Raw genomic sequence first — 230,686 nt, 5'->3', positions numbered from 1 at the left:
ACAGAAGAGCAACTTCATGAGTGCTGCGACATCATCGAGAAGGTAATTTCCTCTTTCAATTAATTGATCCGATTTCGCACTTTTGAATTCGCTTTGAGGTTTGCCTTTAAGCGAATTCTCTGTTTCCAAGCCTTCCTTATGTCCAAAGCAGTCATTTTCGATATGGATGGAGTGATCTGCCACACCAATCCCTTTCATTCTCAAGCTTTCAAAATTTTCTTCGAAAAAAGAAATCTATTTCCCACGGAGGAGGAATTCCAACTTCACATGTATGGGAAAAACAATGGCTACATCCTCAGTCATTTTCTGGGAAGAAAAATTGAAGGAGAAGAGTTGTTGGATTTGGAGTTTGAAAAAGAAAGCTTATTCCGGGAAATCTATCAGCACCATGTGGATCCGATTCCGGGATTTTTGGATTTTTTTCACAGCCTAAGAAAAGAAGGATTCAAAACCGGTGTTGCCACTTCCGCGCCTTTTGCAAACCTTGAACTCATCGGGGGAAGATTGGATTTGTTTCCACACCTGGAGTCTGCCTTGGCTAGTGAACATGTGAACAAGCATAAGCCTGACCCTGAAGTTTATCTCAAGACCGCGGCAAACCTTTCCCTATCCCCTGATCGATGCATTGTCTTTGAAGATTCGTTTTCGGGTGTTTCTGCTGCCAAAAATGCGGGAATGAAGGTAGTCGGTGTACTTTCTTCTCATACCGTGGAACAATTACCTGTGTGTGATTTGTATGTCGAAAATTACCTTGACCTGGACGTGAACAGGATCATTTCTCTCTTGGAATAGTCCAATTTGGCTTAACATTAGTTTCAAGATTTTTTAACATCACTTGAGTAGCTTAACATTTGCATAATATTAGAAAGCTCTAAAAAATAGTTTTTGAGCATTTTTTTCTTTTATAAGATTTAAAAATAACTCTAATGATTTCGTTTTTGTAACAAATTCATAACTCTGGATTCATTTTTTAGCAAACTACGGGGTTCAACTTTGCATCGCTGTACAAACTCTTACTAAACATCTTCCTATATGCGAATCCGTTTCGCAGTAGCCTTGGCTTCCTTTGCCTTGGTCTTATTTGGCACTTTTGCAAGGGGTGCTGAAAAAGACTCGCTACTCACTGAAAAACCTGAACAGAAAGTTCAGAATGCCTGGTATGAAAAAATTCAGATCAGAGGGTATGCCCAATTGAGGTATAATGGATTGTTTGAAACAAATCCTGACTTAAAGTGTGATCAATGTGATCGAAGTTGGGGTGGGGATGGTGGTGGATTCTTTTTCCGTCGGATCCGGATCATTTTTTCAGGACAAATTCACCCAAAGATTTACTTTTATATTCAGCCTGATTTCGCTTCCGGTGGATCAAATCTTGCTCAAATTCGGGATGCTTACTTTGATTTGGGGTTGGACGCTGATAATGAGTTTCGTGTTCGAATAGGGCAATCCAAGATTCCTTTCGGCTTCGAAAATATGCAGTCGAGTCAAAACCGACTTCCACTTGATCGGAATGATGGAATTAACTCTGCTGCTCCTAATGAACGCGAGACCGGAGTCTTTTTCTATTACGCACCAAAGGAAATCAGGAAGCTCTTCAGCTACTTGGTTTCATCAGGTCTCAAGGGGTCAGGAGATTATGGGATGTTTGGTTTGGGGGTCTACAATGGTCAAGGGCCAAATGCCTTAGATAGAAACAAGAATCTAAACGTCGTAGCCCGAATGACCTATCCCTTGGAGCTTCCATCGGGGCAGATTATTGAAGCTTCATTGCAAGGATATACGGGTAAATATGTTGTGAATAAAGGGCCTAAGACGGAAGTTGGTCAAAATGAATTCAAGGAATTCAGGTATGGGCCCACCTTCGTGATTTACCCTCAGCCCTTTGGTCTTCAGGCCGAATACAATTGGGGTAGAGGTCCCGAGTATGATCCGTCAACTAATCAGGTGCTGGACGCCCCTTTGGAAGGAGGATATGTCTTGGCCAGTTATATGCTGAAGTTGGATTCTAAAGTTTTTATTCCTTTCGGAAGATACCATTATTATAAAGGAGGTAAGAAATTCGAATTGGATGCGACCCGTCATCGCGTGAAAGAGCTGGAATTGGGTGTGGAGTGGCAATTCAGCAAAAACTTCGAATTGGTTACGATGTATACGATTTCAGACAGAACCTTCGAAAATTCAACCAATCCTGACAACAGGCAAAAAGGAAGCTTACTCAGATTGCAGGCTCAGGTTAATTTCTGATTTAGCTGATTTGAAAATTTATTTTAAGGCGCATCCCAAGTCGGTGCGCCTTATTTTATTCATTTCAATTCGGGCTATGTAAACGTGATGGGTTACCTTTGTGGACATTCAAGAAAGCTATGCAAAGAAGACCTAGAAGAAACCGTAAATCTGAGTCTGTACGTAATTTGGTGGAAGAGACCCAAGTTTCTGTTAAGGATTTAATTTTCCCCTTGTTTCTGGTGGATGGGCAAAAGAAGCAAATCGAAGTGGCTTCTATGCCCGGGATCTTTCGTTTTTCCACTGACTTGATGCTGAAAGAAATTGAAGAGTGCATGAAGCTGGGGATTTATTCCTTTGATGTATTCCCTGCTTATCCAGAGTCCCTGAAAGATGCCGTAGCTTCTGAAAGCTACAATCCTGAGACGTTTTATCTAAAGGCTCTTCGGGAAATCAAGAAACAATTCCCTGAAGTATGCCTGATGTCAGATGTGGCTATGGATCCCTACAGCAGTGATGGTCATGATGGCTTGGTAAAGAACGGGAAAATACTCAATGACGAAACGTTGGAGATTTTAGGAAAAATGTCTTTGGCGCAAGCGGATGCAGGAGTAGATATCCTTGGGCCATCCGACATGATGGATGGAAGAGTGGGCTATATACGGGATCTTTTGGATGAAAATGGGTTTATTGACACCTCCATTATGTCTTATACTGCTAAGTATGCCAGTGCATTTTATGGGCCATTCAGGGATGCCTTGGATTCTGCGCCTAAGTTTGGTGATAAGAAGACCTATCAAATGAATCCAGCCAATGCAAAAGAGGCCTTGATTGAAGCGGATTTGGATGTGGAAGAAGGTGCGGATTTTCTTATGGTAAAGCCTGCATTAAGTTATTTGGATATCATCAAGCAGCTGAGCGATAATTATCCACTTCCTATCGCTGCTTATAATGTGTCTGGGGAATACAGTATGGTAAAAGCCGCAGCCGAAAAAGGGTGGTTGGACTATGACCGTTCGATGAATGAAATCTTACTTTCTATCAAGCGGGCGGGTGCAAAGATCATACTTACCTACTTTGCGAAGGATTTTGCGAAGAATCCATGCTAGTCACCCTAAAAATAATGGATAAGCCCTGAGAAATTAGGGCTTTTTTCATTTTGAGGGTTTTATTCAGGGTGTTTATCTTTCAATTTTTGTCTCAAAAAGAAATTGAGGTTTAAAAAAAATCAAAAATCCTAAAAAATTATCGTTTTCATAATCATACATTATTTTACTAAAATTTTGTTTAAATAAAGAACGCAGAATTATATTTTTTTTTCTGACCAAATATCTTTGGATTGGGTGGTTGTCTGGTTTTCGTAATCGATTTCAAAGAATATTCTGAATCTAAGAAATATTGCATGAAATGAATAATAAGGGTTTAAAAACAACCCATAAAAGGTAAAAAATTGAAAAAAATCCAAAAAATGGTTTAAAAAATATCGTCATAAACTGTAAAAATTGCGAATAGTTTAAAAATAGGTTTGTTTTTTAATCGAATTTCTAATTACATTCGATTAGATCTTTTTATGAAGATCATAAGTGAATTTGAAGTTCTATCAATAATCAACTCTCAAACCTATGATGTATTTCGCAACCCTGTTGGCCAATGATATGGCCGCGACTATGGATTTGTCAGTCGAGCTCTCTAAGAATATGCTCACGACAAACAATGTCTGGATGATGCTTGCAACAGCTCTGGTGTTTATCATGCACCTTGGTTTTGCCGGCGTAGAGACGGGTTTTGGCCAAGCCAAAAACACTGTTAACATTCTGTTCAAAAACACAATCACTCCAATTATTGGGATTGTGTCCTATGCCTGTGTAGGATTTTATCTCATGTACCCCGGATTTGAAGCTCCAGGATGGTTGTCTTTTGACTTTGCAGGCTGGAACATGTTTTGGTTTTCACCGGCCAGTGCGGATGTTTCCGTAAACTACGCCGATGGAGGTTATACGTATTGGACAGATTTTCTATTCCAAGCCATGTTCGCAGCAACTGCTGCTACTATAGTCTCTGGGGCAATTGCAGAGCGCGTGAAGCTTTCAGCCTATTTGGTTTTCACAGTATTCTTTGTGGGTTTGGTTTATCCATTGATCGGAAGTTGGAAATGGGGAGGAGGGGCTTTGGATGCGATGGGTTTCTATGATTTCGCTGGAAGTACTCTGGTACACTCTGTAGGCGGTTGGGGTGCTTTGGCAGGGGTGATTCTTGTTGGTCCTAGAATAGGGAAATATGTCAATGGAAAAACAGTGGACAAACCTGGGGCTAGTGTTCCCTTGGCAGTAATCGGGGTGTTTTTATTGTGGTTAGGCTGGTTTGGATTCAATGGCGGGTCTGTTCTTTCAGCTGATCCTGCTTTAGTCTCTTTAGTTCTGGTGACCACTTCTCTGGGAGCTTGTGCCGGAGGACTGGGTGGATTTTTTGCCGCATACTTTGCATTCAAAAGACTCGACTTGGGCATGCTACTCAATGGAATTTTGGCCGGGCTGGTTGGAATCACTGCCGGAGCAGATGTCATTACTCCGGGGGGTGCTATTTTCATTGGGTTTGTTGCCGGGGTATTGGTAGTGCTTTCAGCTATTCTTCTGGATAAATTGAAATTGGACGATGTGGTAGGCGCTGTATCTGTTCATCTTACTTGTGGTATCTGGGGTACTTTGGCGGTAGGTATATTTTCTACCAATCCTGAACACAGCTTTATCACCCAATTAATCGGAGTGGCAATTTGTGGGGCCACTGCTTTTTCGGCTGCCTTTCTGATTTTCTTCACGCTCAAAAAGACAGTGGGAATCAGGGTTTCCGCTGAACATGAGAAGACAGGATTGGATTCTCATGAACATGGAATCAGAGGCTACACCATCGTTTACGACGAATAATCATCTTCACCTTATAAGAAAAAAAAGAACCCCATCCGGAGAAAAAAACGCGACTCTCTTTCGACCGGATCGGGGCTCTTATTGGTCAACTCATACATTCACCAACACTCAAAAGTAAAATGAAAAATATTTTCCTACTAATCCTATGTTTAACGATTGCCAGTACCCAAATCGTTTTTGCTCAAGAAGAGACCTCTGAAGAGGAAGGGTCTTTGACTCTTTCTGGCTCGGTAGACGCCTATTTTAGAACCAACCTTAATGCGCCGAATAAAGGCGACAATGCTCAAGCTCCAGCTTCTTCTTTTGGAAATCTGCCCGGATTTTCTTTAGGTATGGCCAATATTATTGCAACCTATCAGGGAAAAAAAGTGGGTGCTGTTGCCGATTTGGTATTTGGTCCTAGGGGTGAAGATGCGGTGTTTGGATCGCCGCTTTATTCAGGAGGGATGGCCGGAAGCTCTCAAATCATCAATCAACTGTATGTCTACTGGAATGTCTCAGACAAATTGACTCTGACCATGGGAAATTTCAATACCTTTTTGGGGTATGAGGTCATTTCTCCAACTGGTAATTTTAATTATTCTACTTCGTACATGTTTTCTTATGGTCCTTTCTCGCATACAGGGCTTAAGGCAAATTATCAGATTTCCGATAAATGGTCTTTTTTGGCAACCGTCATGAATCCGACTGATATGACAGAATTTAACCTTAATGGAACCTATACGCTTGGAGGGCAGCTGGGATATTCCACTGAGCTAGGTTCAACCTATTTAAATGTTGTCTACGGTGATCAGGATGGGAAATTTTCTGATAGCGAAGGATTGGAGCCTGGACAGACGTCATTGGGTAAGACTTTTCAAATTGATTTGACCACAGGTTTTGATCTTTCTGATTTTTGGTATTTAGGAGTCAATACTACTTACAATACCTCGGCCTCTGGACAAATCTATACTGGATCAGATATTCAGGATACAGATGGGGAAGGTGCTGGTTTTTATGGTTTTGCCGGATACTTACAAGCTAGGCCGTCTGAAAATTTTGGACTTGGTGTCAGGGGGGAATATTTTTCCGTTTTCAATGATGGATTGGAAGGAGTGGTCTCGGTGGATGATTCGGGGAAAGGCAGTGTCTTTGCTTTTACTTTTTCTGCCAATGCAAAAGTGGGTAAGAATCTCACACTTATTCCTGAGCTAAGATTGGACACTATGAAGGATGAGTATTTTCTCAATAAGAACTTGAACCCCAGTAAAGGCCTAGCATCATTCCTTTTTGCAGCTGTTTTTGCCTTTTAAGGATAAAAATTTAAACAGGGTCTATTGTTAATAAAGCCGGGGTGATTTTCGCCTCGGTTTTTTCTTTATTCATTCATTTACGGGAAAAACGATTTCATTTTTAATCAAACTTTGTGCGAATTACCTGTTTTTTGAAAAAGTGAGTGTAAAATTATATATGGTTTGTTTTGTTTATATCTTTTAAATTTCAATAAAAATTTGTGTTTCGGGAAATTTTATTCTAAAAACCATCTTTTATTGTAACACTTTCAGTCCTTTCTCTGTTTATATTTGTGCAAACCCAAATGTACAGGACATGAAAAAGGCTATGTTTATAGTGGTGGCACTGTTGATTTCCTCGGTTGGATTTTCTCAGGAAATTGGATTAGGCCCAAAGATTAAGAATTCACATCCCGCCAAGGCGAAAACGCCTAAAATGTCTTTGGTTCACGAATCTTCCCCCTTGAGTCTGAAGGGGCCGGAAGCGAAGAATACTTCCGTTTGGTCCTCCAAAACCTCCAAATCTAAAGTGAGATTCCGTGAGGAAATTACTAATCCTAAAGGCCTTGAGGCAAAAAATCACAAGCCTTGGGATGATAAGTCTTCCATACAAACAAATAGTAAGGCTGTTTATGAAGAACCGAAATCAATGAAGCCCAAAAAGACTTGGTTTCATTAAATATTAAAAGCCCGATTTCGGGCTTTTTTTCATAGATCCGTTTCTCTTTCGAGCATCAGTATAGCCCCCTGAGAAACGATATAGTATTTTTCTCCTTCGTAGATCACTTCGTGGGCGCCTGACAGAAGAAAAATGGCCAAATCACCTTCTTTGGCTTGTAACGGGACATATTTCACTTTTTCATCCGAATCCATCCAAGGCTCGTGGTCCTCCACAGGCATGGGAATTGGATATCCGGGCCCGGTCTTGATGATGTATCCTTGTTGGACTTTTTCTTTTTCCTGAACACCCGGAGGTAGATAAAGCCCAGAGTCTGTTTTTTCATGTGGCTTTTTCAGACGGATTAGCACCCGGTCTCCCACCACAATGAGTTTTTTCAGTTTGTTATCGGCGGTTAATTGCATGTCTTTTTTGTGGAGTTTATTCTCAATACCAATTGGTCTTGTCCAAAACTTGATTTTGGCTAAAATATAAACAGCACCTGTCTTTCAACAGATGCTGTTTGAATTGGTTTGAGGAGCGATTATTTTTTGTCTTCGCTTACTTCTTCGTAGTCTACATCAGACACTCCGTCACCTGCGCTTGAGCTTGCTCCTGCATCAGGACCTGGCTGAGCTCCAGCGCCCTGTGTGGCATTGTACATTTCAGTGGAAGCGGCTTCCCAAGCTTTATTTAGATTTGCCATGGCAGCATCGATTCCCTCAATGTTTTTCGCACCGTGCGCTGATTTCAAGGCTTCCAATGCTGAATTGATATTCGCCTTGTTGCCATCAGAGAGCTTGTCGCCGTATTCTTTCAGCTGCTTTTCAGTTTGGAAGATCAAGCTATCAGCTTGGTTAAGTTTTTCAATCTTTTCCTTTTCAGCTTTGTCAGCGGCAGCGTTTGCTTCTGCTTCACGCTTCATTCTCTCGATGTCATCCTGAGAAAGACCTGAAGAAGCTTCAATCTTAATCTTTTGCTCTTTGCCGGTTCCTTTGTCTTTTGCGGACACATTGAGGATACCGTTGGCATCGATGTCGAAAGTCACTTCGATCTGAGGAACTCCTCTTGGTGCTGGTGGGATGTCAGACAATTGGAATCTACCGATGGATCTGTTGTCTTTTGCCAAAGGTCGCTCTCCCTGAAGTACATGAATATCTACAGCGGGCTGATTGTCGGCTGCGGTGGAGAACACTTCGGACTTCTTGGTAGGGATTGTAGTGTTTGCTTCGATCAGTTTGGTGAATACGCCACCCATGGTTTCGATCCCCAAAGAAAGTGGGGTCACGTCCAAGAGAAGAACGTCTTTCACTTCACCGGTCAATACACCGCCTTGGATAGCAGCACCGATGGCTACTACTTCGTCAGGATTTACACCTTTGGAAGGTTTCTTTCCGAAGAATTTTTCTACCTCTTCCTGGATTCTAGGGATTCGAGTAGATCCGCCCACCAAGATCACTTCGTCGATGTCTGAGGCAGTCATTCCAGCATCTCTCAATGCTTTGGCGCAAGGCTCCATGGATCTCTTGATCAAAGATTCAGAAAGTTGCTCAAACTTCGCACGGCTCAAGTTTCTGACCAAGTGCTTTGGACCAGTCTGTGTGGCAGTGATGTAGGGCAGGTTGATTTCAGTAGAGGCAGAGCTGGAAAGTTCGATTTTTGCTTTTTCAGCAGCTTCTTTCAATCTCTGAAGTGCCATTGGATCCTTTCTCAGGTCGATCTGCTCTTCGGCTTGGAACTCCGCTGCAAGCCAGTCGATGATTACTTGGTCAAAGTCGTCACCACCCAAGTGTACATCACCATTGGTGGATTTTACCTCGAACACACCGTCGCCCAGCTCAAGGATAGAAATATCGAAAGTACCACCACCAAGGTCATACACCGCGATCTTCATGTCCTGATTTTTCTTGTCCATCCCGTAGGCCAAGGCAGCTGCGGTTGGTTCGTTGATGATACGCTTTACTTCCAAGCCGGCAATCTGTCCTGCTTCTTTGGTAGCCTGACGCTCTGCATCGTTGAAGTAAGCAGGTACCGTGATGACCGCTTCAGTGACAGTTTGTCCCAAGAAGTCTTCAGCAGTACTCTTCATTTTTTGAAGGATCATCGCAGAGATTTCCTGTGGAGTGTAAGATCTGTCTCCGATTCGAATAGCTACGGTGTCATTTGATCCTTGCTCGACTTTATAGGAAGCGTGTTTTTTCTCTTCGGATACCTCAGAGAATTTTTTTCCCATGAATCGCTTGACGGAAGAGATGGTATTAGCTGGGTTGGTGATGGCCTGGCGCTTGGCAGGGTCACCTACTTTTCGCTCACCGTTTCCATTGTCTAGGAAAGCCACAATCGATGGAGTGGTTCTTCTTCCTTCGCTGTTTTGGATGACTACAGGCTCGTTACCCTCCATTGCGGCTACGCAGGAGTTGGTGGTACCCAAGTCAATGCCTATAATTTTTCCCATGATTATATAAGTTTTATGTGTTTTCAGATTGAATCCTATCCCCTTTGCTCAATGCTTGTGCCATTGGTATTTTTCTGCTTTTTGGTGTCAGTTTGTCAGGATTTAGGTCTGGCGATTTGGGATAATGTCTACGAAATGTCACAGTGTAAGTTGGAAATACTGACTTTCTTGTCAGAAAAACAGGATTGGATGCAACCTAGCCATACTTGGAAGCATCTAGGAAACAATGAAACTATTTTTAAAAACCGAGAATCAGGAAAGGCGCAGATGGGTAGCGGTAATTATCCTTGGTCTTTTGTGGCTTTGGATAGGTTCAATCGGACAGGCGTTCTTCAGGGAGTGGATTTGGATGTTCTGATTTCAATTTTCAACACATGATCGACCAAAAATCATTTCCTGCTGAATTCCTCTAATTTTAAAGCATGAACGATAAATTACTACTACAGGATATTTTTATCTATCCCATCAAGTCTTTGGGAGGAATCAGGCTGGAAGAAGCCCGAGTGGAGGAGAAGGGGTTTCAATATGACCGAAGATGGATGCTGATAGATAAGGCGGGGAGGTTTGTTTCCCAAAGAGAGTTTTCATCGCTAGCCTTACTTCAAGTGGAAATCCAAGAAAATGGACTCTTGGTTTTTCATAAAAAGCAGGCTCAAAAATCACTATTCATTCCTTTTGATTTGGCCAAGGGACCAGATGTTCCTGTAGTGATTTGGGATGATCAGGTAATTGGAAAGGTGGTTTCCGAGTCAGTTGGGCGTTGGTTTTCTGATTTTCTGGGTTTTGATGTGGATCTGGTGGTAATGCCGGAATCTTCTCAACGCAAAGTGGATCCGCGCTATGCGGTCAATGGAGAGTCGGTGAGTTTTGCAGATGGAATGCCTTATTTGATTATAGGGCAATCTTCTTTGAATGAGTTAAACTCCAGATTGGAGTCGCATGTGCCGATGAATCGCTTTCGTCCCAATTTGGTTTTTTCCGGAGGCGAACCTTATCTGGAGGATAAGCTGCGCAAGATTCGGATCGGATCGGTTGAGTTTCAGATCGTGAAACCCTGCGCGCGCTGTGTGCTGACTACTGTGGATCAGGAAACGGGAGAAAAAGGTAAAGAACCGCTCAAAACCTTAGCGACTTACCGAACGGTGAATAATAAGGTCATGTTTGGCCAAAATGTGGTGGCTTTAAGTGGAGGATGCGTAAAGATTGGGGATGAATTGATCCCCATGTAGAAGCCTTAACTAACTGAAAATACAAAAGCCGGGAATATGTCGTCCCGGCTTTTTGGTTCTTGTAACGTTGGTTGTCTGATTAGAAGCTGAATCCGGTGGCCAGCTTGAAGAAGGAATCGTTGCCTTCTACCAAGTCGGTGCCAAAGGAGAATCTGGCAAATAGTCCGCCTGTAGGCTTGCTGAACTGCACGTAAGGTCCAAGCCACTGATATACATCTGTTGATGCTCTGCCATCGGATCCTCCTGAGTTGATCAAATGCTCGTAGTGCGCCCCAAAAGAGAAGAAATCACTTGCACGATAACCCAAGTTGAGCCAATAGTGAATGTATGACAAAGTGGTGCCATTGGCAGGAGCTTCATCGCGTAAAGGCGCGTAGTATCCAAAGTAGAACTGACCTTCCACTTTTTCTTTCAACAAGTTTACTGTCAGGTTGGGAACGATACCGTCACCAAAAATAGCTGGTCCACCGGTGCCCGAACTCAGCAAATTTCCATTTAGAATCCCGATCTGTGGATTGATGGATAGTCCTTCGCCTGCTTGGAAGTTGGCCCCCAAACCGAACTCGGTCCAGTTACCCCAAGCAGCACCTGTGCCACCTCCCCAGTGGATACCATAGAAAGTCAAAGCAGTCTTGTCTGAAAACCCATAGGAACCCTGGAAGGTAGGGTAGAATCCGAAAAATTGATCGGAATTCAGGGCAACCGAGAAGTTGAACTGCTTTTCCTCTTGAGCTATGGCCTGATTTGCTGCCATGATCAAGCCAAATGCTAGAAAAAGAATGGATTTAAATCCATTTGGTTTGATTTTGAACATGTTTTTCATGAATTAGTGTTTAAAGGTTTGAAATAGGTTTAAAATTGATGCAGTTCTGATTTAATACTTGTTTTAAAATCAAAATCTGGTTGAAAATAAAATCAAGTTTCTAAAGAAAAAACATTTTCATTGAAAAAAATGTAAAAAAATGACTTAATAATTATTGTTTTTGTAAATCATAAAAAATATTTATTAAAATTGCCTTATAATAAAAAAGGGGCCTCGAGGCCCCTTTTGGTGTTTCTGAGTCCCTTATTGGAACTCTTTGACGGTTTGAATGAATATTTTGACCATCTCCGGATCAATGTCAGGATACACCCCATGACCCAGATTGGCAATGTGTCTGGCTCCCCGGAATTCCTCCATCATTTCTATGGTTGCGGCTCTTACCTGTTCTGGATTGCCATAAAGGGCAGCTGGATCAAGATTGCCCTGTAAGGTTTTATTTGGGCCAATTAGCTTTCTGGACTCTTCGATGCCCATGTTCCAGTCCAGTCCAATTGTTTCGCAGTTCAGTTTAGCCATTTCTTCTCTGGCAAAAAATGCTCCTTTGGCAAAAACCGTCACCGGAACTTCGGTAATAGCATCACAAATTTGAGAGATGTAATTCAAGGAAAACTCTTGGTATTGCTTTGGTCCCAAGATTCCGGCCCAGCTGTCAAAAATCTGAACCAAATCTGCTCCTGCACGGATCTGAGCTTTCAGATAATTGATGGTAGAGTCAGTGATCAGCTGAAGTAACTTGTGGGAGAAAACAGGCTCACGATAGAGCATTTCTCTGGATTTGGAGAAGGTCTTGCTCCCGCTTCCTTCTACCATGTAGGCAAAAATCGTCCAAGGAGCTCCTGCAAAACCTATCAAAGGAACTCGGCCGTTGAGGTTTTTCTTGGTGATATGAATGGCATCAATCACATACTTCAGGTCATTGTCTCCGTCTGCCACTCGGAGTTTTTTTAGGTCAGTTTCGGATCGGACATTGGCAGGAAACCAAGGTCCTCTCTTTTCCACCATCTCATAAGGCAAGCCCATGGCTTCTGGGATCACCAGGATATCCGAAAAAATGATGGCAGCATCCACACCCAGAATGTCTACAGGCTGGATAGTCACCTCGGCGGCTAGCTCGGGAGTCTGCGCCAATTCAATAAATCCACTGACAGATTCGCGTACAGCTCGGTATTCCGGAAGGATTCGGCCCGCCTGTCGCATCAGCCATACTGGAGTTCGTTCGGTTTTTTCACCTCTCGCTGCCCGGAGCAGCAGATCGTTTTGGAGTTGCATGGCGCAAAGATAGGCTCGGAATTTTATTTGGGAAGGATAAAATCACACATAAAAAAACAGAGCCGTCTTTCCGATGGCTCTGTTTGAGTTTATTTTGTTAAGACCTCAATCTCTAGGTTGGAGTTGAGACTCTAGAAAGTCCTTTTCTTCAATACCAAGCATTTTGGTTACCGCCTCGTAGTCAGTCCAATCGATACGGGCTCCGGCAAAATCTCCTGGTACCACTACAATTCTAAATCGTTGACCCCTTGTCCAGTCTGCGCTCAGAGTTCTGTAATCAATTGGGCCATCCAAAAACAGTCTAAAGTCGTCTCTGGTGAAATCGTAATTGTACATTAGCACGCCCTCATTGAAAAATACTGTTTGAGGAAGAGCTCTCCAAATGGGAGTTTGTCCATTGGTTTCCCACCTGATAAAAGCCAATACCACATCGCTTTCAACAATCCTGGGGTTGAAATCAAAGATTCGCTCAAAATTGTTTGCCTCGGTAAAGTCAACATCCACTTGGAATACTTCACTGACAATATTTACTCCCGGTTGTCCTTGGGGACCCTGGGGTCCTTCTGGTCCGATCGGCCCCATTGGCCCTTCGCAGGATTGAAAAGCTACCAAGGTAATCAACCCCAAAATCGCGGCTATTTTTTTCATAGTTGAGTTAGTTTATGAGCTTTCCACGGCATGGATCGTGCCAAGGTTTGAGAAAAAATAAAGCTATTTTATGGGTGCGATCACATGGACTTCTGTCTCGCTGATAATCTTATCGATAAAAATCCCACTCAACTTCACTTTGTTTTCCTGGGCAAATTCTTCCAGCTTGGCTTTGACTTTATTTGGACCGGGCATAACCCACTTATTGGCACTCACTTTTGCCACTAAATAACGACTTTCTTGGAAGGATTTAGGTTCCAATTCTCCTGAGGCAAAAGGAAGATTAAGGCCCACAAAAACCTCCATTGTATCTAATTTTCCAGCGGGTTCGATGTAGTAAATGGTGTGAATTTTTGATCCGGGATTTAGCGATTGCTGCGTTTCAATAGCTTTGAAAGTTTCCTCCAGTTTTTTGTCCTGGGGGATACCCTTGAAGGTCTTTCCGGCTAATGTCTCAGGATTCCCTTCAATGAGGGTAATTTCAATAGGGTTATTTCCTCCCAGCTGGATGAAAAAATAGCATGCCACTGCTAAGGTGATGGCTGATGCTATGCCGAATATTCCAATCTTTTTCATCAATCAAAACAAATATCTGACCCCGATTCCTCCCTGTCCTTTGAAGTTGACTCGGTCGATGAGTTCAAGAAAAAAACCAATCTCCGCAAACACGCTGATGGGCGTCTCATCAAAATAATACTCAGCCCCAGCAAAAGCCTCCGGACCAAAATCAATATTGGTTCTTTTTTCACTCAATACAGGGTTGCCGGGCAAGTTAGGGCTGAGAAAATAGCTGTAATCGATGTATGTCGTCCGCAATTGAGCACCAGCGCCTACATAGCCCAACAAATATCCCTGGGTGATTTCAAACATGTCGGTTATGTCTTCGTGTAGCGCCATTCTTCCATTCAGGGAGATTCCTCTTGAAGCAGAATGGTTCAGGTAAAATGCGTTGGAAGAAGGAGGGTTGTTTTCGAAAGATCGTTGGTAGTAATCCTTTCCGTTTGGACTTCCTGCACCAAGCATTACTTCAAAGGAAAGGTAATCATCTAGAAAGTCCTTGTAAGTGAGGGAAAAAGGTTCTCCCAACCGAATTCCGGCTCCTCTTTCCTGTGAAAACCCAGCTAAAGGGATCAGGAGAAAGACAAACAGAAACTTAATTTTCATAGAAGTTGGTTTAGTATCACAAATTAAATAGCCATCATTTTGAGTTGCATTTGGTGCAACTGGGTGTAGTAACCGCCTTTTTCCAAGAGTGATTCATGGGTGCCTGTTTCTACGATTTCTCCTTTATGAAGGACTAAAATTTGATCTGCTTTTTGAATAGTGGACAGCCTGTGTGCAATGACGATGGAAGTCCTTCCTTTCATCATCTTCTCGATTGACTCTTGGATCAACTCTTCAGTTTCAGTATCCACGGAGGAAGTCGCTTCATCCAGAATCAGGATCTCAGGGTTGTATACCATGGCCCGAACGAAAGAAATCAGTTGTCGCTGACCTACAGATAGGGTAGAGCCTCGCTCCATTACATTGTAGTCCAATCCTCCGGGGAGTTTTTCAATGAATTTTCGGGCTCCAACAAGCTCAGCAGCTTCCATTACCTGTTCTTTGGAAATGGAAGGATTGCCGAGGGTGATGTTGTGATAGATACTGTTGGAGAAAAGAAACACGTCCTGCAGCACCACGCCGATGTGCTTTCTTAGAGCTCCCAATTCAAAGTCTCGAATATCTGTCCCGTCTATGTAAATGTGGCCTTTGTTGATTTCGTAGAATCTTGAAATCAGGTTGATGATGGAGGATTTGCCAGCCCCGGTAGCTCCAACCAAAGCGATGGTCTGCCCTTTTTTGACTTCAAAGCTGATGTCTTTGAGGACATACTCCTCGTCATTGTAGGCAAACCAAACATTTTCTAGCTTGATGTTCCCCTGAATTTTCTCAGGTTTGAAATTGCCTTCATTGGCAATATGCTCTGTGGAGGCAAGTAATTTGAAAATCCTTGAGGAGCTTACTACACCCATTTGCAGTGTGTTGAACCGGTCAGCTATCATCCTTATCGGTCTGAAGAACAGCTGCAGGTACATGATAAAGGAAATCAGTACACCTATCTGCAATTCCAGTCCTAGCACACCTACTGCTCCATACCATACCACCAGGCCGATCCCGATGGCTTGGATGATCTCAGCCACAGGAAAATACACGGAATAATACAATACGGAACGAATGTGCGCTGCACGGTGCTCCCGGTTGATTTCTTTGAATTTCTCGTATTCTCGCTTCTCCCGATTGAAAATCTGCACGATGTTCATCCCTGTAATGTGCTCTTGCAAAAAGGAATTCAGGTTAGAAACCGCATTTCGTACATCGTTGAAAGTGACCTTGATTTTTTCTTTGAAGACATAGGTGGAAATGATCAGGAGGGGCAGCGTACTCAAGCTGACCAAGGTCAACTTCCAGTCGATATAGAACATTACGCCCAAAATCGTAATGATCTGCAGCAAATCTCCAAGTATGGCCGCCAAGCCTTCACTGAAGACATCGGCGAGTGTTTCAATATCTGATACATTTCGAGTAACCAGTCTTCCTATCGGAGTATTGTCAAAAAATTTCAGTCGGAGTTTAAGTAGGTGCTTGTAGAGCCGTGCTCGGATATCTTTGATGATGACCTGACCGATCCAGCCTGAATAGTAGGTGTGGGCCCATTGAGCGACTGCCTGTACAACCATCAGGCCTACCAAGATGTAGATGATCTGAATTAAACCAGCCGTATCACCCACCGCGACATATTCATCAATGGCGACTTGGATGTAGTAGGGTCGGGTAGGAGCCAATATCGCCAAGGCGATCGTGAGAAAAACCAAAAAATAGAACTGAGCTTGATAGGGCTTTACATAGGTATAAAGCTGTCTCAAGACTTTCATGTCTATAATTTCCCCGGAGGACTCTTTTTCTTTTTCTAAGCTCAAAGCCTGATTAGTCTAGGTAAATGTCTGATGGATATTCGATTAGGCTCAAATACAGTCCTTTGGCTGGAGCTGCTTTTCCTGCCTGAGTTCGGTCTTTGGATAAAATGATGCGCTCAAGGTCTTCGACTTGCTTATGGCCAAATCCAATTTCAAGCAAAGTTCCTACAATTGCCCGTACCATCCCACGCAAAAAGCGATTTGCGGTAATATGGAATAACAATTGGTTATCTTTTTGTTCCCAATGTGCTTCATAAATCTTGCAACGGAAATGATTGACTTCCGTATGGACTTTGCTAAAGCACTCAAAATCCTCGTGTTGAAGGAGGATTTGAGCCGCTTCATTCATTTTGTCCACATCAGGATGATGAAAAAGTTGCCAAGCCAAGCCTTCCAAGAAAGGATTTTTGGAGAATGTAATTCTGTAGAAATAAGATCGCTTTATTGCATCAAATCGGGCATGAGCATCCGGTTTTACTCTTCGGACTGAGCGGATGGCAATTTCTTTTGGAAGGATGGCATTGATTGCTTTCAGGAAATTTTCGCTTGGGATCTGATTTTTTAAGTCAAAATGGCAAACCTGCATGCTTGCATGGACACCTGTGTCGGTTCTGCCGCTTCCCATGATGAAAATCGGTTCTCTGAAATACGTGCTGAGCGCTTTTTCTATACATTCCTGTACGGTAAAGGCATTTTGCTGGATCTGCCATCCGTGAAATGGACCTCCATGGTAACTCAGTTCCAGAAAATACCGAATTGTCATCTCGTTCATGCAGGCGCAAAGATACTATTCCCAATCAATTCGCCCGCCGAGATTTGTTTTCTTGATATTCCGGGGGGAAGGCTTTTTCTTTGCCCAAAATTTAAACCATCATGATTCAGCGCGTTCAAACGATATTTCTTTTCCTTGTTGCCGTAGCCATGGGTGTGACCATCGGTACTGAGCTTTGGAACCAAACAGGAGGCACACAAGGCGATACTTGGAATCTCACGGCATTCACTCTATCCAATTTAGATGCAAACGGGGAGGTGATTCAAACCTCCTCCAAGTGGTACCTCGGAGCCTTGGCGGCCTTTGCAGGGCTTTTGGCCATGATTTCGATTTTCCAATACCGAACCCGTTCGCGTCAGATGCTGCTCAACATGATCAATTCCCTGGTCATGGTTTCTTTGGTAGCGGCCACTTTTCTGACTACCAACGGTATCAATTCCAGTATCCAAGCCCAAGATGGAGGAAGCTACGAGATCGGTTTTTGGTCGATTTTGGTAGCTATGGTGATGAATATGCTGGCTAACCGATTTATCAAGAAAGATGAAGCACTGGTCCGTTCAGTAGATCGGATCAGATAGCAAATCAAGCCCGGCCTTACCGCCGGGCTTTTTTGTTTTCCTTTTGTGACTAAATGCTTTCCTTCCTGAGTTTGTCTTTCCTAAATTGACCTGTAAGAAACTTGACCTATGAAATTCGAAACCCTGACCATCCATAAAGGCAATCACATCACGGACAAAAATGCCCCTGTGGTGCAGCCCATTACCTTGAGTACCACCTTTGAACACGGGAATGAGGGGAATATGCTCTACACCCGTGCAGGAAATCCCAACCGGACTGCCTTGGAAGAAGTGCTTGCAGCGATGGAGAAAGGCGCGGATGCCGCAGCGTTTTCCTCAGGAAATGCAGCAGGTACGGCCGTTTACCAGGCCCTTGAGCCCGGATCTCATATCATCGCGCCAAACGACATGTACCACGGCTTGCATAATTCCATGGTGCAACTTTTTGCGGGAGTTTTGGAGGTGACTTTTGTGGATATGAGTAATCTGGAAGCAGTCAAAAATGCCGTTCGTCCCAACACCAAGCTCTTTTGGATAGAAACCCCTTCCAATCCTCTTTTGAAGATTACAGATATTCGAGCCATTGCCCAATTGGCGAAAGCTCAGGGGGCGATTTTAGCCTGTGACAATACATTTGCTACTCCGGTATTCCAAAATCCCCTGGATTTGGGTGCGGATATCGTGATGCACAGCAGTACCAAGTATTTTGGAGGACATTCGGACATTCTAGGAGGAGCATTAATCACCAAGGAAAAAGATTCCTTTTGGGACAAAATCCGAATCGTTCAACGTGTAGGCGGGGCAGTGCCTTCTCCTGCGGATTGTTATTGGTTGACCCGAAGCATCCGTACGTTGGCCTATCGGATGAAAGGTCATGCGGAGCATGCGATGATCTTAGCGGAGTTTCTCCTTAATCATCCCCATGTAGAGAAAGTTTTTTATCCGGGTTTGAAGTCTCATCCGGGACATGCTATTGCGGCCAGCCAGATGAGTGGCTTTGGTGGCGTAGTTTCATTTACCGTAAAAGGCGGAGCAGAAGATGCCGATCTTGTAGTGTCTAAGCTGAACTATTTTGTCAATGCCACCAGTTTGGGAGGAGTGGAAAGTCTGATCGAGCGAAGAGCAGCAGTGGAAGGTCCTGACACCTTGACTCCCCCAAACTTACTTCGGGTTTCTGTTGGCTTGGAGCATACGGATGATTTGCTGGAGGATATGGATCAGGCTCTAGGGTGAAAATCTGGAATTACGATTTTAGAATGATGAATTTCGACATTTAAAGTAGGCTTGTGACTTAAAAAACTCAATGATTTCATTCTTCATCAGGGTAATAGAATACTGAACAGCGAACGACGAATATCAAACTTTGAAAAAGAAAAGGTCCTGATCGAAAACTCAGGACCTTTTTGCTTACTTGTAGATCTCAACAGGCCAGCTGTCATTGCCAAGGTTGATGTCTGTAATGACCTTGTCTGGATCGATTTCGACTTTTTTCACTTGCTTGGAGGTCTTGTGTAAGTATCCCCAAGTATCGCCGCGTTGCCAGATTTCCACCGGTAGTTTGACGCGTTCTGTAGAATTGTCTTCATAGGTAAATTCCAAGATCACGGGCATAGGGAAGTCTCCTTTATTCACCAAGTTCACGAGGTAATTTCCCCCGTATGGCTGTACAGAATTGATGCCCAAATCGATGTTCCCGTTTCCATAAAACCATCCCTTCCAAAACCAGGATAGGTTTTCTCCGGCTACATTTTCCATGTGATTGAAGAAATCGGCAGGTTGAGGATGCTTATATGCCCAGGTTTTGATGTAGGAGCGAAAAGCATTGTCGAATCGCTCATGTCCTAGGATGTATTCTCTCAGCATGACTAGGCCGATGGCAGGTTTCATGTAAGCCACCATTCCCAGATTTCTAGTATCAGTGACATCCGGATAGTTGTCGATTCCCTCTCGGCTTTCGCTTGTGAAGTATCCGTTAAATCGGCGGGTTTGATTTAGTGTGGACGGATATTCGCCGTTGTTGAAAGCATTAGAGCTGTAGTGGTTAATGAAGGTGTTGAAGCCTTCGTCCATCCAAGCATAGCGACGCTCATTGGACCCCACGATCATAGGGAACCAGTTATGACCAAATTCATGGTCAGTTACTCCCCATAGGGAAGCTCCTTTGGAGTTGTAGTGACAGAAGTTTAACCCTGGATACTCCATGCCATTGATGTCGGCAGCGACGTTGGTAGCAGTCTCGTAAGGGAACTCAAACCATTGCTTGCTGTAATATTCGATGGAAGCCTTACTGTATTCGGTAGATCTAGTCCAGGCATCTTGACCATTGCTTTCCATCGGGTAAACGGACTGGGCCAAGGCAGTCTTCCCGCTGGGAAGGTTGATGCGGGAAGCATCCCAAATGAAGGAGTCAGAGGTGGCAAAAGCGATGTCGCGTGCATTTTGGATACGGAAGTGCCAGGTCACGGTACCGCTTTGTTTAGGTCGGGTGAGTGCGGTGTTTTTGATTTCTTCAGGAGAAACCAAATAAACCGTTTCCTCACTTTGAGCTGCTTTTGCGTATCGTGTTTGGAGTTCTTTGGAAAGCACTTCGGTAGGGTTCATCAACTTCCCTGACCCCACCACGATGTGATTGTATGGCACAGTCACTTTGTAGTCAAAGTTTCCATATTCCAGGTAAAACTCTCCTGCGCCAAGGTAAGGTTCTACGTTCCATCCTTCAGTTTCGTCAAAAACCGCCACTTTGGGATACCACTGCGCAAAGGCATAGATCCAGCCGTCTTTCACTTTCAGTCTACCCATGCGGTCCATACCTTTTTGGGGGACTTTAAAAGAAAAATCCATGGAAACGGTCGCTTTGCCGCCTCGGCCAGGAATCGGCTCATTGAACCAGACTTGCATGCGAGTGTCTTCGATCAAGTGCTTGGAGGAAAGAGTTCCTTTCGGGCCCACTTTGGCGGATACATTGCTGATGTCATAGCCTCCGTCCGTGTCTCCATTGTATCGGTTCCCTTGGACGGGAGTAGTCAATGTTCCTCTTGAAGTGGGCGTAAACCGATTTTGCTCTAGCTGAAGCCAAATGAAATCGAGACTTTCCGGACTATTGTTGGTATAGGTGATGGTGACTTTGCCGGAGAGCGTGTGACTGGCTTCATCCAAGGCCACTTCGATTTGATAGTCAGCGGCATTTTGCCAGTAGGCTTCTCCGGGTTTTCCGGAGGCGGTGCGATAGCTGTTTCCTTTTCGGTCCATAAACTCCGAGAAGTCCTTCTGATTATTGTCTTTCCCTTGCTGAGAAAAAGCAGGAAAAGTTGCGGTCAGAATAAAAATGGACAAAAGTCCACCTAGCAGGGTTAGTTTCTTCATGATTCGTTTTGATTTCGGCTCAAAATAGGGACAAATGTGCTTTTGGCGAATTTTTTTTACACAACTCACAGACTTTAACCTTTTTCGATTTTGAAGGATTTTTGTTTCCTGGGGAAAAACACATTTACCTTTGATCTCAAATTACCAACTACCTCAATGAAAAAAGCACTGTCAATGGTAGGTCTGTTTGTGGGTTCGCTGCAACTTCAAGCCCAAACAGATACCACCACCCAAAAACTGGATGAAGTGCTCATCCAGGAAAACCGAATTCAAATTCCTTTTTCCAAGCAAAGTAGAAATATCTCCGTGGTTGACCGACAGCAGTTGGAGACTACACCTGCCCGAAGCTTACAGGAAGTGTTGAGCTTTGTACCAGGAGTGGATGTGCGTCAGCGTGGCGTCACGGGTGTTCAGGCGGATATCGGTATCCGTGGAGGTAGTTTTGAGCAGACACTCATGCTCCTTAATGGAATCAAGCTTACCGATCCGCAGACAGGTCATCACATGATGAATATACCCGTTCCTTTGGTCAATATCGAGCGAGTGGAGGTTTTGAAAGGTCCGGGTTCACGGATATTTGGTCAAAATGCCTATACGGGTGCGGTCAATGTCATCACTCAGCTTTCTGATGTGAGAAGCCTTCGACTTCAGGGCTATGCCGGAGATTTTGGAATGAAAGGGATCAATTTTGCCGGATCACTTCCTGCCGGAAAATACCGTCAGAATCTTGCGATTTCCTATGATGACTCTAATGGTCATTGGTATAATTCGGATTACAAAGTCAGCAATATTTTTTACGAAGGTGGGGTTCAACTGAACGATGCACATGAACTCCGTGGAATGGTGGCCTACACCGATCGGACTTTTGGTGCCAATGGGTTTTATACCTCAGCTTTCCCAGATCAGTGGGAAAGCATTCAAACGACTTTAACTTCTCTTTCTCATACTTTTTCCAAAAATCAATGGTATCTCAATACCAGAGCCTATTGGAGAAGAAATGCAGATGAGTACTTGTTGCGAAGAAATGAACCCGATTTTTACCGCAACCTTCACACCTCAGATGTCTTTGCCATCGAGGCAAACGGAAGTTACAAAAGTAAATGGGGGACGACTGGATTCGGGGTCGAAACACGGAAAGAAGCTATCGAGTCCACTAATCTGGGAGATCATGATCGTTCCTTGGTTGGGGTCTTTTTGGAGCAATTGGTCAATCTGGGTCAAAAAACGGATATCCGGGCTGGAGTCTATTCCAATTATTATTCTGAATACGGATGGAAGCATTTTCCCGGATTGGAAGTAGGCTATCAGGCCACCAAAGCTTTACGGTTTTATTCCGGAATTGGGTCAAGTTTCCGGATTCCAACCTACACCGACTTGTATTATGTAGGGCCAACCAACATTGGAAATCCTGATTTGCAGCCCGAACAGGCAAGATCGTTTGAGTTTGGAGGAAAGTGGACTAAAGGTCCATGGAGAGCCGAATTGGTGTATTTTAATCGTTTTTCGGAAAATCTGATCGAATGGACTCGAACCAATGCTCAGCAACCTTGGCAGCCACAGAATTTCAATGAGGTAATTTTCAACGGGATCGAGTCCAGTATGTATTACCGGATCAATCCTAACGGAAAAGCAGTTCAGGTTAAGGAACTGATGGTGTCCTATAACTTTATCGATGCAAATTTCAATGCAAGACCGGGATTGGAATCCAGATATGCGTTGACTGCCTTGAGAAACCAATTTATTGGAGGGATTTTGCTTGGTTTGGGTCAAAAATTGGAGTTGAATACCAAAGCTCGCTATGTGGAGCGAATGGCATTGGATCCGTATTTTGTGCTGGATATGCGAGCCGATTACAACCGTACTAAGAAGTTGGGCTTTTTCGCTGAGGCATCCAATATCACCAATACCGATTATATCGAAGCAGGTACCGTTCAGATGCCTGGAAGATGGTTTAGAGCAGGATTTATGGTGAATTTAGAGTAGTAATTACTTTTTTCAGTTCATTTTCAATGGTTTGAAAATTTCAAATGAAAAAAAGTGGTAGGGGCTCTTGCATCCAAATTGATTCAGATTACCTTTGCATTCCCTTTCGAAAGGAAAGGTAATCGGAAGTTTAGCTCAGCTGGTTCAGAGCATCTGCCTTACAAGCAGAGGGTCGGGGGTTCGAATCCCTCAACTTCCACGTTTAAAAATTTCCCGAAAATACTTCGGAAGTTTAGCTCAGCTGGTTCAGAGCATCCCGACTACATCGGGAGAGTCGGGTGAAAGAATCCGAATGGAACCAAAAAGTAATGGAAGTTTAGCTCAGCTGGTTCAGAGCATCCCGAATACATCGGGAGAGTAGGGTGAAAGAATCCGAGTAGAACCAAAAAGTAATGGAAGTTTAGCTCAGCTGGTTCAGAGCATCTGCCTTACAAGCAGAGGGTCGGGGGTTCGAATCCCTCAACTTCCACAGCTAGCCTCAGATTTTTCTGGGGCTTTTTTTATTTTTAATCATGCCGTGTTATTTCTACATAATTTTTTCTCCGTCAAAACATAGATTTTACATCGGCCATACTTGCGAAGGATTGGCCGAACGCCTCCGAAAACATAATTCTAATCATAAAGGCTTTACAGGTGGATTAGCGGATTGGGAAGTGGTTTATTATGAAGAGCACATCAATAAAACTTCTGCCTATCAACGGGAAAGAGTTGTGAAATCATGGAAATCCCGAAAAAAGATTGAAGAATTAATATCGAATTGAAGTGTGCTCAGCTGGTTTAGCGCATCCCGATGCAATCGGGAGGGTCGGGGGTTCGAATCCCTCAACTTCCACATCGAAGCCTCAGAAAAATCTGGGGCTTTTTTATTTTTACTTATGCCGTGTTATTTCTACATAATTTTTTCTCCGTCAAAAGATAGATTTTACATCGGCCATACTTGTGAAGGATTGGCTGATCGACTTCGAAAACACAATTCCAACCACAAAGGCTTTACAGGAGGGTTATCAGATTGGGAAGTTCTTTATTTCGAAGAGTATGCGAAAAAAACAGACGCTTATCAACGAGAAAGAGAAGTGAAATCATGGAAATCCCGGAAAAAGATAGAGGATTTGATTTCAAAATAAAGTTTAGCTCAGCTGATTCAATGCATCCCGATGCAATCGGGAGGGTAGGGGGTTCTCCCGAAAGCTTTCGGGATCAACTTCCACATCGAAGCCTCAGACTTTTTCTGGGGCTTTTTTATTTCCCACAGATTGACACAGAAAAGGACACAGATTTCCGCAGATTTTTATACTACTACAATCTATGTTTTCAATCTTCGGTCTGCCGTCTTGGGACTTCCAGCTTTTCAGTATCCATACTTCCCCTTCCACGTCCCAGACAAATACTTTCTCAGCTCATTCTCTCGGGCATTTTCTCCGGGTTCGTAGAGTTTGGTGCCTTTGATTTCATCGGGTAGAAACTCCTGCTCGACAAAGTTGCCCGGAAAATCATGGGAATACTTGTAGGCTTTGCCATAGTTGAGGTCTTTCATCAATTTGGTTGGAGCATTTCTGAGATGCAGCGGGACGGAAAGATTTCCCGTTTCTTTGACCAAAGCTTGGGCCTGATTGATGGCTAGGTAGGAAGCATTACTTTTCGGCGAGCTTGCCAGATAGGTCACGCACTGGGAAAGGATAATCCGGGCTTCGGGGTAGCCGATGATTTTCACCGCTTCAAAACAATTGGTGGCTAGGAGTAAGGCATTGGGGTTGGCATTCCCGATGTCTTCCGAAGCCAAAATCACCAGCCTTCGGGCGATAAACTTCACATCCTCGCCGCCCTCGATCATCCGTGCCAACCAATACACGGCTGCATTGGGATCCGAACCACGAATCGATTTGATAAAGGCTGAAATGATGTCGTAGTGCTGCTCGCCGGATTTGTCATAAAGTGCCACCTTTTGCTGGGCGATTTGCATCACTTTTTCGTCGGTGATCACACAGGGATTTTCATTGATTCCGTCGATGACGATTTCGAGGAGGTTTAGGAGTTTTCGTCCATCTCCTCCAGAAATCCGAAGTAGCGCATCGGTTTCCTGAAGTTCAACTTGAATTTTTTTCAGATCCGAATCTTTCTCCAAGGCCTGCTTCATCATCGCCTCCATTTCGGCATTGCCCAAAGGATTCAGCGTGAATACCTGACAGCGGGAAAGCAAAGCCGAGTTGACTTCGAAGGAAGGATTTTCTGTGGTGGCGCCGATGAGTCGGATGATTCCTTTTTCCACCGCTCCCAAAAGCGCATCCTGTTGGGATTTGTTGAAGCGGTGAATCTCATCAATGAAAAGGACCGTTCCTCGCTGAAACTTGGCTTTGTCGATGACTTCCCGGATGTCTTTCACTCCTGAACTAATCGCACTCAGGGTGTAAAAAGGCACTTTGATCTCATTGGCAATGATGTTGGCAATCGTGGTTTTGCCCACACCCGGAGGTCCCCACAGGATCAGCGAAGGCACATTTCCCGATTTGATGGCTTTGTATAGAAAGGAAGATGGCGCAGACAAATGTTCCTGACCGATCAGATCTTCCAGTCGGATGGGGCGCATGCGTTCGGCTAGGGGAGTGGGGTTCATTTGGTGAGAAGCAAGAGATTAGAGGCAAGAAATTAGAAGGTGTCGAGTATCAAGATGCTAGTATCAAGAGCTCTGTCCTTTCAGATTTAATTTTCAATCGGCTTCGCAAAATACCATAAAAAAAGGCCTTTTCAGGCCTTATTGAATTCATATTGAATTATCGAGTCAAATTCTGTCTGTTTTGAATTTTATTCTTCCTCCAAGTCATAATCGTCCTGAAGACCTAGCCAGAATTTTGGAGTGGTTCCAAAGAATTTCGAAAAGCGGATGGCTGAATCCGCTGTAATTCTTCTTTTTCCAAGGATGATCTCAGAGATCCTTGTTTGAGGAATATGAGTTTCCTTAGCCAATTTATAGGCTGTGATTCCCATCGGTTTCAAAAACTCTTCGCTCAGAATTTCACCCGGATGTATGTTTTTGAGTTTGTCCATATCAATCAAAAATTGAAATATTTGAAAGTGGCCTAGAGCTTTCGTGCACAGTTAAAATCGAGATTCTTTCAGAATCAAAAATGGCATAAATGATTCTGAAGTTTCTAAAAATGATTTCCCTTACGCTCCTATTGTTTAATTCTGGCACTACTCTGCCGATTTCGGGATGGTTAGCTATCAAATTTTCTTTCTCAAAAATTTGATCCACAAGCTGAATTGAGAAGTTCACGGCAAAATCAGAATAGTATTCTTGAATTCTGTGAATATCCTCAATGGCTTGCTTTGACCATCTTACTTTGACCATTCCTTGACCATTCTTTTTGCCTCTTCAGAGGTGTAAGTCTCCCCTTGCTGAGTTTGTCTGATTCCGGTCTCAATTTTATTGAGAAGAATTAATCGATCCATCAATTCTTCAATCGAGAATTCATCAGGAAGGGATTTAATAGCTTCTATCGCTTTCTCTTTGGTAATCATAGGTTTAGCTTTTGATCAAGTTAAGGAGGTAATTCCAAATTTCAAACCTCAAATTTTCCCAATCCTCTTCCCAAATTCCTCCAAGTGCTCGTCACCAAAATCCAAGTGGGTCACAAAGCGAACCAAGTCCTTTCCGAATTTGACCGACTTGATATGTTGCTCGGCCAGCTTTTTCATGAATTCCTCCGGAGTAGTTCCTTCCAATCGGGCGATGACGATGTTGGTGGCCACAGGAAAAATCTCTGATACTACTGGCAGCTTGCTTAGCATTTCGCCTAAAGCTCGGGCTCTTTCATGATCTTCTTTCAGTCTCTCGACTTGGTGATCCAAGGCATAAATCCCAGCAGCGGCCAGAAATCCCGCCTGTCGCATTCCTCCTCCAAATACTTTTCGGACTTTTCTGGCTCGCTTGATGTCAGCTTTTGATCCGAGAAGAACTGACCCAATCGGACAACCCAAGCCTTTGCTGAGACAGATCGAGATGGTATCAAAATGCGCTCCCCAATCGGCAGGGCTTTCGCCGGTTTCTACCAAAGCGTTGAACAATCTGGCTCCATCCAAATGAAGCTTGATGCCTTTTTCTTTGCAAAGCACATGGATGGGCTTGATTTCATCCAAGGTATAGATGCTTCCCCCGCCTTTGTTCATCGTGTTTTCCAGAGAAACCAAGGTCGTCTCAGGCGCATGCACATCGTCGGGATTGATGGATTCGGCGACTTGGGCAGCGGTGATTTTCCCCAAATCTCCCGACAACAGCTTCACAGAAGCAAGTGAATTGGCCATGATGCCACCGCCTTCATAGAGGTAGATGTGCGAATGCTGATGGCAGATCACCTCCCGCTGAGGTCCGGTATGCAGCCGAATCGCAATCTGATTGGTCATGGTGCCGGAGGGGCAGAAAAGCGCCGCTTCCATCCCAAATAGCTTCGCGATTTTGTCCTCTAGGGCATTGACGGTCGGATCTTCTCCAAACACGTCATCGCCCACGGGGGCAGTAAACATGGCTTCTTTCATCCCCGGAGTAGGCCGGGTCACGGTATCACTTCTTAAATCAATCAGCATGGGTGAAATACTTGGATTTTGAACTGGTTTTAGGTTTAAGTGCTTCGATAGCTTTAGCGGCTTCGATGGGTCGGTCGGTGGCCAGGATATCTGCACCGTTTTGGACAAAAGTAGCATAAAGCTCGTCTCCTCGGGCTTCAGCACTTTTATCCAAGTTGCCCAAAGTGCCTAAAATGGTAAATACCCCTTTTTCGTGAAGGGCTTTGTTAAATTCAGGAGTTCGTTCAGTCACACCGGTGAAAGCAATCACCCGATTCCAAGGAATCCCGGTTTCTTCCAACCTTCCTATTTCTTCTTCATTACGGATTGTTACCGAAAGCATCAATTCCGGCGCCATTCCATGTAGTTTTTTGGCTGCATCAAAGGAGTAAGTGATCAGTGCAGCATAGGTTTCCGCCTTGTTTTTGCGGACTGCTTCTACCACTTTTTCAAAAGGAACTGATCGCTTGATATCCACGGTCAGAAGTACTTTCCCTTTGGACCAAATCAATGCTTCGTCTAGGGTGGGCACTTTGAATTCAGTCAGATTTCCCTCGTTATCCTCCAAATAAAGACTTTGGATATAGTCGAAATCCACCTCGTTGACTTTTCCGGTTCCGTTGGTGGTTCGGTCGAGTTCATCATCATGCATGAGTATCAAAACAGAGTCCCGAGTCATGGCCACATCGAGCTCGATGATGGATGGGGTGTATTTCAGCACATGTTCAAAGGTTTCGATGGCATTCTCGGGAAATCCCGGATAAGGTCCGCCGCGATGAGCCGATACCATGGGGATGCGATCTGAAGTCCAGCTGTAAAAATCCCGGTTCTCCTCCAGATCGAATACTCGTGTAAAATGTAATCCTCCCTGGGAAGCTTCTTTTTCCGTTTCGGAATCCGGACTTTCGCAGCTCCAGAGGAGTAGTAGACCAGAGAGTGCCAAAAGCCTAAAAGTAGTTGGAATCATTTGACCGTTTTTTTGCTCTAAATAGAAATAAAGGTTCGGATTATAAAAACTGAAATTGAAGAGAACCCGAATTCCTTTTTTAAATAGCGCCTTCCCTGTTAGATTTGGGTTAGATTTCTCTGATTGAGCCTGCAAATCACCTTTCGTCAATCCACTTTCAACGCCTTGAAAATTCCCCCATTCAGGAGATATGTCCTGCTCCTTTGCCTTTGTTGCTTGGGAGCTTCGACGTCTGTTGCCCAGCTTTCCAAGATGGATAGCCTGAAAAAAGTGCTAGAACGGTCCGATTTGCCTGATACCACTCGGGTGAATTTGCTGATTGAACTTTGCGAAGCAAGTACTTTTACCGAAGAGCAGGGAGGAAAAGCATATGCCGAGGAGGCTTTGGAGATTTCCAAGAAAGTCCGATTTGCAAAAGGCGAAGGCCAAGCCAACAATTCCATCGGTGCCTATTACCTGCAAGTCGGGGATCTGGAAAAAGCACTTTCTTTTGTCCTCGAGGCCGAAAGGGTCTATAAAAAAGCAGGTGATTTTTCTGCCAATCTTTTGGCCGTTTACAATAATCTCGGTATTATTTATAATCGAACTGGCGAAACTCAAAAGGCAATTGAAGTGTATAAAAGTGCGATTCAATTGGCAGAAAGTGAAAAAAATGCCCAAAGCCAAGCCATTCTTTACAATAACCTAGGTTCGGCTTATGACAATCTCAAACAGTACGACAGTGCGCTTTGGGCTTTTGAAAAAGTAGAGGAAGTCAGTCTGACTGCCGGCATCCAAGTAGGTGTCATGATGGCCAAAAGCAATCTTGGGTCAGTATATTTTTCAATTGGAGAGCTTTCAAAATCTGAAGAGGAATACCTCCAAGGCCTGAAAATCGCTGAGGAAGGGCAATTCACCCGAAACATTGCCACGATCTTACTCGGTCTGGCGGATGTTTATTCGGCACAGGCCAAATTAGGCGATTCAGAAGAGTACTACCAGAGAGGCTTGAAAATCGCAGAGGAAATCCAGTCTTGGCCCTTGATTCAGGATGGCTATGAGGGCTTGGCTTTGGTTCAGGAAAAAAGAGGAAACCTAACAGGCGCTCTTCAGTCTTTCCGCAAATGGCAGCAGGCAAGGGATAGCATTTTTTCTCAGGAAAAAATCCAGACTCTAGAGGAACTCAAGGCCCGCTACGAGTCCGAAAAGAAGGAAGCCGAAATCCTGGCGCTTTCTCAGGAAAATGAAATTCAAACGCTGGAACTCGCTCAAAAAAACCAGTTCTTGATTTTTGGAGGAATTGGCATGGTTCTTCTCGTGAGTTTGGGGTATAGCTATTTTCAGCGCAAAAAACTCAAATCAGAAGCCCAAATGGCCGAGATCGAGCAGCGTTTTCTTCGCTCTCAGCTCAATCCGCACTTTATCTTCAATGCCCTTTCTTCGATCCAAAACTTCATGCTCAAGTCAGAGGGGAAAACGGCCTCCCGCTATTTGGGGAAGTTTTCCAAACTGATGCGGCAGGTACTGGAAAATTCTAGGTTAGAATTTATCCAGCTTGAGGAGGAAATTCGCATGCTGGAAAATTACCTGGAGATTCAAAAGATTTTAGTGCAGAAGGAATTTGATTTTCAGATTGAATGCCATGAATCTCTGGATCAAGGTCAAGTATCGATTCCTCCAATGTTTGTGCAGCCCTTTCTGGAAAATGCCATTCAGCATGGCCTGATGGACTCCGGAGGTAGAATCGATGTGGAGTTTAAACTTGCCGGAGATTATATTGAGATTTCGGTTCGTGACAATGGGGTTGGTATTCTTTCAACTTCCCAAGCAAAGGAAAATCACCGATCTTTGGCAACATCCATCATCCGCGAGCGAATCGATAATTACAATAAAAAGCTCAAAAACCGTATCCAACTGAAAATGCTGGATCGATCAGAGCAAAACGAAAAAGGAACCGAAGTCCAACTTTTAGTTCCATTTTTGGCAAACTAGACTGAACTATGAAGGCTATCCTCATCGATGATCAATCTCATGTCAGAGAAAATCTGAAAATGCTTCTGGAGGAGTTTGTCCCCGATGTGGAGGTCATAGCGGAAGCTGATGGAGTGAAGTCAGGTTTAGAGTGCGTGAAAAAGTACAAGCCTGATCTGGTCTTTTTGGATATTGAAATGAACGATGGGACGGGGTTTGATCTGCTTAATCTGGTGAAAGAACGAACTTTCCGAGTGATTTTTGTGACGGGACATGATGGCTACGCAATCCGGGCATTTCGGGTCGCAGCGATTGACTACCTGCTCAAGCCTGTAGATCCGGATGATTTGACCGAGGCTGTGAAAAAGGCGAAGCATCAGCGGCCCATTCAGGAGATACAGGTAAGCGAGGCCATCTCTTCCCAATCCACCGAAAGGCTGAAGCAGTTGGTTCTTTCAGATTCAGACAATGTGTACCTCGTGCAGTTGTCGGAAATAATCCGTTGCCAATCCGAGGATAATTACACGCGTTTTTTTCTTTCGGATGGGAGAAAATTGTTGATTTCCAAGACGATGAAGGAATTTGCAGAGCTCTTGGAAAAGGCTGGATTTTTCCGTTGCCATCAGTCTCATTTGATCAATTTGGTCTTTTTTGACCATTTGGATAAAAGAGATGGGGGCACGATTTTTTTGAAAGATGGCTCCACTGTTCCTTTGGCCACACGCAAAAAAGACCTCCTAATTCAGGCTTTGAAAGAAGCTTAATTTTCGGATTCTCGGTATTTCTCTACAGTTCCTCAAGTATTCCCCGCGAATGCTCATCCTTTATTTTGGGGTACTTTCTTAGACCTACTTTTGGGCATCGTTAAAGATCAGATGTGAGAATATGGTGCTAAAAGCTTTCCTTAAGCAGGTGATTTGGTTTGGTGTTTTCATGACTATTGTCTTTTCCGTAAACCATTTTTTCCGAGCTTTTTTCTGGTAATCACAAATCAGCACAGCGGGTGATTGAGCTGAATTTTTTGAGCTTACTTTTCTTATCCTTTTTTGGATTCCTTTCGGAAAAAGGAATCCAAATTGCTTTTTCGCTTTTCGAAGATATCTTCCATATCCGAGAGCTCCAGATTGAGCGCTTTGGTAGAAATCTGGATTTCGACCAGAGAAATTCCCAGTGAAATAAGCAGGGAGATCATACTTGCTACAAAGACCCAATTTGCAGCAGAAGTGTATCCCTGAAAGAGCAAAAACATACAGATTACGCACATCAGGAAGCTGAAAACCCCGAAAAGCTGCATGTTTTTGATCAGCGTCAGGCGACGGCGGAGGTTGTGAATCTGCTCCACGATGATTTCCTGATCGGGCTCCTTCAGGTAGTTTTTATGAAGCCCACGGATCAATGTGGCAATCGCCAAAAACCGGTTGGTAAAAGCCAGCATCAACAAGGTGATGGCAGAAAAAAGCAGGGCGGGAGTGGAGAGTTGGAGTTCCATAGAGTTAGAAAGTGCTTTCGGAATAGGTAAGTTCAGTAAAAGGCATTAAAAAAGCCTGCTCTTTGAAAAGCAGGCTCTAGATTTTTCAATAAGATGATATTAAGCTACCTCTCCCAATACCACCAATTTTTCCAATGTTGGAGACTGAGACCCACCTTTTGGCTCGATGGTGATGGCAAAAGCACCAGCTTCTGCTACAGCTTGCATTTGTTGCAAGGTGAATTTTTCTCCAGGATTCACAAGGCCAATTCCCACAGGACCATCTTTTCCAATCGCCCAAAGCTGATAGTCGAATTCTTCTGACAAGGAATTCAGATTATTCACAGCTACGAAGACTTCCTGTACTTTTTGATCCCAAAAGACATCCACTTTGGCATCTTTTTGCATCGGAAGTGCTTCTCCTTTCATTTCCACTCTTCGGAAATCCCCTGCAACCAAGCGGTCCAGTCGATTGTCTGTTTCTTCGTATTGGAGCTTGACCTGATTCAGATTATCAGCCATCACCTGCTGATCTTGCAGCAATGCGGTGAATTTCTGATCGGTTTCGTAGAATTTCCCAGCGAAATAAATCGCCGCTGCACTCGCCAATACAGCCACTAAGGATGCCGCCGCCGCGAAGGATTTCCAAGGAGTGAGTTTTACTACCTTGGTTTCCACGGGCGCAGGGTTGGGCGCGGGAGCTTTTTTGGGAGCCTCTTCTTTTTTGAAGTCTTCCTCTAGGGAAGCAAAGATTTTTTCCTTGAGTTGAGGGGAAGGTTTTTTTCCTGTCAACTCATCAAAGGCAAACATAGACTGTTCCAGCGCATCCAGTTCTTCCTGGATTTGTGGATGGGCTTTGGCCATAGCGATCACTTCCTCTCGCTCACGCTCGGTCAACTCTCCGAGTAGGAAGAGTTCCAGTTTGCCTGATTCGATATATTCTTGGATGTTCACGCTAGATTCGTTCTAAGTTCTTTTTTAATACTTGCAATGCTGCCCTGACTCTGGACTTGACTGTGCCGAGAGGAATGTCAAACTCCTCCGACAGCTCCGAATGGGTGTATCCCTGGAAATAAATATACTCAATAATGAATCGCTGATCCTCGTTGAGCTGATTCATCAACTCTCTCACGCCTATCCCTTCTACTTGTTCCATAGTTCCTGATTGACTCTCCAAACCAAATACGAAGTCATCAATGGTATTGGTCTTAGTGGTTTGAGAAATTTCTTTGGAACGTAACTTATCAATTGCCGAATTCCGACAAATGTTGGCCATCCAAGTGTACAAGCGGCCTTTCGATTCTTCGTAGGAGTCGATTTTCCGGGTGATTTTGATAAAGGCATCGTGAAAAACCTCCTCGGCAATATCCTGATCGGTAATGATTCGGCTAATGACTGCGAAAAGGGCCCTGGAATACTTCTCGTATAGGTATTCAGTGGTTTTTCGATCTCGGGCACGCAGCCCGGCTATGATTTCTTCTTCTTGCAAAAGTTGGTCGGTTGTGGTGTCAATAGTCTAAAAATAAAACACCGGGCCAAATGTTTGAACCCGGCGTCTGATTTATTTCCAAAATGAAATTTTTACAAGTGAATCACCTCGTCGTAAGCGGCAGCGGCTGCTTCCATAATCGCTTCGGACATAGTTGGGTGAGGATGTACTGTTTTGATCAGTTCGTGACCCGTTGTTTCTAGCTTACGGATAGCCACGATCTCAGCGATCATTTCAGTGACATTGGCACCAATCATGTGTGCGCCAAGCAACTCACCGTATTTTTTGTCAAAAACCAATTTCACGAATCCGTCTTTTGCGCCTGCTGCAGAAGCTTTTCCGGAAGCGGAGAATGGGAATTTTCCTACTCGTACTTCATATCCGGCTGCTTTAGCTTTGGCTTCGGTCATGCCGACTGAGGCAATTTCCGGAGAGCAATAGGTACAGCCTGGGATATTTCCATAATCCAATGGTTCTGGATGATGACCTGCGATTTTCTCCACACAGATAATGCCTTCCGCAGAAGCTACGTGCGCCAAAGCCGGTCCAGGTACCACATCGCCGATGGCATAGTAGCCCGGCATGTTGGTTTGATAGTATTCATTGACTTGGATTTTGCCTTTGTCCACGAGGATGCCGACATCTTCCAAACCGATATTTTCTAGGTTAGACACCACACCTGCAGCAGAAAGGACAATGTCGCACTCGAGGATTTCTTCACCTTTGGCGGTTTTTACGGTCACTTTGCAGCCTTCGCCTTTGGTGTCTACACCTGTTACTTCGGAGGAAGTCATGATCTTCATGCCTGACTTCTTGTAGATTTTTTCCAAAGCCTTAGACACTTCTTCGTCTTCTACAGGGACAATGCGATCCATGAATTCTACGATGGTCACTTCTGTGCCGATGGAATTGTAGAAATAGGCAAACTCCACTCCGATCGCTCCGGAACCTACAACCACCATTTTCTTAGGCTGCTTTTCCAAGGTCATCGCCTTGCGGTAGCCGATGATTTTCTTGTCATCGATTTTCATCGAAGGCAGTTCTCGGGATCTAGCACCTGTCGCGATGATGACATTATCTGCAGAGTAAACAGATTTTTTGCCTTCAGCATCGGTGACTTCGACTTTTTTGCCAGGTTGGATTTTACCCCATCCGGTGATGATCTCGATCTTGTTTTTCTTCATCAAAAACTGAACGCCCTTGCTCATCCCGTCGGCTACTCCACGGCTTCTCTTTACCATTCCGGCAAAGTCCGCCTCAGCACCCTGAACAGAGATTCCATAATCCTTGGCATGGCTGATGTATTCAAAAACCTGAGCGCTTTTGAGTAGGGCTTTGGTCGGGATACAACCCCAGTTGAGGCATATTCCGCCTAGCTCTGCGGCTTCTACGATCGCAGTTTTCAATCCGAGTTGAGAAGCGCGAATAGCCGCCACGTATCCTCCCGGTCCGCTTCCCAGCACGATCAAGTCAAATTTTGTCGAAGACATATTTAAAATGGGTTTGATTACAAATGAAACTGTGCAAAAATAGGCCTTTTGGGTTCAGAAAAAAATCAGAATCGGATGAGTAAATGGAATCCAAAACGCCCTGTTGATGAATTATTTGCAGTTAATAATTGAAAATTTTGTAAATCAGATAAAGACCAAAGGGGTTTTTGAGATTTGGGGTTTTTCTGGTTTATCCTCCTGTTTTTCAGCGAAAAAGCATCGGGCGGAGTTTCAAAAGGCCAAAGTCCGGGCTTTTTTTCTAATTTTGGCCAAACTTAATTTTGATCTTCATGGGATTACTTTCAGGAAAAACTGCCTTGGTCACCGGCGCCTCTAAAGGGATCGGTCGGGCAATCGCCATCAGATTTGCACAGGAAGGAGCTAACATCGCTTTTACCTACCTCTCCAGCGTGGAAAAAGGCCAAGCCCTTGAGGCCGAGCTTGCTGCTTTTGGTGTAAAAGCCAAAGGCTATCGATCAGACGCTTCAGACTTCAAAGCCGCTGATGAATTGGTCAACTCCGTGGTGGCGGATTTCGGTGCCTTGGACATCTTGGTCAATAATGCCGGCATCACCCGCGACAACCTACTGATGAGAATGACCGAGGAATCTTGGGACGAAATCATGAACGTCAACCTGAAATCCTGCTTCAATACCGTCAAAGCGGCTACCCGCACCATGATGAAAGCCAAGTCCGGCTCGATCATCAACATGACCTCCGTGGTCGGTGCCAAAGGAAACGCCGGTCAGGCCAATTACGCAGCCTCCAAAGCCGGAATCATCGGCTTCACCAAGTCAGTCGCCTTGGAATTGGGCTCCAGAAATATCCGCTGCAACGCGGTAGCTCCTGGATTTATCGAAACTGAGATGACGGAAGTATTGGATGAAAAAACCGTGCAAGGCTGGAGAGATGCCATCCCGATGAAGCGTGGAGGCAAGCCGGAAGAAATCGCCGATGTCTGCGTGTTCTTAGGCTCCGACATGAGCACTTACATCTCCGGACAGGTAATCCATGTGAATGGGGCGATGTATACCTAAGTACGATTTTAGATTTACGATTTACGAGCGGCTGGGGAGACTTAGCCGTTTTTTTATTTCCCGCAGATTTTCGTAAAAAAGGACACAGATTCACACAGATGAAAAGCCTCGATAGAATTTCTGTGAAAATCTGTGTTTTAATCTGTGCTTATCTGTGGGAAATAAAAAAGCTACTTATCGGATTTTGAAAATCATTTTAATGCCTTTTTCAAGGGTTTCCATCTTACTTCTTGGAAAATATCCCAATTCTCTCAAAATAAGGTTCTGAGGTAGAGAAACCATTTTGTGAAGTTTTAGAACCGATGGAACGATTAATCCGGTTTGCCGCCATTCTTCCTCTTCTGGTTTTATTTCAAATTCGGATTCTTCGAGCTGATCGCTGATTTTACTCGAAATAAATGCCACGATAACGTGTTCAAATTTTCCTATGGGTTCAGATAGGCAAAGTGCTGGACGGACTTTTCGAGTTGAAAAATCTTCAAATGGAAAAGGTACTAGGACAATCTTTCCTCTAATTTTTGAAAGGCTTTCCGTCTTTGGTGGTGTAGACATTTTCTTCAGGTTCGTTTAAAAAATCAAGGGCTGGATTATTGGAGAGAAATTTTAAGTAATTCTTTTCCCCCATTTCCTCTTCTTCCGAAAGGATTAAAACTCTCACTGGGATTCCTCCTTTAAGTCCTGTTGACTCCAAAGAAATGCTTCCGTCAGTTTTGGTAATGGTCTTAATTTCAATTGCTTTCATGTTGATAAAAGTACAAAAAAAGCCCTGGAAATCTCCGAGGCGGTCCAAAACCTTTGAGGTCTTCAAGACCTCGAAGGTTTTGGAGTTGCAGAGTCTTTATTTTTGGAATAAAGACCTTCGAGGTTTTAGAAAACCTCAAAGGTCAATTACGAAACTGACTCATATCGATTTTGTAAAACTCATACTCATCTTCCGACTTTTGCTCGGGTTTGTTGATGAGAAGGTAGCCATTTGAGACGATAAGATTCTCAAAACGAGTTCCCAAATCAAAGGTGGTGGTCAACTCTGCTAAGAGATTCCAATTTTGATCATAAATCAACAGTAGGTATTTGTTTTTATTCAGATACATCCGTTGCCTCGGATCCTTGATTTCAGGTTGAGTTTTGATTTGCTCCAAAATGGTAAATCGAACATAAAGCCTGTTTTTTGGATCGTGTATTAGATGGGTATTTAGCGCTCCGTTTTCAGGTCTTTCCCAATATCTTGACCTTCCGTTTATGATAAATTTTTCAGGGAAATATTGGATTGGAGTATGAGATTCAAGCTTTATCCGCTTGATGATTTTACAGTCTTTGATTTGATACAGTGAATCCGAATAAGGGAACATCGCCCATGAATTTTCGTTTTCAACCATTCTCACCAGTCTTCCAGCCATTGTGGAATTAGCGAAGGTTGCATCATAGGGAGCTTTAAAGTCAGTTCTACAAATCCATTTTCCTTCTGAATCAAACTTTCCTATCCATGAGCCAAATTCCAAATCCAATCCGTCGGTCTCAGTTTGGAAAGACATAATATTGAACGGATCAAATGTGATTTCAAATTCATTCTCCGAAAGTTTTTGAAGTGCATTTCTTGAATCAGGGAAATTTAAGAAGCCTTTGGGTTCGTAACCTGCCATGTCTAACTGGATACCTTTTACCAAAGTGTCATTTTCGTAAAAATTAGTATTCCCTGTATTATTGGTCGCGATAAATTGGGGCCCGTCAAAGGCTTTCCCAATATGATAGCCACCTTTTAATGCCATCGGACCTCCTGAAGGAATTTCAAACTGGTCAATTTTCCTTCCAGTCTCAGGATCAAAAAACTGAAAAATCCCGTTCCATTCGCTTACTATAGACTCTTTTCCCTGATGCAAGACAGTTCCCGAAAAGCCAATAAATCCGGTAGTTTGATCCCTTTCAAAACTCATTTCGGCTGTTACAAAGTCCAAAAAGTCACCATGTTTTACTTCCTTTTTTTCAGTACAGGAAATGCTTAGGGCTAAAATCAGAAATAATAATTTTTTCATATGTCAGGATATTTAAAGTAAAAAATTAAAAGAGTAATGCATTTCAAAGTGAATCAAAGGAATTGACTATGTTTCTTTATTCAGATTTTGTTTTCGGAGGGGAGTGAATTTGTCTATTTAAGAGTTGGAATGCAAGTATTGAAAAAGCCCCGGAAATCTCCGAGGCTCTTTTTAACCTTTGAGGTCTTTTCGACCTCGAAGGTTTTAGAAATTAGATTGATTTGTCTCAGTTAAACCTTCGAGGTTTTTGAAACCTCAAAGGTCGCTAGCCAAAAACGGATATCTATAATCCTTAGGCGAAACAAAGGTTTCCTTGATCGTCCGTGGAGAAACCCAGCGGAGCAGGTTGATCATTGACCCGGCTTTGTCATTCGTGCCGGAAGCTCTAGCTCCTCCAAATGGCTGCTGACCGACCACGGCACCTGTTGGCTTGTCGTTGATATAGAAGTTACCTGCTGCGTTTCTCAGTTTTTGTGTGGCCAATTCGATGGCGTAGCGGTCTTGAGAAAATACAGCACCTGTGAGTGCGTAGGGAGAAGTTTGATCCACGAGCTCTAGTACTGTCTCAAAGTGCTCTTCGTGGTACACATAGATGGTCAAGACCGGACCGAAGATCTCTTCGCACATGGTGGTGTACATCGGGTCTTGTGTCAGGATGATCGTCGGCTCGATGAAGTATCCTTTGGACTTGTCGTAATTGCCACCGGCGATGATTTCCACTCCAGGAGTTGTCTTGGCGTTATCAATGTACTTAGCGATTTTGTCAAAAGACTTCTCGTCGATCACCGCATTGACAAAGTTGGTGAAGTCCTCGGTGCCGCCCATTTTGATGTCTGCCAGATCTGCAAGCATGTATTTTTTCACATCTTCCCAAAGATTAGTTGGGATGTATGCACGGGAAGCGGCTGAGCATTTTTGTCCTTGATATTCGAAGGCGCCACGCACCAATCCTACGGCTACTGCCTTTGCGTCAGCGGACTTGTGAGCAAGCACGAAGTCTTTTCCTCCGGTCTCTCCGACGATTCTTGGGTAAGATTTATAGCGATGGATATTTTCTCCGATGGTTTTCCAAATGTGCTGGAATACGCCCGTGGAACCTGTAAAGTGAATTCCGGCAAAATCCGGATGTTTGAAGATTACTTCTCCGGCGACCGGTCCGTCCACATAGATCAGGTTGATCACTCCGTCAGGTACACCGGCTTCTTTGAATACTTCCATCAGCACCTGAGTAGAATAGATCTGGGTATAGGCAGGCTTCCAAACGATGGTATTGCCCATCATGGCAGCGGAAGTTGGAAGATTACCGGCAATGGCAGTGAAGTTGAACGGAGTCAAAGCAAACACAAAACCCTCCAAAGGCCGTTGCTCCACGCGATTCCAAACTCCACCTCCGGATACAGGTGGCTGCTGCGCGTAGATTTCCGTCATGTACTTCACATTGAATCGAAGGAAGTCGATAAACTCACAGGCGGAGTCGATTTCGGCTTGCATCGCATTTTTAGACTGGCCAAGCATGGTGGCTGCATTGATTTTGGCTCGGTAAGGCCCTGCGATAAGTTCGGCTGCTTTCAGGAAAATAGCTGCGCGCTGTTCCCATTCCAGATTTTCCCAAGCTTCTTTGGCTCCCAAAGCCGCATTAATCGCCTGCTCTACATGAGAGGCATCGCCTTCGTGGAAATAGCCCAAAATATGCTTGTGATCGTGGGGAGGAGACATCGGACGAGTATTGCCTGTTCTGACCTCTTCGCTTCCGATGTACATCGGTACGTCGATCTGCTTTGATCTTAGCTCTGCTAGCATCGCCTGAAGTTCCCTGCGCTCGGGGCTGCCCGGAGCATATGCTTTTACCGGCTCATTGACGGGAGCGGGTACGTTGAAAAATCCCTTTAACATGATATTTGGAGTTTATGTGATTTCGAGTGGCCAAAGATAAGCGATCGTTTTTTTAAAATGCTGGACTTTCAACACGAAGGCTTCCAGTGGTACGATCACTTTTTAGGGTGAAGGTAGACAGTGAAGTCATCCTTTCGAGATTAAATGCTTTTGCTAAATACCAATTGCGATGCGCGGCCCAAAATACATGCCCCTTACAAATCCTTTCGGATCTACAAACATGTAACCTTCTATACCGATGGATCCTTTTTCACCAAAAGGTTTAAAAATCGACATCCTCAGGGGTAGGTGGAGGTTGACCGTTGTGGATCTTTCGCCGCTGAATCCCCGATAAAACTGAGTTTCCTCATCAAATGCAATCGGAACGTAAAAGAAGTTTTTCTCGACGAAAGCACCCATTCCAAAACCGCCTTCTGCTACTATTCCTCCCCAATTCAGCTCAAAACGCCTGTTTACAATAAAGGAAATATGATCTGACTGCACAGATCCGTCGAGTGGCAATTCTGTTCCGATTATCGGCGTGCCTATCGCAGAGAATCTGTAATAGTCAAAGTTGGAGACATTGACACTGGAGCCGATGGTCCAGTCTTCGTGAAAACGATAGAATAGGCTAAGATTTAAGCCAGAACCAGTTTGCGGATTTTCGAACAATCGTTCACTGGGAGGGCCGTAGAAACCAAGCGAAAATCCCAATTCTGCTTTTTGCCCAAAAACTATCCCCGAGTAAACAAGCAATGAAATAGTCAAAAAAGCGATTTTAAGTTTGCTCATGATCAGAGTCTAAAGGATATAGTCGGACCAATATGAAATCCTCCGAAAGTGTAGAATGGTGTCAGGAATACGCCTGTTTTGAGGCCAACCCAGAATTTGGGATAGATTTCCTTTTTGATTTCGGTCTGGATGGGAAAAGTAGCGTCCCTCATGAAACCTTTCCTTTCCCTTCCATTTGGATCGGTGGTATTAAAAGCAAGACGATTTTCGAGATAGAAGCCAAAGCCGGAATTGACCGACCATTCGAGACTTTCGGTTATTTCGAAGGTTTTGCCGACCCCAAAATAAAAGAAATAGACATCGACCTGAGAGCTATTGGGCCCAAACTCCTGTCCGTTTACAGCTAACTCGCTCAACGAGGAATTGTAGCTAAATCTGCCCTTCGAGATGTTGGATGATATAAAAAACTTTTTCGGATTCAAGTAAGTGAACGACATGCCGACCTGAGGACCGGCTTTTCCTTCTTTGTAGTACCAAAAATCAAGTGGCGAGATGATGCCAGGCGAAACGGATATTTCGTATTCCTGCGCATGAGATTTTTTGATGCCAAAAAAAAAGGACAAAAAGAGGATAGGAAAAAAGACAAGCTTTCTCATTAAAACTAATTCAGCTATGAAAGTAGGTCTTTTAATTTTAGTCTCCTAAGTTGTTCAGAGGAAATTTTCTAATTCTTTCAAGTGCCGAATGGTGTATGTCGGTGTGTTTTCAATTGCCTTGAAGTTCGGATCAAAATAGACCGTGTCTATCCTTGCGCGTTGGGCACCAAGTATATCAGAGGAGGGATTGTCGCCGATCATCAGGCAGACCTCGGGTGTGGTCTTAAGCTGGTCCATGGTATAGTGGAAAATTCTAGGGTCTGGTTTTTTATATCCGGTTGTTTCAGAGGTCACCACCAATTCGAAAAAACCATCCAAACCAGAGGAAGCCATCTTTTTTGCCTGGGATTCATTGAATCCATTGGTGATGACGTGAATCCGATACTTTTCCTTGAGGTAAGTCAGGATTTCTTTGGAATAGGGAAAAACGTGAGGTTTGGAAGAAGTTCGATGCATAAAATCTTCCTCAAATGCCGCCGGAATTGCTTCAAAATTTCCTCCAGCATGTGCGAATATCCTCGGAAATCGCTCTTTTCTAAGGTTGTGCTTATCGATTTTGCCCACATTGTACCAATCCCAAAGCTGGAAATTGACTTCATGAAAGGATTCGAAGAATTTTTCAAAGGTTGGAATTCCCAAGTCTTGAAGACCGTAAATCAGGTACAATTCTGAAAGGGATTCGGTGACATTTCGATCATAGTCCCAAAGGGTGTGGTCTAGATCGAAGAAGAGGTGTTGGTACGTTTTCAAAATAAAATCAGCGTCGATATTGGTTGTTTTGGATCTTGTTGATGGCCAGTTCTCTATTGGATTTTAGGATTTCGTAGGTTTCCTGATCCTTGATGAGGCTGGGATCCTTTTGAATAAACTTGAAAATCTGCTGAATGATTTCAATATATTCTTCCAGGATGTAATAAAACATCCATTGATCTACCCGTCGGCTTCCAAGTAGTCCGGCATTTTTGAGATAGATCAGGTGCCGGCTGGTTTTGGTTTGGGTGAAATCCAAAATATGTTCTAGGTCTGAGATGCTCAATTCCTTGTTCAACATCAGTAAATGGATAATTCTGACGCGAGGCTCTTCAGAAAGTGCCTTGAATATTCGCAAACCATAGTTTAAACTGATATTTTTGAGTCTCATTAGTAAGTTTTAACTTGGATCTCAGCGCAAAAATAAATTTTAAGCCGAAATTGGCTTAAAATCGTTAAAGAGTTCAAGGCCATTATCTGAATCAAATATTTGTGAAAATTACCTATTTACTTCCTTTTGTGCTGGTGTTGGGATTTTTTTTCCTGACTGAACAGACCTTTGCCCAAGATCAGCAGGAAAAAAAAGTCATTCAGCTTTCCGGGATCATATTGAATGCTGACAGTACGGATGCGGTACCAGGTGTGAATATTTATGTGCCTAAGAAAGGAAGAGGGACAGTGTCAGGACGTTTTGGATACTTTTCCATGCCGGTTTTGGAAGGAGACAGTATTGTATTCAGTTTTATTGGATTGAAAAAACAAACCTTTAAGGTTCCCGAAAAAGTAGAGAACGATCGGATTTCCCTGATATTGACCATGGAGGTAGATGAGATTGCCTTGGCAGAAATAGAGGTAATGCCCTATCCGACAGAAGAAGAATTTAAAAAAGCTGTAATCGCTATGAATGTGGTAGACCCAATGTCTATCAGTAGAGCGAATATGAGCCCTGAAATGCTTCTAAGATGGGCGGAGTCTATGCCTGCGTCGGGTAATGAGAATTTCCGCTACTTCCAAGAAGGACAAATGATGCAAAATCAGGATTTGTATGGACCCCGTCCTCTTCGAATTTTGGATCCTTTTGCTTGGTCGCAATTTATCCGATCTATCAAGCGGGGCGATCTTAAGAGTAAATAATCCAATCCGCTTGACTTCAATGTCATTTAGCTAAATAAATCATCGAGAAAGATTTGGTGAGTTTTATTTAAAAGAATATCTTTGTGCCTCATTTCAAAAAGGCCAAGAAAACTAGCTGAACATATGAAAAAAGATATTCATCCTAAATACAGAGACGTAGTGTTCTACGATACCTCTAGCGAGTTTAAGTTTTTGACCAAGTCGACCATCGAGACCAATGAAACCATCGAATGGACCGACGGCAAGACTTATCCAGTTTATAAAATTGAAGTGAGTTCTGAATCTCACCCATTCTACACCGGTAAGAAGATGCTTCTTGACACGGCTGGTCGAGTGGAGAAATTCAACAAAAGATACGCGAAGAAGTAATTCTTGGTGGAATCAGCCGAAAAAGTCTCCCGGAGCAAGGATTCCGGGAGACTTTTTTATTTTTGCCCTATGACCCATATTCTATTATTTGACGATCCTGCGATAAGAGGATCCTTACTTCCGTTTACTTTTACCAGACCTGTGGCAGATATCCGAGTGGGTATTCTCAAGATCTCTGAAAAATGGAATAAGCTTACCGGAGCCAAGATTTCATATTTGACGCAGGATTACCTTCAGAAAAAATTTCCTAGAATTTCAGAAAAGGCTCTCGCTATCAATGGTTCTTGGATGCCGGATTCTGATGCTATTCAGGCGATAAATGCCCTGAAAGAGGATCAAGCCCTCTATTTTGGGAAGGTTTTCCTAGCCGGCTATATCGGAGAGACCGAGAAGAATCTCAGCTTTGCAGCCGAAAGAAACGTCGTTCAGCTGACGTTTGAGCCAGTTTTACTTCAAAAAACCTGGCATATTTTCCAATTCAATGGATCTGAAATCCGGAAGGATTTTTCTCTTCTTACCGCAGGAAGGATTTCGCAGCCATTGAAAGATCCTCATACGATTGTGTATGGTGCGGATCAGATTTTTATTGAAGAAGGTGCCAAAATCAAAGCGGCAGTTCTCAATGCAGAAGGTGGCCCTATCTATATCGGAAAGAATACAGAAATTCAAGAAGGATCCTTAATAAGAGGCCCATTTGCGCTGTGCGAAGGGTCTACCGTAAATATGGGAGCAAAGCTCCGTGGTGATACCACCGTAGGGCCGTTTTCCAAAGTAGGAGGCGAAATTTCCAATTCGGTGATTTTTGGCTACTCCAACAAAGGTCACGAAGGATTCCTTGGCAATTCTGTCTTGGGAGAATGGTGTAATCTCGGTGCGGACACCAATACTTCCAACCTTAAAAACAACTACGCTCCGGTCAAACTCTGGGATTATACCAAAGGCGGTTTTTCCAATACAGGGTTACAGTTTTGCGGCTTGATGATGGGCGATCATAGCAAGTGCGGGATCAATACCATGTTCAATACCGGTACCGTGGTGGGAGTAGGAGCCAATATTTTCGGAGATGGCTATCCCCGCAATTTCATTCCTTCCTTCTCTTGGGGAGGTGCAGCGGGCTTTTCGACCTTTACCATCGCTAAGTTTGAGGAGACAGCCAAGGCGGTGTATGCCAGAAGGGGAGTAGAATGGACTCCCGAGGAAAAAGAAATCGTGGACAAGGTTTTTGAATTGACCAAAAGCTACAGAATTTGGGATAAAACTTCCTGATCGATCCGGATATGCAGTTTGCAGAAATACCAGGGCTCCCCGAGACCAAAGAAAAGCTACTCAATGCGGTCAAATTCAATCATTTGGCGCATGCCTTGCTTTTTCATGGGCCAGAAGGCTCAGCTAATTTGACCTTGGCCTTGGCCTTGGCGACATACCTCTATTGCGAAAATCCGACCGATTCAGATTCTTGCGGTACCTGTGGTGCTTGTCAGCGGATGAAAAAGCTCATCATGCCTGATTTGAATTTTGCTTTCCCCGTCGTGGCCTCAAGCAAAGATGACGAAGGAGGAGAGGAAACAGAAAAAGAAGAAAAGGTAGATGTGCTCGCCAACTGGAGAAAATTCGCGTTGGGAAATCCCTACGGTAATGTCCACGACTTTATTTACTTCAATGGCTTTGAGAAAAAGCAATTGAATATTTCCAAAGCAGCGGCTAGAAAAATCATTCAGGCGCTTTCATTAATGTCTTTCGAAGGCGGATATAAGATCATGCTGATCTGGGCACCGGAATTTCTCCACCCCTCGGCGGCCAACTCCCTTTTGAAAATCATCGAAGAGCCACCTGCAAAGACAATATTCATGTTGGTGACCTCACAAGCGGATCAACTCTTGACCACCATACTTTCGCGAACGCAAAAAATCATGGTTCGGGCTTTTTCCGATGAGGAAATTAAAAATCACCTAGTTGATACCGGACTTTGCGAAACCAAGGCCGCTGAGCAGATCGCCATGCTTGCCGATGGAAACCTGAGAGAAGCTTACCGTCTTTTAGAAAACGTGGAAGATCAGACGGTTCGGCAGGTAAGGGATTGGTTTAGGCTTTGTGTGACCAAAAATCTCAAAGACCTTTTCAATCTTTCAGAGGAATTCCACAAGTACGACAAAGAGGCACAGAAGTCTTTGATTTTGGCGGGACTTAATGTGACCCGAGAAATCATGCTCAAGAATCTTGAACTGGAAAACCTGCTTCGCACCACCGATGAGGATCGGGAATTTATCAATAAGATCAGTAAAAATGTACTCACAGAGGATCATGCCCTAAAGATGTATGATGCTTTCAATAAGGCACATTATCATCTCGAAAGAAACGGAAATGCCAAAATGATTTTTACCGACCTGTCCATGGAATTGCTGCTAATGATGTCAAAAAACTAAGTCATGGAGCAAAAACTAATCGGTCGAAAGGAAAAAATTACTCTTCCGGAATTGGGCCTTAATCTGGTGTGGGCCAAAATCGATACCGGGGCTTATACCAGCAGCCTGCATGCAGAGGAAATCAGGGAGGAAGAAATGGATGGAAAAAAAGTGCTGAAATTTCAAATCCTGATGCCCAAGCATCAAAAATTCACAGGGAAAACCCTCGTTTTTGAAAACTACCGAGAAAAGAAAGTCAAAAACTCCTTCGGGCAGGCAGAGGTCCGCTACCTGATCGAGACCAAATTACAACTCGCCGGAGAAACTTATCGGGCGGAGTTTACGCTCACAGACAGGTCCAGTATGAAAAATTCCATCTTGCTGGGCAGAAAGATTCTTCGAGGAAGATTCCTTGTGGATGTATCCAAAACCAACTTGGGAAAAACCTACCGCAAAAAGAAATGAAAATTGCCATCCTTTCGAGGAATCCAAAGTTATTCTCTACCCGAAGGCTAGTTGAAGAAATTCAAAAAGCCGGTCATGAAGCCATGGTAGTCGATCACAGTCTCTGTGATCTGATCATCGAGCAAGAAGGACCTTCCATTATTTACAAAGGTCAAAAGCTGGAAGGAGTGGATGCAATTATTCCCCGAATAGGAGCGTCTGTGACATTTTACGGAACTGCGGTGGTCCGTCAGTTTGAGTTGATGGGGGCCTTTTCAGTCGTGACTTCGCAGGCGATTGTGCGTAGCCGAGACAAACTAAGGAGCCTGCAGATTCTTTCTAAAAACGGACTTGGTATGCCAAAGACGGCATTTACCAATTTTTCCAAAGGAGGTGAAAAGCAACTGATCGAGCAGGTCGGCGGAGCTCCTGTCATCATCAAGTTGCTGGAAGGTACGCAGGGATTGGGAGTAGTGTTGGCGGAGACTAAAAAAGCAGCGCAGTCGGTCGTGGAGGCATTTCACGGATTGAAGGCCAGGATTATCGTTCAGGAATTTATCAAAGAAGCCAAAGGCGCGGATATCCGGGCGTTTGTAGTCAATGGGAAAGTGGTCGGAGCCATGAAGCGACAAGGCGCTGAAGGTGAGTTTCGATCCAACCTTCATCGGGGAGGCGTGGCCACTGTGATCAAATTGAGCAGGGTAGAGAAGCAAGCGGCACTTAATGCAGCGAAAGCTTTGGGATTGGACGTGGCAGGAGTGGATATGCTTCAATCTGCCAGAGGGCCACTGATTTTGGAAGTGAACAGCTCACCTGGGCTTGAGGGAATAGAAAGTGCAACCGGTATAAATATCGCAGCCGAAATCATCAAATTTGTGGAGGAAGGTGTTCGCAAAAAATCTTCTAAACGAGAAAAACATTAATGAGTAGAGTCATAAAAATCGGTACCAGAGGGAGTAAATTGGCGCTTTGGCAGGCATACCATGTAGAGGACTTGCTAAAAAGTGCCGGGCTGGAATCCGAAATCGTCATCATTGATACCAAAGGAGATCAGATCTTAGATGTATCTATTTCTAAGATCGGTTCAAAGGGCGTTTTTACCCAAGAGCTCGAAGATCAGCTGCTGGATGGCAGAATTGACATCGCTGTCCATTCTGCTAAGGATATGCAGTCCAATCTATCTGAGGACTTTGAAATCATTGCTTTTACCGAAAGAGAAAGGGAAAATGACATTCTCCTTTCTACCAAAAAAGGAATTTCTATTTCAGATGCCTCACAACCCTTGGTTTTGGGTACTTCTTCAACCCGAAGGATTGCCACATTGAAGCATTTTTATCCCCATGTCAAAACAGTGGATGTCAGAGGCAATCTTCAGACCCGAATCCGAAAAATGGAGGAGGGACTATGCGATGCCTTGCTCTTGGCTTTTGCCGGTGTCCATCGCATGGGATATGATGAGATGATTGCCGAGTACCTGGAATTGGATGAATTCACTCCTGCAGTAGGTCAGGGATCTGTAGCGATTGAGTCTGCAAAAAATCTTGATCCCGGCCTTCGCCATCAGATAATTCAGGCCTGTAATCATCCCGAGACTGAAGCAAGGCTTCGGGCTGAGCGTGCTTATCTACGTGTCTTGGAGGGAGGTTGCAGTATTCCTGTTTTTGCCTTGGCCAAGATGAATGGAAATCACTTGGAGCTGAACGGAGGAATTGTGAGTCTGGATGGGAAGAATAGAATCTCTTTTAACCTTCAAGGGTCCAGCTCAGATCCGGAGAGCCTTGGCCAAGAGCTAGCATCGAAAGTGTTGGCTGCCGGTGGAAAAGAAATATTGGAACAAATCAAAAAAGCACAATCCTGAAATGAGAACGCTTAGTAAATTTCTGATCTTCGGCCTTATTCTGATCAGTTCTTGGGCTTGCGGAAAAGACAAAGATTACCTTATCACCATTTCTACACGCCACGGAGAAATCAAAGCTGTCCTTTTTGACGATACTCCCGAGCATAAAAACAATTTTATTACCCTTGCAGAGGCCGGAAGATTTGATTCGACTCAGTTTCATCGTGTGATTCAGGGATTTATGGTCCAAGGTGGAGATGTGTTTGGAAAAGAAGGATTGCCTGCCCAGCAGTGGCCGACCCTCCCCGCAGAGATTTTGCCCAAGCATGTTCACATCAGAGGAATGATCGCCGCAGCTCGTCAAGGTGACAATATTAACCCGCAAAAAAGAAGCAATGGTTCTCAGTTTTATATTGTGCAAGGTAGAACCTACGAGGAGTTGGAGCTGACCACGGATTTTCCTGCCTTGCAAAAGGCTGTATTTCAGTACATGCAGCTAGGTTCCGGCCAAGCGTTGAAGAAGGAGTATTCCCGCTTATTTGAGGAGCAAAAATTTGACAGTCTGACCAACCTTCTGCTAACTAAAAGGGATGAGATCGCAAAAACACTCAACATCAAATTGACCAAGGATTATACTCCCGAACAAATCAAAGCCTATGCGGAACTTGGAGGGACTCCTCACCTGGATTTTGAATACACTGTTTTTGGACAGGTCTTGAGTGGCTTGGATGTAGTGGACAAAATCGCTGCTGAGCCTACCTCCAGAGAAGTGCCCAATCAGCCTGTATTTATGAAGGTCACGGTTGAAAAAGTATCGCGAAAGAAAATCGAAAAAGAATTTGGCTATGTCTACCCGGTTTCCAATTAAACCTAAAATCCTTATCACAGGTGCCAATGGACTACTTGGGCATAAGCTTGTAGCACAGCTTGTCAGCAAAGGAGATTTTGAAGTTATCGCCACCGGACGTGGTCCAAGCCGACTCTTGAGAGGAGGTTTTCAATACCAGACTATGGATATTGAAAATCCAAGTGATGTCCAAGAGGTGTTGTCAAGACTGAAGCCTGAGGTGATCATTCACGGAGCAGCTATGACGCATGTGGATGAGTGCGAACTCAATCAGGAGGCTTGCTATCGGGCAAATGTCTTGGCAACGAAATACCTGGTGGAGGCTGCTGAGGGTATTGGTTCGCATTTCATTTTTGTATCCACCGATTTTATTTTTTCGGGCGAGGATGGAAATAATCCCTATCTCGAAGATGCCAGTCCTGATCCTGTCAACTATTATGGGCGGACTAAGTTGGAAGGTGAGCAGTTGGTGATGAATTCCAAGTTGAAATGGGCTATTGCCAGGACTGTCTTGGTTTATGGAATCGCGGAAGGGCTTAGCCGTTCCAACATCATTCTTTGGGTGAAGTCTTCGCTGGAAGCAGGTAAAGAAATTCAAGTGGTGGATGATCAATTGAGAACCCCAACACTGGCCGAGGACCTTGCCGCGGGATGTATTTTGATCGCTGAAAAAGAGGCTACAGGAGTCTTTAACATTTCCGGTTCGGAACTTTTGACCCCTTATCAAATGGCCATAGAAACTGCCGATTATTTTGGCTTGGACAAAACGTTGATTAAGAAAACCGACTCCACAAAATTCAAACAGCCTGCCAAACGTCCGATGAAAACAGGTTTTGTGATTGAAAAAGCAAGGAAACTACTCGGATATGAGCCCAAAACTTTCCGAACGGGGATAGGTATTTTAGCAAAACAAATTATCTTAGCCCGCTCTTAAAAAGCAGTTTATACCCTTTATCTAACTTTAGCATTATCTATGGCAGTAAATTCTAATACCGAGGAAAGAGGCCAATTTGGATCGAGTCTTGGATTTATTATGGCTGCAGCTGGTTCAGCTGTAGGACTTGGTAATATTTGGAGATTCCCTTACCTCACCGGTGAAAACGGAGGAGGAGCGTTCGTGTTCGTATACATTCTTTGTGTCGTCTTTATTGGACTACCCCTTCTTTTCAATGAAATTGCTTTAGGAAGAAAGTCCGGCAAAAACCCAATTGGGGCAATCCGTGATACAGGTGGAAATAAGTTTTGGCAGTTGGCAGGTGTACTTTGCGTAGCGGTCTGCTTTTTTGTCTTTAGTTACTATTCCGTGATTGCTGGATGGACTGTTGGTTATATTTTCACCGAAATCATCAATATTCCTGTCGATTTTGAGGAGTTTGTCCAGACTCCTATGTACGTGATTCCACTTACCTTCTTCTTTATTCTTCTCACCATCCTGATCGTGTTAGGTGGAGTTTCTGGGGGTATTGAAAAGGCTGCCAAATTTTTGATGCCTATCCTATTTATCATCATTCTTTTCATTGCTGGACGATCAGTGACTTTGGAAGGTGCTGAAGCCGGGATTGAGTATTATTTAAATCCTGATTTCTCCAAAATCAATGGCACGGTAATTCTTCAAGCGCTAGGTCAGGCGTTTTTCTCTATGTCTGTAGGTTGGGGCTTGATGATCACTTTTGGTTCTTACCTGGATAAAAAATCAAATATTATCCAGTCCTCAGGATGGATTGCGGGGATGGATACAGCCGTTGCTTTATTGGGTGGTTTAATGGTGTTCCCTGCCTTGTTTGCTTTGCTTCCGGGCAAGGATCCAGCGGCTGGCCCAGCCTTGGTATTTGACGTATTACCGAAAGTCTTTGATGCCATGCCAGGAGGTAACATCATCGGTGGTTTATTTTTCATTTTGTTGATGGTGGCAGCATTGACTTCCACAATTTCCATGTTGGAAGTGCCAGTGGCCTATTTGATCGATGACAGAAAATGGGATCGTAAAAAGGCAACATGGACAGTGGGGATTGCTGCGATGATCATGTCCATTCCATCTGCGCTTTCATCAATCGAAGGAAACGTTTTCGCAGAAATCCGATTTACCTTCTTGAGTAATGAACTGGTTGGCTTCTTCGGAGCCATGGACTTTATCTTTGGTACTTTTGCAGTCATTGTGATCTGCTTGATGCTTGCCTTATACACCGGCTGGGCTCAAAAAATCAGTGATTATGCAGATGAACTAACCCTCGGAGCTCCAGGATTTACCGGTGTTTTCCGAACAGGTTGGATTTTCTTCATCAAGTGGGTTTGCCCTATCGTGATCATTTTGTTGATTCTAAATATGATGGGCTTGTTTGGAGCTCCACAGGCAGCTTAATTAGTAATTCGCTTTAAATCAGGAGGCTGGTCTTTTAAAAAAGGCCAGCCTTTATTTTTGAATTGATACTTGGTGTTGTTTCATGATATGCTCAAATAATTTCGTATAATTGAAAAAGTATTTCATTTTATGCGAATCCTTTTGGTAGATGATAATGTACTCCATCTTTTGATTCTCAGAAAGATTTTTGAGAGAGGGAAGAATGAGGTCGTAGTCGCCAGAAACGGCAGGGAAGCTCTTCAATTTTTAGAATTTGACCCTTCGTTTCATGTCATCCTCACTGATATTCAGATGCCAGTAATGAATGGGGTTGAGTTTCTCGGGCAGGTAAAGGAGAGCAATTTGACAAAAGAAATTCCTGTGATAGGATTTACCTCTGGCGATGTGGAGTATTACCGAAATCAGGCGGGAAAACTTTTTGATTATTTGGTGCCAAAGCCTTTCGATTTCTCCGATCTATACCAATTGGCCCAGTCTGCTATTGCATAGAATCCATACACCCGGTTTTTGGCAAAGGAATTGCGATTAAACATTCCAAGATTTTTAAAAAACTAAACCAAAATTCTAATCCCATGAAAAAACTACTTCTAGCTGTGGTTTTTGCCTTAGCGGCAATCCCTGCAATTTCTCAACAGGCCGGTATCGGCATAAAGGCTGGTCTTAGCAGCACAAAGATTGATTTCAAAAATGAGAATTTTATTCCTTATGATGCCCAAACAGGCTATCATGTGGGACTTTTCGGAAGGTTTGGGGCAGCCGGTTTTTTCGTTCAGCCTGAGGTGTTGTTTACCCAGACCAGTGGAAAATTTGGTGTAAACTTGCCTCCTTTTAGCAACCAAGTGCCGGAAGATTATGAAGCGAAATTCAATCGACTTGATGTTCCTGTGATGGTAGGCTTCAGAATGTTGAAGGTATTCAGGTTGATGGCGGGTCCGATTGCCAGTTTCAACATCAATTCTAGCCTGGAGGGAGCAGGTGATACATTGAAGGATGTGGAGTTTAAAAATGCTACTTTGGGGTATCAAGCGGGATTGGGAGTTGATCTTGGTAATCTCTCAGTTGAAGGGAAATACGAAGGAGGGTTAAGTAGTTTCACGGAAAATATTGGAACCTTCTCGACAGACAATCGACTTAATCAGTGGGTTCTTTCAGTTGGATTTAGAATTTTCTGATAAGATTTTAATCATCCAGATCAAAAAAACAGGCCCTTTCGAAAAAGCGGAAGGGCCTGTTTAGTTTCAAACTTGAGGATTGTTAAACTTTACTTTTCCATAACCAGCGGTCCTGGTTTTGCCCATTCGTGAATCGGCTTGAGATCGATCACATAAACACTTCGACCGTGGGTCCCGACCACCAGATGGTTTTCACGCTGCTGAATAACCATGTCGTAGATGGCTACGTTTGGGATTTCACCTTGGTATAGGTTCCAGTTTTTTCCTTCATCCATACTCACATACAAGCCATGGTCTGTACCTAGATACAGCAGATTTGGCAGTTTGGGATCTTCGATGATGATGTTGGTGGATTCGTCGGGAAGGTTGGATTTGATGGAGGTCCAAGTCTTTCCGTAGTCCTCACTCATATATACATACGTGTTAAACTCATCGTATCGGTAGCCATTCAAGGTGATGTAGACCCTGCCTTCCTTAAATCTGGAAGGTGAAATACTGCTTACCCAGCGATCCTGTGGAAGCCCGGCATTAAGACTGGTCCAGTTTCCTCCGTTGTTCCTGGTGATCCATACATTTCCGTCGTCAGAACCTGCGTAAATCGTTCCAAACTCAAGTGGGGATTCTTCGACTACCGAAAGCGTGGCAAAAGGCACGTTTCCGCTTTTCTGGTTTTTGGTTAGGTCAGGAGAGATGGTTTTCCAGGTATTTCCTTGGTCGAGAGATTGGTAAACATACTGCGAACCCATGTAGACGATATCCTGATTGTGGTAGCTGAGTTCTGCTGGTGTTCTCCAGTTCCAGCGATTGGGAGCATTTCCGATGTCGTGTCCAGGAGTGATGCGTCGTCTTTCTCCGGTCTCTTTGTTGATTCGCATGTAGTTTCCAAACTGCGATCCGGTGTAGACGATGTTGTTGTTTCGAGTATCTACCGCGACCACCATGCCGTCACCACCCAGAAGTGGCTCCCATGGATCTTCGGGCTTATTGGTGGATTTGCCAAACCAAACGCCGTTGTCTTGCATGCCTCCGTAAATGTTGTAAGGCTTGGCATCATCTACCATGATGGAGTAAAACTGGGAGATCGGCATCTGTGTGTTCAGGTGATCCCAACGCGCACCGCCTCCATAGCTACGGTATAATCCACCGTCATTGCCGAGTAAGATGTGCTTGCTGTCCTTAGGATTGATCCACATGGCTTGATGATCAGAGTGGGGTCTTCCGATCGAGTCAGTACGGGAGAAGTTTTTCCCTCCGTCTCTGGAGACCAAGAGTGGTACGCCTAATACAAATACTTCATTTTCGTCAGAGGTGCTTACCCGCACTTCTCCGAAATAATAGCCATAGGTATTGTACAACTGACTGATGTCTGATTCGGATACTTTTTTCCAGCTCTTGCCGGCATCTTCAGATCGGTACACTTCTGCACCTTTGATCGGCTGACCAAACATAGCCGCATTGGCATCGACAGCACCACCGAGGTAGTTGGCGATCTGGGTAGTGGTGATTTTACCGATTTTCAGTTGGCGCTTGAGCTCGGCAGGCGTGTATTTGGTGGCAAATTGATTTCTTCTCAGAAAGGATTCCAGTTTTTTTTCATCCAATGCCAAGGCTTGATCCAAAGTCATGTCTTTGAAGTCCTCTAGTTTGATCGGATTTTCCTCCTGCTGCTGATTGCCACGCTGTCTTGGGGCAGGAGCTGGTTTGTCTGATTTGCCCTGATTGTCCAGCAAGGCATAGACTATATTGGGTTGGGATAAAGCAAAGTCGAAGCCGATTCGGCCCACGAACTCATCCTGAGGAAATCCTTCCACTGCTTTCTTCCAGGTGTTTCCACCGTCTTCGGATCTCCAGATCGCTGATCCTTTTCCGTTGCCGATGAAGTCATGCGCCTGACGGAATCGCTCCCAACTTGCCGCCAAAAGCACATCCGGGTTGGTTGGGTGGACTTTGATGTCGATGATGCCGGTGTTGTCGTCGATGTAGAGTACTTTTTTCCAGGTCTTGCCACCGTCTGTGGTTTTGTAGAGGCCTCTTTCTTTGTTTCTGGAGTAAAGAGATCCCATCGACCCAACCCACACGATGTCCGGATTGGTCGGGTGAATCTGGATTTGACCGATATGGTGGGAGTGGAGCAAGCCCATCTTTTGGAAGGTTTTGCCTCCGTCGGTGGATTTGTATAGACCTGCTCCAGCATAAGTAGATCGGCTGGAGTTGTTTTCGCCTGTACCTACCCAAAGGACTTGATTATCGGACTTTGAAAGCGCCATGGCGCCGATTCCCAAAGCGCCCTGATGGTCAAAAATCGGGGAGAAGGACTGACCGTTGTCTTCGGTTTTCCATACGCCCCCGGAAGCAGCGGCAATGTAAAAGGTGTTGGTATTGTTGGCCACCTCGAGATCCACGATACGTCCTGACATGTTGGTGGGGCCGACGTTTCGGGCTTTGAAATCCTTAAGTGGCGTGGAGGACAGCATGGCTTTGTGCTTGTCTACAGATTCTTGCAGGGCTTTTTCAGAGGTGGGTTTGATGTCCTGTGCCAAGGAACTGAAGGAAATCAGTCCTGCAGCAAGGAGAATGAGGTAAGTTGATTTTTGCATGTGGTTTTCTTTGATCAGGAGGGAATATAAACAATCGCGGGGAAAGTCAGGCGACCTTCCCCGCTAGTGGAAAAAGCAGGTTTTGGGAGGGGCTTATTTTGAGACGAGACGGGTTTTGTATAGGACGACGTAGTCTTTTTCTACCTCGGAGTAGTTTGGAGTAAACCAGATTTCGTCTTCGGAAATGAATTTGCCCAAACTTCCGATTTCTGTACGTTTCTCAATAAAAGGCGAGTTGGTCTTTCCATCAAAAAGAATCCATCCAAAAGTGCTGATCTTACTTATTTCCTCATAAAACTCTTGGTTGATTTGACCTGTTTTTGAGAAAGCTTGATCGTATTCTTCATCGGTAAGTCCTCTTGTATAATTAATTAAAAACCTGTTTTCCCCAGTTGGGATGAGTAGGTTTATCGAGCCTGAGTAGACGTCTTTCATGTCATAGCTCGTAAGGTTATTTTCGTCCTTAGGTGCTTTTTCTATAAACTCTTCAAAGGGAATTTCAAGGATCTTGGAAGGCTCATTAAGGTTTTTCAAGTGATAGATAAATATTTTAGGTTCGTTTCTAAAGGTTACATAAATAGAGTCTCCCAGACCTGCCAACCGTGTGGTGTAATTGAAATTGAAGAAGGCTTTTCGATCGGTTTTGAATTTTGACTGGTCAGGAAAAGGGGCTACAGGTGTGAAATTTCCACTTTCCAAATCCAATACTTCCAGTCTTTTGGTTTGAAGCTGGAAGCTTTTTCCCTGGACGCCAAGGCTATCCCCATTTCTCCCTTCCCAGGGGTAAATAACCTGGCTTTTTGTGACGGCCAGTTTGTTGTTATAAAGGTCCAAAAGGGAAGAGGAAGGATTATAGCCCATCTCAAACCTACGGGTTAAATTTCCCGAAAAAGAATAGCAATAAAATCCTTTCCAGGCAGGAATAATAATTTCAGAATTGTTTAAAAACTGCGGTGGATTATACCTTGAGACTCTGTAGTCTTCAGGACCTTCTCCTTTCCTCATAAATTTTGAGAAAATTTTGCCTTCAGTGTTGGTCAGAAAAATTGAGTCGTTTCGGTCATTGAAAAGCATAAAAGTTTTCCCATCCGGGCTGATGTCTGCCAAATACAGATTTCCCAAGTAGTCCACCACCAGTGAGTCGTAGATCTCAAACTCAAGCTGCTGTTCAGCAAGCGGTTTTTCAAGGATATCTTCACTTTTGGGACCACAGGAAATGACAAGCAAAAGGGAAAGCAGGAAAAGCCAACGTTGATTTTTCATTTTCTGATGAGTTTTAATTTTCAAAAAGCTCCTATTGCAATCTTGGCAACCCCAAACTTTGATTAGCAGGATCACGTCCCCAAATGATGAAAGAAATAGAAATACGCACTAGTTGTAAAGAGTTTTTCAGCTCATGATTTTTTCTTAAGAAAATAAACCAAGAGTGAATATTCAAATGATTCACTAATAATCAATTCTGATTGTGTGCTATTCTGCCAGTAGACGAATATTCCCCTGATTTTGGGTTGGAAGACCGATGACGGAAGACCGAAGAAATCAAGGAATTGGTTTTTTCAGGTTCATTTAAACCTAGAAGAAAGCTACTTGCAAAGTTCCGTATATCCATATAATCAATTCAATAATCTTGTTTTTCCATCTGCTGATCCAGAAGTGCCTGCTGCTGTAGCAAGCCGTTCAAAGTCCGGGTATAGTTTCTTCCTTTTTTGAGTCCAAAGTCCGTATAGGCACGACCTGCCCATTCTTTGGCAAGGTCCAGAGACCCCAGTACCTCATAGCCCACCGCAATATTGTAAGTCAGCATTCCCCCGCTTTCCTCATCAGCTCCTGGCAAGGCCGCTTGCCAAGTTTGGATCGCCTGATCCCATTGATCTACTTCTGCGAGTCGGGCACCTTGAGCCACGGCTGGATTGGTTTTGGATTTGGGGAAAAAGCCACGGTTAATCTCCGCATACATAGGAGCAATCTTGGTGGCATAGCCCGCTCCGGCCATTTCTCCTACGGCTCTTGCCGCGTCGGCTTTAGTAATCAGTAAGGCTAAGGCCTGTGTTTTGGTTTCTCCCTCTGCTGACCAAAGATTTCGCTTTTCGAAGCGTTGTTGATCCACGATATTTCGCACTTTGGGATCATACAGGCGGAATCCCGCACTGACATTGGCCACTCCCTCTACATACCAGCCCTGCACCTCGATTTGACGGGTGGTTTTGCCTTCGGTCACCGTTTTTTTGATCAAGCGTTGCTGGTCGGTCACCACGAAGTCCGAACTGAAGTTTTCCAATGCTAGCACGGCATCAGCTTGATAGCGCTGGGCGAGTTGCTCCACGGTGTACCAATCCAACGGATTGGGAAACATCTGTCCGAATATCCCTCCCGGAAGGCGCTCGGTGGCTCTCACGATTTGAAATCTTGGGGAAGAATTAAGACTCATTTGCAGGGAGGAGAGGGTAGCCTGTACGGCATTGCGAACCTCAAATGGAAGCTCCCCGGTGATGATTCCTTCGATAATGGCCAGGCCTTCGCTTTGAGGCTTGGTTCGATCTACCAAAACAATTTTTTGAATATGACTAGGCACGGTGACTGGGGCGGGAACCAATCGGGTCATGGTGACATTTTTGGAGCAACCGCTTCCTATAAGAAGTAAAGCGGCAAAGAGTACTTTCCAAGTATTTTTCAAAGAAAAGGCAAAATTCATAGATGGGGTTTTAACTGGGACGAAGTTAGTACGAATAAAAAAATCCACGGTTTCGAGACCGTGGATTTTGAATCAAAAGTATCTGTTGATTATCCAATTAGATTTCCTTCTTCATCCCATTCCGCTACCTTGCCCCGTTCTTCGGGCTTGAGGTAGATGCTTAGGTATTTTTCAGGATTGGAGAGGCCGTGTTTGTCAAGTACATTTTGGGGGACTCCATCCCATACATTGGCTTGGTTGCCCATATAGCCCATATATTTCCAGCCTGCTTCGGTTGAGAAATAGCCCGAACAAGTCAAATTTCGAAGCATATTAAACCAGCGAACCCCACCAGAATAGGCCTCTGTTGCCTTTTCCGGCCAAGCGACCAAGTCCACGATTTGGATGACTTCTTCCTTGCTGAGGTCATTGAATTTTTTGCCAAAAAGTTCATCGGCTTCAAAATCCAACCACATCAATCCACCTCTCATCGGGGTCTGCATGCCAGGCTGGTCTTTCATCATAAACTCGATGAAATCCGGAACCTTCAGCTCGGTAGCCGAGGGAGACTCGGAATCCGCCGGCATGATGATGTCCACCAAGGTGCTCAGTTTTTTCTTTTCCTCTTCCGTGAAAAAAGTCTCAGAAAGCAACTTCGCATCCCGTGCTTTTTCTTCCTCGGTTCGTCCTCCGGGTGTGCCACCAGTCATCACCTGACCTTGTATCGCGACCTGCTCTGGTTCACATCCGGTCAACAGCAACCCAGCTCCCACGGAGCCGGTAAAGAGCAGTTTAAGGTTTTCTCTTCTGTTCATGGCTTAGATGTTTTTCTGTTTTAGCTGGTCAACGATGTAATCTGAGGTTCTCCAAGAAAGGGCCAATATGGTCCAGGTTGGGTTTTTGTCTGCTTGAGAGACAAAAGGCCCAGCATCCACCACAAACACGTTTTTGCAATCGTGCACTTGGCAGTTGGAGTTTACCACAGAGGATTTGCGGTCATTGCCCATTCGGGTGGTACCCACCTCGTGGATGATTCTACCAGGAGCGGCGAGTCCGTACATGGTCTCTGGTCCGGGTTTATTTCCAAGAAGAATAGCACCGGCATTGGTCAGGATTTCTTCAAACGTATCCTGCATGTGCTTGGCTTGCTTGATCTCTTGATCTGTCCATTTGTAATGGAATCGGAGTACCGGAATGCCGTATTTGTCGACTACGTTCGGATCGATTTCACAGTAATTGCTGTATTGAGGGATGCTTTCCCCACGGCCGGACATGCCCAAAGTAGAACCGTAAATTCTTCGAATGTCCTTTTTCAATCCTTCTCCGTATCCCCCATTCGGACTTGGGTTCCCAAATTCATCTTTGAGATATTTTCTCAATGAATCCATGCCGTTGCCGGCACCGTAAGATGGTTGGCCCATCCCCCCCCAATATTCGATATGGTAACCTCGGGCAAAGTCCAACTTTTTATTGTCAAGCCACCATGGGGTATACATGTGCATTCCTCCCACACCGTCTTCATTGTATCGCTCTCGATCGATCAGGTCAGGCATGATGCCCATCCGGTCCGCTCCTGTGGAGTCGTGGAGATATCTACCCAGTACTCCAGAGTCTGCGCCGATTCCATTGGGATAAACTTTGGATTTGGAATTCATCAGGATTCTAGAAGACTCGCAGGCAGAAGCGCCTAAGACGACTACCCGAGATTTAAGTTTGTACTCCTTCATATCCACTTTGGAGACGAAAGACACACCGGTTGCTTTTCCTGTATCGTCGGTGGTCACCTTTCTTACCATCGAGTAGGTGTAAAGGTCCACCTTGCCTTTTTTCATGGCCGGGTGTACAAGACACGTTCCTGCTGAGAAGTCTGCATAAGCTTGGCAAGCCCGGTTACACTGTGCGCAAAAGAAGCAGACACCACGCTCATTATTGATCGGTCGGGTAAGCATGGACAGACGTCCCGGAATCATCGGGATGTTGGCTTTGTCAGCGCCTTTTTTGATGATGAGTTCGTGTAGTCTTGGCTTGGGAGGAGGTAAGAAAAAGCCATCCGGCTCGTTGTAGATTCCTTCCTTGGATCCAAAAACCCCGATCAGCTTGTCCACCTTGTCGTAGTAGGGCTTCAGATCATCATATCCGATTGGCCAGTCGTGTCCCATGCCATCAATGCTGGCGCGCTTGAAGTCGTTGGGGCCGAATCGAAGAGAAATCCTTCCCCAGTGGTTGGTTCTACCACCTACCATTCGCGAACGGAACCAGTCAAACTGGGTACCGTCTTTTCGGGTGTAGGGTTCTCCATCAATATCCCATCCACCGATGGCCTGATCAAAATCTCCAAATGGGCGGATACGTGTACCTGCACCTCTTCTTGGGGATTCCCAAGGTGGTCTGAGTTGGGTTCTGTCCTCGTCTTTTGCCGGGTCAAAATCCCCACCGGCCTCAACGACGGCCACAGAAAGACCTGCTTCGGAGAGGATCTTGGAAGCCATTCCTCCTCCTGCGCCAGATCCTACGATGATGACATCATAGCTATCTGGGGTTTCTTTGATTTGAAAGCTCATTTTTAAAAATTTTAATGAAGTTGAAAATATAGGGTAAAAAATTAGCGTATGGAAGCTTGAGTCAATGAAAAAAAGTAACTGACGAAAATGAAGCTGTCTTGGTGAAGAAATCAAAAGGACTTTCTTGCAAGGCTGAAATCAGAAAGCCCTTTCGCTGTTATAATGCGCCCTCTATAAATGGCCAAATTGTCTCAAATACTATTTTATGGCCTTCTTCGGTTGGATGAATACCATCCGGCAGATTAAGTTCTGGATTTCCGGCTACCCCTTCCAAAAGGAAAGGGATCAATGTGACATTTTTTTCTTTGGCTACCGATGGATAGATAGCTTTAAACTCTTCTGTGTATTCTTGCCCCATATTTGGGGGAATCTGCATTCCAGCCAGTATGATTTTGGTATTGGGATACTTTCCTCTGACTTTATCAATTATGGCAAGAAGATTACTTTTTGATTCACTGGGTAGTATCCCGCGCAAACCATCATTTCCTCCCAATTCGAGCACAAAGATGTATGGCTCCTCCTCCAAAAACCAATCCAAACGGCTCAAACCTCCAGCTGTGGTCTCTCCGCTAAGTCCTCCGTTGATTACTTTAAAATCTTTCCCTAGGCTGTCCAACCTTTCTTGTACGAGCCCTGCAAAAGCATCCTCCGGGTCAATTCCATAACCTGCGGTAAGGCTGTTACCAAAGAAGAGGATGGTTTTTTGTTCCGTCTTTTGTACGGTAGAGGTATTTTCAGTTGCCTCTTCTTTTTTCTGCTCCTGACTTCCTCCGCAAGAGGTGACCAGAAATAAAGCAATGACTGAGAAGATGAGATAATTAAAACTTTTATACAGTTTCATAGAAAGACTTTTTCTTCTTAAAGGATTAAAGGGGAAATGGTTCAAAACTTTGATTAGGTTTTCAAATTTAGAGCTTAAAATAGCTTTTTCAGCGTTGGTCGAGCAAATACACCCGTCTGTCGAGAGGGCTTGGCTAGGATGGGGTAAATTTCTTTTCTTTACTTCAAATCTAACTTGATCCGCTTCCAACTTCAACAAACTTGATCCGGAAGCGTTTGACATTTCTATTCTTTAACACTTGGCTTTTCATGAGCATATTGTCCATTCAAAATTTAAGTAAGACCTATCAAAGCGGAAGCCGTAAGCTCACCGTACTCGAACATGTGTCTTTCGATATTCAGGCAGGAGAAACCATCTCTATCGTTGGACCATCAGGAAGTGGGAAAACCACACTCCTTGGTCTTTGTGCCGGGTTGGATTCTGGTTCATCAGGTTCTGTAGTCCTCAATGGTCAGGCACTCGAAAGACTGAACGAAGACCAAAGAGCTGCAGTTCGCAACAAAGACGTCGGATTTATATTTCAAAATTTTCAGCTATTGCCGACTCTCACGGCATTGGAGAATGTAATGGTACCCTTGGAGCTAAAGAAGAGAAAAGATGCGAAGGAGAAAGCACTTGAACTATTGGAAAAAGTAGGGTTAAAAGATCGGGCAACGCATTATCCTACTCAGCTTTCGGGAGGAGAGCAGCAAAGGGTATCCATAGCGCGTGCTTTTGCCAATGAGCCCAAAATTCTATTTGCTGATGAACCAACTGGAAACCTTGATACAGAGACAGGCGAAATGATCGAAAAGTTGATCTTTGACTTAAACAAGGAGAAGGGGACTACTTTGGTGCTGGTTACCCATGACTTGGATTTAGCCGCTAAAACCCAGCGAATCATTCATATCAAAGGAGGAAAAATACAGGAGGAGACTCATGCCTGATGTGAATTGGATCTTTAAAATGGCAATGCGGGATTTTCGCAAGAATCTATCCCGTCTTTTGCTCTTCGTTTCCTCGATTGTGGTAGGCATTGCCGCTTTGGTGGCCATCAGCAGCTTTGGAGAAAATTTAGTCAAAGACATAGATAATCAGGCCAAGGAGCTTCTTGGAGCTGATTTAGTGCTTGAAAATAACAAGCCTCTTGGCGATCAGGCATTGGATTCCATGGCGGTAGAACAAGCTGCAGAAGTCAATTTTGCCTCCATGGTCGCTTTTCCCAAAAGCGATGCCAGCCGACTGACACAGGTACGGGCTTTGGAAGGAAACTTCCCTTTTTACGGAAAGCTCGAAACAGTCCCGGCCGAAGGAGATGCTGACTTCCGAAGTGGAGGGAAAAAAGCTTTGGTCGAAAAGACGCTAATGGCACAGTTTGATGCCCAAGTAGGAGATTCCATCAAGGTTGGGGCAGTAATGTTCCAAATCGTGGGAGAACTCCAGAAAGTGCCCGGACAAACAGGAATTACCGCCTCAGTGGCTCCAGCAGTCTATATCCCGATGGAGTATTTGGCCGAAACCGGCCTTGTCCAATATGGAAGCCGCGTGGAATACAATCGTTATTTCCAGTTTGCTCCGGGAACTGATGTAGAAGAACTGATCAAACCCTATGAAGATCAATGGGAACTGGATCGAGTCGATGCGGATACGGTGGAAGACCGCAAGCGAAGCACGGGTCGTTCTTTCGGAAATCTTTCCAATTTCTTAAGCCTTGTAGCCTTCATTGCTTTGCTTTTGGGTTGTGTGGGTGTAGCTTCTGCAGTCAATGTTTTTGTAAAGGAGAAACTTGCCTCTGTGGCTGTTTTAAGATGTCTGGGGGTCGCTTCATTGGATGTATTGCTGATCTACCTGGTCGAAATCGTCATCATGGGCCTTTTTGGAGCTTTGATAGGATCGGTTTTAGGTACGCTGCTTCAATTTGTCCTTCCCACAATTTTCGCAGATTTCCTGCCAGTGGAGGTGACCGTGGGTATTTCGTGGAAGTCGGTTGGATTCGGAATGATTACTGGACTTTTTGTGTCAGTTTTATTCGCTTTGTTGCCTTTGTTGAAAGTGAGAAATGTTTCTCCAATGGCTACTTTACGACCTGAGACTGCAGATTCTACCTTGCTCAAAGATCCTGCAAGATGGGCGGTGATCGCAGGTATTTTACTCTTCATTTTTGGTTTTAGCTTCCTGTTGCTCAAGCAGATCACTTGGGCAATAGGCTTTACCGGATTTGTGTTGGTGGCTTTTGGAGCTCTTTGGGGTGTTGGAAAATTGATCATGTGGGCAGTACGGAGGTTTTTGCCGATTTCCCTAAGCTATCCATGGAGGCAAGCTTTGGCTAATTTGTATCGACCAAATAATCAGACGATTTCACTGATTGCGACTATTGGGCTGGGGACGTCCATGATCAGTACCCTCTTTTTTCTGCAAAACCAGCTTCTTGAAGAAGCCAAATTTGCCGACAAGGAAGATCAGCCCAACATGCTGATGTTTGATATTCAAACGCCTCAATTGGAAAATGTCCGAGGGAGAGTGACCGATAGAAAGATGCGGATTCTTCAAGAGGTGCCTATCGTCACGATGCAACTTAATGAGATCAATGGCATCGACAAGAAGGAGAATGAAGAGTTGCCAGATGAGGAAAACTACAGCCGATGGCTTTACAATCGGGAGTTTCGAGTGACTTATCGCGATACCTTGATCAAATCAGAAACCTTGACTTCAGGTGAGCTGATTCCTCTTGGGGCTCGAGGTGACAGTATTTTTGTTTCACTTGAAAAAGGCTTCGGAGAAGGGAATAAGCTCAAGATCGGTGATGAATTGATCTTCAATGTTCAAGGTAGACCCATCAAAACGTATGTGGGAAGTTTCCGGGATGTGAAGTTTAATCAGGTGTCGACCAATTTCCTGGTCCTATTTCCAAATGGGGTCCTGGAACAGGCACCGAAATTCCACGTGATCATCACCAAAACTCAAAATGACCGTCAGGCAGCCGATGTACAGTCGGAGATTGTACGGGAGTTTCCGAATATTTCCATCATCAACTTGGGAACGATCGTGGAGACATTGGAGGATATCCTGGGTAAAATCAGCTTTGTGATTCAGTTTATGGCATTTTTTTCCATTGCAACCGGGATTTTGGTGCTGATCAGCTCATTGATCATCAGCAAGTACCAGCGAATGAGAGAAAGTATTTTGTTGCGTACTCTGGGTGCCAGTTCGGGAATTGTTCGGGTGATCAATACGCTGGAATATTTCTTTTTGGGAAGCTTGGCCTCGCTATCGGGGATTTTGCTTTCGTTTATGGCTACCTTCCTGCTGGGCAAGTTTGTCTTTGAGATGAATTTCAGCTTGGCTTGGAAAGAAGGTCTGGTGATTTACCTAGCGATCACAGGGCTGACGATTGTGCTCGGCTGGCTCAATGGAAAGCGAATCATCAATCAACCTCCGATGGAGATCCTCCGCGGAAATGGATAAAATCACAAAAGCCTCCGAAAGGGGGCTTTTTTGGTTGATGGGAAAATGTTTTCCGCAGATTTTCACAGAAAAAGTCACAGATTTTCGCGGATTTTTTTGATCCTGCCTGAAAGTGTAATATTCCTTTAGTAAATGAAATGTCTGTTTTTTTACAGAAAAGAAAATTTCTTTATTCGAAAATATTGAAAAGCTCCTGCCAGCAAGAGGCTAAAAACAAAAAAAGCCCGCATCACTGCGAGCTTTAGGGACGTACCCAGGGCCGGAGTCGAACCGGCACGAGTGTAACCTCATTGGTGTTTGAGACCAACGCGTCTACCGATTCCGCCACCTGGGCATGGTACGCGCCTGATCGTGTCAGACTTTTTTGTTTCCGTTCCTTGCTGAACGGGCTGCAAATATGAATACAAAAATGATTTCCTACAAACTCATTTCGATACTTCCTGTAATTTTTTTATGCTAAAAGCTTGCGGCTTTTCTGCAAAAAGGGCCTTGGTAAAGCTCCAGACAGATTTAAAGAGCTCAGAATCACGATACTTATTCAGGGTTTCTTCGCTTTCCCAATGGCTATAAGTCACGAAAATATTTTTTTCAGAAAAGTCCTGCCAGAGCTCCAAATGGTGGCACCCAGGAAAATTCCTGATCAAATTTTTATTGGCCTCAAAGTTTTCCAAAAAGACATTGACCTCCTCAGGTCGGAATGTCATTCTTACGATTCGGATCAGCATCAGCCTGCAAAAGTGATATAGATTACACTGTCTTGCTTGAGTCCAAGTAGGTTTCCTCCATGCCCATGGTTGATCCCGATTTCCAGTAGATCCATGCTGTTGAAAAAGGCATAAGGATCTCCGGCTTCTACCTGATCGTAGCCGGTTTGAAGTCCATCAAGGGTTTCTCGTCCAAATTGAATGTTGAATTTGCCCGGGTTCAGTTTTTCAAAAACATCCCTTCGGATATTGGTGATCAGATTGCCATAGCGATCGATTCGGATCACATGTCCGATAATTTGTTCCCTTGTAGCTTTTGCCTGTCGGGACATCAATTTTTTGAATTGAGAAGAGGGACCTCCGAAATCGTGAATAGCTGCACCTGAGGCGACTTTGGCGGCGATCGGAGCCAGAATATCCCGGGTAGGGAAGGTGGAGTCTTTAAGATGTATATCAGCAAACTGAACGATAATCCCAGGGTCATAGTCGGCTATAAGGCTAAGGACCCCATTATTTGGCCCGATGAAAATATGATCCTCCAGCTTAATCCCGATATAGCCGGCAGTCATGGTGCCGGTGGTGTTGATGCCTACCAAGTGCACTGTTCCCTTCGGGAATTCCCGATAAGTGGATCGTAAGACAAATGCCGCATGCTCCAAGTCAAAAGGTGAAATGGAGTGGGACAGGTCAATAATATTTAATTGTGGATTGATGGAAAGCATCTTGGCCTTCACTGCCGGAACGTAATAATCTTTGTCCCCAAAATCAGAGAGGAATGTCACCAATGCCATACAAGCAAGTCTATTAAAATTGTGTAATTTTGTTTGAGAGGGGAGCGAACAAAAATAGAAATTTTATTCTTTTGCCTTTAAGGTTAATCTAATCAATACACAAGTTTGGTCGAAAAAGTAATCACTTTAGAAAATGTTCCCTTGGCTGAGTTTTTGGGCACAGCCAATGAGAATATCCGTCAGATAGCACAGGCTTTTCCTCAAAGTAAAATTGTCTCTAGAGGCAATGAAATCCGCATTCAAGGTGGTGCCCCGGAAATTTTACGCATCAATGATCTGATCAATATGCTTTTGGAGCACTTTGATCGATTTGGTCATCTTACTCCCGAAAATGTAAAAGACTACCTCGATATCGAAGGAATTCCCTTTGAGGAAGCAAATCGGGATCAGGTCATCGTTTTTGGAAATAAAGGGCTGGTCATCAAGCCGAAATCAGCCAATCAGCGGAAGCTGGTCGATGCGGCGATGAAAAACGATCTGGTGTTTGCTTTGGGACCTGCCGGTACAGGGAAAACCTATATCGCAGTAGCCTTGGCTGTGAGAGCCTTGAAAAACCGGGAAGTGAAGCGAATCATCATCACCCGCCCGGCTGTGGAGGCAGGGGAAAATCTAGGTTTTCTCCCTGGAGACCTTCAGGAAAAATTGGATCCTTACCTGAGGCCCATTTATGACGCCCTTCAGGACATGGTCCCCCCGGAAAAACTCAAGTATTACCAAGAGACCCGTGTGATAGAAATTGCACCGCTCGCCTATATGCGTGGTCGGACACTCCATGACGCCTTTGTTCTCTTGGATGAAGCTCAAAATACTACCAGCGAGCAGATCAAAATGTTTCTTACCCGAATGGGGCCTAATTCCAAGGTGATCATTACTGGTGACCAGACTCAGGTAGACTTACCTGTAAGGCAGAAGTCGGGACTTTCTGAGGCTCTTCGAATTTTGAAAGATGTGAAGGGTATAGGGATTGTAAATCTGAGTGGCAAGGATGTTATCCGTCACAAGCTCGTCAAAGCGATCATCGAAGCCTACGAGAAAAATCAGGAAGAAAGGGAACAGCTCAGAAATGAATCTCAGGGTAGAAAAAATAACGGATAAAGAACTTCTCGAAGAAGCATTTAAAATCCGATCCCAGGTTTTTGTATTAGAACAAAATGTGAATCCCGAGCAAGAGCGGGACGAGTGGGAAGCATCTTCCACTCATTTTTTAGCCTTCCTTGATGAGATTCCTGTGGGAACAGCCAGATGGAGAGTGACGGATTATGGGGCAAAATTAGAGCGTTTTGCTGTACTCAAAGAAGCCAGAGGAATGGGGGTTGGTGGTGCTTTGGTTGCTGCTGTTTTGGAAAATATCAACTCAGCTCCCGAGGCTTTTGGAAAAACCAAATACCTTCATTCCCAACTTGCGGCTGTCCCTCTTTATTCCAAATTCGGCTTTGAAAAAGTTGGGGAGATGTTTGAGGAATGTCATATCCATCACTTCAAAATGGAATTGGCCTAATCCTTGCCCAGATTAACTAAAATCCAACATCATTTATTTATGAAAAAATACATTTTCGTTTTCCTTTTGACGGCAGGTCTTTCATTTTCTGCATTTTCCCAACAAGTTATCTCCTCCTCAGTCTCCAAGAATCCAAACATTGGAACCTTTGAGAATGAGATCAAACTAAACTTTCTCAATTTGATTGTTTTGGGTTCTTTTGAAATTGGGTACGAGCGTTTTTTGAGCGAAAGCCACTCGCTGGATTTTCAGATTCTGATCAATGACCGATTTGGATACAATTCAGAAAACAATGGAAAGACTTATAAGACCAATTCCATTCAGTCTGGTATGAATTTTTATTTTGGGAACAAACCCAATGGTAGATTTTATCTCTATCCCTTTGTGAAATTTAGATTCGGGGATTTTGAGGAGATGGGAATGGGCGCCAATTTCACCACCGACATGACTGCATTTATCTTAGGTGCCGGCTTCGGTTACAAATGGGAGGTTTCCGAGCATTTTGCGTTTGGGCCTTATGCGAGTATTGCCCGCAATTTCAGTGAGGCAGTTTCCGACAAATTCACCGCCATCGAACCCAATGCCGGATTTAGCTTGGGGTATAGGTTTTAATTCCTAAGATCAGTACAAATGAGCCTTTTGGGGCTCTTTTTTTTGCCCTATTTTTTCTACCTTAAGGTTTAATTTTTTAAAAGATGAGATTCGCTGATTTTCCTTTTTTGAGATACCTTCCTTTTTTGATTGCGGGGATAGTATTGGCCACTTATTTCCCGATTCAAATTTGGCCTGTCCCTTTTGCGGAAATTCTGGTAGGATGGATAATTTATGCTTGGGGGGTAGGGAAATCTCAGCCAGTTCAAACTGGTTTTTCGGCAGCTTTAGGCTATTCTCTTTTATTTTTTTTGGGGTATTCCTTGACCATTAGAGAAGCAGTAAACCAAATCTCCCCAAGATTTAAGGAGGATTCATTCCAAGCATACATGGCTGAAGTTCAGAGGTATGATCTTGAAAAACCCAATTCCCGAGAAAATTTACTCGAGTTGGTCGCTGTGAGGGACAGCATGGGTTGGAGGCATGCTGCCGGAAAAATTTTGATTTATCATAAAAGTGACCTTGGCCTTCAGCCAGGGGATTTGATTAGGGTCAACAAGAAGCCTGAAGAGATCCCAGCTCCTGTATTCCCCAATGAATTTGATTACAAAGGATTTCTTGCAAAAAAAGGAATCTATTATCGACAGTTTATCGGGAATGACTTTGTAAAACTGGATTCATCTGCTGGACAAAATATTGCGTTTGCCATTCCTCGACTGAGGGAGGGTTTTGCACAGTTGATCCAATCAAAAATCCAACATAGCGAGTCCAAACAGATTGCCTTGGCACTATTATTAGGCCAAAAAGAGTCCCTTGACAGGGAAATCCGAAATGCGTATTCCGAAACAGGCACCATGCATATTTTGGCAGTTTCGGGATTGCATGTAGGGATAATCTATGCGATCCTTTTGCTCCCTCTCAGAGGTTTCAGAGCCTCAGCAAAAATCCGTTCTTTTTATCTCGTTTTGGTCATCCTGATTATCTGGATTTATGCGTTGATGACTGGTTTTTCTCCTTCTGTGGTAAGAGCGTCGGTGATGTTTTCCTTGTTTACTGCAGGGCAAATGAGAAAAAGGAAACCTTCCATCTGGAACATTCTGGCTTTTTCTGCCATGATTATGTTGGTCTTGGATCCAGACGTACTTTTTGAGGTTGGTTTTCAACTTTCCTATTTGGCAGTGGCAGGGATAGTTGGTTTACAGCCCTTGATTGTTCGCTGGTGGCTGCCTCCTAATCGGATTCTCGAGTATTTTTGGCAACTAGCGGCTGTCAGTATCGCAGCACAATTGGCGACCTTTCCTTTATCCGTTTTTTATTTTCATCAGTTTCCTACCTACTTTTTATTTGCTAATCTGATTGTGGTGCCACTTGCTTTCTTAATTATGTCCGTGGGAGTACCCTTTTTGCTTCTGGGCTGGGTACCTGGTTTGGGAGACGGATTGGCGTGGTTGGTGGATGCAATGATTTTTGTGCAACATCGGATTACTTTGCTTATTCAGCTGCTTCCTATGGGTAAAATCGATCGGTTGACGATTACTTTTTCAGGGATGGTTTTGGTGTGGATTTCCCTTTTGATTTGGGGAAATTGGGAAATGGGCAACCGGAAAAAATTGGTAGCACTCGGACTGTTTTTTTGGGGAATATGGCTAGGAGAGGGAATAATCAGGGAACTGATGAGGCCTTCAAATCAGCTTTTGTTTTTTTCAAGTGAAAAGGGGACCTTGATCGATCTTCAACTGGGAAACCGTCATTTTTCCTGGAATCAAGATTTCTTGCCCGACCAGATTTCTTTTTCCATTGACCCCAATCGACTTCAAGAGCATCGTTTGGCAAGCCCATTGTCCCTCAAGGCAATCCCTCAGGACAGCACTTTCTTTTTTCCCGGACTTGACTTTAGGTATTTTCCCAAAGAAAAATATATCCGGTGGGAGGGCCAAAAGCCTGAAAAAATTCAGGAATTTCGAAGAGAAATTTCAGGTGCCAATTGCCGTGAAGACTCTATTTTGCGACAAAGTTTAGGTTTCCGAGCAATTTTCTGAAGTTCGGTTTGTCTAAGCTTTTTTCTCATCCTAATTTATCCTAACCAAGCCCAAAATATCATGGAAAAAACAGTTTTGACTCATGTCGAAAATCACATAGGAATCATCACCCTTAATCGTCCAGAAAAACGGAATGCCCTAAGTCCACTATTGATCAGAGAATTGTCTGAGGCTTTTTCCCAAATGGAAACCCATGCTGATGTCAAGCTTGTGATTTTGCAGGCAAGGGGCAGGGTCTTTTGTGCGGGGGCAGACTTGGAGTACCTTCATGAAATGCAGCAATTTACCTATGAGGAAAATCTAGAGGACAGTCATAGGCTCAAGCGGCTTTTTACTCAGATTTATGAATTTCCAAAGGTGGTGATTGCTAAGGTCCAAGGACATGCCCTTGCAGGAGGATGTGGCTTGGTCACTGTTTGCGATTTTGCCTTCGCCGATTCTGACGCCTTATTTGGCTATACAGAGGCGAAAATTGGCTTTGTTCCTGCCCTGGTTTCAGTTTTTCTGGCAGAGCAAATCGGCCATTACCGTGCAGGAGAGTTGCTGATCTCTGGGGAGATGATCTCTGCTAAAAAAGCGGATGAGTTTGGATTGATTACAGGCCATATGCAGGGAGAGTCATTGGATCATTGGGTGCAGCATGAATTTGCAGGCAAGTTGATGAGGGAGAATTCTGTTTTTTCTATGAGTGAATCCAAAAGACTCCTGAGATCTCTAGGAAAGGAGGCCCGAGACAAAGCCTTGGATGCCGCAGCAGAGGCCAATGCCCGTGCCCGTGCCCATGAAGATTGTAAAAAAGGAATTTCAGCATTTCTGAATAAATCAAAACCGAACTGGTAAGTGACCCATGACCTCCAACATATCCTCAAGAAGGTTTTTGGATTTGACGACTTTCGTCCTGTCCAAAAGGAGGTCATTGATTCGGTCATGTCCGGGACGGATACTTTGTCGATTTTGCCTACCGGGGGAGGAAAAAGCCTCTGCTATCAGGTTCCTGGACTGGCGAAAGACGGGATCTGCCTGGTAATATCTCCTCTGATCGCTTTGATGAAAGATCAGGTGGACAACTTGAAGGCCAGAGGTGTGAAAGCCGTGGCGATCTACTCAGGAATGAGTTTTAGGGAGATTGATACCACCTTGGATAATTGTATTTATGGGGATTACAAGTTTCTCTACGTCTCTCCCGAGCGCCTGAAGACCGAGATTTTCATTGAGCGATTCAAACAGATGAAGATCAATCTGATTGCCGTGGATGAGGCACATTGTATTTCTCAATGGGGCTATGATTTTCGTCCTTCTTATCTTGAAATTGCCCAAATACGAGTCTTTCACCCCAAAGTAAACGTCCTAGCCCTTACCGCCTCAGCAACTCCTGAAGTCTGTGCGGACATTGTGGAAAAGCTCGAAATGAACCGCCATCAGGAGTTTCATCAGAGTTTTTCCAGAAAAAATCTCAGCTACAGCGTGAGGATAGTCGAAAATAAACTTGAAAAAGGAACCGAGATTCTCAACCGAATCCCGGGCACCGCTATTTGGTATGTGAGAAACCGGCAAGGCACTCATCAATTGGCCAAGGCGCTCAATCAGATGGGGATCTCCGCTGCTCCCTATCATGCAGGAATGTCCAGCTCGGATCGCTCCGCCAAACAAGAAGCCTGGAAGCATAACCAAGTCAGGGTGATGGTCAGTACCAATGCCTTTGGGATGGGGATTGACAAACCGGATGTGCGTGTGGTCATTCACAGCGATCTTCCCGAAAATCTCGAGAATTATTATCAGGAAGCAGGTCGTGCAGGCCGGGATGGCAAAAAAGCGTATGCTGTTTTGCTGGCCAATGAGCAGGATTTTGAGCAGGTACTCGACCGGGCCGCCTTAGTTTACCCACCCATTGAATTTCTTCGAAGAGTCTATCAATGTTTAGCCAATTACTTTCAGTTGGCAGTAGGTACCAATCTACTGAGCAGTTTTGATTTTGATCTGTCAGAATTTTGCCACACATATCAGATGCCTGTATTGGATACGTTCTATGCGTTAAAAGTCTTGGAAGAGGATGGTTTTGTGGAATTTAATGAAAGTTTTTTTGCTCCTTCTAGGGCTCACTTTCTGGTCGATCCCAAGCGGCTCTATGAGATCCAAGTCCAATACTCGAAGCTCGATCCGGTAATCAAAATGATGCTTAGAACCTATGGGGGCAATCTTTTCTCTGAATACATCAAAATTCAGGAATCCAAACTGGCTAAATCTTTGGAGATGAAAGAATCGGATCTGATCAAGTCCCTGCAGCAGCTCGCCAAGATGGAAGTCCTGGATTATGATCAGCGAAAAGATACCCCACAGCTTACCTTTCTGACCCAGCGCTATGATGCTGCTAAACTTCCATTTAATTTCCAAAGGATCAAGCTGCGCAAGGAACTGACTTTGAATAAGGCAAAGAGCATGGTAGAATACGCTCATCAGACCCGAATCTGTCGTTCCCAATTCATTCAGGAGTATTTTGGGGAAAAGACCGATCAAGAATGCGGAATCTGTGATGTATGTCTGGAAAAGAAAAAAACAGATCAAGCCGAGGTAACGGAACAATCTCTCAAGAAAAAAATACTTGAAACTTTAGCCCAATTTGGTGAGTTAGGAGAATACGAAGTTTTCGAAAAAATAAATAAGCCTGCTTCTGCTACTCATCTCAAATGGCTCCGTAAACTTGCCGATGAGGCCAAAATCTCAATGGTAAAGGATGGCAGGTATAAAATCAATTCGCATGGGTAATTTTCTGGACGACCTTTTCAAAAAAGTATTTAAGCCATCGGAGAAATTGCCTGTGAATGTTAAGGAAAATTTTTCCCTGAAAGATTCGGATCGGGAAGACCTTGAGCAATGGCTTGATTCTCAAGAATCCAAAGATTTGTTTTCATTGATTTACAAAAATTACCATTTCAAGCGTGCCCAAATCAATGAATCGCCCCAAGTTCATATTTTCACTTCTCCTTATGCCAATGGCTTTGCGGTGAGTTTTGAACCTCCCCTGGATCTCAAATCTTTTTCCCGGGTTTTCTTGGGATTAAGCAGACGGATTCTAGCTTTGGGATATGACCAAGTCAGTTTGGACAGGAAGTTTGAAGAAGTGAATGATCGGGTGAAGGTGACTGAAAAATTCTATTTCAAACCTCCTCTTCAGCTTCCTGCCGAAGGTGAGTTGATTTCCCAGTTGTACGGCAATGTGGCTTTGGAGAAAATCAGTATTGACAATCAGCCCAGTTATATCAAACTTCTCGCGGCGGTATATTCCGACCGACTTTACCAAGACGCAAAACCCTTCGATCAACTAATGGATCGAATCTTCGAAAGACCTGAAAATGGATAGATTAACACTCACAAACCAACTGGAAAACTACCGGACTCCTTACGAGGAAGAAGCTGATTTTGTCAAAGACTTTATCGAATTGACCACAGATCCGCTTGCCTACAAACGTGAGCGATTGGAAGGACACTTTACGGCTTCTGCCTGGATAGTCAATGAGAAAAGAACCCATACCCTCTTGACTTTGCACAAGAAACTGGGAAGGTGGCTACAGTTGGGGGGACACGCCGATGGCCTTGAGAACCTGATCGAAGTAGCCAAGAAGGAGGCCGAAGAAGAAAGCGGCCTGAAGTCTTTGAAATTGGTGGATGAGAATATTTTTGATTTGGATAAGCATATTATTCCTCAGCGACCTCATGTACCCGAGCATTTTCACTATGATGTACGCTACCTTTTTGAGGCGGATATCAATGAACCATTGGTCATGAGTGATGAAAGCATTTCGCTTGCTTGGATCACTTTCGACTCGGTGGTAGATATGATAGGATACAATCCTTCCATTCTTCGAATGCTCGAGAAAACCAGCAAATCGGAAATTTTGCTTTGATGCCCAGCTACGATTACACCCAAGTTAAATCCGAGTTTCCTTTTATCACTCCGATTCAAATCCGTTTTTCGGATATTGATGGCTACCTGCATGTGAATAATGGCGTGTACTTCAGCTATTTTGAGCATGCCAGGGCAGTTTTTTTATACCAAGTAGCTGGCTGGAATGTCATGACTATCGGCACAGTCGTAGGAAGAATAGAAATCGATTACCTGCGTCCGATCCACTTGGAAGATCAAGTGGAGGCTTTGGTCAAATGCTCCCGATTGGGGAATTCTTCCTTTGACCTGGAGCAGTTTTTGATTGGGAAGGATGCCAAAGGAAGTGAGCATGTTTTTGCAAAATGCAAATGTGTCATGGTGGCGGTGGACATGAATACCATGAAGCCGGTGCCTGTGCCGCCGGAATACCGGGAAAAGTTAGAGGCCTCTTGATGCCATTTTCCCTATCTTTGCCGAAAAATTACCCCGTGAACAAACTTTGGATGCTAGGCTTGCTGTGTGTGAGCCTTTTTGCCTGTAGCCCCAGTGAGGAAGAACTGCTAAAAGCAGGAATTGAGAAAATGGATGCCCAAGCATGGCCTGAGGCGGTCACTTATTTTGATCAGTTGCTCGAGAAAAACCCAAGCAATGCCACTGCGCTTAATGCCAAAGGAGTGGCCCTTTTCCAGCAGGGAAAAATTGAGGAAGCCATGCCTGTTTTTGACCAAGCCATTACCGCCGATTCGACCAATTACAAGCCTTGGTTCAATCGGGGAAATGCCAAAATGGAGTTGAAAAACTACAAAGAAGCACTTGCTGATTTCAATTTAGCTTCTGCTTTGGATCCTACTCAATTGGATATTTTGTTCAACAGAGGCACCGCACTGCTGAATATGGAGCAATATGAAGATGCCCTTTTGGACTTTCAAACTCTCCTGCAATCTGATCCCAACAATGCCGAGGCTCACTTCAGAAAAGGGAAAGCTGAATTAGGAATGAGTGATCCGATTCACGGATTGGAGTCTTTGACCAATACCGTCAATCTCGATCCTAAAAATGCCGAAGCTTATTACCTGCTTGGAGTGACTCGAATGAGCGCTTTGGGCCAAAAAAATGAGGGTTGTGCCGATCTTAAAATGGCACTTTCGCTTGGATATGCGGAGGCCGAAACCTGGATCAAAGATTTCTGCGAAAAGTAAATTATGGCGCAGATTGGTACCGATATCGATTTAGCCCAATCCTTTTTGGAAAATGGACAGCTCGTGGGGATTCCCACTGAGACAGTCTATGGACTTGCCGGGAATGCGCTGAATCCTGAGTCAGTTGCCCTGATTTTTGAAACCAAAAATCGTCCTACGTTCGATCCCTTGATTCTTCACACCTCCTCTTTGGAGCGAGTAGGAGAGTTTGTGTCTGATTTTCCGGAAAAGCTAAAACAGCTGGCTGAGAAATTTTGGCCGGGACCATTGACCTTACTTTTACTAAGAAAATCGATTGTTCCGGATTTGGTGACTTCAGGGCTGGATCGGGTAGCCGTGCGAGTGCCTAATCATCCTCTGACGCAGACTTTATTGGAGCAATTGGATTTCCCTTTGGCAGCTCCAAGCGCCAATCCGTTTGGCTACATCAGTCCAACCCAAGCGCAGCATGTAGAAGCTCAGTTGGGTGAAAAAATCCCCTATATCCTGAACGGTGGGCCTTGTGCGGTTGGTTTAGAGAGTACGATCGTAGGAATGGAAGGAGAGGAAATCGTGATCTATCGCCTGGGTGGATTGGAGATTGCTGAAATAGAAAATGTAGTCGGGCCAGTCAAAGTCAAAGATCACAGCAGCAGCAATCCTTCCGCTCCTGGACAATTGGACAGTCACTATGCTCCGAGAAAGCCTTTTATTTTGGGGGATTTGAAGACCTTGATTGCTGAAAAACAAGCTGAGGGAGTTGATTTTGCAGTGTTGAGTTTTTCGGATGCTTTTGAGCAATTGCCCCAAGTAAAGCAGATTGCCTTGAGTCCATCCCGTGATCTTCATGAAGCTGCGAAAAACCTTTTTGCAGCCATGCGAAGGCTGGACGAAACCTCTGTTGAGGTAATCCTAGCTGAACTGTTGCCGGAAACCGGCTTAGGCCGGGCAATCAATGACCGACTCCGAAGAGCAGCGGTAAAAAGCTGAAGGATGAATTTTGAAAGCTGAAAATTAAGGAAGTTTGGAGGCATGGAAGCTGGAGGGTAATGTGGAAGCCATTTCAAAATCCGAAATCCGAAATCTGAAATCCGAAATTTCAAATCTCCCTATCTACTCTTCTTCAACTTTCCCCGATTTTGATTCCCTTTTGGATGAAATTGGCTTAAATTCAGGCCAGTTTTTACGAAAACCAATTCAACATCTATTAAACCAATCCTATGAGTTTGAATGTAAAAAATGTGGACAGCCTCAATTTTGCAGGCAAAAAGGCCCTGGTTCGAGTGGACTTCAACGTGCCATTGAATGAAGACTTTAATGTTTCTGATGATACCCGTATCCAGGCAGCGGTCCCTACGATCAAGAAAATTTTGAAAGATGGCGGTTCTGCCATCCTGATGTCTCACCTCGGCCGTCCAAAAGGAGGTCCTGAGGATAAATATTCCCTGAAGCATATCATCTCAGCCGTTGAGGCTGCCTTGGGTCAAACCATCCAATTTGCCACAGATTGCATCGGAGCTGATGCTGCTGAATTGGCAGCAGGTCTTGGTGCAGGGGAAGTGTTGCTGTTGGAAAACCTCCGATTTTACAAGGAAGAGGAAAAGGGGGACAAAGACTTCGCTGGCAAATTGGCCAAGTTGGGTGATGTGTATGTGAACGATGCCTTCGGTACCGCTCACAGAGCACACGCTTCTACGGCAGTAATCGCAGAATTTTTCTCCGAAAAAGTAGCCGGCTACCTGATGGAATCTGAGTTGACCAATGCCGATAAGGTATTGGGTAATCCTGAGCGTCCTTACACCGCTATTATGGGTGGTGCCAAAATCGCAGACAAGATTTTGATCATCGAGCGTTTGCTTGAAAAAGTGGACAACCTCATCATCGGTGGCGGGATGTCTTACACCTTTGCAAAAGCGCAGGGTGGTAGCATCGGAACGTCTCTATTGGAGGCGGATAAGATGGATTTTGTATTGGAACTGATGGAAAAAGCCAAGGCAAAAGGGGTAAATCTGATTTTGCCTGTAGACACCATCATTGCAGACGCATTTTCCAATACCGCCAACCAAGGCGTAGCCAACAAAGGTGAAATTCCTGACAACTGGATGGGCTTGGACATCGGACCAAAGACCAGAGAATTGTTTGGTAAAGTGATTTTGGAATCCAAAACGATTCTTTGGAACGGCCCAATGGGTGTGTTCGAAATGGAATCCTTCGACAAAGGAACCAAAGCCATTGCAGAATATGTGGCAGAAGCTACCCGAAACGGCGCCTTCTCACTGATCGGCGGTGGTGATTCTGCAGCTGCGGTAAATAAGTTTGGCTACACCGATCAAGTATCTTACGTTTCTACCGGTGGTGGAGCCTTGCTCGAGCACATGGAAGGCAAAGTACTTCCCGGAGTCGCTGCTTTGGCGGAGTAATATGAAGAGAGAAGACCTGCCAGGTTTTAAAAACGTGGCAGGTCTGAGTTTAGAAAAGGCCTGCCTATCCAGTTGGCCTTTGTTTTTTTATGGGATCTTTTCCAAAGGTTTAAACTTTGGAAACCTCACATTTTTCAAAAGCTCAACTCCACTAATACCGGAAAGTGATCGGAAGGATATTTTTTACCATAGTTGTCAGTCAAAATCCCATGCCTTAGCACTTCGATTTTTCCATTCACGAAAACGTGATCAATGATGCCGTCGGGCATTCGCTCCCAGTCAAATCCCGTAAAGGTGCCGGCAGGTCCATAGGAAGGTACTTTTGAAATCAATCGGGTATCTTTCCAAGCGGGATTTGATACTATGGTTTGATAAGCCGGATTGTCGGGAGTGACATTGAAATCACCCATCCAGATCACGGGGAGTTTTTCGCGGTTGATTTCCTGGATTTTAGAGGCCACTAGCTTGCTGCTTTCTTCCCGGGCTTGCTGCCCAATGTGATCGTAGTGGATATTGAAGACGTAAAACCGCTTCCCATCTTTTGCCTTGAACCTTCCCCAAGTACAGATCCGGTTGAGGGCGGCATCCCAACCTTTGCTCGATGTGTCAGGAGTGGGAGAAAGCCAAAAAGTGCCCGAATCTTCCAGCTGATACAGGTTGGGATCGTAGTGGATAGGGGAAAATTCGCCTTTTTCCTTTCCATCATCTCTTCCTACTCCTATGGATAAGTAGCCTAGCCCTTCATTGATCTGTTTCAATTGGTGTGCAAGGGTTTCCTGCGTACCAAATAGACCGATTTGGTGAAATTGGATCAAGTGGATTACATGCGGGGCACGGTCTTTCCAGAGATTCCCCGCATCGCCGGGATTGTCCCAGCGGATATTGAACGTGGCAAAGCGGTGCGTTTGGGCAGCTAAATGTGAGAAGGCTGATAATCCAGCTACAATGATCAGGAGAAAGAAAGGGATGATTTTTAACTTCATGTCGGTGAACTAATTCGTGAAAAAAGGCTTATCACTTAAAATTGCACGTTAATTTCATTACATGAAAACCATTTATCCTAAAGAACTTTCTGTTCCAGAGCTTCAGGCAATATTACAGGGGGCAGTAGCGCCACGGCCTATTGCTTTCGCAAGTACCATCAATAAGGAAGGAACGGTCAACTTGAGTCCCTTCAGCTTTTTCAATCTGTTCAGTGCTAATCCTCCGATACTGATCTTTTCCCCTTCCCGAAGAGTGAGGGACAATACCACCAAGCATACCCTTGAAAATGTACTCGAGGTGCCCGAAGTAGTCATTCACATCGTGGGATTTGACCTTGTGGAACAGATGTCTTTGGCCAGCACAGAATATCCCAAAGGAGTCAATGAGTTTGAAAAGGCAGGTTTGACTGCAGTGGCTTCAGACTTGGTTTCTCCTCCAAGAGTAAAAGAAGCCCCGGTGGCGTTTGAGTGTAAAGTGAATGAAATCAAGTCTTTAGGCGAAGGAGGAGGTGCCGGAAATCTGGTGATTTGTGAGGTGATCAGGATTCATTTAGCTGAGCGGATTTTGGATCAAAAGGGGGTGATTGATCCTTACAAACTCGATCCGGTTGCTCGACTTGGCGGCAATTGGTACTCCAAAATCACTCCTGATTCCCTTTTTCAGATTCCCAAACCCTTGATTACGCTTGGAATAGGAGTAGATCAGATTCCAGATGAAATACGAAACAGTCCTGTGTTGACAGGAAATAATTTAGGTAGATTGGGAAATGTGGAGCATCTACCAACTGAGGCGGAAGTGATGCTTTTTGCCCAAACTGAAGAAATTAAGGAAATGAAAAAACGATTTCACCTAGATCCGGAGTCGTGGCTTGATCACCTGCATCGATGGGCCAAAGAGGAATTGGAAGCAGGGAATGTGGAATTGGCCTGGAAGATTTTGCTGCAGAAGCTATAAAAATCAAGAGCCCCTCAGAAGTTGTCTTTTGAGGGGCTCTTGATTTAAATAGGTATACTTACTTAATGGTAATATCCTGAGGCATTCTTACTTGAACACCGTGGTAGTTTTTCAATTTTTGAACCTTTTGATATAAAGGAAACTGGTCGCCAAGCTGTGTCTGAAGGACTCGTGCTTGCACTTGGTCGGTGAAGGAGGTCATGAATTCTTCAAACCAAGGTTTTATCTCAGGAAAATAGACTACTCGGTAATCTTCGCCAGCCCCGATTTTAGCGGCTGCAATTTCGATCGCGGTATCCATCCCTCCCAAGACATCGACTAAGCCTCTTTCTTTAGCCTGAGTTCCGGTCCATACACGCCCTGAAGCTACTTTTTTAACTGAGTCAGGATGCATTCCACGGCCTTCAGCTACTCTGGAGATAAAGGTCTCATAACCGTCTTCGATGCTGGACTGGATGATAGTTCGCTCTACATCGGTAAGCGGACGAGCCATATTCATAAAATCTGAAAGATCTCCGGTAGAAACTACATCAGTGGTAACTCCTAACTTGTCATTAATAAGTTCCTGAACATTAAACCATAATCCAAAAATCCCAATAGATCCGGTGATGGTGTTGGGTTGTGCGACTATCGTATCGGCTGGGGCAGAGATATAATATCCGCCTGAGGCGGCTACCTCTCCCATGGAAACAATCAGTGGCTTGGCTTTTTTCGCTTCCGACATTTCTCTCCAAATCACCTCTGAAGCCAAAATAGAACCTCCCGGTGAATTTACTCTCAGTACAATAGCTTTGATGTCTTCGTCTTTTCTTGCTTTTCGGATTTCTTTGGCAAATTTTTCTGAACTGATCGCTCCTTCCATTTCTCCGTCCACGATGTCACCCTCGGCAAGGATTACAGCAATACGATTTTTGGAGGTGATGTTTTTGCTTTTGGCCAGTGAACCAAGTTCTGTTGCATTGATCGTGGCGATCTGATCATCTTCAGTAAGACCAAGTTTTTCTTTGAGGATGGAATGAACCTCATCTTCATATTTCAGAGCTGTAGCCAACCCATAGTTCACAGCATCTTTCGGCTTTCTCACCAGCATTTGACGGTTGATTTTCATCAGGCTGTCAGTTGCCATGGATCTTGACTCTGCGATGAGCTTGACAGCGTGATTGTTGATGTCGTCAAGAAAATATTGGGTTTGAAGCCTGTTTTCAGGACTCATTTTGTCCAAGATGAAAGGCTCAACCGCACTTTTAAACTCACCCACTCGAAATACTTCTGGCTTAATTCCTACTTTTTCAAAAAAGCCTTTTAGGAAAATGGACTCTGAAGAAAATCCGTTAAAATCAATCCCCCCAAGTGGATTGAGATAAATTTCATCTGCTACGGAAGCTAGGAAGTACCCACCTTCTGAATAAGCCTCGTCATAGGCCACGATGAATTTTCCTGATTCTTTGAAATCAAGCAAAGCCTCTCTTAGCTCTAGGAGATTGGCTTGACCGGCCATGATCAGCCCCGTGTTGAGGTAGATGCCTTTGATGTTATCATTGGTTTTGGCTTCAGCCAGTGCTTTTTTTAAATTGACCAAACCGGCATTCATCTGCTCACCGAATGGATTTAAAAATGATCCAAACTTTAAATCGTCCTCAGAAGTCCTTTCCACCAGGATTCGACCGTTGAGATTGAGATGCAGGACCGAGTTTTCTTCCAGTTTCACCTCTTTTTCAGAAGAAGCGGCAATCATGCCGATGATTCCAAAAAAGATCAGGAAACTGATGATGCTAAAAATGAACAGGCCGACGATGACGGCCAACACATTTCCAAGAAACTTCATAAGTGTTATAATTTATACGGACGAAATTAATCTATTTTGAAAGAGCTTTACAATGGCTCTAGTGATAAGCGATGCAAACAGAGGTTGTACTATGTTTAGGAGGTAACAAAGGAGAACGGGAAAAGTTGCTTTTTCATGCGATAGAGGCAATTAATGACCGTTTTCAATTGATAAAGGTGTCGAATATCTACGAAACAGAAGCTTGGGGAGGGGTAGCAAAAGGAAATTTTCTCAATCAATTGGCTCTGATATCGACTTCTTTTGGACCTCAGGAAGTTCTGGAGATCATTCAGGAAATAGAAAAAGATTTAGGACGGATCCGTGATGAACCTTGGGGTGACCGTACCATGGATATTGATATTCTTTTTTTTGGAGATGAGGTAATTGAGTCGGAAAGACTATCCATTCCCCATCCATTTATTGGCGAAAGGAAATTTGTTTTGGTCCCCTTGGTAGAGCTGGTACCTAATAAAAAGCACCCAATTTCAGGTAAGACTCCAAAGGAGATGCTGGAAGAATGTAAGGATCGAAGTGAAGTTAAGCCCTTTTTTTCAAAGGGGTAGAATGAAAAATCCCGCCTTTTGTAGACGGGATTTGAAATTTTATAGACCGGCAACTTCTGCTTCAGGATGGATTTTTTTGACCAATCCTTGAAGAACTTTTCCAGGACCACATTCCACAAATTGGGTTGCTCCGTCTTTCACCATGTTTTGGACAGACTGTGTCCACTTTACCGGAGCGGTCAACTGGGCAATCAGGTTTTTTTTGATCTCGTTGACATCGGATACGGCTGTGGTGCTGACATTTTGATAGACTGGGCAGATTGGGGTATTGAATTGGGTGGATTCAATAGCTTTTTGGAGTTTTTCCCGTGCAGGCTCCATCAGAGGAGAGTGGAAAGCCCCACCTACAGGAAGCGGAAGTGCTCTTTTGGCACCGGCAGCTTTCATTTTTTCGCAGGCGATTTCTATTCCTTTATTTGAACCAGAAATAACCAGCTGTCCCGGACAGTTGTAATTGGCAGCCACGACTATTTCGTCGGTGATTTCGGCACAGATTTCTTCAACCTTTTCGTCTGCCAATCCAAGGATGGCGGCCATAGTAGAGGGATTGATTTCGCAAGCTTCCTGCATGGCCATGGCTCTTTGGTAGACCAATTTCAAGCCGTCTTCAAATGCGAGTGTGCCATTAGCTACCAAGGCGGAAAATTCACCCAAGGAATGTCCTGCCACCATGTCCGGAGCAAAATCAGGGGTGGTTTTGGCTAAAATCACAGAGTGAAGGAAAATGGCTGGCTGAGTCACTCTGGTCTGCTTCAATTCCTCTTCAGTTCCTTCAAACATGATGTCGGTAATACGGAAGCCTAGGATTTCATTGGCTTTTTCGAAGAGGGCTTTGGCCTCAGTATTTCCTTCGTAAAGAGATTTTCCCATTCCGGGGAATTGGGCTCCTTGGCCCGGAAAAACAAATGCTTTCACGTGTTTTATAGTTTTTGATGGTCAGATTGACTTTTCCAACATCAATTTGTCTCTGTGGAGAAAGGCTAACCTCAAGTAAAACCCGCCTTCAGTTTGGCGCTGTTATGTTGTTTTCGCTTGAATTCTCCCAGTGATGGATTGACCGGAAAGCCGCAAATATAGACCTTTTTGATTCTCCAACCTTTCCAGCTTAGAAGGACTGCAAGGTCGGAAAGTGATCTTCCAGGATTTTCTCCCTGTTTTCGGAAAGCCATCTGATGAATGCCTTTACAGCAGGGGAGTGCTTTTTCTGCTTGAGCCAGATCAATTTCCAATCGGCCTTCAAGGGTAGTTCTGGGTGTTCAAGAACCGCAATTCTTCCATCCTTAATTTCCTGAGCCATCGAAAAATTGGATAAAATCGAAGCCCCAAGTCCTGCCATAACCGCCTGTTTCACCGCCTCGTTCGTTGCAAGTTCAAGTTTACTCTCTACGTGGATATCCCGTTCGGTGAAGAATTTTTCCATCATGGTTCGTGTTCCGGATCCCTTTTCGCGGAGTACAAAAGGGATTTTTCTCCACTCTTCATTGCTGATGTATTTTTCGTAAAGAGCCTTTTTTTCCGGTGCGCAGGTTAGATACCATTTGTTTTCGGCCAATTGTATGCTTTCCAGATCAAGCTCATCAGGCCAAAGAGAAACCAAGGCCAAATCTGTGCTGTTTTCCTGGAGGTGGGCCAACACATTGTAGCGGTTGGATACTTCCAGGCTGATCTCCACGTGTGGGTTGATTTTCATGAAATCAGCCATCAGGTAAGGAATGATATATTTTCCGGTGGATACCGCAGAAATCCTGATTTTGCCTCCCAATAGCCCTTTGAGTTCGAGCATTTTTTCTTCGATCTGTCCGAGCTCTGCAAAAATCCGATCTGCCGTGTCTACCAATTCCTGCCCGAATTCAGTAATATGAATCTTCTTCCCGATGATTTCAGTGAGCGGCACCTCAAATTGCTCCTGAAGGTTTTTCAGCTGGATGGATACGGCAGGCTGGGTCATATTCATGGCCTCCGCTGCTTTGGTGATGCTTTGATATTTGGCGACGGCTTGAAAAGCCTTGAGTTGATGTATGGTCAGATTCATAAGCAAAATTAATTTAAAGCTATCAACGGATAAAAAAATGTTATGTTTTATTTTTTTCTGAAGGTTAGGGAAAAGATATTTGCGACATGGATTTTCAAATTCTGATTAATAACCTGACGAATCCGAGCCTTCTCTTTTTCGTTTTGGGAATCTTGGCGGTGAAGTTGAAAAGTGACTTGGAGATACCCGCCACCAGTGCAAAGTTTATTGCGCTTTACCTTATGCTTTCCATTGGATTCAAAGGTGGTCAGGAGCTTTCCCACAGTGAGTTTAATTCTGGAATCATTTGGGCATTGATCTTTGGATTGGTGCTTTCAGCAGCAATTCCTTTTTATACTTTTTTCATTTTGAAGAAAAGGCTTGGAGTTCCCAATGCAGCTGCTATTTCAGCAGCATATGGATCCATTTCGGCAGTCACTTTTGTGGCGGCGGTGTCTTTCTTGGACATTCAAGGCGCTCATTTTGGAGGTCATATGGTCGCCGTGATGGCATTGATGGAAGCACCGGCAATTATTTCCGGAGTGATTTTGCTTAGGAAATATTCCAGTAGTAAATCCGAAGGAGGGATAAAAGGAATCATTTACCACGCTTTTACCAATGGTTCTGTGCTTTTGATTTTGGGGAGTTTGTTTATTGGATTGATTGCTGACGAAAAACAGGCGGAAGGTATTAAACCTTTTATAACTGATATTTTCAAGGGGTTCTTAGCTGTATTCTTGCTTGATATGGGGATAAACAGTGGGAAAAAGTTGAAAGCTTTTTTCAAGACTGGGTATTTCTCCTCCCTGTTTGCGATTTTGGTTCCTTTAGTCAACGGGTGTACAGTAGCTGTATTGAGTCATTGGATTGCGCCTGAGGCAGGTGATCGGTTGATTTTTTCTATCCTTGCGGCTTCTGCTTCTTACATCGCCGTTCCGGCTGCTATGAAGTTGGCAAATCCGGAAGCGGATGAGGGTTTGTATGTGCCAATGGCGTTGGCAGTGACGTTTCCCTTCAATATCACCCTAGGCATGCCGATCTACTGGATGATCATCCAATATTTTTAATCGGGTAAATTTTCAAAGGACAAAAACTTAGCCTTTTCTTCAGGGGTTGGTAGGCGGCAGGTGTTTTTTTTACCAAACCAGCGATAGCGGTTTTTCCCGATCCAATCGTAAACAGGATCTCTCAAAAACGCCGGCAGAAAAATCAGGGGATAAAAAAACGACCAAAATCCACTTAGTTTTTTGGAAATCAGTAAAGCGGCCGTGCTCCGGAAGAAGACTTGTCCGTTTTCCACCAACACCAAAGAATCCAGATAGCTTGGGTCAATCTGAAAGTTGGCCAAAAGCTTTTGACCAGGTCCATCTTGCAACGCTCCTACGAGAAAGCGGTTTTTTGAATCCCGCTTTAAGATAAAATCAATAGAAGCGTTGCAAAGATTACAGACCCCATCAAAGAGGATGATGGATTTTTTTTCACTCATCGAAGGAGTTGGATCGTTCCTTTCAGTTCACGCTGTTTCTGTGCAGGATCAAGGACATCGAAATAAACCGTACCTGAGTAGAAATAAGTACCAGCAGGAAGTTCATTTCCATTCTTATCTCTTCCGTCCCAACGAATGTAAATGTCATTTTCATTGGAGGTAAGGCTGTTGTAGCGATACACTTCAGCTCCCCATCGGTTGACAATAAAGATTTCTACTCCGGAGACGAATCTCGGACACTGATTGAATGGATTGTCAAAGGACATAAAAGTGTCATTAATCCCGTCATTGTTTGGAGTGAATGCATTCGGAAGATTGAAAACAGGGCAATTGTCCACGCACACCACATTACTTGGCTGACTCTCATTTCCAGATCGATCTACCGCCGTAATGTAATAGCATCCCCTGTAGTTGGGCAGATTTCGAAGCGTGACATTAAGCTGGATGGAAGAGTATTGGCCTACTAAATTAAACTGGCCCTCTTCTCCATCCGGTGTGAAATAAAGGCGATAGGAGCTTAATTCATCGTCACAGTTGCCAGTGAAATTTGGTTCCCAACTTAATTCGTGCTGGTAATTGTTGGTATTGCATGGTTGCTGAGAAACATAAGCGGAACATTCTGGCCCCTCAAAAGTCAAGACAGGAGGACAGGGCAGACGATTATCATCCGGTTTGGCGCAGACAATTTGCGATTTGTTTTCAAGAGGATAAACCAATCCGGCCACATTGTAGGCTCCTTTGGTGATGACATAATAGCAGTATTCCAAGTCTTTATTAAGCTTGACCCCGTTGAAGCTGCCATCGTCAAGGTATTTGAACCCATTCTGAGTGACATCAACCTCGGCGATTTTCACAAATGTCGTCTCGTCCTGAGCAGCAGCATCAGTCCTGTTGCGATAGACTTCATGCTTGTATTGGGATATCTGATTGTTCCAGGGAACATTGAAAGTCCAGTTCAACTCGATGGCTTCATTGATGATGGTAGGCTCCAGTCTCACTGTGGAGGCTGAGGAAGAGGTGTCGATTTTGACATTATTGTCCAAGAGAACCACTTTGTAATTATAAACCAGATTTTCCGTGTTGAGTCCAGAATCTGTAAACAAGGTATCCGAAGTAACACCCAATGAAACCCTATTTTGGTTGCCAGTGAATCCTTGGCTTCTCAGTAGTTCATAAGTGTAAGGGCCCGGAAACTGGGTCTTGTCGATATCATAAGGAGGGGTCCATTTGATAAATACCTCTCCATTTTGTGTGTCAGTAGCCTCAATACTTACATTGGTGATGATAGGCACATCGACATCAATGGTGATACAGATTTCTTCAGAAACGATACTTAATCCGGATCGAGGCTCAGGGTATCCAGCAACCAATCTGTAACAATAGGTGTTGCCGGGGGCAAGTCCTTCTCCTCCGTTCAAGTCGGTAAAGGAGAAAGTATTCATATCAGTGATTCCTACCAATTCATATCCGGCTCTGATTCCTGTTTCGCAGGAATCAGGTACGTAAGGATCTGAATTTATTCTTCTCCAAACCTGCATTTCTGAAGCAGAATTGGCACAGACGTAAGGGTTCCAATTAAGGTCAACGGTTCTTCCCGGTTTTTGCTCCAACTCATCCCAAACCGGTGGAGGTCCTACCACCTTGATTCTCCAGGTTTTGATATCAACGAGCTTAGGTCCTGATCGAGGTTGATCTGTAATTCGGATCCTTACTTCATATTCTCTTTCTCTTACATGATTGCAGACGGTCTGCCAGGAGAAATTGACAATGCCAGGTTGAGGCTGGAAGACATTTTTTGGAGAATAGGAAGCAGGTGATGCGTTGATTTCAATAGGTTCTCCAAAGACCTCAATCTTGATGGGGTCTCCGTCTGGATCTTGACCTTGGATAATTTCCTCGATTAAGGTTCCGGCTTCCACACAAAGGTCTGGAGGCAGAATGAGTTCAGGCCTACGGTTGTTGGAGTTTTCAATGATGATCTGCATGTCCCGGACTACATATCCGATCTGTTCGAATTTTCCATTGATTTTTCTCCATTCGATGATCCGGAAGGCTACGTTGAATTGTCCTGCTGTCCCTGGTGCATCCCAAATCAAGTCACCAAAAATGGGGTCAATATTTAAAAAAGCAGGAGTAGAACCGTCTTGTTGGTTTCGGCTAAATTCCGCAGAAGCCGGACTTCTGTAATTGTTTACAGGTCTTTCGAAGGCTTGCTTAGGGATATCCATCGCATAGGAAAGACTGTCCCCGTCGGGGTCGTATGCTCCGGGGTTGTGGATATATCGCACATTTACAGCGCCATTGTCTACCGGGGGAATGGTCAAAATGGGCGAGTTATTCACTCCAAAAAACGGATCAATATTTATTTCAGTTTCTACATAAAAGGGTGTGTCAACCGAATTATCCATGTTCAGGGTAAGATCATTTCGGTTGAATTCCTGAAAGCGGATTTTGTACCTGCCAGGCCCCTGAAAGGTATGAGTAATGACAAAGGTGTTTTTTTCAATCTGATCCCCTAAGTCTTCAACTACCGAAAAATCACTTTGGGTATTAAGTTGTTCCTCGCGTCCATCACCAAAATTGATTCTTCCTGGCCCAAAGACAACGCTTGAACGGGTGTCTGTATAGCCGACCACAGTGATGCGGTAGGTGAGAGTTTGGACTGAAATCCGTTCTGCGATGATTTCACCGGCCCGGATGTGGGTAGCCCAAGCTGAAGAAATATCCCAAAACAAGGAAATTAAAAAAAGTCCTAGATAAATTTTAAGCTTCATATCGGTCAACTTTGGAGATCCATACCCTCAGAACGTTCCAAGTCTTCAAGGGTTTATACCATTTTTGTTAAGGTAGAATTTTCTTTCTATACGAATTAAACAGAACTAGGCAGAAAAACTCTCAAAATTCAAACAATAAAAATAAACAGACTGTTGGACTTACTGATTAAAACAAATATTAAAAAGCTAAGATTGAAATTATTTAGAACCTTTTAAAATAAGCCTGATGAATTCGATTGCATTGGATACTAGTCCTTCTGAATGTAAATTTGGCCACATTAACAGCAAAAGAATTTCGTTCTAAACTAATCGAAACATTTGTATGAGTTGGGTTACAAAAACCTTGAAAAGCACCCTAGGCAGAAAACTGATCATGGCATTGACCGGTCTTTTTCTCATCCTGTTTTTGACAGGCCACGTGTCAGGAAATTTACTCTTGTTTAAAGGAGATGGAGGAGAGGCGTTTAATATCTACGCCAAGTTTATGACTACCAATCCCGCAGTAAAAATCCTATCTTACTTGACCTACATTTCGGTAATAGGTCACATCATTTATTCAATCCTTTTGACTCAGCAAAACAAATCTGCAAGACCGGTAGGCTATGCAGAATCCAAGGCTTCTACCAATAGTACTTGGTCTTCCAGAAATATGGGCGTGCTGGGTACCATCATCCTAATCTTCCTGGTTGTTCACCTTCAGGGCTTCTGGGCTAAGATGCACTGGGGAGAAGTACCTATGGTCACTTATGGAGAAGAAGAATACAAAAATCTTTTCCTGATCGTGAGCGAAGCATTCAAGCAAGAATGGTTGGTAGCACTTTATGTAGTCTCGATGGGATTCTTGGGCTTTCACCTGTCTCATGGTTTTGCTTCTGCGTTCCAAACTTTGGGTTTGAACCATAAAAAATATTCTCCTGCCATCAAGGCTATCGGCCAGGCTTATTGCATTGTGGTACCTGTGCTTTTTGCCTCTATGCCACTTTATATCTATTTCACCAGCTAATTAATAGTCCCGTATGATACTAGATTCCAAAATACCCGCTGGTCCTTTGGCAGAAAAATGGACTAAGCACAAGTTTAACAGCAAGCTGGTCAATCCGGCAAACAAAAGAAAATACGATGTCATCGTAGTGGGTACAGGCTTGGCGGGTGCTTCCGCTGCAGCCTCTTTAGCGGAGTTGGGTTACAATGTCAAGGCCTTTTGTTTCCAGGACAGCCCTCGAAGAGCGCACTCTATCGCAGCTCAGGGAGGGATAAACGCTGCCAAAAACTACCAAAACGACGGTGACTCGATCTTCAGACTATTCTACGATACCATCAAAGGCGGTGACTACCGTGCCCGTGAGGCAAACGTGTACCGTCTAGCGGAGGTATCAGTAAAAATCATTGACCAATGCGTGGCACAGGGTGTTCCTTTTGCCCGTGAGTACGGAGGATTGTTGGCCAACCGTTCCTTCGGTGGCGCTCAAGTATCCCGTACATTTTATGCCCGTGGCCAAACCGGACAGCAGTTGCTTTTGGGAGCCTACTCTGCACTCAGCCGTCAGGTAGCCAACGGAAAAGTAAAGCTGTATCCGCGTACTGAGATGATGGATGTGGTGGTCGTAGATGGCCATGCGAGAGGTATCGTGACAAGAAACCTAATCACTGGTGCGGTAGAAACGCATGCTGCACATGCCGTATTATTGTGTACTGGTGGTTACGGCAACGTATTCTTCCTATCAACCAATGCAATGGGTTCCAATGTAACAGCAGCTTGGAGAGCTCACAAGCGTGGTGCTTACTTTGCGAACCCTTGCTTTACTCAAATTCACCCGACTTGTATTCCAGTTTCAGGAGATCATCAGTCCAAGTTGACCTTGATGTCTGAATCGTTGAGAAATGACGGACGTGTTTGGGTTCCTGCTACGAAGGAAATTGCTGAGAAACTCAGAAAAGGTCAAATCAAAGCCAACGATATCAAAGAAGAGGACAGAGACTACTTCCTCGAAAGAAAGTATCCTTCCTTCGGTAACCTCGTACCGAGAGACGTGGCTTCACGTAATGCCAAGTATGTTTGTGACGAAGGTAGAGGTGTAAACGAAACCGGTGAAGCGGTATTCTTGGATTTCCGAGATGCCATCAAGCGTGACAGCCGAAAGATCATCGAGCAGAAATACGGTAACCTCTTCGACATGTATAAGCAGATCACTGGAGAGGATCCTTATGAAGTTCCTATGATGATCTATCCTGCGGTTCACTACACCATGGGTGGACTTTGGGTAGATTACAACTTGATGACAACAGTTCCTGGTTTGTATGCGTTGGGTGAAGCTAACTTCTCTGACCATGGAGCAAACAGACTCGGAGCTTCTGCGCTGATGCAAGGGTTGGCGGATGGTTATTTTGTCATTCCTTACACCATTGGTGACTATTTGGCTCAAATTCCACCTAAAAAAGTGGACGAAAATCACCCTGAATTTGCCAAAGCAAAAGAGGAAGTTCAAAACAGAATCAAAACACTTCTTTCCATCAAAGGATCCAAGACTGTGGATTATTTCCATAAGAAATTGGGTAAGATCATGTGGAATGAATGCGGAATGGCTCGTACAGCAGAGGGCTTGAAGAAAGCCAAAGCTGAGATCAAAGCGCTTAAAGCAGAATTCTGGAAAGATGTAAAAGTGCTCGGGGCAAACGAGGAACTCAATCAGTCTTTGGAAAAAGCGCACAGAGTAGCGGACTTCCTGGAGTTGGGCGAATTGATGGTGGATGATGCTTTAAATAGAAACGAGTCTTGTGGAGGTCACTTCCGCGAGGAGTATCAGACACCGGATGGGGAAGCACTTCGTGACGATGAAAACTTCGCTTATGTGGCCGCATGGAAATATGTGGGAGAAGATCAGGAAGAAGAACTCCATAAAGAGCCTTTGGTCTTCGAAAACGTGAAGCTGACCCAGCGTTCTTATAAATAATTTGTAGACAATAATTCATACTTATAAATATGAAATTGACTTTAAAAATCTGGAGACAAAAAAACGCATCCGATAAGGGTGGCTTTGTGACCTATCCGGTCGACCATGTCTCCAAAGACATGTCCTTCCTCGAAATGCTGGACGTGCTGAATGAACAATTGACTGAAAAGGGAGAAGATCCTGTACACTTTGACCACGATTGCCGAGAAGGTATTTGTGGTATGTGTTCACTCTATATCAATGGTAAGCCTCACGGACCGCTTCAGACAACAACTTGCCAGTTGCACATGCGGTCATTTAATGACGGAGAGACCATCACCATCGAACCATGGAGAGCCAAAGCTTTCCCTGTGGTAAAAGACTTGGTAGTAAACCGCTCCGCTTTTGACCGAATCATCCAAGCAGGTGGCTATGTCTCTGTAAATACCGGTGGTGTACCAGATGCCAACGAGATTCCGATTCCAAAGACAGTCGCTGACTTGGCAATGGATGCAGCTCAGTGTATCGGCTGCGGTGCCTGCGTGGCAGCTTGTAAAAATGCTTCTGCAATGCTTTTCACCTCTGCCAAAATTTCCCAGCTTGCGCTCCTTCCACAGGGCCAAGTAGAACGAAAAACCAGAGCCGAAAAAATGGTAGCTCAAATGGATGCGGAAGGTTTTGGTGCTTGTACCAACACCGGTGCTTGCGAAGCTGAATGTCCAAAAGGCATTTCCATTACCAACATCGCCCGCATGAACAGAGAATATTTCTCTGCCGTAGTCAGCAGCGAAAACGTATAATTTGCAATTCCTTCCTCGTGAAAAAGACAGGTTAAAGCCTGTCTTTTTTCGTTTATTCGTGGATGGAATTTCAAACTTTCACTCCTCAACTTCCTTTGTCCAATCTTCAAAAGGAGCAAATCGCTGATTTTTTGGTGGAGCAACTCGAAGAATTTGGAGACCCTAAAAGGGATGTGCTGAAGTGCCTGGATTATGCCATGAATTCGAATGGTCCGGGTGGATTGGTGATCTTAGCATGCGAATCGGGTGAGTTGATTGGAGGATTGGTGCTGAATCATACAGGCATGTCGGGTTATATTCCAGAGCACATTCTGGTATACTTTGCCGTGAAGAAAGACAAACGAGGCAAAGGACTCGGGAAGAAAATGCTGCAACACCTCTTGTCCCAGACCCAAGGCGCTATCGCACTCCATGTTGAACCTCAGAATCCAGCCAAAAAGTTTTATGAGGAGTTTGGGTTTTCCAATAAGTATCTAGAGATGAGATTGTCTCGGGATTAAATTTACTTCATCTGATTAATCCATTCTTTAATCAATTCCACCCCCTCGGTATGAACGGTAGTTCTGCCGATTTCCGGCATGGCAACTCCCACTTCGGTTGAATTCATGCGATAGGTTAGAATCGATTGATCTCCATGTCCCGGAACGATATCAAATTTGAATTTTCCCGAACCCTTTCCAGCTGCCACCGGCGTTTTATTGATGCCAAGCTTCATTGGATCTTTCTGATCAAATGTCAGAAATAGTCCAGATGTACTGGCAGGCCCTTCGGCTCGGTGGCAATGCGAGCAGTTGATGTCAAGATAAGCCATTGCGCGGTCGTCCAAGGCTTGGGTTTGGTCCTCATAATTGATCACGGATGGATGATTATCCTTTCCTGAGAAACCCTCCAGCTTGCCTAAGCTAGTCCAGTGAGCCAACTGATTTTCTTTACCAGAATTGTAATTCAGGTCATTGTTGAGGTGCTTTGGCTGGATGCCGATCGGAGCCATCACTTCGTTTTTGTTGTGGCAGCTTTTGCATTGATTTTTGTTGGGCACCAAGTAATTGATGACTTGGTCTTTGCCGTTTTTGTCAATGAATCGGACTTCAGTTTCTCCGCCCACAATTTTCAAAACGGCATCCGTTTGCTCCTCGTTCCAGATGTAAGGGTAGGACTGCCAGCCTTTTTCCTCATGGATCATCAGTCGGGTTTCGATAACTCTTCTTTTGCCTTCAGGCTTTTTGAAATCTTCCGGATAGTAAAAATTTTTCACCAAAATAGAGCCTACAGGAAGTGAGATGTCATTGTCAACCAATTGCGCTTTTGCGCCATCAGGAATCATGACAAATCGAGATTTCAACGCGTAATCTGTAAACAAAGAGGAGGCCGGTTGATAAGGGATCAATTTTTCCGAAGGGGTGAGCATGGCCATTTCGCCCTCGAAAAACCCATAAGTTGATAATCTGCGATAGGGATATTGACCTGTAGCTTCCTCGGGTGCCAAGGCTCGCTGTCCCGTTTTGGACTGATTGGTTTGCTCTTCAGTTTTTTCAGATTGACAAGCACCTAAAATGGAAATGCTGACCAGGGAAGCCATCAGGATATTCCTCAAAGTCAAGGAAGGAGATTTCATTTTTGGACAGAAGAATTAAGCAGAGCGATTCCTGAAATGTCTGTTTGCACATTTACTTGACAATTTTGGAAAAGCTCATGATCTTTGAAAGATTGGATGTTTTCCTCCCCATCCATCAGGTAAAATCGAGTGAAGCGGAGATTTTCCATACCGGATTCTTCGATGCAGATCCTCATGGGGTTGGACTCGATCTTTTCATTGATGGATTTGTCCCAAATACCGTCATAGATGATGTCTTGAGTTTTCAAGATTCCATGAGCGTTGTGTACGGCGACCAATTGCCCCATTTCTCGGGTAAAATCAGGGATCGAGAAGGATTTCCGTTCGTACTGATTATCGTGAACATATACATCTGTCGTGTAAGGTGACCAATTAGGGGCTTCTGCAGGGAAACCAGTTACCTGATAGCTTGCAATGGCGACGCCATAGGTCTTGTTTCTCAGAATGCGGTTGTTGTAGATTTCGACCTCTTTGGCAGCAAGTAGCACTATACCGGATCCTGGAGGAATCATCGTTACTGTATTTCCATTTGGGTCTTCGCCGATGGGCACGGCAAAATTTTTATGATTATTTTCGATGATGTCGTTGTCGTAAATTTTAGTGCCTTTTCCGTCAGATTTTGGTAATCCCGGAAGGTTGAAGACCAGAATTCCACCGGCATTGTCACGGGCGGTGTTGCCAAAGACTTCGGCATTGTCAGAGTTTTCGATCTCGATTCCGGCCACATTTCCAAAGGCCAGAGAGTTTTTGACCACAATATTCTCCGATTGCCCCACATATATTCCTGCATCTTTGGAGTGGGAAGCAATGCATTCATCGATCAGCACATTTTTGCATTGTACGGGATAGATAGCATATGTTCCGTTTTTGGATTTGTTCCCATTGGTCCAGGTGACATTGATTCGTCGAAAGGTAATTCCGTCGGTATGCTGGGCTTTGATCCCGTCTCCAGGAGCATCTTCGATGCTTAGGTCTTCAATGGTGATTTGGTTTCCGACAATTTTGACACCCTCTCCACCGGACTTGAGATTTCTGAATGAGAGAACGGTTTGGTCCATTCCTGCACCTTTAATACGGATGGCAGTCTTACTGTCCAAGATCAACTGGGTGTTGAATTCATAAAAACCGGAAGGAATTTCTATGGTGCTTGAATCCTCTGCCATGATGAAGGCTTCCACCACCTGTTCTACTTCGTCAATGCTCGCTTTGCGAAGTGTGGATGTGTCAAATGTCCTTTCATTGGATTCAGTTCCGCATCCATAACATGCAAATAGGAGTAGACTTAAGGAAATTAATGCCAAATGTTTTCTCATAGATAATGGGCTGGGGGCTTAGTGCATCTGACAAAATTACCTGTTAATCAGGTGTTAACTTGTTGAGAAAAATCAAATAATCAGATTTTACCTCTAATTCTGCTGAGCGTCTCGATACTCATGTCCAAATAAGAAGCAATCTGTCCAACAGAGGCTTTGTGAATGATTTTCGGTCGAGTTTCCATAAGCTCCAGGTACCGTTCTTTGGCTGATTTGAATTTGGAAAAGATCAACTGTTCTTCCAGGGTAATGTAGTACTGCTCCAAAATCAAGCGGTAAGTTCTTTCCAAGTTTGGATAAAGCTCAAATAGGTTCCACAAGTCCTCATGGCTTATTTTCCCGGAAATTGTTTTTTCCATAGCCTCAATATTTTCATAGGAAGGCTTTCTTGTAATAAAGGAATGCATGGTTGTGGTGAATTCATTTTCCAGGGTAAAAGAGACGGTAATGTCTTTGTTGTCTTTGAGGTAAAAGCTTCTGGCTGATCCTTGAAGGATTAAGTGAAGGTGATTGCAGGGTTTCCCTGCACACTCCAGCAGATCCCCTCGTTCATACTCTTCCAGGGTTATTTTTTCGGCAAATGCTGATTTGGATTTTTCATCCAAATGGGGGAATTGGTTGAGAACCTCAGCGATTTTCTGCATTTCAAACATTTTTCTTAGCGCCTAGGAGACCTGAATTGGTTTTCTTCCGTTAGTTTTATGGAAATTAAAAATTTAACTAGTCATGAAAAAAATTTTATTGGCATTCTTTGTTTTAGGTTTTGTCGCTTCTGCTAAAGCCCAATTGGGGATTAGAGGTGGATTTAGCTCTGCAAATTTCTCCAATTCTGATTTCACCGCTTTGAGTTCATTTCATGTTGGAGGGTACTATCAGATTTCATCTGGAGGTCTTTTTTCTTTTGAGCCAGGGATTCAATATTCCGGAAAAGGGTACAATACTACTTCTATAGCTGGTGAAGACGTAACAGACAAACTTGGATATTTGGATGTCCCGGTATTGGTCAGGTTAAATTTTCTTCCCATTTTGAATGTGTTTGCCGGACCTCAACTTTCCTTTTTGATGTCGAGGGATTATACCAGGGGGACCTCTTCAAGTAATAGCCTGGAACCTGTCAGAGGATATGAATACGGGGCTGTTGTTGGAGTTGGAGTATCTATTTTCTCGGGCTTGAATGCACAAGTGAGCTACGATATGGGGCTTTCTTCACTTAATTACTTCAATACAGACGTCAGTAACAGGGTGTTGAAGCTTTCCTTAGGATATACTTTCAACAAGTAAAAAAACAAATCCCGGTCAGCCGGGATTTATTTTTTGATGCGGTTTGGATTTTCCTCAATGAAGGACTTCCATCCTTCATTTCGTCCCCTGGTTTGAACCCTCCCTTCATGAAAATGATGACAAAGTGCTACCGCCAAGGCATCGGTTGCATCCAAGAGTTTGGGTAATTCGGTGATTCCCAAAAGCGTCTGGAGCATTGCGGCTACTTGTTCTTTTGAAGCATTTCCGTTTCCGGTGACGGACTGCTTTACTTTTTTGGGAGAATATTCGGTGATGGGTATTTCTTTAGAAAGTGCCGCTGCCATGGCCACTCCCTGTGCTCGACCAAGTTTGAGCATGGATTGTACGTTTGCTCCGTAAAAAGGAGCTTCCAAGGCTACTGAATCTGGCGCAAACTCCTCAATAATCCCACTGATTCGCTCAAAAATCTTCTTCAGCTTCAGTTCGTGGGTTTCGTATTTTTTGAGGTGGATGACTCCATATTGAAGGATTTTATATTTTTTTCCTTCAGTCAAAATCAGGCCGTACCCCATGACAGTTGTCCCTGGGTCGATTCCTAAGATGATTTTTTCTTTCGGGGCTTTTTGTACTTCTTTACTCACGGCTACAAGTTAGGCTAAAAGATGATCAGTTTTTACCTCCTTTGGTGTTTGGCGTATTTGGGGCTTCATTTCTTTTTGATGAGAAAATGGCCGAAAAAGCCTTTAAAGATTACTTCATCCGGCAAACCTCAAAAAATCTCCCTAATTATTCCATTTCGGAATGAGCGTCAAAACGTTTCTCAACTTGCCTCAGAAATTGCCAAGATTTTGCGAGATACTGTGGAGGTAATTCTCGTCGATGACCAAAGCGAAGATGGATCGAGGGAATTGTTGGATCATTCCCTGGAAGGTATTCATGGAGTCAAAATTTTGAAAAGCCCTGGGTCAGGGAAGAAAGCGGCTTTGGATTTTGGGATTTCCCAAGCTCAGGGAGAGATCATTCTTACTTCCGATGCCGATTGCAAATTTCCAGACCAATGGGTAAATAAAATGACAGTCCTCTTCAGATTCCCTGGGGTCCAGTTGGTGGCGGGCCCTGTGGTAACCGAGGACATGGGGGCAAGTTTTTTTGGAAAATTCCAACAGATCGAGTGGTTTAGCATCCTGCTTTTGACTCGATTTTCCTTTTCAAGGAATCAACCTTTGATGTGCAGCGGAGCAAATTTGGCTTTCAGAAAAAAGGCTTTCGAGGAAGTGCGAGGATACCACGGTAATGAAAAGTGGTTTTCTGGGGATGATGAATTTTTGTTGAAAAAAGTAGTAGCTCGGTTTGGCCCTGAGAGCTGCGTATATCTTCCTACTAGGGAAGTTTTAGTGACTACAAATCCACAGGCTAAATGGGGAGATCTGATTCAGCAGCGGATCAGGTGGGCGGGTAAATGGAAAGCACATCGTTCATTTTCACATGCTTTAGCTGCTGTTTTGGCATTCTTGGTTCAGTTGGTTTGGCTTGAAAGTATCTATGTGTTTTCCAAACACTCCAACACTTTGATTTTCTTGGGAATGATCTGGATGATTAAGTTTTTTTCAGAGAAAGCTAGTCTGGGTAGAGTAGGAGAGTCCCTTGGCCACAACCCGGGTATTTTGCAGTTCGCCCTGACTAGTTTATTCCATCCTATTTATGTGATTTGGGTTGGTCTGGGTACTATTTTCATAAAAGTGAAGTGGAAAGATCGATCCCAAGAAGATTCTGTATTTTAGCCCATCATTTGACTGTTATGAGCGACAAGGAATTTGATCTTTTGGACGAATTGTATTTTGTACAGGGCTATGCCTACCTTCAAGAAACCTTGGACTGGGAAGATAAATTGTTGATGGAGACCTTGACCTCTTTGTACCAAAAGGGAATGATCAAATGCCTTTCCGGCCCCGATGAAGAGCGATTTGATCAAGTCGATATTTTCAAGGAGGGCAAGGATTTGTTTTTTTTGGCAACCAAAAAAGGGCTGATGGCCCATAATACTTTATAAGCAGTGACTCAGGATACCTACAAATTTCAACGCAAAGAACTTGAGCTTAAAGCCTTGCTGGAGATCACTCAGGCGATCAATGAAAATCAGCCCGAGTCCGTTTTAGTCAATATTTTCAAGTTTACCTGTCTGGTTCACCTGGATATCAAAGCTTTGATTTTGTATGTCTCCAAGGAGGGAAATTACGAGCGAAGGATTTCTCATGGGGTAAAAGCCAAAACGCCTGCAGCCCTTCCTGCTTCTTGGGTGACAGATGACAAAAAGTCGGGAAAATTGTCTATTCAGCTTCCCGAGGGATATTCTTTTGAGGAACTGGAAACATACCTACCCGTCTATCATAAGGATCAAATGCTGGCGATTCTTTTCCTCAAAAGGAAATCCTTGGAGCTGGAACTTGATCTGGATTTTACCCAAGCTCTGGCTAATATTCTGGTTGTAGCACTTGAAAATAAGCGTTTTGCCAGGAGACAGCTCGAGCAGGAAGTGCTCAAGCGGGAAGTGGAGATTGCCTCTCAGGTACAGCACATGCTTTTTCCGGCTACATTGCCCGATTCAGATCGACTCAAGGCCAAGGTTACCTACTTTCCCCATAGCATGGTGGGAGGTGATTATTATGATTTGATCCTGAAGACCAAGGATAAAGTCTATTTCTGTATTGCGGACGTGTCAGGAAAAGGGATTGCCGCAGCGCTATTGATGTCCAATTTTCAGGCAGCATTGCGGACTTTGCTCCGAAGTGATGCGGACTTTGAGACTATGGTAAGGCAGCTGAACTACACCCTTTTTGACAATACCAAGGGTGAGCGATTCATTACGTTTTTTCTTGGGGAGTATGATTTTACTACCCGTGGTCTTCGGTTTGTCAATGCTGGACATAACCCTCCGATTCTTATTTGGGAGAGTTCTGGGAGAACAGAACTGCTGGAAGCAGGAACGACCATATTGGGGGCTTTTGAAGAATTGCCTTTTTTGGAAATCGGGACGAGGGATAATCTTCAAAAGTTTACCATTCATTTGTATACCGATGGTCTGACAGAATCCATGAACCCAGAAGAGGAGGAATTTGGAGAAGACCGATTCAGAACCTTTGTAGATGCTCACATCGGTGTCAATCCGGAAGACTTTCATCTCGAGTTTTTGAAATTGATGGGGGATTTTTCCAAGAGCATTCCGCTTAAGGATGATTTGACCTTACTGAGTCTAAGATTTAACTAAACCATGAAGCCGCATCGGATTCCAAGGTGGATTCAGCGATTTTTTCCTAAAAGAATTTGGGAAGGGCCCGCTGAAAACAGACAGGTCTATCTGACCTTTGATGATGGCCCCGTACCGGTAATCACTGATTTTGTATTGGAAGAATTGGCCAAAAGAAATCAGAAAGCTACTTTTTTCATGGTTGGCGACAATGTGCGCAAGCATCACTCCTTGGCAAAAGAAGTTCTTGGAGCTGGTCATCGGGCAGGAAACCACACGTTTCACCACCTTCATGGCTTGAAAACTCCCGGGAAAGTCTATTTAGAAAATGTAAATACCTGTGATCGTATTTTTGAAGACAAGCTGGGGTTCACCCCAATTCTCTTCCGCCCTCCATACGGGATCCTTTCGCCATGGCAGGCCAGGCAGATTACTCAGAAAAAAGAAATTGTGATGTGGAGCTTGCTTACGGGTGATTATGATCGATCCATTGCTCCTCATATCCTGCTAAATGCAGCGAAGCCCATGACTTCCCCCGGTCAAATCATAGTCTTCCACGATCAGGAAAAGACAGATGGACACCTACAGCATATTCTCCCCGATTACTTGGATTTTTTGAAGGACCATGGGTTTATTACCGCGCTACTATGATCTGGATTTCTGTTTTTTTTTCTGCCCTTTTGATCATCCAATTCGGGGTTCTTTGGATTTTGGTGAAAAAAAACTGGAAAAATCACTCAAAGGCAAAAGCGGGTGAATTTCCAATGGTTTCGGTGCTTGTGGCGGCCCGCAATGAAGAAGAGAATCTTCCAGGTCTATTAAAGAGCTTGTCCGAACTGGATTATCCTTTAGAAAAATTGGAAATTCTTTTCGCAGATGATCAAAGTGAAGATCAGACCCCAGATTTAATCCAAATTTGGGCAGAAGGTTATCCCAACCGAAAGCTGATTTCCATATTACCGGATCAGACCAAACTTTTTCATCCAAATGGGAAAGCAAATGCTCTTGCTATTTTGGCCAAACAGGCAAAAGGAGAACTTTTCTTTTTCACGGATGCAGATTGTCAAGTTCCCCGAGCGTGGATTAAGGAAGCGGTGTCTTGTTTTGAAAAGGGCTTAGGAATCCTGATAGGAATTACCCAAGTCAGAAGTAAGGGGCTTTTCTCACGGATGCAAGAGTTGGATTGGTGGAATACCTTGGGGATGGTCAAAGTGGTCACTGATTTGGGTTATGCCACTACCGGCTTAGGCAATAATATGATTATCAGTAGGGAAGCCTATGAGAAAAGTGGGGGATTTGAGGGACTCCCTTTCTCACTTACAGAAGATTTGGAAATTTCCCGATCTGTGAGAAAAGCAGGGTACAGGCTGGTTCACCAAGTCAATCCTCAACTCTTGGTCATCACCAAGGCGGAGGCGAATTGGAAGGATTTGCTTCGTCAGAGAAAACGATGGATGAACGGGGTGATGTCGCTTTCCCCCGGATGGAAAATCCTGTTGGGGATTCAGTTTTTGTTTTTTCCGGCAGTTGGCTACATTTTGGTCAAACACCTGTTTTTGGGACTTGGGGTTTGGTTGTTGAAAATCATTTTTCAGGGAGTATTTCTCAGTCAAATTGCCAGTAGAGCAGGTCAAAAACTGAAGTTGATTTCATTGTCCGTCTTTGATTTTTACCAGATTTTGGCCATTTCCCTAACTATTCTTTATTACTTTTGGCCTGTCCAAACCCAATGGAAAGCGAGAAATTACCCATGAATCTGATCGATACTCACGCGCATATTTATTCAACTAAGTTTGATTCGGATAGAGATCAGGTTATTGAGGAGATAAAGGCTGCAGGAATTACCAGAATCTATATGCCTAATGTGGATGTGGAAACCATAGACCGCATGCTGGACTGTGAAAGCCGATACGGAGATCTCTGCATTCCCATGATGGGACTCCATCCCTGTGATGTGAAGGAGGATTTTGAACATCAGCTCAAGGTCATGGAGGAGTGGCTTAACCGAAGGGAGTTTGCAGCAGTCGGAGAGATTGGCACTGATCTCTATTGGGATAAGACCACATTTGATCTTCAAAAAGAAGCACTGAAGATCCAAGTGGGATGGGCAAAGGAAAAAGAACTTCCGATCGTTTTGCACTGCAGAGAGTCAATTGATCAAACGATCGAATTGATTGAAAATGCTCATGACGGTAAACTAAAGGGGATTTTTCATTGCTTCACCGGAAACTTGGATCAGGCCAAGAGGATCGTTGAGATGGGGTTTTTACTTGGAATCGGCGGCGTAGTAACGTATAAAAATGGCGGATTGGATCAGGTGATTCCTTATCTTGGTTTGGATAATCTCGTGTTGGAGACAGATGCTCCGTATCTGGCACCTGTTCCTCATCGGGGTAAGCGAAACACGTCAGCCTACCTCCCGGAGATTGCCAAAAAAGTGGGGGATTTGTTGGAGCTGTCATTGGAAAAAGTTGCTGAAGTGACAAGCGCCAATGCACTCGGTTTATTTAAGGAGATTGGAAAATGAATTATAAAATTGTCCGTTTGAACACCGGCCTAAAGACCGGAAAGACTGCTTCTGTATTGATTATATATACTGGGGGCACTTTGGGAATGGCTTATGATGAGTCTGGAGCTTTAGTACCCTTCAATTTCGGGCAGATTTTGGAGAAAATACCCATTCTGGCAAATATGAACATCGCTATCACGGTGATTTCATTTCCAGAACCCATCGACTCCTCCAATGTGACTATGCGTCATTGGAAGGATATGGCCTATATTATTTATGAGAATTACGATAGCTACGATGGGTTTGTCGTGCTGCATGGAACTGACACCATGGCCTATTCTGCGTCAATGCTGAGTTACATGCTGAATGGGTTAAACAAGCCTGTGATTTTTACTGGTGCACAATTGCCTATTTCTGCCATGCGTTCGGATGCACGGGAGAACCTTATGACTTCTCTTGAGATTGCTACCGCCAAAATCAATGGAAGACCGATTGTTCCCGAAGTCTGCATTTTCTTCAATCATATGCTTCTAAGAGGCAATCGATCCAAAAAAGTGCAAAGTATCCATTTTGATGCATTTGAATCTGAAAACTATCCGATTTTGGCTGAGGCTGGGATTGTGATTGATTACAATACCAATGCAATCCGTCCGTATGAGCCTAACAGAAAGCTAGTCAACCTTAATAGCCTGGACAACCGGGTGATGATTTTAAAGCTTTTTCCAGGTATAACGGATAAAATCATGGATGCCTGTTTTTCCATCGATGGGCTCAGGGGAGTGGTTTTAGAGACCTATGGTTCCGGTAATAGTCCCTCAGAAGCATGGTTTATGCAGTCTTTGGAGCGTGCGATCAAAAAAGGGCTAATTATTTTGAATGTTTCCCAATGTAATGGTGGCCGGGTAATCCAAGGAAGATACGAAACCAGTAAAGAACTCTTGGCGGTGGGTGTAGTGAGCGGTGCAGACATGACTACAGAAGCAGCTGTGACCAAGTTGATGTTTCTTTTGGGACAGAACCTTTCCCGCGAGGAAATCTGCTTAAAGCTCACTCAATCTATTGCAGGAGAAATTACAGCTTGATTTTTCAATGAATTTTCGACTGCGGTTTGGAATCGGAGGGAATAATAATTTTCTTTGCACTCCGATTTAGAAACCGGATTAGATCAACCCTACAGAGAGGTGTCCGAGTGGTTGAAGGAGCACGCCTGGAAAGTGTGTATACCCCTAAAGGGTATCGAGGGTTCGAATCCCTTCCTCTCTGCAAAAAAGCCAACTTTAGAAATAAGGTTGGCTTTTGTTATTTAAAGTAGTTGATGGAGGTGGTGGAAGGGATGAGAACCCTCGGGTTTGAAATCGACCGGTAGGGAGATTCGCGAGCGGATGTGCGGCATGGTAGGCGGGTACGAGCAATCCCTTCCTCTCTGCAAAAAAGCCAACTTTAGAAATAAGGTTGGCTTTTGTTATTTAAAGTAGTTGATGGAAGGTGGTGGAAGGGATGAGAACCCTCGGGTTTGAAATCGACCGGTAGGGAGATTCGCGAGCGGATGTGCTGCGTAGTAGCGGGTACGAGCAATCCCTTCCTCTCTGCCAAAAAGCCAAATTTTAGAAAAAAGTTAAGTTTCTTTGCCTGCCTAAAGCATAACTTTTCATTTCAGTCACCTCTCCCAATTATTGAACAATTGTTTTTAAAGTTTGAATAAGGAATGATATGATTATCCAAATTTCATGAAAGTCAAATCCAATTGCCTCACAAAGTTGGATAAGATCCAACCGAAAAATCTTTATTACATCCCCTAATTCTACCTAAAGAAAATTTTAATTTTTATTTCCAACTGAAATTCAATAGGTTTAAAAGTTGACAGGTATTTAAACGTTGGAAACTGGGGCGTTTTTGAATGAATGCAAATCGAAAGAAGGATAAGAAAATCGATCCATTCGTGTAAAAATTGCCTCAAATTCGCTTTAAACAGAGGATTCTTTCAAAAAAGTAAAAAGACACCTTTGTTTTTTGAATTTAAAAAATGATAACTTTAAAGCCTCGATTTAATCTGGAAACCATTTAACCTTTATCAAAAGTCTATTTAAAAAACACATTATGAGAAAGTTAATCGCTTTGTTCATGCTCGCAGGTATCCTATTCATTCCTGTATTCGCAAACGCTCAAGATGCACCAGCAGCATCACCTGCTTCTCCTACAGTAGTTGACGATGAAATCGTGGCTGAGGAGCAGAGCTTTCACCAAGTAATTAAAGAGAAATTTATCGAGGGTGACCCAATTTACATGACTCCGGTATTGATCTGCTTGATTTTGGGTCTTGCTATTGCCTTGGAAAGAATTATCACTTTGAACCTTTCTACTACCAACACCAAGAAATTGATCAACAAAATCGAAGATGCTCTTTCTTCTGGTGGTATTGAAGCGGCAAAAGACGTTACCAAAAACACTAAAGGACCTGTAGCTTCTATCTTCACTCAAGGTTTGATGAGATATTCTGAAGGTATTGAAATGGTAGAAAAATCTATCATTGCCTATGGTTCAGTAGAAATGGGTCGTTTGGAAAAAGGTCTGGTATGGATCTCTCTTTTCATCTCTCTTGCTCCAATGTTGGGCTTCATGGGTACGGTAATCGGTATGATCTTCGCTTTCGATACCATCGAAGCGGCTGGTGATATCTCTCCATCTATTGTAGCCGGTGGTATTAAAATCGCTCTTTTGACAACCGTAGCAGGTTTGATCGTTGCGATTATTCTTCAATTGTTCTACAACTACCTAGTTGCAAAGATCGACTCTTTGGTTAATGACATGGAAGACGCTTCTATCTCTTTGGTAGACGTGTTGGTGAAGCACAAATTAACCGGTAAGTAATTCTTACCAATCTTTTGTCAAACTCATTTTCTAATTAACTAAAGAAATTACTATGGATTCTTATGATATCATGCTCTATGTGAGCTATGCGCTGGTGGGAATTGGAGCAGTGGTCTCCGTCCTTCTTCCGCTGATCAAATCCTTGGATGATCCGAAAAGTTTGATGAAAACTGGCCTTGGTGTAGTTGCTATCTTGGTTTTGTTCTTTATCTGCTACTCGATCTCTTCCAATGAGGTTCTTCCTAAGTTCGAAGGTGAACCATTCAACCTGACTCCGGAAATGTCTCAATTAGTGGGAGGGTTAATGATCACGACTTATGTGCTCACAATTGTGGCCATAGCGGGAATTGTACTGACAGAACTTAATAAAGCTATTAAATAATATGGCTAAGAGCAAAAGTAGAATGAGTCAGGAGGTTAATGCAGGATCGATGGCAGACATTGCCTTCCTGTTGTTGATCTTCTTCCTCGTAACCACTACAATTGCTTCGGATAAGGGTATTTTGAATATTCTTCCTCCGAAGCTCGATCCTAATGTTCCGCCTCCAGATATCAAGAAAAATGAAAGAAACATTTTCAATGTCTTGATCAATGCCAATGATGATCTATTGGTGGAAGGTGAGTACAGAAGATCTGCAGAAGGCTTGGACAAGGAGTTCAAGGACTTTATCTTGAATTTCGGTGCACCTGATGAAGAGGCAGCTGCCTTGTTCAATACATTGCCAGCATCTTTGCAGGGACAAGCCCTAAGACGACCAGAGTCATCTGACCATCCGAAAGAGGCAGTAATCTCTATTAAGACAAACCGTGGAACTAGCTACGAGGTGTTTTTGGAGGTGTTTGACTTAGCCAAGAAGGCTTACTTTGATATTTATGCTGAAAGAGTAGGATTGACTGCTGATGAATACCGTGCATTGACCGGTGATGATGAAGCTTCCAAAGCTCTTCAAGATAAAGGAAAAGAAGGTATCCCTATGGCGATTTCTATCGCAGAACCTGATAAAATAGGAGGTAACTGATATGGCAAAGTTTAAGAAAAAGACCAAAACTCAGGAAAGTATTCCTACATCTGCGCTTCCAGATATCATTTTCATGCTGTTGTTCTTCTTCATGGTGACTACAGTATTGAGAGAGCAGGATATTCTCGTAGAGCAAAAGATTCCTCAGGCTACTCAGCTTCAAAAGCTTCAAAAGAAGACTTTGATCTCTTACTTATACATTGGTAAGCCAAAGAATACCGGATTATATGGTTCAGAGCCAAGAGTTCAGGCGAATGATGCTCTTGTGACTCCGACTGAAATAGTTCAGTGGGTTAACCAAGAAAGAGATAAGCTTCCTGAAGCGGATCGAGGTTTGATCACAATCTCCATGAAAGTGGACAAAGATGTGAAAATGGGTCCTATTTCTGACGTTCAGACCGAACTTAGGAATGCTGACGCACGTCGCGTACTCTATGCCTCCACAGGCAAGATTTATCAAGATTAATTCTCTTAATGAGTATATTTAAAGCCATCCCCTATCGGGATGGCTTTTTTGTTGGAAGGTTATGAAACTTGTTCTTACTAATAAACATAAAATTCAAGGTGCCTGGGCAATGTACGACTGGGCAAACTCGGTGTACAGCCTTGTGATTACATCTACTATATTTCCAGTTTATTACAATATTGTCACCAAGGGAGTAGATGGATCTGACCTAGTTAATTTTTTTGGTTTTGAGGTGGTCAATACTGTGTTGTATTCTTATTCCATTTCCTTTTCTTTTTTTGTGATCGCATTAATTTCACCACTTCTTTCCGGTATAGCCGATGCATCTGGTAGAAAATTGGGTTTCATGAAATTCTTTGCCTACTTGGGGTCTTTATCCTGTATCGGACTTTTTTTCTTTGATGGATCCAATTTGGAATTTGGTATTCTTTGTAGTGTTTTTGCGAGTATTGGATATGCAGGAAGTATCGTATTCTACAATGCTTATTTACCAGAAATTGCATCTGAAGAGGAGTATGATTTCCTTAGCGCAAGAGGTTTTGCTTTGGGGTATATAGGTAGTGTTATTCTGTTGGTTTTTAATTTGTTGACGATTCAGTTTCCTGAATGGTTTGGTTTTCCGGAGGGTAGTTTTTCGGCCCGTTTATCTTTTTTAATTACAGGAATATGGTGGGCAGCATTTTCACAGATTCCTTTTCGTTTTTTACCAAAAAATCCGTTCAAAAAAAGTATTCATAAAGGATTACTGAGTAAAGGGTATAAGGAAATCAGGTCGGTATTAAATCAGGTAAAGACGAGGCCTGTTATGAGCAGGTTTTTGGCTTCTTTCTTTTTCTATTCTATGGGAGTACAGACAGTGATGTATCTGGCGGCTTCTTTTGGGGATAAAGAGCTTGGTCTTCCTGGTGATCAGTTGATTCTTACCGTATTGATCATTCAGTTTGTAGCAATAGGTGGGAGCTATTTGTTTGCCTTTGTTTCCGGAAAATTTGGAAACAAGATCAGTCTAATGATTATGGTGTTGATTTGGATTGGAATATGTGGTGCGGCGTATTATGTCTATTCGGTTTATGAATTTTATGCCTTGGCTTTTGTGGTGGGTATGGTTATGGGAGGTATTCAATCTCTTTCCCGATCTACTTATTCTAAGTTGATTCCAGAAGAAACTACAGATCATGCCTCTTATTTCAGTTTTTATGATGTCACTGAAAAATTAGCCATTGTGTTGGGGACGTTTACCTATGGTGCTATAGAACAGTGGACGGGGAGTATGCGCAACTCTGCTGTTTCCTTGGGGATTTTCTTTTTAGTTGGCCTTGGATTTTTAGTCTTGGTAACAATTCCAAAAAAATCCTTAACACCTAAATCTATTTAATCATGTTGAAGATACTTTCTGGTTCAGATGTTTCTTCTTTGGATTCCAATCACACCAAGGAGAAGGGGTTTTCCAGTCATGTGCTGATGGAAAAAGCCGCCTTAGGATTTGTGGATTGGTGGTTAAATAGGAATTTTTCTAAGGATGTACCAGTGGCTATTTTTTGTGGAGCCGGAAATAATGGGGGGGATGGTCTTGCCATTGCCAGATTATTGTCCAAGCACGATTACCATGTGGTGGTATTCTTCTGTTTTTCTCCTGATGCAACTTTGAGTTTGGATTGCCAAAAAAATTGGGATTTACTTCCTTCAACTATCGAGAAAGTGCCTTGGGGAAACTTTCAACCTGATGATTTTGGTGTTTTAGTTGACGCTTTTTTAGGAGTAGGGCTTAAGGGTAAGCTTAGGGAGGATGCCAAGGCGGTCATTTCCAAAATCAATTCATTCACAGGAAAAATAATTTCAGTTGATATTCCAAGTGGTCTGCCTTCCGACCAATCATGCACAAATGAATGTGTACGAGGGGACGTCACCGTTACCTTCGCTTTTCCCAAACTATCTCTCATGTTTCCTGAGCACGCATCATTTTCTGGAGAACTCGTGTTGGTCGACATTGGAATTGAGGAGGAGGAGTATTCCAAATTTTATTCAGACTACTATTATCTGCAGGAAAAGGATGTACCCGTATTTCATAAGAAGTTCAATCGCTTTTCCCATAAGGGTGATTTTGGAAAAGTACTGTTGGTAGCAGGAAATAGAGGGAAAATGGGTGCGGCAATTCTCGCTTCAAAAAGTGCATTAAGATGCGGTTCAGGTTTGGTGACTTGCTTGGTTCCTAAAACTGAAACCACGGCTATTCATTGTTCGGTGCCTGAGGCCATGTGTGTTTTTGAGGATTCGGTTGATATTTCTGGATTTGATGCCATTGGGATAGGACCAGGGATTGGATTGGATCAAACTCATCTTCTCCAAAAGGTACTTACCACTTTTAAGCATCCCATAGTTTTGGATGCAGATGCACTTACTCTTTTATCTCAATCGCCTTACCTTTTTGCTCAATTACCCAAGGGTAGTATTTTGACTCCCCATTTGGGAGAGTTTGAAAGGTTGTTTGGTAAGTGTGAAAATCACCTTGAAAGACTAAAAAAAGCAAAAGCCTTTTGTCTAAAGCATGAAGTAAATATTGTCATCAAAGGAGCCAACTCAGTTTTGTGTCTGTCAGATGGGAGGCAGATTTTTAATTCTTCCGGAAGTAAATTCATGGCTACCGCCGGAATGGGAGATGTGTTGACAGGGATGCTTACCTCTTTTCTAGGACAGGGTTACAGTCCGGAGCAGGCAATGATTTGTGGAGTATTCCAACATGGCTTAGCTGGTGAGTTGGCTGGAGAAGATAAGTTGAGGTCCACGATCGCGACGGATCTAATAGAGGCTATTCCCTCTACTTTCAAAAGGTTAGGAACCTCCTAGGTAAAAAATTTCAAAGTACCCAAACTTAATTTTTCCCAATGGGGTTTTGAGACCATAGATTTTGCAGATGAACAAAGAGAAAGCGTTACTGTGGACACTGGCCGCAATCAATTTCATACATATAGTAGACTTTATGATACTGATGCCTCTTGGTCCACAGCTGATGAGGTTATTTGAAATTGGACCAAGTGAATTTAGCTTATTAGTATCTTCTTATACATTTAGTGCTGGGGCTTCTAGTTTTTTTGGAGCATTTGTTTTGGATCGATTTGACCGCAAGAGGATACTTTTTGGGGTTTACGTCGGATTTACCATCGGTACGTTAGGATGTGCACTTTCTCCAAATTATCCAATTTTGTTGATAGCCAGGATATTATCCGGAGTTTTTGGAGGGCTAACTTCTGCTTTGATTTTGGCGATTATCGGTGATGTGATTCCAGATGAGCGGAGAGGAAGGGCTATGGGATTGGTCATGTCTGCGTTTTCTTTCGCATCGGTTATGGGAGTTCCGTTGGGATTGTTTTTGGCTAGTTTATCTGATTGGCATACTCCATTTTATATCTTGTCTTTTTTGTCTGTAATTAGCTTGGGGATGATCTTCAAATTCATTCCTTCCATTACGGACCATTTGGGAAAGGAAATAAAGAGACCGCACCCGTTCGAAGTGATCACTCGTGTGACCAGCAATAGCAATCAGATGAGAGCAATTACCCTTTCGATCATGATGATGTTTGGACAGTTTATGATTATTCCATTTTTGAGTCCCTATAATGTTGCGAATGTTGGTTTCACTGAGATGCAATTGACCTATGTGTACATTGCAGGTGGAGCATTCACGATTTTTACTTCACCTTGGGTAGGCAAGCTGGCAGACAAACATGGAAAGCTCAAGGTTTTTTCCATTTTCATGGTCCTAAACCTAATCCCTATTGGCGTCATAACCCATCTTGGGGTCACCCCAATTGTCTACGTCCTGATGATCACCACCTTGTTTTTTGTCACATCGAATGGAAGGTATGTACCCGCGGCAGCCATTATTACCGGTACAGCAAAGCCGGAGAATAGAGGCAGTTTTCTAAGCTTTAATTCTGCGGTACAGCAGCTCGCGGCGGGTTTTGCATCTTTATTGGCGGGACTGATTATCGGAGAAAATGAATTGGGGCAATTAACTAATTTTAATTTTGTGGGATACCTTGCGATATTTTTCAGCATCCTTTGCATCCCACTGGCCAAGAGGGTGAAGGTCGTCAGTTAAAAAAAATCCCCGGACTAGTCCGGGGATTAATTGTTTAAAATTCTGCGTTTCCGGGGGTTCTGGGAAAAGCGATGACATCCCTAATATTTCCCATTCCAGTCACAAACTGCACCATTCGCTCAAAGCCCAATCCGAATCCGGCATGTGGGGTAGCTCCAAATCTTCTGGTATCCAGATACCACCAAAGTTCCGCTTCAGGGATATGCATTTCCTGCATTCGTTGGGTTAATCTGTCAAGCCTTTCTTCACGCTGTGATCCTCCTACAATCTCACCGATGCCCGGGAAAAGGATATCCATAGCAGCCACTGTTTTGCCGTCCTCATTTTGGCGCATGTAGAAGGCTTTGATATCCTTAGGATAGTCAGTCAGAATCACTGGCTTTTTGAAGTGCTTTTCTACCAAGTATCGCTCATGCTCGGACTGAAGATCTGCTCCCCAAGACTCAATAAGATATTGAAATTTCTTCTTTTTGTTGTGATTTGAGTTTCTCAGAATATCGATCGCTTCCGTATAGGTCAATCTTACAAAGTCATTTTCAACCACAAATTTCAGTTTGTCAATTAATCCCAACTCAGCCCGCTGATCAGCCGGTTTTGTATTTTCTTCTTCTTGTGCCCGCTGATCCAAAAACTTCAAGTCTTCAGCACAATTTTCCAAAGCATAGCGAATGATGTACTTCAGAAAATCTTCCGCCAGATCTTGGTTGTCTTCTGCATCGTAAAATGCCATTTCAGGCTCGATCATCCAAAACTCCGCCAAGTGACGGGTAGTGTTGGAGTTTTCGGCACGGAAGGTTGGACCAAAGGTGTAAATCTCTGATAAAGCCATGGCCGCCAATTCACCTTCTAGCTGACCCGATACGGTAAGGTTGGTTTCACGCTCAAAGAAATCCTCCTTAAAGTCTATTTTACCTTCTTCAGTTCTTGGAAGTTTATTCAAATCCAAGGTCGTTACTTTGAATGTTTCCCCCGCACCCTCTGCATCTGAGGCCGTAATGATAGGGGTGTGGATGTAGAAAAAGCCCTTGTCGTTGAAATATTTGTGTACTGCAAAAGCCAAGGCATGGCGTACACGAAAAACAGCTCCAAAGGTGTTGGTTCTCATCCTAAGATGAGCGATTTCCCTAAGAAATTCCAGAGAGTGTTTTTTAGGCTGGAGAGGATATTTTTCGGGATCCGCTTCTCCGAGAATTTCAATGGATTTTGCATTGAGTTCTGAGGATTGTCCTGATCCTTGGGATGCTACCACAGTCCCTGTGATTTTAAGACATGCACCTGTACTGCATTTTTTAAGTACCTCTTCGGAGATGACATTAGGATCTGCTACCACCTGATAATTGGTGATGATCGAACCGTCATTGAGGGCGATGAAGGATACATTTTTATTACTTCTCTTTGTACGTACCCAACCCATGAGGGTGATTTCCTGTCCGATCAGATTTTGTTCCAGGATGGTCTTGATTTTGACCCGCTTGTTGAATGCCATGGTTGATTTTTTTAAGGAAAAATTCGTTTCCTGTCGAATTAAAATGGAATGCAAAAAAACGATTAAATCACCTTTTTATCAAAAAATTGCCTCTTTTTCCTAAATTTGGCCAGATGGCTTTTTTTGGTAAAAAAGCCTTTTTTGAACCCAACTAGTAGGTTTCCTCCATTTCAATGCAAAAGTTAAATCTATCTCAGACACTTTCTCAGAAGCTTTCACCTCAGCAAATTCAGTTTATCAAGCTGCTGCAGGTCCCGACTGCTGAGCTGGATGCCCGTATTGAAGAAGAGCTTGAAGTCAATCCGGCTTTGGAAGAAGGGAAAGATGAGGAGCAGGACAAATCCCAAGAGGATGATTTTGAAGATTCCTATGAAGATGATTTAGGCCGAGATGATAATGAACTCAATCTGGATGACTATCTGGATGATGAGTATGGTGGATATAAAATGCAGGGTGATGGTAATTACAACCCGGATGAGGAGGATCGTGAAATTCCGATTTCTTCCCAGGCCACCCTTCATGAACAGCTCATCTCTCAGCTGAACTTTTTGAAATTGGATGAACGCCAAAAAATAATTGGTCAGCAATTGATCGGGAGTATTGAGAATGATGGCTACATCAGGCGTGATTTAGAAGCTATTATCAATGACTTGGCTTTCTCCCAAAATATCGAAACTGATATTGACGAAATGGAGGAAATCTTGCGTAAGATCCAGACTTTTGATCCTGCTGGTATCGCTGCAAGAAATCTCCAAGAATGCCTGATCATTCAGCTGGAAAGAAAGGAGCATCCGGATGACCCGGTGGTTCAGCATGCCTTGGCGATCATTCATGAATGTTTCGAAGAGTTTACCAAAAAGCATTTTACCAAAATCCAGAAGCGCCTTGATCTAAATGAAGATGAAATCAAGGATGCGGTAAATCTGATTACTAGGCTTAACCCAAAACCTGGGGGCATTTCGGATGGATTAGTCAGAACCCAATACATTATTCCAGATTTTATTTTAACCAATAATTCCGGCAAGCTTGAGGTAAGTCTGAATTCAAGGAATGCTCCGGAGCTTAGGATTTCACGTTCCTATGCAGATATGTTTGATGCCTATGATAAAAGTGATAAGAAGGATAAAAAGCTAAAGGAGACGGTATCTTTTGTAAAACAGAAATTGGATGCCGCTAAGTGGTTTATTGATGCCATTAAGCAGAGGCAGAACACGTTGTTAAGGACGATGGAGGCAATTCTTCAATATCAGAAAGAGTTTTTCATTGATGGTGATGAGACTAATCTCCGTCCAATGATTTTGAAGGATATTGCTGAAAAAATTGATATGGATATCTCCACGGTTTCAAGAGTTGCAAATAGCAAATCCATTCAGACCGAATTCGGTGTGTATCCTCTGAAATATTTCTTTTCGGAGGGTATTTCTACAGATACCGGAGAAGATGTAAGTAACAGGGAGGTTAAGTCCGTTTTGCAAGGCATGGTTGATGCAGAGGATAAAAAAAGACCATTGTCGGATGATAAATTAGTGAAAATGCTCAACAAAAGGGGATATAATATAGCGCGCCGTACAGTGGCAAAATATCGTGAGCAACTTCAAATTCCTGTGGCAAGACTTAGAAAAGAACTCTAGTGTTTAGAATTCTAGCGCTCGTTATTTCCGTTGTGTTTCAACCCTTGCTGATGCCTTCACTGGTTTTTGGGATGGTCTTATTTGCGGTTCCAGAGGCTACCACGATTCCGGAAGAATTCAAATTCAGACTGTTTTTTTTAATTATTCTTTCCACGCTAATTATTCCTATGATCACGATCATAGGTCTGAGAATTAGTGGCTCCCTGAAAAGTCTGCACATGCCTGAAAAGAAAGATAGGCTAGTTCCATTTTTGATAACCAGCCTGTATTTCCTATTGACGACCGTTTTTCTGTATCAAAAAACCGAGTTGGATCCAATTTTATGGCAAGGAATGACAGTGATTTGTGGAGCGGTGATTTTGTTGTCTCTGGTTACTTTTTTCTGGAAAATGTCAGCCCATATGACAGGTGTGGGCGGGCTTGTTGCAGTTGTGCTTGTTTTGGGTAAGTATTTTGCATCTTTTGAAGTCCTTACCCCTTTATTAACTTCTCTTGTTTTATGCGGATTGGTAGGCACTTCAAGACTTTATCTCAATGCCCATCGTCCACTTGAAGTTTATGTGGGATTTTTAGTAGGGTTTGGTGTTTGTTGGGCTGGATTTTCCTGGATTTGGATGGTTTGACCTTTGTGTTACTTACGGCATTATCCTAAAATAAAAAAATCCGGCTTTTGGGCCGGATTTGTTGTCTATGGAAATCATCCTTTAAAATACAGATACTGCCAATCCAAAACTAATTTGGCTGGCTTGAGTACCGAATGGCCCTCGTCCTGCTTGCCACATGTCATTAAGGAAAAAGTTGCCCCATACATAAAACCCGGGACTGCCAGCTTTTACTGATACAGCATATCGGATTTTTTCAAGGCCGTAATTTTCGCCATCCTTGATTCTCACTTTTCCGGCCGCTGCAGATTCATATTTGATTTTGGTATGGGCATCGTATAAAAATCCTACTTTACCTCCAATACTTACTCTGAAGCTTTTGCTGTAATTGTTTTTATTGAAATGATATCTTAAATCAAGAGGGATTTCCAAATAGTTTGCCGCGAAGTTATTTGCCAGGATATTGATGTTCTGCCCGTAGACGCTTTTCACTGTCTTTAACTCGGAAGACTCTGCTCCAAGAGTCGGATTTCTAAAGAGGTTTTTATCATCTTCAAAAGTCATTTTATCCGAGCCTACTCCAAATCCGGGGTTAAGCGTAAATCCGGACTTATCTCCCAAGAGCTTTATGGGGAATTGATAAGAAATGTTGAAAGTTCTTGAACCGAAAAAATTGAGAGAAAGGTCGGCGGGTCTATTATTGAGTTGATTAAATCCAAATTCAAGGTTTAAGTCACTGGGGATGTTAGGGCGTCCTCCGATTGGGGATTTTGGTTTTTTTTCAGTTTCCTGGGCTTGCGCTAGTAAAGACAATGAAAGTAAAGCCAGTGTTAGTAATTTTTTCATTAAAAGAATCTTCTTTTCAATAGGATGTGGGCAAAAATATAAAATCCCAAAGGATTTACCCTCCAAATGGTCTTAATTATTCTTAAGGCATTCTGTTAAAAATCTTAGCAAAACAAGATTTTCTTCCCGCATACTGTTTGGAAGAAATAATTTAATCTTTACTTTTGCAAACCCATTCGGCCTCGTAGCTCAACTGAATAGAGCACCTGATTACGGCTCAGGAGGTTTCAAGTTTGAATCTTGACGAGGTCACTAAGCTCGGCATTTTGCCGGGCTTTTTTATTGATAGGATTAGGATTTTTTTTCAATTCCTGGTTATGTTTACCTTAAGCAATTGTCCTGAACCTATGCGTTTTTCTTTTCTTTTCCTTTTTTTTCTTTTGGGATTTGTATCCTGTGAAAAAATCATTGATGTGCAGCGATTTGACGGGCCTTGTACTATTGAACTTGTGGATGGAAGCACCATCACCACCGAGTATAGCATAGAGATTCTTGAAAGCACAGGTACTATTACTTACAGAGACTCGGATCGAAAGCTATGGTCTATAAAGGCAGATGAGTATGTGAGTTATTCCTGTGGAAATTAATCTTTTGCATCTACGACGAGTATCCAATCATTTCCCCGTCCCGAACTGGGTGGCTTGACTTTCACATTTGACTTTTCTTCAACAACCGGTTGATAAGGAAGTGCTACGCCTGTGCGAGGATCATACCATTGAAAGTCCAACTTTCCTTGATTCATTTTGGACAAATTCAGGCTGATTTCTTTACCAGTGGGGAAATAAAAAAAAGCATAACTTCCATTTTTAGATCGCGTGGAGCTGACGAAGGTTTCATCCTCCTCTTGATGATCAGCGACCATCGATGGGTCTGGTATACGATCAAAATATGGCCTGCTCAACATGAGATTTTTCAGATGTTTCACCTGATTGGCCACTTCGAGATCAAGGGATTGGTGCCAGGGTTTTAGTGGAGCGTTGACAGGGTCTTTATCCAGGTCATACATCTGCCAAACCGCATGGCATCCATAAGTTTGACCTGCAGCACCGGAAAACACATTCCAATACATGATTTTCCGTATATCTGTAGCTTCACTGTATCCCAGCTCTTTGGCATTGAAGCACTTTGGATGCTCCTCATACATGGGTTCTCCGTCTAGTGTGGGTTTGGTCGGAGATAGTCCATAGTCGTGATTGATGCGTTCATAGGAAGGGAAATTCGGGCAATGTCCCGTTTGATGCATATTGAAATCAAGCCAATCCGACGAATGAAACCAATTTGAGCTTCCGCCAGGGGCTGTAGGCTGGGGATGAAAAGTCATTAAGATCGGATTTTCAGGACTTGAAGTTTCTTTGATCCCCTTTGCCATTTGATTCCATACCTCGATATCCTTCGAGTTTTCTCGAGGATTTCGGTCTCCTCCTAATACCCAGATGAGATTCTTTTGATCTTTATACCTATTGCCTATCCATTGTCCATAAGAATAAGCCGTTTCTGGGGTAAATATTTCAGGACCAATGCCCCATTTATTTTTAAAAAGTTTATCACCCCAAGTGGGTAACAGTGCTATGTACAAACCTCGTTTCAAGGCTAAATCCAAAATCAGATCGACATGTTTGAAATAATTCTCATTGTACTCCCATGTTTCCAAATTGGAAAAGGGTCTGTCCCCGTTTGCATTTGGAGTATTTATTCCGTCAAGTTCTGCTAATACTACAGCTTGAATGACATTGAAGCCCTGTTCTTTCCTTTTGTCAAGATAGATTTTGGCTTGGGATTCATCCAGCCGGTGAAAAAGCTCCCATGCAGTATCTGCCATCCAGAAAAATGGTTGTTGATCTGCAGTCATCAAATACCGCTGATCCGGATGGACTTTTATCGGCCCCTTTATTTCTTGGGCGTTTAAAGTAATGGTTAAAAGAATCAGAAAGCTGAATAGAAAATTAAATCGATTCATTAGTGTAAGTATGGGAAATAAAAAAAGCAGCCCGAAGGCTGCTTTCGATACTTAGTGTGCTGCGTCTCCGGCTGGTTTTACGCCTCTTTGCCAGATGAAGAAGATGATGAATAAGACGATGAGGATTCCAGGGAACATCACCATTTTCTGTAGTGTCTCTTGACCTGCTGCAAGCTCTAGAGCATCTCCGCTCAAACCTGCCGCTCCTTGGGCTGCTCTTGCCGCATCAATCCATCCACCGATAATGGGTTGGAAGATAGCTGTGGAAAACATTCCCACCCCACCGATGATAGACATTCCAAGCGCGCCAGATAGAGGAACTCTCTGTGCCACTGCTCCTACCATTACTGGCCAGAAATAACATACTCCAATCGCGAAAATCAAGGCAGCCACGTATGCCATGGAGCCAGTCACAGTGCTAAACATAAAGATACCCACGGAAGCAAAGATGGCTCCGCCTAACAAAACCCCAGTCTGGCCCAAAGCCTTAACTACTGGTCCTGCAAAGAATCGGCCTACTGCCATTACACCGGTAGTAAGCGCCAAAATCAACATTGGGCTAGCACCGCTCTTGCTCATGATCAAGCCAACCCACTGCTGTGGTCCAAATTCGGAAATGGCGGTCAGAGCCATCGCAAAGAATAGGAAAATGAAAACAGGGCTGAACATAGCCTTGATGTTTGAGCCAACAGAAGTAACACCCTCCACGGATGGTTTTGGGAAAGTCTTTCCAAAGAAAAGTACTGCATAAGCAATGGTTGGAACCATCATCACCCATACTTGAGCTTGCCAAGTCATCCCGCCATCAGTCATAAATTTGGAGATTAAGCTTCCCAAAACGATACCTCCTGGGAACCACATGTGGAATCGATTGAGCATTTTATTCAAGGTAGTTCCAGAATACATGTCGGCAATCAAGGGGTTACATGCGGCCTCAGTACAACCATTACCAAAGCCAATAAAAAGAGTGGAGATCAATAGGGTAGTGTATCCGCCAGCATAAATCGTCAGCAAAATCCCCAAGGTATGGGTGATAAATGCAATCCGCATAATATTAGCCGGGCCTACGATATGGTAAAACAATCCCCCAAGGATCATTGAAATGGGGAATCCTAAGAACCACATGGAGTTAATAAAGCCCAACTGCTCAGCAGTGAGCCCAAACTCGGTTCCTAATTGAGGAAGGATGCCTGCTCTGATCGAGAATGAAAAGGCAGTGGTGATAAGCGCCAGACAGCTCGCGTTGAAAAGGGCGCTCCGGTTGATAGTTTGAGTCATAGAAGAGTGCTTTTTGGATTTTGGGTTGGGTTAAACTTAATATTGAAACAGCTCAAAATAGAAAAAAAATTGGATTTAGCTTTCCCGCAAAACAAAATATTCCTTGAAAGGAAAAAGTCAGGACTTGACAAACCTAAAAAATTACTATCCCAAATTATTTTAATGGGAGTCATTACAGGCTAAAGTTGATGAAGATGAGCATATAGTTGCCTAAACTTCAGCTAAATCCTTTTTAAGCAAACTCCGGTCTTTTTCATTCAATGACCAAAACGGTTCCCAGTTGTTCTTTTTTAATGTTCTTCTCTAAATTCTTATAATTTATTCGAAAAGCGTAAGATCCTGGAGGCACTTTTTGGCCATTGTAGAATCCATCCCACAGACAGGTAGATTCTTGATCAATTAAATCTAAATTTTTGCAATGGAAAATGAGATTTCCCCACTTGTTGAAAATCCATATTTCCAATTCATCCACCAGATAATTGGTATAAATGAGAAATTGTTTCCCAGAATTCCCCGGCTGAATGGCATCTGGAAATCTTAGCCTCAACTCGCATTCCTCCTGAGTGGTGAAGGTTGTTTGATACGCACAGCCTTCATCACTGAATACGATTAACTCATAATTCCCGGTTTGAAGAGGTTTGAAGGTAGGATTAGAAGAAACTAAATTTCCTTCAAAGTACCATTCATAGGAAGCAAATCGTCCAGGATCGAGGGTAGGAGCGATTTCATAGCGAGGACAGATGAGATATGTTTCCTCTAGTTGAGGCCGTACTTGATCCGTGCTTCTGATGACCAAGGTTTGGTCTTGGCCGACAAGACAGTTGAATGGGTTGAAAAGGCGGACTTCATAGGTTCCTTCCTCAAAAGCCAAAATTTCCTTTTTGTCGGTTTCATTTAGGAGCTGCCTAGTGTTGTTGCTTAGATCTGTAAACCACCACTGAATAGTCTGAACAGGTTCAAAATCGGCTGCCACACGAAGTGAAGCATTGGGTTGATCAGGACAAAGCGGGTTGGCCTCAATTTGTGTGTCAACCTGAAGTACCGGTATGGGGACTGTAAAGGTTAGATTTTGATTTTTGCAGGGAATAGACCCAGAGGGTTGAACTTCCAATTGGAAGTTACCATAGGTAGAAGTGAAAAGAGTAGATGAGGTTGAAACTAATGTTCCCGAAGGATCAAACCAAAAGAAGTCCACTTCAGAAGGGGAGTAGTTTGTTACCTGAGCTTGATATTCATAGGTTCCGTCACAGGCTAAACTCACCAGCTCAGCAGAAAATTGAACCGGAGGATTTATAGTCACTACAAAGGTCTTCTGTTCGGGACATTCAGGTCCTTTTGGGTCCGTATCAAAGCCTAGCAGCGTATATGATCCATCCTGATCCAGAGTAAAAGGCTCATTCCAGTTTTTTGTAACTTCATTTCCGTCTGGATAGGTAAGCTTGAAAGTCAGTGGCTTGGGAGATTGGGGTACCAATTCATATGGGTCACAAATCGATAAATCTCCCGGAATCTGGAAGTCCACCTTTTCCAAAATCAGATCCATTTTGATTGAGCCTCTACCGAGTTCACAGTCCTTTCCAATAGATGGAATTCTACTGAATACTGCCGCTTCATAACTTCCCTCTTCTTCTACAATCACTTGTTTCAAATTTTTGAATTGAGGCAGATCTTCAATGTTGCCCAATTCATCATAGCGACGCCACTCGATATCGGTGACCTCTTCAGGGAAGGTGGTGCTAAGGTCAATAATCGCCCTTGGTCCATATTCACAGAGTTTGGTAGCCTCTAAGGTGACATCCACTGAAAGGACAGGTTTCTTAGCAAGAAATTTTTTAGGAGCTATGGGGCAAGCTTCGCTGTTGGCCGGTTGTACTTCCAAGGAATATTCTCCAAAAGCAGTAGGAGGAAGAAAAAGAGTTTGCCCGGTCCCTATTATTTCCTCCCGTTCATTCCTCCAATAAAAAAGGACTTCTGAAGGGTCTCGACTGAAGATATTGGCCTTATAACTTCTGTTGCCTATAATACAATCCTCACTGGTTAATTCTATTTCAAAGTCTACCGGATCAATTAGATTTACTTTGAAACTCTTCTGAGTAGGACAGATATCATTTTGATTAGGAATAAATCCTGTCAGTTGATATTCTCCAGCTTGATCTATTGTGAATTCTTCTCCGGCTTTTTTTATTTCAGAAGTTCCGTCAGGTTTGACTAGTTTGAACTCTAAAGCCTGCTTGGTATTTGGAGTAAATTGAAATGATTGACAAATGTTGATCTCTTCAGGAATTTCGAATGCTGTCAACTCTTTACCAGGAATTTCCAACTCCTCTTTCCAAGGCAGTATGCAGTCTTCGGATTCAGAATAGATTTCGAAAAAGTATTTTCCTCCTCCTATTTCTACAATAAATTCAGCAGAATTCGGTAAAGCCTCATTTTTTGCCACTCCACCTTTTTCATTAATTATCCGATAAAACACATCGGTTGTGGGGACACTTTTCAAGGTTACTTTGAAAGAACCGGGATTTTTCCCGTTATCTGTACAGGATTCTCCTGTAATATCAGATACCTCAAAATCAAGTGAAGGAGGGCGATTGTTCAGAGGTACTACGGATCCAATGGAATTGGAACATGATCCCAAAAAACCAATGAGATTATAGGTCCCGGATTTCAAATTTGGAATTTCAATGAGATCTCCTGCTGAAAAAGGCCCAATGGATATTCCGGTATCCTCCAAATTGATAAAGTCCAAGTCAGTCTGAGCTTTTATGGTCAATTTTCCATCCTCCGCCAAGCAATCACTGGCTCCTTCCGAAGACTCAAATACAAAAATTGGCTGAGGATTATAGTTGAAAATTACCTTCTCCTCAGGGGTGCATGAAGGGTTTTCGGTATTTTCGAGCAGGAAGGACAATTCATAATCCCCAAAATCTGTCAGGTCTTCAGCTGGGTTGATTTGAATGGAATTTCCCTTTCCTAAAGATTTTTTTGAGGGTGATCCTGTTTTTTGGACAAACCATTCTCCTGACAAAGAGGGAACAGTTTCGAAAGAAAGCTCACCTCCAACGCAGACTGTTGATGCTGAACCTTGAATAGAGAAGGAGGATATGTTCGTTGCTACAGTTTTTATCTCGTGTTCACAGGCTTTTTCACCACTCGAATTGGTCAGGAAAAAGCGAACGGTATATTCACCGTCTTGATTGATAGTTAGGGTATTAGAATTGCTTACAATTGCACCTGTTTGATCTTCCCACTCAAATTGATACGATGAAAAATTGCTACTGGTAGGATCAATAGCTGTGAGTGTGAGGCTTTGACTGGAACAAATCAGGTACTCATTTTCAAGGGTAATTTTAGGAGCAGAAACCACCTGTACCGGTTTGGTGAATTTTCCGATCGACAATCCTCCACGGGTAACCTCCAGTTCGATGGTATGGTTGCCGTTTTGGATATAGGTGACCGTGATGTTTGGGAAAGCTCCCGGTCCACGGGAAAAAAGCAATTCATTAGAGGGGCCAAAAACTTTCCAGGAATATAAATCTGTTGCCGGATTTCCTCCCCCGGAGTACGATCCCACCACTGTCCCAAAAACATTGCAAACAAGTCCAGGTCCAGTGAGGGCTGGGACAGAGATTGTTGTTAATTCTATTTCTCTGCGGTTTTTTGACCAGCTCTCAGGAATGTTCCAAGAGGAAAGCGCTACTATCACTGGTAGCGACAGAAAAAAAAATAGGAAGTTAATATGTGTGTTGAAAGATTTCAATTTGTGAAAATACCTGGATTACAGGTCTCTAAGCTACCTAATTTTACCGCTCTTGAAAAATAAAAAGAGCCAAGCTCCAGAAAGCATTGGCTCTTTCATCTTTTTATCTGATAAACACCCAATCTAATGGAGTACTCATCCCCTCTGAATATTCATAACCGGACTCTGTAAATGTTTTTAGTTGTTGGGGGTCGGTTAATTTGTTTTTTATGGCGAAATTAGTCATCATCCCTCTGGCCTGCTTCGCAAAAAGACCTATTACTTGATAAGTCCCGTTTTTGAATTCTTTAAAGTGGATGTTAATTACAGGAATTTTTAAGGTTTTTTGGTCTACCGCTTTAAAATACTCTTGGGAGGCAAGGTTAACTAAGGGGCTTCCTGATGCAGCTTCATTAAGCGCTTTGGCAATTTTGCTACCCCAATACTCATACAGGTTATTCCCTTTTTTTGTCTCTAGCTTGGTGCCCATTTCCAACCGGTAAGGCTGTATCAAATCGAGAGGTTTCAGTAAACCATAGAGCCCAGAAAGGATCCGTAGGTGATTTTGAGCAAATTCGAAATCATCCTCAGTGTAATTTTCCACTTCAATTTTGGTATAGACATCCCCTTTGAAAGCTAATAGGGCCTGTTTTGAATTCTCAGGGGTAAACTCCGGTTGAAAAGTTTTGTAACGTTCCTCATTAAGGACAGCCAGACTATCGCTGATGTGCATGAGCTGTGAAATTTCTGATGCACTTTTTTTCTTCATCACGTTGACCAGGGCTTTAATATCTGAAGCAAAGTCCGGGTGGGTAAATTCTGAATAATTGGGAGTACTGTAATCCAGGGTTTTAGCTGGAGAAATGACAATCAACATACTTATTGGATAATCGTAATCGCTTTGGTTTCGGATTGGGTGAGATTTTGCTCACGTGAGGTAAACCTTACCACTACGGCATATGTTCCATTCGGTACAAATTTTCCGTTTACTATTCCATCCCAAGGGCAGAAAGGCTGTCTGGGTTCTAGATTTTGGTGTTCACAGTAAAAGATCAATTCTCCCCATCGGTTGAAAATAAAGACCTCTACCTCATCAATGTATTCATTGGCATAGAGGATGAAGTTACGATTGGGGTCACCCAAAACTACTCCGTTAGGATAGGAAACTCGTAATCTGCAATCTTCAACTACCGTGAACGTGGCAATGTATTCACAACCCAGGTTATCAGAAACCCGAAGTTCATAATTTCCAGGCTTGGTTGGGGTGAAAATCGCATCTTGGGACACTTCTTCTCCATCTAAAATCCAAGAGTAATTATCATAATCCCCAGGATTGATACTTAAGGTGTTTCCTTCCACGGCACAGATGGTCACTTCTTGTGTCGGGACTACCGGCGGGATAATCGTAGATTGAACTACCAATCCGTTTGCTCGTCCCAATTCACAGCCAAATTCGCTTCGAATAAGTGCTTCATAAGTTCCTTCCTGGCTTACCTCTATAGATGGAAGATTATCAAATTGCGGCAGTCGGTTTCGTGTACCATTCACCACAAAAAACCATTCGATCTCAGCAACTTTAGTCAAATCAGTAACCACATTGATGGTCGTGGAAGATTGGTCGACACAGAAAGGCACTACCTCTAGGCTGACTGATACCGGATCAGAAAGTGTTTTAGCCTCAAAGGAGATCTTTTGTGTCGGGCATAAACCACCGGCGGCAGGTTGCACTTCAAGGGAATAGGTACCGTCTCTACTGGGAACAAACGTCTGTCTTCTTCCCACAATCACTCCCAATTCATCTCTCCAAAGGAATACCACGTCTTCTGGGAGGGCATTATTCAAAATGGCTTCAAATTGTACTCCAGTCTGACAATTTACAATCGGAGGCGATACCTCAAAGTCGATAGGCTCACTGATTGTGACATTCATCTGGATTTCCTTAGGGCAATCTACAGTATTGGGATCTTCTCCTCTCATGGTATAGGTACCTGATTGGGTGATGGTAAAGATGCCGTTAGACCCGGGATTGACGACAACTCCTGCAGAATTGGTCAGTGTGTAATTCAATGGATTTGGACCCGTAGGAGAGAAAGAAAATTCCTCACAGGCAGTGACATTCGAAGGAACTGAGAATACTACCTCAAACTTTTGTGCAATTGTATAAACTGTATTGTCAGGAATACTGCAGCCGGATGGATCCTTAATCTCGATTAAGTAGTCACCATAGGGAACGGCCACGCTGAATGAAGGTAGAGCAGGAAGTGGTCCTGTAAAAACTTGTCCATCCCCTTGTCTTACAATAGTATATGTGCCGGATTGTGATGTGCCAGAGGTAAAAGTGATCTGAATAGCACCCGGATTCACTCCAGTAGTAGAGCAAACCTCGTCTGTGGTGGAAACTGTAAATGCAAACTGGGCTGGAGGATTTAGATTTTCCACCGTGACGGATGCTGAATAGAAGCATCCGGTCGCATTTTCTGCCTCAATGGTATAAAGCCCCGGAAGTACGCCGGTTACTGGAATGACATCACCTGCAGATGCATTGTTGAACGTAAGTCCCAGTTCTGTAACCCTGATTACCGAAGCCGGAGCTTGAACGTTTATTTCAAATGCTCCATCTGCTGTTGCACAATCTGTTGCAGGGTTGGTAGGATTAGGGACAAAAAGAGGGAGTTCATTTACCAAGAGATTGAGTTTTTTCTCAATCGTACAGCCTGGCAAAATGGGATCTTCTGCTACAAAGATGATCTCGTACTGACCTGGGCCTGGAAGGTTGTTGACAAAAAGCTCAAGTTCGAAAAACTCTCCAAGGGCCACTCGTGTGCCGCTCGCATTTAGTTCATAAAACCACTCGCCTGTAATAGGAGTATCCGGGGCAAAAGTCACCGAAGTTTCCTCATAGCAGACTTCCTGTGCAGTTTGGGTCAAATCAAATTCAAAGGCAGGTCCTACAAAGATTTCGGCGGTAGATGGGCAGTTTTCAAAAAGAAGCGCCTCGTCAGCAGAAAGGCCTGCTGGAAGACGGTAACTTACCTGAACTCTGTAAATGCTTTCCTCATCCACCGTAATGGAGTTGGAGTTTTCATCTCCAATTAGTTGACCGGCCGCATTGGTCCAGCGGAAATCATATAATCCATCGGTTGGGTCATAACCATCAATTGCAGTCAGTGTAACCGGGTTTCCCGCACAAAGCGTAGCGTCAGAGGCCAAAGTTAAAGCTGGTGGCGCCACCACCTCGATCTCACCCTCTGCTGTGAAGTATCCTATTTCGTCACACCTGTCTACTCTGAGTTCTACCGTATATTTTCCAGGTCGGTTAAAAATTTCTTCTAAAGATTGAAACTGATCACCTGGACCTCCATAAGCATTTCGAATGACCGTACCATCTTCATGGGTAATGGTCCAGAAATAAGAATCTATGTCTGGTTCACCTCCACCTTCCAAAAGGGCTCCTGCGCCAAGTACAGGGTCGAGACAAAGTCTTGTAGGAATGGATAAGGACGGTTCTGGGATGGAACTGCCTGAATTTTGAACAAAAGAAGGAAGTCCCAGATTCGCGGTACCAGGCATGGGTTCAACTGCATCTTGGTTGAATGTACTGCTTGCTGTACAACCAGTACCGACTTGGATTTGTCCGATTCGATTGTCGCCTACTACAGCCACATAGATTTGTCCATCTGAGGCAATCTGTAGTGCTCCCAGATTTAGCCCGGCTGTGCCTCCCACCTGTTTTTTAGTGGATAAGATACAGGCCTCACGCTGAGCTCTGGTGCTGGCTCCTGCAAAGCAAGCAGGACAGGCGGAAGCATTGGGGTCGTCATTATCCACTGCCTTGATAATGAACTCCTCGATGCCCGGACCTCCATTTCGGTAGGAGACTAAAATCCGGTCGGAATCTTGAGAAAACTCCAGTCCATACACGTTTCCATTGCATCCAAGATTTAGACGGGCATATTCAGTCAATTTTCCGGTACGCTGATCAAATTCAAAGATTTCTGCACGATTACATCCTCCTTCAGAAATGGTTACGGCCAACTTGGTTCCGTCTGGGCTGAATTTCATGGCTCCTACCCCGGAATTAAACCCATGATTGCTGCCTACCGAACTGATCACAGGCTGACCAATGCCATTGACGGAGACAGGATAGGCCCTGAAGGAATTATTGCCCAATTCGTGAAACATCACCCAAGTGGTATCTCCAGAGGTTAGGGCTGCACTCTGTTCAGTAGATGGACTGAAAAGGAAATTATTTTTGGTGACCACATTTCCCACTCCGGTCAAATTTTCAGATTTGATGTCTACCAAAGAATAGCTCACCGTGTTTGATCCATTGGCAGACGCCTGAGTGGTGAATAAATAAAATAATGTAGGCTGAGTCGGCACTCCAACCGCAATGACGGATTGGCTGGCTGTGTTGTCGCCACCGATATCCTCACCGTTTTGCATCAGGTCCCCATTCAAATCCCAAACGGATTGTCCATCTGTGAAAAACAGAACTTGACCGGCTTGATCGGAAATGGTGGTAGTTCCTGCAGGGATATTTTGGGGATGCCTTTGTTCGATCGGCCTTGGAACCGGTGCATTCTCATCGTCAGGGTCGGGATTAAAATCCAATCCGGCTCCATCACCAAAGTACCAAATGTTATTCGTCTGGTCAGGGACGTCCCACATTTTTACCCGTACCTCTGCATAGGCATAACAGGAGGAACCGGGTTCACGAACCAAAACCCAATACAAACCAGGGCGGCAGACTTCATTTGGTTCTTTTCCAATCCAGCCTCTATCCCGTTTATTTGACCAAAAATACTCATAGTTACTTCCTCCTCCAGTTGGAGGCGCTTCTCCATCACTTCCCGCTGCTTGAGCCTGCAAAAAGCCTTCTATATCGATGCAGGATTCACAAATGGTAGTATCAGAAGGGTTGAAATTTGCCTCCAAGTTGTTTTCTTTTAGAGGGATGTCTTTGGTTACCTCTTTTTTTGTTCCATCTGCAAATTCTACAGTCAATTTGACCGAAATGCTGGTCCCCTGAGCGGCATCCTGTGGTACCAGGAAGTGCTCTTGCTTATAGTCAGCAGGCAACGGATTCCCATCTGAATCGGTCAATGGAGGATTGAACTCCCAATTGAATGATACTGGCCTGTAGTTTTGAGGAGTAATTTCACTGGTCAGTTGGACCGGATTATTGGAGCAGGGTTCTTCGGGATCCCAAGTAAAATCCACGGTGGGCTCGATATCCGCATTGGGAGCAAAGACAGGGAATATGGTTCCGCAAAAATCAGTTCCATTGAAAGGGTCTTCTTCCACCACCACAAGATTGAGGTCCGGTTCATTGGGGTTGGTAACTCTTCCAATCAACTGAGGACCCCCTGGTACTTCTTCATAAATGTAATACAATTGGCCATCCGGACCTGCTTTGACATCATACACCTGATGTAATCCAGCCGTAAGTGGGATTTCTTCTGGTGTTGCGCCGAGATTGTTGGTGGGTACCCGAAAAAGCTGATTACCTCGGGAGAAATAAATGAATTCACTATCCGGTGAAAATTCTGCTCCTTGGAGGGCTTCAGTTCCACCGGAATTTTCGATGGGTTCTGGACTGCCAAAATTGCCTGAAGCAGTATCGAATGATACGACAAGCAGGTCATCCCCGGGGTTTTCAGGAATGAGTATTAATCTTCCGTTTGCTTCATCGAATACAATACCTTTGGGAGTAAAAGGTATTCCTTGGGTATCAGTTGTGGTGAAGTCTCCTTCTGAGGTTCCAAATCTTCTTGAAATCAAATTTCCTCCCGCAAAGCTGATCAAAAAAGAGGGGGAGGACGGGGTTTTTACTACCAAAAGAGCGCCTTGTCCTGGTCCTATCGACTGGTTTTTGGATGTAATTTCTCCTAGAGGTCGTTCATTGCCTGCGGCTTGACCTGGAGCATTCATGTCTACTACCGCATAGTTTAATTGCCCACCGGGAGTGAGATAGAAAATATAGAAAAGTTTATTTCCATTTGGGTTATATTCTAAGAAACCTGTAGCTACGGTTTGTCTGCCATCGAAATTTCCATTTAATCCGGGAGCACTACCTTCTATCGGACTGCCACTAAAATCATAAACCAGCTCTCCATTGGTGTAGAATAGAGGCTGTCCGGTAATTGGGTCAATCGCAATGGCATTGTTGTTTTTTCCTATGATAACGGATCCAGGTAAAGTTTGAACATTTGCAGTACTTCCTTTGCCAAACGACAGGTAACTGTTATCTCCTGTGCCACAATTTCCAAAGATCCATTCGTTATCGTTGAAGCCTTGAGCCAATGAAAAAGTGCTCATTCCAAATACAATAAGGAAAAGGAAGCTGGCAAAAATTAAATTGAACCTTATGTAATTCGGGCTGCTTTTCATATTTTTCGAACTGCTTCTTAAAACAACGTGGAAGGCGATTCGTTTAGAAGCTGACTGAATATTCAAATAAACGAACAAATCCTTGTTACGGTCTCTACTGGTTTTGGTTTTTTTTGCGGCGCTGTGGTTTACCTCAGTGACTAGTGGATTTTCCCAAGATCCGCAATATAGTCAGTATTATGCCGCTCCTCTTTATCTAAATCCCGCTATGGCTGGTGGAGAGCTGACCGGAAGAGTAGGTTTTAATTACAGAAATCAGTGGCCATCCATCGATGCTCAGTTTACGACATTTTCTGCCTATTATGATACCTATCTTCCGGACTACAATAGCGGTATTGGTATCCATGTCATGCAGGATACGGAAGGTGCGGCTAAATTGAGGTCTACTTCTATATCTGCGCTTTATTCCTATGAGTTGAAATTGGCTGACAACGTGTATTTCAGACCGGGATTTCAAGCTTCCTACATCAGAAGGGAAATAGGATTTTATGAAAACCTGGTTTTTGCAAATCAGATTAATCCAACAGATCCATTTGGTCCACTACTTCCAGGTTCCGATATCCCTGGGCTAGGCGATCCGGTCAATATGCTTTCTCTCTCAGTCGGAGGGTTATTTTTTACAGAGAATGCTTGGGCTGGAATTTCTGCCCATCATGTCAATGAGCCAAATCAATCTTTTATTGATGGGGTGAGTCCTTTGCCCATGAAGCTTTCCTTTCATGCGGGATATCGAATTTCTCTTGGTGAGGGAAGCATGCGGGGTGATTTCACCCACCTGAGAAAACAGCGATATTTTACTCCTACCATTAATTACAAACGCCAAGGTCCTTTTGAACAATTGGATTTGGGTGCTTATTTCTATGTGGAGCCCATCGTATTTGGACTTTGGTATCGAGGACTACCCTTTAAACCCGTCGAAAGTCAAAGTAACCGAGATGCGATCGTCATGATGGTTGGGTTAAACCTGCTCAGTGGACTCAATATCGGTTATAGCTTTGATTATACTGTCTCACAATTGGGAATACAATCCGGTGGAGCGCATGAGCTTAGCCTTTCTTGGACGCTACCAAATAGCTATCAGGGAAAACCTTCTCGAAGGGACACCATCCTGCCTTGTCCTAAATTCTGATTTCCAAGTATGAGTGTTGAGAGTTTGAAATACCTGCTGGTCGGGGTGTTGGTTTTTGGATATTTGGTGAGAAAAACGCTGGGCTACCTCAATGTCAAAAATCCCATTCCCAGGGTTCCGGATACCTTATCGGAGTACCTTAGTTATTCCAAACTCCAAGAATCTAAGGCCTATCAACGGGAAAATTTCCTTTTCAAATTCATCGCCGGAACATTCTCCTTTTTGATAACCCTGCTTTTTATCACCCAAGGTTGGTTTGGAGCTATTGATACCTGGGTTGGGGAATTTGGGTTTCAGCCTCTGCTTAAGTCTTTGGTCTTTTTTGGGATTGTTTTCGTGGGGTCTGATATTCTTAGCCTTCCCTTCGACTACTATGCCACCTTTGTGATTGAGGAGAAATATGGATTCAATAAGACGACGGTAAAAACTTTTTTCTCAGACAAGATTAAAGGGTATCTGCTATCCATACTCGTAGGTGGTGGTCTGCTTTTGGTTTTTCTTTGGCTTATCCACCAGATGGGGAAAGATTTTTGGTGGCAGTTTTGGCTGGTCGCGATAGTCTTTATGGTTCTGGTGAATTTGTTTTACACCGCATGGATTCTTCCTCTATTCAACAAACTCACTCCGCTTGCTGATGGAGAATTGAAGCATAAAATCATGCATTATGCAAAATCAGTAAAGTTTCCTTTGGACAATATTTTTGTCATGGATGGCAGCAAAAGATCCTCCAAGGCAAACGCTTTTTTCTCAGGATTTGGCAGAAGGAAAAAGGTGGTGCTCTATGATACTTTGCTGGAACAACATCCCCCAGATGAATTGGTGGCTGTGCTGGCTCATGAAATAGGACATTATAAGAAAAAACACATTGTTTGGGGTATGCTGGCAGCCGTACTTCAGGTGGGCTTGATGCTTTTTTTGCTCGCTCAGTTTATTTTTTCTGAGAATATGAGTTTTGCTCTCGGAGGGAAGGCTTGGTCAGCGGAGTTGAATATCATCGGCTTTACGATGCTGTTTGCTCCCATATCCATGATTTTGGGAATTGGGATGAACTGGTTAAGCCGCAAGAATGAGTTTGAGGCAGATGCCTTTGCAAAACAAACCTTTGAAGGCAAGCCTTTGGCTGAAGCTTTAAAAACCCTTTCCGTTAAAACCCTCAGCAATATCAATCCTCACCCTTGGTATGTTTTTGTGAATTATTCGCATCCTCCTTTGTTGGAAAGGTTGGAGCGATTGGAGAAGTGAAGTTCGTGGATTGGAAAATTTTTGATCGTACCTTATTCTCCTCTAGTTTCTTTTTTATTTCAAAAGGCCTTTGAGCAAGACCAGATTTTTACCTTAAAATCAAAAAACCGCCAGATTACTCCAGCGGTCTTAGTTAGTTGTGTATCTAAGTCTTGATACTTCCGTCCAGCTACTTACTACTCAAAACTGGTTTCTTGCATCTCCAGTCTTGCTTCTAGACTCGATAAAACTCCTCCCATCCCTTTCTCGGTGGCATACCAGCCAAAACCTGATTGGCAAGAGGATTATTGGTGATCTGACGCGTTTCCCTGTCAAATTCCAACTTCACTCCCATCTGCTGAGCCATGACACCTAAGCAGAATACCTGACTCAGTGGGCCGGCTATTTCAAATGGAGATCTGGTTTTTTCTTCTCCTTTGCAGGCCTTCAGGAAGTTGGCAAAGTGATTGGAAGGACTCTGAGGTACTTCCGGAAGCTTGGATTCCCATTCTTTGGCTTTTTCCGCCGGAATGATGGAAAGTGTGCTTCCGTGCGAACCTCCCTTAAAGGTGAGCTCTTTACTGTAAATGATTTTTCCGGGATTCAACTTGGCAGGTTGAATCTGACCATTGCTTGGAGGCGGGATGTTTGGATCGAGTTCGGAGACTCCATATCCATCCGGAACAGCCGGGATATTGTCCAAGCCATCATACCATGTGATGGTCAGTGGAGGCATAGCACCCCGTGCCGGGAATTTGAATTCCAGAGTAGTGGACATGGGGAAGAAAAACATGTTGTGTCCGCTGAGCTTGACGGGATTGATTTCATAAGGCAATCCTAAGTCCAGAAATTCATGTGCCGTGTCAATGATATGTGCTCCCCAATCGCCTAAAGCGCCCATACCGAAATCGTACCAGCAGCGCCATTGCCCGTTGTGAAAATCTTTGTGATAGCCGTGAGGCTGGGCTTGGCTTAACCAAACATCCCAATCCATAGTGGAGGGAACAGGCTCTGGGGTCGGAAATTTGGAAATATTGGGATCCCATCCATGCCAGCGGCGACGGCTGTTCATATGCGCGGTGATGGCTGTGACATCTTTGATGATTCCGGCTTCTTTCCAGGTTTTGAATTGGAAATAGTTTCCTTCAGAGTGGCCCTGATTCCCCATTTGGGTGGCCAGTTTGGGGTATTTTTTTGCGGCAGCCATCATCAGGTCTACTTCCTGAAATGTGCGGGCCATGGGTTTTTCCACGTACACATGTTTTCCTTCAGCCAAGGCCATCATGGTCGCAGGGAAATGGGAGAAATCAGGGGTTGCAATACTCACTGCGTCAAATTCACCGCCGATTTCATCAAACATCTTTCGGAAGTCCTGATATTTTTTCGCCTTGGGAAACATATTCATTACTTCCAAAGTCTGCTGTCCGCCCATATCCACATCACAAAGGGCGACAATGTTACACAGGCCGGTTTTATCTAGGGCTTTGATGATTTCATTTCCACGGTTGCCTATACCGATGCAGGCTAGATTCACTTTATCAGATGGTGCAACGTAGCCCATGGATTTTCCAAGGACAGCAGGAGAAATCAAGGTGAAGCCCGAAAGTCCCAAAGCGGCAGTGGCTCCGGTTTTCAGAAAGTCTCTTCTATTGGTGGACATGTTTTTGGTGATTTTGGGGTAAGGACATCAGAATTTTTACTCACCTAATCTACCGAACACCTCTGAGAATTTTGGTAAATAGGGAGAAAATCAACGGAAACCATTTCGGAATAGAAATTTCCCAAAGGGGTCGCCTTCCATTTCAAATTTGTCTATCTTTTCCTAGCTAAATCTACCCTTACCTATGAAAGACCTGGCCGATTTTCATCATCCGATTACGGATCTTTTTGTTCAACCCAAAACTGCCTCGGATTGGGATCAATACCGGATCAGCAAAGAGCAGGTAGAGTTTTTTCACGAAAATGGATACTTGGCTGATATCAAGTTATTGGACGAGAAGCAAATTGAAGTGCTCAAAAAAGCATTGGACGAAGTGATGGATCCCAAGCATCCTTTGCATCACCTTTTTCATGAATTTCACAGTAATGAATCGGCCGATCCAAACACCGTTCTTTTCCATTCATTGGGTCATTGGCGGATTGCGGAGGCATTTCACGACGTGATCTGGAATCCTGCCTTTCGGATGGTTGCCAGTCAGCTTTTGGGAGACCGTCCGGTTCGTTTCTGGCATGATCAGCTTTTCTGTAAGCCGGCGCATCATGGAGGAGTGGTGGCTTGGCATCAGGATTATAGCTATTGGACCCGTACGGTGGAGATGCAGCATTTGACCTGTTGGTGTGGATTGGATGATGCTACCGAAGAAAATGGCTGCCTGCAGTACGTACCGGGATCGCACCGTTGGGGTTTACTCGAAAAGCCTGCTTTGGCCGGGGCCATGGATGGCTTGATGGCCATGCTCAGTGAAGAACAAAAAGCCCACTTCAAACCTGTCGCTATCCCATTAAAAGCAGGACATGCGGCATTCCATCATCCTCTACTGGTTCACGGAAGCTATGCCAATTATTCTCCACGATCAAGAAAGGCTTTTGTGCTCAATGTTTTTGCAGATGGGACCATTTCCAATACCGACGAACCTTTGCTTGCGGGAGTTCCGGTAATACCTAAAGGGGAGAAAATGGGAGGTAAATTCTTTCCTTTGATTTTTGATCCAAAAGAATGTAGAAACTAAAAGTTTTCAATAGGGAAATAGTCGTAGTGGATGAAGTAATGATTCTTCGGATTTATTCACTTCTATAATTGTTGAAAAGCCCAACTTCTTTTTAGTTTCGTAGCCCCTCACTAACCTTTGCTTCCAAATGGTACTATTGAAGAGAAAGAGGTTTGGGTGATGGGAAAAAAATGTCGTAATTCTTAAATCGTATTTAACCCAAAAATGGCTTCCGGACTATTTGCTCTTCTAGATGATATTGCCTCTGTCATGGACGACGTGGCTACCATGACCAAGGTAGCTGCAAAAAAAACCTCAGGTATTTTGGGAGATGACCTGGCTGTGAATGCTGAAAAAGCTTCTGGCTTTGTTCCTGACCGGGAACTGCCTGTGCTTTGGGCGATTTCCAAAGGGTCTTTTGTCAATAAGCTGATTATTTTGCCCGTTGCATTTTTGCTCAGTGCTTTTGCACCTGTGGTGGTGACGGTTATTTTGGTACTCGGAGGATTATATCTGGCCTATGAAGGTGCTGAAAAGATTTTAGAATGGATCATCCCTCACGCCCCTTCCCATGAAAAAATCAATCTTGAAGAAGAAATCACTCCTTATCAGGTAGTGGCTCATGAAAAAAAGAAAATTCAATCCGCCATTACTACCGATTTTATCCTTTCGGTTGAGATTGTCATTATTGCCATGAGCACAGTAGTGGATAAGCCGCTTTCCACACAGATTCTGGTTGTATCGCTTATTGCCTTGCTTGCTACGGTGGGTGTATATGGATTGGTGGCATTGATTGTCAGAATGGATGAGTTTGGCTACAAACTGATTGCACTCAACCCGGAGGATAATACCATTTCTGATAAGATTGGACGACTTTTGGTAAAAGCTTTGCCGGTTTTGATTCGCATTATTTCATTTGTTGGAACGATCGCGTTGCTTTTGGTTGCAGGGGGGATTTTTTCTCATAACATTGACTTTTTCCATCATTTGCTTCCGACTTGGCCAGAAATAATCAAAGATTTTCTAATTGGCCTAGGGGTCGGGATAGTGATTCTCATTCCGATTCTTATTTTTAGCAAAATCAAATCCAAATCAGGGGCTTCCTGATAAGTAAATAACCCCATGCCTATGCGACCGTCTTTTGCTTCCATTCGCGTTTTTTTCTTTTTTGTTTTCCTTGGCCTCCATTTCCTGGCATGCGCCCAAAATGGGGTGACTTTCCTTCAGTTTGAAGGCAAAGAAGGTCCTGGCAATGGAAAGCATATTGTCTTGGTGGCCGGCGACGATGAGTACCGCTCTGAGGAATCCATGCCCATGCTGGCCAAGATTCTTTCTTCTCGCTACGGATTCAAGACGACCGTCCTGTTCCCTATCGAACCTGCTACCGGGAACGTGGTTCCCAATTATCAAAACAACATTCCGGGACTAGAGCATTTGGAAACAGCTGATCTGATGATCATGCTGATCCGATTCCGTGAACTCCCTGATGAGCAAACCAAGCATATCGAAAACTTCCTCAAGGCAGGTAAACCCATCATAGGCCTGCGTACTTCTACCCATGCTTTTGCCTATCAGAAAAATAAAACCTCTCCTTTTGCCAAGTGGACTTGGAACAGCAAGGAGGCCGGTTGGGAAAAAGGTTTTGGGAAGCGCATTTTCGGAGAAACCTGGGTCAATCACCATGGCATCCATGCCAAGGAAGGTTGCCGAGCGCTAATTGATGGGGTGCAGGAAATGAATGATCACCCCATCTTGCGCGGTGTCAACGACATCTGGGTACCTGAAGATGTCTATGGTATTCAGTCGCTTCCTGAAAATGCCACCGTCCTCCTTCACGGGCAATCCACTGCTGGCATGGATGACAAGGCGCCTGTGATGTGGGAAAAGTCGGTCATGCCTATTGCCTGGACCAAGCCCTATCAGCTCGAAGGCGGAAAGCAGGGATTGGCTTTTGCCTCTACCATGGGTTCTTCTATGGGATTTCAAAGTGAGGATATGAGAAGATTGGTAGTCAATGCCTCCTTTTATCTTTTGGGAATGGGAGAAGGCATTACTCCCGAAATGTCCATGGATGTCGTAGGAGAGTACAAACCGACCATGTTTGGCTTTGATACCTTTAGGAAGGGAATGAAGGTTGGGGATTTTAAGTGATCGAAGTCTTCATCATTCGGTATTCGGAGTTCACTATTCCAACTTTTTTAATTTCGAATATCGAACGCTCAATGTCTAAAACCGAAGTTTTCAAGATTTATGTCAATCGATAAGTTTGTGAAATGAACAAAATAGGATTTAATGTGCTGGCTTGGTCAGCAGAGATTTCGGAAAATTTGTTTCCCATTTTGGACCGTCTGAAGGCCATCGGCTATGATGGCGCGGAATTTTTTATCGGAGGCACAGATGAAAGAGTCTGTCGGGCCGTAGGTGATCATTGCAAAAATATCGGTCTGGAAGTGACTACCGTGACCGTAATGGGACCTGATGAAAATCCGATCTCTCCCGATCCGAAAGTGAGGGAAAAGGCCAAAGAAAAGCTCCTTTGGATCCTTGACCGAGCTGCAGATTTAAACTCTCAAGTGCTCTGCGGGCCGTACCATTCTGCTTTTGCCACCTTTGCCAGCCGTGCCCCTATCGAGGACGAATACAATTGGTCTGCCGAAGTACTTCACTCGGTGGCTGATCATGCCCAAAAGCTCGGAGTCCTGATGACACCTGAGGCGCTTAACCGCTTTGAGTGCTACCTCGCCAATACTATGGAACAACTGGACTTCCTGCTTGCCAAGGTCAATCATCCGAACGTTCAGGCGATGTTTGACACGCACCATGCCAATATGGAGGAGAAAAAGCTGGGGGCAGCTATCGAGCAAATCGCTCCGAGATTAGGTCACTTCCATATCTCCGAAAACGACCGCGGCACTCCGGGTTCAGGTCATGTACCTTGGGATGAGACCTTTGCTACCCTGAAAAAAGTAGGATACAATGGCTGGCTGACCATCGAAGGATTCACCCGAAACGACCCAGCTTTTGCCAACTCAATCGGGGTTTGGAGAGAGTTCTCTGCTCCTTGGGATATGGCCGAAAATGGCTATAAGCTGATCAGAGAAATGGGGGAGAAATATAGATTATGATGGATATTCTATAGGTTTTGCCTAAAAATGGGCCTTAAGGGAGTGTAGATGTTTCCTGTTTGTATATCTGAAGGTTGAACAGACACCATTTTGCCATGCTTCCATCTTTTTAAATCAGAATAGTGCAATTTCAGTAAGCCTTTTAGGATTTTTTCTAAATTCTAAGATTCAAGTTGTTTAGGCCAGCAGGCTGTTTTTTTAACCGTTTCTGAAATTCGGATAAAAATATCCTAAATTGCACTAAAACTAAAGTTGTTTAAGATATGAAAGGGTCGATTTTTAGATCCAAATTGTTAAGTCTTCGAAAACCCGAGTCCATAGCGGGAGCCTATTTGATCCTGGGTTTAGTATGGATCACTCTTAGCGATAGGCTGGTAGAGTTGATGTTTAATGAGGATATAACACAGATATCCCGATTTCAGCTATTCAAAGGTTTTTTTTATGTTTTATTGACTTCCCTGTTGTTACATTTTTTGATCAGAAGGCTCTATGATCAAATCTCCAAGAGGAATCGAGAATTGGAGTTGGTATTTACCAACCCTGACCTCGGGATGCTAAAACTTGATTCGAAAGGGGTTTTGACGGAGCTAACTGCAAACATTGAGATCATGACCGGATATTCAAAACAGGAGTTGATCGGCAAACTGATTTTTGATTTGGCCTATCCTTTACCGGATGAGCGCAATTTGGAAGCATTCAGGCAAATCATTCAATCAGATCATAAGGAAGGGTTTCAGTTTCAGTTTTCTGTAAGAAGCAAAAATGGGGAGGAAATCATTTTCAACCTTTTTGGTATGAGGATATTGACCAAGCAAAATAAAGTGAGATCCTTTATTGTGGCTGTTGAGAATGTGACCGTGCAGCTTAGGTCTCTTCAAAATCTGGAGGCGAAAAACAAACAAATCATGGATCTTGCCTTTGATCAGTCTCATTTGGTGCGAGCTCCCTTGGCAAGAATCATGGCCATCACTTACCTGCTTCAAGAAGAAGGATTTTTAAGTGAGAGAGAAAAAGCCGAACAGATCAAAAAGTTGAAAGAGTCTTCCGATGAATTGGATTTTCATGTTCGAAATATTTCTCAGAAAATGAGAGTTTAATGTGATTTTAGGGGAAAAACGAACCTTGGTTATAGACCTTTCCTTTTTTGGCCTTTCCTTACATGAGCCTGAAATTCAGTGTTATTTAAGTTCTTCCTCTGGAATCGCCATGGTATGATTACCAAGAAGTCTCCATTTTCCATCCACCCAAGCGTAGCTTCTCATAAAATGATAGGTTGTCGGGCTGACTCCCCGATCCACCACGGTAAAACCACTTACCAGTCCGGTTTGACCAAGTATAACCACTTTTTGATCTCTTGGGATTCGGTTTCGGGTATCATCTTTTTGTCCGGCTTGGATTTTTTTTGCCCGGCTGATGACCGCTTCTTTTCCGTCAATCAGACCTGCATGATTGTGAACCCAGACGAATTCCTCGGCTACTAGATTTTCCAAAAACTCTACATCGGAGGTCAAAAGAGCTTTTTCCCAACCTAAATCCAACTGAAGAAGTGCATCTTTTTGGGTTTGAGAAAAACAGGAAAATTGAATCAAAAGGGCAAGTAAGGAGACAAGAATTATCTGTTTCATTTTAGGATTTATATGATTGATATGAGCAATTAAGGGGTTTTTCCTGAGCTAATTTTCCTGTTCATCTGCAGGGTCATCCCGAAAATCAAAACCAGGAAGATGCCCAAAAATCCCAGGAGAAATCCATAGCCTGTGAAAAAGGCGATTTTTCCGAAAAGAAATGGCATCAGGGTAATCCCCACGTAAGCACTCGCCATCTGGAATCCCATGATGCTTTGTGAATTTTTCTCCCCAAAATTGACTGGAGTCTCATGAAGCAAACTTGGAAAAATCGGTGCACAACCTAATCCCACAAGCAGAAAACCGGGAATGGTAGTAAAAGTGAATGGAAGGAATAGCAATACCAATCCTATACCAATGACCCCCTGGCCCAGGTAAACCAACTGCCGGTTGCTGAAATGGGCAGTCAAAAAACCGGATAAAAATCTTCCGATAGTAATACCCAGGAAGTACAAGGAGGTTAGCCTTGCCGCCTGATCGGCATCATATCCTTTTTCAAAAACCAAATAACTCGCTCCCCAAAGTCCAAACGTAGCTTCAATGGTGCAGTAGCAAAAGAATACCAACAGAGCATGCTTCAATCCCGGAAGAGAAATCAGCATGGAGAAAAGATTGGGTGATTTTTCTTCGGAGTGAGCTTCTTGCCTTGGGTTGTTTTTGATCCAAAGTGGAAGCGAAAGCAACAAAATCAGCACAAGTCCAAGCTGAATCCATGCCACCGTACCGTAACCACTCGACCAAGCATCGCCATTGGCCAAGTATCCGGCCATAATCATCGGACCGATCGCCGCGCCCACTCCCCAAAAGCTATGCAGCCAGTTCATGTGGCGGGCTTCGTAGTGCAGGGCCACATAATTATTAAGCGCCGAATCTACGCTTCCTGCTCCCAGACCCAAAGGAATGGCCAATAAGCAGAGGTAAAGAAATTCACCTGAAAGAGAAAAACCCATCAGAGCCAAAGCCGTCATCAGGACACTAAAGGTAGTCACGGCAGCCACCCCGAAACTTTGGATTACCTTTCCACTAAACAAACTGGAAACTACCGTTCCTGCTGCAACAATCATGGAAATAATTCCGGCATAGTCTGCCGGTACTCCCAAATCCCCGAACATCGCCGGCCAAGCGGCACCCAGTAAAGAATCCGGCAAACCAAGGCTGATAAAGGCCAGGTAAATAAGGAGTAGAAGAAATCTTTTTTTGAAAACCGGGGGAGAAGAAGCAAGCATAAATGGAGGATTCTTTGGTAGAATAGTGGATTTCTATTGAAAAATATTGAATTTAAAGAGTATGAAAAAATCAGTGTGGATTGCTCTTCTTTTTCTTGTAAGCCTTTCTGTTTTCGCACAGGAAACCCGTCCCAATATCATCTTCATCCTAACAGACGATCAGCGATGGGATGCCTTGGGTTTTGCAGGCAATCCGATCATCCAAACTCCAGAAATGGATCGCTTGGCAATTGGGGGAACTTACTTCGAAAACGCTTTTGTCACCACGCCGATCTGTGCTGCCAGTAGGGCAAGCATCTTGACCGGACTCTATGAGCGGACACATGGCTATACCTTTGGGCAAGGGAATATTAAGCAGACTTTTATGGATCAATCCTATCCTGCAGAACTCCGGAAGGAGGGATACTACACAGGTTTTTTTGGAAAGTTTGGAGTGAATTATCCTGGCTTTTCGGAGCTGTTTGATGAAGGAGAGGACTATGACCGCAATGGGAAATTCAATGACCGGAGAGGCTATTTTTTCAAGACTATCGGAAAGGATACCGTGCATTTGACCCGCTACACCGGACAACAGGCCATAGATTTTATCCAAAATGCCCCAAAGGAAAAACCCTTTATGCTTTCCTTGAGCTTCAGCGCACCTCACGCCCATGACCCGGCGTCCCTTCAGTATTTCTGGTCATCGGAATTTGATACGATGTACCAAAAGGTAACGGTTCCCGATCCGATCATGGCTACAGAAGCTGATTTTCTAGCCCAACCTGAGTATGTCCGAAAAGGAGAAAATCGAACCCGATGGTATTGGAGATTTGACACTCCGGAAAAGTACCAGCACAGCGTCACGGGATATTACCGCATGATCTCTGAGGTAGACACCGAGATCGGAAAGATCAGAAAAGCCTTGGATGAAAAAGGACTGGCCGAAAATACCGTCATTATTCTGATGGGTGACAACGGCTACTTTCTTGGTGAGCGCCAACTCGCCGGCAAGTGGCTGATGTACGAACCTTCCCTGAGGGTTCCCCTGATTGTCTTTGACCCGAGGAAAGAAGGAGGAATACGAAATTCCGCTTTTGCCCTGAATATCGATGTGACGGCGACGATTTTGGATCTTGCCGGGGCGAAAGTCCCCAAGACATGGCAGGGTGTTTCTCTGAACTCACCTGATTTGTCCAAGCGGAAGGAATTTCTGACCGAACACCTTTGGCAGACGCCCATTATTCCGCCCAGTGAGGCCTTGAGAACAGAACGATGGAAATATTTCCGCTATATCAATGATCCCAGCCACGAGGAATTGTATGACCTGAGCGTGGATCCTTTGGAGAAAAATAACCTGGCAGACGATCCTGCTTTTCAAACCATCCTTCAGGAGCTACGAACAAGGATGGAGAAAAAGATCGCTGCGTACCTGAAGAATAGATGAAGTCAGACTAGTCAAAAGTAAAATAAAGCTGATTTAAAGAATCCTTTATTTTTTCTTTGTAGTCAAATCGGTGGTCCTTTTGGGATGTACGAGAAGGTCCGGTTCCATTTTTTGGCTAATCTGCTTAGGACCTATTTTTCCTCCAAGTCCATCGTCTTTGTGAAAAGGCTGAACCTTTTTTCCTGTTACTGATCGTTGGCTTTCTTCGAGATTGAGGTTCTCAATGGATTTGGACTCAACAGGGATTCCGCCTTTGGGTACATCTTGGCCAATGGGGGTGATCGTTTTTTGAATTGCGGATTTGTCTGGAGTTGATTTTCTGTTTGCCATGGGATTTTAAGTTTTAGGATTAAAAGATTCTCCTGCAGGGCCATAGTGGATGGTGATTTCCTCATGAGGAAGGATGTCCTGCCTGGCGCGGAAGGTTAGAATTTTTTGGTTGATTTCGCGTGTGTAGCTGCAATTGGGTTCGGGGGAGTGGTTGTAGAGTGAACCAAAGCCAAGTGCCAGTGCCAAGGATTTTTTGCGTTTATCCCAGAGAAAAACATAACGCTCAAGAATGTTTCCTGCAAAGCGATAGTGGTCTCCTTGGTCTAATTCGATGATGCAACAGCGTTCAATGAGCTCTCCTTTGCGAAAGCACCGGCCTGCAAATACTCCACGGCCTTTCGATTCAGTAGAGGATATGTACAAATCTGTATTTCCAGTCAAGCGGGCTGGAGACCTAAAATCCCGTATCGTATCCATTAAATTTTAATGAGTAAAAGAGTCAGGTAGAAGTTAAAGAAAATCGCTTGAAATCTCTATTTCCTGATCTTGATGGAGATTAAATCATCGTGTACCTTGCCCTCCCAACCATCATTTCCCAATGAAATTCCAATTTTTATCCTTCTTGCTATTCTTTCTTTTTGGGGCCAAGAACCTTTGGGCCCAACAAAGCAAAACAGTATATACTTCAGAGACACTGAAAATAGAGCAGATCAGTCCCCATACTTTTGTCCATATCAGCTACCTGAGTACGCAGGACTTTGGCAAAGTCGCTTGCAACGGAATGATTGTTATCGATGGCGGTGAGGCCTTGGTTTTTGATACGCCCACGGACGATGCCGTGAGTAGGGAGTTGATCGATTGGCTGGAAACCGACCAAAAGACCAAGGTTGTCGGAGTACTCGCTACCCATTTTCACAACGATTGTCTTGGAGGATTAAATGAGTTTCATGCGCATGGTGTGCCCTCCTATGGGTCTACTCAAACCCAAGCTTTGGCAAAAGCCGCCACGGATCCTGTGCCTCAAAATGGATTTGTGGAGCAGTTGATCTTGGAAGCGGGAAAAGTGGCTGTCGTTACCCGTTTTTTGGGGGAAGGACATACCCGGGACAATGTCGTAGCCTATGTTCCTGCTGATCAAGTGCTATTTGGAGGTTGTCTGATCAAAGAAGTTGGGGCTACTGTAGGCTATTTGGGAGATGCCAATACAGGGGCTTGGTCTGGAACTGTCCGGCAGGTGAAATCCACTTTCTCGGAAGTTAAAACTGTTATTCCCGGTCATGGCAAAATCGGGAATGCGGAATTACTGGATTATACCATCCGATTGTTTGAGGGTAAATGAGGAATTGAGCGGAGATTTTTGGGCTATCCCCTTGGTTTTGTCGGCTTGTTCTTGGGTTTCAGGGTAGATTAAAAAGAATTTTTGAAATCCAACTATTGGTCATCCTCTCCAAGATTTGCCTCATTTTCAAAAATTTCAACATCCCGAAAAAGACCCATTTGTCACTTGCCTCACAAATGAAATGCCCATGAGAAAATGCTTCTCACACAAGGGAATGATTATCTAGGGCATTCCATGTGGCAAATGAAAATCAAATTATCAACACATGAAATATTCCGGTTGATTTTTTCGATTCCGGGACTGGGTCTTTTTTGCCCAACCACTTTGAAGGAATTTTTTCTCGGGGAAAAAGCTTTTGCCCAGTAGGCCCACTTTGGAAAATACTTTTCCTAATTCAGTGGCTTATGGATTTTTAGCACATAAAGCGCCTTCGTTGCTGTTGCAAAAGTTTTACGACCTACTGTTTGCTAGGGGCGAATTTTAGGAAATTCAGATTTTTTGATTTTGATAGAAATAGAATTGAAAAAATGTCTGGTGAATGTGAAGCTTGTCTGCAAGGAATTAGAGAAGTAAATGGAAGTTTTTTTGGTAAAACTAAGTAGAGTAAGACCTGCTTGTCGATGTGATTTCCATAGGATGGAATTTTTGAGAACAGGGATTACAAATCCCTAATGAAGGTTGTTCGGAATTCCCTACGATCACTTTTGGTCCACACCCAGCTTCCCCTCACTACATTCTAGGTGAAAGGATGCTAGGACACCCTCAACCAACTCAGGGGTTGCAGCGGTCGCAGTACATAGGATCCTCGGTGGTTTTCCCGTGAGGAAAGTGGACTTGCTCGGTATGCCCGCAATGTATGCAGGTTTTGGTCTGAAAAAGAGTGGATCTCGTGGGTGTTCCGCACCAACTGCAAGGAAGTCCGGGTTCGGAAGCGACCGCTGCAAAGCCGGGTAGGGAACAGGAGGGACAGCAGGAACGGATTTTTTCCAAAAGCTTTTGGGCTGTTTCCTCAATCACCTTCATCCGGGTGGGATTCAGATGGGCCCTCATGTCTGTCTCTACATAGGCGCTGCCGTGCTTTTTCAAAAGCTGTTGTCCGAGATCGAAAAGTAGGTAGTGATCCGTGATGCCTTTGTGGATTTCGACTTGGCTGTCTTTTTGATTTCTCAAAATCAATCCATGGCTTGGGAAAAGCGCTTTTTGAGCAAAGTCCTCCAAAGCATCCAATCAGCTGAATTCCTGACCTCCAAAATTGGTCTCGATGCTCAGGTGTCGGGCGAAGATTTCCAGCTGGTTTTTTCGATCCAAAAGGAGCAGCCATTCTTCATTGGCAGGTAGGAAAAAAGCAGAAGGATGCGCGCCAAAGGAACCCTCACTGGCCAGGGCCAAATCGGCACCCGAGAGCTCCATCGCCAGTTCGCACTTACGCTTGGCCGTACTGATTGGGTCTAATGTTCGCTCGATTTCTCCTGAAAATGTACCCAAAAGATCCGTGTCGAGACCTTCCGCAAGCTCACTCTTCACCCCAAGCTTTTCATCAAAAAGTGGCTGGAGCACACGTTCTTTTCCATGCTTCGTGGCGATGACCAGCCTTCGGCTTGAAAAGAGCTCGTTTAGTTTTTCAAGTCCCATACTTCCAGGGCTTTTCCTTTGGCACCTTCGTGGAAAGTTCCTTTCTCAAACACCAGTTGGCCGTTGACCCAGGTGTGGGTGACCTGACTGTGAAAGGTCGTGCCTTCCAGCGGAGACCAGCCGCATTTATAAAGAATGTTTTCTTTGCTTACGGTCCAAGGATGATTCAGGTCCACCAAAACCAAGTCGGCAAAGTAACCTTCTCTTACAAAGCCTCGCTCCTTGATTCGGTAAAGGATCGCAGGATTGTGGCACATTTTCTCTGTGATTTTTTCCAGGCTGATTTTTCCCTGATGGAAAAATTCAAGAAGGCAAACCAAAGAATGCTGAACCAGAGGAGCACCGGACATGGACTGGAAATAAGGCTTTAGCTTTTCTTCCAAGGCATGCGGGGCATGGTCGGTGGTGATCAGATCGATTCGGTCATCCAACAGCGCAGCTAGCAGGCCCTCTGCATCTTGTTGGGTTTTGATCGCGGGATTCCACTTGATCAGCGTTCCCTTTTTTTCATAATCCCGATCGGTAAACCACAGGTGATGGACAGATACCTCGGTGGTGATTTTTTTCTCGGAAAGGGGAATGTCATTTCGGAAAAGTGCCGTTTCCTTGGCCGTGCTTAGGTGGAGGATATGAAGTCTGGCGCCGTGTTTTTCAGCGAGGCTGATGGCCCGTTCAGTAGCCTCAAAGCAGGCCTGTTCGCTGCGAATCAGCGGGTGAAATTTGACCGGAACGTCCTCTCCGTACTGTTCACGGTAGATTTCCTCGTTTTTCTCAATGATTTCCTCTTTTTCAGAATGAATGGCAATTAGGCCTTTGTAAGTAGAAAAGATCTTCTCCAACATATCCGGACGGTCGGCCAGAATGTTTCCTTTTCCTGAAAAATACAATCCGTCATCTGTGATCGCCAAAAGTCCTGAAGTATCCCATTGCAGTACTTCGTCCAGATTTTCCCCATTGATGCCGAGCAAAAAGCCATAATTGGCAAGGGATTTTTGCGAAGCAATCTGATATTTTTCTGCCAAGAACTCCAAGTTCAGGGTATTGGGACGGGTGTTGGGCATGTCGATAAAGGACGTGACACCACCTGCCACGGCAGCTTTGCTTTCGCTGTGGAGGTCTGCCTTGTGCGTGAGTCCCGGTTCGCGAAAGTGCACCTGTCCGTCAATAACGCCCGGCAGGAGGTATTTTCCCTTACCATCGATCACCACAAATTCATCTTGGGCAGGTATCGAACCGATTTCCCGGATTCGCTCGCCAACGATCAGGATATCGGTCACTTGGATTTGGCCTTCGTTGACTAGGGTAACTTGCTGGATAAGGGTAGAGGTGGACATATCAGGGGAGATTTGACTGCAAAGAAATGCTCGAATTCTGACGCGTGCAAAAGATGGGAGTATGGAAAGTGATTTAGTTTTTTAAAAACCAGTGGGGAATAAAAAAAGCGGAATGAGACATTCCGCTCAGATCGTGCCTAGCATTTCTCCACTACATCTCCCAATCCGTTCTTACCGGTTCTTTGATGTATTGATCGGCCTCCGGAAGGCCTTTTGCTTTCATGTTTTCATAATCCCATTGGATCAGTTTTCCTCCCATTCGCAGGGACAAGACACCCAGCAAGGTAATCTCAGTCAATCGGGAACCATACTCAAAATTGGCAGAGGATTGCTCCTTATTTCGGATGGCATTGACCCAATCCTGGAAGTGGCCTGAAGAACGGGTGATCGTTGGCTTGGGTGGTTTGATGTTGTTTCTGAGTGATTCAGGGAATACCTGTGGCTTGCGGCCACTGCCGTCATTGATGATGATGCCTTTGCTGCCCACAAACATGGAAGCTCTCGCGGGGTAGGCATAGCCTGCTGGCAAGGCAGGATGCAGGTCTGGCTTTAAGCCACCGGAGTACCAGTTGATCTTCATGGCTTTTTGGTCACCTTTCGAAGAGAAATTGAAATAGCCGATTTCCCCATAAGGAGCGATTTTGCTGTCGGAATAGCCTGCAGGGAATACCTGAACTGTATCGGGACTTTTCAGATTAAAGGCCCAAGTCACGGCATCCAAGTCATGGCAACCAAAATCGCCCAAAGCCCCACAACCATAATCCCAAAAATCCCTCCAAGTGACCGGAACGTAATTTTCATGGAAAGGCACCATTTCCCGGGGGCCGATCCATTGATCCCAGTCAAAACCGACAGGCATGGTGCTTTTGCCTTCCGGTAGCCCTTTCAAGCCGGGCAGCCAACGTCCTGCGGGAACCCAAGCATGGCATTCTTTGACTTCTCCGATCACACCGGCACGAAGGTATTCGACCGTTTCACGGATTCCGTCGGTGGAGTGGCCCATATTCCCCATTTGGGTCATCAGGCCGGTTTCCCGGGTGACTTTGGCTACCTCGCGGGCTTCCCAGATGTTATGGGTGAGGGGTTTTTCGCAGTAGACGTGTTTGCCCATTTTCAGGGCCATGAGGGCAATGTAGGCATGGGTGTGGTCTGGGGTAGAGATCACAATGCCGTCCAGTTCGGAGGCATTTTCCATCATTTTGCGGAAATCGTTGTATTGAGCCACGCGCTTGGTGTTGCCTTTTGCGGCTTGCTGTGTCTCGATCATTTCTGTCACAGGTCCTCTTCCGGCCTCTGAGCGGTAGTAAAAATCAGCCAGATTCCAGTAATAGGCTGGGTCTGCCACTGCTGAAATATTCACATTTTCCAGTTTCAAAAAATCCTGTGCGTTTTGCTTCCCTTTTCCACCTGCACCGATGATGCCCAAGTTGACCTGATCACTTGGCGCTGTGTAGCCAGGTCCTCCAATCACGTGTCGGGGTACAATCATCATTCCTGCACCGCTGAGTGCAGCGGCTTTCACAAAATCTCTCCGGGAAAAGGGTGCTTTATCGTTTTTCATGGTTAGTAAGGGTTCGATCGGTTTAAATTTATTCGATTTCACCGATGCATCCATCACCACTCGGGATTCAATTTCGGCCCTCTGCGGAATAAATTGGGGTAAAAAACAGGTGATTTTTGGGCTAAAGCCCGTGGGAGAAAGGTCAGGAATTGACGGGAATGGGCTAAAGCCGCATTCCTATTCAAAGATTGGGATAATAGGCTATGTGCTGCCTCCTGCTTTAGCTGGAGAATTCAGGTATTAGGTGATATTTGCTGGGCTTTAGCCCAATTCTGTTTATGGAGAGGTAAAGGGGAATTTTGAATTCTATTAAAATAAAAAAGCGGGGTTTCATTTCCCCGCTTGTTCAATCGCTTTTTGCTTATGTGATTTAGTCTTTTTCATAGAAATCAACTGTTGCCAGAAGAACACCTTCATGGATATATATATCATCTACACTCTCAAGTAATATTTTTGTTTCGTTTTTATCTTTATCGAAAACACCTAAGTGCTTTTTTGATCCATTAAAACGTAATCGACAAAGAGGCTTTCTGTTATTATCATCTAATAAGATTCCAAAATAGCTTTGGGTATCTCTTCCTACAATTCTCTCTTTAGAAATCCTTCTTCTTAAAATTGCCTGAACAATTCTATAGCCTTCCATCTCTTCTTCGGTTGTCACTACCTTTGTTTCCTCTTCTTCTTCAGGAGAAGGAATTGGAGCAGCGGACTTTTCTTTTTCCGACTCTTTTGAAAGAGCATTAGTTAGTCTTTCATTAACCTTTTCAGATATCATTTGGGCAAAAGCCCTTTGTACAAGTTCAGTAAATTGCTCAAGAACTTGAGCAGTTATTCGTCCTGAATAATTCTGACTTGCGAAATGTTTCACAAATTCTGGGCTTGGATTAGACAGTTCTGCTTCAATAGTTTTTCTTATTCCTTTAAGATATTTAAGAACCGAAGCATTGTTTATGATTTTGTCGACATCAAAATTCGATTTATGGAATTTGGCTATTTCACCGATTAAATTCTCTCTAAGCTTAGTTATATCAAATTCTAAAAATGGCTTTTCATCCATCTTATTAGGCTCTTCCAAATCAGAATAAAATCTATATTCTACCCCATTAGTGAGGAGTGAAAAACGAGTTTTAGTAACATGAAAATATCTAAAAAGTTGTGATCCATGAACATCCAATTTTTCTCTCCAATGCTTACATTCAATGATTAGGATGGGATTACCGTTTTGGAAAATTGCAAAATCAACTTTTTCTCCTTTTTTTAAGCCAAGATCCGCAGTGAATTCGGGAACAACCTCTAATGGATTGAATATATCGTATCCTAGCAGATTTATAAAGGGAAGAACGAATGCGTTTTTGGTAGCCTCTTCAGTACCAATTTGCTCTTTTAATGTGGAAACTTTTTCAGAAAGAGCCTTAATTTGGGGCATTATGTCCATGGTGTTTTTTTAAAAAGGTTAGTTAAAAATCGTTTTTACACCTGTAAAAACGTAAAAATATAACATGAAAAACTAAACAATCAAAATTGATTTGAAATTTCAGTTATCGCCTTTTTAAGATCGGAAAGAATAAGTCCGTTAAAGTGAATTTCTCCCTCGCTTCCACTATTGCACTGTTCTCTGCCCCATGGCCTTTGCGCTATTTCAAACTATCTTATTTTTAAGAACCTGGACTTTTCCAAAAATTGCCATGGATGCACTGATCCCTAATGGTATGATTCCTGCTTTCGGAAAAGCAGGAAAACTGCAAACTTTTTCTTTGTGCCTTCTCTCTAAACCTTAGTGTCCTTTGTGGTAAAAATCAATCCATCATCCCTCTTCCTTCAAAAATCTTCGGAATACATTTTTCGATTCGGCTGAGACGGGTAGCGGATTGCTTGGCTCCGGTGAAGTGGATCAGGTAGCCTCGCTGTCTTCCGGGAGTAAGTGCAAAAAAAGCCTTTTCTAAGCCCTCGTGTTCTTCAAATTTCTGAATGAGTTCCTCGGGGATTTCTTGGGCAGAGGGCTCCGGTTTTTCGAGTTTTTTTCCGGACTTCTCGATTTCGATGGCTTGGGAGAAATAGGCTTTGAGTTCTTTTTCCAGTTTTTCTGCCTGATCCAATTCCGTAAATCGGATGATCCTTCCCTCGTGGGAATTAGGACCCGGCAAGTCTAAAATTCCTTTTGGATCCTGCATCAAACTTCCCTTCAGGAAACTCAAGACACAGGAATCATTGAAAACTCCGAGCATGATCACGTTTTTCCTTTGGAGTGTATAGGTGGGCACTCCCCATTTCCGCTCTTCCGTCAGTTCGGTTTCCAGTAATAGTTGCCGCAGAAATTCCAGAATGTCAGTCCATCGATGAACCTTGCAGGCAGGCGTTGCTCCTTTTGGGCAGCGCATGCAGCCTTCGAGGAGAAATTGGTCAACTTGGGGATTCATCAGAGGTTAAGGGTTAAAAGGTTCAGTGTTCAGGATGACTCTTGTTGTCAGCTTTGCGTTGTCAGGGTTGTCACGTTGTCCTGAAATCACAGGGTTGAATCTGGTAATTAATGCTTCCGCCGACAACAGCATAGCGGACAACCTGACAACATTTCAACGTACAGCGACTATTAAATGATACCAGTTACATTTTTTACTCCTCCCGAAACTCCAAAATATCTCCCGGCTGACAGTCCAGCGCCTTGCAGATGGACTCCAGGGTGCTGAAGCGGATGGCTTTGGCCTTGCCGGTTTTAAGGATCGATAAGTTAGAAAGGGTAATGTCGACCTTTTCGGAAAGCTCGTTGAGGGACATTTTCCGTTTGGCCATCATCACGTCTAGATTCACGATAATTGCCATGGCTTAGATGGTTAGGTCATTTTCAGCTTGTAACTCCAAGCCCTTTTTAAATACTTGTGCAATTACAAAAATGATCGAGCCCATCAACAAGTAGACGTAATTGTCATGCCACAAACCTTGAAGCGCGCTCAGTTCCATGCCTTTCATTGCGGGAATTTCCGAAAAGCGAAATGCGATGATGCCAAGTGTCCCAACGGCAAGGATCATGTAGCTTATCCGTGAAATCAGTGTCGCGATTTCGGGACTGAAAGGCTTAACGAGATTGAGCGTGCTGAAAATTTTGATGGTAAAATAAAATGCTAAGGCCTTCATTAAGCTAATCGCAAGGGTGAGACTGAATAAAATCCCAAAATGGACATTATTCAGGTTAAATAGCTGGGAAATATCCTTTCCCATCATCCAGTCTTTTGCCCCTTCAGAATCGAATAGGTGGTAAAAAAACAAGATGAGTAAATAGGCTGAAGTGGTGCACATCGCGCAGAAAATCAGTGTGGAAATCACGTCTATAACCCAGAGAAGGGTATTTGTGGTTTTTTTCATGATGGGATAGTTAGACAGTCAATTCACTTTCATCCTGCAGTTCAAGCCCTTTTTTGAAAATCTGGGCAATCACGAATACTACCGCAGCCATCATCAGAAAGGCTGAATAATCGTCCCAATGAACATAGGCATTGCCGACCGGAAAGCCCTGTTTGGCCAGTTCATCAGTGACTCCCTGAGCGACTGCACCCAGGATACCCACCGCAAAAATGCAATAGCTGATCTTGGAAATCAGGCGGGACATTTCCTGGCTAAAGGGCTTGTGTATATTCAGGTATTGGAAAATCAGGGTGATCAGATAGAAGGTATAGGCCTTCAATCCATTTACCCCGATCGCCAAGCCAAAAAGCAAACCAAAATAGAGTTCACTTTGAGTAAAGAGCTCGGTGAGATCCAAAATGAGGTACTGATTTTCCGGTGGAAAAACCCGGAATTGCATGAAGGCATAGTTGAACATCAAGGCACCAGTCTGATAGCACAGCGCGATGAAAATGATCCATGAGATGACATGGAGGAACTTGATGACGAGGTCGGTTTTCGGTGACATGGTGGAGGAAGCTTAGACAGTCAATTCATTTTCATCCTGAATCTCCACGCCTCGCTTGAAGACCATCCCAATGGCAATTAGCAGGGCTGCCATCAGTAAAAACTCAAAGCCGTTGCCCACCATTTCCTGCACTCGATCCAGTTCATAGCCCCTTTTCACCATTCCCTTGAATACTCCCGATGCCAAAATGACCGCCACCCCGATCTGAAAAGCCACATAGCTGATGGAGGAGATGAGTTTGGACACTTCCCTGCTGAATGGATGAACGAGGTTGATCTTGAGAAATACCCGAATCATCAGGTAAAAAAGGTAGGCTTTTTGGCCGGTGACAAACAGGATGATGGAAATTATGCCTCCATAGTACCAGATATTTTGCTCCCGTAAAGCCGAAAGATTGAGGCCTTCGAAGAGGTTTTGGGATACGACTGGATTAAACAGGCTGTAGATAAACGTGAACAACAGGGCTCCAGCTTTGATGCAAAGGCCGATAAAGATGGACCAGATGACCACGGTGATGAGCATCAAAGAAGGCTGATTGACCCACTTTTCTTTCCATTGAGTTTTGATTGAGTTCATAGAGGTATGGATTTGATTTTTCAAAAGTCAGTAAAAATTTATTGAAAAACAATAAATAAGTATTGAAAAAAAATATTTTTCAAAATGGGGAATTCTTTGCCTGGGAATCTGATAGTGTATTCTATGCGGTATTCCTAGTCTTTCATTTCTAATGAAAGAAGTCTTTCAATGCGAATGAATAAAGTCGATTGGGTTCAATGAAACTTCCTTTAGTGTTTTGCCCCTAAAAAAGCAGAGCAGGAAATGCCAATCTGCTTTGGGTCTGTGGACCTGATTTTAAACCTTCCAGGTTTTCAAAACTTGGCTGGCTTCCATCCATCCTCCAAACTTATCGAGTTCATTCCGCCTTTGAGCGAATGGGTTTTAAAGCTGTGAAATCGGACTAGTGGAAGGAATGGTCGTTTTCTACAAAAGTTTTACCCCAGAATTTTCCTCACACCATTGAATCAAACGATTTTGATAACCCTCATCCCATACGGCTGGATGTGGGCTTTTTACCTCCTGATGCCGGAAGTATTTTCCGGAAACCTTGGCTTCCTCTTCTTCACTGGTTGCCAACCAAATCTGGGTTTCCACGCCTTTTTGGAGATCATCTGGAGCGTTTTTGCCTCCCATTTTAGTAGGTACCCAGCCCGGGTCTACGGCATTGGAGCGAACATCCGGGAAAAGTCTGGAAAATGCAGCAGTCAATGCGGTGACCATCAGCTTGGAGTCGGAGTACGTGGTTTGTTCCAACTCTTCCTTTTTTGAAAAGGCTTGACCTCCCATGTGCATATTCGAACTGAGGTAAATAAGTCGTTCCGGTTTTTCCATCAAGGCAGTCAGCACAAAAGGTGCGAGGACGTTCACACGGAAAATAGTGTCGGAATCTTCATGAAGAACTCCGGCGTTGTGAATGACAGCATCGAATTTTCCGAGTTGGTTTGCTTCCTGAGCCATTTTTTTAGTCTCTTCCAGATTGGATAAGTCCCCGACTAAAATCGCCTTGGCATTTGGAAATTGGTTTTCCAGCATTTTTGCACGCTCGGTATTTCGGGCGTGCAAAACAACCTGATGCCTTTCCTGAATTAATTTTTCTGCGGCCAATTTGCCCAAGCCATCAGAAGAACCAGTAATGAATATTCGAGCCATCTATTTGCTTTAGTTTTACTTAGGTTATGAAATCGATAATCTCATTTCTTCCAATAAAATTAGATGGAGCTAAAAAACATAATCGAATCAATTACGCATTGAAAGCTGTTGTTAATGCCGGCTTCAATTTTGGTCAATCAATATTCTTCAGGAATTTGGCTGGAATACCTCCAACAACAGTATTGTCGGGCACATCTTTGGAAACAACTGCTCCGGCGGCTACTACGGAATTTTCGCCTATGGTTACGCCGGGCAGAATTGTTGCACCCGCACCGATCCAGGCATTTTGCTTTATTACGATGGGTTTGGAAATCAGGCCTTTTCGAGTGGCAGGATCAAGGGGATGATTTTCGGTCACGAGTTTGACCTGGGGACCGATGAGCACATTATCCTCGATGGTGATTCCGCCTAAGTCCAGGAAGGAACAGCCGTGATTGATGAAAACGTTTATGCCGATCGTTGTAAACCTCCCAAAATTGGTAGTGAATGGAGGGAAAATTGTAGTGCTTTCATGTACTTCCTGATTCAGAATCTGACTGAGAATTTGCCTTGCTTCACCGATATCTCCGCTGGCATTAAGTTTTCCGATCAGTCGCAGGGTTTCTCCCACGATAGGAAGTACGACAGAGAAAGCTGGGTCATTTGGAGGGATGACTTCTCCGGAATTGAATCGGGCGTAGGCTTCAGCTAGGGTCATAAAGGCAATTGAGTTTAAATGGAAACCAGTTTTTTCTGCAAGAGAATCAGGGTTCAAAATTCGACAGTATCCCGCTCTGCTTCGTAACTCAAATCAAATCAAGACTTAAGAAAATCAAACAGTTTGTTCTTGGATTGATGTTGGAATTAGCTCATTGTGGAGTGATCCTCAGCAAGGCATCCGGTGCGTTGGTGAGTACGTAAAGCGCTCCGTCGGGGCCAATTTTGACGTCCCGTACCCGGCCCATTCCTTTCAGGATCACTTCCTGACTGATCAATTTGTCTCCTTCGATCACCAATCTTCGGATTTCCTGATCTTTGAGAGCGGTGATCAGGAGTTGATTTTTCCATTTGGTGAAAAGATCCCCGGTCACGAATTCAGCTGCGCAGATGGCAATAGAGGGATCATAGTACGTGATGGGCTGCTCCATGCCTTCTTTGGCTGTAAGACTTGTGATGCGGCTGTCATCGTAATTGACACCGTATGTAATTACAGGCCATCCATAATTACCGCCATTTTTCAGCAAGTTTACCTCATCTCCACCTTTTGGACCGTGATCAGTGAAGTAGATTTTGCCGGTCACCGGATGCTGGGCCAGGCCTTGGACATTCCGTGTGCCTACTGCATAGATTCCCTGCAGGGTTCCTTCTTTTTCGTAGAAGGGATTGTCGGTTGGGATGCTTCCGTCAGGGTAGATCCGGAATATTTTTCCTTCTGCCCGGGAAGGCAACTGAGGATTGATCCCCTCTGCAATGCTTTGCTGCATGTCTCCCGTGGTGAAATACAGGTAACCTTCCTTGTCAAACAAAAGGCGGCTTCCCCATCGCGTTCCTCCTACCACCAAAAAGGAATCCGGGGCTTGGAAAAGTGTCTCTTCTTCCACCCATTGGTAATCTTTGATTTTACCTCGGACCACTTTGGTCATGGCTGGAGAGGTCTTATCGGCTGTGTTTTTGGGATTGTGTGAAAAGGCAAAATAGATCCAGCCGTTTTCCGAATACTTCGGGTCCAAAGCCAAATCCATCATTCCTCCCACCAAGTCGGTTCCGTAAATGAAAGGAAGTCCGGTTACCCGTTTGGGATCGAGTTTTCCATCGACTACCCAGTACAGTTCGCCTTTGTTGCCGGAAATCAAGGACCGATGCGCATCGACAAACTCGATCCCCCAAGGGAAAACCAATCCCTCGGTGACGAGTTTTTCTACCTTGAGTGTGTAATCCTGGGTGCTGAAGGTCAGCGTTTCGGTGGATTTTTCTTGGGTAGGTTGGCTTTTTCTAACTCCCAAAATGTAGTCGGTTAGCTCTCCGATTTCGTGGGTAGGCAATGCATTACTCCATTTGATCATGGTCGTATTAGGAATTCCATTGCTGATACTTTGGCTGATATCGGCAGGATTATTCCCATACTTTAAGTTTTCCGCCAAAAGCGAAGTGCCAGCCGGGGTTCCTTTTAGGTCAGCGCCATGGCAACCCGTACAATACATTTTGTAAACCTTTTCTCCATTTTGAGCAGAAGCAGAAAGCGCCACCAAGCTCCAACTGGTTAGCAGAAGTGCAAGTCCGGAGATTTTCATAAGCGTGTGGTTCTTGGGAAATCGTTTATTGGAGATGTTACAAAAAATCCGAGAAGGGATTTTCTACATTTAAAGGTGAGGAATAATTGAATATTGAACTTAAGAAAATCAAACGGATTACTAAGGATTTCAATTCGTCTTTTTGGCAAGAAAGGTCTAAGAATCATCAGAATTTGTGATGTAATCTGATGTGGAAAAGTAAATAGGGTGTGTCGTTCAATGTTAAAAATGCGGGATCCATTTCAGCTGCCTATACTTGCCAAGAATTCAGGCGCTGTAAAAATTGGAATTGCTGAGTTTTTAAAGTCCATCTTATTTCTGGTCAGGATCAGATTGCAATTTGACTGAAGCGCACAGAAATATTGGACGGCATCTTCAAAATCACTGAAAAGTGAAAAGAGACTCTTGTCTATCGTTTCCTGGTTGGCTTCTGCCACTTGGCAAAGAATGGAGAACTTTTGAAGCTTGAGTAGGGCTGATTCTTTTGTTTCAAATTTTGATAAAACATACTCAGCCGTAGTGAAGGAAATAGGGGAGGTAAATACGGAAATCTCCTTCCGGTCAGCCAAGGATACGATTTTGGCGATTGGCTCATAGAAGGGATGTCTTTCAGCCAGAAGATCCAAGATGACATTCGTATCCAAAAAGATTTTCCTCATCGGTATTTTTCCTCCAGATAATCTTGGTAATCCTTCTTGTAATCGTAATCTGCAGGAATGGTATTTCCATCAGTAAGACTTTTCACAAATGGGGTAATGGAGATTTCGTCTTTTTCTGTGGATTTGGAGGTGAGTGAGTTTAGATAATTTTCAACCAATTTTGAAAGGCTCACCTGCTGATCAGATGCATAGGCTTTTGCCTTTTCGATAACACTTTTATCCAGTTTAAGGGTGAGCTTGGTATCCATGATTTTTTAATTGTACGTGTAAATATATAATTTTTTGGACGTACAAAATCATAGGTTCGTTGTAATTTCTTTGAATACAAAGACTTACCTCTGAAAAAACACCGCCAATCCATCTTTCCCTGCCACGGCGATGTCGATCTTTCCGTCACGATTTAGGTCTCTGGTGGAAAAGTAGAGCCCGGTGCCTTTTCCCTCCCCAAACGGACCATAGCTGATCACATTTTTGGAGAAAGTCTTTCCGTTCCATTTGAAATAATACAATCCGATATCATCCAATTCACCCGGATCTTTTCCATTGTGTGCCCTGTAGCGCTTGCCCGTGATCAGTTCGTTTTGTCCATCTCCGTCCAGATCGATCCATTCCATCACGTGGTATTGGGCGTGGTATGGATCGATGTCGTGTTTGACAAAACTGATTTTCCCTTCTTCATCCCGCTTTTGCTCCATCCAAAAAAGTCCGTAGTTATGCCCATTGCCTAGGATCAGGTCATTCATTCCGTCCCCATTCAGGTCAGTCACGATGATAGGAACACTCACATCTCCGAGTTCAAAAGTCGGGTGAAAAGTCCACTCCCCATACCTCAAATCAGCTGGTGCTTCATACCAGCCATAGCTGCTGACCAAATCCCCCCAACCATCGCCGTTGATGTCCCCGAAGCCCAGTCCATGGCCCTGTGTTTCGAAGACTTCGTATTTTTCAAACTGGTTTGGACCGACCCATTTGTAAAAAGCCAAGGGCTTTCTCGGGGTATTGGGCACGATCTCCAGAGTACCATCTCCATCCAAATCCCAGGCACGAACCGTTTCGATATTGCCGGTTTCAGCGATCAAGTGCTCTTTCCACTCGGAAGTTTTTCCGGGATTTTCTTTCCAGATCAGTTTCCCCTCAAACCAGCCCCCAGTGATGAAGTCCATGTTCCCATCTCCATTCACATCCATGGGAATGGTAGAAAAGTCCTCATAATATTCCCCAAATCGCTTCACTTGACCAATCAGCTGACGATCCAAAAATCCTGGCCCTTTGTACCAATAACTTCCGGATACCAAGTCCTGATGGCCATCTTTGTCTACGTCCATGATGCCCACAGACTCATAGCTTTCGTAAGCGATTTGCTGCTTTTCGAAACGGAGGTTTTTGGATTGGGAAAAGGAAAGAAAAGGAAGTGTTAAGGTCAGTAGGGATAGGAGGGCTTTCATTGACGATTTACGATTTTGGATTTACGACCGAAATAGGAACCTCAAATCTGAATTTATAATGGGTTCCCTAAAACAAGTATTGGTGGAATGATCTAAAAAACCATGCCACCAATCACTCAATAAAGACGAATAACGAATAACGAACGTCGAATATCGAATTTCGAACAAATCCGAAATCCTATTTCTCCATTGGATGCATCTTCAGCAATTCCGCCGGGTTCCAGAAGCCTTCTTTGTCTTTGACCTCAACCCTCACTTTTTTCACTAAATCTGGAGAAATAGGTGAGGCTTGGTTGCCAAAGGAATTCCTGACATAGGTCAAGACGGCGGCTATTTCGGTATCGTTGAGCATGCCTTCGTACGGAGTCATCGGTACCTGTCCGGGATACTCCCTGCCAGCTACTTCGATCGGGCCTAAAAGACCTTTCAATACTACTTTGATCAATCGCTCAGGGCTTCCCGTGACCCAAGGAGTCCCGCGCAGTGGAGGGAATTGGGAAGCAGTCAAGCCTCCTCCGTCCATCTGATGACAGGTGCCACAAAAGCCTTCTCGGGCATAGATTTCTTTACCAAGGACAAACAGTTCTCGATCCGAACCCGTCAATGAAGATTTGATATCTTCCTCTTTTTTCTGTTGTACGGACAGCCCATTGATGTGTGCGACGGCAGTTTCCAGGGTTCGAGGAATCCAAATAGCATCCTTAGCCTGCTTATCAGCTTCTGCCAAGATAGGCGTGCCGATTTCTCTAGGCAGCCAAGAAGCCGCGGCGATGGCCTCCATACGTACTCTTCCATGTGGATCTTTGGCGGAGGCCATCAGTAATTCTGCTTGATCCTTGACTTGGTGCCCCGTATATCGGACTACCCGAGTGGCAGCCGCCCGCACTCGGTAATCGCTTGATTTCAACAAGTCTTTCAGCAGGCTTTGATTTACCTTGTTTGCACCCCAGGTCACCCAAAGCGCTTCGAGTCGGTGATGCTCGTATCTCGGGTCGTTTTTGTCCAATCCGGCTACCCACTTTTCCACCGCAGTGCTTACCTCGGCAGCATCTCTGCCTCTCAGTTCGCGTCGGCTGCGGTATCTGGATCGGTATTCAGGAAGTTTCAAATTCTCCAACAATTCGGGGATGCTTGCTCCGTCGATTTTCGCTGGAGTAACCAAAGGTCGGGAAGGATAGGTCAATCGGTAAATCCGTCCATGTACATGGTCTCGCAGTGGATCACGGGCATTGTGCTGCATGTGTCCGATCAGGATATTGTGCCAGTCCACGATGTAGAGCGATCCATCCGGAGCGATTTCCATGTCCACCGGGCGGAAATTTCGGTCTGAAGAAACGATCAAATCCTGCCTCCATTTGGAGGTAAAGCCTACCGTATCCTCGATCATACGGTGCTGCTTAGTCCCCAAGAAGCCGATGGTATTGTTGATGATCAAATCGCCTTGGATGTCATCCGGGAAATGTCTGCTCGAAATAAATTCCAATCCTGAGGTCGGTCTCACCATGTGGTCCTTTTCGATCAGATTCGGTCCTTTGAAGTTGGAATTACCATATCGGGGCAGCGTAGAACCAGGAAGCATCCAGTTGACATTGGGACCGGAGGTTTCCGCATAGAAGTTTTGCCCCCAGTCATCAAAAGCGATCCCCCAAGGATTGGGAATACTTACCTGATTGACCCGCTCCAGCTTGTGGCGTTTGGGTTCGTAGCGGTAAAATCCTCCGTTGGTTCCTCTTACAGGACCATAAGAAGTTTCTACGTTTGTATGCAAAAAGACACCCTCGGCCATATAAATAGCCCCACTTTCATCAGTAGTGAAGGCAGAAATGGCATGGTGGGTATCATGATCGTCAAAACCGGAAAGCAGGATTGTCTTTTTATCTGCCTTGTCGTCTCCATTGGTGTCTTCGAGAAGGATCAGATTTGGGCTTTGGGATACATAGACTCCCTCAGCGGCGATTTCAAATCCAACAGGAATGTGGAGGTCATCGGCAAAGGTGGTTTGCTTGTCGGCTTTTCCGTCTCCATCAGTATCTTCGAGAATGATCAATTTGTCCTGAGGACGAGGATCACCTGGTTTGTAATGCGGATAGCTTGGCATCGTGGCTACCCAAAGACGGCCCTTGTTATCAAAGGAAAGTTGGACGGGGTTGGCCAGGTCTGGGAATTCCTTTTCTGAAGCGAAAAGTTCGATTTTGTATCCTTCGGGTACTTTGATGGTTTTCAGCGCATCCTCTCCGTATTTATATTCTAGGCTGCCATTGGCTTCGGGGTTGTAATTTGTTTTCACTTCCGGCAAGGTGCGGGTTTTGGCATCTGCGGCGGCTAGATCTTTTACTTTTCCAAGGTTGGCTTCCCAGATGGCCGTATCCCGTATGGCAGTCATCTGTCGGATTTTTTCGATCTCAAAGGGATAATTGTCCGGGCCAAAAGGATCGTATCGGCGGCCGTAGACGTGTACACCGTTGGGGATTTTATAGTCATTGTGCCAAAACCAGTTTTTCTCCATTACGGCTTGGTGAATGAGGTCACGGTTTGCTTCGGCTTTTCGTTCGGCTTTACCAAAAAGCTTGTCAGCAAGTAACTCGGCAAGTTTGGCGTAGCCGGCTTCATTCAGCTGAGTGCCATCAATCGTCAGTGGTTCCTCACTGTCTGCATACCATTTTTGACTTGGCTCAAAAGCATTGACAAAAACCAACTCATGCTTTTTGGCTACTTCGGCCATGGCTTCGGTGTAGAGTTTCAGGATTTCGTTTTCCTTTTTTCCATCCGGCACATCTTTGACATCGCTGAGATCTTCAAAAGCAATGGGCGAAACCAGGGCTACTTGAGGAGCGGATTTGCCGTTGTACTGTTGGGCTTTGGAGTGAATGACCCAAGCCTCGAGTTCATCTTTGAAGTTTTGGAGTTTTTCTTTTCCCTGAAAGGATTCATTGAATCCAAAAAATCCCACCACGATGTCTGCCTTGAGTCGTGTCAGCCATTGGTCAGGCTTTTCCAAAAATCCCTGAGAATCGGAATAAGTGGCGTATTCATCCTGAAACTCCTCCGCACCGGGAAAAGCCCAAGGATCCTTGGAGGCCGATCGGGGACGGAAGCCTGGAGTGTCTCCCGGATCGCAAAGGTTCCTTATGAACAAAGTGCTGTCTGGATACCGGAGATGCATTTCGGTCTCGAAGAGGCCATATTCCATCATCCTGGAACCAAGATTGTTTCCGACTAGTGCAATACTGGAGTTTTTGCGGAGTTCGAGGGTTTTGTCTGGGGTGCAGCTAGAGAAAATAAGTAAGCTGACAAAAATAAATAGCCATTTAGGGTTTAAATAATGGATCATATGTCTGGAGAATATTTGGAGCTAATATTAGATAGTTTAAAACCAAATTTCAATTATTTGTATCTATTCTTATAGATATAATTATCTGAAGACAAAAGCATAAAATATCAAGTAAAAATAAGCTTTATAGCATCCTGTTCTATCCTGATTTTATAGTAAAATTATTTAAAGACATAGATTACTTTTTTGAATTATTGCCATAATTGGATTGCCGGAAGTATCCTGCTCTATCCTGCTTTTTAGTGACTGATATTCTGAGTTTTAAACAGGATTCAACAGGATAGAGTAGGGGCTGGGATTAAGGATATTGAATCGGAAATTATTCAATTACTTAAACCCACCAATATGAATAACCACTATCTATCTAAGATTAAAGTCCGGATTATTGGGCTTTTGTTATTTATGCTATGTTTCAGCATAGCAAGTATGGGTCAAACCCAATCCGTGCGAGGGGTTGTGACATCAGATCCTGATAAAGAGCCCATTCCGGGTGCATTGGTTTTGATCAAAGGCACACAAAAAGGGACTGTCACTGACATCGATGGTTCGTTTACCATTGAGGCTGCTCCCGGTGAAGTTCTTGTAGTCAGCTTTGTAGGTTATAATACCAAAGAAGTGCCTGTGGTTGCTGGACAAACCACCGTCAATATCACTTTAGCCTATTCTACATCTGATCTTTCAGAAGTCGTCGTAGTAGGTTATGGTAGTCAGATCAAAAAGGAAGTAACCGGTGCGGTTGCTACGGTTTCTGGCTCTCAATTGAGAGACATGCCTGTATCTACAGTCGCCCAAAAGCTTCAGGGTAGATTGGCGGGGGTTCAGATCAACCAGACTACCGGTCAGCCTGGCCGTGGGATGACAGTGAGAATCCGGGGTCAGCTTTCCGTATCCGGAGGTAGTGAGCCTCTGTATGTTGTGGATGGTTTTCCTATTTCCGGTAATATCAACCAAATCAACCCGGATGAAATTGAAGATATCTCAGTCTTAAAAGATGCCGCTTCCACCTCTTTGTATGGTTCCCGTGCTGCAAACGGTGTGGTCTTGATCACTACTAAAAAAGGAAAAGCAGGACAGACCAATGTGAATTTGAACGTGTTTACCGGTTTTCAGGAGGTTCCTCAAAGGGGCAGACTGGAGATGATGAATGCGGAAGAATTTGCTCAGTTTAAGAAGGAATACTATGAAGATGCCAACCAGGCAGTACCTGAAGTGTTCCAGAATCCATCTATCTATCGAGATAAAAACAACGATTGGTATGATGCTTTGCTTCAAACGGCACCCATTTCTTCCTACAACCTGACACTGACTTCCAACAAGGAAAGAGTCAATACAGCAGTTGTGGCCGGTGTATTCGATCAAAAAGGGGTGGTAGTGAATACCGATTACAAAAGATTTTCACTTCGTATGAATACCGATTACCAACTTTCTGATAAGGTAAACATCGGAGTGAATGTTGCGCCAAACTATGTGATTGACAATGTGCCAAGAACGGATGGGGATAGAGGTACAGGTATTATTTTCAATGCACTGCATACCTGGCCAGTCATGCCTATCTATGATGAATCAGGTGAATTGACTCTTTTCAATAGATTCCCTGCAAATACAGGTAATATCTTCGCCTATCCAAACTGGGTGAGATCTGCACAGGAAATCACCAATGAGACGAAAAGTTTAAACGTGTTAGCCAATACCTATGTGGAATGGAGACCTATTAAAGGATTGTCTCTTAAGTCGACGTTCAATACGGAAATCTTCAATTCTAATTTCTTCACTTTCAACCCTTCTACGGCGACTTCTGCAATCAATCAGGCAATTCCGACAGTGGCAGTTTCGGTCAGAGAGAACCTTACGGATTTTACTTGGCTAAACGAAAATATTGCTACGTATAGAAATTCGATCAATGATCACAATTTTGAGATCCTGGCGGGTTTTTCAAATCAGCAGTTTAGAAGAGATGGAACAAGAATTCAGGCTGATACCTATGCAGATGATCGCCTTCCTACTATTCAAGGTGCGATCAACATCAACAGAGGAGGTACCACTAGTCAAGTTCAGGAATGGACTCTTACCTCAATCTTCTCCAGATTAACATACAACTTTAAACAAAAATATCTCTTCACGGCATCGATTCGAGGGGATGGTTCTTCCCGATTCGGTTCTCAGAATAGATGGGGTGTATTCCCTTCCGCTTCAGCCGGATGGGTCCTGTCTGACGAGGAGTTTTTGAAAGGTAACAGTACCATTTCATTTGCGAAAATCCGATCAAGTTATGGTATCACCGGTAACAATAATATCGGTAACTATACCCAATATGCCTTGGTCAATAATACAGTAAACGTAGTCTTTGGAAATACTCTTTCTCCGGGTGCGGCAATTACTTCCTTGGACAATCCAAACTTGGGATGGGAAACGACTGCTCAATTGGATGCAGGATTTGATCTTGGATTTTTGGATGACAGAATTTCATTCACTTACGACTATTTCGTTAAGAACACGACCAACCTCCTTTATGCGGTACAGATCCCTCAGGAATCAGGTTTTACCAACTTCAATGACAACATCGGTGAGATCAAATTCTGGGGTCATGAATTTGCCGTCAATGCCGTTCCCACCACAGGAGCATTCAAATGGACTATCAATGCCAACCTTTCCTTTAACAGAAATAAGGTTCTGGAATTAGCAGAAGGGATAGACAGAGTATACGGTTCCTTTCACATCACTCAAGTGGGGAAGCCTTTTGGACAATTCTATGGACTCAAAAAGTTGGGGAATTATGCCAATGCGGAAGATCTAGCCAATTCTCCTATTATTCCAGGAAGATCTACTGTGGGTAGTATCAAGCTGGCAGATATCAATGGGGATGGAAGAATTACGTTTGGAGGTGACCGGGATGACCGAACCATCATCGGAAATCCTTTCCCTGATTTCATCTATGGTATCACCAACAATTTCAATTGGAAAAATTGGGATATGAGCATTATTGGTTCTGGTTCTCAAGGACAGGATCTATACATGAGACACCTATATTCCTTGGCCAATTTGGATGGGGTATTCAATATGGTGAGAAGAGCTAAGGATCGTTTTAGATCTCCTGAAAATCCGGGTGAAGGCATTTTTGGTACCACAGTGGGTGGTGGAAACGTGACTGGTGTAGAACGTGATTGGCCAAACAGCAATTTCGTATGGGATGCATCTTTCTTCACCATTCGTAACATCACTTTAGGATATACCTTCACGAAGCTTCCAAAAGCAATAAAGTCAGCCAGACTTTATGCATCTGCTCAAAACGTATGGGTATTTACCAACTATTGGGGGGGACAAAATCCTGAAGTTAGTATGCAAGGAAATGGTCAGGGAGACGGTGGAAATCTAAGCCCTGGGGTTGATTTGGGGCCATATCCAGTACCTCGGACGATCACTTTTGGAGCCAATATCAATTTCTGATCAAAGCCACTTAGGTAGTTGATTAAATCCTAAACTGAACTAAAATGAAAAAATATAGCATCATATTTCTTGTCCTGCTGATGACATTCACCAGCTGTGAGGATTTTCTTACAGTAGTACCTGAGACTCAATTGAGTTCGGCTACTTTCTTTAAGACAGAAAAGGACTTTGTGCAGGCGGTAAACGCCACCTATGCCCCGCTCCGAGCCTATTACAATGGTCCTGCATGGCTATTGGGGGAATTGCACTCGGACAACACCTTTTACATGCGAAACGTACTCTTCGGTGCGGTAGAAAACGCTGAGAATCTTGCCGATTTTTCAGTGCCTGTAAGTAACGGGACCACTCCCAATACAAACGTCTTAGGAGCTTGGCGTGGACTTTATTTGATTATTTCACGTGCCAATCAAGTGTTGGCTTTGATTGATGGCGTTCAGTTTAATCAGGACTCCAAAAACAATCTGAAAGGTCAAGCTTTGTTTCTTAGAGCATTCTCTTATTTCCACTTAGTTCGCTATTTCGGCAAAGTTCCCCTTCACCTTACCCCTGTGTCTGGAAGGGATGGAGCTGCCCTTCCCTTGTCTGAAGAAGCAGCGGTATTTGACCAAATCATTAAAGATCTGACCGAAGCGGTGCCTTTGCTTCCCCAAAAGTCTCAACAGGAGGCAGGCAGAGTTACCCAGGGAGCGGCAAGAACCTTGTTGGGAGATGTATTTATCTATCGCAAACGATGGTCTGATGCAGAGCAGGTGTTGGCCCCAGTGATTTCCTCAGGACAATATGCACTGATGCCATCTTATGCTATGGCTTTTCCTAAGAATTCCACCAATAAGAATAATATTGAATCGGTATTTGAAATTCAGTTCCGTGAGGGAGCAGATGGTCTCCAGGGTACATTCCTTTACCAGCATTTACCCTACCCGCTTACGGTACCAGAAGTGAGAGCTTTATTCAATACTACCAATCCTCAGCCATTGGATGGTCAGGGAAATAATATCCCAACACCGGATATCATTGCAGCATATGAGCCGGGTGATTTGCGCAAAGATGCCTCCATTATGTATATAACTGTATCTGGTAGACCGGGGACGAATAAGATCACCCCAATTATCAAAAAGTTTCAAGATAATCATGCACAGCATAATAATCATGGGGTGAATTGGCCGGTGTATCGGTATGCTGAGGTCCTACTCTTAATGGCTGAGGCCCAAAATGAGCAAGGAAAAACAAGCGAGGCTCTAGGGTTTTTGAACCAAGTTAGATCCCGTGCAGGATTGCCTGCTTCTACTGCTGCAGGTCAAGCGAATGTTCGTGAGGCGATTTTCAAAGAAAGAAGAGTAGAGCTCGCATTCGAAAACAAAAGATGGTTTGATATTATCAGGACAGATCGGATTCAGGAAATTATCGTTCCTTATGGACAGCGTATCGTAGCCAATCCATTGGACTACTATTTTCCGCCAATTCCGGGTGCAGTCCCAAGACCTAACGTTTTTACAAATCTGGATAAATTCTATGCCTATCCGGCAGTCGAGTCAGATTTGAGTCCTCATTTCTAAGTTGGTTTTCTTAATTCAAATAGCCCGACATCTCCTTTTGCGAAAAAGTGAAGGTGTTGGGTTATTTTTTGACCATACCCGAAATAGCAGGACAGTTAATTTCTTGACAAAAAGTAAATAGCCTTCATGAGTGGTTTTCTGTACCACCAATTATTTATGATCTTCAAGTGTGTGAAATAGAATTCCTTGAAAAGCTTTAAATCCAAAATAATATGTTCCTCAAAAGCACTTTAAAAAATCTACTCTTCTTTGGTTTGGCCGTGGCGGTTTTGTTAGCCTGTGCCAAAAAAGAAGAGGTCCGGCAGCTAACCGGAAACCCAAAAATTGATAAGCTAAAACTTCCTGACGGCTTTGTGGCTGAGTTGCTTTATAGCCCGGGAGAAAATGATCAGGGCTCATGGGTGGCCATGACCTTTGATGACAAAGGCCGAATGATCACCTCAGATCAGTATGGTTTTTTGTATCGATTGGAATTGCCTCCGATTGGTTCTGACTCTACAGTAAAGCCAAAAGTAGAGAAACTCATCGTAGGAAATGTTCCTGATTCACTGGTTGGGATGGGTTATGCCCAAGGCTTGCTCTATGCCTTCAACTCCCTGTATGTGATGGTGAACCATAACCCGAATGAGCGATTCAGTCAGCCTACAGGCCTTTACAGAATCCAGGATTTGGACGGAGATGACCAGTTTGAAACCATCACTCAAATCCGCGAACTCAAAGGTCAGCAGGGTGAGCACGGCCCGCATTCTATGAAAGTGACTCCAGACGGCAAAGGGATTTACCTGATCGCGGGTAACCACGTGGATGTACCGGAAATGAATCATTACCGTCTCCCAAGAGTATGGAATGAAGACAATCTGTTCCCTCTTATCAAAGATCCGAGAGGACATGCCAATGATCGTATGGCTCCGGGAGGATGGATAGCCCGTATCGATCCGGAAGGAAAAGAGTGGGAGTTGATCTCAGCAGGTTTCAGAAATGCTTTTGATTTCGACTACAATGAAGTAGGAGACATTTTTGCCTACGATGCCGATATGGAATGGGATTTCGGGATGCCTTGGTATCGTCCAACCCGGATCAATCACGCAACAAGTGGTTCGGAATTTGGTTGGAGAACAGGTAATTCCAAGTGGTCTCCCAACTATCCGGACAACTTACCAGCCGTACTCAATATCGGGCAAGGTTCACCGACCAACGCGATGTTTGGCTTCAAAGCCAATTTCCCTAGCAAATACAAAAAAGCACTTTATGCCTTTGACTGGAGCTTTGGGATTATTTATGCCATTCACCTGACTCCAAACGGAGCGACTTATGATGCTACCGCGGAAGAGTTTATTTCCGGTTCTCCACTTCCCTTGACAGATGGAATTATCGGGCCTGACGGTGCCATGTATTTTGCTACCGGAGGACGTAGATTGGAGTCTGACCTCTATAGAGTTTATTACAAAGGTGAATTGGATACCCATGTGCCTTTGACAGAAGCTGATCTTCCTCAGGAAGCAAAACTAAGAAGAGAGCTGGAGCAGTATCACAAAGCGGGAGCGCCTGCAGAGGGCTTGGAGAAAGCTTGGGCTCAGCTTGGACATGCGGATCGATATGTACAGTATGCTGCACGTATCGTTTTGGAACATCAGCCGGTGGCTTCTTGGAAAGCAAAAGCAATTGCCGAAACTGATCCGACCAAGAAGATTCATGCAATTTTGGCGCTAGCTCACCATGCTACCGATGCGGATGCTGCATCCATGCTCAACAGTTTGATGCAGATTGATTATAAGGCGCTTTCTGCCAAAGACAAACAAGATATTCTGAGAACGATTGAAGTGATTCTCTATCGCTACGACAAAGGAGCCGAGCCGGTCAAGCAGCAATTGATCGCGTATTTGGATCCAAACTATCCGGCTAATGACAACATGCTGGATCGATCTCTTTCGATTTTAATGGTTCATTTGGATGCTCCATCAGCGGTAGAAAAGACCTTGGCGCTCCTCAAGACAGCCAAGGATGATCCTGATTACCAGAAGACCTTTACTTCTTCTTCAGATTTGATTTTCAGAAATCCACAGTACGGATTGGACATCGCCAATATGCTGGCAAATGTACCCCCCGCACAAGCGACTTTCTATGCTACCGTATTGGGTGGAGCTGACAAAGGCTGGACTGCTGCTCAGCGTGAGGAATACTTTAAGTGGATCAATCATGCGCTCACCGCCTACAAAGGTGGAAGAAGTTATGTGGGCTTCCTGGATCGTGCCAGAAAAATGGCTTTGGCCTCAGTGGACAAAGCTGATTTTGAAAAGTATGATGAAATGTCCGGTGGTAAATTGCTTACTGCCAGCGGGAATGATATCGCAAATACAGGCGTTCAGCCAGAAGGCCCAGGCCGTCGCTGGACTGTAGAAGAAGCGGAACCTTTGATGGCCAATTTGGTTGGTCGTGATTTGGTAAAAGGTAAGGCCATGTATGCCGCAGTTCTTTGCCAGTCCTGCCATACCATGCAGGGTGAAGGCGGAGCAATTGGTCCTGACTTGACCCAATTGGGTACCCGATTCTCTCCAAAAGACATCTTGGTAGCGACTATCAATCCAAGCGAAACCATCTCAGATCAGTATCATGCTACAGTACTTGAATTGAAAGCCGGTGGCTCTATTGTCGGCAAACTCAATGATGAAGATGCGCAGAACTACTACATCTCTCAGAATCCTTTTGCTCCAAATGAAATCAAAACAGTCCCTAAAAACACCGTGGTGCTGAAGAAAAATGCGGATGTGTCCATCATGATGCCCGGTTTGATTAATCGACTGAATGAGGAAGAACTCAAAGACCTGATGGCCTACTTGATCTCAGGTGGAAATCCGGATCATGCGGTGTACAAGCAACCTACTGCTCAGAAATGATAGCTTTCTTTTCACATAAATCCTTGGTCACCGTAGCCGCATTGGCTGCGGTTGCCTGGGTCAACTGGACTTGTCAGACTCCGACAGAAAAGGTTGAGGAAAATTCGGGCCTTCAAGCTGATTTTAAATCAATTTTCGATGGTAAAAGTCTGGAGGGTTGGGAATATGATCCTGTCTATTGGTCTGTAAAAGATGGCGCCATAGTCGGTGAAATCACGCCTGAAACGGTGTTGAAAAACAATACCTTCATCATCTGGAAAGGGGGAGAGTTGGGGGATTTCGAACTAAAGGTGGATTATTGGATTTCGGAATCCGGCAATTCTGGCGTACAATACCGCAGTGACCGATTTACGGAGGTTCCTTATGCCCTTCGAGGGTATCAGGCCGATATCGATGGAGCCAATCGCTATACCGGGCAGAATTATGAAGAGCGAAAGCGAACTACCTTGGCTTACCGAGGTCAGAAAACAAAAATTACTTCGCAGCCTGATTCCATTTCTGAAGTTCGTGGATTTGTGGAGCGAAATGCCTGGAAAGGGCTAAACTTGGTGGAGGAACTTGGAGATCGTGCAGAGTTGGGAAATCTGATCAAAAAGGGGGATTGGAATACCATCCACATTGTGGCTAAAGGAAATGTCATGAAGCATTATGTCAACGGAACCTTGATGAGTGAAGTCCATGACGAAGACAGCAAAAATCGTATGTTGAAAGGCTTGATGGGATTCCAGGTGCACGTTGGGCCTCCTATGAAAGTCATGTTTAAAAACATTCAACTCAAAAAGTTATAGTAGTTTGCCGTAAAGGCTAAAAGGCGCTAAATCAATTTGGCGCCTTTTCGTTTTTATACCACTTTTTTCTTCTCTTTTTTACCAATGGCAAAATTCTATTTCCCCTTTTCTTTAACTTAAAGCCAAGCTTTTTTGGGGTACCCACATAGGGCAGGATAGTCTCCGAAGGGCTTTTTTATAGGTTACTCATTCTTTGATCAACCCAAAATGAACCTCGAAAATCCAGCAAACTGGAAAGATAAACTCTCCAATTCCCATCAACTCGGCGGAATCGAAACCTCCATTGTGGACAATGGTCCCGGTCGCGGAGTTCGCATCGCCTGGGTCAATACCGGAACTGGTCTCCGGTACAAACTGGTGCTGGATAGAGGCATGGATATTTTGGATGCCTTCTTTAATGAAAGCAGCCTGGCTTGGATTTCTCATGCTGGTCTTACCGCTCCGCAGCCTTTTTCCAATCAGGGAATTGACTGGCTGAGAACCTTTGGCGGAGGGCTTCTGACGACCTGTGGCCTTTCCAATGCAGGCCCACCAAATACTGATGCAGGTGGCTCAAGAGGACTTCACGGCAACTATTCCAATACTCCAGCCGAACTGATCTCCATCAAGCAGCCTGATATTTTTACAGGAGATTTGAGTTTTGAGATTGTGGCCAAAGTCAGGGAAACCACTACGTTTGGACCAAGTCTGGAGATGCACCGCAGCATTTCAGGAAAAATCGGATCAGCCGAAATCCGAATCAAAGACACTGTGACCAATCGTGGAAATGCACATGCACCTCACATGATTTTGTATCATATCAATTGTGGCTGGCCTTTGATCGATGACGGAACAAGGATTGTTTGGAAGGGTGATAAAAAGCCAAAGCCTACCGACGCCAACAATACCGAGTTCAATCGGGAATATGAGTTTACCCGTTGTGCACCACCATTGGAAGAGCATGCAGGTTTTGGAGAGGATGTGGCGTTTATCGACCCAAAAGCAAATGCCAATGATCAGGTGATCTGTGGGTATGCCAATGATAGCCTGGGTTTAGCACTTAAAATTACCTTTTCCAAAATTCAAATGCCTTGGCTGATCAACTGGCAGCATTGGGGTAAAAATGAATATGTGACGGCCCTCGAACCGGCCACTCATCCGCCGATAGGTCAGGCGGCATCCCGGGAAAATGGAACCTTGATTCTTTTGGAACCCGGAGAAAGCAGAACGTATGATTTGCTTTTGGAAGTGCTGACAGGGGAAAAAGCGAGAGGATTTACGGTTTACGATTGACGACCTTTTCTAGAATAGAAACCTTGAACACTGAACATCGAACTTTCTAAATATTGAATGTCGAACTCTGAATTACGAACATCGAAAAAAAAATAACTCAATAACTTAATAACCAATACGATGAGTTTAGCAAAAAAGGCCCTGGAGCAGGGCGAAGGTATTTTAAGATTGACTCCAACTTGGGTTCCCCGGTCCTTCTGCGTGCCAGGAAGAAGAATCAAGCTGCATCCGGATGATTATTATTCCTTTGGGGGTATGCGTGGAGGAATAGATGAGCGATGGTTTTCATCCACCACTCCTGCCCAAAATGGTCCCCTGACATCCAAAAATGAAGGTCTCAGTCACATAGCCTATGAAGACGGCAAGAAGACCGAATTATTTCTACTAAAAGATGCGATCGACGAGTTGGGTGCTGCAATTATCGGAAGTAGACTTTGGGATCAGTACAAGTCTTGGCCGATGTATTCCAAGTTTTTTGACAACATGGGGCCACTTCCTCACCACATTCACCCATCGGATGAATTTGGCAAGTTGACCAACCAAAACGGAAAACCAGAGGCCTACTATTTTCCTCCTCAAGTGAATAATCATGGAGGAGACTTTCCTTACACCTTCTTTGGAATCGCTCCAGGCACCAGCAAGGATACGATCTTGGATTGCCTGAAAAACTTCACCAAAGGCGATAACAAAATCACCAATTACTCCCAAGCCTTCCGACTTCAGCCGGGTACAGGTTGGGATGTGCCTCCGGGAATGCTACATGCTCCGGGATCGCTTTGTACTTACGAGCCTCAAAAGGCCTCTGATATTTTCGCGATGTATCAGTCATTGGTCAACGAAGCGATTATCCCGGAAGAATTGCTTTGGAATGCCACTCCGAAAAACCGCTGGGGTGACTATGAATTGCTGGTAGAAATGATCGATTGGGATCTGAATGTGAATCCGAACTTAATGGATAATCACTACATGGAGCCAAAACCAGTCCATGCTGTCGCGGAAATGAATGCTGCCGGCTATCATGAAAACTGGATTTGCTACCGTTCACATGACTACAGCGCTAAGGAGCTGACTGTATTTCCCGGTCAAACCGTGGTAATCAAAGATGCCGCTGCTTATGGAATGATCATGATGCAGGGCTATGGCAAAATGGGTGTGTGGGATATCGAGACGCCTGCTTTGATCCGCTTTGGTCAATTGACTCATGACGAATATTTTGTGTCAGAAGATGCTGCTAAAGCCGGTGTGAAGATCACCAATCTGTCCAAAACTGACCCGATTGTGATGCTAAAGCACTTTGGACCAAGAAATCCGGATTTGGTGGTTGGCTGAGAATCAAGAAGCTAGAGACAAGAAGCGAGATACTAGACATGAGACATAAGACGCTAGACCTAAGATTCGGAAAAGATGGTTGATGCTGGTACATTTCGGTCTTCCGTCTTCGGTCTCCTGTCTTTCAGCATGTTTTCATCGGTCATCCGACAACGGACATCGGACAAATTTTAACTCAACTATTCAACAATAAACTCAACATAACCATGAACAATTTCCCGAAACTCCACAATGCCACTTGGCCTGGCTTAGTAGGAAAAGGGCCGGATTCTGAGCCGGTCATTCCCTTTGATACGCTTCTTTACATGACTGCCGCTGCCGAAGTCAACGGAGTCAAATTTGATGGAATCGATGTAGGTTTACTTGAGCCACACTTCAATCTGGATGATCCTGATGAACCCAAGAGACTTGCCGATAAAGTTGCCAAGCACAATTTGAAAGTAGGGTCTCTGGTAGCTCCAATCTGGGCAGGTTCGGCGATGGGTACAGCCGATCAGCGAAAGACCTTTGTCGAGATGGTTCGCAAATCCTGCGAATTCGGACAAAAACTGAAGGAATTGGGCGTTCGAGAATACGGGATCGTCCGAATCGATTCCGCTGCCGGAGTATCCGACTGGGCAAAAGATCCGGTTGGAAATTCCAAACTTATCGCTAAAACCTTTCAGGAAGCTGCTGATGTGGCTGCAGGATTTGGTGAAAGACTTGCCGCCGAAGGAGAAATTTGCTGGGGTGGCATGCACAGCTGGAAACACATGGTCGAATTGTTGGAAATGACGGATCGAAAAAATGTGGGATTCCAGGCAGATATGTCCCATACCTTCCTTTACACCATGGGCTATAATGCTCCCGAGCATCGTATTCTTCCTGCAGATGCGGATTTGAAGGATAGAGAGGTCATCAAAGCGGCCTTGAAAACCGTAACAGACGCCCTTCGGCCTTGGACCATAGACTTTCACGTGGCTCAAAATGACGGATCCGTGTTTGGTTCTGGATCACACGATAAGACCGGCCGTCACTGCCAAGCAACCGATCCAAATGGATTATTGGATATCGCACATGATGCAGGCTACTGGCTGAGAGATGGAAATGGTAACCTGACCAAAGCCATGACTCACATTTGCTGGGATGGATGTATGTTCCCCAATGCAGTCATGGAAAAGCAGCATACTTGGAATGACATCCTCGCCGCCATGGTCAAAGTGAGGGAAGCACATGGATGGTAAATCTGAAGTTTGAAGGCAGAAAGCTAAGTCGATTTACGAATTCAGATTTATGATTTACGAGATCAAAATTAGAGTTGAGAATGAATTTGATTCTCTGGATTTAAACCACTCTAAACCTGTCTTCTGCCTAAGAGTTTTTGATTCCTTAACAATCTTAAAATTTTCTTATCTGCCACGGCGGACAAGTTCTTTCAATATTAAATCTTTCAATTATGAGCAATAAAAAACAAATCCGAGTAGGCTTAATCGGTACGGGACTGATGGGCCGAATTCATACGAATGGGTATAAGCGTTTGGCTGACTTTTTCCCGGAATACGAATATGTACCTGTACTACAGGCCTGCTGCTCCAGAAGAGAATCCAATGCGAAAGCGTTTATGGAGCGTTGGGGATATGCATCCTACGAAACTGACTGGAGAAGAATCATCGAGCGTGACGATATCGATGCCGTGGATATCTGTACTCCAAATGATACCCATGCCGAAATCGCCATTGCCGCAGCCAAAGCAGGTAAAATGATCCTTTGTGAAAAACCTTTGGCAAGGACTGTGGCTGAAGCAGAGGGAATGGTGAAGGCTGTGGAAGAAGCTGGAGTTCAAAATACGGTTTGGTATAATTACCGCCGGGTGCCAGCTGTAACTTTGGCTAAAAACATCGTGGCATCCGGCAAGTTGGGCAAGATTTTCCACTACCGAGCAAACTTCCTCCAGGACTGGACCATCAATCCGGATCTTCCTCAAGGAGGTGATGCACTTTGGAGATTGGATGTGGATGCGGCAGGTTCTGGTGTGACCGGCGACTTGCTTGCGCACTGCATCGACACTGCGATGTGGATCAATGGGGGGATTAAGGACGTATCGGCAGTGACAGAGACTTTTGTGAAAGAGCGCGTTCACCAAGGAACAGGTCAGAAGCAGGCGGTAGGAATCGACGATGCTTGTATCTTCCATTGTCATTTCGATAATGGTTCTCTGGGACTTTTCGAAGCCACCCGATACGCCCGTGGTCATAAAGCGCTTTACACTCTGGAAATTAATGGTGAGCACGCCTCTATCCGTTGGGATTTGCATGACATGAATCGATTGGAATATTTTGACCACAGTGACGAAGGTAAGGTTAGAGGCTGGAGATCTATTCACATCACCGACGGAGATCATCCATACATGAATCGTTGGTGGATCCCAGGGACTTCAATAGGATATGAACATTCCTTTATCCATCAGGTAGCAGACTTTTTTTACAGCCTTCAGTCTGGAGAACCCTGCCATCCGACTTTCAGAGATGCTTTTGAAACCCAAAAAGTTTGCGAAGCGGTGTTGGATTCCGCCCGTGACCGAGCTTGGAAAGATACCGGAGTGCAGTGGGTAGAAAAGGTGTGAAAGGATAAAGTTTGAAAAAAGAAAGCTAAAGGCCCAAATCGAAAGGTTTGGGTTTTTTCTTTTTGGATAAGGCAACTCAAAAAAAGAAGCTTGAATCCCATCTTTCTTTCTCCTAATTTGACCTAATCCTAAAAACGAAGAGACCATGAACAAACTGTATTACTTGTTTATCGCAGCGGCTGGAATGCTTTTTTCCTGTCAATCCCAAACCCAAACGGAAGAGGTTCAGTCCGACTCCACAGCTGTGGTTCTGGAGGAAGGAGTGCAGATGATTCCGATTCAGACTCCGAAAGGTGAATTCAAGGTGTTTACCAAGCGTGTAGGCGATAATCCCACCAGGAAAGTGCTGCTTCTCCACGGAGGACCGGGCATGACTTATGAGCAATACGCCAATTTCAAGAACTTTTTTCCTCAGGAAGGGATTGAATTTATTTGGTATGATCAGTTGGGTTCGGCACATTCTGATCAGCCGGAGGATTCCACACTTTGGACGATCGAGCGATTTGTGGATGAAGTCGAGCAAGTCAGAACTGCTTTGGGATTGAATAAGGATAATTTTTACCTACTTGGACAGTCTTGGGGTGGAATGTTAAGTATGGAGTATGCGCTGAAGCATCAGGACAAGCTTAAAGGCCTGATCATTTGCAACATGATGTCTAGCCTCGATGAGTATGAAAAATATGCCAAGGAAGTTCTCGGGCCACAGATGCCTAAAGAGGTTTTTGCTGAAGTGATGGAGATCGAGCGTAAAGGTGATTTTGAGAATCCCCGCTACATGGAGCTGCTAGGCGAGCATCATTATCCCCAGCATGTACTCCGAATGCCTCCTGGTGAATGGCCCGAGGAGATCAACCGAATGATGTCTCAAGTCAATCCCAATGTATATGTATTTATGCAAGGTTACAGTGAGTTTGGCATTACTCCTGGAGCCAGTTTGAAAGGTTGGAACATTAAAGATCAGTTGAAGAATATTACAGTGCCTACCTTGGTGGTCGGTGCAACTCACGATACCATGGACCCCAAACATATGGAATGGATGTCCAAACAAGTAGCCAATGGCCGATTTTTGCTTTGTCCCAACGGTAGTCATTTGAGCCAATACGACGATCCGGAGCACTTTTTCCCGGGAGTGATCCAGTTTATCAAGGATGTGGATTCGGGAAGTTTTGGAAAGTAAGTATTCAACCCTCCAAGTGTTTTGATCCCTAGGAGGGTTTGTTTTACATATATTCGTTTGAAAAAGTCTTGAGTTTTACATTTTTTCATTTGAAAAAGTGTGATGACTACATTTTTTCAAACGAATCCTGAAATCGCCACTCCCTAAATCCTAAAGAAAATCCCTTTTCTGTACAGAAAATAGCATAGTCCCCACATCGCAATCAAGGCACCAAGGGAAGCAATCAGGAACAGTCCGTGTTCCCCGAATCCCATCCAGCCAAAGACTCCTCCAGTGAAAATTCCGACCGTTTTATTCATCCATCTTCCCAGCATTTCTGCAAATAGGTAAATGAAAATCGAGTTCATGCCCACAATTAAAAACGGGAAAATGCCTTTTCGGCGATTTTTCACATCTACCCACCAAAAGAACAGCGCTAATGCCAACAAGGCCCATCCGCCAGAGGCAAATACAAAGGAAACCGTACTGATTCGCTTGATAATTGGGGTGATTCCAGTCAAATCCAACCCGTATCCAATCACCAATCCAGCCAATCCGGCCAAAATAAAGGTTTTGATTTTTTCAGAAGCAGGCTTGGCCGAAAGCAACAAATTACCGCAAATGGCCCCCAAATGGTATGTGCAGCTGTTGGGATCGCATTGATGGCCACCCATCCTCCCTTATTGATTTTGCCCATCAGGAGCTGGTCCGTATAGTTGCCAAAGTTGGTACCGTGCTCGAATGGAACTTCTGGATTGTAGGTTCGGTAGAGAATTTCGGTCAAAGCCAATAGTCCCAAGGAAACTCCAAGCTGCACCTTCCACCCTTTGGTCAAGAGGAGGTAGGTGACCAAAATGGTGAAGGAAAGCTGAGTCAATACATTCCAAAGTTCAAAGACCATCTTTCCTGAATACACGCAGTGCAGACCTGTTCCAAAAAGGAACAGAATCAAACAGCGTTTCAAAATATGCAGGGTCACTTTGCTTCGATCCTCAGCAAGGGCTAATCTTTTGTTTAGCGAAAAAGGCATCGCCACTCCCACGATAAACATGAAGAAAGGCTGGATCAAATCCCAAAACCGAAGCCCGTTCCACTCATGATGGGTAAATTGAAGAAAAAAAGGATGGAGTGAATGTCCCTCGGGAAAAAGCTCCAGCAAAGCATCATAGACCAAGGAAGCCTCGGCTACCAACAAAAACATGGTCAATCCGCGGTAAACATCCAGCGAAACCAATCGCTGAGTCGGGTTGGGCGAAAGTGCAGTCATAGTGAGGTTAATGGGTTCAGTTGAAGATAAAAAATGCTTCTGAAACCTCGATAAAGTTGTGATAAATGGAGAGCTAGAATTTCTTTTTCCAAAAAGAATATTTTGGGAGATGGGGTTTTTATGATACCAGTTGATACACCGCCACATAATGCGCAGCCGTACCTCCAAGCACAAACAAATGCCAAATGGTGTGGTAGTAAAGCCTTTCGCTTTTTACATAAAAGTACACTCCTATGGTATAGCTTAGACCGCCCAAACCAATCCAGACCAGCGTGTCCCAAGAGATTTTTTCTATCAAATCCCAGATAAAAAAGACAGCTAACCAGCCCATAGTTAGGTAAATAATGACCGAAAGAGTTTTGAATTTTCCGGTGAAAAAAAGCTTGAAAAACGTCCCTACCAGCACCGAACCCCAAATGATGCTTAGAAAGAGAATGGCTGTTTGTATTTTCAGAATTGCCAAAATCATAGGCGTGTACGAACCCGCAATCAAAAAATAGATGGACACATGATCCATGATCTGAAATCTGGCCTTTTTCTTGGGATTCTTGGCAGCATGATAGGCGGTCGAAAAGCCATACACCATCAGCAATCCCAAACTGAAGGTTAGTGTTCCAATCAGATGGAGGTAGTCAACTTGAAGCAGACTTTTTTGGATCAAAAATGGAATTCCGAAGATGCCAAAAATCAACCCAAATGCATGAGAAAGAGCGTTAAGTCTTTCTTCGTAAGGAGTCTGGATTCTTTTTTTTACAGATTTTTCCACCCGATTTTAGCCTAAAGACTTACCGATGGGTTTGTCATTTCTGCTCCATTCACTCCAAGATCCCACGTAAAGTTTTGGAATGCCCAGACCTGCATAATCCATGGCTAATAGCGTGTGGCAGGCTGAAACTCCAGACCCGCAGTGAATGATGATATTTTCATTGGGCAGCTCACCCATCAATGGAAGGTATCGGGCTTTGATTTCTTCAGGAGAGAGGAATTTGCCTTCCTTATCCATGTTTTCTGTCAGTGGCATATTGACTGCTCCTGGAATATGCCCTGCGATCAAGTCAATGGGCTCTTGTTCTCCTCGATAGCGTTCGGAAGATCTTACATCGATCACCAGATGGTTTTTATCCCAAGCCACTGCTTCCACTTCCTCCATAGAAGCTATCCCCAGATTCCAGCCTGAGGCAGGATAGGGCATGGTTTCTTCTCCCTGATCCGCTGCGGATGAGGTCGGGATTCCGGCAGCGACACCTGCTTGAAATCCACCTTCGAGTACCTGGACATTTTCATGTCCCAATGCCCTCAGCATCCACCACATCCGAGCTGCTGCATTGGCGCCATTTTGATCATCATAGACCACGACATGGCTTTCCGGTGTAATTCCCAATCGACCCAAGACTACGCAAAAATCGCTCACTTCTGGAAGAGGGTGTCTTCCTCCAATGGCTAAATTTTCCTTGATATCGGCTAAATCTTCATTCGGGTCTACAAATCTTGCTCCCTTGAGATGTCCTTGGGCAAAAGTTTGCTTAGGATTGGGGCTATTGCGGGCATCTACCAGGATTAAGCCTTTTCTTCCTAAAATGGTCTTCAGATCTTCTGCAGAAATGATGGGAGAATTCATGAGCTATGGGGAGTAGGTTGTTTCGAAAGTTAAAGAATTACTGAGTTAAAAAGCATAAAAAAACCTGTCTCGGTGTTGGAGACAGGTTTTGAGGTTTGTAAGTCCTGGTTCAGAAAAGGCTTTGGAGCTTAGAATTGAGTCTTAAACTGCTCCATTTTCTGGTTTACTTGAGTGTCAACAGGGAAAGAAACTTTTACGCCTTCCCACGCCATGGTGATGATGGCAGTTTTGTTGTCGTTGGCAGAGATGTGATACTGCAAGCGCTCGGTATTTCCACCTCTTTCTGTGGTTGCTTTGAATGAAACCGCATCGTCTTTGGCAAGAGCTTCTTCGTCGATTTTACCGTCTTTCATGTAAGAAAATACGGAAGCTGCTTTGCTGTTGAGGTGTACAGTCCAATCTCCAGACTCAGTTGGAGTCATGAAGATGGAATATTTTCCAGCTCTCAAGTTTTTGCCGCCTACGCTTACTCCTGTACTGAATTCGATTACAGTTTGTGCATTGGCACCCGCTCTCCAGGTAACTCCGTATTTTTCGATTTCACCGAAGATTTTACGACCCTTCACAGCCGGTGAGGAGTAGTCTATGCTGATTTTGGTGAAGCCGACATTTTGGGAAACGAAAGCGGCCGGGCTCAATGCAGGCTGCTGAAGCTGTGCAAAAGCGGCAAAAGAGGAGGTGATAAACAGCGCAAAGGCTAAGAAAAAGAGTTTGGTGTTTTTCATGATTTGTTGGATTTGGGTTTTGGTTTGTGAAGCTAACAAAAAAATCCTGAGGTTGTTCGAAAGTGGGAAATATGGCCATCAACTGACTTTTATCAGGGTTATTCTATGCCCTTCTGATTAGGTTTAAGAAGACTAAAAGAAGCGACATGAACGACTTGATTATTGCTTTTGACCGCTTGGGAATTCAGGATGTGGGAAAGGTCGGTGGAAAAAACGCGTCCCTCGGAGAAATGTTCCAGCAGCTCAATCCGCTGGGGATTCATATTCCAAATGGTTTTGCAGTCACAGCTGATGCTTATCGTCTTTTTCTTGCTGAAAACGGGCTTGAGAAATTTATCTTGGATTGCTTGGCAGAATTGGACCAAGCTCAATTTTCCAATCTTAGGGAAGTGTCCCAGACCATCAAAGAAAGAATACTCCTTGGGAAAATTCCCGAGTCGCTGGTTTCTGAGGTACTCACTGCCTACCGAGAGCTTTGCGAAGAGGCAGGTCGAGAACTTGATGTGGCCGTACGAAGCAGTGCTACAGCGGAGGATTTGCCTGGAGCGAGTTTTGCGGGACAGCATGATTCTTTTTTGAATATCCGTGGGGAGGAAGCTCTTCTAGAAAAGGTGAAGGCTTGTTTTGCTTCTTTGTACAATGCCCGGGCAATAAAATATCGGCATGACAAAGGATTTGATAAGCATGTCATTGCACTTTCGGTGGGAGTGCAGGCTATGGTCAGGGCCGACTTGGCAAGTAGTGGAGTGATTTTTACCATCGAGCCTGAGACGGGTTTTCAAGATGCCATTTTGATCACCGGTTGCTGGGGTTTGGGAGAAAATATCGTCCAAGGAGCCGTGATTCCGGATGAGTTTTTGGTTTTTAAGCCTTCCCTCGAAAAAGGCAAAAAAGCCATTATCTCTAAAAAAGCCGGTTCCAAGACAAAAACAATGGTGTACTCCGAATCCGGTGGGGTGATCAATTTGGATACAGATCCGGCAAAACAGCGGGAATTTGTTTTGAATGATCTTGAAATTGAAACCTTGGGCAAATGGGCTTTACAAATTGAAAAGCATTACAAAATGCCCATGGATATTGAGTGGGCTAAAGATGGGTTGGATGGCAGTTTATACATTGTCCAAGCCCGACCGGAAACGGTTCATTCTGAAAAAGACGCCTATTTGTTAAGAGAATTTTCATTGATTGAAAATGGAGAGCTTCTCGTATCAGGTTTTGCCATAGGAAATGGGATTACATCTGGAAAAGTGAAAATTCTGCATTCTCCGGCAGAGGCAGATCTGTTGGAAGAGGGGGAAATATTACTGACAGAAATTACGAATCCCGACTGGGATCCTATCATGAAGAAGGCTGCTGCGATCATCACGGCTAAGGGCGGAAGAACCAGCCATGCGGCTATCGTAGCTCGGGAAGTAGGGGCTTTAGCGATCGTGGGGGCAGAAAATGCATTGGAAACCCTAAAAACAGGCGATTTGGTCACCATCGACAATGCTTCGGGAAAGATGGGAAAAGTTTTTAGAGGCAATCTTAAGTGGAAAGAAACTCAACACAATTTCCGCGGGATGAAGCTACCTAAAACTAAGCCGATGTTTATCCTGGCGGATCCGGAGAAGGCCTTTGATCTGTCCTTTTTTCCGAATCAAGGAGTTGGACTCATGCGGATGGAATTTGTGATCAACAAGAGCATTCGGATTCACCCTATGGCTTTGGTTCATTTTGATCAGTTGGAAAATCAGGAGGAAAAGACACTGATCGAGTCGCTCTGCCAGGGCTATTCAGATAAAAAAGAATACTTCGTGGACAAACTTACCCAGGCAGTAGCGACCATTGCAGCAGCTTTTTATCCCAAAGAGGTCATTCTTAGAATGAGTGACTTCAAGTCCAATGAGTACGCCAATCTGATAGGAGGAAAGCAATTTGAGGAGAAGGAAGAAAATCCCATGCTTGGTTTCAGAGGGGCTTCCCGCTATTACCACGAGCGGTATCGGGAAGGATTTGCTTTGGAATGTGACGCGGTGAAGCGAGTAAGGGAAGAAATGGGATTGGATAATTTGAAAATCATGATTCCGTTCTGTCGGACACCCGAAGAAGGCAAAAAAGTTCTGGATTTGATGGCTTCGCTGGGTTTGAAGAAAGCGGAAAATGGCTTGGAAATTTATGTCATGGCCGAGATTCCTTCCAATGTGATTCAGGCAGAGGAATTTGCTGAACTATTCGACGGATTCTCTATTGGGTCGAATGACTTGACTCAACTTACCTTAGGTGTAGATCGGGATTCGGAAGTATTGGGCGAATGGTTTGACGAAAACAATCCATCTGTCAAGTGGATGATTTCTGAAGTGATACGGGTAGCGAAGGCCAAGGGTAAAAAAATCGGGCTTTGTGGACAGGCGCCGAGTGATAGGCCGGAGTTTGCCAAGTTTCTCATCGCGCAGGGAATCAATAGCATTTCCTTCAATGCCGATGCTCTCCTGAAAGGGATTGAGAATATGGTGGAAGCAGAGAGGAAGTGATCAGTTGGCAGTCTCAGTTTGCAGTATTCCGAGTATTAAAAAGTGAATGATTTAGTGGATGAGGCATCCATTTGATTTTTAAGAAATCTGAAAAAATCATAACAGGATAACCAGACAACCAAAAACAGTAAAAAGAACACTAAAAAGATAGCATCTATGAAAAAGCTTGAAAATAAAGTCGCCATCGTCACCGGGGCAGCCTCAGGAATGGGAAAAGCCATCGCATTGCTTTTTGCTCAAGAAGGAGCTAAAGTAGTCGTTACCGATCTCAACTCAGCTGACGCAGAGGAAGTAGCAGATCAGATCCGTCATGCAGGAGGTCATGCCCTGGGTTTGAAATGTGATGTTTCAGATGAAGATCAAGTGAAGCGAATGGTGCATGGGGCAATCCATGAGTTTGGTAGTTTGGATATTTTGGTCAACAATGCCGGGATTATGGACAATTTCATGCCTTTGGAAAAAGTGACAGACCAGCTTTGGGAAAAAGTCATGGCAGTGAATGTAAATGGCCCTTTCTACGCCAGCCGATTGGCAATTACCCAAATGCTGCAACAGGGGAAAGGTGTCATTATCAATATTGCTTCAATCGGAGGGGTGTCTGGCTCAAGGGCTGGTTTAGCTTACACCACTTCGAAGCATGCTTTAATAGGAATGAGTAAAAACATTGGTTTCATGTATGCCAAAAAGGGCATCCGATGTAATGTGATCGCTCCAGGAGGTGTCCATACCAACATCATGCGCGATGCCCAACCGGATCCCGAAGGAGCAGCGCTTTGCAGCAGTGGGGCGGGATCAATGCCAAGAATGGGAGAATCGGATGAGATCGCGAAAGTCGCTTTGTTCCTCGCTTCAGATGACTCCTCCTTTGTCAATGGAGAGGTTTTAGTTGCAGATGGAGGTTGGTTGGCTTATTGACGGGCTTATTTTGGTAATTTGGAGCCATTAAAATGGTCCCAAACTCAAAGATCAATGACGCTCGAGTATTTCCGTGATTTTTGCTTGGCCTTGCCCCATGTGACCGAGGATACGCCCTTTGATGCCAATACGCTTTGCTTTCGGATTGGAGGAAAGATTTTTGCCATTGTTGATATGGATGTATTCGATTATGCCAATCTGAAATGCGATCCCGAACGCTCCATCGAACTCCGGGAGCAATACCCCGGAATTACTCCAGGGTACCACATGAATAAAAAATGGTGGAACTCGGTCAGCGTCCGAGGAGATGTGCCTGATCGGTTGATTTTGGAATTGATCCGGCACAGTTATGAGTTGATTTTTTCATCTTTACCGAAAAAAATAAAGGATGACTTGACTTAGCAAAGGATTGGTTATTTTCTCAACCGTGAATCAAAAATCAGCCTCTTGGAAGCTGTCATTCTGATCCTTTGAGCATCAGGATGTATGGGATTGATCAAGTAATTGAATTCTTCGGGGACAATCGCACTCGGAACTCTCAGAACTGCAGCCTCTTGTTGCTTGACAAATTCATCTCCGATCAGCTGGGTTTCAAGAATGGGTGGTTTGGCTTCCCAATTCAAGGGGAGATCCAGTGGGTCGAGTTCTAGAATTTCCACTTCATCAGGGATTTCCATGGTGATAAGGTGTCGATCAATAGGAAGATCTTCTTGAATATCCAAATGAACAGAAACTTCCAGAATAGCCAAGGCCCGAGATTCGGCTGTATAGACCATGCGGGTAGAAAGACTGTTCCATCGAAATCCTTCTGAAAGTGAAGCCCCAATTCCGCTCAATGCAGAATTGAGATATTTTTCCCGCTCGATTCTAAAAACCAACATTAGGCTAAATTCCCGTATTCCAGCCTATTCAGACAGTTTTTTACCTCCTGAATTCCAGTGATCGAATCAAAAAAACTCTCAGGGCTCATCCCTCCCAAGGACTGGTTTGGCTTTTTAAGCCAGCGAAGGAGTTTTTCAGTTTCTCCATTAAAAACCTCTATCCCAAAATCCAGAATTTCGGTAATCAGCAAAACTGCCTCTGTTTCCTTTCCCCCAAGAAGGGCATTTTCACGGCGCTTTTTGTTGTAAGTGGTCTGAGGAATGTCAAAAAGGTTTAACACATCGCGGATCGGTAAATTGATTTTTTTTCCGATCACTTCTAAAGCACTGAAAGGAACCCCTTCACGGCTTATCGCTACCCTTTCCAGTTTAGATTTCCAAGAATAATTTTTCCCTTCTGTTTCCAAAATCCAGCTTTTGGAGGCTTTATTCTTTTCAGACGGGGAGGTGGGATTGAATTTTTTTCTGGCCAAACTCATACTGTTTGAAGCAATTATGCTGTTAATGTATAACAAATCTGTTGAATTCCATTTTTTACACAAGAAAAAAGAATGTATCTAGATTTCCCCTTCTTTTTGACCATTTTTGGAAGCACGCAATTTCGATTCTCCAATGACCTTCCTATCCATACGCCACCTTTCCAAATCCTATGATTCTCATGTGGCTTTGCATGACTTTTCAATGGAACTTGCCCGTGGAGAGTTTTTGTCCATCGTAGGAGAAAGTGGATCGGGAAAAAGTACCCTCCTGAGGATGATTGCAGGCTTGATGGTACAAAGTGGAGGACAAGTGTTTTTAGAGGAAAAACTCATCGAAAATCCCGCTCAAAAGCTAGTGCCTGGCTATGACGAGATCAAACTTATCCATCAGGATTACCAGCTTTTTCCCAATTCCACGGTGGAAGAAAACATCAACCGACCCTTGCTTCAGTATGATGCCAAGTACCGTGAACAGCGTGTCAACCGTCTCTTAAATCAGTTTGGGTTGGAAAATTACAAGGATCGATTACCCAGGCAACTCAGCGGAGGTCAACAGCAAAAGGTAGCCATTGCGCAGGCTTTGGCAGTGGAACCCGAGGTTTTGCTCTTGGACGAGCCCTTCAGTCACTTGGATGCTATCCAAAAGCGGAAATTGATTTTTGAGCTGAAGGAATTGCTGAAAGAAATGGGCACCACGGTCATCTTTGTGACACATGACTTGGACGATGCCCTGCGTCTGACTGACTCTCTTTTGATTTTGCAAAAGGGAAAAGTAGTGCAAAAAGGCAATTCCAAAGACCTCTGCGAGCATCCCAAATCCCGCTATGTGGCGAGGCTTTTTTCACCCATCAACCTAATTCCAGACCGATTCAACAGCTACGTGCGTCCGGCAGATGTACGACTTCGCACCCGAGGAGAATTAATGGGGCATGTGGTGGATTTGAGATATTTGGTTCATTACAATTCCCTATTGATCCGGCTTCGGGAAGGGGGACATATCTGGGAAGTGGACGATCCGATCCGTAAATACCAAATAGGCGATAGGGTGTACCTGCACTTCGATGAGGAAAAAGTATTGGTGCTTAAATCTTAGGGAGCCGCAAAGGTCACGAAGAGAAAAAATGAGGACACAAAGAGATTTTTAAGTGATCAGTGGTCAGTAAGCAGTGATCAGTCCTCTTTGAAACTGACCACTGTTATTTTTCTTTGCGAACTCTTTAAAAACTTTGTGCCCTTGGAGGTTAAAAACTGCCTACTGCAACTGCCAACTGATCACTTAATCATGCGCTCCATGCTCTCCATGCACATGACCGTGCTTGATTTCTTCCTTGGTTGCTTCCCGCACTTCCATGATATTCCCCTCGAAATGCAGATCGAAACCCACCAAAGGATGATTGAAATCTAGGAGCAACTGCTCTCCCAAATCTTTTAGGATTTTAGCCTGCATGCTGTAGCCGTTTTCATCCATTAAGGGTAGAAAGTTCCCTTCTTCCAGCATTTCAGGAGAAAACCCTCTTTCTCCAGAAAACTGCTCTTTGGGTAGGGTAATGATCAGTTCATCGTCTGCTTCCCCATAGGCATCTGCCATGGTCAGGGTAAATGAAAAGTCTTCGCCTTCTTCTTTTCCTTCCAAAAGCTCTTCAAACTTTTCAGGCAGGCCACTCATGCCGAATAGAAAGTAAAAAGGATCTTCTTCATCACGTATTTCCACGCTGAAAGGTGCCGATTCGATGCCGTCCTCTTCTTTGCTGACCTTGAGTTCGTAGGTCAAGCCGACCACAGTATTGGTGTTGATTTTCATATTTTTCGATTGGTTTACTTGGTAAGGCCGTATTTCAGGCGGATTCGAATTCGTTCTTTAAGCACAGCCCATTTGCTTTTTGGAGTAGAGCTGCGCAGAGGTTTGGCTGATCGGAAGACAAAGTATTGATAGTCTTTTTCTTCGAAGAAAAGCCCGTAGGTTTCCATTTTCTCAAGAAAAAAGCCGTTGGACGTGATGCTTTTGATCAAGTCACCCGAGTCCAAAGGCTGATCGATGACTTGGAGTTTTTCGGGTTCGTTTTCGATCATCCATTGCAAATATCTTGGGGCAGGAATGTGAATGAAAATCACAGAATCTGCATGAGAATGCTTCTGGATATTCTGGAAAAGACGGAAGTGCTGGTCGACCGGAATGTGCTCCAACACGTCAGGAAACACAAAGAAGTCGAAGGTTTCACCTTTTTTGTCAAAGTCCGACATGTCCGAAACCTCAAAACTGAGGTTTTTTTGATCTTTCCAGAGGACTTTAGCTTTCTCGATGCTTTCAGGGGAAATATCTACTGCCAACACCTTACCTTGGGGCACTTGCGTAGCCAACAGATGGGAAACGGTACCGATCCCGCAGCCCACCTCCAAAATCCGGTGATTATTTTGAAGTCCGGCTTGCTTCACTTTATCCAAAATGCTCAAATGCCGGGAATTGATTCCCGTCTTTGCCTGCTTTTCGGCAAATTGATCATAAAAGCTGACGACTTTGTCTTTTTCCTCAGGCTGCTGCATCGGATTTTTTGTAAGTGAAGAAAACGCCTGCAATCAAAGTCAACACGATCAAATACTGGAAAATGACCATGGGAGTCTTGGTCGCATAGTAACTAGATGGGGCAAAGGTAAAGACAATTTCATGGGAACCCTGAGGAATTTCCAATCCTCTCAGCAGGTAATTGACCCGAAGAATCTTGGCTTCCTGTCCGTCGATGGTGGCCGTCCAGCCCTCAGGATAGTGAATTTCGGAAAATACTACCAATCCTCCCTGAGCCATTTCGGCTTGGTACTTCATTTCGTTAGGGCTGTGGCTGGTGAGATTGACCTCTCCTGAACCAGCCTTCGCTTCGCCAAATTCTTGGGTATTTAGGGTAGCTTGGGTTTTGGTATTGATCTGTCCCAGTTGATCCATTTCGGCTTGGTTACTAGTGACCGGAACAATCTCTGTCGGAACCCAAGCCGGGCCATTAGCTTCAGGGTTTTCAAATATCCCGTTGGCCTCACTGCCTGCGATCAGGTATTTGGTGTTGAGCATGTTGATCGTGCCAATGGATTCCCAATCGAAAGTGCCTTCTTGGGCTTTTTTCACAAACTCCTGCAATTCAAATTGAAGGCGATTGTCGACTAGGTCTTGGTACCGGCGCAGCTTTGCTCCATGGTAGCCGCCCAAACTATTGAATCGGTAGCTGGTACGAGCGCCTTGGGTCAGTCCTTCCGTTAGCGGCAACACTCGAAAATAGCCCTGATCTTGGGCAAGGGATTGCTCGGCAGGAGTTTCTGCGAAAAACTGTCTCGAAGGATTTCTCTGGAAAGACTCTGCATTCAAATAGCGACGGTTGATCGTCCACACATCAATGGTGATCAAGGCAATCAGGCCAGCACCCAGAATCAGCTCTGAAATTTTGCCTTTCAGATAAAAATAAATCAATCCGATAGAGAGCGCTACAAAAGTAAAACTTTTCCAAGCCGAGGCAGAAAGCATACTCTTTCGGTCAGCCTTCATAGCTGTCACCAACCAATCCGGGAAATTAGCATCTGCTGCCCCTTCAAATCGGAAAAATGCACCTGCCGCGACCGCCAAAATCAAGGTCAATCCCGCCACAATTCCTCCGGAAATCAGCAAAGGCTTGAGTTCTTTGGTTTTGGTCAGTCTTTCCAAAGCAATCATTCCCAACACCGGCACGGCAAACAGCGTCATTCCCAAAGCCATGGAAACTGCCCGAAACTTGTTATATCCAGGCAAAATGTCAAATAACAGGTAGTTGAACCAAGCCAGGTTTTTTCCCCAACTCAGCATTAGGGAGAGCACGATGATGGTGCCGAAGGTGATCAGGCTTTCTTTTGGCGCAGCCCAAATCCCCAAAACCGCCAAGAAAACCAGAATCACGCTGCCATAGATCGGTCCGCCCGTAAAAGGCTGATCCCCCCAATAGGTAGGAGCACCTTTGATAAATCCATTGATTTGAGCAGGGTCGAGTCCTTGAGCACGGAGCGCTTTTTCGGATGCGGAATCTTTGGGAAGAGGCGTGTTGCTTCCTCCTCCATAGAAGTCCGGCACGATCAAGGTCAGGGTTTCCAAAATTCCATTTGACCAGCCAAATGCGTAGTCCTTGTCCAAGCCGGAAGAGGTGCTTTCCAAAGTCGCTTTTCCCCGGGTAGAGTAGGGACTGTATTCGAGAGCTGTGGCCAGTCTTCCGAGATTTCCTCCCACTGCCAAAACAGCTCCGATGACCAAAAATCCGATGGTTTTGAACAGTCCACCAATTCCTTCTTTTTTCCAGTCAAACACTAAACGAACAAGCACATAAATTACCGAAATGATCAGCGTGTAGTAGGTGATTTGGAGGTGATTGAATTTGAGTTGGAACAAAAGTCCAAGAGCCAAAAGGGCTGCTCCGAGGATCCGTTTTCGCTCAAAAGCCAGATGGATACCGGCCAGAATCAATGGAATCAGGCAAACTGCCCAGATTTTGGCATTGTGACCTGCCTCTAGAGAAAGTAGGTTGTAAGTATTGAAGGAAAATGCGATCGCTCCGGCAATGGAGAATATCGGCCTGACTTGAAAGCTGAGTAGTAAAACATACATGCCTAGCATTCCGAAAAACAATCCGTTGATCGGGTGGGGAAGACCTAGGGTCAGGACTGAAATCAGAAGGTTGGTGATGTCTCCGGCAAACTCCAGGGAGATAAAATAGGTGGGCATTCCGCCAAACATGCGGCTGGTCCAGAGGGCTTGCTCGCCGGTGGCAGCCCGGTAGTCAAGGACTTCTTTGGCCGAACCTTCCCATTGGAGGATATCGCTTTGGAAGATGATTTTCCCATCGAATACCATCGGTGAAAAGTACAGGACAACGATGAGGTAAAAGAGGATGACCCCGAGCAGATGGGGAAGAATGTCTTTCTGAAATTGGAGTTTCATGCAGGCCGTGAGATACGTTCAGGGTGCAAATTAGGGATTTCGTGGGAAAGAGCGAGAAGATAAGATTTCAAGATGTTCTCACAGATTTTTCATTCCTTCGGTCTTCGGTCTCCCGTCTTCCCGCTTTACCGCATCGGTCATCGGTCATCCGACATTGGACATCGAACAGACTTCCGTCTTCCTTCTTATTTCCCATATATTTTCCTTCCCAAACGCCCAAATTGATTACTTTTGCACCAAATAGCCGAAAAGCAGCATGTTTGATAATTTAAGTTTGAAGCTGGACCGGGCTTTCAAAACCCTGAAAGGAACCGGAAAAATCACCGAAATCAACGTCGCATCCACCGTAAAGGAGATCAGAAGAGCCCTGATTGATGCCGACGTCAACTATAAAGTAGCCAAGGAAGTCACCGACAAGATCAAGGACGAGGCCATGGGCCGGGACGTGTTGATCTCTGTTTCCCCGGGTCAACTCCTGGTAAAAATCACCCAAGAGGAGCTGACCAAACTCATGGGCGGTTCCAAAGTCGACATCAAACTCAGTGGTGATCCTGCTGTGATCCTAATATCAGGTTTGCAGGGTTCGGGTAAGACGACATTTACCGGAAAGCTCGGTAGTTTTTTGAAAAGGCAGGGCAGACAGGTGCTATTGGTGGCCTGTGATATCTACCGTCCTGCTGCGATTGACCAGCTGAAAGTGCTCGGGGAGCAGATCGGTGTGGAGGTCTATGCCGAACCTGAAAATAAAAATGCGCTTCAAATCGCCAACAATGCGATTGCCTATGCGAAGAAGACCGGTAAAAAAACCGTCGTAGTCGATACTGCGGGTCGTTTGGCGGTGGACGAGCAAATGATGAAGGAGATTGAGGAGTTGAAAAAAGCACTCAATCCTTCCGAGACACTTTTCGTCGTAGACTCGATGACAGGTCAGGATGCGGTGAATACGGCCAAGACCTTTGACGAGCGATTGGATTTTGATGGGGTAGTCCTGACCAAATTGGACGGTGATACGCGTGGTGGTGCGGCGATTTCGATCCGTCACGTAGTCAACAAGCCCATCAAATTCATCTCCACGGGTGAAAAGATGGAAAACCTGGACGTCTTCCATCCCGATCGTATGGCGCAGCGGATCCTCGGCATGGGTGACGTGATCTCCCTCGTAGAGCGTGCACAACAGTCCTTTGACGAAGAGGAAGCCAAGCGAATCAACGCCAAAATCCGTCAGAATAACTTCAACTTTGATGATTTCCTTTCTCAGCTGGAGCAGGTGAAAAAGATGGGTAACATCAAGGACCTGATCGGGATGATCCCTGGAATGGGTAAGGCGATGAAAGGCTTGGATATTGATGACGATTCCTTCAAGCCGATCGAAGCGATCATCCGCAGTATGACTCCAAAGGAGCGTCAGAATCCGGACATAATCGACGGGCGTCGAAGAAAACGTATTGCCGACGGATCTGGCCGAACCATCACCGAAGTCAACAATCTCATGAAGCAGTTTGACGACATGCGCAAGCTGATGAAGCAGATGAACAAGATGGGTGGTGCCAAGCAGGCTTTGGGTCGGATGATGCCTCCGGGGATGGGAAGAAGGTAAACGTAATTACGATTTTTGATTTACGATTTACGAGATTGATATGGGAATAACCCCATTTTACCCGATCAGAAATGGTCGGGTTTTTTTGCCACAAATAAAAGATTGAATAAGTTTTTAGGAGATGGTATTTAGAAAGAACTTACATTAGAATGTAAATGAGAAACTTAGTCTTTTTTGTCCTCCTTTTTTCTTTGGGATGTAAATCAATCGACCCAAGCATAAAGGCCAATACGATAACAGTTTTGCCCAAATCTCAATCAATCAGATTTGAAGATGTCTTTTCAAAGGCAATGCCGTTGAATCTTTCCGGAGAAGAATTACCATTGGCAGTCTACAGAGTCATCCCATATGAAGAAGGTTACTTAATCTTGGATGGCAAAAGACAGCAGGTTGGATTAGTAAGTTCCAAAGGAGTTTTTAAACCTGTAATTCATTCCGTGGGAGAAGGTCCGGGTGAGTATCTGGAAATCTGGGACTTAAAGGTAAACCCTGAAAGCAATGAGATTTTTATTTTGGATAGGAAATCGAGGAAGATGATCGTGTATTCCGAATCTTTTGCCTTTTGGAGGGAGATTCCAATTAAAAAAGAAGTTGCGTTTACGCTACTCTCCTTTTCGTTTTTAAGAGGAAATGAAATACTTTTTCAAACCAGTGGGAGCTCGGGGTATAAGTTTTTAACCTACGAGATTTCATCCAATAAATTTGAATTTAAAGTCCCAATAGAAAAAGAATTTGAGGGTCTTGGATTTGGGAATGATCGATCCATGTCTGTTTTGAACGAGCTGATTTCTGTGGTTTACCCTCTTGGTAATAAAATAGAACGATATGACAGATATTTAACCAGAAAGGAGGATTTATTTGTTGATTTTCAGAGTTTTTCGATTACCGAGTCGGAATTAAAACAAGTCGCAAACGATCAAAATCGAATGTTTGATTTGATTCAAAATGATGAGAATAGAAAAACTCACTCTTTCGGAATTGTTGAATCAGATCGATATTATTTAATCTCCTACTATTTAGGTTCGTTTCGAAATGGCGATTTTTTGAAATCAATTATTGAAAAAAGCACAGGGGAAACCAAGACCTTCCGTACCGTAAAAATCGGAGATGTGGAGGTAGATCTTTTACTTATTGGAAAGGGGCGAGGAGATGAATTGATTTTCACTGTAAACCAAGAAAAACTGGAGCGGATGTCAGATTCTCAAATCCAGGCCCTGTCTAAAAAATTTAAAACACCAATAGATCAAAATTCGCCTTTGTTGCTTTTTTGCACGCTTAAATAAAGTTGATTTTCCTTTCTACTGACCAAGTCCCATTACCCAGTCAGAAATGGCTGGGCTTTTTTTATTTTTAGGTGAGGCAATCAGAAAGCCCCGATTTTCTCAGATTTCATCGGGCATCTTTAGCTTTCTTACTTCAACTTTCTGACTTTCAAAACTATCTTCTTTTCTCAACTCCCCGACCTCCTTACTCCCCAACTTCCCTGCCCTAATACAGCGTCTTATCTCCCTTTTCTTTCCACAGCTCGAAAGCTTTTAAGCTTTCCTCCCGCATCATAGCAATCATTGGGATCTGCCGCTTTTCAGGAGTGATTTCAATTTCCTGATAGATAAACTCATCATCAAATCCCGCATCGGCAGCGTCTTCTTTGGTGCAAGCGTAGTATACTTTGGCTGGTCTTGCCCAAAAAATCGCCCCCAAACACATGGGACAGGGTTCGCAGGACGTGTAGACTTCGCAGCCTTCCAGTTGGAAGTTATTCAGGTTTTTGCAAGCCTCACGGATGGCGACGATTTCAGCGTGAGCGGTGGGATCGTTTGTTTTTAGGACCATGTTGGAGCCTTGTCCTACGATTTGTCCGTCTTTGACGATCAGGCAGCCAAAAGGTCCACCATTGCCTGCTTCCATTCCATTTTTTGCCAATTCGATGGCTTGGCGCATGAAGTTTTTCTGAGTATCTGTCATAGGATAAAGATAGTGATCAGTAGGGAGTGATCAGTGTTCAGTCGCAGTCGGCAGCATTGGAAGTCTGAAAGATAAAGTCAGAAAGCCGAAAAAGTAAGCAGTGATCAGTCACAGTGGTTGAATCTATCATCATCGCGAGGAGCAAAACTTAAAGCCAAAGGTTTTTTTGGAGGGCAAACCTGAGACGAAGCGATCTTATGCACTTCACATTAAATTCTGAAAGCTAAAAGGTTGGGACTTAAAATTCGGAGTAGATCTATTTTTTTAGCCTTCTCAATTCAGCGTTCATACTTTTAAAGACCTGCCTACTGCGACTGCCCACTAATTACTGACTCAACTTATCCACCGACTCAAAAATTCCAAAAATTGGTCTTTGTAATTGTCTCCCACGGCGATTTGCTGGTTGCCGATTTGGATCACGTTTTTGGAGACGGAGTCGATATGGTCCAGCGCCACAATAAAGGAGCGATGCACACGCATAAACTTGTCGGAAGGAAGCAATTCCTCCATATTTTTCATGCTGGTCAAAGACAAAAGGGGGTTGGGCTTGGATTTCAGGTGAACCTTCACATAATCCTTGTAGGCTTCCACATGGGTGATATCCCGCAGCATCACTTTGACGAGTTGGTATTCGACTTTCAGAAAAATATACTCCGGCTGAGTGCTGGATTCAAGTGCTGGTTTGGCACTTTCCTGATTAAGAATCCGGTCAAAATACTGGTAGGCTTTGGTGGCTGCGTTAAGGAAATCCTCATAGCTGTAAGGCTTGAGCAGGTAATCCAACGCATCCACCTTGTATCCTTCAATGGCAAATTGATGGTAGGCCGTGCAGAAGATGATTCGGGTTTTATCCGAATTCTTTTTACCGTCAAGGATTCTTGCCAGTTCCATCCCTGAGAGATCGGGCATTTGGATGTCCATAAAGACCAGTTGGACTTCATTCTGATTAATAAATCCTAAGGCCTCGATGGCATTGGAGAATTTACCTACCAAATCGAGAAAGGCGGTTTGCTGGATAAATTTGGTCAACAGCTCGAGCGCGAGCGGCTCATCATCGATGGCTACGCATTTGATTTTCATGCCAGATTGATGGTAAGATTTACCCAATACTGGTCATTGGCTTCGTCTTTACCAAATTTTAGACGGTGTTTTTCAGGATAGAGCAAGCTCAACCTACGTTGGGTATTGACCAATCCGATCCCGTTTTCTTTGGCTTCAGGACTATCCGGATTGATAGGGAAGATGTGATTTTTGGTTTCAAAGAAGACCGTTTCTCCCATGATTTCCATCTTGATTTTGATCTCACTTTCTTTTTGTGAGCTGATCCCGTGCTTGAAGCAATTTTCCAAGAAAGGCAAAAACAGCATGGGAGCGATGACCAAATCTTCCTTGGGCTCGTCGATCTGAATGTTCAATTTGACCTTGCTGGAGAGGCGCATTTTCATCAACTCTATGTAATCTTCGATAAACCGTACCTCTTTGCTTAGCAGGGTTTCATTTTTCTGATTTTCATAAAGTACGTACCGCATCATTCTGGAGAGTTTGAGCAAGGCCTCCTGAGCTTTGCTCACATCCAGATTAGTAAGGGCGTAGATGTTATTGAGTGTATTGAAGAAAAAGTGGGGATTGATTTGAGCTTTCAGATACGATAATTCGGTATTGATTCGCTGCCGATCCAATTCCCTGCGGATGGCTTCGTCCTTTTGCCACTTTTGGACCAAGGAAACTGATGTGCTAAGACCAATAGATATCAGGTACAGGAGTAGTTGAAATACATCTCCAGGCAGCCATCTCTTTTTGGGATTAAAGGGTCTGTCAGGATTGAAAACCTGATGCATTTTTTCACTGTAAAGGGAAAACTGCTCGAAATACACGATAAGCCCATAAAATAAAAGCGCACCAACCACGATGATCAAGAGGTAAAGGTAATTTTTACCCTTGAGGAGAATTTTGGGTACGATGATTCCGGAGTTAGAATAAAAAATCAGGATCAGCATAGACACCAAGAAAATCTGTTTCCACCAAAATTGAACAGGAAGCTCTACTTCTCCCATTCTCCAAGAAAGTGGAGAAAGGATCAGCAAAACCACACAAAGCATAATCCAGCCGAGGATATGTACCAGTATGGAAAGATTCTTTTTAGGGGTGATCGATAGCATGCGCTTGATATTCAATGTCCAAACTAAGCGATTTTACTTTTTTCTCTCAAATCAAATCTACCAACACTTTCAATCTACCCATGAACAGGTGATTTTGTCCCATAAAGGTGGTTAGAGGCAGATTTGTTAGGTTAATCCCCATTTTGTGGGTATTTGTCGATGAATGCATAGGGCTGGTCTATTACATTTTTTAGCTCGAAACAATGCCTTCAACTTTGGGGTATCAATTAAGCAAATGCCCTTATTTGAAAACGAAACCATGAAAAAACTACTCTATCTAGTACTATTCTTTACCTTTTCAAGCCTCGGAATAACACAGGCTCAACAGACTGTGGAGAAAAAAGAGCCAGCCAGGATTATCGGTGTGGCCAAAGATTTGAAAACCGGTGAGCCGGTTGGATATGCTACTGCTGCACTTTATAAAACTGGTAGTGATGTGTCTACTGCTGGAGCGGTAGCTGACGGAAATGGCACTTTCTTTATCACCGGATTTTCCACAGGTACCTACGAATTGCAGTTGACCTTCCTAGGATATGAAACCGTCAAAAGAACAGTAAATGTCAATTCCTTGGAAAGTGATATCAATCTTGGTGAAATCGCCATGTCTGATGAAGGAGTTGCTCTCGAGGAGGTGACTGTTCAAGGACAGCGGGAACTCATTGAGGAACGAGTAGACCGGACCATTTACAAAGCTGAAAATGACAGGACCACTGCAGGTGGTGATGCAACGGATGTATTGAGAAGAGTGCCTATGCTTTCTGTGGATTTGGACGGAAACGTATCCATGAGAGGAAGTGCCAATATTTTGGTGTTGATAGACAACAGACCTTCTGCCATTGCTGCTTCTTCTATCGCGGATGCTTTACGGCAAATCCCCGCAGATGAAATCAAGGCTGTAGAGGTTATTACTTCCCCATCTGCCCGATTTGACGCTGAGGGTACTTCCGGTGTGATCAACATCGTAACTAAGAAAAACAACCTTCAGGGAATGACCTTGAATATCAATTCGGGGGCAGGCTTGAGAGGTTCAAACTTGGGTCTTCAAGGCAGTGCCAGAAAAGGGAAAATGGGCTTTACCCTAGGTGGTTTTGGAAGAGCAGGCTATAATATTTTGGGAAGTTTTGAAAATCAGCAAATCACCAATAATGCTGATGGCAGTGTTTCCAGATCAGTTCAATCTGCCGATACCGAGCGCAGAGATATCTTTGGTAGATACAACTTTGGAGTTGACTATGAAATTGACCAGTACAACTTCATTACAGGTGCTGTAAACTTCGGAATCAGAAATTCTGAAAACTGGCAGTATGATTTCTTGACTCAAAACTTCCTAAATGATGTCTTGAGAGGAAGTCAAAACAGGGAGACCAACACCATTGACAATTCTAATTCAGTGGATGTGAGTCTTAACTACACCAAAACATTTGAAAAAAGAGGTAAAGAGTTGAGTTTTCTGACCCTTTACTCCAGAAATAACCGAGAAAATTCATTCACCAATACTCTCTTTGAAGAGGATTTGGAGGACATATTCTCTCGCTTGAGAAACGTGAACCCAAGCCGAAACGAAGAGTTTACTGTACAGATAGACTATGTGACTCCATTGGATGAAAAGGGCACCCAAATCATAGAATATGGAGCAAAGAATATCCTTAGAAAAGCCTATTCTGATTTCTCTTACTTCTTGGCTGAAGGGGCTACCGGTGAATTTGTGGAGTTAGAGGATCCCAGATTAAGCAATGAATTCAGTTATGATCAAAATGTAACTGCAGGATACCTTTCTTATACTTTTCAGTTTTTGAAGAATTATACTTTGAAACCTGGATTGAGATACGAGTACACTACGATCAATGCAGATTTCAAAACTGAATTTGAGGCAGAAATTCCCTCTTACGGGACTTTGGTGCCTAGCTTTAATGCAAGCAGAAAGTTGAAGAATGGGAATATGATTAAAGCTGCCTACAACAGAAGGATTCAAAGACCTTCTTTGAGATTTTTGAATCCAAACATCGAGGCATCCAACCCTCAGCAGCTTTCTCAGGGTAATCCTGAACTTGAACCGGAGTTGACAGATAACTACGAGTTGGGATATAGCACCTTTATCAAAGGAACAACCCTCAACTTCACAGGTTTCTACCGAAATACGACAGGTTCAATTCAGCCTATCCGAACTGTTCAGAATGATGGAATCATTTTTACTACCTATGAAAATATCGGTAGAGAGCAGGCAGTAGGTACCAATTTGTTTTTCAACGTCAATATCAATAACAAATTCTCCTTGAATGGAGGCATGGATTTGTACTATGCGATGCTGGACAATGGATTGACGGATCCTCAGTTTGCGGCTAAAAATGAAGGATTTGTGGTGAGTGGAAGAGTGTTTGGTAATTACACCTTGCCAAAAGATTGGCAGGTCCAATTGTTCTCCTTTGCCCGTGGACGTCAAGTTCAGTTGCAGGGAACTTCCGGAGGTTTTGCAGCTTATGGATTGAATTTCAACAAGCAGCTAAAGGAAAAAAGAGGTTCGCTGGGTTTTGGAGCGGAAAATTTTCTGATGAGAGAGTTTGTGATAAGAAACGAAATCAATACTCCTACTATCATCCAAAACAGCACCAACAGAATTCAAAACATGAATTTCAAGGTGAACTTTACCTACCGTATTGGAAAAATGAGCATGGATCAGAGACCTAAAAGAAGAAGATCCATCAACAACGATGACCTGAAAGATGGAGAAGGCGGAGGTCAAATCGAAAACCAACAAGGTGGAGGCGGCGCTCCCATGAGGAACAGATAAAAAAAATTATCCCTGGGCTTTTGGCCCAGGGAATCACCCTTTATTAGATAGATAGATTGGGTAACAAAAAGCCCGGGTTTGCTGAATCCGGGTTTTTTGTTTCAAAGAAATAGGAATGTTTTGAAATGGGAAATTTCCGTGAAAAAAAGTTGGGTGATTTTTAAATCTGGCGAAAGAAAAAACAAAACAGATTAAACCCAGCAAGAGCATCGAAGTCTAACACACAAATTTAGGGGTTATTTATAGTGGAAAAGCCCGGCTTTTGGCCGGGCTTTTTTAGTTCAATCCAGATTAAATCAGGATTTGTAAAGTACTTTATTGATTGCCTCTACTGTACGCTTCACGTTTGGAATGGTCACATCGATGTATTGAGGCGCATAGCTCAGCGGAATGTCCATGGAATTGACACGAATCACAGGAGCATCCAGGTAATCGAAAGCATATCGCTGGAAATGGTATGCCAATTCTGACGAAATTGCAGCAACCGGGTTGGCTTCTTCCACTACCACTACACGGTTGGTTTTCTTTACAGATTCCACGCAGGTAGCATAGTCGATCGGACGTACAGTTCTCAAGTCGATCACTTCACATTCTACTCCTTGCTTAGCCATTTCTTCAGCGGCTTCCAGAGCGACCTTCATCATTTTCCCGAATGAGATCACAGTTACATCAGAACCTTTTCTCTTGATATCCGCCACGCCGATAGGCAAGAGGTATTCTGATTCTGGTACAGGTCCTTTGTCAGAATACATCAATTCGGATTCCATAAAGATTACTGGATCTGGATCACGTATAGCTGCCTTGAGAAGTCCCTTGGCATCATAAGGATTAGAAGGAACGATCACTTTCAGACCTGGAGTATTGGCAAACCAATTTTCAAAGTTAGAAGAGTGGGTCGCGCCCAATTGACCGGCATTACCTGTGGGTCCTCTGAATACGATCGGAACCGAATAGGCTCCTCCAGACATCGCATACATTTTGGCAGCAGAGTTGATCACCTGATCGATGGCTACCAGAGAGAAATTGAAGGTCATGAATTCGATGATCGGCTTTAGCCCGTTCATGGCCGCACCCACGCCCAAACCTGCAAAGCCAAGCTCGGCGATTGGAGTGTCGTACACCCGTTCTGGACCAAATTCATCCAACATTCCTTGGGATACTTTGTAGGCACCATTGTATTCGGCTACCTCTTCACCCATCAAGAAGACGTTTTTGTCACGTCTCATTTCCTCGGACATGGCCTCTCTCAAGGCTTCCCGAAATTGTATTTCTCTCATTGCTTAATGACAAAATTTTGGCTCGTAAAAATAGAAAGGAATCGGGCATTTGCAAAGATTACGCAGTTCTTTGTCCCGGATGGTTTTTATCCCAAGTAAACGGTTTTTTGATTTACAAATTCTAAGATTCCCTGTTTGCTCAATTCCCGGCCGTATCCGGATTTTTTGATCCCGCCAAAAGGCAGCCAAGGATGTGATGCCACCATGGCATTTAAAAACACAGCCCCGCTTTCTATTTTTTCAGCGAGCATTTCTCCAAGGTGTATGTCCTTGGTCCAAAGTGATGCTCCCAATCCGAATTCAGTAGAATTGGCTAATTCGATGGCTTCCACTGCCGATTTAACTTTAAAAACAACAGCAACCGGACCAAATAACTCTTCCTTAAAAGCCGGAGAATCCTTGGGGATGTCTGTTAGAATGGTCGGAATAAACCTAGAGGAATCATTCGCTGGGGCTTCTCCTCCAAGTACCGCTGTTGCACCAAGTTCTATTGATTTTTTGACTTGCAGGTAAAGTTCCTCCGCCAAATCCGGTCTAGCCATGCAGGCAAAATCAGCCGATTCGTCCAAAGGATCTCCGTGCTTCATGCTTTTGATTTTTTGGGTGAAAATTTCCAAAAACTGCTCATAAACCGGATCTTCCACGATAAACCGCTTTGCGGCAATGCAGCTTTGCCCGAAATTGATCATTCTTGCTTTGGCGGCCGTCTCAGCGGCCACTTGAATTTCTGCATCTTTGAGGACGATAAAGGGATCACTTCCTCCGAGTTCCAAAAGGGATTTTTTGATTTGCTTACCCGCTGCAGAAGCAACTGCTGCACCTGCTTTTTCACTTCCTGTCAAAGACACCGCTTTGATTCTGGGGTCTTCCAGCAGTTTCAAAGTGGCAGTGGAGTCCATCAAAAAACTTTGGAATACTCCGGAAGGGAATCCTGCTTCTTCAAATACAGATTGAATTGCCAAGGCACATTGAGGAACGTTGGAGGCATGTTTGAGAATACCGACATTTCCGGCCATCAACGTGGGGGCAGCAAATCGGAAAACTTGCCAAAAAGGAAAGTTCCAAGGCATGACTGCAAGTATGATTCCCAAAGGTTGATGGATGATCTTAGCTTTTTTACCATCAGGTAGTGTAATCTCTTCAGGTGTCAGAAATTTTGAAGATTTCTCTGCATAGAAGTCGCAAACCCAAGCGCATTTTTCTACTTCTGCCCGGGATTCCCTGATGACTTTTCCCATTTCCAGGGAGATTATTTTGGCAAACTTCTCTTTATTAGCCCGAAGCACACCGGCTGCGGATTTCATTAAGGTAGCTTTTTGAGCTATGGGGATAGTCTTCCAAGACTCAAAAGTCTGTTGAGCCAGTGACGTTTTTTCTTCAATTTCACTTGGTTCAGTGGGCAAATACTCTTTTAGGATTTGTCCATTCCAAGGATTGATCGATTGAATCAAACTCATTTTTCGGTCGGTTTTCCTGCTTCAGTCCAGGCGGTGATGCCGCCTTCGAGCATATACACGTGTTTGAATCCGGATTTCTGCATCAAATCGGCCGCACGTCTGGTTCTGCTTCCTGATCGGCAATAAAGTAAATAGGTTTTCTTTTTGTCCAGATTTTGGATCTCATTGGCGAAGTTTTCCCCCAGAAAATTGATGTTGACCGAGCCAGCCAAATGGCCCTCGGCTACCTCCTCCGGAGTTCTTACATCCACTACCATGGTTTTTTTCTTGTGAGACATTTTTTCAAACTGAGCAATGGATAGTACCTGGATGGAATCCTTCTCTACGGTTTGGGCAAAGGTTCCGAGACTGATCAAAAGAAAGGCAAGAAGGAAGGTGATTTTGATTTTCATGATTTGCTTGGTTTTTGATTAAAGTACCGCCTAATTGAACCGAAAATTTACAAGCTTTCGTTTCAAAATGCCCCAAAAGATCGGATTGATTTCGGATTCCCACAGTTACATAGATCACATTACCTTAAAACACCTTCAAGAGGTGGATGAAATCTGGCATGCTGGAGATATTGGAGACCTGAGCGTGATCAATGCCTTGCCAATGGGAAAAGTGATCCGGGGAGTGTTTGGCAATATTGACGATCAGGCTGCTCAGGAGAAATTCCCGGAGTGGTTGGAATTTGAAGTGGAGGGAGTGAAGGTGCTAATGACTCATATCGGCGGCAAACCTCCCCGATATGCAAAAGGGGTGAAAGATCGAATCAAAAAATTCAAGCCCCAATTGTTTATCTGCGGGCATTCTCATATCTGTAAAGTTGAGTTTGATAAGGAATTAGACTGTCTTTACATGAATCCCGGAGCAATCGGTCATCAGGGATTCCACCATGTGAGGACCATGTTGCTATTTGAATTGGCCAAGGGGAAAGTTTTAAATCTGAGAGTTGTAGAATTGGGTAAAAGAGGAACCAATTGACCTTTGACCAAAAAAAAATAGCGGCTTTTTGGCCGCTATTTCCAGGTAAGGATACCTCAGATTATTTTGCGAAAGAAGCCTTGATTGCTTCTATGTCTACATTCTTGATCACAGGCTTAGCGCTCAACTGCTTGATTTTGATCACGCGCTCAGTTTGACCTTGTCTTTTTCTTTTCAGTTTTCTTTTAAGAGTAGTTACACCCATGGCCTTATATGTTTAAATTTTTAGAATCGAAACGAAGCGCAAAAGTAAGGAAACAAATTTTCTCTGCCTACAATTCTTTTGATTTTATTGTGGACATAGGCAGATTCTAGAACCTCCGTTTTGGGATTTTTGGGTAGATTTGGGCCTAATATTGTCACGCTACCCATGCAAAAACCAAGTCTTCCCAAAGGAACCCGAGATTTTGGGCCGATTCAGATGGCCAGAAGAAACTTTATCCTGGACACCATCAAGGATACTTTTCAGCTTTTTGGATACCAGCAGATTGAGACTCCAGCTATGGAAAATCTCACTACGCTTACAGGCAAATATGGGGATGAGGGAGATCAGCTCCTTTTCAAAATCCTAAATAGTGGTGACTTTTTAAAAGAGGTAACAGCATCTGATTTGGAAAATGGGTCAGGAGGCGTTTTAAACAAGGTTTCGGAAAAAGGCCTTCGGTACGATTTAACCGTTCCTTTCGCCAGATACGTGGTGATGAATCGAAATGAGTTAACCTTTCCATTCAAAAGATATCAAATCCAACCGGTGTGGAGAGCGGATAGGCCTCAAAAAGGTCGATACCGGGAATTTTATCAGTGCGATGCGGATGTGGTTGGAACGGACAGCTTGGTCTGTGAAGCTGAAATCATTCTGATGATCCGACGGGTTTTTACCAAGCTTGGACTTGAAAATTATGGGATCAAGATCAACAACCGGAAAATTTTGACAGGAATAGCTGAAGCCATTGGAGAGTCAGGTAAAGAGGGGCCGCTTTGCGTAGCAATAGATAAGCTGGATAAAATCGGATGGGAAAAAGTCAAAGAAGAATTGATTCAGCGTGGCTTTGGTCTACAGTCGATTCAGAATCTTTCTCCATTGGTCGGTTTGGAAAGCGACTTGAAAGGGAAAATTGAATTTTTGAAGTCTTTCTTAAAAGATTCCGAGACAGGCCTCAAAGGGGTGTCTGAATTGGAAGAAGTTTTCGGGATTCTGGAAAAAATGGGTGAAAATCTTGATTACGTGGATTTTGACATCATGCTTGCCAGAGGATTGTCGTATTACACCGGGGCGATTTTTGAGGTAAAAGTGTATGGTGTGTCCATCGGTTCGGTGAGCGGTGGGGGTAGATACGATAATTTGACTGGGGTGTTTGGCTTGCCCGGTGTTTCTGGGGTTGGATTTTCTTTTGGAGTGGACAGATTGTATGACGTCTTGGAAGAGCTTCAGCTTTTTCCTGCAGAAAACCTCAATGGTACCCAACTCCTGTTGACTTATTTTGATCAGAAAGGATTTGAGTATGCCCTTTCGGTTTTGAATCAGTTCAGAAAGGCTGGGATTAAATCAGAAATCTACCCGGACCAGGCAAAAATCAAGAAGCAGTTGGAGTTTGCCACCAAAAAAGAAATCCCCTTTGTGGGGATTTGTGGAGATAATGAGATCAATTCGGGTACTATCTCGATTAAAAACCTCGTGACCGGAGAACAGGAGACTTTAAGTTTGGAAAACGCTGTTTCGAAATTGGCTTATTGAACCTCCAGGATGGCGTTTATAGGGATGTAGGCGCCGCCTTTAAGAGAAATAAACTCTGTTCCAACTGCCCAAACCGTAGTATAAACTTGGTATACCTGTTCGTCCGAAGTTTCAAAAGTTAATTTCACTTTGGTTTGAAGTAAATTTCCCAGAGTTTGGGATCTGTACAGATCTGCCAATCTGTTTTTTCTGTCATCAGGATTGGTTAAAACGTCCTTTTTTCCAAAGCTTAACAGAGGAATCTGTTCTTTCTCGATTTGGGTTATTGTTTTCATGGGTAATTTGGTTTGGTTAGTTTTTTATACAGAATAAGCTTACAAAATGTTGCCTAAAATATTTCTATGTAGTTGATAAAAGGCGTTTTTATAAAATAAGAGTTTTTGTTACGCTTTATTTTCAAAATAATATTCTTTTTTTGAGCGCCTTCGACTCTGTTAATCCTGATATATTTGTCCATTCTAAAAACCCGATTGGTATGTTTGACATTATGGGAATGATGGGCAAGGTGAAAGAAGCCCAAGCAAAAATTAAAGAGGTTCAGGCCCGACTGGTACATCTCACCGCGGAAGGGGAAGCCGGGGCAGGCATGGTGAAGGTATTCGTGAACGGAGAGCGCAAAGTTCTCAAGATCCAAATGGATGAGTCATTGCTGAGTCCAAATGACAAAGAAGTGTTAAGTGACCTGATCGTGGCGGCGACCAATAAAGCCATGGAAGCCATTGAACAAAAAATAAAAGCTGAAATGAAGTCGGCAACCGAAGGGATGATTCCAAATATTCCTGGAATGGACTTTGGGAATCTTTTTGGATGAGAACCTGCGCCATAGTCATATTGAATTACAATGGGGAGAATGTCTTAAGAACTTTTCTCCCTTCCGTAAAAACCAATAGCTATTATGACCTTTGGGTGATTGACAATGCAAGTACTGACAGATCAGTTGAAATTTTACAGCTAGAATTTCCTGAATTTGGCCTAATCCGATTAAAGGCTAACTTGGGGTTTACGGGCGGTTATAACTGGGGGCTTGAAGAGTTACGCGACAAATACACTTATTTTATTTTGCTCAATTCTGATGTGGAGGTAACTCCAAATTGGGATAACAAACTGATTGATTTTTTAGAGGCTAATAGGGACTTTGCTGCGGTGCAGCCAAAGATTTTATCTTGGACGGAAAGGCATTCATTTGATTATGCCGGTGCCGGAGGAGGTTTTTTAGACGCTTTGGGTTACCCCTACTGTAGGGGGAGAATTTGGAATCACCTGGAAAAAGACCTTGGTCAATATGATGATGCTATTACCGTGGACTGGGCTTCCGGGGCTTGTATGGCTATTCGTTCAAAAGATTTTTTTGAGCAGCAGGGATTTGATGCTCATTTTTTTGCTCACATGGAGGAAATTGATTTGTGTTGGAGACTGAGAAAGTCAGGAAAAAAGATAGGTTACTTGGGAGCTGCTACGGTATATCATCAGGGTGGAGCGACTTTGGACAGGGCTAGTTCGAAGAAACTCTATTTGAATATTCGAAACAGCCTGAGCATGTTATATAAAAATGTGTCTGTTTTCAGGTTTATCCTGATTTTTTTGGCCAAAGTCGGATTGGAATCCTTGGCTAGCTTTAATTATCTATTGAAAGGCAAATCGGAGTTTTCAAAAGCAATCTTGGAGGGTTACATTGATTTTTTTAAAACCAGGATGATCATACAGAAGACACAAAAAAGCCCTAACCATGAAATTCAAAGGTCAGGGCCAGTCAGATTTATATTGATCCAGTATATGATTTTAGGAGTCCGTAAATTCTCCGATCTTTAGTCAAATAATACGGGATTGTTCATTTTTCGGAAATATTTTCGAATTTTCATCATCATGGCCATTGAGACATACAGAATAATAGGTGAGCCGAGAGTGATAAATGACGTATAAATGAAAAAAAGCCGAATACTATCTATTGGGAAATTTAGCTTTTCGCCGAGCCTTGAGCATACTCCAAAGGCCCTTTCTTCGAAGAATAGTTTTAGTTTTTCCATGGTTTGTGGTGGTTTAGTCGATTCAAAATTATAAAAAAAAGAGTTTGAAATCTACAATTGCATTGAAAGCCAGAATGTTTCGGTTTTTTATATTCTTTTTTTCTTTATCAGTTGCAGTTTATGCGCAGGAAAGACCTGATGCCACTGAAGCTAGATTTTTAAAAGAAGTTTTTCTTACACCCTTGAAACTCAAACTGGAAGGGGATAGTGTGAGATTTGGGGTAAAGGGCAATATTCCTGTTGAGTCTGTTTTGATACCCCGAAATCCCAAATTGAAATTGGTTTTTAGATCTCCGGAAGTATCGCTTGAATTAGGTGAAATTTCCTTGACTAAGACATTGGCTAATTTTACCTATGACAAAAAATTTTCCATTAAATATGAGTCATGGATGGAAGGAGGGTCGTTGGAGCTTCAGTTTTTTCAGGGGAAAAAGACAAGTAGCGTTCCTTTCGAAACCAGAATTTTGGCAAAGGGGGTAATTGCTCCCCAACTTTTGGTAAGAATAGGTCAGGTGTTTCCAGACGAAACGATTCCTCAAGTGGGACTTTACATGCTCACAGGTGCTTTGGATCGTGAATTGGAGGAAAAGAAGGAATTTTCTTTTGTTTTTAACCTAGGGGCTTCTTCGATCAGACCAGGAGCAGAGAATGTGGCAGTTTTAAATAGTATCGATGAGTTTTTGAAAAAAAATCCCACGGTCATCAAGGTAAAGGTGACCGGTTTGCAGTCGCCGGAGGCAAGTGAAAGTAAAATACCCAAACTGGGAGTCAATCGCGCGAGAGAAGTTGGAAAAAGTTTGGTTGCCAGATTTCCAGAGATTTCCGAATCCAGCTTGGTTTATGATTCAAGGTCCAACGATTGGTTTGATTTTCGGCTGTTGCTTAGGGACTATCAGGGGATTTCTACTCAGCGAAAAGATGAAATGTACGCGATTCTGCTAAGTGGTGAATCCTTTCAGGAGCAAGGAGAAAGGTTGAAAAAAGTGCCGGGATATTCCCAAGCCTCCTCAGACTTATTCCCCAAATTGAGATCTGTTAAGGTGGAAATCACTGCCAAACCATTCTTAGGATTGGACATGGAGCAGACTTTTAAGCTAAAAGAAGCATTGTCAAACCCCGAATCAGGCCATAAATTATCGTTTGGAGAATGGGCATTGGCTGCAGAAGCGTCCCAAAGTCTGGAAGAAAAGGCCTTGATATATTCAAAGATGACTGAGTTATTCCGTTCAGCTTTACCCTATAATAATATGGCTGTAGTGAGGCTAAGGCAGGCTCAGAGGACTTTAGATCAGGGATCAAAAGAAATATTGTGGGATGAGGCAGACCGGTTGCTTGTGCAAGCGTTCCGAATAGAAGCCAACCCTTATTCTCTGCATAACCAAGGACAAATTTTAGCGCTTAAGGGGGAGTATTGGGAGGCATATAAAAAGTTGTCGGAAGCCTCGGTCATGAGCAAAAATCCTGATTTTGTCCTTGCCAATGAGATGCTTAGAGGAGCATTGGATGTGATGAGAGGAGATTACAAACTGGCAACGCTTAGATTTGATTACAAGATAACCGATCCCAGACATTTATTTAACAAAGGATTGGCCTATTACCTGGTAGGGGATTATGCTCAGGCTACTATGGCGTTTGAGGAATCGGTGATTCACGGGAGGGCCTTAGGGTATGGGTATTATGGATTGGCCATGATAGCCATTCAGACCGGACAAGGGGAAATTGCTTCGATTCACCTGAAAAATGCTATTGGAACAAATAGTCAGTTGAAAGAAAAAGCTTATTTGGACCCGATTTTTGAGGAGCTAATGAGCAGCAACTTGTTTTTTGAAGGGATTTCAAAATAAGATCGAGTCGACATCAATATTTTTAAAATTTTTGATGGAAAATTGAAATTATTTGAAAAAATAGACATTAAATATTTCAGTGATTTCTTGATTAGCCTAATTTATAAAGGCAAAAAAAGGAGGCTTGGCAATTTGAAGGCTGAATTTTCTGAAAAATCAGAATTTTATTTAGAGCAGAAAATTTGATTTTTCTTTTAGAATATTTAACATTGGAAGTTAAGAAGTAACAATTAAACCCAAGATTCGAGCCTATGACCAAATTTACTTAAATTCTTTCCTACTCTCTCCTAGCATCGACCGATGCCATCAAACCTACCGGTTATTTAGTTCGCAGGTCAACCCGACCAGGTATAGTCGCAATAGAAGTTCTGATTATCAAGAAAATAACTATTGCTATTATTTTAAGAATAATCGCAAACGATTGCACAAACAATTAACAAACAAGTTTTTGAGATTAATCTTGTTACCCAATCTATCTATGCATATGAAAAATGTTTACAAAATCCTAAGTGTGTGCCTTACGCTCTTAGTCCTATCTGTCTCGGCTGCCTATGCGCAGAAAACGGTGACAGGTACGGTTCTGGATGAGTACGGTATGGGCCTTCCGGGTGTATCTATCCTGGTGAAGGGCACGACTACCGGTACTGCCACTGACATCGACGGGAAATATTCCCTAAGTGTCCCTAATGACCAAGCTACCTTGGTTTTCTCTTTTATCGGCTACACCACCGTTGAACAAGTGGTGGGTGCAAGAAGTGTCATTGACCTTTCGATGAAGCCAGATGAAAGAACCCTTACTGAATTGGTTGTAACTGGTTACTCTATCGACTCAAGAAGAGAGACAACCGGTGCGATCGCTACTGTTAATCCAAAAGACTTGACAGTAATCCCTACTGGTAACGTAGAGCAGACCCTTCAAGGTCGTGTTTCTGGTGTTACTGTAATTACGAACGGACAGCCAGGTACCTCCTCTATTATTCGTGTTCGTGGTTTCGGTGCCTTCGGTGGTAACGAGCCATTATACATCGTGGACGGATTGCCTACTTCATCCACTGATTTCTTGAATCCTGACGACATTGAGTCCACCACCGTATTGAAAGATGCTGCTGCGGCTTCTATCTATGGTGCTCGTGCTGCCAACGGTGTAATCGTTTACACTACCAAGCGTGGTGCAAGAGACAAGAAATTGAGAGTGGATTACAACGGTATGTTTGGTGTAACCGACCCAGGTACTGGTTTGGATATGACCAATCCACAGGAATACGCTGATTTGACTTGGTTGGCAGAAAAAAATACTGCTGCCCTTCAGAATCGTGCCCCAGCTTATGGACACCCTCAGTTTGGAACTGGTGCAACTCCAGTAATGCCTTATTATCTGAGTTTGATCACCAGAAACCCAACTACCGGTGCATTTGGAGTTGCTTCTGGTCAGCCTGGTCCTTTGTCTCAAGCTCAGCTTGATCAGCAGAGAGAGTGGTACAATATTGATCCAACTAGAGGCACAGTTCGTCAGCTAACTAGAGCAATGACTGGAGAAGGAACTGATTGGTATGCTGCTTTGACAAGAACCGCTCCTCTTCACAGACATTCATTGGGCTTTAATGGTGGTTCTGCTACCTCTAGATTCTACATTGGTTTGGGGATGCAAGAGCAGGCCGGTATCATGATCGGTAATGATTTCAGAAGATATTCGTTAAGAGCAAATTCTGAATTTGACGTAACCAAGCGTATCCGAGTGGGCCAAAACTTCCAGGCTACTTACAGACAAGTATTGGGTCAGCAAGGGGGTACCGGTGGTCGTGGTGTATCAGATGACGAAAACGATATCCTTCAGGCGTTCCGTATGCCTTCCATTATCCCCGTTTATGACGAATTTGGTGGTTATGCAGGTACAGCTTCCAGAGGTTTCAACAACCCTAGAAACCCTGTAGCCAGCCGTGAAGGCCAATTGGATAACAGAAACTTCAATGCCAATGCATTTGGTAACGTTTACGGTGAGTGGGATATCATTGATGATTTGACTTTCAGAACATCTATTGGTGGTCAATACAACAACTACTATTACTGGAACTATTCACGTCTTCAGTACGAAAACTCCGAAAACAACTCTGCTTTTGGATATGGAGAAGGTGCAGGATTCGTGTTCGGATGGACATTTACCAATACCTTAAATTACAAGAAGAAAATCGACAAGCATGATTTCAACGTGTTGTTGGGTCAAGAAGCGCTTAACTCCGGAGCAGGTAGAAATATCGATGCGGTAGGTCAGAATCCATTCTCTACTGACCCTGACTTCATCACCATCTCCAACTTGCCAGTAAGTACCCGTCAGGTAAACTCTAACCAGTTTAAAGGTGTAAACTTTAACTCTTACTTCGGTCAGTTGAGATATACCTACAATGACCGATACATCTTCAGTGCGGTAGTTCGTCGTGACGGTTCTTCTCGATTCGGTGAAAACGCAAGATGGGGTACCTTCCCTGCGTTCTCAGCAGCTTGGAGAATTTCTTCTGAAGGCTTCCTTCAAGGAGCCACTTGGATTGATGACTTGAAAATCCGTGGTGGTTATGGTACAATGGGTAACTCCAACAACGTGGATCCAAACAACCAGTTTTCCTTGTACGGAGGTAACATTGGAGCGTCTTCTTATGACATTGGTGGAACTAACTCCAGTGCCGTAATTGGTTTCAGAAGATCCCGTATTGGTAACCCTAACGCTCAGTGGGAAACAGCAATTACTCAAAACGTAGGTTTTGACGGTACCTTCTTTAACGGTAAATTGGATGTGATCTTCGACTGGTGGAAGAAGGATACGGAAGACTTGTTGTTTACCGTTCCAATTCCTTTGACTGCCGGTAGCAACGCTGCGCCTCCTGCCGTTAACGTTGGTAAGATGTTGAACAGAGGTTTTGACCTTTTGGTAACTACCAGAGGTAACTTTACTTCAGATTTGACTTATGAATTGACTGTTACCGGTTCTACCTTGAAGAACGAGATTTCTGCCCTTTCTCCAGGTTTGGACTTTATTACCTCAGTAAACCCTTCCTATAGAGGTATTCAGCCAATCCGTAATGCAGTTGGACAGCCTTTGTCTTCTTTCTTTGGATTTAACGTACTTGGCTTGTTCAGAAATCAGGAGGATGTGAATTCTCACGCTGTTCAAGACGGTGCTGCTCCAGGACGTTTCAAGTTTGAAGACGTAAATGGTGATGGACGAATTACTCCTGATGACCGAGTGTTCTTAGGGAATCCAGTTCCTGATTTCACCGGTGGCATGAACTTCACCTTGGGCTACAAAGGGTTTGACCTTTCTGCTTACTTGTACACCTCCATTGGTAATGAGATTTGGAACCAGTCTCGTTGGTTTACAGACTTCTTCCAGACTTTCGAAGGTGCTGCGATCTCCAGAAGACTGTTTGATGCATGGACTCCTCAAAACTTGGATGCCAAAATCCCTCAAGTGGAAAGAGTTTCCAACTTCTCTACTTCTAACGTAGCCAACTCGTTCTACGTAGAGGATGGGTCTTATTTGAGACTTCAAAACTTGACTTTGGGTTATTCTGCTCCAGCAAGCTTGCTTCAGAAGATGAAAATGGAGAGAGCCAGAGTATTTGCCTCTGTAAACAACCTGTTTACTTTGACCAAGTACGAAGGTCTTGACCCAGCAGTTGGTGGTGATGCCGACTTGACATTCGGTATCGACGTAGGTAACTATCCTGTTACCAGAGGTTGGACTTTCGGTCTTAATTTGAGCTTCTAAGCCAAACAAGATAATCTGAATCGAGTTATAGACACTATAATAGATTAAACAAATGAACAATTTTAAATTAAAAATCGGTGCCCTACTAGCATCTACAGCGATGATGGTAGCAGTGAGTTGTAGCGATGATTTCCTGAATGTTCCGCCGGTAGGTCAATTGTCAGAAAACCAGCTTTCTACTTTGGCTGGTATTGATGCAGCATTGATCGCAGCGTATTCTCAGGTAAACGGTCGCGGTAACAGATTAGGGTCTCCTTCCAACTGGGTTTGGGGGAGTATCAGAGGGGGAGAGGCTAATAAAGGTACTGACCCCGGTGATTTTACTACCATTAACCCAATCCAGCGATTTGAAAACGACGCTGCGGGAGGTGAAATGGGTTCCAAGTATAACGTGTGTTATGAAGGTATTGCAAGAGCCAACACAGTGTTGAGACTTTTGACAAAAGCAGGTCCGGATGTGACTCCTGCTGATGTGATTCGTCTTTCTTCTCAGGCTCGCTTCCTTCGAGCTCACTATTACTTTGAGCTTGCCCGTGATTACAACCGTACTCCTTACATTGACGAGACGGTAGATTACGGAAGTGGGTTGGAGACAGTTAAAAATGACAAGGACCTTTGGCCATTTATCATTGCAGACTTGGATTATGCGGTGAAAAACCTTCCTAATACTCAGGCTCAAGTAGGTAGAGTCAACGTATGGGCTGCTAAAGCTTACCTTGGAAAAGTGTACATGTACACCAAAGAATTTGCAAAAGCAAAGGCTTTGTTTGATGATGTGATTGCCAATGGAGTTACTTCCAATAATTTGAAGTACGGTTTGGTTCCTTACTACGATGACATGTTCAGAGCGGCTAAGGACAACCACCAAGAATCTGTTTGGGCGTATCAGTCTGCTGCAAATACTGGTTCGGTAAACAATGCGAACCCTGAATTTGACTTGAACTTCCCTTACAATACCGGTCCTGCTGGTCCTGGTAACTGCTGCGGATTTTTCCAGCCAAGCTTTACGTTTGTGAATGCTTTCCGTACGGTAAATGGTCTTCCAATTTTGGACAGGACGTATAACAGCCCTGCAAATGAAGTGAAGAATGATATGGGTATTTCTTCCGGTGCTCCATTCACTCCAGATGCAGGTCCACTTGATCCTCGTTTGGACCATACGGTAGGCCGTAGAGGAATTCCTTACTTGGATTGGATGGATCATCCTGGACAAGCTTGGATCCGTAACCAGCCTAACGCCGGTCCTTACTCTCCTAAGAAGTATGTGTATGCGAAGTCTGAGCAAGGTTCTTATCAGGACAATTCTTCCTGGACTCCTGGCTACACTGGTATCAACTTTATGATTATCCGTTTTGCAGACATCCTGTTGTTGGCTGCAGAAGCTGAAATCGAAGTAGGTAGCTTGGAGAAAGCAAGAGAATATGTAAACAGAGTGAGAACAAGAGCCATCAACTCTTTCTTGAAAAGAAGCGACGGATCTAATGCAGCAAACTACCAAATCAAAACTTACGATACTCCTTGGACTGTAAAGGCTACTGCTCAAAATGCAGTCAGAATGGAACGTTTGCTTGAATTGGGTATGGAAGGCCACAGATTCTATGATCTACAGAGATGGGGTACTGCTCAGGCTGAATTGGATTACTACTTTGCGTATGACGGTGTAAAATTGGCTTCTGCCTTGGGTGGTGCCAAGTACACTGAAAAATATAAGTGGGTTCCAATTCCTCAAGATCAGATCGACTTGGTTGGTTCTGATATCTTGACCCAAAACCCAGGTTTCTAATCAAATTCTAATTTTCCTTAAAGAGAAGGTCGAGAGGCCTTCTCTTTTTGTTTTTAGGGGTTTTAATACTTTCTTTTTTTTCTTTCCATCTTGGAATATGCTAATTTTCTGAACCCTATTTGCACCCAATCTACTTATGAAGAAGTTTACGATTGTTCCCATTCTGGTTTACCTTATACTACTTTCCAGCTGTCAGAAAGATCAAAGATTGTTTGAGTTAAAGTCTCCAAATGACACCGGAATAGAGTTCAACAATGAAATTATTGAATCGGATAGTTTCAATATCCTCACTGATGAATACATATTTAATGGTGGTGGTGTTTCTGTGGCGGACTTTGACCAAAATGGACTTCCTGATCTTTTTTTTACAGGAAACCAAGTGCCAAACAGGCTTTACTTGAATCAGGGTGATTTCAAATTCAAGGATGTATCTGAGCAAGCCGGTATTATGGCTAATGAAAAGTGGTGCACGGGAAGTGTGGTAGTAGACATTAATCAAGACGGTTGGCCTGATGTCTATGTAGCGGCTGCAATGAAAAAAGGTCCTGGGGAAAGAAACAATCTGCTTTTTGTCAACCAAGGGAAAAATTCAGCAGGGAACGTAACCTTTAAGGAAATGGCTGTCCAATATGGAATCGCAGATCCCGGTAATTCGATGGGAGCTGCATTTGTGGATTATGATCTGGATGGGGATTTGGATTTGTATGTTCTCAATAATGAACAAATTATTGCAAAGCCAACCAATTTCAGACCAAAAGTCACGGATGGTTCGGCTGTCAACAACGATGCCTTTTATCGAAATAATGGAGATGGGTCATTTACCAATGTGACGTTAGAAGCAGGAATAACTTTTGAAGGTTTTGGACTTGGATTGGCCATTGGAGATGTCAATAATGACGGATGGGCCGATATACACGTCAGCAATGACTATATCACTAACGATATTCTTTATATCAATAATAAGAATGGGAGTTTTTCCAATCAGACCAAAGAATACTTAAGGCATCAAAGCCAATTTTCTATGGGCTCAGACTTGGCTGATTTCAACAATGATGGAATGCCGGATTTGATTACCATCGATATGTTGGGCGAAGACAATTACAGGAAGAAAACCACCATTGGTAAAAACGTCTATCAAACCTATATCAACAATGAGCAGTTCGGATATGAATACCAATATGTCCGAAACATGGTTCATCTGAACAATGGTTCGGGAGTGCCTTTCAGTGAAATCGGAATGATGTCTGGAGTTTATCAGACAGACTGGAGTTGGGCTCCTTTATTTGCTGATGTAGATAACGATGGAAACCGGGATCTTTTGATCACCAATGGCTTCCCAAGAGATATCACCGATAAGGACTTTGCCAATTATAGAGCAGATGTGGGTAGTATCGCATCCGTGAGGCAATTACTTGATTCTATTCCGATTGTAAAAATTCCCAATTATTCCTACCGTAATACCGGTGATCTTAAATTTCAGGACTCCGGAGAAGCTTGGGGACTAAACCAGCCATCCTTTTCAAATGGAGCGGTGCTGGTCGATTTAGATTTAGACGGGGACTTGGATTATGTGGTAAATAATATCAATGATCCTGCTTTTGTCTTTGAAAATAAGCTCAATCAGCAAAAGGAAGCCCCAAATTATCTTAGGATCAAGTTAAAAGGCACTGAAAAAAATCCTGATGGACTTGGTACTAAAGTATGGCTTATGTTTGACAATGGTTCCATACTATATCAGGAGATGCAAGTGGTAAGGGGCTATATGTCCTCTACAGAAAACATCCTTCATTTTGGATTGGATTCTGTGAGCTCCGTTAAGGAGATTCAAGTAATCTGGCCTGATGGAAAAGAACAGAACATAACCTCTGTCAAGGCCAATCAAGTTCTACAAATAGACTACCAAAATGCGAAAACGGGAGCTCAAAACGTGGCTATTTGGAATCAAGGGCAGCTGACTCCTTTGTTTTCAGAAGTGTCTGATTCGCTTGGAGTTCAATTTGTACATCAGGAGGTAGACAAGATTGATTTCAATATCCAACGAACCTTGCCTCATAAACTTTCACAATTTGGTCCTGTCCTTTCAGTAGGGGATCTAGACGGTGACAGAAGGAATGATCTTGTCGTAGGATCATCTTCAGGCTTTGGTCCGGTTTGGTTTAGTCAAAACGAAAATGGCACATTCACTCAAAAGGAACTCTTGCCAGGTGAAAATTCAGCTTTCGAAGAAGCAGGTATTTTATTGATTGATATCGAAAATGACGGTGACCTTGATCTTTATTTGGTGAGTGGTAGTGCCGAATTTGCCCCCAATGCTTTGGAATATCAGGATAGACTCTACCTCAATGACGGAAAGGGTAAATTCAGTCTGGATCAAAACTTTTCGTTCGTGAAGGCAAACGGTAGTGTAGCCCGAGGAGCAGATTTTGACGGGGATGGATTCATGGACATTTTTGTCGGAGGGCGTACCCCAGTCGCCCAATATCCTCTTCCGGATAAGAGCTTTCTCCTCAAAAACCATCAAGGGAATCTGATCGATGCGACCAAGCAGTGGTTACCGGAGCTGGATAATCTTGGGATGATCACCGATGCGGTATGGTCTGATGTCAATAGAGATGGAAAAGTAGATTTGGTAGTAGTAGGTGAGTTGATGCCCATTACTGTCTTTTTAAACAAAGGTGATCGGTTTGAAAAGGCAATCAACACCGGATTGGAAAATTATTTGGGTTGGTGGAATTCCATTATCACCTCAGATTTGGATCAGGATGGAGATACGGATTGGGTTGTGGGAAACCTTGGAGCGAACAATTCTCATCACCCTACCTTTGATAGGCCTGTAAAAATTTATGCTAAAGACTTTGATTCTAATGGTTCTGTCGACCCAGTTACTTTTGCCTTTTACAAAGAAAAGATAGGTGGTTCTTATCAGTCTTTTCCAAGTCATTTTTGGGACGATCTCAATGGTCAAAGTCCGATGTTCAGAAGGAAGTTTGATCGATACAAGTATTTTGCATTAAGTACCGAAGCCACTTTTTTCAAAGAAGAAGAGAAAAAAGACGCGCTTGTCTTGACGGGTAATTTTGACCGGTCTGTTTGGATCGAAAATCTCGGTGATGGGAAATTCAAAGTTCATGAGCTGCCCACCGTAGCTCAAATTGCGCCAATGAATGGCATAGTGGCCGAGGATGTCAATGGTGACGGAGTTACCGACCTGTTGATGGTGGGAAATGACTATGGAAATGAAATTTTCATCGGTCGCTTGGATGCCTCGATAGGGTGGGTGTTGCTGGGAGATGGAAAAGGTGGGTTTAGGTCGGCCTCCCCTCAGGAAAGTGGTTTTGTGGTCCCTGGAGATGCTAAGGCTTTGGTCAAACTCACGCGTAAGTCTGGAGAGTCCCTTTACTTTGCCTCTCAGAACAGGGGTAAGCTCTTGGTTTTTAAATTGAAAAATCAGGAATTGAAGTCTATTACTCCTCCCAAAGAGGCGATGTCAATTTTGGTGGAATTGGAAAGCGGAAAAACTCAACGATTTGATGTGGGATTGGGAGCCGGATTTGGATCTCAATCCGGTCGTGAAATCCAGCTCCCAAAAGGTGCTAAGTCAGCGGTGATGATCTCTTTTAAAGGAGAAATGATTCCGCTGAATATATTCAGCATGGAATAATCATCGGTATAGTTCTCCGGGTTTTGCCTTACAAATATCCTCGATAAGGTCGGCTACCTTGTCGGTGACGTCCTCAAAATACCGCCTCCCTTTCTCAGGGGAGGCTTTTTTGGGATTCCCGATTCCTGTGTCTTCGGTGACTTGGGACCACTTTCGCTCAGCCCAAGCCCATTTTTCCCTGATTCCTCTGATCACTGATTTTTTTTCATTACCATCTCCTGCTTCTTCCAAAGGGAGAATCAATTCCGGATGAAGGTACTGAATCAGTGCGGTCTCCATCTCGTCGGCATGATCTCCCGCTTCTTCAAAGTAGAGGCTTTTGTCGAGTGCCTGATACCAATTGCAGGTGAACAGCATCATTTCGGGGTGTTTTAGGCCAAGTTCTCGGAGCATAGGCTGAAAGTTGTTTCCTCCGTGGCTATTTAGAATTAAAAGTTTTTTCAATCCTTGCCGATTCAAAACCTCAATGATATCCTGAAGAATGATGAGCTGGGTACTAGGGTAGATATTCATGTCCAGATAAATATCAGACTGTCCGGTGTTGACTCCAAAAGGAATAGTAGGAAGCACGACTACCTTGTTGCCCTTTTCCCAGGCTTTTCGGGCACCCTCAGCAGAGATCGCATCTGCTTCGTAACAATCTGTGCCGTAGGGCATGTGGTAATTGTGCGCTTCAGTGGCTCCCCAGGGTAAAACGGCAAGTTCGTATCGGAAAGTCTTCAAATCTTTCCAATTGGCTTCTTTCAGAATATAAGGTCGCATGATTTATTATGAGAATTGGATGGTCGGAAGGCGTTATGTAATCCAAAATTGATAATTTGACTTCTCGATTCTAAAATACGGTTCATGTCTCAAAGAAGAAAGTTTATCAAGCAATCCATCCTTGGATCCGCATTATTTTTACCCGGTGTAGCTGCTTCCTGTGCGCAAAAGGAAGATAAAAATCCTTCTACCGGAGAAAAGCCTCTGATTCTTTCCACCTGGAACCATGGTGTTCCTGCCAATGCAGATGCGTGGTCAAAACTTAAAGAGACCGGAAGTATCTTGGATGCAGTGGAGGCAGGGGTTAGAAATACTGAATTGGATATGGGGAATCTTTCCGTAGGGCTTCAGGGTCTGCCTGACCGCGAGGGAATAACGACTTTGGATGCGTCCATTATGACTGGAGATGGAGCTTGCGGATCGGTGGCCTTTGTCCGTCAAATCAAACATCCCATTACTTTGGCAAGAGCAGTGATGGAGAAAACGCCACACGTTATGCTTGTCGGCGAAGGTGCAAGGCAGTTTGCTATTGCTCAGGGCTTTCCTTTGGAAGAAGAAATACTCAGCCCCCAAGCCCAAATCGAATACGATAAATGGAAAGTGACCAGCCAATACAAACCCATCATCAACATCGAAAATCACGATACCATCGGCATGATCGGTATTGATGCCAACGGCAAATTGGCAGGAAGCTGTACGACAAGTGGGCTTGCCTACAAAATGCATGGTAGGGTAGGAGACAGCCCGATTATCGGGGCAGGCTTGTTTGTGGATGATGAAGTGGGGGCAGCTACGGCAACAGGATTGGGAGAGTCCATCATCAGGATTTGTGGGAGTTTCTTGATTGTGGAATTAATGCGTCAGGGCCGTACCCCTCAGGAGGCTTGTGAGGAAGCCGTGAAGAGACTTATTGCTAAAAATAAAGACATAAAAGACATCCAGGCAGGATTTCTAGCCATCAACAAGTATGGAGAAGTTGGGGCTTATGCCGTTCATCCGGGATTTAATTATGCAAAAGCCACGGAGTCCGGGAATGTATTGATTGATGCAAACAGCCATTTTAAGCCATGAGAAAAATCCTTCTTGAAGCTCCTGTTTTCAATCTTCAAGCTTCCTTGGAAGCCGCAGAATTGGGAATTGATCGGTTGGAACTTTGTGCCAATTTTCCGGAGGGGGGTGAAACTCCAAGTGCTGGAATGCTGAGATTTTTAAAAAGTGAAATTGATATTCCTGTATTTGTGATGATTCGCCCCCGTGGGGGAGATTTTGTCTACACTCAAAAAGAACTTTTAGTGATGAAGCAGGATATTCAACTCCTCAAGGACTTTGGGGCGGATGGTTTTGTATTTGGGGTTTTGGATCCAAAAGGGTTTGTGGATCAGCGTGCGAATGAATTTCTGAAAAGAGCAGCAGGAGACAAGCCTTGTACCTTTCATCGAGCGTTTGATGCTTCAGTAGATTTGTTTGATTCCTTGGAGAAAATAATTGATTTGGGATTTGATCGCATTTTGACCTCTGGTGGGAAAAACTCACTTTCTGACGGGTTGGAGAGGGTTGTACAGCTTTTGGAAAAAGCAAAAGACCGGATTATTGTGATGCCAGGGGGGGGTACCAAAGCAGAGCATGTGCCCATGTTGCAAAAGTCCGGCTACTTGAAGGAAGTTCATGCCTCCTGCAAAAAGGCCAAACCTTCCGATAATGAATTTATCAATCCCGATCTTTCTTTTTCCTCTTCTCCTTTGGATTATGCCTTTCATTTTGGAATTGATCCTGAATTGGTCAAGGGGTTTAAATCTGTATTATAATTCGCAATGAGAAGACGTTGGGCTGTCCTGGTTGGGGTGTTGATTGTGAGTTCTTGTGGACAATTAGCTGAGCGCAAGCAGCCACCACCTAGCTTGTATCAACTTTCTCAATCGGACCTGAATCTGTCTGGAGAGCAATTGGCAAAAGGATATTGTGCTGCATGTCACGTGATGCCAAGCCCTGAAATTTTGGATCGGACTACTTGGGAAAAGGTTTTGCCCGATATGAGAAAGCGAATGGGGTTGTATCTGGAAGAGGATTTTGGAGCTCCACTACCGGAGGACGAAGGAGTGCCGGAGGGTATTTATTCCAAAATTCCTTTCATCACTCGTGAAAATTGGGAAAAACTTCAAGCCTATTATTTGGAAAGTGCGCCTGAAACACCCCTTCCTCAGGTTGCCAAAACAGTACCCATTGTCGGAATTCCGGGATTTCAATTGGAAGAACCCGTATTTTCCTATGTTAGGCCCAGTCTCACCACTTTGCTTCATATCCATCCCCAAACAGGCAAGCTTTGGCTAGGTCATCGGTTCCGGGCATTGTATGAATTGGATCCTGCCAGGGGGTTTTTACAGTTGGATTCCATTCCAACTTCCATTGCCCCCGTCGAAATTCACTGGAAGTCGGATCACTCTTTTGAGTTGTTGGCAATGGGATTGATGGATCCTGCGAATGACTCGCTTGGGGTGATTTCTACCTTTTCAAAAGCGGAGAACACCTGGAAAGAAACACTTCAGTTTACTAAGCTCATGCGTCCTGTTCATGTTGAAATTGCCGATTGGAACGGGGATGGGAAATCAGATTATGCGATATCCCAATTTGGAAATCATTTAGGTAAATTCAGTTTGCACTTAAGTTTCGGGGATTCCTTTCAAGAACAGATCTTGAAAAAAGACCCAGGGGCAAGAAGATCAAAGGCTGTGGATTTTGAAGGGGATGGGGATTTGGATATTCTTGTTTTAATGACTCAGGCCAAGGAAAGTTTACTGCTTTTTGAAAATTTGGGAAGTGGAAAGTTTAAAGAGAGGCAACTATTAAGCTTTCATCCAGCGTTTGGCTCCAGTGATTTTAGGTTTGAAGATATGAATGGGGATAGTCAGCCAGAAATCATTTTAGTAAATGGGGACAATGCCGATCAGAGTCAGATTCTCAAAAATTATCACGGAGTCCGCATATTTGAACGGGATAAGTCGGGGGAGTTTCAGGAGAAATGGTTTTATCCCATGCATGGAGCCAGTGGATTGGAAGTGGGAGATTTTGATCAGGATGGTAAAAAGGATTTGATAGCCATTGCTTTTTTTCCTGACCGAAAGCAGAAACCCAATCAAAACCTGATTTATTTCAAGCAAGAAAAACAGGGCGTCTTTCAGCCATACGTACTTGAGAAACAGCTGGAAGATCATTGGCTAACCCTGACCAAAGGTGATTTGGACTTGGACGGAGATGAGGACTTAATCATCGGAACCTTTGCGTTTGATCAGCTATATCAGCCGCCAAAGGAAAACTGGCGACCCTTTGTGATATTGAAAAATCAAATAAAATGATGTTTGGTTATTTTAAATTTTTGCCAAACAATACAATGATTTATTAGAATAGTTTGATCTATCATTTCATTTTTGACTAAAAATCAGTAGCTTATTCATCTTTCTAAATTTCTAAGCTATGGTGAAAAGTTTTCAAGGGGTAAAAGTGGTAGAGCCCAAGACCCCGGCTCAACCTATTTTGGTGAAAGACCACATGACGACAAAATTGGTAACTTTTAGGCCTGAAGACACGATCGATCAGGTGATGGAAGCCTTGACCAAGCGAAAAATTTCAGGTGCACCTGTGGTAGATGCTTCAGGTGGATTGGTCGGAATCATCTCAGAGGTAGATTGCCTTAGGGAGATTATTAAAGGGAAATACACCAATACGGTTCGTTTTCCTGCAAAAGTTCAGGAGTTGATGACAAGGGATGTGATCACACTTAGTCCGGATATGACACTTTTTGATGCTGCACAGAAGTTTTTGGAGTATCAGATCAGGAGATTCCCGGTATTAAAAAACGGACAACTTGTAGGTCAAATCAGCCTCAGCGATGTGATCAGAGCCTTTCCCTCTCTCAAACATACCACTTGGTAATAGCCAAAACGGTCCCGATTTTTCGGGACCGTTTTGGTTTAAAAGTTATTTTGACTTTTCAATGGCGCGTTCCACATCCTTGAGTATGTCTTCGTAGTGCTCCAGGCCCACAGAAAGTCTTACCAATCCATCACTTATTCCCACTTGCGCCCGTTCATCCGGTGAAAGTTTACTGTGAGTGGTAGAAGCAGGATGCGTGATGATGCTTCGGCTGTCTCCTAGGTTTGGTGTGATGGAGATCATTTGAAGCTGATCGATAAATCGCTGAGCTCTGGCCAAGCCTCCTTTTAGGGTAAGGGTGATGATTCCTCCGCCGGCTTTCATTTGCTTTAGTGCCAGGTCGTACTGAGGATGGGATTTCAAATACGGATACTTTACGGCTTCTATTTCAGAATTCCCTTCAAAATATTGAGCAATTTTTAAGGCATTGTCACAGTGACGATCCATTCTGACAGCCAAGGTTTCCATGCTTTTCGATAAGATCCACGCATTGAAAGGTGAAATAGAGGGACCCGTATGTCTGGTGAAAAACTGTACTTCCTTGATCAGTTCCTTCTTTCCCAAAATCAACCCTCCCAAAACTCGGCCTTGACCATCAATGTACTTGGTGGCACTGTGAGTGACGATATGAGCGCCCCATTTGGCAGGTTGCTGCAGGTAGGGAGTGGCAAAGCAGTTGTCTACTACAAGGATAAGGTTGTGAGCGGCAGCAAATTTTCCAGCCCATTCCAAGTCGATGATTTCTAATCCCGGATTGGAAGGAGTTTCCAGAAAGAGCATTTTCGTATTGGGCTGCACGAGCTTGTCCCAGTTTTGGCAATCTGAAATATCTCCATAGGTAGAAGTGATTCCCCACTTGGGGAATACTCGGGTAAGCAGCTGATGTGTCGATCCAAAAAGTGACCGTGAAGCCAGAATATGATCCCCTTGCTGAAGCAAAGAAGCAATGCTTCCAAACATAGCTGCCATCCCCGAGGCGGTGGCGATTCCGTCCTCTGTTCCTTCGGCTCTACAGACTTTCTCGATCAGATCAGAAGAATTGGGATTGGAGTATCGAGAGTAGATATTGCCTTGGATTTCGTCGGCAAACATTGCCCTGGCCTCTTCCGCAGACTCAAAAGTAAAGCTGGAAGTCAGGAAAATGGGAGAAGAGTGTTCTTTGAGATCGGATCGGCGCTGGATGCGAATGGCATCAGTTTCAAAATGAGACATGGTTTGGGTCGGTTGGAGTACAAGTATTCTATCAGGGCTGATAAAGACATTTCCCAAAGAATAAAACCGAAACCAGAAAGTGGGGTAGAGGTATTTTACGCCAATTTATAGTTCCCGCTTTGGGTAGGATTTGGCACCTTTCTCCTTGGCAGGGATGGTTGCCAGAGGGTCATCGAGCCTAGTCTCTCGCCTCTTCTTTATAAATCAGTTGCCTGAAGTGCCACAAAGAAAGAGGGAGATTTGGTCAAATCCAAATCTCCCTCAAAATCAGTCGTTGAACTGTGTCATCGTCTGTGCGATTCCCGCCGTACAAAATCCGAAAATCATATCAATGGCCTTGTCCATCATGGCTGGGAGCTCATCAAATTCCTGCTGGGTAAATCTTCCCAATACATATTCCACCTGTTTTCCTTTGGGGAAATTGTCTCCGATTCCCATACGGAGTCTTGGGTAATCCTGTCCTCCGCAGAGGGCTTCGATATTTTTCAATCCATTGTGTCCGGCAGCACTTCCCTTAGCCCGCATCCGCAATTTTCCAAAGGGAATAGCCATATCGTCCACCAAGATCAGGATGTTTTCCTTGGGAATTGTTAATTCTTTCATCCAATAGTTGACCGCCTTTCCGCTTAAGTTCATATAGGTGGTTGGCTTGATCAGGTGAATCGAGCGTCCTTTGTGTTTGATCTCTGTTTTGAAGGCCAATCGGTCACTTTTCCATGTTGCTCCTTCTTTGTCTGCCAAGCGATCCGCAGTTAAAAAGCCAATGTTGTGGCGGGTTAGTTCATACTCTGGACCAATATTTCCCAATCCAACGATAAGATATTTCATGCTGAAGATTTGATTGGTGAAAAGACCTGGCAGGTTTTGAAAACCTGTCAGGTCTCGATTCGATTTATTCTTAAACAAAAAATCCTGCTCATTTCTGGGCAGGATTTGTTGATTTTGGAGTCAGGATTATTCTCCTTTCTTGCCTCTAAGTGCTCTTGGAATACCAATAGTCACGATAGAAACGTTTGGAGAAGTAAGAATTTCGAAACCTTCTGCCTTTACATCACCAACTTTGAAGGACTTACCCAAGTCCAAAGAAGAGATGTCAGCGACGATGTAATCAGGAAGGTTTTTAGCCAACCCTCTTACTTTTAATCTTCTGGTTTTGAATTCCATTTTACCACCTTTGGCGATACCTGGGGAACTGCCTTCGATTTTCACTGGAATTTCGAATTTGATTGCTTTGTCTTCAGTGTAGGCCATGAAGTCTGCATGAAGCAAAGTTTCACTTACTGGGTGGAATTGTGCTTCCTTCAATACGGCTTTGATGATTCTGCCTTCGATATTTAACTCCACCAAGTGAACGTCTGGAGTGTAAATCAAGTCGCGGAAAAGGATAGCGGGAGAATAGAAATGAACTTGCTCAGGAATACCTGGACCGTAAACCACGCAGGGAACATTACCGGAATCTCTGATTTCGTTCAAAGCGGCACTGTCGAGATTTGCTCTTTTAAACCCTATAATCTCTAGTGTTTTCATGTGTATTTGTATTTAAAATTGGTTCTTAAATGAATAGAGAACTGATCGAAGTGTGGCCTGTTACGGCGTGAATCGCTTTCCCAAACAATTCGGCTACGGTCAGTACTCTGATTTTTGAAGATTGCTGTTTGAGCGGGATGGTATCTGTGATGACCAATTCCTCCAGTACAGAATTTTCAATGTTTTCGTAAGCTTTTCCGGAGAGTACACCGTGAGTCACGATTGCTCGGACCGAATTAGCCCCTTTTTCCATGATGATTTGACCAGCCTTGCAAAGTGTTCCTGCTGTATCGACCAAATCATCTACAAGAATGACATCCTTTCCTTCCACATCTCCGATCACCTGCATGGATGCTACCTCGTTGGCTCTTTTTCTGTGCTTATCACAGACCACCATTTCTACTTCGAAGTGCTTGGCAAAGGATCTTGCTCGAGCTACTCCACCTACATCAGGTGCAGCAAAGATCATGTCTTTCAGCCTGAGTGTGTTTAAATAGGGCGCAAAGATAGCAGAACCATTCAAATGATCCAATGGAATATCAAAAAATCCCTGAATTTGTCCGGCATGTAGATCGCAGGTCATGATTCGGTCAGCGCCTGCAGACGTAAGCATATTGGCGATAAGTTTTGCCGCAATTGAAACTCTTGGGCGGTCTTTTCTGTCCTGACGTGCATATCCGAAGTAAGGAATGACGGCGCAAACTTTGTAGGCACTGGCTCTTTTAGCAGCATCGATCATCAGGCAAAGCTCCAGCAAATTATCACTTGGAGGATTGGTACTTTGGATGATAAAAACGGTACAGCCTCTAATGGACTCATCAAAACTCGGAGACATCTCTCCGTCGCTGAATTTTGACATGGTCAAATCACCCAATTTTTTACCATAACTCTTGGCGATCTTTTGGGCTAATGCCTGGCTATTAGTGCCTGCAAATATTTTTACCTCAGACATAGATGAAGTGGGAATAGTGGAGGAAAGGTCTGGAATGGATCTATGAACAAAAGTAATGATTTTTGAAGGAAGGGCTAATGGAATGGCATGGACAGGGATGGAAAAATAAAAAATTCTTCGTCTTGACACTATGGGCTGATTGGCCAGTTCATTGATTAAATCTTCCGATCCTGTAAAATTAAAGGGTTACAGCTTTTTTTATCCTCATTTCCCTTTCCAAAGGGTTATTTTAGCAGTAAAGGACACTCAATCATTCCCATGAAAAAAACAATCATTTTCTTCTTTCAACTAGTCTTAATCCCTCTTTGGCTGGTTGCACAGTCTATACCTACCCCAAAATCCCATTTTGGGTTCGATATCGGGGAGCCTTATATGTTGGCAAACTTCTCCCAGACCGAAGCCTATTTCAAAAAGGTAGCTGAAGTGTCGGATAGGGTACAGTATACCAGCATAGGAAAGACAGAATTTGGAAGAGAGCAACCCATCCTGATCATTACCGCTCCAAAAAACTTTGCCCAACTGGATCGCTATAAGGAGATTTCTCAAAAACTTGGCCGTGCAGAAATTACCGAGGCTGAAGCCCGTACCCTTTCAAAGGAAGGCAAGCCGGTAGTTTGGATAGATGGAGGCCTTCATGCCAATGAAGTGGTCGGTGCACAGCAATTGATTGAGACGCTTTATCAGCTGGCTTCTAAAAATGATGAGGAAACCTTACGCATCCTGGATGAAGTGATTATCCTGCTCGTGCATGTCAACCCGGATGGGATGGAAATTATGTCAGACTGGTACATGATGTACGAGGATAAAGCCAAGAGGAATAAAAATATTCCAGTACTATATCAGAAGTATGTCGGGCATGATAACAATCGTGATTTCTACATGAACAACATGAAAGAATCCACCAATATTTCCCTACAGCAGTATGTCGAGTGGTTGCCGCAGATTGTATACAATCATCATCAGTCGGGTCCTGCCGGAACAGTAGTGGCAGGCCCTCCTTACCGTGATCCGTTTAATCACGTGTTTGATCCATTGATCATCACCAGCTTGGATGCTGTCGGTGCTGCTATGATCAACAGGCTTCATGTAGAAGATAAGCCAGGCTATACTCGATTGGATGGTTCGGTATTTTCTACCTGGTGGAATGGGGGACTGAGAACTACCCCATACTATCACAATATGATCGGAATTCTGACCGAGATTGTGGGTGATCCTTCTCCATACTCTATTCCTTTGGTTCCCGATCGATTAATCCCAAATAACGGCACTCCCTTTCCGGTGACTCCCGGGCCTTGGGCCTTCCGCACCTCCATTGATTATTCGGTGTCGATGAATTATGCCATTCTAAATCATGCCGTCCGTCATGGAGATGAATTGCTTTACAATTTCTATCTGATGGGTAAAAAATCCATCGACCGAGGAAATACAGACACTTGGACCCGATATCCAAAATATGCAGAGGATATTCAAAAGTCATTTGAGGCTACCCAAAAGAAAAAAGAAGCCGATGATGAAGATGCAGCTTTCTTTGGATTCCGATCCGGCCTCCCTTTGCAGTTTTACGATTCAGTTTACAAAGACCCTTCAAAGAGAGATCCAAGAGGATATATTTTGCCTGCCAATCAGGCTGACTTTCCTACAGCGATCAAATTTTTGAATGCCTTGATCAAATCGGGCGTTTTGGTTCATAAGGCTACAGCAGACTTCACAGTCAATGGAAAAACCTATCCCAAGGGATCCTACGTGGTCAAAACGGCGCAGGCATTCAGACCGCATGTATTGGACATGTTTGAGCCTCAGGATCACCCTAATGACTTTTTGTATCCTGGAGGTCCTCCAATCAGACCTTATGATGCGGCAGGTTGGACTTTGGCCTATCAGATGGGTATCGAAGTGGATAGAATTATGGAAGGGTTTGAAGGTCCATTTGAGCGAGTAGCCTACGGACAACTTTTGTCACCTGAACCTACTGCACTTCCTTCTGCTTCAGGCTACCTGTTAGATGTACGTGTCAATGATTCGTTTTTGGCGGTAAACGACTTGCTGAAAGCCAATGTGAAGGTTTACAGAACACAATCGGCAACAGCAGGACTTCCTGCCGGTTCATTTTTTGTGCCTGCTTCTGGGAAAAGACAGCTGGAAGCGGCAGCCAAAAATTATGGGGTAAAGGCTGTTGCTACAAAAGGATTGCCTTCCGGGTCTAAGGAGATCAAACCTTCCCGTATCGCCCTTTATGATTACTATGGGGGATCCATGCCTTCAGGATGGGTGAGATGGATGATGGAACAGTTCCATTTTGACTTTACTCAGATCTTCCCTGCAGAAATTGACGGAGGAAATCTCAATGCAAAGTATGATGTGATTCTCTTCATTGGTCCGGGAATGCCTGGTGCTGGTGGGGGTTATGGTGCCGGAAGCCAGCCCAAGAAAGAAGATATCCCAGCCGAATATCATCACATGCTGGGAAGGCTTTCCGTCGATAAGTCTATCCCTAAGTTGAAAACCTTTTTGGAAAACGGAGGTCAAATTATTACCGTCGGAGCAGCTACCTCCTTGGCCAATCATCTTAAACTTCCCGTTTCCAACGCTTTGGTCGAAATAGTGGATGGAAAAGAAAAATCACTTTCTGGTGATAAATATTATATCCCAGGAAGTGTACTGGAGATGTACGTAGATAATTCCACTCTAATCAATTATGGAATGGGTGAAAAAGCACATGTGCTTTTTAACAATAGCCCTGTGTTTAAACTTTCACCGGACGCAGGTCTCAGAGGGATTAAGCCTTTGGCTTGGTTTGGTGCCGAGCCACCGCTAAAAAGTGGTTGGGCTTGGGGCCAGCAATACCTGAAAAATGGAGTAACTGCCTTTGAAGCTCAGGTAGGCAAGGGCAAGCTTTACGCCTTCGGTCCCGAAATTACTTTCCGAGGCCAGTCGCATGGCACATTCAAAATGTTATTCAACGGTCTGTACAAATAGATGTAATTAAATGATCCATAGAAGCCGCTCAGAATATGCTCTGGGTGGCTTTTTTATTTGCAGTCCAAAACGTAATTTACTTTAGAAGACTCTTTAGCCATGGAAAATAATCAAAAGTTTATCCCCGGAATTTACAATTGGTGTGACCGATGGTGCGAGCGATGCCCGCAGACTGACCGCTGTAGAGTGTATGAGCGGGAAGAGGACCGAAAGAAAAACTATCCCGAAAAGGATTGGGCTGAGGTTGTTGCGGACAATTTTGCCGAAACTCTTCAAATGCTTCAAAAAATGGCTGAAGAAATGGGACTTGATCTGGATTCCGAAGAGGTAAAAGAGGAAACAGCAGCCCAAATGGCTTTGGAGGAAGCACAAGAAGTAATAGCTGAGAACCACCCTTTGCATGAACTTTCGGAGAAGTACTGGAAAAAAGGAAAAGCTTGGCTTGATTCACCTTTGCTAAAAGAAAAGGTTTTGCAATGGAAATCCATGGTAGAATTGGGAGTAATGGACTTAGATTTGGCTGAGTCCAATCTCCGAATGGCAGATGAGGCCATGGAAGTGATTAATTGGTATCTATTTTTTATTCCTGTCAAAATCAAGCGGGCCTTGCATGATCAAATGGATAGTTTTTGGGATCAATACCCTGATGAGGAGCGGAGTGACTTGGGTACGGCCAAGATTGCCTCTATTGCCATAGACCGGAGTATAGGGGCTTGGGGAATGCTTTTTAAGCTTTTTTCAGAGCAGGAGGAAGTTGTTGAAATTTTAGCGATTCTTGAAAAGATGCGCAGGGGATTGATTGAGGTGTTTCCAAATTATCCCAAGTTTATCAGGCCTGGATTTGATGATCAGCCCTGAAACTCAAAAGACTTCGCACAGAAGTCTTTTGAGTTTCAGAGAATATTATTTGGGTTTTATACTCCAAATTTTTCTTTCAGATAAGAAATAGCCATACCATAAGCTTCTTTGCTGGCCGCCTCATCGTATTTTGGATTGCTTGGGTTGGAGAAGCCATGAACTGCCGGAAAAATCTTATAGGTCAGTTTTTTACCTGCAGTTTCCATATTTGCAGCAAATTCCTTGATGATGGCTTCGGAAATGTATTGTTCAGTGGCAAAGAGACCAAGAACATCTGAATTAAGGGTCTTCAACTTTTCTACATCTCGGACTGGCATGCCATAATACATGACCGATCCGATATTTTGTTGTCCATTAAGCAATGCGGATTTCAAAGACCAAGACCCTCCAAAGCACCAGCCCACATTGGCGATTTTGGCATTTGGTCCGGCGAGCAGACGGGCTCCGGTTACGATATGTTGAAGTCTATCTTCTTTTGCACCTTGCATGAATTGTCCTGCTTCCTGTGGATTAGCGGTGACTTTTCCATCATACATATCCAGTGCTATTACGTTTACTTTACCTCCCAAATCTTCGTAAAAAACATCAGCTTGATGCTTGATGTGATCATTCAACCCCCACCATTCCTGAAATACGAAGAGCCAGTGATCGGTAGGTGCAGAGGCTTTGATGAGGTATCCTGAGGCTTGCTGTCCATCCGGGGTCGAGAAGGTAGTTATGCTTCCTTTTCCTTGGAAGTCAAAAGCGACAGGAGAGGGGTGAAAAGCAGCAAAACCTGGAGCATTTACGAATTGAGCCATGTCATCATTGGAGTGGCACATGGTGATTCCTGAGAAGGGATCCTCTGAACCTGGACTGTGATTGGTTTTCGGCCAAAAAAACCAGCTAATCAGGAAAAGAATAAGGGTGATGATGGGTTTGATCATAGGTAAAAGGGTTAATTGGAGTTTGAATGAAAAAATAACTTCAAATTCATAAATAAGTTTGATCATTTGCCCAAACCATATGAATGCTGAAAATTATAAGCACTACCTGGAGGCTGAACTCAGTCTCTGGCTTTTTGAGGTGAAGAGACCACCGGGATTGTTTGGAAGACTGACTCATGGTGTGCAGGGGAAAATCAACTCCTGGATACCTGAAAAGGTCCATCAGGCGATTTCAGTAGCCATAGAAAATATGGTGAAGGCTGTATTGCTGGGTTCCAGTTGGGTTAAGCCAAGTCCAGACGCTTCTCTTTCGCTCATGGAAAGGGAAATTAAAATTCTTGAAAGAATCAAATGGTATACGAATACGGCGAGTGCTGAAGGGGCATTGACTGGTGCAGGAGGGATTTTGTTGGGTTTGGCCGATTTTCCTGCTTTTTTGACCATCAAGATGAAATTGCTCTTTGACATTGCTGCATGGTACGGTTTTGATGCCAAGTCTTATCGGGAGCGGCTTTTCCTATTGTATGTTTTTCAACTGAGTTTTTCCAGTCAGCAAAGAAGAAATGAGTTGATCGGATTGATCGAGAATTGGGAGGATTACAAGGAAAGTCTTCCCAAAGACTACAGTGAGTTTGACTGGAAGACTTTTCAGCTCGAATATCGGGATTACATCGATTTAGCCAAACTTGCCCAGTTGGTTCCGATTATTGGAGCCCCAGTTGGGGCAATTGCCAATTATAAACTTACCAAGCACTTGGGTAGGTATGCGATGAATTGCTATCGACTGAGGTTAGCTTCAAAAATGTAATTGGCCAGAAACAAAAAAACCTCCCGTTTGGGAGGTTTTTGTTGATCCACTAGGGCTCGAACCTAGACTCTTCTGAACCAAAATCAGACGTGTTGCCAGTTACACCATGGATCAGTTTTGAAAGAAGACGCTTTCGTTTTCTTTAAAGTGTCACAAAGGTAGAGTGATGAGTTATTTTTTCCAAACTGACCAGTAAAGAATTTTTGACTTGATGGCTAAAATCCTTGAATTCAGAGAGAAAAAAAAGACCTGTTGAAAAGGTGTTTTAGGGGCTGTCTGGATTGATTTTTCTCCTTAAGTCAAAAATTTTTCGTTCCGAAATCGATTGAAATTTATGTTTTTGTTAAAAATAGGCCATTTAATTTGACTAGTTTGAAATATTTGCATTCTTTTGGTAATAATTTGAAAACTAAATCAACAAAACAATACTCGTATGAACGCTGTAAAAATGGAAAAAGTGGTGGCTGATGTCATCGAAAAATTGGGGAAATTGAAGCAGGCAGAATTGGCCTCTGACTTGAGCTGGTGCTGGGTAAGTTTCCAAAATGACGGAAATCCTGTGGGGGTAGTAGAGAAAGCTGAGAAGGCCTTGGAAGCTTTCAAAGCTGCCAGAGAGCAAAACAGCAAGGCAGTAGCCAAAAAATTGGTCGACGATCTTGAAAAGGCTTTGGCCTAAAACCAAAAAAGGCTCGCAATGCGGTGCCCCCAAAAAGTTAGACACTTATTGGGGGCATTTTTATGCGAAAAAACAGAAAACACAATTTCGATTTCCGGCTTCGAATAGTTCAAGAAGTCATGCAAGGCCGACACAGTTCGGAGAGTATCGGCAAAAAGGAAAACATTAGCAGTTCTTTAGTCAAACGTTGGTTTGCTATGTAGCGCATGATGTTAG

At 43.9% G+C, this 230,686-nt stretch carries 208 protein-coding genes, 7 tRNA genes, 1 pseudogene and 1 riboswitch (1 of these 217 cut by a window edge); of the genes and pseudogenes, 116 read left to right on the top strand and 100 right to left on the bottom strand.

The features are described from left to right. The 7 genes from rocD to DDT91_RS16520 form a co-directional block, all read left to right on the top strand. Positions 1-63 carry the final stretch of an ornithine--oxo-acid transaminase gene (gene rocD / locus DDT91_RS16550; RefSeq protein ID WP_187177298.1) on the top strand. It extends 1,206 nt beyond the left edge of the window, so the window shows 63 of its 1,269 coding nt (coding positions 1,207-1,269); its start codon lies off the left edge, out of view; it ends in the stop codon at positions 61-63. A 75-nt stretch (positions 64-138) separates the two neighbouring features. Then, positions 139-792, top strand: a complete 654-nt coding sequence (locus tag DDT91_RS16545; RefSeq protein ID WP_187177297.1) for an HAD family phosphatase — start codon at positions 139-141, stop codon at positions 790-792. A 240-nt stretch (positions 793-1,032) separates the two neighbouring features. After that, positions 1,033-2,244: a porin gene (locus tag DDT91_RS16540; RefSeq protein ID WP_187177296.1), complete on the top strand. Its 1,212-nt coding sequence runs from the start codon at positions 1,033-1,035 to the stop codon at positions 2,242-2,244. Between the two features lie 119 nt (positions 2,245-2,363). Beyond that, positions 2,364-3,332: a porphobilinogen synthase gene (gene hemB / locus DDT91_RS16535; RefSeq protein WP_187177295.1), complete on the top strand. Its 969-nt coding sequence runs from the start codon at positions 2,364-2,366 to the stop codon at positions 3,330-3,332. 546 nt (positions 3,333-3,878) lie between these two features. Beyond that, positions 3,879-5,144: an ammonium transporter gene (locus tag DDT91_RS16530; RefSeq protein ID WP_370539333.1), complete on the top strand. Its 1,266-nt coding sequence runs from the start codon at positions 3,879-3,881 to the stop codon at positions 5,142-5,144. Between the two features lie 119 nt (positions 5,145-5,263). Next, a complete protein-coding gene (locus DDT91_RS16525) occupies positions 5,264-6,436 on the top strand; it encodes a porin (protein ID WP_187177294.1) in 1,173 nt (390 codons plus the stop codon). A 295-nt stretch (positions 6,437-6,731) separates the two neighbouring features. Then, entirely contained in the window at positions 6,732-7,094 is a 363-nt protein-coding gene (locus DDT91_RS16520; RefSeq protein WP_187177293.1) for a hypothetical protein, read from the top strand. A 29-nt stretch (positions 7,095-7,123) separates the two neighbouring features. Here the strand turns inward: DDT91_RS16520 and DDT91_RS16515 are convergent, their stop codons facing one another. Together DDT91_RS16515 and dnaK are read right to left on the bottom strand one after the other, a co-directional pair. Further along, positions 7,124-7,498 (bottom strand): co-chaperone GroES family protein, encoded by a 375-nt coding sequence (locus DDT91_RS16515; RefSeq protein WP_187177292.1) that lies wholly within the window; start codon positions 7,496-7,498, stop codon positions 7,124-7,126. Positions 7,499-7,617: 119 nt separating this feature from the next. After that, positions 7,618-9,528 carry a molecular chaperone DnaK gene (dnaK, locus tag DDT91_RS16510; protein WP_187177291.1) on the bottom strand — a complete coding sequence of 637 codons (1,911 nt, stop codon included), beginning with the start codon at positions 9,526-9,528 and terminating at the stop codon, positions 7,618-7,620. 51 nt (positions 9,529-9,579) lie between these two features. Between dnaK and DDT91_RS16505 the strand changes: the two genes are divergently transcribed. Both DDT91_RS16505 and DDT91_RS16500 read left to right on the top strand, forming a co-directional pair. After that, entirely contained in the window at positions 9,580-9,906 is a 327-nt protein-coding gene (locus DDT91_RS16505; protein ID WP_187177290.1) for a hypothetical protein, read from the top strand. 44 nt (positions 9,907-9,950) lie between these two features. Next, positions 9,951-10,757, top strand: a complete 807-nt coding sequence (locus DDT91_RS16500; RefSeq protein WP_187177289.1) for an MOSC domain-containing protein — start codon at positions 9,951-9,953, stop codon at positions 10,755-10,757. A 79-nt stretch (positions 10,758-10,836) separates the two neighbouring features. On the opposite strand, the gene DDT91_RS16495 is transcribed toward DDT91_RS16500, so the two are convergent. From DDT91_RS16495 to truA, 7 genes are all read right to left on the bottom strand, one after another. Then, entirely contained in the window at positions 10,837-11,580 is a 744-nt protein-coding gene (locus DDT91_RS16495) for a DUF6733 family protein (RefSeq protein ID WP_255502158.1), read from the bottom strand. 243 nt (positions 11,581-11,823) lie between these two features. Continuing rightward, entirely contained in the window at positions 11,824-12,849 is a 1,026-nt protein-coding gene (gene hemE, locus DDT91_RS16490) for a uroporphyrinogen decarboxylase (protein ID WP_187177288.1), read from the bottom strand. 105 nt (positions 12,850-12,954) lie between these two features. Continuing rightward, positions 12,955-13,497: a hypothetical protein gene (locus tag DDT91_RS16485; RefSeq protein WP_187177287.1), complete on the bottom strand. Its 543-nt coding sequence runs from the start codon at positions 13,495-13,497 to the stop codon at positions 12,955-12,957. A 63-nt stretch (positions 13,498-13,560) separates the two neighbouring features. Continuing rightward, a complete protein-coding gene (locus DDT91_RS16480) occupies positions 13,561-14,073 on the bottom strand; it encodes a hypothetical protein (protein ID WP_187177286.1) in 513 nt (170 codons plus the stop codon). Between the two features lie 3 nt (positions 14,074-14,076). Next, positions 14,077-14,661, bottom strand: a complete 585-nt coding sequence (locus tag DDT91_RS16475; RefSeq protein ID WP_187177285.1) for a hypothetical protein — start codon at positions 14,659-14,661, stop codon at positions 14,077-14,079. A gap of 23 nt (positions 14,662-14,684) precedes the next feature. Beyond that, positions 14,685-16,457 (bottom strand): ABC transporter ATP-binding protein, encoded by a 1,773-nt coding sequence (locus DDT91_RS16470; protein WP_187177284.1) that lies wholly within the window; start codon positions 16,455-16,457, stop codon positions 14,685-14,687. Between the two features lie 7 nt (positions 16,458-16,464). Then, positions 16,465-17,226, bottom strand: a complete 762-nt coding sequence (gene truA, locus DDT91_RS16465) for a tRNA pseudouridine(38-40) synthase TruA (protein WP_187177283.1) — start codon at positions 17,224-17,226, stop codon at positions 16,465-16,467. A 101-nt stretch (positions 17,227-17,327) separates the two neighbouring features. Between truA and DDT91_RS16460 the strand changes: the two genes are divergently transcribed. Next, positions 17,328-17,804, top strand: a complete 477-nt coding sequence (locus DDT91_RS16460) for a DUF4293 domain-containing protein (RefSeq protein WP_187177282.1) — start codon at positions 17,328-17,330, stop codon at positions 17,802-17,804. A gap of 108 nt (positions 17,805-17,912) precedes the next feature. Continuing rightward, positions 17,913-19,016 (top strand): PLP-dependent aspartate aminotransferase family protein, encoded by a 1,104-nt coding sequence (locus tag DDT91_RS16455; RefSeq protein WP_187177281.1) that lies wholly within the window; start codon positions 17,913-17,915, stop codon positions 19,014-19,016. 174 nt (positions 19,017-19,190) lie between these two features. On the opposite strand, the gene DDT91_RS16450 is transcribed toward DDT91_RS16455, so the two are convergent. Beyond that, entirely contained in the window at positions 19,191-21,146 is a 1,956-nt protein-coding gene (locus DDT91_RS16450; RefSeq protein ID WP_187177280.1) for a M1 family metallopeptidase, read from the bottom strand. Between the two features lie 156 nt (positions 21,147-21,302). On the opposite strand from DDT91_RS16450, the gene DDT91_RS16445 reads away from it, so the two are divergent. The 6 genes from DDT91_RS16445 (at position 21,303) to DDT91_RS16420 (ending at position 24,253) form a co-directional block, all read left to right on the top strand. Further along, positions 21,303-23,129 (top strand): TonB-dependent siderophore receptor, encoded by a 1,827-nt coding sequence (locus tag DDT91_RS16445; protein WP_187177279.1) that lies wholly within the window; start codon positions 21,303-21,305, stop codon positions 23,127-23,129. A gap of 124 nt (positions 23,130-23,253) precedes the next feature. Further along, a tRNA-Val gene (locus tag DDT91_RS16440) sits at positions 23,254-23,328 on the top strand. Positions 23,329-23,523: 195 nt separating this feature from the next. Continuing rightward, positions 23,524-23,598 (top strand) — tRNA-Val (locus tag DDT91_RS16435). A 43-nt stretch (positions 23,599-23,641) separates the two neighbouring features. Continuing rightward, positions 23,642-23,890 carry a GIY-YIG nuclease family protein gene (locus DDT91_RS16430; RefSeq protein WP_187177278.1) on the top strand — a complete coding sequence of 83 codons (249 nt, stop codon included), beginning with the start codon at positions 23,642-23,644 and terminating at the stop codon, positions 23,888-23,890. Then, a tRNA-Cys gene (locus DDT91_RS16425) sits at positions 23,889-23,961 on the top strand. The genes DDT91_RS16430 and DDT91_RS16425 overlap by 2 nt, the downstream gene beginning before the upstream one ends. Before the next feature lie 43 nt (positions 23,962-24,004). Further along, positions 24,005-24,253, top strand: coding sequence for a GIY-YIG nuclease family protein (locus tag DDT91_RS16420; RefSeq protein WP_187177277.1), 249 nt, complete (start codon positions 24,005-24,007; stop codon positions 24,251-24,253). A 224-nt stretch (positions 24,254-24,477) separates the two neighbouring features. Here the strand turns inward: DDT91_RS16420 and DDT91_RS16415 are convergent, their stop codons facing one another. From DDT91_RS16415 to DDT91_RS16390, 6 genes are all read right to left on the bottom strand, one after another. Beyond that, positions 24,478-25,740 (bottom strand): replication-associated recombination protein A, encoded by a 1,263-nt coding sequence (locus DDT91_RS16415; RefSeq protein ID WP_187177276.1) that lies wholly within the window; start codon positions 25,738-25,740, stop codon positions 24,478-24,480. A 188-nt stretch (positions 25,741-25,928) separates the two neighbouring features. Beyond that, on the bottom strand, positions 25,929-26,171 hold the full coding sequence (locus DDT91_RS16410; RefSeq protein ID WP_187177275.1) for a HigA family addiction module antitoxin: 243 nt from the start codon (positions 26,169-26,171) through the stop codon (positions 25,929-25,931). A gap of 1 nt (position 26,172) precedes the next feature. Continuing rightward, entirely contained in the window at positions 26,173-26,475 is a 303-nt protein-coding gene (locus DDT91_RS16405; protein WP_187177274.1) for a type II toxin-antitoxin system RelE/ParE family toxin, read from the bottom strand. Continuing rightward, on the bottom strand, positions 26,463-26,645 hold the full coding sequence (locus DDT91_RS16400; RefSeq protein ID WP_187177273.1) for a hypothetical protein: 183 nt from the start codon (positions 26,643-26,645) through the stop codon (positions 26,463-26,465). Before DDT91_RS16400 ends, DDT91_RS16405 begins: the two co-directional genes overlap by 13 nt. A gap of 48 nt (positions 26,646-26,693) precedes the next feature. Continuing rightward, complete coding sequence (locus DDT91_RS16395) at positions 26,694-27,707, bottom strand: low specificity L-threonine aldolase (RefSeq protein ID WP_187177272.1); 1,014 nt, start codon at positions 27,705-27,707, stop codon at positions 26,694-26,696. Beyond that, on the bottom strand, positions 27,697-28,653 hold the full coding sequence (locus tag DDT91_RS16390; RefSeq protein WP_187177271.1) for a glycerophosphodiester phosphodiesterase family protein: 957 nt from the start codon (positions 28,651-28,653) through the stop codon (positions 27,697-27,699). The genes DDT91_RS16395 and DDT91_RS16390 overlap by 11 nt, the downstream gene beginning before the upstream one ends. Positions 28,654-28,905: 252 nt before the next feature. Here DDT91_RS16390 and DDT91_RS16385 point away from each other — a divergent pair, with 252 nt between their 5' ends. Both DDT91_RS16385 and DDT91_RS16380 read left to right on the top strand, forming a co-directional pair. Continuing rightward, a complete protein-coding gene (locus DDT91_RS16385) occupies positions 28,906-30,624 on the top strand; it encodes a tetratricopeptide repeat protein (protein WP_187177270.1) in 1,719 nt (572 codons plus the stop codon). Positions 30,625-30,632: 8 nt separating this feature from the next. After that, on the top strand, positions 30,633-31,367 hold the full coding sequence (locus DDT91_RS16380; protein WP_187177269.1) for a LytTR family DNA-binding domain-containing protein: 735 nt from the start codon (positions 30,633-30,635) through the stop codon (positions 31,365-31,367). A gap of 272 nt (positions 31,368-31,639) precedes the next feature. On the opposite strand, the gene DDT91_RS16375 is transcribed toward DDT91_RS16380, so the two are convergent. The 4 genes from DDT91_RS16375 to lpdA all read right to left on the bottom strand — a co-directional run bounded on the left by DDT91_RS16375 (position 31,640) and on the right by lpdA (position 35,050). Next, the gene (locus DDT91_RS16375; RefSeq protein WP_187177268.1) at positions 31,640-32,092 is read right to left on the bottom strand and encodes a DUF2721 domain-containing protein; all 453 of its coding nucleotides are present in this window, start codon (positions 32,090-32,092) and stop codon (positions 31,640-31,642) included. Positions 32,093-32,191: 99 nt separating this feature from the next. Then, positions 32,192-33,025, bottom strand: a complete 834-nt coding sequence (locus DDT91_RS16370; RefSeq protein ID WP_187177267.1) for an anti-sigma factor — start codon at positions 33,023-33,025, stop codon at positions 32,192-32,194. 1 nt (position 33,026) lies between these two features. Continuing rightward, positions 33,027-33,560, bottom strand: coding sequence for an RNA polymerase sigma factor (locus DDT91_RS16365; protein WP_187177266.1), 534 nt, complete (start codon positions 33,558-33,560; stop codon positions 33,027-33,029). A gap of 92 nt (positions 33,561-33,652) precedes the next feature. Next, the gene (gene lpdA / locus DDT91_RS16360) at positions 33,653-35,050 is read right to left on the bottom strand and encodes a dihydrolipoyl dehydrogenase (protein ID WP_187177265.1); all 1,398 of its coding nucleotides are present in this window, start codon (positions 35,048-35,050) and stop codon (positions 33,653-33,655) included. Positions 35,051-35,340: 290 nt separating this feature from the next. On the opposite strand from lpdA, the gene fabG reads away from it, so the two are divergent. Next, positions 35,341-36,087: a 3-oxoacyl-[acyl-carrier-protein] reductase gene (fabG, locus tag DDT91_RS16355; protein ID WP_187177264.1), complete on the top strand. Its 747-nt coding sequence runs from the start codon at positions 35,341-35,343 to the stop codon at positions 36,085-36,087. A gap of 174 nt (positions 36,088-36,261) precedes the next feature. Here the strand turns inward: fabG and DDT91_RS20870 are convergent, their stop codons facing one another. The 5 genes from DDT91_RS20870 to DDT91_RS16330 all read right to left on the bottom strand — a co-directional run bounded on the left by DDT91_RS20870 (position 36,262) and on the right by DDT91_RS16330 (position 40,781). Further along, complete coding sequence (locus DDT91_RS20870) at positions 36,262-36,639, bottom strand: type II toxin-antitoxin system PemK/MazF family toxin (RefSeq protein WP_187177263.1); 378 nt, start codon at positions 36,637-36,639, stop codon at positions 36,262-36,264. Then, positions 36,599-36,829 (bottom strand): hypothetical protein, encoded by a 231-nt coding sequence (locus tag DDT91_RS16345; RefSeq protein WP_187177262.1) that lies wholly within the window; start codon positions 36,827-36,829, stop codon positions 36,599-36,601. The genes DDT91_RS20870 and DDT91_RS16345 overlap by 41 nt, the downstream gene beginning before the upstream one ends. Positions 36,830-36,971: 142 nt before the next feature. Then, positions 36,972-38,117, bottom strand: a complete 1,146-nt coding sequence (locus DDT91_RS16340; RefSeq protein ID WP_187177261.1) for a hypothetical protein — start codon at positions 38,115-38,117, stop codon at positions 36,972-36,974. 255 nt (positions 38,118-38,372) lie between these two features. Beyond that, positions 38,373-40,010 carry an L-glutamate gamma-semialdehyde dehydrogenase gene (pruA, locus tag DDT91_RS16335; protein WP_187177260.1) on the bottom strand — a complete coding sequence of 546 codons (1,638 nt, stop codon included), beginning with the start codon at positions 40,008-40,010 and terminating at the stop codon, positions 38,373-38,375. A gap of 153 nt (positions 40,011-40,163) precedes the next feature. Continuing rightward, a complete protein-coding gene (locus DDT91_RS16330) occupies positions 40,164-40,781 on the bottom strand; it encodes a hypothetical protein (RefSeq protein WP_187177259.1) in 618 nt (205 codons plus the stop codon). A 32-nt stretch (positions 40,782-40,813) separates the two neighbouring features. On the opposite strand from DDT91_RS16330, the gene DDT91_RS16325 reads away from it, so the two are divergent. Then, on the top strand, positions 40,814-41,128 hold the full coding sequence (locus tag DDT91_RS16325) for a hypothetical protein (protein ID WP_187177258.1): 315 nt from the start codon (positions 40,814-40,816) through the stop codon (positions 41,126-41,128). 303 nt (positions 41,129-41,431) lie between these two features. On the opposite strand, the gene DDT91_RS16320 is transcribed toward DDT91_RS16325, so the two are convergent. Together DDT91_RS16320 and DDT91_RS16315 are read right to left on the bottom strand one after the other, a co-directional pair. Then, entirely contained in the window at positions 41,432-42,127 is a 696-nt protein-coding gene (locus DDT91_RS16320; protein WP_187177257.1) for a YjjG family noncanonical pyrimidine nucleotidase, read from the bottom strand. A 7-nt stretch (positions 42,128-42,134) separates the two neighbouring features. Continuing rightward, positions 42,135-42,518 carry a metalloregulator ArsR/SmtB family transcription factor gene (locus DDT91_RS16315; RefSeq protein WP_187177256.1) on the bottom strand — a complete coding sequence of 128 codons (384 nt, stop codon included), beginning with the start codon at positions 42,516-42,518 and terminating at the stop codon, positions 42,135-42,137. 101 nt (positions 42,519-42,619) lie between these two features. On the opposite strand from DDT91_RS16315, the gene DDT91_RS16310 reads away from it, so the two are divergent. The 12 genes from DDT91_RS16310 to DDT91_RS16255 all read left to right on the top strand — a co-directional run bounded on the left by DDT91_RS16310 (position 42,620) and on the right by DDT91_RS16255 (position 52,691). Next, positions 42,620-43,261 (top strand): carboxypeptidase-like regulatory domain-containing protein, encoded by a 642-nt coding sequence (locus tag DDT91_RS16310; protein ID WP_370539331.1) that lies wholly within the window; start codon positions 42,620-42,622, stop codon positions 43,259-43,261. Between the two features lie 123 nt (positions 43,262-43,384). Beyond that, complete coding sequence (locus DDT91_RS16305; RefSeq protein WP_187177255.1) at positions 43,385-43,630, top strand: type B 50S ribosomal protein L31; 246 nt, start codon at positions 43,385-43,387, stop codon at positions 43,628-43,630. 69 nt (positions 43,631-43,699) lie between these two features. Then, positions 43,700-44,896, top strand: a complete 1,197-nt coding sequence (locus DDT91_RS16300; protein ID WP_187177254.1) for a GlmU family protein — start codon at positions 43,700-43,702, stop codon at positions 44,894-44,896. Between the two features lie 11 nt (positions 44,897-44,907). Continuing rightward, positions 44,908-46,053 carry a hypothetical protein gene (locus DDT91_RS16295; RefSeq protein WP_187177253.1) on the top strand — a complete coding sequence of 382 codons (1,146 nt, stop codon included), beginning with the start codon at positions 44,908-44,910 and terminating at the stop codon, positions 46,051-46,053. Positions 46,054-46,056: 3 nt separating this feature from the next. After that, positions 46,057-46,497 carry a RimK/LysX family protein gene (locus DDT91_RS16290; protein ID WP_187177252.1) on the top strand — a complete coding sequence of 147 codons (441 nt, stop codon included), beginning with the start codon at positions 46,057-46,059 and terminating at the stop codon, positions 46,495-46,497. After that, positions 46,494-47,399, top strand: a complete 906-nt coding sequence (gene rimK / locus DDT91_RS16285; RefSeq protein ID WP_187177251.1) for a 30S ribosomal protein S6--L-glutamate ligase — start codon at positions 46,494-46,496, stop codon at positions 47,397-47,399. Before DDT91_RS16290 ends, rimK begins: the two co-directional genes overlap by 4 nt. Continuing rightward, positions 47,399-48,334, top strand: a complete 936-nt coding sequence (gene hemC / locus DDT91_RS16280) for a hydroxymethylbilane synthase (RefSeq protein WP_187177250.1) — start codon at positions 47,399-47,401, stop codon at positions 48,332-48,334. The genes rimK and hemC overlap by 1 nt, the downstream gene beginning before the upstream one ends. A 1-nt stretch (position 48,335) precedes the next feature. Beyond that, positions 48,336-49,181, top strand: a complete 846-nt coding sequence (locus tag DDT91_RS16275) for a peptidylprolyl isomerase (RefSeq protein WP_187177249.1) — start codon at positions 48,336-48,338, stop codon at positions 49,179-49,181. Continuing rightward, positions 49,159-50,094, top strand: a complete 936-nt coding sequence (locus DDT91_RS16270) for an SDR family oxidoreductase (protein ID WP_187177248.1) — start codon at positions 49,159-49,161, stop codon at positions 50,092-50,094. The genes DDT91_RS16275 and DDT91_RS16270 overlap by 23 nt, the downstream gene beginning before the upstream one ends. Before the next feature lie 39 nt (positions 50,095-50,133). Beyond that, a complete protein-coding gene (locus DDT91_RS16265) occupies positions 50,134-51,519 on the top strand; it encodes a sodium-dependent transporter (protein WP_187177247.1) in 1,386 nt (461 codons plus the stop codon). A gap of 129 nt (positions 51,520-51,648) precedes the next feature. Next, positions 51,649-52,008 (top strand): response regulator, encoded by a 360-nt coding sequence (locus DDT91_RS16260; RefSeq protein WP_187177246.1) that lies wholly within the window; start codon positions 51,649-51,651, stop codon positions 52,006-52,008. Between the two features lie 83 nt (positions 52,009-52,091). Beyond that, positions 52,092-52,691, top strand: a complete 600-nt coding sequence (locus DDT91_RS16255; protein ID WP_187177245.1) for a porin family protein — start codon at positions 52,092-52,094, stop codon at positions 52,689-52,691. 89 nt (positions 52,692-52,780) lie between these two features. Here the strand turns inward: DDT91_RS16255 and DDT91_RS16250 are convergent, their stop codons facing one another. From DDT91_RS16250 to DDT91_RS16225, 6 genes are all read right to left on the bottom strand, one after another. Continuing rightward, the gene (locus tag DDT91_RS16250) at positions 52,781-55,288 is read right to left on the bottom strand and encodes a glycosyl hydrolase (protein ID WP_187177244.1); all 2,508 of its coding nucleotides are present in this window, start codon (positions 55,286-55,288) and stop codon (positions 52,781-52,783) included. Between the two features lie 93 nt (positions 55,289-55,381). Then, complete coding sequence (locus DDT91_RS16245) at positions 55,382-56,551, bottom strand: hypothetical protein (RefSeq protein ID WP_187177243.1); 1,170 nt, start codon at positions 56,549-56,551, stop codon at positions 55,382-55,384. A 355-nt stretch (positions 56,552-56,906) separates the two neighbouring features. Next, positions 56,907-57,980, bottom strand: a complete 1,074-nt coding sequence (locus DDT91_RS16240; RefSeq protein ID WP_222718666.1) for a DUF6340 family protein — start codon at positions 57,978-57,980, stop codon at positions 56,907-56,909. 89 nt (positions 57,981-58,069) lie between these two features. Further along, complete coding sequence (locus DDT91_RS16235) at positions 58,070-58,774, bottom strand: gluconate 2-dehydrogenase subunit 3 family protein (protein WP_187177242.1); 705 nt, start codon at positions 58,772-58,774, stop codon at positions 58,070-58,072. Positions 58,775-58,777: 3 nt separating this feature from the next. After that, positions 58,778-60,520 (bottom strand): GMC oxidoreductase, encoded by a 1,743-nt coding sequence (locus DDT91_RS16230; RefSeq protein ID WP_187177241.1) that lies wholly within the window; start codon positions 60,518-60,520, stop codon positions 58,778-58,780. Positions 60,521-60,677: 157 nt separating this feature from the next. Continuing rightward, on the bottom strand, positions 60,678-61,361 hold the full coding sequence (locus DDT91_RS16225) for an arylesterase (RefSeq protein WP_187177240.1): 684 nt from the start codon (positions 61,359-61,361) through the stop codon (positions 60,678-60,680). Positions 61,362-61,609: 248 nt separating this feature from the next. Here DDT91_RS16225 and DDT91_RS16220 point away from each other — a divergent pair, with 248 nt between their 5' ends. Next, complete coding sequence (locus tag DDT91_RS16220; RefSeq protein WP_187177239.1) at positions 61,610-62,287, top strand: ABC transporter ATP-binding protein; 678 nt, start codon at positions 61,610-61,612, stop codon at positions 62,285-62,287. Next, positions 62,280-64,805, top strand: coding sequence for an ABC transporter permease (locus DDT91_RS16215; protein WP_187177238.1), 2,526 nt, complete (start codon positions 62,280-62,282; stop codon positions 64,803-64,805). The genes DDT91_RS16220 and DDT91_RS16215 overlap by 8 nt, the downstream gene beginning before the upstream one ends. A gap of 250 nt (positions 64,806-65,055) precedes the next feature. On the opposite strand, the gene DDT91_RS16210 is transcribed toward DDT91_RS16215, so the two are convergent. From DDT91_RS16210 to DDT91_RS16200, 3 genes are all read right to left on the bottom strand, one after another. After that, positions 65,056-65,139: transfer RNA gene (locus DDT91_RS16210), tRNA-Leu, on the bottom strand. Between the two features lie 91 nt (positions 65,140-65,230). After that, a complete protein-coding gene (locus DDT91_RS16205; RefSeq protein WP_187177237.1) occupies positions 65,231-65,530 on the bottom strand; it encodes a putative quinol monooxygenase in 300 nt (99 codons plus the stop codon). Continuing rightward, positions 65,530-66,300 (bottom strand): S-adenosyl-l-methionine hydroxide adenosyltransferase family protein, encoded by a 771-nt coding sequence (locus DDT91_RS16200; RefSeq protein ID WP_187177236.1) that lies wholly within the window; start codon positions 66,298-66,300, stop codon positions 65,530-65,532. The genes DDT91_RS16205 and DDT91_RS16200 overlap by 1 nt, the downstream gene beginning before the upstream one ends. Before the next feature lie 105 nt (positions 66,301-66,405). On the opposite strand from DDT91_RS16200, the gene DDT91_RS16195 reads away from it, so the two are divergent. The 12 genes from DDT91_RS16195 (at position 66,406) to pgk (ending at position 77,909) form a co-directional block, all read left to right on the top strand. Continuing rightward, on the top strand, positions 66,406-67,395 hold the full coding sequence (locus DDT91_RS16195; RefSeq protein ID WP_187177235.1) for a PhoH family protein: 990 nt from the start codon (positions 66,406-66,408) through the stop codon (positions 67,393-67,395). After that, entirely contained in the window at positions 67,364-67,798 is a 435-nt protein-coding gene (locus tag DDT91_RS16190; protein ID WP_187177234.1) for a GNAT family N-acetyltransferase, read from the top strand. The genes DDT91_RS16195 and DDT91_RS16190 overlap by 32 nt, the downstream gene beginning before the upstream one ends. 39 nt (positions 67,799-67,837) lie before the next feature. Continuing rightward, the gene (locus tag DDT91_RS16185) at positions 67,838-68,410 is read left to right on the top strand and encodes an outer membrane beta-barrel protein (RefSeq protein ID WP_187177233.1); all 573 of its coding nucleotides are present in this window, start codon (positions 67,838-67,840) and stop codon (positions 68,408-68,410) included. An 83-nt stretch (positions 68,411-68,493) separates the two neighbouring features. Then, a complete protein-coding gene (locus DDT91_RS16180) occupies positions 68,494-70,428 on the top strand; it encodes a ComEC/Rec2 family competence protein (protein ID WP_187177232.1) in 1,935 nt (644 codons plus the stop codon). Positions 70,429-70,488: 60 nt separating this feature from the next. Next, positions 70,489-71,268: an enoyl-CoA hydratase/isomerase family protein gene (locus DDT91_RS16175; RefSeq protein ID WP_187177231.1), complete on the top strand. Its 780-nt coding sequence runs from the start codon at positions 70,489-70,491 to the stop codon at positions 71,266-71,268. Continuing rightward, entirely contained in the window at positions 71,269-73,191 is a 1,923-nt protein-coding gene (locus DDT91_RS16170) for an ATP-dependent DNA helicase RecQ (protein WP_370539330.1), read from the top strand. It abuts the gene before it with no gap. Next, entirely contained in the window at positions 73,184-73,786 is a 603-nt protein-coding gene (locus DDT91_RS16165) for a hypothetical protein (RefSeq protein ID WP_187177230.1), read from the top strand. Before DDT91_RS16170 ends, DDT91_RS16165 begins: the two co-directional genes overlap by 8 nt. Further along, the gene (locus DDT91_RS16160; RefSeq protein ID WP_187177229.1) at positions 73,779-74,330 is read left to right on the top strand and encodes an NUDIX hydrolase; all 552 of its coding nucleotides are present in this window, start codon (positions 73,779-73,781) and stop codon (positions 74,328-74,330) included. Before DDT91_RS16165 ends, DDT91_RS16160 begins: the two co-directional genes overlap by 8 nt. Continuing rightward, positions 74,330-74,764 (top strand): thioesterase family protein, encoded by a 435-nt coding sequence (locus DDT91_RS16155; RefSeq protein ID WP_187177228.1) that lies wholly within the window; start codon positions 74,330-74,332, stop codon positions 74,762-74,764. Before DDT91_RS16160 ends, DDT91_RS16155 begins: the two co-directional genes overlap by 1 nt. Positions 74,765-74,799: 35 nt before the next feature. Next, entirely contained in the window at positions 74,800-75,510 is a 711-nt protein-coding gene (locus DDT91_RS16150; RefSeq protein ID WP_370539329.1) for a tetratricopeptide repeat protein, read from the top strand. A gap of 3 nt (positions 75,511-75,513) precedes the next feature. Then, complete coding sequence (locus DDT91_RS16145; RefSeq protein ID WP_187177227.1) at positions 75,514-76,479, top strand: L-threonylcarbamoyladenylate synthase; 966 nt, start codon at positions 75,514-75,516, stop codon at positions 76,477-76,479. 230 nt (positions 76,480-76,709) lie between these two features. Continuing rightward, the gene (gene pgk, locus DDT91_RS16140) at positions 76,710-77,909 is read left to right on the top strand and encodes a phosphoglycerate kinase (RefSeq protein WP_304503144.1); all 1,200 of its coding nucleotides are present in this window, start codon (positions 76,710-76,712) and stop codon (positions 77,907-77,909) included. A gap of 134 nt (positions 77,910-78,043) precedes the next feature. Here pgk and DDT91_RS16135 read toward each other — a convergent pair whose 3' ends face one another. Beyond that, positions 78,044-78,892: an endonuclease/exonuclease/phosphatase family protein gene (locus tag DDT91_RS16135; RefSeq protein ID WP_187177226.1), complete on the bottom strand. Its 849-nt coding sequence runs from the start codon at positions 78,890-78,892 to the stop codon at positions 78,044-78,046. 61 nt (positions 78,893-78,953) lie between these two features. Here DDT91_RS16135 and DDT91_RS16130 point away from each other — a divergent pair, with 61 nt between their 5' ends. Further along, positions 78,954-79,847 carry a flavin reductase family protein gene (locus tag DDT91_RS16130; RefSeq protein ID WP_187177225.1) on the top strand — a complete coding sequence of 298 codons (894 nt, stop codon included), beginning with the start codon at positions 78,954-78,956 and terminating at the stop codon, positions 79,845-79,847. Between the two features lie 58 nt (positions 79,848-79,905). On the opposite strand, the gene sppA is transcribed toward DDT91_RS16130, so the two are convergent. After that, positions 79,906-81,672, bottom strand: a complete 1,767-nt coding sequence (sppA, locus tag DDT91_RS16125) for a signal peptide peptidase SppA (protein WP_187177224.1) — start codon at positions 81,670-81,672, stop codon at positions 79,906-79,908. 71 nt (positions 81,673-81,743) lie between these two features. Between sppA and folK the strand changes: the two genes are divergently transcribed. After that, positions 81,744-82,235, top strand: coding sequence for a 2-amino-4-hydroxy-6-hydroxymethyldihydropteridine diphosphokinase (gene folK / locus DDT91_RS16120; RefSeq protein WP_187177223.1), 492 nt, complete (start codon positions 81,744-81,746; stop codon positions 82,233-82,235). A 39-nt stretch (positions 82,236-82,274) separates the two neighbouring features. On the opposite strand, the gene fabD is transcribed toward folK, so the two are convergent. Continuing rightward, entirely contained in the window at positions 82,275-83,150 is an 876-nt protein-coding gene (fabD, locus tag DDT91_RS16115) for an ACP S-malonyltransferase (protein ID WP_187177222.1), read from the bottom strand. 190 nt (positions 83,151-83,340) lie between these two features. Next, on the bottom strand, positions 83,341-84,267 hold the full coding sequence (locus DDT91_RS16110; RefSeq protein WP_187177221.1) for a LysR family transcriptional regulator: 927 nt from the start codon (positions 84,265-84,267) through the stop codon (positions 83,341-83,343). Positions 84,268-84,353: 86 nt separating this feature from the next. Here DDT91_RS16110 and DDT91_RS16105 point away from each other — a divergent pair, with 86 nt between their 5' ends. Then, positions 84,354-85,313, top strand: coding sequence for a sodium-dependent bicarbonate transport family permease (locus DDT91_RS16105; protein WP_187177220.1), 960 nt, complete (start codon positions 84,354-84,356; stop codon positions 85,311-85,313). Here DDT91_RS16105 and DDT91_RS16100 read toward each other — a convergent pair. Further along, positions 85,310-85,732 carry a thiol-disulfide oxidoreductase DCC family protein gene (locus DDT91_RS16100; RefSeq protein ID WP_187177219.1) on the bottom strand — a complete coding sequence of 141 codons (423 nt, stop codon included), beginning with the start codon at positions 85,730-85,732 and terminating at the stop codon, positions 85,310-85,312. The two genes, DDT91_RS16105 and DDT91_RS16100, sit on opposite strands and share 4 nt — an antisense overlap. Continuing rightward, entirely contained in the window at positions 85,729-88,506 is a 2,778-nt protein-coding gene (locus tag DDT91_RS16095; RefSeq protein ID WP_187177218.1) for a gliding motility-associated C-terminal domain-containing protein, read from the bottom strand. The genes DDT91_RS16100 and DDT91_RS16095 overlap by 4 nt, the downstream gene beginning before the upstream one ends. Positions 88,507-88,828: 322 nt before the next feature. On the opposite strand from DDT91_RS16095, the gene DDT91_RS16090 reads away from it, so the two are divergent. The 4 genes from DDT91_RS16090 to DDT91_RS16075 all read left to right on the top strand — a co-directional run bounded on the left by DDT91_RS16090 (position 88,829) and on the right by DDT91_RS16075 (position 92,736). Then, positions 88,829-89,509, top strand: a complete 681-nt coding sequence (locus tag DDT91_RS16090) for a succinate dehydrogenase cytochrome b subunit (RefSeq protein ID WP_187177217.1) — start codon at positions 88,829-88,831, stop codon at positions 89,507-89,509. 13 nt (positions 89,510-89,522) lie between these two features. Continuing rightward, positions 89,523-91,457, top strand: coding sequence for a fumarate reductase/succinate dehydrogenase flavoprotein subunit (locus tag DDT91_RS16085; RefSeq protein ID WP_187177216.1), 1,935 nt, complete (start codon positions 89,523-89,525; stop codon positions 91,455-91,457). A gap of 29 nt (positions 91,458-91,486) precedes the next feature. Then, positions 91,487-92,236, top strand: a complete 750-nt coding sequence (locus DDT91_RS16080) for a succinate dehydrogenase/fumarate reductase iron-sulfur subunit (RefSeq protein ID WP_187177215.1) — start codon at positions 91,487-91,489, stop codon at positions 92,234-92,236. Between the two features lie 62 nt (positions 92,237-92,298). Beyond that, the gene (locus DDT91_RS16075) at positions 92,299-92,736 is read left to right on the top strand and encodes a GNAT family N-acetyltransferase (protein WP_187177214.1); all 438 of its coding nucleotides are present in this window, start codon (positions 92,299-92,301) and stop codon (positions 92,734-92,736) included. A gap of 2 nt (positions 92,737-92,738) precedes the next feature. Here the strand turns inward: DDT91_RS16075 and DDT91_RS16070 are convergent, their stop codons facing one another. The 3 genes from DDT91_RS16070 to DDT91_RS16060 form a co-directional block, all read right to left on the bottom strand. Beyond that, positions 92,739-93,851: an SO2930 family diheme c-type cytochrome gene (locus tag DDT91_RS16070; RefSeq protein WP_255502154.1), complete on the bottom strand. Its 1,113-nt coding sequence runs from the start codon at positions 93,849-93,851 to the stop codon at positions 92,739-92,741. After that, complete coding sequence (locus tag DDT91_RS16065) at positions 93,848-95,164, bottom strand: parallel beta-helix domain-containing protein (RefSeq protein WP_187177213.1); 1,317 nt, start codon at positions 95,162-95,164, stop codon at positions 93,848-93,850. The genes DDT91_RS16070 and DDT91_RS16065 overlap by 4 nt, the downstream gene beginning before the upstream one ends. A gap of 80 nt (positions 95,165-95,244) precedes the next feature. Continuing rightward, on the bottom strand, positions 95,245-95,808 hold the full coding sequence (locus DDT91_RS16060; protein ID WP_187177212.1) for a Crp/Fnr family transcriptional regulator: 564 nt from the start codon (positions 95,806-95,808) through the stop codon (positions 95,245-95,247). Positions 95,809-95,890: 82 nt separating this feature from the next. On the opposite strand from DDT91_RS16060, the gene DDT91_RS16055 reads away from it, so the two are divergent. Next, the gene (locus DDT91_RS16055) at positions 95,891-96,445 is read left to right on the top strand and encodes a porin family protein (RefSeq protein ID WP_187177211.1); all 555 of its coding nucleotides are present in this window, start codon (positions 95,891-95,893) and stop codon (positions 96,443-96,445) included. 26 nt (positions 96,446-96,471) lie between these two features. Here the strand turns inward: DDT91_RS16055 and ruvC are convergent, their stop codons facing one another. Further along, positions 96,472-97,047 (bottom strand): crossover junction endodeoxyribonuclease RuvC, encoded by a 576-nt coding sequence (gene ruvC, locus DDT91_RS16050; RefSeq protein ID WP_187177210.1) that lies wholly within the window; start codon positions 97,045-97,047, stop codon positions 96,472-96,474. 21 nt (positions 97,048-97,068) lie between these two features. On the opposite strand from ruvC, the gene DDT91_RS16045 reads away from it, so the two are divergent. The 15 genes from DDT91_RS16045 (at position 97,069) to DDT91_RS15975 (ending at position 110,611) form a co-directional block, all read left to right on the top strand. Further along, the gene (locus DDT91_RS16045) at positions 97,069-98,187 is read left to right on the top strand and encodes a glycosyltransferase (RefSeq protein ID WP_187177209.1); all 1,119 of its coding nucleotides are present in this window, start codon (positions 97,069-97,071) and stop codon (positions 98,185-98,187) included. A 17-nt stretch (positions 98,188-98,204) separates the two neighbouring features. Continuing rightward, positions 98,205-98,456 (top strand): hypothetical protein, encoded by a 252-nt coding sequence (locus tag DDT91_RS16040; protein WP_187177208.1) that lies wholly within the window; start codon positions 98,205-98,207, stop codon positions 98,454-98,456. Between the two features lie 3 nt (positions 98,457-98,459). After that, complete coding sequence (locus DDT91_RS16035) at positions 98,460-99,671, top strand: PP2C family protein-serine/threonine phosphatase (RefSeq protein ID WP_187177207.1); 1,212 nt, start codon at positions 98,460-98,462, stop codon at positions 99,669-99,671. 3 nt (positions 99,672-99,674) lie between these two features. Continuing rightward, positions 99,675-100,301, top strand: coding sequence for a polysaccharide deacetylase family protein (locus DDT91_RS16030; protein WP_187177206.1), 627 nt, complete (start codon positions 99,675-99,677; stop codon positions 100,299-100,301). After that, complete coding sequence (locus DDT91_RS16025; RefSeq protein WP_187177205.1) at positions 100,298-101,404, top strand: glycosyltransferase; 1,107 nt, start codon at positions 100,298-100,300, stop codon at positions 101,402-101,404. The genes DDT91_RS16030 and DDT91_RS16025 overlap by 4 nt, the downstream gene beginning before the upstream one ends. After that, positions 101,380-102,177: a TatD family hydrolase gene (locus DDT91_RS16020; protein WP_255502153.1), complete on the top strand. Its 798-nt coding sequence runs from the start codon at positions 101,380-101,382 to the stop codon at positions 102,175-102,177. Before DDT91_RS16025 ends, DDT91_RS16020 begins: the two co-directional genes overlap by 25 nt. Beyond that, complete coding sequence (locus DDT91_RS16015) at positions 102,174-103,241, top strand: asparaginase (protein ID WP_187177204.1); 1,068 nt, start codon at positions 102,174-102,176, stop codon at positions 103,239-103,241. Before DDT91_RS16020 ends, DDT91_RS16015 begins: the two co-directional genes overlap by 4 nt. Before the next feature lie 93 nt (positions 103,242-103,334). Beyond that, positions 103,335-103,422: transfer RNA gene (locus DDT91_RS16010), tRNA-Ser, on the top strand. Positions 103,423-104,256: 834 nt separating this feature from the next. After that, positions 104,257-105,027, top strand: coding sequence for a MotA/TolQ/ExbB proton channel family protein (locus DDT91_RS16005; RefSeq protein ID WP_187177203.1), 771 nt, complete (start codon positions 104,257-104,259; stop codon positions 105,025-105,027). Between the two features lie 52 nt (positions 105,028-105,079). After that, the gene (locus tag DDT91_RS16000) at positions 105,080-105,409 is read left to right on the top strand and encodes a hypothetical protein (RefSeq protein WP_187177202.1); all 330 of its coding nucleotides are present in this window, start codon (positions 105,080-105,082) and stop codon (positions 105,407-105,409) included. Between the two features lies 1 nt (position 105,410). After that, positions 105,411-106,046, top strand: coding sequence for a biopolymer transporter ExbD (locus DDT91_RS15995; protein WP_187177201.1), 636 nt, complete (start codon positions 105,411-105,413; stop codon positions 106,044-106,046). A gap of 1 nt (position 106,047) precedes the next feature. Continuing rightward, positions 106,048-106,512: a biopolymer transporter ExbD gene (locus DDT91_RS15990; protein ID WP_187177200.1), complete on the top strand. Its 465-nt coding sequence runs from the start codon at positions 106,048-106,050 to the stop codon at positions 106,510-106,512. 109 nt (positions 106,513-106,621) lie between these two features. Then, positions 106,622-107,887: an MFS transporter gene (locus tag DDT91_RS15985; protein WP_370539332.1), complete on the top strand. Its 1,266-nt coding sequence runs from the start codon at positions 106,622-106,624 to the stop codon at positions 107,885-107,887. Between the two features lie 2 nt (positions 107,888-107,889). Beyond that, entirely contained in the window at positions 107,890-109,356 is a 1,467-nt protein-coding gene (locus tag DDT91_RS15980) for an NAD(P)H-hydrate dehydratase (RefSeq protein WP_187177198.1), read from the top strand. A 67-nt stretch (positions 109,357-109,423) separates the two neighbouring features. Then, positions 109,424-110,611, top strand: coding sequence for an MFS transporter (locus DDT91_RS15975; RefSeq protein ID WP_187177197.1), 1,188 nt, complete (start codon positions 109,424-109,426; stop codon positions 110,609-110,611). Positions 110,612-110,645: 34 nt separating this feature from the next. Here DDT91_RS15975 and asnS read toward each other — a convergent pair whose 3' ends face one another. Continuing rightward, positions 110,646-112,097, bottom strand: a complete 1,452-nt coding sequence (gene asnS / locus DDT91_RS15970; protein WP_187177196.1) for an asparagine--tRNA ligase — start codon at positions 112,095-112,097, stop codon at positions 110,646-110,648. Between the two features lie 173 nt (positions 112,098-112,270). Between asnS and rpoN the strand changes: the two genes are divergently transcribed. Further along, on the top strand, positions 112,271-113,728 hold the full coding sequence (gene rpoN / locus DDT91_RS15965; RefSeq protein WP_187177195.1) for an RNA polymerase factor sigma-54: 1,458 nt from the start codon (positions 112,271-112,273) through the stop codon (positions 113,726-113,728). 50 nt (positions 113,729-113,778) lie between these two features. Next, positions 113,779-114,351, top strand: coding sequence for a phosphatase PAP2 family protein (locus DDT91_RS15960; protein WP_222718665.1), 573 nt, complete (start codon positions 113,779-113,781; stop codon positions 114,349-114,351). A gap of 81 nt (positions 114,352-114,432) precedes the next feature. On the opposite strand, the gene DDT91_RS15955 is transcribed toward DDT91_RS15960, so the two are convergent. After that, entirely contained in the window at positions 114,433-115,176 is a 744-nt protein-coding gene (locus DDT91_RS15955) for an outer membrane beta-barrel protein (protein WP_187177193.1), read from the bottom strand. 178 nt (positions 115,177-115,354) lie between these two features. On the opposite strand from DDT91_RS15955, the gene DDT91_RS15950 reads away from it, so the two are divergent. Then, positions 115,355-115,428, top strand: a tRNA-Arg gene (locus DDT91_RS15950). Between the two features lie 65 nt (positions 115,429-115,493). After that, on the top strand, positions 115,494-115,763 hold the full coding sequence (locus DDT91_RS15945; RefSeq protein WP_187177192.1) for a hypothetical protein: 270 nt from the start codon (positions 115,494-115,496) through the stop codon (positions 115,761-115,763). Here DDT91_RS15945 and DDT91_RS15940 read toward each other — a convergent pair. The 5 genes from DDT91_RS15940 to DDT91_RS15920 all read right to left on the bottom strand — a co-directional run bounded on the left by DDT91_RS15940 (position 115,760) and on the right by DDT91_RS15920 (position 128,468). Further along, on the bottom strand, positions 115,760-117,133 hold the full coding sequence (locus DDT91_RS15940) for a glycoside hydrolase family 140 protein (RefSeq protein ID WP_187177191.1): 1,374 nt from the start codon (positions 117,131-117,133) through the stop codon (positions 115,760-115,762). The two genes, DDT91_RS15945 and DDT91_RS15940, sit on opposite strands and share 4 nt — an antisense overlap. A gap of 51 nt (positions 117,134-117,184) precedes the next feature. Continuing rightward, complete coding sequence (locus tag DDT91_RS15935; protein WP_187177190.1) at positions 117,185-118,411, bottom strand: sugar MFS transporter; 1,227 nt, start codon at positions 118,409-118,411, stop codon at positions 117,185-117,187. 253 nt (positions 118,412-118,664) lie between these two features. Further along, positions 118,665-121,982, bottom strand: a complete 3,318-nt coding sequence (locus DDT91_RS20865) for a gliding motility-associated C-terminal domain-containing protein (protein ID WP_187177189.1) — start codon at positions 121,980-121,982, stop codon at positions 118,665-118,667. Positions 121,983-122,271: 289 nt separating this feature from the next. Then, positions 122,272-123,024 carry a peroxide stress protein YaaA gene (gene yaaA / locus DDT91_RS15925; RefSeq protein WP_187177188.1) on the bottom strand — a complete coding sequence of 251 codons (753 nt, stop codon included), beginning with the start codon at positions 123,022-123,024 and terminating at the stop codon, positions 122,272-122,274. Positions 123,025-123,026: 2 nt separating this feature from the next. Then, on the bottom strand, positions 123,027-128,468 hold the full coding sequence (locus DDT91_RS15920) for a gliding motility-associated C-terminal domain-containing protein (protein WP_255502152.1): 5,442 nt from the start codon (positions 128,466-128,468) through the stop codon (positions 123,027-123,029). Positions 128,469-128,622: 154 nt separating this feature from the next. On the opposite strand from DDT91_RS15920, the gene DDT91_RS15915 reads away from it, so the two are divergent. Together DDT91_RS15915 and DDT91_RS15910 are read left to right on the top strand one after the other, a co-directional pair. Continuing rightward, positions 128,623-129,669 carry a type IX secretion system membrane protein PorP/SprF gene (locus DDT91_RS15915; RefSeq protein WP_187177186.1) on the top strand — a complete coding sequence of 349 codons (1,047 nt, stop codon included), beginning with the start codon at positions 128,623-128,625 and terminating at the stop codon, positions 129,667-129,669. A 9-nt stretch (positions 129,670-129,678) separates the two neighbouring features. Continuing rightward, complete coding sequence (locus DDT91_RS15910; protein ID WP_187177185.1) at positions 129,679-130,911, top strand: M48 family metallopeptidase; 1,233 nt, start codon at positions 129,679-129,681, stop codon at positions 130,909-130,911. Between the two features lie 214 nt (positions 130,912-131,125). Here DDT91_RS15910 and DDT91_RS15905 read toward each other — a convergent pair whose 3' ends face one another. Continuing rightward, positions 131,126-132,550, bottom strand: a complete 1,425-nt coding sequence (locus tag DDT91_RS15905) for a Gfo/Idh/MocA family oxidoreductase (protein ID WP_187177184.1) — start codon at positions 132,548-132,550, stop codon at positions 131,126-131,128. A 184-nt stretch (positions 132,551-132,734) separates the two neighbouring features. On the opposite strand from DDT91_RS15905, the gene DDT91_RS15900 reads away from it, so the two are divergent. The 5 genes from DDT91_RS15900 (at position 132,735) to DDT91_RS15880 (ending at position 137,820) form a co-directional block, all read left to right on the top strand. Further along, positions 132,735-133,619 carry a phytanoyl-CoA dioxygenase family protein gene (locus tag DDT91_RS15900; protein ID WP_187177183.1) on the top strand — a complete coding sequence of 295 codons (885 nt, stop codon included), beginning with the start codon at positions 132,735-132,737 and terminating at the stop codon, positions 133,617-133,619. 204 nt (positions 133,620-133,823) lie between these two features. Continuing rightward, positions 133,824-134,705, top strand: a complete 882-nt coding sequence (locus DDT91_RS15895) for a DUF808 domain-containing protein (RefSeq protein ID WP_187177182.1) — start codon at positions 133,824-133,826, stop codon at positions 134,703-134,705. Positions 134,706-134,726: 21 nt separating this feature from the next. Then, positions 134,727-135,749 (top strand): ThuA domain-containing protein, encoded by a 1,023-nt coding sequence (locus DDT91_RS15890; protein ID WP_255502151.1) that lies wholly within the window; start codon positions 134,727-134,729, stop codon positions 135,747-135,749. A 122-nt stretch (positions 135,750-135,871) separates the two neighbouring features. After that, the gene (locus DDT91_RS15885; protein ID WP_187177180.1) at positions 135,872-136,723 is read left to right on the top strand and encodes a sugar phosphate isomerase/epimerase; all 852 of its coding nucleotides are present in this window, start codon (positions 135,872-135,874) and stop codon (positions 136,721-136,723) included. A gap of 263 nt (positions 136,724-136,986) precedes the next feature. Next, positions 136,987-137,820 (top strand): PAS domain S-box protein, encoded by an 834-nt coding sequence (locus DDT91_RS15880; protein ID WP_187177179.1) that lies wholly within the window; start codon positions 136,987-136,989, stop codon positions 137,818-137,820. Between the two features lie 81 nt (positions 137,821-137,901). Here the strand turns inward: DDT91_RS15880 and DDT91_RS15875 are convergent, their stop codons facing one another. Together DDT91_RS15875 and DDT91_RS15870 are read right to left on the bottom strand one after the other, a co-directional pair. Beyond that, positions 137,902-138,348 carry a nuclear transport factor 2 family protein gene (locus DDT91_RS15875; protein ID WP_187177178.1) on the bottom strand — a complete coding sequence of 149 codons (447 nt, stop codon included), beginning with the start codon at positions 138,346-138,348 and terminating at the stop codon, positions 137,902-137,904. 29 nt (positions 138,349-138,377) lie between these two features. Continuing rightward, positions 138,378-139,574 carry a sugar MFS transporter gene (locus tag DDT91_RS15870; protein ID WP_187177177.1) on the bottom strand — a complete coding sequence of 399 codons (1,197 nt, stop codon included), beginning with the start codon at positions 139,572-139,574 and terminating at the stop codon, positions 138,378-138,380. A gap of 61 nt (positions 139,575-139,635) precedes the next feature. Between DDT91_RS15870 and DDT91_RS15865 the strand changes: the two genes are divergently transcribed. After that, positions 139,636-140,997 (top strand): sulfatase, encoded by a 1,362-nt coding sequence (locus DDT91_RS15865; RefSeq protein WP_187177176.1) that lies wholly within the window; start codon positions 139,636-139,638, stop codon positions 140,995-140,997. 45 nt (positions 140,998-141,042) lie between these two features. Here DDT91_RS15865 and DDT91_RS15860 read toward each other — a convergent pair whose 3' ends face one another. Next, on the bottom strand, positions 141,043-141,327 hold the full coding sequence (locus tag DDT91_RS15860; RefSeq protein ID WP_187177175.1) for a hypothetical protein: 285 nt from the start codon (positions 141,325-141,327) through the stop codon (positions 141,043-141,045). A 6-nt stretch (positions 141,328-141,333) separates the two neighbouring features. Continuing rightward, complete coding sequence (locus tag DDT91_RS15855) at positions 141,334-141,744, bottom strand: SET domain-containing protein-lysine N-methyltransferase (RefSeq protein WP_187177174.1); 411 nt, start codon at positions 141,742-141,744, stop codon at positions 141,334-141,336. Positions 141,745-141,865: 121 nt separating this feature from the next. Between DDT91_RS15855 and bla the strand changes: the two genes are divergently transcribed. Then, a complete protein-coding gene (bla, locus tag DDT91_RS15850) occupies positions 141,866-142,606 on the top strand; it encodes a subclass B1 metallo-beta-lactamase (protein ID WP_187177173.1) in 741 nt (246 codons plus the stop codon). A 771-nt stretch (positions 142,607-143,377) separates the two neighbouring features. On the opposite strand, the pseudogene DDT91_RS20860 reads toward bla, so the two are convergent. The 16 genes and pseudogenes from DDT91_RS20860 to DDT91_RS15770 all read right to left on the bottom strand — a co-directional run bounded on the left by DDT91_RS20860 (position 143,378) and on the right by DDT91_RS15770 (position 160,449). Beyond that, positions 143,378-144,238 (bottom strand): annotated as a pseudogene (locus tag DDT91_RS20860) (DUF6671 family protein). Then, positions 144,220-145,572: a dihydroorotase gene (locus DDT91_RS15840; RefSeq protein WP_187177172.1), complete on the bottom strand. Its 1,353-nt coding sequence runs from the start codon at positions 145,570-145,572 to the stop codon at positions 144,220-144,222. The pseudogene DDT91_RS20860 and the gene DDT91_RS15840 overlap by 19 nt, the downstream one beginning before the upstream one ends. 151 nt (positions 145,573-145,723) lie before the next feature. Continuing rightward, positions 145,724-147,133 (bottom strand): Gfo/Idh/MocA family protein, encoded by a 1,410-nt coding sequence (locus DDT91_RS15835; RefSeq protein ID WP_187177171.1) that lies wholly within the window; start codon positions 147,131-147,133, stop codon positions 145,724-145,726. Positions 147,134-147,503: 370 nt separating this feature from the next. Beyond that, complete coding sequence (locus tag DDT91_RS15830) at positions 147,504-148,559, bottom strand: type I restriction endonuclease (protein WP_255502148.1); 1,056 nt, start codon at positions 148,557-148,559, stop codon at positions 147,504-147,506. 370 nt (positions 148,560-148,929) lie between these two features. After that, positions 148,930-149,550, bottom strand: a complete 621-nt coding sequence (locus DDT91_RS15825; protein WP_187177169.1) for a YdeI family protein — start codon at positions 149,548-149,550, stop codon at positions 148,930-148,932. A gap of 193 nt (positions 149,551-149,743) precedes the next feature. Then, complete coding sequence (locus DDT91_RS15820; protein ID WP_111392220.1) at positions 149,744-149,950, bottom strand: helix-turn-helix transcriptional regulator; 207 nt, start codon at positions 149,948-149,950, stop codon at positions 149,744-149,746. A gap of 3 nt (positions 149,951-149,953) precedes the next feature. Then, positions 149,954-150,490, bottom strand: coding sequence for a DUF2975 domain-containing protein (locus tag DDT91_RS15815; RefSeq protein WP_187177168.1), 537 nt, complete (start codon positions 150,488-150,490; stop codon positions 149,954-149,956). A gap of 10 nt (positions 150,491-150,500) precedes the next feature. Then, the gene (locus DDT91_RS15810; RefSeq protein ID WP_187177167.1) at positions 150,501-151,037 is read right to left on the bottom strand and encodes a DUF2975 domain-containing protein; all 537 of its coding nucleotides are present in this window, start codon (positions 151,035-151,037) and stop codon (positions 150,501-150,503) included. Between the two features lie 12 nt (positions 151,038-151,049). Further along, positions 151,050-151,613 carry a DUF2975 domain-containing protein gene (locus DDT91_RS15805; protein ID WP_187177166.1) on the bottom strand — a complete coding sequence of 188 codons (564 nt, stop codon included), beginning with the start codon at positions 151,611-151,613 and terminating at the stop codon, positions 151,050-151,052. Between the two features lie 405 nt (positions 151,614-152,018). Continuing rightward, positions 152,019-152,744: an SDR family NAD(P)-dependent oxidoreductase gene (locus DDT91_RS15800; protein ID WP_187177165.1), complete on the bottom strand. Its 726-nt coding sequence runs from the start codon at positions 152,742-152,744 to the stop codon at positions 152,019-152,021. 133 nt (positions 152,745-152,877) lie between these two features. Continuing rightward, positions 152,878-153,441 carry a sugar O-acetyltransferase gene (locus DDT91_RS15795; protein ID WP_187177164.1) on the bottom strand — a complete coding sequence of 188 codons (564 nt, stop codon included), beginning with the start codon at positions 153,439-153,441 and terminating at the stop codon, positions 152,878-152,880. Between the two features lie 151 nt (positions 153,442-153,592). After that, on the bottom strand, positions 153,593-155,014 hold the full coding sequence (locus DDT91_RS15790) for a PQQ-dependent sugar dehydrogenase (protein ID WP_187177163.1): 1,422 nt from the start codon (positions 155,012-155,014) through the stop codon (positions 153,593-153,595). 242 nt (positions 155,015-155,256) lie between these two features. Continuing rightward, complete coding sequence (locus tag DDT91_RS15785) at positions 155,257-155,673, bottom strand: PIN domain-containing protein (protein WP_187177162.1); 417 nt, start codon at positions 155,671-155,673, stop codon at positions 155,257-155,259. Next, a complete protein-coding gene (locus DDT91_RS15780; protein ID WP_187177161.1) occupies positions 155,670-155,921 on the bottom strand; it encodes a DUF6364 family protein in 252 nt (83 codons plus the stop codon). The genes DDT91_RS15785 and DDT91_RS15780 overlap by 4 nt, the downstream gene beginning before the upstream one ends. A gap of 84 nt (positions 155,922-156,005) precedes the next feature. Continuing rightward, on the bottom strand, positions 156,006-157,118 hold the full coding sequence (locus DDT91_RS15775; RefSeq protein WP_187177160.1) for a VCBS repeat-containing protein: 1,113 nt from the start codon (positions 157,116-157,118) through the stop codon (positions 156,006-156,008). Between the two features lie 178 nt (positions 157,119-157,296). Continuing rightward, on the bottom strand, positions 157,297-160,449 hold the full coding sequence (locus tag DDT91_RS15770; protein WP_187177159.1) for a PVC-type heme-binding CxxCH protein: 3,153 nt from the start codon (positions 160,447-160,449) through the stop codon (positions 157,297-157,299). Positions 160,450-160,794: 345 nt separating this feature from the next. Here DDT91_RS15770 and DDT91_RS15765 point away from each other — a divergent pair, with 345 nt between their 5' ends. The 9 genes from DDT91_RS15765 (at position 160,795) to DDT91_RS15725 (ending at position 175,511) form a co-directional block, all read left to right on the top strand. Continuing rightward, positions 160,795-163,893 carry a TonB-dependent receptor gene (locus tag DDT91_RS15765; RefSeq protein WP_187177158.1) on the top strand — a complete coding sequence of 1,033 codons (3,099 nt, stop codon included), beginning with the start codon at positions 160,795-160,797 and terminating at the stop codon, positions 163,891-163,893. Positions 163,894-163,937: 44 nt separating this feature from the next. Then, a complete protein-coding gene (locus DDT91_RS15760) occupies positions 163,938-165,449 on the top strand; it encodes a RagB/SusD family nutrient uptake outer membrane protein (protein ID WP_187177157.1) in 1,512 nt (503 codons plus the stop codon). Between the two features lie 212 nt (positions 165,450-165,661). After that, a complete protein-coding gene (locus DDT91_RS15755; RefSeq protein WP_187177156.1) occupies positions 165,662-168,343 on the top strand; it encodes a c-type cytochrome in 2,682 nt (893 codons plus the stop codon). Then, positions 168,340-169,131: a DUF1080 domain-containing protein gene (locus DDT91_RS15750; RefSeq protein ID WP_187177155.1), complete on the top strand. Its 792-nt coding sequence runs from the start codon at positions 168,340-168,342 to the stop codon at positions 169,129-169,131. The genes DDT91_RS15755 and DDT91_RS15750 overlap by 4 nt, the downstream gene beginning before the upstream one ends. 207 nt (positions 169,132-169,338) lie before the next feature. Continuing rightward, entirely contained in the window at positions 169,339-170,403 is a 1,065-nt protein-coding gene (locus DDT91_RS15745) for an aldose 1-epimerase family protein (RefSeq protein ID WP_187177154.1), read from the top strand. A 120-nt stretch (positions 170,404-170,523) separates the two neighbouring features. Beyond that, a complete protein-coding gene (locus DDT91_RS15740) occupies positions 170,524-171,732 on the top strand; it encodes a hypothetical protein (protein WP_187177153.1) in 1,209 nt (402 codons plus the stop codon). Between the two features lie 200 nt (positions 171,733-171,932). Next, positions 171,933-172,955: a TIM barrel protein gene (locus DDT91_RS15735; RefSeq protein WP_187177315.1), complete on the top strand. Its 1,023-nt coding sequence runs from the start codon at positions 171,933-171,935 to the stop codon at positions 172,953-172,955. A 212-nt stretch (positions 172,956-173,167) separates the two neighbouring features. Then, the gene (locus DDT91_RS15730; protein WP_187177152.1) at positions 173,168-174,334 is read left to right on the top strand and encodes a Gfo/Idh/MocA family protein; all 1,167 of its coding nucleotides are present in this window, start codon (positions 173,168-173,170) and stop codon (positions 174,332-174,334) included. Between the two features lie 145 nt (positions 174,335-174,479). After that, complete coding sequence (locus tag DDT91_RS15725) at positions 174,480-175,511, top strand: proline iminopeptidase-family hydrolase (RefSeq protein WP_187177151.1); 1,032 nt, start codon at positions 174,480-174,482, stop codon at positions 175,509-175,511. Between the two features lie 143 nt (positions 175,512-175,654). Here the strand turns inward: DDT91_RS15725 and DDT91_RS20700 are convergent, their stop codons facing one another. The 5 genes from DDT91_RS20700 to DDT91_RS15705 all read right to left on the bottom strand — a co-directional run bounded on the left by DDT91_RS20700 (position 175,655) and on the right by DDT91_RS15705 (position 179,100). Further along, positions 175,655-176,053, bottom strand: a complete 399-nt coding sequence (locus tag DDT91_RS20700) for a hypothetical protein (protein WP_255502147.1) — start codon at positions 176,051-176,053, stop codon at positions 175,655-175,657. Continuing rightward, complete coding sequence (locus DDT91_RS15720; RefSeq protein ID WP_255502146.1) at positions 176,029-176,757, bottom strand: DUF5009 domain-containing protein; 729 nt, start codon at positions 176,755-176,757, stop codon at positions 176,029-176,031. The genes DDT91_RS20700 and DDT91_RS15720 overlap by 25 nt, the downstream gene beginning before the upstream one ends. Positions 176,758-176,875: 118 nt before the next feature. Continuing rightward, positions 176,876-177,523 carry a hemolysin III family protein gene (locus DDT91_RS15715; RefSeq protein ID WP_187177150.1) on the bottom strand — a complete coding sequence of 216 codons (648 nt, stop codon included), beginning with the start codon at positions 177,521-177,523 and terminating at the stop codon, positions 176,876-176,878. Between the two features lie 6 nt (positions 177,524-177,529). Further along, on the bottom strand, positions 177,530-178,375 hold the full coding sequence (locus DDT91_RS15710) for a sulfurtransferase (RefSeq protein ID WP_187177149.1): 846 nt from the start codon (positions 178,373-178,375) through the stop codon (positions 177,530-177,532). Positions 178,376-178,503: 128 nt separating this feature from the next. Further along, positions 178,504-179,100 carry a DUF2911 domain-containing protein gene (locus DDT91_RS15705; RefSeq protein WP_187177148.1) on the bottom strand — a complete coding sequence of 199 codons (597 nt, stop codon included), beginning with the start codon at positions 179,098-179,100 and terminating at the stop codon, positions 178,504-178,506. Positions 179,101-179,246: 146 nt separating this feature from the next. Here DDT91_RS15705 and ppsA point away from each other — a divergent pair, with 146 nt between their 5' ends. From ppsA to DDT91_RS15690, 3 genes are all read left to right on the top strand, one after another. After that, positions 179,247-181,613 carry a phosphoenolpyruvate synthase gene (gene ppsA, locus DDT91_RS15700; protein WP_187177147.1) on the top strand — a complete coding sequence of 789 codons (2,367 nt, stop codon included), beginning with the start codon at positions 179,247-179,249 and terminating at the stop codon, positions 181,611-181,613. Between the two features lie 156 nt (positions 181,614-181,769). Further along, complete coding sequence (locus DDT91_RS15695) at positions 181,770-182,528, top strand: glucose 1-dehydrogenase (protein WP_187177146.1); 759 nt, start codon at positions 181,770-181,772, stop codon at positions 182,526-182,528. 54 nt (positions 182,529-182,582) lie between these two features. Further along, positions 182,583-182,930 carry an MmcQ/YjbR family DNA-binding protein gene (locus tag DDT91_RS15690; RefSeq protein ID WP_187177145.1) on the top strand — a complete coding sequence of 116 codons (348 nt, stop codon included), beginning with the start codon at positions 182,583-182,585 and terminating at the stop codon, positions 182,928-182,930. An 11-nt stretch (positions 182,931-182,941) separates the two neighbouring features. Here DDT91_RS15690 and DDT91_RS15685 read toward each other — a convergent pair whose 3' ends face one another. Continuing rightward, a complete protein-coding gene (locus tag DDT91_RS15685; RefSeq protein ID WP_187177144.1) occupies positions 182,942-183,409 on the bottom strand; it encodes an RES family NAD+ phosphorylase in 468 nt (155 codons plus the stop codon). After that, positions 183,409-183,888, bottom strand: a complete 480-nt coding sequence (locus DDT91_RS15680; protein WP_187177143.1) for an antitoxin Xre/MbcA/ParS toxin-binding domain-containing protein — start codon at positions 183,886-183,888, stop codon at positions 183,409-183,411. The genes DDT91_RS15685 and DDT91_RS15680 overlap by 1 nt, the downstream gene beginning before the upstream one ends. Before the next feature lie 133 nt (positions 183,889-184,021). On the opposite strand from DDT91_RS15680, the gene DDT91_RS15675 reads away from it, so the two are divergent. After that, positions 184,022-184,981 carry an ABC transporter ATP-binding protein gene (locus DDT91_RS15675; protein ID WP_187177142.1) on the top strand — a complete coding sequence of 320 codons (960 nt, stop codon included), beginning with the start codon at positions 184,022-184,024 and terminating at the stop codon, positions 184,979-184,981. A 183-nt stretch (positions 184,982-185,164) separates the two neighbouring features. Here DDT91_RS15675 and DDT91_RS15670 read toward each other — a convergent pair whose 3' ends face one another. From DDT91_RS15670 to DDT91_RS15660, 3 genes are read right to left on the bottom strand one after another with little or no spacing between them, the layout of a single operon-like run. Then, entirely contained in the window at positions 185,165-185,689 is a 525-nt protein-coding gene (locus DDT91_RS15670) for a peptidylprolyl isomerase (RefSeq protein WP_187177141.1), read from the bottom strand. Between the two features lie 14 nt (positions 185,690-185,703). After that, a complete protein-coding gene (locus DDT91_RS15665) occupies positions 185,704-186,429 on the bottom strand; it encodes a class I SAM-dependent methyltransferase (protein ID WP_187177140.1) in 726 nt (241 codons plus the stop codon). Continuing rightward, positions 186,416-188,830 (bottom strand): YfhO family protein, encoded by a 2,415-nt coding sequence (locus DDT91_RS15660; protein ID WP_187177139.1) that lies wholly within the window; start codon positions 188,828-188,830, stop codon positions 186,416-186,418. Before DDT91_RS15660 ends, DDT91_RS15665 begins: the two co-directional genes overlap by 14 nt. Positions 188,831-189,086: 256 nt before the next feature. Between DDT91_RS15660 and ffh the strand changes: the two genes are divergently transcribed. Both ffh and DDT91_RS15650 read left to right on the top strand, forming a co-directional pair. Then, positions 189,087-190,427: a signal recognition particle protein gene (gene ffh / locus DDT91_RS15655; RefSeq protein ID WP_187177138.1), complete on the top strand. Its 1,341-nt coding sequence runs from the start codon at positions 189,087-189,089 to the stop codon at positions 190,425-190,427. 155 nt (positions 190,428-190,582) lie between these two features. Continuing rightward, positions 190,583-191,710, top strand: a complete 1,128-nt coding sequence (locus DDT91_RS15650) for a 6-bladed beta-propeller (RefSeq protein WP_187177137.1) — start codon at positions 190,583-190,585, stop codon at positions 191,708-191,710. A 205-nt stretch (positions 191,711-191,915) separates the two neighbouring features. Here the strand turns inward: DDT91_RS15650 and DDT91_RS15645 are convergent, their stop codons facing one another. From DDT91_RS15645 to DDT91_RS15635, 3 genes are all read right to left on the bottom strand, one after another. After that, positions 191,916-192,392, bottom strand: coding sequence for a nucleoside deaminase (locus tag DDT91_RS15645; RefSeq protein WP_187177136.1), 477 nt, complete (start codon positions 192,390-192,392; stop codon positions 191,916-191,918). 333 nt (positions 192,393-192,725) lie between these two features. Further along, the gene (locus DDT91_RS15640; protein ID WP_187177135.1) at positions 192,726-193,472 is read right to left on the bottom strand and encodes a LytTR family DNA-binding domain-containing protein; all 747 of its coding nucleotides are present in this window, start codon (positions 193,470-193,472) and stop codon (positions 192,726-192,728) included. Next, the gene (locus DDT91_RS15635; RefSeq protein WP_255502144.1) at positions 193,469-194,551 is read right to left on the bottom strand and encodes a sensor histidine kinase; all 1,083 of its coding nucleotides are present in this window, start codon (positions 194,549-194,551) and stop codon (positions 193,469-193,471) included. The genes DDT91_RS15640 and DDT91_RS15635 overlap by 4 nt, the downstream gene beginning before the upstream one ends. Before the next feature lie 259 nt (positions 194,552-194,810). On the opposite strand from DDT91_RS15635, the gene DDT91_RS15630 reads away from it, so the two are divergent. Continuing rightward, positions 194,811-197,339, top strand: coding sequence for a TonB-dependent receptor domain-containing protein (locus DDT91_RS15630; RefSeq protein ID WP_187177134.1), 2,529 nt, complete (start codon positions 194,811-194,813; stop codon positions 197,337-197,339). A 296-nt stretch (positions 197,340-197,635) separates the two neighbouring features. Here DDT91_RS15630 and DDT91_RS15625 read toward each other — a convergent pair whose 3' ends face one another. From DDT91_RS15625 to DDT91_RS15615, 3 genes are all read right to left on the bottom strand, one after another. Next, positions 197,636-198,616: a pyruvate dehydrogenase complex E1 component subunit beta gene (locus DDT91_RS15625; RefSeq protein WP_187177133.1), complete on the bottom strand. Its 981-nt coding sequence runs from the start codon at positions 198,614-198,616 to the stop codon at positions 197,636-197,638. A gap of 86 nt (positions 198,617-198,702) precedes the next feature. Beyond that, positions 198,703-200,073 (bottom strand): NAD-dependent succinate-semialdehyde dehydrogenase, encoded by a 1,371-nt coding sequence (locus tag DDT91_RS15620; RefSeq protein WP_187177132.1) that lies wholly within the window; start codon positions 200,071-200,073, stop codon positions 198,703-198,705. Continuing rightward, a complete protein-coding gene (locus DDT91_RS15615) occupies positions 200,070-200,465 on the bottom strand; it encodes a rhodanese-like domain-containing protein (protein WP_187177131.1) in 396 nt (131 codons plus the stop codon). The genes DDT91_RS15620 and DDT91_RS15615 overlap by 4 nt, the downstream gene beginning before the upstream one ends. A gap of 67 nt (positions 200,466-200,532) precedes the next feature. On the opposite strand from DDT91_RS15615, the gene DDT91_RS15610 reads away from it, so the two are divergent. Further along, a complete protein-coding gene (locus DDT91_RS15610; RefSeq protein WP_187177130.1) occupies positions 200,533-201,039 on the top strand; it encodes a metallophosphoesterase in 507 nt (168 codons plus the stop codon). Positions 201,040-201,100: 61 nt separating this feature from the next. On the opposite strand, the gene DDT91_RS15605 is transcribed toward DDT91_RS15610, so the two are convergent. Next, positions 201,101-201,244: a hypothetical protein gene (locus DDT91_RS15605; RefSeq protein WP_187177129.1), complete on the bottom strand. Its 144-nt coding sequence runs from the start codon at positions 201,242-201,244 to the stop codon at positions 201,101-201,103. A gap of 165 nt (positions 201,245-201,409) precedes the next feature. On the opposite strand from DDT91_RS15605, the gene hisS reads away from it, so the two are divergent. After that, positions 201,410-202,774 carry a histidine--tRNA ligase gene (gene hisS / locus DDT91_RS15600; RefSeq protein ID WP_187177128.1) on the top strand — a complete coding sequence of 455 codons (1,365 nt, stop codon included), beginning with the start codon at positions 201,410-201,412 and terminating at the stop codon, positions 202,772-202,774. Here hisS and DDT91_RS15595 read toward each other — a convergent pair. Beyond that, positions 202,768-203,049, bottom strand: coding sequence for a hypothetical protein (locus DDT91_RS15595; RefSeq protein ID WP_187177127.1), 282 nt, complete (start codon positions 203,047-203,049; stop codon positions 202,768-202,770). The two genes, hisS and DDT91_RS15595, sit on opposite strands and share 7 nt — an antisense overlap. A 200-nt stretch (positions 203,050-203,249) precedes the next feature. Between DDT91_RS15595 and DDT91_RS15590 the strand changes: the two genes are divergently transcribed. Both DDT91_RS15590 and DDT91_RS15585 read left to right on the top strand, forming a co-directional pair. After that, entirely contained in the window at positions 203,250-203,585 is a 336-nt protein-coding gene (locus DDT91_RS15590) for a YbaB/EbfC family nucleoid-associated protein (protein ID WP_187177126.1), read from the top strand. After that, positions 203,582-204,583, top strand: coding sequence for a glycosyltransferase family 2 protein (locus tag DDT91_RS15585; protein ID WP_187177125.1), 1,002 nt, complete (start codon positions 203,582-203,584; stop codon positions 204,581-204,583). Before DDT91_RS15590 ends, DDT91_RS15585 begins: the two co-directional genes overlap by 4 nt. Here DDT91_RS15585 and DDT91_RS20695 read toward each other — a convergent pair. Continuing rightward, complete coding sequence (locus DDT91_RS20695) at positions 204,580-204,798, bottom strand: PspC domain-containing protein (RefSeq protein WP_255502143.1); 219 nt, start codon at positions 204,796-204,798, stop codon at positions 204,580-204,582. The two genes, DDT91_RS15585 and DDT91_RS20695, sit on opposite strands and share 4 nt — an antisense overlap. A gap of 44 nt (positions 204,799-204,842) precedes the next feature. Between DDT91_RS20695 and DDT91_RS15580 the strand changes: the two genes are divergently transcribed. From DDT91_RS15580 to DDT91_RS15565, 4 genes are all read left to right on the top strand, one after another. Continuing rightward, positions 204,843-206,642 (top strand): tetratricopeptide repeat protein, encoded by a 1,800-nt coding sequence (locus tag DDT91_RS15580; RefSeq protein WP_187177124.1) that lies wholly within the window; start codon positions 204,843-204,845, stop codon positions 206,640-206,642. Positions 206,643-207,120: 478 nt separating this feature from the next. Then, the gene (locus DDT91_RS15575) at positions 207,121-210,402 is read left to right on the top strand and encodes a TonB-dependent receptor (RefSeq protein ID WP_187177123.1); all 3,282 of its coding nucleotides are present in this window, start codon (positions 207,121-207,123) and stop codon (positions 210,400-210,402) included. Positions 210,403-210,454: 52 nt separating this feature from the next. Then, positions 210,455-212,185 (top strand): RagB/SusD family nutrient uptake outer membrane protein, encoded by a 1,731-nt coding sequence (locus DDT91_RS15570; RefSeq protein WP_187177122.1) that lies wholly within the window; start codon positions 210,455-210,457, stop codon positions 212,183-212,185. Between the two features lie 136 nt (positions 212,186-212,321). After that, positions 212,322-215,846: a VCBS repeat-containing protein gene (locus DDT91_RS15565; RefSeq protein ID WP_187177121.1), complete on the top strand. Its 3,525-nt coding sequence runs from the start codon at positions 212,322-212,324 to the stop codon at positions 215,844-215,846. On the opposite strand, the gene DDT91_RS15560 is transcribed toward DDT91_RS15565, so the two are convergent. Then, the gene (locus DDT91_RS15560; protein WP_187177120.1) at positions 215,847-216,608 is read right to left on the bottom strand and encodes a creatininase family protein; all 762 of its coding nucleotides are present in this window, start codon (positions 216,606-216,608) and stop codon (positions 215,847-215,849) included. 84 nt (positions 216,609-216,692) lie between these two features. On the opposite strand from DDT91_RS15560, the gene DDT91_RS15555 reads away from it, so the two are divergent. The 4 genes from DDT91_RS15555 to DDT91_RS15540 all read left to right on the top strand — a co-directional run bounded on the left by DDT91_RS15555 (position 216,693) and on the right by DDT91_RS15540 (position 220,535). Then, entirely contained in the window at positions 216,693-217,679 is a 987-nt protein-coding gene (locus tag DDT91_RS15555) for an isoaspartyl peptidase/L-asparaginase family protein (RefSeq protein WP_187177119.1), read from the top strand. After that, positions 217,676-218,413, top strand: coding sequence for a copper homeostasis protein CutC (locus DDT91_RS15550; RefSeq protein ID WP_187177118.1), 738 nt, complete (start codon positions 217,676-217,678; stop codon positions 218,411-218,413). The genes DDT91_RS15555 and DDT91_RS15550 overlap by 4 nt, the downstream gene beginning before the upstream one ends. A gap of 6 nt (positions 218,414-218,419) precedes the next feature. Next, a complete protein-coding gene (locus DDT91_RS15545) occupies positions 218,420-219,958 on the top strand; it encodes a VCBS repeat-containing protein (RefSeq protein WP_187177117.1) in 1,539 nt (512 codons plus the stop codon). Positions 219,959-220,076: 118 nt separating this feature from the next. After that, positions 220,077-220,535 (top strand): CBS domain-containing protein, encoded by a 459-nt coding sequence (locus DDT91_RS15540; protein ID WP_187177116.1) that lies wholly within the window; start codon positions 220,077-220,079, stop codon positions 220,533-220,535. 45 nt (positions 220,536-220,580) lie between these two features. Here DDT91_RS15540 and DDT91_RS15535 read toward each other — a convergent pair whose 3' ends face one another. The 4 genes from DDT91_RS15535 to DDT91_RS15520 form a co-directional block, all read right to left on the bottom strand. Continuing rightward, a complete protein-coding gene (locus tag DDT91_RS15535; RefSeq protein WP_187177115.1) occupies positions 220,581-221,747 on the bottom strand; it encodes a PLP-dependent aspartate aminotransferase family protein in 1,167 nt (388 codons plus the stop codon). A 102-nt stretch (positions 221,748-221,849) separates the two neighbouring features. Further along, a riboswitch (SAM riboswitch) is annotated at positions 221,850-221,953 on the bottom strand. Positions 221,954-222,014: 61 nt separating this feature from the next. Further along, entirely contained in the window at positions 222,015-222,575 is a 561-nt protein-coding gene (pth, locus tag DDT91_RS15530; protein WP_187177114.1) for an aminoacyl-tRNA hydrolase, read from the bottom strand. Between the two features lie 126 nt (positions 222,576-222,701). Next, positions 222,702-223,274 carry a 50S ribosomal protein L25/general stress protein Ctc gene (locus DDT91_RS15525; RefSeq protein WP_187177113.1) on the bottom strand — a complete coding sequence of 191 codons (573 nt, stop codon included), beginning with the start codon at positions 223,272-223,274 and terminating at the stop codon, positions 222,702-222,704. A 25-nt stretch (positions 223,275-223,299) separates the two neighbouring features. Beyond that, positions 223,300-224,226, bottom strand: coding sequence for a ribose-phosphate pyrophosphokinase (locus DDT91_RS15520; RefSeq protein WP_187177313.1), 927 nt, complete (start codon positions 224,224-224,226; stop codon positions 223,300-223,302). 258 nt (positions 224,227-224,484) lie between these two features. Here DDT91_RS15520 and DDT91_RS15515 point away from each other — a divergent pair, with 258 nt between their 5' ends. Continuing rightward, positions 224,485-227,202: a M14 metallopeptidase family protein gene (locus DDT91_RS15515; RefSeq protein WP_187177112.1), complete on the top strand. Its 2,718-nt coding sequence runs from the start codon at positions 224,485-224,487 to the stop codon at positions 227,200-227,202. 99 nt (positions 227,203-227,301) lie between these two features. Beyond that, a complete protein-coding gene (locus tag DDT91_RS15510; protein ID WP_187177111.1) occupies positions 227,302-228,060 on the top strand; it encodes a hypothetical protein in 759 nt (252 codons plus the stop codon). Between the two features lie 56 nt (positions 228,061-228,116). Here the strand turns inward: DDT91_RS15510 and DDT91_RS15505 are convergent, their stop codons facing one another. After that, positions 228,117-228,986, bottom strand: a complete 870-nt coding sequence (locus DDT91_RS15505; RefSeq protein WP_187177110.1) for a dienelactone hydrolase family protein — start codon at positions 228,984-228,986, stop codon at positions 228,117-228,119. A gap of 79 nt (positions 228,987-229,065) precedes the next feature. Between DDT91_RS15505 and DDT91_RS15500 the strand changes: the two genes are divergently transcribed. Further along, positions 229,066-229,794: an EcsC family protein gene (locus DDT91_RS15500; protein ID WP_187177109.1), complete on the top strand. Its 729-nt coding sequence runs from the start codon at positions 229,066-229,068 to the stop codon at positions 229,792-229,794. Between the two features lie 41 nt (positions 229,795-229,835). Here DDT91_RS15500 and DDT91_RS15495 read toward each other — a convergent pair. Beyond that, a tRNA-Gln gene (locus DDT91_RS15495) sits at positions 229,836-229,908 on the bottom strand. Positions 229,909-230,227: 319 nt separating this feature from the next. On the opposite strand from DDT91_RS15495, the gene DDT91_RS15490 reads away from it, so the two are divergent. Both DDT91_RS15490 and DDT91_RS20855 read left to right on the top strand, forming a co-directional pair. Beyond that, the gene (locus tag DDT91_RS15490; protein WP_187177108.1) at positions 230,228-230,470 is read left to right on the top strand and encodes a hypothetical protein; all 243 of its coding nucleotides are present in this window, start codon (positions 230,228-230,230) and stop codon (positions 230,468-230,470) included. A gap of 62 nt (positions 230,471-230,532) precedes the next feature. Then, positions 230,533-230,673: a helix-turn-helix domain-containing protein gene (locus DDT91_RS20855; protein ID WP_370539327.1), complete on the top strand. Its 141-nt coding sequence runs from the start codon at positions 230,533-230,535 to the stop codon at positions 230,671-230,673. Positions 230,674-230,686 lie beyond the last annotated feature (13 nt).

This window comes from Algoriphagus sp. AK58 (assembly GCF_014324365.1).
Classification (GTDB): Bacteria; Bacteroidota; Bacteroidia; order Cytophagales; family Cyclobacteriaceae; genus Algoriphagus.
The sequence above is the reverse complement of the archived record's forward strand: the minus strand, read 5'-3'. Positions and strand labels throughout refer to the sequence as shown.

What these genes read in the sequence shown, in the direction of transcription:
- DDT91_RS15565 (WP_187177121.1), top strand. Translation starts at nt 212,322, where the DNA reads ATGAAGAAGTTTACGATTGTTCCCATTCTGGTTTACCTTATACTACTT.
- DDT91_RS15990 (WP_187177200.1), top strand. Translation starts at nt 106,048, where the DNA reads ATGGCAAAGTTTAAGAAAAAGACCAAAACTCAGGAAAGTATTCCTACA.
- DDT91_RS15720 (WP_255502146.1), bottom strand. Translation starts at nt 176,757, where the DNA reads ATGACTGCACTTTCGCCCAACCCGACTCAGCGATTGGTTTCGCTGGAT.
- DDT91_RS15955 (WP_187177193.1), bottom strand. Translation starts at nt 115,176, where the DNA reads ATGAAAAAATTACTAACACTGGCTTTACTTTCATTGTCTTTACTAGCG.
- DDT91_RS16270 (WP_187177248.1), top strand. Translation starts at nt 49,159, where the DNA reads ATGTCTACCCGGTTTCCAATTAAACCTAAAATCCTTATCACAGGTGCC.
- DDT91_RS15905 (WP_187177184.1), bottom strand. Translation starts at nt 132,550, where the DNA reads ATGTCCACCAATAGAAGAGACTTTCTGAAAACCGGAGCCACTGCCGCT.
- DDT91_RS15870 (WP_187177177.1), bottom strand. Translation starts at nt 139,574, where the DNA reads ATGCTTGCTTCTTCTCCCCCGGTTTTCAAAAAAAGATTTCTTCTACTC.
- DDT91_RS16135 (WP_187177226.1), bottom strand. Translation starts at nt 78,892, where the DNA reads ATGAAGTTAAAAATCATCCCTTTCTTTCTCCTGATCATTGTAGCTGGA.
- DDT91_RS15785 (WP_187177162.1), bottom strand. Translation starts at nt 155,673, where the DNA reads ATGAGGAAAATCTTTTTGGATACGAATGTCATCTTGGATCTTCTGGCT.
- DDT91_RS16520 (WP_187177293.1), top strand. Translation starts at nt 6,732, where the DNA reads ATGAAAAAGGCTATGTTTATAGTGGTGGCACTGTTGATTTCCTCGGTT.
- DDT91_RS15835 (WP_187177171.1), bottom strand. Translation starts at nt 147,133, where the DNA reads ATGAAAAACGATAAAGCACCCTTTTCCCGGAGAGATTTTGTGAAAGCC.
- DDT91_RS15540 (WP_187177116.1), top strand. Translation starts at nt 220,077, where the DNA reads ATGGTGAAAAGTTTTCAAGGGGTAAAAGTGGTAGAGCCCAAGACCCCG.
- DDT91_RS16400 (WP_187177273.1), bottom strand. Translation starts at nt 26,645, where the DNA reads ATGATTACCAAAGAGAAAGCGATAGAAGCTATTAAATCCCTTCCTGAT.
- DDT91_RS16375 (WP_187177268.1), bottom strand. Translation starts at nt 32,092, where the DNA reads ATGGAACTCCAACTCTCCACTCCCGCCCTGCTTTTTTCTGCCATCACC.
- DDT91_RS15910 (WP_187177185.1), top strand. Translation starts at nt 129,679, where the DNA reads ATGAGTGTTGAGAGTTTGAAATACCTGCTGGTCGGGGTGTTGGTTTTT.
- DDT91_RS15770 (WP_187177159.1), bottom strand. Translation starts at nt 160,449, where the DNA reads ATGATCCATTATTTAAACCCTAAATGGCTATTTATTTTTGTCAGCTTA.
- DDT91_RS16325 (WP_187177258.1), top strand. Translation starts at nt 40,814, where the DNA reads ATGAAATCCTCCGAAAGTGTAGAATGGTGTCAGGAATACGCCTGTTTT.
- DDT91_RS16245 (WP_187177243.1), bottom strand. Translation starts at nt 56,551, where the DNA reads ATGAAAAATCAACGTTGGCTTTTCCTGCTTTCCCTTTTGCTTGTCATT.
- DDT91_RS20870 (WP_187177263.1), bottom strand. Translation starts at nt 36,639, where the DNA reads ATGTCTACACCACCAAAGACGGAAAGCCTTTCAAAAATTAGAGGAAAG.
- DDT91_RS15680 (WP_187177143.1), bottom strand. Translation starts at nt 183,888, where the DNA reads ATGAGTTTGGCCAGAAAAAAATTCAATCCCACCTCCCCGTCTGAAAAG.
- DDT91_RS15585 (WP_187177125.1), top strand. Translation starts at nt 203,582, where the DNA reads ATGAGAACCTGCGCCATAGTCATATTGAATTACAATGGGGAGAATGTC.
- DDT91_RS15520 (WP_187177313.1), bottom strand. Translation starts at nt 224,226, where the DNA reads ATGTCTGAGGTAAAAATATTTGCAGGCACTAATAGCCAGGCATTAGCC.
- asnS (WP_187177196.1), bottom strand. Translation starts at nt 112,097, where the DNA reads ATGGCATTCAACAAGCGGGTCAAAATCAAGACCATCCTGGAACAAAAT.
- ppsA (WP_187177147.1), top strand. Translation starts at nt 179,247, where the DNA reads ATGAACGACTTGATTATTGCTTTTGACCGCTTGGGAATTCAGGATGTG.
- lpdA (WP_187177265.1), bottom strand. Translation starts at nt 35,050, where the DNA reads ATGTCTTCGACAAAATTTGACTTGATCGTGCTGGGAAGCGGACCGGGA.
- DDT91_RS16475 (WP_187177285.1), bottom strand. Translation starts at nt 14,661, where the DNA reads ATGAAAATTAAGTTTCTGTTTGTCTTTCTCCTGATCCCTTTAGCTGGG.
- DDT91_RS16330 (WP_187177259.1), bottom strand. Translation starts at nt 40,781, where the DNA reads ATGAGCAAACTTAAAATCGCTTTTTTGACTATTTCATTGCTTGTTTAC.
- hisS (WP_187177128.1), top strand. Translation starts at nt 201,410, where the DNA reads ATGCAAAAACCAAGTCTTCCCAAAGGAACCCGAGATTTTGGGCCGATT.
- DDT91_RS15690 (WP_187177145.1), top strand. Translation starts at nt 182,583, where the DNA reads ATGACGCTCGAGTATTTCCGTGATTTTTGCTTGGCCTTGCCCCATGTG.
- DDT91_RS16255 (WP_187177245.1), top strand. Translation starts at nt 52,092, where the DNA reads ATGAAAAAACTACTTCTAGCTGTGGTTTTTGCCTTAGCGGCAATCCCT.
- DDT91_RS16095 (WP_187177218.1), bottom strand. Translation starts at nt 88,506, where the DNA reads ATGAAGCTTAAAATTTATCTAGGACTTTTTTTAATTTCCTTGTTTTGG.
- DDT91_RS15635 (WP_255502144.1), bottom strand. Translation starts at nt 194,551, where the DNA reads ATGCTATCGATCACCCCTAAAAAGAATCTTTCCATACTGGTACATATC.
- hemB (WP_187177295.1), top strand. Translation starts at nt 2,364, where the DNA reads ATGCAAAGAAGACCTAGAAGAAACCGTAAATCTGAGTCTGTACGTAAT.
- DDT91_RS16110 (WP_187177221.1), bottom strand. Translation starts at nt 84,267, where the DNA reads ATGAATCTGACCATACATCAACTCAAGGCTTTTCAAGCCGTCGCCAAA.
- DDT91_RS16380 (WP_187177269.1), top strand. Translation starts at nt 30,633, where the DNA reads ATGAAGGCTATCCTCATCGATGATCAATCTCATGTCAGAGAAAATCTG.
- DDT91_RS15860 (WP_187177175.1), bottom strand. Translation starts at nt 141,327, where the DNA reads ATGGCAAACAGAAAATCAACTCCAGACAAATCCGCAATTCAAAAAACG.
- DDT91_RS16175 (WP_187177231.1), top strand. Translation starts at nt 70,489, where the DNA reads ATGGAAAAAACAGTTTTGACTCATGTCGAAAATCACATAGGAATCATC.
- DDT91_RS16020 (WP_255502153.1), top strand. Translation starts at nt 101,380, where the DNA reads ATGGAAAGCGAGAAATTACCCATGAATCTGATCGATACTCACGCGCAT.
- DDT91_RS15695 (WP_187177146.1), top strand. Translation starts at nt 181,770, where the DNA reads ATGAAAAAGCTTGAAAATAAAGTCGCCATCGTCACCGGGGCAGCCTCA.
- pth (WP_187177114.1), bottom strand. Translation starts at nt 222,575, where the DNA reads ATGAAATATCTTATCGTTGGATTGGGAAATATTGGTCCAGAGTATGAA.
- DDT91_RS16290 (WP_187177252.1), top strand. Translation starts at nt 46,057, where the DNA reads ATGGAGCAAAAACTAATCGGTCGAAAGGAAAAAATTACTCTTCCGGAA.
- DDT91_RS15545 (WP_187177117.1), top strand. Translation starts at nt 218,420, where the DNA reads ATGAGAAGACGTTGGGCTGTCCTGGTTGGGGTGTTGATTGTGAGTTCT.
- pruA (WP_187177260.1), bottom strand. Translation starts at nt 40,010, where the DNA reads ATGTTAAAGGGATTTTTCAACGTACCCGCTCCCGTCAATGAGCCGGTA.
- DDT91_RS15795 (WP_187177164.1), bottom strand. Translation starts at nt 153,441, where the DNA reads ATGACCCTAGCTGAAGCCTACGCCCGATTCAATTCCGGAGAAGTCATC.
- rpoN (WP_187177195.1), top strand. Translation starts at nt 112,271, where the DNA reads ATGCAAAAGTTAAATCTATCTCAGACACTTTCTCAGAAGCTTTCACCT.
- DDT91_RS15605 (WP_187177129.1), bottom strand. Translation starts at nt 201,244, where the DNA reads ATGGGTGTAACTACTCTTAAAAGAAAACTGAAAAGAAAAAGACAAGGT.
- DDT91_RS16250 (WP_187177244.1), bottom strand. Translation starts at nt 55,288, where the DNA reads ATGCAAAAATCAACTTACCTCATTCTCCTTGCTGCAGGACTGATTTCC.
- DDT91_RS15820 (WP_111392220.1), bottom strand. Translation starts at nt 149,950, where the DNA reads ATGGCAATTATCGTGAATCTAGACGTGATGATGGCCAAACGGAAAATG.
- DDT91_RS15740 (WP_187177153.1), top strand. Translation starts at nt 170,524, where the DNA reads ATGAGTTTAGCAAAAAAGGCCCTGGAGCAGGGCGAAGGTATTTTAAGA.
- DDT91_RS15675 (WP_187177142.1), top strand. Translation starts at nt 184,022, where the DNA reads ATGACCTTCCTATCCATACGCCACCTTTCCAAATCCTATGATTCTCAT.
- DDT91_RS15975 (WP_187177197.1), top strand. Translation starts at nt 109,424, where the DNA reads ATGAACAAAGAGAAAGCGTTACTGTGGACACTGGCCGCAATCAATTTC.
- fabG (WP_187177264.1), top strand. Translation starts at nt 35,341, where the DNA reads ATGGGATTACTTTCAGGAAAAACTGCCTTGGTCACCGGCGCCTCTAAA.
- DDT91_RS15815 (WP_187177168.1), bottom strand. Translation starts at nt 150,490, where the DNA reads ATGAAAAAAACCACAAATACCCTTCTCTGGGTTATAGACGTGATTTCC.
- DDT91_RS16165 (WP_187177230.1), top strand. Translation starts at nt 73,184, where the DNA reads ATGGGTAATTTTCTGGACGACCTTTTCAAAAAAGTATTTAAGCCATCG.
- DDT91_RS15875 (WP_187177178.1), bottom strand. Translation starts at nt 138,348, where the DNA reads ATGAAACAGATAATTCTTGTCTCCTTACTTGCCCTTTTGATTCAATTT.
- DDT91_RS16500 (WP_187177289.1), top strand. Translation starts at nt 9,951, where the DNA reads ATGAACGATAAATTACTACTACAGGATATTTTTATCTATCCCATCAAG.
- DDT91_RS15640 (WP_187177135.1), bottom strand. Translation starts at nt 193,472, where the DNA reads ATGAAAATCAAATGCGTAGCCATCGATGATGAGCCGCTCGCGCTCGAG.
- DDT91_RS15510 (WP_187177111.1), top strand. Translation starts at nt 227,302, where the DNA reads ATGGAAAATAATCAAAAGTTTATCCCCGGAATTTACAATTGGTGTGAC.
- DDT91_RS16295 (WP_187177253.1), top strand. Translation starts at nt 44,908, where the DNA reads ATGCAGTTTGCAGAAATACCAGGGCTCCCCGAGACCAAAGAAAAGCTA.
- DDT91_RS15750 (WP_187177155.1), top strand. Translation starts at nt 168,340, where the DNA reads ATGATAGCTTTCTTTTCACATAAATCCTTGGTCACCGTAGCCGCATTG.
- DDT91_RS16275 (WP_187177249.1), top strand. Translation starts at nt 48,336, where the DNA reads ATGAGAACGCTTAGTAAATTTCTGATCTTCGGCCTTATTCTGATCAGT.
- truA (WP_187177283.1), bottom strand. Translation starts at nt 17,226, where the DNA reads ATGAACGAGATGACAATTCGGTATTTTCTGGAACTGAGTTACCATGGA.
- DDT91_RS15755 (WP_187177156.1), top strand. Translation starts at nt 165,662, where the DNA reads ATGTTCCTCAAAAGCACTTTAAAAAATCTACTCTTCTTTGGTTTGGCC.
- DDT91_RS16235 (WP_187177242.1), bottom strand. Translation starts at nt 58,774, where the DNA reads ATGAACAGAAGAGAAAACCTTAAACTGCTCTTTACCGGCTCCGTGGGA.
- DDT91_RS15830 (WP_255502148.1), bottom strand. Translation starts at nt 148,559, where the DNA reads ATGCCCCAAATTAAGGCTCTTTCTGAAAAAGTTTCCACATTAAAAGAG.
- DDT91_RS16265 (WP_187177247.1), top strand. Translation starts at nt 50,134, where the DNA reads ATGGCAGTAAATTCTAATACCGAGGAAAGAGGCCAATTTGGATCGAGT.
- DDT91_RS15555 (WP_187177119.1), top strand. Translation starts at nt 216,693, where the DNA reads ATGTCTCAAAGAAGAAAGTTTATCAAGCAATCCATCCTTGGATCCGCA.
- DDT91_RS16420 (WP_187177277.1), top strand. Translation starts at nt 24,005, where the DNA reads ATGCCGTGTTATTTCTACATAATTTTTTCTCCGTCAAAAGATAGATTT.
- DDT91_RS16155 (WP_187177228.1), top strand. Translation starts at nt 74,330, where the DNA reads ATGCCCAGCTACGATTACACCCAAGTTAAATCCGAGTTTCCTTTTATC.
- DDT91_RS16065 (WP_187177213.1), bottom strand. Translation starts at nt 95,164, where the DNA reads ATGAGAAAACATTTGGCATTAATTTCCTTAAGTCTACTCCTATTTGCA.
- DDT91_RS16315 (WP_187177256.1), bottom strand. Translation starts at nt 42,518, where the DNA reads ATGAGACTCAAAAATATCAGTTTAAACTATGGTTTGCGAATATTCAAG.
- DDT91_RS16040 (WP_187177208.1), top strand. Translation starts at nt 98,205, where the DNA reads ATGAGCGACAAGGAATTTGATCTTTTGGACGAATTGTATTTTGTACAG.
- hemC (WP_187177250.1), top strand. Translation starts at nt 47,399, where the DNA reads ATGAGTAGAGTCATAAAAATCGGTACCAGAGGGAGTAAATTGGCGCTT.
- DDT91_RS16525 (WP_187177294.1), top strand. Translation starts at nt 5,264, where the DNA reads ATGAAAAATATTTTCCTACTAATCCTATGTTTAACGATTGCCAGTACC.
- DDT91_RS15645 (WP_187177136.1), bottom strand. Translation starts at nt 192,392, where the DNA reads ATGACAGATACTCAGAAAAACTTCATGCGCCAAGCCATCGAATTGGCA.
- DDT91_RS16005 (WP_187177203.1), top strand. Translation starts at nt 104,257, where the DNA reads ATGAGAAAGTTAATCGCTTTGTTCATGCTCGCAGGTATCCTATTCATT.
- DDT91_RS16305 (WP_187177255.1), top strand. Translation starts at nt 43,385, where the DNA reads ATGAAAAAAGATATTCATCCTAAATACAGAGACGTAGTGTTCTACGAT.
- DDT91_RS15630 (WP_187177134.1), top strand. Translation starts at nt 194,811, where the DNA reads ATGAAAAAACTACTCTATCTAGTACTATTCTTTACCTTTTCAAGCCTC.
- folK (WP_187177223.1), top strand. Translation starts at nt 81,744, where the DNA reads ATGCAAACAGAGGTTGTACTATGTTTAGGAGGTAACAAAGGAGAACGG.
- DDT91_RS15725 (WP_187177151.1), top strand. Translation starts at nt 174,480, where the DNA reads ATGAACAAACTGTATTACTTGTTTATCGCAGCGGCTGGAATGCTTTTT.
- DDT91_RS16025 (WP_187177205.1), top strand. Translation starts at nt 100,298, where the DNA reads ATGATCTGGATTTCTGTTTTTTTTTCTGCCCTTTTGATCATCCAATTC.
- DDT91_RS15995 (WP_187177201.1), top strand. Translation starts at nt 105,411, where the DNA reads ATGGCTAAGAGCAAAAGTAGAATGAGTCAGGAGGTTAATGCAGGATCG.
- DDT91_RS16530 (WP_370539333.1), top strand. Translation starts at nt 3,879, where the DNA reads ATGGCCGCGACTATGGATTTGTCAGTCGAGCTCTCTAAGAATATGCTC.
- DDT91_RS15790 (WP_187177163.1), bottom strand. Translation starts at nt 155,014, where the DNA reads ATGAAAATCTCCGGACTTGCACTTCTGCTAACCAGTTGGAGCTTGGTG.
- DDT91_RS16105 (WP_187177220.1), top strand. Translation starts at nt 84,354, where the DNA reads ATGGATTTTCAAATTCTGATTAATAACCTGACGAATCCGAGCCTTCTC.
- DDT91_RS16480 (WP_187177286.1), bottom strand. Translation starts at nt 14,073, where the DNA reads ATGAAAAAGATTGGAATATTCGGCATAGCATCAGCCATCACCTTAGCA.
- pgk (WP_304503144.1), top strand. Translation starts at nt 76,710, where the DNA reads ATGAGTTTGAATGTAAAAAATGTGGACAGCCTCAATTTTGCAGGCAAA.
- DDT91_RS16100 (WP_187177219.1), bottom strand. Translation starts at nt 85,732, where the DNA reads ATGAGTGAAAAAAAATCCATCATCCTCTTTGATGGGGTCTGTAATCTT.
- DDT91_RS15515 (WP_187177112.1), top strand. Translation starts at nt 224,485, where the DNA reads ATGAAAAAAACAATCATTTTCTTCTTTCAACTAGTCTTAATCCCTCTT.
- DDT91_RS15570 (WP_187177122.1), top strand. Translation starts at nt 210,455, where the DNA reads ATGAACAATTTTAAATTAAAAATCGGTGCCCTACTAGCATCTACAGCG.
- DDT91_RS20695 (WP_255502143.1), bottom strand. Translation starts at nt 204,798, where the DNA reads ATGGAAAAACTAAAACTATTCTTCGAAGAAAGGGCCTTTGGAGTATGC.
- DDT91_RS16300 (WP_187177254.1), top strand. Translation starts at nt 43,700, where the DNA reads ATGACCCATATTCTATTATTTGACGATCCTGCGATAAGAGGATCCTTA.
- DDT91_RS15775 (WP_187177160.1), bottom strand. Translation starts at nt 157,118, where the DNA reads ATGAAAGCCCTCCTATCCCTACTGACCTTAACACTTCCTTTTCTTTCC.
- DDT91_RS15935 (WP_187177190.1), bottom strand. Translation starts at nt 118,411, where the DNA reads ATGACTCAAACTATCAACCGGAGCGCCCTTTTCAACGCGAGCTGTCTG.
- DDT91_RS15620 (WP_187177132.1), bottom strand. Translation starts at nt 200,073, where the DNA reads ATGAGTTTGATTCAATCGATCAATCCTTGGAATGGACAAATCCTAAAA.
- DDT91_RS15960 (WP_222718665.1), top strand. Translation starts at nt 113,779, where the DNA reads ATGCCTTCACTGGTTTTTGGGATGGTCTTATTTGCGGTTCCAGAGGCT.
- DDT91_RS16030 (WP_187177206.1), top strand. Translation starts at nt 99,675, where the DNA reads ATGAAGCCGCATCGGATTCCAAGGTGGATTCAGCGATTTTTTCCTAAA.
- DDT91_RS15665 (WP_187177140.1), bottom strand. Translation starts at nt 186,429, where the DNA reads ATGCAGCAGCCTGAGGAAAAAGACAAAGTCGTCAGCTTTTATGATCAA.
- DDT91_RS16225 (WP_187177240.1), bottom strand. Translation starts at nt 61,361, where the DNA reads ATGAAACTGTATAAAAGTTTTAATTATCTCATCTTCTCAGTCATTGCT.
- DDT91_RS15670 (WP_187177141.1), bottom strand. Translation starts at nt 185,689, where the DNA reads ATGAAAATCAACACCAATACTGTGGTCGGCTTGACCTACGAACTCAAG.
- DDT91_RS15705 (WP_187177148.1), bottom strand. Translation starts at nt 179,100, where the DNA reads ATGAAAAACACCAAACTCTTTTTCTTAGCCTTTGCGCTGTTTATCACC.
- DDT91_RS16085 (WP_187177216.1), top strand. Translation starts at nt 89,523, where the DNA reads ATGATACTAGATTCCAAAATACCCGCTGGTCCTTTGGCAGAAAAATGG.
- rimK (WP_187177251.1), top strand. Translation starts at nt 46,494, where the DNA reads ATGAAAATTGCCATCCTTTCGAGGAATCCAAAGTTATTCTCTACCCGA.
- DDT91_RS16445 (WP_187177279.1), top strand. Translation starts at nt 21,303, where the DNA reads ATGAAAAAAGCACTGTCAATGGTAGGTCTGTTTGTGGGTTCGCTGCAA.
- DDT91_RS15865 (WP_187177176.1), top strand. Translation starts at nt 139,636, where the DNA reads ATGAAAAAATCAGTGTGGATTGCTCTTCTTTTTCTTGTAAGCCTTTCT.
- DDT91_RS15880 (WP_187177179.1), top strand. Translation starts at nt 136,987, where the DNA reads ATGAAAGGGTCGATTTTTAGATCCAAATTGTTAAGTCTTCGAAAACCC.
- DDT91_RS15760 (WP_187177157.1), top strand. Translation starts at nt 163,938, where the DNA reads ATGAAAAAATATAGCATCATATTTCTTGTCCTGCTGATGACATTCACC.
- dnaK (WP_187177291.1), bottom strand. Translation starts at nt 9,528, where the DNA reads ATGGGAAAAATTATAGGCATTGACTTGGGTACCACCAACTCCTGCGTA.
- DDT91_RS16395 (WP_187177272.1), bottom strand. Translation starts at nt 27,707, where the DNA reads ATGCTGATTGATTTAAGAAGTGATACCGTGACCCGGCCTACTCCGGGG.
- DDT91_RS15525 (WP_187177113.1), bottom strand. Translation starts at nt 223,274, where the DNA reads ATGAAAACACTAGAGATTATAGGGTTTAAAAGAGCAAATCTCGACAGT.
- DDT91_RS16145 (WP_187177227.1), top strand. Translation starts at nt 75,514, where the DNA reads ATGGCGCAGATTGGTACCGATATCGATTTAGCCCAATCCTTTTTGGAA.
- DDT91_RS16060 (WP_187177212.1), bottom strand. Translation starts at nt 95,808, where the DNA reads ATGCAGAAAATCGCTGAGGTTCTCAACCAATTCCCCCATTTGGATGAA.
- DDT91_RS15900 (WP_187177183.1), top strand. Translation starts at nt 132,735, where the DNA reads ATGAAAGACCTGGCCGATTTTCATCATCCGATTACGGATCTTTTTGTT.
- DDT91_RS15890 (WP_255502151.1), top strand. Translation starts at nt 134,727, where the DNA reads ATGCGACCGTCTTTTGCTTCCATTCGCGTTTTTTTCTTTTTTGTTTTC.
- DDT91_RS16405 (WP_187177274.1), bottom strand. Translation starts at nt 26,475, where the DNA reads ATGGTCAAAGTAAGATGGTCAAAGCAAGCCATTGAGGATATTCACAGA.
- DDT91_RS16455 (WP_187177281.1), top strand. Translation starts at nt 17,913, where the DNA reads ATGAAATTCGAAACCCTGACCATCCATAAAGGCAATCACATCACGGAC.
- DDT91_RS16485 (WP_187177287.1), bottom strand. Translation starts at nt 13,497, where the DNA reads ATGAAAAAAATAGCCGCGATTTTGGGGTTGATTACCTTGGTAGCTTTT.
- DDT91_RS16205 (WP_187177237.1), bottom strand. Translation starts at nt 65,530, where the DNA reads ATGCTGATCCGAATCGTAAGAATGACATTCCGACCTGAGGAGGTCAAT.
- DDT91_RS16410 (WP_187177275.1), bottom strand. Translation starts at nt 26,171, where the DNA reads ATGGACAAACTCAAAAACATACATCCGGGTGAAATTCTGAGCGAAGAG.
- DDT91_RS15490 (WP_187177108.1), top strand. Translation starts at nt 230,228, where the DNA reads ATGAACGCTGTAAAAATGGAAAAAGTGGTGGCTGATGTCATCGAAAAA.
- sppA (WP_187177224.1), bottom strand. Translation starts at nt 81,672, where the DNA reads ATGAAGTTTCTTGGAAATGTGTTGGCCGTCATCGTCGGCCTGTTCATT.
- DDT91_RS15535 (WP_187177115.1), bottom strand. Translation starts at nt 221,747, where the DNA reads ATGTCTCATTTTGAAACTGATGCCATTCGCATCCAGCGCCGATCCGAT.
- DDT91_RS15895 (WP_187177182.1), top strand. Translation starts at nt 133,824, where the DNA reads ATGGCTTCCGGACTATTTGCTCTTCTAGATGATATTGCCTCTGTCATG.
- DDT91_RS16000 (WP_187177202.1), top strand. Translation starts at nt 105,080, where the DNA reads ATGGATTCTTATGATATCATGCTCTATGTGAGCTATGCGCTGGTGGGA.
- DDT91_RS16340 (WP_187177261.1), bottom strand. Translation starts at nt 38,117, where the DNA reads ATGAAAAAATTATTATTTCTGATTTTAGCCCTAAGCATTTCCTGTACT.
- DDT91_RS15660 (WP_187177139.1), bottom strand. Translation starts at nt 188,830, where the DNA reads ATGAAACTCCAATTTCAGAAAGACATTCTTCCCCATCTGCTCGGGGTC.
- hemE (WP_187177288.1), bottom strand. Translation starts at nt 12,849, where the DNA reads ATGCAACTCCAAAACGATCTGCTGCTCCGGGCAGCGAGAGGTGAAAAA.
- DDT91_RS16540 (WP_187177296.1), top strand. Translation starts at nt 1,033, where the DNA reads ATGCGAATCCGTTTCGCAGTAGCCTTGGCTTCCTTTGCCTTGGTCTTA.
- DDT91_RS15560 (WP_187177120.1), bottom strand. Translation starts at nt 216,608, where the DNA reads ATGCGACCTTATATTCTGAAAGAAGCCAATTGGAAAGATTTGAAGACT.
- DDT91_RS15805 (WP_187177166.1), bottom strand. Translation starts at nt 151,613, where the DNA reads ATGAACTCAATCAAAACTCAATGGAAAGAAAAGTGGGTCAATCAGCCT.
- DDT91_RS16260 (WP_187177246.1), top strand. Translation starts at nt 51,649, where the DNA reads ATGCGAATCCTTTTGGTAGATGATAATGTACTCCATCTTTTGATTCTC.
- DDT91_RS15505 (WP_187177110.1), bottom strand. Translation starts at nt 228,986, where the DNA reads ATGATCAAACCCATCATCACCCTTATTCTTTTCCTGATTAGCTGGTTT.
- DDT91_RS15800 (WP_187177165.1), bottom strand. Translation starts at nt 152,744, where the DNA reads ATGGCTCGAATATTCATTACTGGTTCTTCTGATGGCTTGGGCAAATTG.
- DDT91_RS15780 (WP_187177161.1), bottom strand. Translation starts at nt 155,921, where the DNA reads ATGGATACCAAGCTCACCCTTAAACTGGATAAAAGTGTTATCGAAAAG.
- DDT91_RS15575 (WP_187177123.1), top strand. Translation starts at nt 207,121, where the DNA reads ATGCATATGAAAAATGTTTACAAAATCCTAAGTGTGTGCCTTACGCTC.
- DDT91_RS16545 (WP_187177297.1), top strand. Translation starts at nt 139, where the DNA reads ATGTCCAAAGCAGTCATTTTCGATATGGATGGAGTGATCTGCCACACC.
- DDT91_RS16495 (WP_255502158.1), bottom strand. Translation starts at nt 11,580, where the DNA reads ATGAAAAACATGTTCAAAATCAAACCAAATGGATTTAAATCCATTCTT.
- DDT91_RS16130 (WP_187177225.1), top strand. Translation starts at nt 78,954, where the DNA reads ATGAAAACCATTTATCCTAAAGAACTTTCTGTTCCAGAGCTTCAGGCA.
- DDT91_RS16345 (WP_187177262.1), bottom strand. Translation starts at nt 36,829, where the DNA reads ATGAAAGCAATTGAAATTAAGACCATTACCAAAACTGACGGAAGCATT.
- DDT91_RS15590 (WP_187177126.1), top strand. Translation starts at nt 203,250, where the DNA reads ATGTTTGACATTATGGGAATGATGGGCAAGGTGAAAGAAGCCCAAGCA.
- DDT91_RS15550 (WP_187177118.1), top strand. Translation starts at nt 217,676, where the DNA reads ATGAGAAAAATCCTTCTTGAAGCTCCTGTTTTCAATCTTCAAGCTTCC.
- DDT91_RS16240 (WP_222718666.1), bottom strand. Translation starts at nt 57,980, where the DNA reads ATGAATTTTGCCTTTTCTTTGAAAAATACTTGGAAAGTACTCTTTGCC.
- DDT91_RS15595 (WP_187177127.1), bottom strand. Translation starts at nt 203,049, where the DNA reads ATGAAAACAATAACCCAAATCGAGAAAGAACAGATTCCTCTGTTAAGC.
- DDT91_RS16385 (WP_187177270.1), top strand. Translation starts at nt 28,906, where the DNA reads ATGGATAGCCTGAAAAAAGTGCTAGAACGGTCCGATTTGCCTGATACC.
- DDT91_RS16160 (WP_187177229.1), top strand. Translation starts at nt 73,779, where the DNA reads ATGGATAGATTAACACTCACAAACCAACTGGAAAACTACCGGACTCCT.
- DDT91_RS16090 (WP_187177217.1), top strand. Translation starts at nt 88,829, where the DNA reads ATGAGTTGGGTTACAAAAACCTTGAAAAGCACCCTAGGCAGAAAACTG.
- DDT91_RS15650 (WP_187177137.1), top strand. Translation starts at nt 190,583, where the DNA reads ATGAGAAACTTAGTCTTTTTTGTCCTCCTTTTTTCTTTGGGATGTAAA.
- DDT91_RS15710 (WP_187177149.1), bottom strand. Translation starts at nt 178,375, where the DNA reads ATGAATTCTCCCATCATTTCTGCAGAAGATCTGAAGACCATTTTAGGA.
- DDT91_RS16015 (WP_187177204.1), top strand. Translation starts at nt 102,174, where the DNA reads ATGAATTATAAAATTGTCCGTTTGAACACCGGCCTAAAGACCGGAAAG.
- ffh (WP_187177138.1), top strand. Translation starts at nt 189,087, where the DNA reads ATGTTTGATAATTTAAGTTTGAAGCTGGACCGGGCTTTCAAAACCCTG.
- DDT91_RS16215 (WP_187177238.1), top strand. Translation starts at nt 62,280, where the DNA reads ATGCCTGATGTGAATTGGATCTTTAAAATGGCAATGCGGGATTTTCGC.
- DDT91_RS15940 (WP_187177191.1), bottom strand. Translation starts at nt 117,133, where the DNA reads ATGAATCGATTTAATTTTCTATTCAGCTTTCTGATTCTTTTAACCATT.
- DDT91_RS15855 (WP_187177174.1), bottom strand. Translation starts at nt 141,744, where the DNA reads ATGGATACGATACGGGATTTTAGGTCTCCAGCCCGCTTGACTGGAAAT.
- DDT91_RS15500 (WP_187177109.1), top strand. Translation starts at nt 229,066, where the DNA reads ATGAATGCTGAAAATTATAAGCACTACCTGGAGGCTGAACTCAGTCTC.
- DDT91_RS15685 (WP_187177144.1), bottom strand. Translation starts at nt 183,409, where the DNA reads ATGTTGGTTTTTAGAATCGAGCGGGAAAAATATCTCAATTCTGCATTG.
- DDT91_RS15765 (WP_187177158.1), top strand. Translation starts at nt 160,795, where the DNA reads ATGAATAACCACTATCTATCTAAGATTAAAGTCCGGATTATTGGGCTT.
- DDT91_RS15945 (WP_187177192.1), top strand. Translation starts at nt 115,494, where the DNA reads ATGTTTACCTTAAGCAATTGTCCTGAACCTATGCGTTTTTCTTTTCTT.
- DDT91_RS16075 (WP_187177214.1), top strand. Translation starts at nt 92,299, where the DNA reads ATGGAATTTCAAACTTTCACTCCTCAACTTCCTTTGTCCAATCTTCAA.
- DDT91_RS16055 (WP_187177211.1), top strand. Translation starts at nt 95,891, where the DNA reads ATGAAAAAAATTTTATTGGCATTCTTTGTTTTAGGTTTTGTCGCTTCT.
- DDT91_RS16230 (WP_187177241.1), bottom strand. Translation starts at nt 60,520, where the DNA reads ATGAGCTTTCAAATCAAAGAAACCCCAGATAGCTATGATGTCATCATC.
- DDT91_RS16185 (WP_187177233.1), top strand. Translation starts at nt 67,838, where the DNA reads ATGAAAAAATACATTTTCGTTTTCCTTTTGACGGCAGGTCTTTCATTT.
- DDT91_RS16430 (WP_187177278.1), top strand. Translation starts at nt 23,642, where the DNA reads ATGCCGTGTTATTTCTACATAATTTTTTCTCCGTCAAAACATAGATTT.
- DDT91_RS15610 (WP_187177130.1), top strand. Translation starts at nt 200,533, where the DNA reads ATGCCCCAAAAGATCGGATTGATTTCGGATTCCCACAGTTACATAGAT.
- DDT91_RS16505 (WP_187177290.1), top strand. Translation starts at nt 9,580, where the DNA reads ATGCTTGTGCCATTGGTATTTTTCTGCTTTTTGGTGTCAGTTTGTCAG.
- DDT91_RS15825 (WP_187177169.1), bottom strand. Translation starts at nt 149,550, where the DNA reads ATGAATCCCCAAGTTGACCAATTTCTCCTCGAAGGCTGCATGCGCTGC.
- DDT91_RS15840 (WP_187177172.1), bottom strand. Translation starts at nt 145,572, where the DNA reads ATGTCCACCTCTACCCTTATCCAGCAAGTTACCCTAGTCAACGAAGGC.
- DDT91_RS16190 (WP_187177234.1), top strand. Translation starts at nt 67,364, where the DNA reads ATGAATCTCAGGGTAGAAAAAATAACGGATAAAGAACTTCTCGAAGAA.
- DDT91_RS15745 (WP_187177154.1), top strand. Translation starts at nt 169,339, where the DNA reads ATGAACCTCGAAAATCCAGCAAACTGGAAAGATAAACTCTCCAATTCC.
- DDT91_RS15985 (WP_370539332.1), top strand. Translation starts at nt 106,622, where the DNA reads ATGTACGACTGGGCAAACTCGGTGTACAGCCTTGTGATTACATCTACT.
- DDT91_RS15615 (WP_187177131.1), bottom strand. Translation starts at nt 200,465, where the DNA reads ATGAAAATCAAAATCACCTTCCTTCTTGCCTTTCTTTTGATCAGTCTC.
- DDT91_RS15980 (WP_187177198.1), top strand. Translation starts at nt 107,890, where the DNA reads ATGTTGAAGATACTTTCTGGTTCAGATGTTTCTTCTTTGGATTCCAAT.
- DDT91_RS16220 (WP_187177239.1), top strand. Translation starts at nt 61,610, where the DNA reads ATGAGCATATTGTCCATTCAAAATTTAAGTAAGACCTATCAAAGCGGA.
- DDT91_RS16450 (WP_187177280.1), bottom strand. Translation starts at nt 21,146, where the DNA reads ATGAAGAAACTAACCCTGCTAGGTGGACTTTTGTCCATTTTTATTCTG.
- DDT91_RS15810 (WP_187177167.1), bottom strand. Translation starts at nt 151,037, where the DNA reads ATGTCACCGAAAACCGACCTCGTCATCAAGTTCCTCCATGTCATCTCA.
- DDT91_RS16045 (WP_187177209.1), top strand. Translation starts at nt 97,069, where the DNA reads ATGATCAGTTTTTACCTCCTTTGGTGTTTGGCGTATTTGGGGCTTCAT.
- DDT91_RS15885 (WP_187177180.1), top strand. Translation starts at nt 135,872, where the DNA reads ATGAACAAAATAGGATTTAATGTGCTGGCTTGGTCAGCAGAGATTTCG.
- yaaA (WP_187177188.1), bottom strand. Translation starts at nt 123,024, where the DNA reads ATGTTGATTGTCATTTCTCCAGCTAAAACCCTGGATTACAGTACTCCC.
- DDT91_RS15625 (WP_187177133.1), bottom strand. Translation starts at nt 198,616, where the DNA reads ATGAGAGAAATACAATTTCGGGAAGCCTTGAGAGAGGCCATGTCCGAG.
- DDT91_RS15920 (WP_255502152.1), bottom strand. Translation starts at nt 128,468, where the DNA reads ATGAGCACTTTTTCATTGGCTCAAGGCTTCAACGATAACGAATGGATC.
- DDT91_RS16515 (WP_187177292.1), bottom strand. Translation starts at nt 7,498, where the DNA reads ATGCAATTAACCGCCGATAACAAACTGAAAAAACTCATTGTGGTGGGA.
- DDT91_RS16460 (WP_187177282.1), top strand. Translation starts at nt 17,328, where the DNA reads ATGATTCAGCGCGTTCAAACGATATTTCTTTTCCTTGTTGCCGTAGCC.
- DDT91_RS16200 (WP_187177236.1), bottom strand. Translation starts at nt 66,300, where the DNA reads ATGGCATTGGTGACATTCCTCTCTGATTTTGGGGACAAAGATTATTAC.
- DDT91_RS16070 (WP_255502154.1), bottom strand. Translation starts at nt 93,851, where the DNA reads ATGAAATCTCCTTCCTTGACTTTGAGGAATATCCTGATGGCTTCCCTG.
- DDT91_RS16180 (WP_187177232.1), top strand. Translation starts at nt 68,494, where the DNA reads ATGAGATTCGCTGATTTTCCTTTTTTGAGATACCTTCCTTTTTTGATT.
- DDT91_RS16415 (WP_187177276.1), bottom strand. Translation starts at nt 25,740, where the DNA reads ATGAACCCCACTCCCCTAGCCGAACGCATGCGCCCCATCCGACTGGAA.
- bla (WP_187177173.1), top strand. Translation starts at nt 141,866, where the DNA reads ATGAAATTCCAATTTTTATCCTTCTTGCTATTCTTTCTTTTTGGGGCC.
- DDT91_RS16390 (WP_187177271.1), bottom strand. Translation starts at nt 28,653, where the DNA reads ATGATTCCAACTACTTTTAGGCTTTTGGCACTCTCTGGTCTACTACTC.
- DDT91_RS15730 (WP_187177152.1), top strand. Translation starts at nt 173,168, where the DNA reads ATGAGCAATAAAAAACAAATCCGAGTAGGCTTAATCGGTACGGGACTG.
- DDT91_RS16080 (WP_187177215.1), top strand. Translation starts at nt 91,487, where the DNA reads ATGAAATTGACTTTAAAAATCTGGAGACAAAAAAACGCATCCGATAAG.
- DDT91_RS20855 (WP_370539327.1), top strand. Translation starts at nt 230,533, where the DNA reads ATGCGAAAAAACAGAAAACACAATTTCGATTTCCGGCTTCGAATAGTT.